The sequence below is a fragment of the Kitasatospora sp. CM 4170 genome, assembly GCF_032110285.1.
Classification (GTDB): domain Bacteria; phylum Actinomycetota; class Actinomycetes; order Streptomycetales; family Streptomycetaceae; genus Kitasatospora; species Kitasatospora aburaviensis.
This window is the reverse complement of sequence record NZ_CP134877.1, coordinates 7,527,546-7,758,231: the sequence shown is the minus strand read 5'-3', so window position 1 is coordinate 7,758,231 and position 230,686 is coordinate 7,527,546. Positions and strand designations below refer to the sequence as shown.

Genomic DNA, 230,686 nt, shown 5'->3' with positions numbered 1-230,686 from the left:
CCCGGCTGCTCGCCTTCTGCCTGGCCACCGCCCGCAACGCCGAGGCGACCGCGCACCAGGTCGAGCACACCCGCCGCAGCCTGATCACGGCGGAGACCGCCGCGCCGGGCCGGACCTTCGACACGGTCGAGGACGCCACCGCCTGGCTGCGCGACCAGACCGACCTCCACCAGGCGGTGATCCGCCGGGCCTGCCAGGACCCGGCCCTGCCGCTCGCCCAGGCCGCCGACCTGACGGACAAGATGGGCTCGATCCTGTTCGGCCGCGACTACGTGACCACGGTCGGCGAGCTGGCGGCCCGGGTCGCCGAGGCGGCGCCGGCCCGGGGCGAGCGGGACGCCGAGGCGCTCGCCCGCTCGGTCCGCGGCAGCATGCTCTGGCACGCCGGCTCCTACGCGGCGGCGGGCGAGGAGCTCCACCGCTGCCTGCCGCTGTGCGCCGGGGCGGCGCTGCGCCGGCTGCGCGCCAACGTCCTCCAGCTGCTCGGGGCGAACGCCCGGGTGCTGTGCGACTTCGGGGCGGCGACCGGCCCGCTCGAAGAGGCGTCGTCGCTGTTCCGCCGGCTCGACGACCGGACCGCCGAGGGCCTCGCACTCGGCGAGCTCGGCTACGTCCACGCCAGGTGCGGCCGCCTCTCCCGGGCCCGCGCGGCCGGCGAGCGGTGCGCCGGGCTGACCGGTGGTGAGGTGTCCATCTCCTCGTCCGTCGGGAGCTACTACCTGGCCCGGATCCTCCACCTCTGCGGGGACCTCACGCCGGCCCTGGAGCAGGCGGAAGCCGCCCTGGCCCGGTTCCGTTCCTTCGGCATGCCGGCCTTCCAGGCCGCGACCGCCGGTCTGATCGCCCGGATCCACCTCACGGCCGGGCGGCCGGCGGCCGCCGTCCGGGCCGCGGAGGAGGCACTTCCGCAGGCCACCCGCGTCGGCGGGGTGGTGGAGGGCACCGTGCTGCGCACCCTCGGGCAGGCCCTCGCCGCACTGGGCCACCGCAGCCGGGCCGGGGCCTGCCTCGGACAGGCCCTTGAGCACTTCCGGCGGCTCACCCTCGACGCCGAGGCGGCCGAGACCGAGCACTTGCTCGGCTTGGTCATCGAATGTCCATCGCCGTGACCGACCCTCATGTCGTGCCCTGGTCAACCGGACCGGGCACCTAGGGAAGGAATGCACATGTCCGTGAAGGGAATCCGCCGGGTCGTCCTGGGCCTGGCCACCACCGCACTCGCCGGCGGGATGGCGCTGAGCGGCGCCGGGACGGCTTCGGCATCGAGCGGCGGCGGCTGCGGCGGCCCGGGGTGGAAGCAGACCTGCATCAGCGCCGGCGGCGGCCAGGTGTCGGCGCAGGTGAACACCAACTTCGCCAGCAACAACTGCACCGAGCAGATCATCATCTGGGACTACACCACCGGCAGCCAGGCGCTCTCCACCTCGTTCCCCTGCCGCTCCGGCCAGTACTCCTACACCTACACCCTCACCAACCCGACCCCGGGCCACGACTACAAGGCCGAGGCCCGCTTCTACTGGCAGCCCGGCAGCGGCTACGACTACCAGCTCAGCCCCGACCTCTGGTACTGAGCCTCCGGCCCTGAGGTGACACCGCCCTCACCTCCCGCGGGCCCCGGGCCCGCACCGCGTCCCGCCCCCGACACCCACGGGGGCGGGACGTGCCCCGCGATCCACTCACCGGCTGCCGTGCATCAGTGGACCGGCGACATCGGGAGCAGCACCGAGCAGCGGTCGACCGACCGGCCCCACCCGACCGGCCGACCGCACCCGGCCGCCCGGCCGGCCCCACTCGGCCCCCCAGCCCCCCCGACCCCGGTCCCGTCAGGCCGCGGGCCGGTCAGGCCGCCGTCCCGTCAGGCGGGACCGGCGGTCGAGGCCGGGCGGGGGGCGGTGGTGAGGAAGTCGAGCAGGATCTGTCGGCTGGTCTGAGAGGTCAGGCTGCCGTAGGCGTCGTCGAAGGCGTGTTCGGCGAAGGGCAGCACCCGGACCTCGGTGTCGACCCCCTGCCGGGTGAGCAGGTCGGCGAGCGCGGTCACGGACTCCGGCCGGGCGCTGCGGTCACGGTCCCCGACCACGAGCAGGGTTCGCGGAAGGCCGGGACGCACCTGCGAGGTCGGCGAGACCTCGCGGTAGCGGTCCGGGTACTGCTCGGGCGTGCCGCCGGTGAACAGCTGGGCGGCATCGCGGCTGCCGGCGACGTCCTCCTGCCACATGTCGGTGACGTCGGTGCCGGGGTAGAAGCCGACCACGGAGGCCGGGGGCCTGGGGGCCGCGCCGCAGTCGGAGGTGATGCCGCCGCTCCGGAGCCGGTAGGCGGCGTCCATGGCCAGCGTCCCGCCCGCGGACATGCCGCCGAGTGACACCCGGGACGGGTCGATGCCGTACCGGTCGGCGTGCTCCTCGACCCAGCCGAGCGCGCACACCAGGTCCTGGGGGGCCTTGTCCCACGTGGGCCGCCCCGGGCCGGCCAGCCGGTAGTCGACGGCGAACACGGCCACACCGTGGTCGGCGAGCCAGCGACCGGTGCCGCGCAGGTCGCCGCGGTCGAAGGTGTGGAAGCCCCCTGCGTGCGCCAGGACCACGGCGGGCACGGTCCCCTCGCCCCGCTGGCCGTCGGCGTGCCCGGCGGGCAGGTAGGCGTCCACCTTCAGCTCCTCGCCCTCGCGGGTCGCGTAGCCGGTGGTGACGTCCGGTGCGGTACCGGGGTACCCGATCTGGCTGAACACCTCGCCGTAGGCGACCCTCACCCCGGCCCGGCGCGCGTCCGCGAACTGCACTCCGCCGACCACCAGGGCCGATACGGCCGACAACACCGTGACCACGATGACCGTACGGCCCCAGCGCACCAGTCCGGTGTACCGGACCACGGCCCCCAGGGCGGCACAGACGAGCGCGAACAGCGCCATGTGGAAGGGGTACTGTCCGCCCAGCACCGGACCGATGACTCCGGCCTTCGGAATCGCCGGGACGTACGCGCCCAGCATGACCGCGGCGACCAGGAAGGCCGGTACGGAGACCACGACGGCGATGCCCGCCCGCACCGCTCTGAGCGGCCGTCCGATCGGGCGGACGGTGGTCGTGGGGCTCTTGCTGCGTCGGACGACGGGCACGGTGGCTCCTGCGGTTCGGTGCGACGGGGGGAGCGTCGCTCCCCCGTGGGACACACCGAAGCGTTCCGTTCGGCGGCCCCGGCCCGCGTCCCGCTGCGGAGCCAACCCCGGGACGGCTCGTAGGTAGGGGTCCCGCCCCCGCCGCGCGGACGCGCCCGGACGCCCCTCCTACAGGCGCGCGCTGCCGGGGCTGACCAGCCCGTTCTCGTACGCGAAGACGGCGGCCTGGGTGCGGTCGCGGAGCTGGAGCTTGTGCAGGATGCGGCCCATGTGGGTCTTGACGGTCTGCTCGGCCACGACCAGCCGGTCGGCGATCTCCGCGTTCGACAGCCCCTGCGCCACCAGCCGGACGACCTCGCACTCCCGGTCGGTGAGTCCGGCCACCCGCACCGGCGCGGCGGGCTTGGGCGCCCGGCCCATGCGGGCGAACTCGGAGATCAGCCGCTGCGTGATCTCCGGCGCCAGCATGGCCGCTCCTGCCGCCACGACCCGCACCGCCTCGGCGAGTTGGAGGCCGGAGGCGTCCTTGAGGAGGAACCCTGCCGCGCCTGCCCCCAGGGCGTCGTACACGTACTCGTCGAGGTCGAAGGTGGTCAGCACGAGGACCCTGGTGGGCAGACCGGACGTCGAGGTGATCCGCCGGGTCGCCTCGATGCCGTTCGTCCCGGGCATCCGGATGTCCATGACGACCACGTCCGGGCGCAGGGCCAGCGCCTTGTCGACGGCCTCGGCGCCGTCCGCCGCGGTGGCCACCACCTCGATGTCGCCGTGCGCGCCGAGCAGCACCGAGAAGGCCTCCCGGATCAGGGCCTGGTCGTCGGCGATCACCACACGGATCGTCATTCGGTGTTCCGCTCCTCGGTCGTGGGGACGGCGGCCGGCAGAAGTGCGACGACCTCGTAACCGCCGTCGGGCGTGGGTCCGGCGGACAGGTCGCCGCCGAGCATGGCGGCGCGCTCGCGCATGCCCAGCAGGCCGTGCCCCGCTCCGGGCGACGGTGCGGCGGCCCGGGTCGGTGGACCGTTGACGACCCGTAGGCCGAGCGCGGTGGGGCCGTAGTCGAGCTGCACGCCGGCGCCGGATCCGGGTGCGTGGCGAAGGACGTTGCTCAGGGCCTCCTGCACGATCCGGTACGCGGACAGTTCCACGCCCGGCGGCAGCACCCGCCGCGGACCGCCGATACGCACCGCGACGTCCAGCCCGGCGGTGCGGACGGCGGCGACCAGGTCGTCGAGCCCGTCCAGGGTGGGCTGCGGTCCGAGGGGTGCGGCGGCCGTCCGCCCGTCGGACGAGCGCAGCACGCCCAACAGCCGCCGGAGTTCGCCCAGCCCTTCCAGGGCGTTGGCCCGGATCGCGGCCAGCTCGGCGACGAGCGCCCCGGGCGGGTCGGCGACCCGCAGGGGGGCGGCGTCGGACTGGATGGCGATGACCGACAGATGGTGGGCGACCACGTCGTGGAGTTCGCGGGCGATGCGCGCCCGCTCCTCCAGCACCGTCCGCAGTGCTCGCTCCTGGGCGGTGGCGGCGATCTGCTCGGTCAGCCGCACCCGGGCCTCGCGGCGGCTGCGCAGGACGACCCCCAGGACGACCGCCCCGGCGAGGTCCGCGACGGCGACCCTGACGACCGGCCAGGATCCCGTGCCCGGCCCGGCCTGCACCAGACCGGCGGCCAGCAGCCCGCTCAGCAGCGCCGCGACCACGACGGGCCCGGTCCGGACGCGCAGCGCCAGCAGGAAGACGACCCCGGCCTGCACCATCCACGCGTAGTCCTCGTTCGCAGGGGTGGGCGGGTGGCCGATCTCGATGACGGCGGCCACGGCCGTCGACGCCCACAGCGCGGGAACCGGGTGGCGCAGGGCGGCGACCAGTGTGCCGGCCTGAGCGGCCGCCAGGATCCGGTCGGCCACATCCTCACCGGTCACCCCGAGAGCAACGGCGGCCAGCACGACCAGCGTGTGCGGCAGCCACCGCAGCCGGCGCGGCCAACCGAGCGGCGGCAACGGCCTGCTCCGGACCGTGAACAGGTCTTCGCACAGGACTCGGGGCAGCGCCGGTCCCGCCCGGCGGTCTGCCGCCGGGCCGGGTATGAGGCAGGTGTCGGGCACGGAGGCATCCTTGCAGGCTTCGACGGCTGGTCACGCACCACGCCGCGGGAACGGCGTCGTCCGACCCGCGAGGCTACCGACCGGGAGCCGTCGTCCGAGTCCCCCTGGGGAGCCGTCCCGACGGGTGGCTCCCAGGTATGACACCGCCTCGCCCCGGAACCGGCCGGCGCACCCGACGAGCAGCTCGACCGGCTGAATCCTTTCGCCGGCTGGTGGCTCTTATGGTCGAACGGCTGTGAGGGCGTGTCGGCACCGGCCTGCCGGTGCCGTCCGCGTGCCACCTGCCGTCCCCTGTTCCGCAATCGACGGCACGACGAGAGGCCCCTCGTGATTCCTTCCTCAACCTCCCGCGCACCCCGAGGGGTGCTCCTGGTGCACGGCGCGTGGCACACCGGTCATGCCTGGGACGGCGTCGCGGCCAGGCTGCGGGCACGTGGTGTCGCCGTGGCCGTCGCCGAGCTGCACCGCGGGTCGCTGGCGGCCGACATCGCCGCGGCCGCGGCCGCGCTGGACCGGCTGCCCGAGGGCGGCCCCGCCGTCGCGTGCGGTCATTCCTACGGCGGTGCCGTCATCACCGGCCTTCCGCCGCGCCGCGTCGACCACCTCGTGTACCTCGCCGCGATGATGCCCGACCGCGGCGAGACCGCCCTCGGCCTTCTCGCCGGGGCACCGCCCACCGACCTGGGGGCCGGCATGATCGGTGATCCCGCCGGGACCACGACGATCGACCCGGAGGCCGCGGGTCGACTGTTCCACGCCCAGCTGGGCGAGGAAGAGCGTGCCCGCCACACCGCCGGGCTCGTCCCCCAGACGATGGCCCCCGGCCACCAGCCGACGACCAGCGCCGCCTGGCACCAGCGGCCCAGCACCTACGTGGTCTGCACCGAGGACCGCGTCATGCACCCGGACCTGCAACGCCGGTTCGCCGCCCGCGCAACCCGCGCGCTCACCTGGCACAGCGACCACGGGGTCTTCGCGTCACACGAGGAGGAGACCGTCGGACTGCTCCACCTCCTGGCGACCGGTGTCCGCCGCACCCCGGCCGACTAGAAGCCTGATGAAGATCTTGCTGTTGGAGGGGTTGTCCTGTCTGGGACAGCCCCTCCAGCGCTATGTGGTTGCGGGGGCGATGGTCCAGGTGTGGCCGGTGCGGGTGAGTCCGAGGTTGATGAGGCGGCGGAGGTTGAGGGCGGCGGCGCGGTTGTGGAGCCAGGTGTTGTTCTTCAGGACGCCTCGGTAGGGGACGCGGCGGTTGCCCCGGGCGGTGAGCCATGCGATGGCGCGTTCCACCGGTGGCCGCCAGCGGCGGTATTCGGCCTGCCAGGTGGGGTCGGAGGCTTGGTCGCGGGCGGCTTTCAAACGGTCGTAGTGGGCGTGGACCTGGAGGGCGCGGCCGGTCTTGGAACGGGTGCACCGCTCGCGCAGGGGGCAGTGGGTGCAGAGCTTCTTGAACTGGGCGGTGCGGGCGCCGGCCGCGTCAGGGCGGCCGAGGGCCTTGGTGTGGCCGGCCGGGCAGGTGACGGTGGCGGCCCGGGTGTCGACGTGGAAGTCGTCACTGGTGAAGCCGCCGGGGACGGCGGGCCGCTGCGGCGGTGGCTTGACGACCGGGGTGTGGCCGTCGGTTTCGAGGGCTTCGCGCAGGTCGCCGGTGCCGTAGGCGGTGTCGCCGAGGATGGTCAGCGTCTCGCTCTCGTCGGCGAGCAGGTCCTGGGCGACGGCGGCCTCGTGGTTCTGCGCTCCGGTGCCGGCGGTGAGCTCGACTTCGGTGAGCAGGCCGGTCTCGGGCTCGAACGCGGCGTGGGCGCGGAAGCCCTCCTGGTGGCGGGTGCGGGTCTTGTGGATGTGCCGGGCCTCGGGGTCGACGGTGGACACGATGCGGTCGTGAGCGGTGCCACGGGCGATCCGCCAACGGCCGTCGCGACCGTCGGAGCCGTCGGCGACCTCCACGTCCTGACCGGCGACCAGGGCCAGCAGCCCGACCGCGTTGGCGGCCTTCTCGTCCAGCTGGCGTTCGGGCAGGCGGCCGAGCAGGTTGAGGGCATCGGTGACCAGGGCGTCGACCAGGTCGGCGCGGGCCCGCTCGTCGTTCCAGGCGATGCGGGGCTTGCCCGGGTCGGTGTAATCGTGGGCGGTGCACCAGGTGGCGGCGGTCCGCCCGGCGTCGGGGACGTCCCGGATCACCCGGCGGATCGCGGCGATCAGCTGGGTGACGGTGTCCTGGGTGGCCACCGCGTCGTCCAGCACGGTGGAGTCCAGCGCCCGCCGCTGCCTGCCCTTGAGGACGCCGGTCGCCGCCACTACCTGCCTGACCCTGGTGAACAACCGGTTCGGATCCGGCGAGCGCTGCAGCCGGCGGCGGAAGTAGGCCAGCAGCGACGGGTCGAACGCGGTGTCGTACAGGCCGAGCCCGCACGCGGCCTTCCACCGCAGGTCACACCGCAGCTGTTGGACCGTCTCGAAGTCCGACAACCCGTGCAGGCTCTGCAGGACCACGGTCGCCGCCAGGACCTGCGGCGGCATGCTCGGCCGTCCGTTCCGAGACGGGTACATGTCCGCGAACATCGAACCCGGGAACAGCGCCTCCCGGTGCTCGGCCAGGAACGCGAAGACACTCCCCGCCGGGATCAACTCCCGGCAGGTCTCCCACACATCCGGCCCGACCAGCTCCCCGGCCCATTCCCCCATCGCCACAGAGACGAGTCTGGCCCCACCACACGGACGGTGGGGCCAGAACCCAACATCTTCATCAGACTTCTAGGCCCTGTCCGGCCGATTTCGAAGGGCCGCCTCGACGATCCGGGTCGGGTACCTCTGGACACCGGGCCGCCGGAGTGCAGAGCGGCCGGCCTCGACCGTACGGTGGATGTATTGGCCGGGCGGGCAGCCGGTGGCAGGCGGGGCCGGCCGCCACTGCGGGTGACCGCACGCCGCGATGCGGGGTTCTGCTCCACTGCAGGAGGGAAGGGCCATGCCCGAGCACAGGATCGGCACGCAGGAGGAGTTCGAGGCGGCCCGAGCGGAACTGCTCGCGGAGGAGAAGAAGCTCACCCGACGAAGTGACGAGCTCGCGCGGAAACGGCGGGAGCTTCCCTGGGTGCCGGTCGAGAAGGACTACGGCTTCGAGACCGAGGGCGGGACCAAGTCGCTCGCGGACCTCTTCGGCGGGCGCTCGCAGCTGCTCGTCTACCACTTCATGTTCGGCCCGCCGTACGAGGCCGGATGTCCGGTCTGTTCCTCGATCGCGGACACCCTCGACCCCAACGCGATCCACCTGAAAGCCCGCGACGTGACGCTGATCTGCTCCTCGCGGGCACCGATCGACAAGCTCCTCGCCTACCGAGCGCGGATGGGCTGGAGCTTCGACTGGGTCTCCGCCGCCGGCAGCGATTTCCACCGCGACCTCGGCTTCCAGTACACCGAGGAGGAGCTACGGCCGTTCCTCGGGAGTGACATCCCGCCGACCGTCCGGCAGATGGCGCAGGCCTGCGGCACCGACGTGCCCGGGTACGTCGCCGAGGGGCCCGGGCTGAGCGCCTACGCGCTCTCGAACGGCACCGTCTACCGGACGTACGTCACCACCGCGCGCGGCCTTGAGCCTGCCATGGCCTACTACGGCCTCCTCGACCGGACGCCGATGGGCCGGCACGAGGAAGGCGAGGAGACCCACTGGCTGCGCCGCCACGACGAGTACGGGAAGGCCTGAGGGCTCGCATGTCGAACCTGCTCGACCGCCATCGCGCGGTCATGCCGGGGTGGATGTCGCTCTACTACGACGACCCGATCGAGATCGTGAGCGGCAGGGGGCGCCGCGTCACCGACTCCGACGGGCGCAGCTATCTCGACTTCTTCGGCGGCATCCTCACCAACATGCTCGGGTACGACGTGCCCGAGGTACGGGAGGCCGTCGAGCGGCAGCTGCGCACCGGGGTCGCGCACACCTCGACGCTGTACCTCATCCGCGCCCAGGTGGAGTTGGCCGAGAGGATCGCGGAGCTGTCGGGCATCGCGAACGCCAAGGTCTTCTTCACCAACTCCGGCACCGAGGCCAACGAGACGGCGCTGCTGCTCGCCACCCATGCCCGCCGGTCCGACCAGGTGCTCGCCCTGCGCAACAGCTACCACGGGCGCTCGTACGCGGCCACGGCCGTCACGGGCAACCGGAGCTGGAAGAACTCCTCGCTCTCGCCCGTCAACGTGCACTACCTGCACGGCGCCGACCGCGAACGCTTCCCGCACCTGTCGGACGAGGAGTTCCTTGCCTTCTGCGCGGACGATCTGCAGCACGTCCTCGACACGGCCACCGCCACCGACGTCGCCTGCCTGATCGTGGAGCCCGTCCAGGGCGTCGGAGGCTTCACCGCTGCACCGGACGGACTCCTCGGGAGATACCGGGAGATCCTGGACCGGTACGGGATCCTGCTGGTCTCGGACGAGGTGCAAACGGGCTGGGGCCGCACCGGAGAGCACTTCTGGGGCATCCAGGCCCATGGCGTGACACCCCACGTCATGACCTTCGCCAAGGGTCTGGGAAACGGCTTCGCGATCGGCGGTGTCGTCGCGGAGGGCACGCTGATGGACGCGCTTCCGGCCAACGGCATCTCCACCTTCGGTGGCAACCCGATCGCGACGGCGGCTGCCGGGGCCACCCTCGACTACCTGCTCGCCCACGACCTCCAGGCCAACGCACACCGGCTCGGCCGCCTGCTGGTGGACGGCCTGCGGACCGCGGCGGAAGGGCTTCCGGTCGCGCGGGACGTCCGGGGCAAGGGCCTGATGTTCGCCGTCGACCTGATCGACCCCGGCACGGGAGCGCCGAGCCCGGCGCTGGCCGCCGGGGTGATGGAACACGCGAAGGAGCGCGGCCTGCTCATCGGCAGGGGCGGCCTCTACGGCCACACCCTACGGATGGCTCCCCCGCTCACCCTGACCGAGGACGAGGCCGGGGAAGGACTCGGCATCCTCCTCGACTCGCTTGCCGCCGCCTGCTGACCTCACGGTGCTCGGGCGGCGGAACGCGGCGGAGGACCGGGGCGCCCCGGACGCCCCGGACGCCCCGGCGGGTCAGTGTCCTGTCGGGCGCATCAGCTCAGGAACCGCACGGTGGTCGACACGAAGCCGTCGGCGTCGTCCAGCCACGGGTAGTGGCCTGCGCCCGGTTGGACGACGAACTCGGCGCGCGGGAACAGCGCGGCGAGGCGGGCCGTCACGTGCGGGGGCGAGGCCAGGTCGAACTCCCCGGCGAGGACCAGGACCGGCGTGTCGAGCGCGGCGAGCGCCGCCCGGGTGGCGCCCGGGTCGAAGGCTCCCTCCGATCCGAAGACTTCCGCCGCCGCCGCGTTCCACTGGGACTCCTCGGCCGCCCGGTGGGCCTGCGCCGTCCCGTCCCAACGACCGTAGAGGAACGGTGCGATGGTCACCCAGTCGGCGGCCGCGGCTTCGCCGGCGTCGATGGCGTCGAATGCCGCCGACGCCGCCGCGTACCAGGGCTCGTCCCGGCGGAGCCGCGCGACCTCACGCCGGTCGTCTCCGTTGACCTCCAGGCCGGCGGCGTTGGTGCCGGGCGTGATGAGGACGAGCCGGCCGACGCGGTGCGGGTGCTGTTCCGCGTACCGTACGGCGAGGTTGGCGGCCGCGGAGTGCGCGAGCAGGTCCATGCGGTCGAGGCCGAGGTGTTCGCGCAGCACCTCGACGTCGCCGACCAGGCGATCGCAGCGGTAGGACGCGGGGTCCGCCGGTGTTGCGGACAGCCCGGCGCCCCGCTGGTCGGCCACGATCAGCCGCCGGTGCGCGGGGAGGCCACCGAGGTCGCCGAGGTAGGCGGAATCCCGCATCGGTCCGCCCGGCAGGCAGACCAGGGGAGCGCCGGCGCCCTCCCCGAGGACGCGGTAGGCGAGCTCGGTGCCGTCGGGCGCAATGAGAGTAGGCATGGTGGTCCCAGCAAGTGCGCAGTGTCATCGTGGAGTTGAAGCGGTGCGGAGCGCCGGGCAGGTGGCCCGGCGGCAAGCCTTCGCCGATGAGCCGGCGACGCCCGCAGCAGATGGCGGTCCGTCAACCGCGCAGTGCGGCGGTCTCGGCTTCGGGGGCCAGCCCCAGGATCGGGCGGTCGGGACGCTGCGGCGAGACTCCGCCCAGCCCCTTCAGCCACTCCCACGTGTCGGCGACGGTCTCGGCGACCGGCCGGCAGCGCAGCCCGTCCGCGAACGCCTTGGACGTCTCGGCGCCGTAGATGAACTCGTGCAGCTCGCCCGGCGGTACCCAGATCGGCAGCTCCGTCCACGGCGCGATTCCGGCGGCGGCGATCCGCTCGGGGTCGGTCCAGCGCAGCTCCGCATCCGATCCGGTCGCAGCCACGCACGCCTCCAGAAGCTCACCCATGGTGGCGTGACCGGGCCGGCTCACCAGGTTGTACGGGCCGGACAGCCCGCGCACGGCGGCGTCCAGGGCCCAGATCGCGAGGTCACGCGTGTCGACGTACTGGAGTGGCAGGCCGCGCGGACCGGGGGCCAGCACGGGGCCGCCACGGGCGATCCGGCCCAGCCACCAGGTCAACCGGCCGACGTCCTCTCCTGGACCGAGGATGAGGCCGGCGCGCAGCAGCAGCGAACGGTCCTCGCCGAACGCGCCGGTGACGGCGAGCTCCCCGCCGCGCTTGGCCTGCGGATAGGGGACGTCGCCGTCGTCGGGCGAGCCGTCCAGCAGGACGCCGTTCTCGGCGGCACTGTGGTCGACCGGGTCGGCGTACACGGAGGCGCTGGAGATGTACACGTACCGACCGGCGCGCTTCGTGAGCGCGGCGGCCGCGTCGCGCACCGCCGAGGGCCGCGCGGACCAGGTGTCCACGACGACGTCCCACTCGCCGTCGCCGAGCGCGGCCAGTCCGTCGGGGGCCGTCCGGTCGCCCTGGAGGACGGTGGCTCCGGACGGCGGGCGGCGGCTGCCGCGGTGGAGAAGGGTCACGTCCCAGTCCCGGGACAGGGCCTCGTTGACGATGGCGCGTCCGACGAAGCCGGACCCGCCGAGCATGAGAAGTCGCATGCCGACCACTGTCCTCACCGACCTGCCGGTCGGTCCACCCCCCTCTGCCATCAGCGAAATCGCCGTCAGCTGAATCCCCACCAGCAGTGCCCGTCGGACCCGTCGTTCAGCCGGCCTCCGCCGGTGCCGAGGGCTGATCGCCGGCCCCGGCGGCGGTGTGGATCGGTCCGTCGGTCCGGGTGAGCGGCCGACCGGTACCGCCCCAGCGGGCGGCGATGATCTCGGCGGCGACGGAGACTGCCGTCTCCTGCGGCGTGCGGGCACCGAGGTCGAGCCCGGCGGGGGCCGACATCCGGGCCAACTCCCTTTCTTCCACGCCGGCTTCGCGCAGACGGGCCAGCCGCTCACGGTGGGTCCGACGCGACCCGAGCGCACCGATGTACGCCAGTTCCGGCAGCCGCAGCGCGGTGGTCAGCAACGGCACGTCGAACTTGTGGTCATGGGTGAGGACGGCGACCACCGTACGGCCGTCGATCCGGCCCTCCGCGGCTTCCTCGGCCAGGTACTCGTGCGGCCATCGCACCACGACCTCGTCCGCGTGCGGGAAGCGGGAGGCGGTGGCGAACACTGCCCGCGCGTCACACACCGTGACGCGGTAGCCGAGGAAGGACCCCAACTCGGCGACCGCGGCGGCGAAGTCGATCGCACCGAACACCAGCATGCGCGGCGGCGCGACGAACGACCCCACGAACACGGTCAGTTCGCCGGGCTCGGCGGACTCCTCACCGTCCAGGCAGCGACCCGCCGTGTCGTAGTGGCGCAGCCCCGTTGTGCCGTGTTCGAGCATGCCGCGGACGTCGAGGCCCACCGCGCGGTCCAGTGCGGCCGAACCGAGGGTGCCGCGGGCGCGGTCCGGCCAGACGACCAGGCGGCTCCCGAGCGCTCCCGGGCCGGCGTCCGGACCGGTCACCACGGTGGCCACCGCGACAGGCTCGCCGGCACCCAACGACTTCACCACGTCCGGCAGTTCGGGAAAGGTGCGGCTGGACACGGGTTCGACGAAGATCTGGATCGTGCCGCCGCAGGTCAACCCCACTTCGAAGGCGTCGTCGTCGCTCACCCCGTACGACCGCAACACCGGGCGTCCCGAGATCCGGGCCGTATCGGCCTCCTCGTACACCGCGCCCTCGACGCAGCCGCCCGAGACACTGCCGACCACGGTGCCGGAGGCCGAGACCGCCATCGCCGCACCCGGTCGGCGGGGCGCGCTCCGGAAGGTGCTGACCACGGTGGCGAGCCCGAAGACCTCGCCGGCGCGGTACCACGGGTACACCTCGCCCAGGACGTCACGCACAGCGTCCCCCTCGTGGACACCGACAGGCCCGGCGCAGCCGGCGCGCGACCCCCAGCAGGATCAACCCGGCGAGGACGACGGACGCCAGGCGCTTGGCCACCGGTCCGCGGGCCACGGCGAGCAGGTCCAGCGGCTCCCCCTCCGCCGAGGTCGGCTGCGGCTCCCCCACGGGTGCGGCCCGCCCGGCGGCCGAACCCGCAGCGGCGGACGCGGCCGCTGCGGGTTCGGCGGCCGCCGGCTGCGAGGCCGACGCGGCCTCGCCCCCGGTCTCGTGTTCGGCGGCCAGCCGCTCCTCCAGGCAGGCCACGAACCGGTCCAGCAGCTTCCGGCTGATGTCGGTCATGACGCCCTTGCCGAACTGGGCCACCTTCCCGGTGACGCTGAGCCGGGTCTCGACGGTCACCCGCGTGCCGTCGCCGTCCGGTGCCAGCCGTGCGGTGACGTGCGCGTCGGCGTTGCCCTGGCCGTGCGCGTCGCGTCCGGAGGCGGTGAGCCGCACGGTGTGGTTCGCCTCGTCCCGCTCGTCGAACGCGGCGGTGCCCCGGTACTGCACGGTCACCGCTCCGACCCGCACCTTGACCGTGCCGTGGAACCGGTCGCCGTCGACCCCGGTCAGCTGCGCGCCCGGCATGCACGGGGCGATCCGCTCGACGTCGGTGAAGAGGTCCCAGGCCGCCTCCACCGGCAGGCTCACGCGGAACTCGTTGGTGAACTCCATGTGGACGAGCCTCCTTGCCCGGACCAGCCCGGTGCTCCGGAATCCCCCCGTCGACGTACGTTCCAACGATGACCGGCCACCCGGCGATTCCCCTCCCGGAGCCGTCCCCGCGGTCAGCTCCACAGGCTCACCCGGACGGTCGGCCGGTAGTGGTCCACCGGTACACCGGTGGCCCGGGCCATCAGGCTCTTCACGGCGGTGGGCGTGGTCACGAACCGGCACAGCGCGGATGCGGCCGGCGATCGCCGGTCGCCGCGCAGGGCGGAGGCCCGCAGCACGCCGTTGACCGGGGTGCCGGCCACCGAGACCACGGTGAGGGTGCCGCGGCGCAGCTCGTCGCGGACGAGGTGGAGCACGGCGAGCGACAGCCCGTCGCCGGCAACGGCCGCGGCCAGGGCCGCACTGGCACTGGGGAAGATCGACGCGTCGGCGTCGCCGACGCCGTGCCGCGTCAGGAAGGCGCCACCGGGCGTGCCGGGGTCGAGCCCGCCCGGGCCGAGCAGCCAGTGTTCCCGGGACAGCCGGCCGATCGGCAGGTGCAGCCGGCCGCCGTCGCCGTGGTCCGGCCGGGCGCCGGCGTGGCGCGGCGAGGCGACCACCACCAGCTGGATGCGCAGGAACGGGATGTGTTCGAGGGTGTCCGGGGTGTCCGGCGCGCGATCGACGGCGACGGTGCCGGGCTCGGCGGCGACCGGGCCGATCGCGACGTCCGCTCGCCGGTCCAGCAGCAGCTCGCCGAGCGCGGTGGACGCCACCGCGAGGGTCGTGGTCTCCACGTCCGGGTGCCGCCGGACGAAGGCCTCCAGCAGTGGCGGGACGATCTGCTCGGCGGTCGTCTCGGTCGCGGCGACCCGCAGGTAGGAGCTGTCCGCGCCGGCCTGCCGGACCTGCCGGCGGGTCTCCTCGGCCAGGCCCACGATCTCGGCCGCGCCCGCGGCCAGCCGCCGCCCGCCGGGCGTCAGGGCGATCCCGCCCGCCGCCCGGACGAAGAGCCGGTCGCCGAGCTCGCGGCGCAGCACGGCGACCGCGCCCGACACCGCGGGCTCGCTCACCCCCAGGGAGATCGCGGCGGCCTTGACCGAGCCGAGCCGGGCCACCGCGACGAAGGCCCTGAGCTGTGTGAGGGTCATCGCGGCCTCCAGCGATCGCACGCCCCCCAGGTGTCAGCCGTGGACGGCTCTTAACCATTCCCTTCAGTCGCCGTTGACCCGGGTGGTCGCCGGGGTGACAGTGCGCTCAAGCGGTGTGTGCGCCTTGCCGCGGACCTGCCGTCACCGGAGGCCGGGCCCGCCATCACCGGAGGCACTGCACCAGGAGGCCGTCGTGCAGGTTCCCGCGTCATTCGAGTACCGGCGGGCGGAGAGCGTGGACGACGCTCTCGCCCTGCTGGAGCGGTTCGGCGAGGAGGCCAGGGTCATCGCCGGCGGGCACAGTCTGCTGCCGATGATGAAGCTGCGCCTGGCCCGTCCGGGGCTCCTGGTCGACATCAACGACCTCCACGAACTGGACTACGTGCGGCAGGAGGGCGCGGAACTGTGCATCGGCGCGCTCACCCGCCACCGCGGTCTGCTGGAGTCCGAGCTCGTCGGCCGGCTCTTCCCGATCTTCCACGACGCCGAACGGGTGATCGCCGACCCGCCGGTGCGCAACCGGGGCACCATCGGCGGCTCGCTCTGCCAGGCGGACCCGGCGGAGGACCTGTCCGCGGTGTGCGCGGCCGTCCGGGCGGTGGCGGTGGTGCTCGGCCACGGCGGGCGACGCCCGGTGCCGATGGCGGACTTCTACCAAGGGCCGTACGAGACGGACGTGGGGCTCGGCGAGATGCTGGTCGAGGTCCGCGTGCCGATCCTGCCGAACGCCGGCAGCGCCTACGAGAAGGTGGAGCGCAAGACCGGGGACTGGGCCATCGCGGCGGCCGGCGCCGCCCTGTCGCTGGTGGACGGGCGGATCGGGACGGCCGGCGTCGGGCTCGCGGCGGTCGGCGTGTCGGCCGTCGGCTACCGGCGCGCGGAGGACTCCCTGGTCGGCCGCGAGCCGTCCGAGGAGGCGTTCGCCGCGGCCGGCCGGATCGCCGCCGAGGACTGTGATCCGGTCACCGACACCCGCGGCACCGCCGCCTACAAGCGGCACCTGGCGGGCGAGCTCACCGAACGCGCGCTGCGCCGGGCCGCCGAACGGGCCCGGCGGTCGTGAGTACGGCGTGAACGGACGGAAAGGACGGCTCACGATGCAGGTCACCATCAACGTCAACGGCGAGGACCGCACGGCCGAGGTGGAGCCCCGGCACCTGCTGGTCCGCTTCCTCCGCGACGACCTGGGCCTCACCGGCACCCACTGGGGCTGCGACACCAGCAACTGCGGTACCTGCGTGGTGCTGTACGACGGTGAGCCGGTCAAGAGCTGCACGATGCTGGCGGCCATGGCGGCCGGGCACCGGGTGCGCACCGTGGAGAGCCTGGAGACCGCCGACGGCCTCGACCCCGTCCAGCAGGGGTTCATCGAGCAGCACGGGTTGCAGTGCGGATTCTGCACGCCGGGCATGATGCTGACCGCCCGCGCGCTGCTCGACCGCGATCCGGACCCCACGGACCAGGAGATCCGCGAGGCGATCTCCGGGCAACTGTGCCGGTGCACCGGCTACTTGAACATCGTTCGCGCGGTCCGGTGGGCCGCGCACCACCCGACGGAGGCCACCGTCACCGCCGGTGCGAGCGCGGGGAGCACACCATGACCGCCGTGCAGGAGACCGGCTCGGCCCCCGCGGAGGAGCGTCCGATCGGCTACGGGCGGCTGAAGCGCAAGGAGGACCCGCGGTTCGTCCGCGGCAAGGGGCACTACGTGGACGACGTGCAGCTGCCCGGCATGCTGCACGGCGCCGTGCTGCGCAGCCCGCTGGCGCACGCCCGGATCGTGTCCATCGACACCTCCGCGGCCGAGTCGCACCCGAAGGTCCGGGCGGTGATCACCGGCGCCACCCTGGAGGGGCTGGGCCTGGCCTGGATGCCCACCCTGTCGATGGACACCCAGGCGGTGCTGGCCACCGACAAGGTGCGCTTCCAGGGCCAGGAGGTGGCGTTCATCGTCGCCGACGACCACTACGCGGCACGCGACGCCGTCGAGCTGATCGACGTCGAGTACGAGCCGCTGCCCCCGGTGATCGACGCGCGGCGCGCGCTGGACCCGGACACGCCGGTGATCCGGGACGACCAGGAGGGCCGCACGGACAACCGCATCTTCGACTGGGAGGCGGGCGACAAGGCGGCCACCGACGAGGTGTTCGCGCGCGCCGAGCTGGTCGTCGCCCAGAACATGCTCTACCCGCGCGTGCACCCCGCCCCGCTGGAGACCTGCGGCTGCGTGGCCGACATGGACCCGGTCGACGGCAAACTCACCCTCTGGTCCACCACCCAGGCGCCGCACGCCCACCGCACCCTGTACGCGATGGTCGCCGGGCTGCCCGAGCACAAGATCCGGGTGGTCTCCCCCGACATCGGCGGCGGCTTCGGCAACAAGGTCCCCATCTACCCCGGCTACGTGTGCGCGGTCGTGGGCTCGATCCTCACCAAGAAGCCGGTCAAGTGGGTGGAGGACCGCTCCGAGAACCTGATGAGCACCGGCTTCGCCCGCGACTACCACATGCACGGCGAGATCGCCGCGACCCGCGAGGGCCGGATCCTCGCCGTCCGGGTCAAGGTGCTCGCCGACCACGGCGCGTTCAACGGGACGGCCCAGCCCAGCAAGTTCCCGGCCGGCTTCTTCCACGTCTTCACCGGCTCGTACGACATCGAGGCCGCCCACTGCGCCGTCACCGGCGTCTACACCAACAAGGCGCCCGGCGGCGTCGCCTACGCCTGCTCCTTCCGGGTCACCGAGGCGGTGTACCTGATCGAGCGGCTGGTGGACTGCCTGGCGGACGAACTGCACACCGACCCGGCCGAGTTGCGGATGCGGAACCTGATCCGGCCCGAGCAGTTCCCGTACCCGAGCAAGACCGGCTGGGAGTACGACTCGGGCGACTACCCGGCCACCCTGCGCAAGGCGCTGGACCTGGCCGGCTACGACGCGCTGCGCCGCGAGCAGGCCGAGCGACGGGCACGCGGCGAGCTGATGGGCATCGGGCTGTCGTTCTTCACCGAGACGGTCGGCGCCGGGCCCCGCCGCCAGATGGACATCCTCGGCCTCGGCATGGCCGACGGCTGCGAGCTGCGGGTGCACCCGACCGGCAAGGCGGTGGTGCGGATCAGCGTCCAGACCCAGGGTCAGGGACACGAGACGACGTTCGCCCAGATCGTCGCCGAGGAGCTCGGCATCCCGCCGGAGGACATCGAGGTGGTGCACGGCGACACCGACCAGACGCCGTTCGGACTCGGCACCTACGGAAGCCGCTCGACGCCGGTCTCGGGCGCCGCGGCGGCGGTGGTGGCCCGCAAGGTCCGCGACAAGGCGCGGATCCTCGCCGGCGCCATGATGGAGGTCTCCCCCGACGACCTGGAGTGGGAGAAGGGCCGCTGGTTCGTCAGGGGCGACCCGACGGCCGCGAGGACGATCCAGGAGATCGCGCTCGCCGCGCACGGTGTGCTGGAACTGCCCGAGGGCGTGGAGGGCCACCTGGAGGCCACCACCGTCTACAACCCGCCCAACCTCACCTTCCCGTACGGCGCGTACCTGTGCGTCGTGGACGTCGACCCGGGCACCGGCGTGGTGAAGGTGCGCCGCTTCGTCGCGGTCGACGACTGCGGCACCCGGATCAACCCGATGATCATCGAAGGGCAGGTGCACGGCGGCCTCGCCGACGGCGTCGGCATGGCGCTGAGCGAGATCATCAGCTTCGACGAGGACGGCAACTGCCTCTCCGGCTCCTTCATGGACTACCTCGTGCCGACCGCACTGGAAGTGCCGGCCTGGGAGCTCGGCTACACCGTCACACCGTCCCCGCACCATCCGATCGGAGCCAAGGGCGTCGGCGAGTCCGCGACGGTCGGCTCGCCCGCCGCGGTCGTCAACGCGGTGATGGACGCCATCGGCGTCCGGCACGCGGACATGCCACTGACCCCCGGACGGGTGTGGCTGGCGATGCACGGAGGCGTGGAGGCGCCGCAGTGAGTGAGCGGAGCGAGGCCACTGATCACAGGGGGCGCGCACGCGAGGCGCCCGCCGGGCCCTGCGAGGCGGCCGCATGAACGCCGGCCCGGCCGTCGAGCAGCGCATGGCCGAGCTGACGAACCGTCATGTGCCTTTCGTCAAGGCCACGGTGGTGCGTGCGCTGCACCCGACCAGTGCACAGCCGGGAGACACCGCGCTGGTCCTGGAGGACGGCCGGATCGAGGGCTTCGTCGGCGGGGTCTGCGCCGAGGCGACCGTCCGCGTGCAGGCGCTGCGGCTGCTGCGCACCGGCGAGTCACTGCTGCTGCGGATCTCGCCCGGCGCTCCCGCGGAGCCGCAGGAGGAAGGCGGGGCGGGCACCCTGCTGGTCGCCAACCCGTGCCTGTCCGGAGGCGAGTTGGAGATCTTCCTGGAGCCGCTGCGGCCCGACCCGGTGGTGCTCGTGCTCGGCGACACCCCCATCGGCCGGAGCCTGGTCGCACTCGGCGCCGGGCTCGACTACGACGTCCGGACCGCCGCCGAGGAGGTCGGCGCGGAGGAACTCGCCGACGTGGCGGCCGTGGTGATCGCCTCCCACGGACGGCAGGAGGAGGGGCTGCTGACCCGTGCCGTGCGGGCCGGGGTGCCGTACGTCGCGCTGGTCGCGAGCCGTCGTCGCGGCGCCGCCGTGCTCGACGGCCTCGACCTCACCGCCGCGCAGCGGGACCGGATCCACACGCCGGCCGGGCTGTGGATCGGCGCCCGTACCCCCGGCGAGATCGCCGTATCGATCCTGGCCGAGCTGGTGGCCTCGCGGCACGCCCTGTCGGTGCACACCGAGGAGGCGGCCGCCGAACCGGCTCCGCCGTCCACCGAGCCGCGGACCGCGCTCGACCCGGTCTGCGGCATGACCGTCGCCGTCGTCGCCGACACCCCGTACTCGGACGCCCGCGGGCACCGGCACTGGTTCTGCTCGACCGGCTGCCGCGACCGCTTCGAGGCGGAGACCGCCCGGCCCGCGGAGGCGCTGTGACCGGGGCCGCCACGCCCGCGACGGCCGAGTCGGCCCGGGCGGCGGTCGCCGTGGCCGTACCGGACCCGCCGACCCTGCACGCCTCGCTGGACTCCCTCGGCTACCTCGCCGACCCGGGCCTGACCACCGCGCTCTACCTCGCGTTGCGGCTGCCCCAGCCGTTGCTGCTGGAGGGCGAACCCGGCGTCGGCAAGACCGAGGCCGCCCGTGCCCTGGCAGGCGTCCTCGGCAGCCCGCTGATCCGGCTGCAGTGCTACGACGGACTCGACGCCGCCGAGGCGCTGTACGAGTGGAACTATCCGCGCCAGCTGCTGAGCATCCGGCTCGCCGAGAGCCAGGGCGTGGCACTCGACGAGGCCGACCTCTTCACCGACGCCTTCCTGCTGCGCCGCCCCGTCCTCGCCGCGCTGACCCACCCGGGCCCGCTGCCCGCGGTGCTGCTGATCGACGAGATCGACCGCGCCGACGACGACTTCGAGGCCTTCCTGCTGGAGGTGCTGGCCGAGGCCAGTGTCACCATCCCGGAACTGGGTACCGTGCGTGCCACCGTCACACCGGTCGTCGTACTCACCTCCAACCGCACCCGCGACCTGCACGACGCCCTCAAGAGGCGTTGCCTCTACCACTGGATCGACTACCCCGACACCGAACGGGTCGTCGAGATCGTGCGCCGCCGCGTCCCCGGGACCACACCCTCGCTCGCGGCCGACGTGGCGGCGTCGGTACACCGGATGCGCACCCTGGAGGTCCAGAAGCCGCCCGGCATCGCCGAGAGCATCGACTGGGTCGGCGCGCTCGCCCTGCTCGGCGTGGAGCGGCTCGACGCCGCCGCCGCCGACCGGACCCTCGGGGTCCTCCTCAAGTACCGGGAGGACGTCGACCTGGTGCGCGACCGCGGGCTCGCCTGGCTGGTCGGCGGACCCGAGAACTGATCGCCGTGGCCGCACCGCCCGCCGGACTCCCGTCCTTCGACCGGCCCGCCTTCGCCGCCCGCTTCGGCGCCGCGCTGCACCGGGCGGGTGTCCCGGTCACGCCCGAGCGTTCGGGCCGCTTCCTGGACGTACTGCACCTGCTGCCGCCCGTGGACCGGCCGACGCTGTACTGGGCGGCCCGGCTGGCCTTCGTCACGGCCCATGAACAGATCGAGCCGTTCGACCGCGTCTTCGCCGCGCTCTTCGGCGGGCAGGCGGACCCCGCCGACACCAGGGGGTCCCCCGACAACCCGCCACTCCCGGGCCTCGAACCCGGACCCGGCGCACCCCCGGCCGCCTCCCCGACACCGCCACGCCCCGCGGCCGGGCCCCTGCCGGGTGGAGCGCTCCGCCCGGACGCCGCCGGCCGAGCGCTCGAACGGCCCACCCGCACCGGCGCGGAACGGTTGGTCGGCAGCACCGCCGAGGCACTCGCGCAGCAGGACTTCGGCACCTTCGGACCGGGCGAACTGGACCGGCTGGACCGGCTGTTGGACGACCTCGCGATCAGCCTCCCGCTGCGCCGCACCCGCCGCCGGGAGGCCGACCCGCAGGGACGCCACATCGACCTCCGCCGGAGCCTGCGGCGCAGCCTGCGAACCGGCGGGGAGACCGTCCGGCTGGCACGGTCGCACGGCCGGCTGCGCCGCCGACCGCTGGTGCTGCTGTGCGACGTCTCCGGCTCCATGGAGCCGTACACCCGCGTCTACGTGCGGTTCTTCTCGCGGCTGTGCACACGGGCGGGGTCCGGGGTGACCGCAGAGATCTTCGTCTTCGCCACCAGGCTGACCCGTCTCACGCCGGTGCTGCGGCACACGGCTCCGGATACCGCGCTGCGCCGGGCGGGCCGGGCCGCCCCCGACTGGTCCGGCGGCACGCTCATCGGGCGGGCGCTCGCGGAGTTCAACGACCGCTTCGGACGGCGCGGCATGGCCCGGGGAGCGGTGGTGGTGATCTTCTCCGACGGCTGGGAGGGCGAGGACCCGTCGGCCGTCGGCCGGGAGACGGCCCGGCTCGGCCGGCTCGCGCACCGGGTGGTCTGGGTCAACCCCCGTAAGGCCGCGCCCGGTTACGCCCCGATCGCCGCCGGGATCGCGGCAGCGTTGCCGCACTGCGACGCCTTCGTGAGCGGGCACAGCCTCGCGGCGATGGCGGAGGTCTTCGACGCCATCGCCGGCCGCGAGCCGTCAGCGGCGGGCAGAACGGCGCGAACCCCGTAGGGCGTTCCCGGTGCGCTGCCGCAGGGCGGCCACGTGTTCGGCGACCATGATGGTCGGCAGGTTGGTGTTGGCCGACGGGATGTCGGGCATGATCGACGCGTCCACCACCGACAGCCCCACGACGCCGAAGACGTGGGCCTCGTGGTCGACGACGGAGCCCGCCTCGGGATCGGAGCCCATCGCACACGAGCCCACCGGGTGGTGGTAGCTCCAGGAATTGGACCTCACCCAGGCGTGGGCCGCTGCCGGGTCACCCGGCAACCCTGCGGGGAGACCGGCCGCGGGCACGGCGGCCACCGCCTCCCACGCCGGCGTGCGGGTGACGGCTTCGGCAAGTCGCAGACCCTCGATCAACCGTGGCAGGTCGGAGCCGTGGTCGAAGTAGCCGAGGTCGATGGCGGGCGGCACGGCCGCGTCGGCCGAGCGTGCCAGGACGCGGCCGCGCGAGACCGGCTTCAGCAACGCGGCGAACACGGAGCAGCCGTAGGCCCCGGAGCCGAGGGGATAGGGGCCAACCGCCACCAGCTGCAGGTCCGGTGGCCCGGACGCCCGACTGCTGTGACAGGTGGCGACCGTCTGGTACCGGGCGTGGTCGCCGACCGGGCCGACGAAGGGGAGGTCGATCGAGACCGCGGGATGGTCGACGAGGTTGGCTCCCACGCCGGGCAGGTCCACCACCACCGACCGGCCGAGCGCGGCCACCTCCGCCGCCGGCCCGATTCCGGACCGCAGCAGCAGCCCCGGCGAGAGGTAGGCGCCCGCCGCGACGATCACCTCACCGGCGGGAACGACCTCCCCCGTGCCGTACAGGCGTACGCCCGCAACACGGCCGCGGCGGACGACGACGTCGGAGACGAGCGCGTCGGCGAGGACGTCGAGGTTGGCCCGCGACCGGCAGGGGTCGAGGTAGGCGGAGGCGGTGCTGATCCGTCGGCCGTCCACGGCGTTGACGGGCAGCGGTGCGACACCCACCGCGGCAGGCGCGTTGTGGTCGGCGATCCGCGGCACGCCGAGCGAGGCGATGGCCTCCTCGGCGGCGTCCGCGACGGCGGACCGCTCGGCGCCCCGGTACCGGCGGATCGGTAGTGGCCCGTCGTCGCCGTGGTAGTCGGCGGCGCCGAAGTCGAGGTCGCGCTCAAGGCGCATGAACGCGGGCAGGACGTCCTCGAACGCCCAGCCGGGTGCCCCGGCCGCGGCCCACGCGTCGTAGTCGGCCGGGTGCCCGCGCAGCGCGAAGGTCGCGTTGACCGCGGACGAGCCGCCCATCACCCGCCCGCGCGGCAGGTCCAGCGCCGGTACGCCGCGGACACCGACTCCGCGCAGGCCCCAGTCGTGCGACGCCGCCGGCCCCTGCCGGCCCTCGGCGAGGTCGGCCGGGAGGGCCCCGGGCCGGTAGTCCGGCCCCGCCTCGACGAGCAGCACGCGCTGCTCCACATCCTCGCTCAGTCGCGCAGCGAGCACACAGCCCGCACTTCCACCCCCGACGATCACCACGTCGTACGAAGTGCTCATCACGTGCCTCCTGCTTCCAGGCTGCGCCTCCCGCCTCCCCGACCGCCACCGCCGCATCGGGTCCGGCCCGATCCGACCGGACCCACCCACGGGGCCGGGGCGCGGCCACGGGGAGCCGCTCGCTTCGCCGACACAGGGTGTCAGTGCAGTCCCGCGGGGTCCGGCCACGGGGACTTCCGGAATGACAGACGACAGATGACAGATTTATCCGGGGCGTAACAGCGGCGCAGCAGCCCGGACGATCCGCCCGCCTACGCTGCGAAGCGTCGCCGCCGCCACCGGATCCGTCCCAGCCGCCGGATCCACCGCCTCGTCCGCGGCGGACGAGGGGTACCGGCAGCGGCAGCGGATCCGAGGAGGCCCGTGCACCGTCCGAACACACCCGACTGGCTCGCCCATCCCCTGCGTGTCCAGCGCGGCCCCGTCCCCTGGACGGCCGCCCTGCGCGGCGCCCTCGGGATGGCCCCGCTGCTCGCCGTCGGGGTCGCCGTCGGACGCCCCCACGAGGCGGTGCTCGCCGGTCTCGGCGCCCTGTTCGCCGGCATCAACGACCGCGCCGGTACCCGCCGCACGGGCCTGCTGCACATCGGCGTCCCGGCCCTCGGCGGCGCACTCGGCCTGCTGCTGGGTGTCGCCGACGGTTGGTGGGCCGTCCCGCTGCTGGGCACCGTCGGCCTCGTCTCCGGTGCGATCAGCGTCGCCGGACCGGTCAGCTCGGCCGCTGCCGTCCAGCTGCTCGTCCTCGCCGCCGTCGGCAGCGGCATGCCGCTCCAGCTGCCCGGCCCGCTGAGGGCCTGCTGCTACCTCGCCGGCGCTGCATGGATCATGCTGCAGCGGCTCGCCGTCCGCCCGCGCGGCACCACCCGAGGACACGACGCCGGCGAGCGGCTCGCCGTCGCCGCCGTGTTCGACGCCCTCGCGGACGCGCTCGCAGCCGTCGGAACCCCCGGCGCCGCCGCGGCCCGGCGCCGTCTCACCACGGCACTCGACCGGGCCGACGAGGCGCTGCGCCTGCACCGCCTGCTCCGGCTGCCCGGCCGCCGCCCGACCCGGCCGGACCGGGCGTCCGTACGTCTCGCCGCCGCGTCGGCCCTCTGCGAGGCGGGCGTCGCCCTGCTCTGGGAGCGCGAACCCCTGCCACAGCGGATCAGCGACGGCCCGCGCCGCCTCGCTTCGGCCGTCCGCACCGACACGACCCCCGGACCGCTGCCCGCGCCCGTCCCCGACACGCCGGCCCGCACCGCGTTCGACCGCGCCCTCCTCGACGCCGGACTCGCCTTCAGCCTCGCCGGCCCCGCCGTCGGGCAGCCCGACCGAACACCGAGCGGCACCGGCCACCCGGGGACGCCGCGAACCGCGTCGGGCCGCCCGCGGAGCCGGGTCCACCCGACCGGGCCCGCCGGGCGCGAGTACGCGCTGCGCGTCGCCGTCTGCGTGACCGTCAGCACCGCCGTCGCCCTGCTGCTGCGGACCGACCACTGGTACTGGCTGCCCGCGACCGCCGCCTTCCTGGTCAAGCCCGACTACGGGCCGTTGTTCTCCCGCGTCGTCAACCGCTTCGCGGGCACGGCCGTCGGCGTCCTGCTGTTCGCGGTGCTCGCCGCGTTCGCACCGACCGCGGCCGGGATCGACGTCTGGTGGCCGGTCGCGGCGGTCGCGATCGCCGGCGCCCTGCTGCCGTCCGCGCTGTGCCACTTCGGACTGCAGACCGCCGTCATCACCGTCACCGTGCTCGCCTTCGTCACTCTCGGCGGCGACACCCGGGCCGCGACCTCCCGCCTCGGCGACACCGCGATCGCCTGCGCGATCGTGCTCCTGGTCGGCCACCTGCCGGGGCTCGTCGACACCCGCGCCAGCGTCGGCCACCGCTGCGCCCAGGCGCTGCGCGGCCTCCACCGCTACCTGGACCACATCCTCGACGAACCCGGGGACCCGCACCACGCAGACCGGCGGGCGGTGCTGCGTCGTGCCGCGTACCAGGCGCTCGCGCAGGCCCGCACCGCCGCCGAGCACGCCGCCGCCGAGCTGCGTACGGCACCGGACCAGGACTGGCTCCGCGTCACCGCCGGGGCCGAACGCATCGCCGACGCCGCCACCGCCTGCGCCGTACGCCTGGAACACGGCGCGCCCCGACCGGCCCCACCGGCCCGGCGGGAGGTGACCGCCGCACTGGCGGCCGTCGCGGACGCCATCGAGGGCGGCGGGCCCGCCGCCACCTCGCTCGCCACCGCCTCGGCCCACGTCCCCGACGGCTGCCGCACCCTCGACGACGTCCTCACCGAACTCCGGCGGATCGACGCACTGGCGGCAGCCTGAGCCGTCGTACGAGTGCCTGCCGGAATCTGCAGTGACTGGCGGCCAACTACTCCGCGCAGCCGTTCCGATGGGCAGCGATCAGGTCCCGGTACCCGGCGTAGAAGGCCGTCGGAGTGCGCACTTGGGCCTCGAAGTCGACGTGGACGAGGCTTAGGGCTCGTTCGGATCTTGTCGCCCGGCAAGATCCGAACGAGAGGCCCTAAGCGCTGGTGGTAGCCCTCGGGCCGTCGGACAGCCTGTCACTCTGAGCCGTGCCGGTGGTCCGCGAGATCGTCGAGGAGGATGTCCGCGACCACCTCCTCGACCACTGCCGTGCGCAGTTCGGCCATGGTCTCGACGAGTGCCCGGTCCCACGGTGCGGGCGTGAGCCGACCCGGATCGGGGCCCGAGGAGACTCGGGTCGCGGCAGCCCGGTAGTCGTCGGCTGACATCCGCCAGGGTACGGCCCCGGTCTTGGCGAGAACGTGGGCCGCGATCCGGATCCCTTCGCCGTCGAAGTCACCGTGGTAGTGCAGGGAGGCACCGGCGTCGGCGAGCAGGCGCAGCAGGTGGATCACGGCGGTGTTGGGCCAGCCGGACGTGCAGACGAGCGGCGGGCAGTACCGGCCGAATCGGCGCAGGGCCAGGGCGAGCACGCTCGGGTTCTCGGTGATGTACAGCGGCCCGGCGGGCAGGGCGAGTTCGCCGGGTGAGCGGAGTTGGGCGAGGGTGAGGCTGACGGGGTGACCGGCTCGGGCGCAGATGCGGGAGACCCTGGCGACCGGGCCGCCGCCGTCGAGGCGCAGACCGACGGCGAGCACGGTGGCGGAGAGCTGGTCGTCGGCCACTCCGGCCCGGCTCCAGAGGGCCCGCCGGGCGTCCGCGCCGTCCGGCATGTCGGTGCCGTACAGCACCGCCAGGGCCCGCAGGACGAGGCTGGACAGCCGGGTCCCGTCGTCGAGGGCGTGGGAGTCGCCGTCGAGGAAGCGGGCGGCGAGGACCGGTAGTGGCTCGCCGTCGGCTGGGAGCGCGGCAAGGACGGTCAGCGCGGCCGCCAGGAAGCCCCGGGTCCGATCGGGTGAGCCGTCGACGAGGCCGTTGGTCCGCAGGTGGGCGACCCAGTCCAGGAGGACGGGCTGGGCGGTGACCACCTCGTGGCCGGCCAACCACTCCCACAGGGCGTCGCGTTGGCCGGCCCTGCGCTTGCGCTCGGCGGCCCGGTCGTGGATCGGGCCGAGGATCGCGGTCACTATGTCCCGTACGGGCCGGCCGCAGGCGTCCAGCACGGCACCATCGAGTCCGGCGAGGGAAATCGTCGGCTCGGTATCGGGAAGCCGGTCGAGTCCGAGGAGGTCGGCCAATGCCTCCCGGCCTGCGTCGTCGAGCGGGCCGGATCGCACCCGGCTGACCGGGCGGCCGGTCGAGAGACGGTCGTGGACGGCTGACCAGAGTGGTCGGAGTTCAGGGAGGTCGAGAGGGTGGCGGTCCGTCATGCCGGTTCCTCCGCGCCGGCATCGGCTGGCAGCAGCTCGGCACCCGTCCAGGTGAAGCGGGCGCTGGTGACGGCGTCGTCGCCGTCACCTCCGGTGATCAGCTGGTGGACGGCGATCCCGGAGAGCTCGCGGTAGGTGCACCACTCGTGGTCCGAGGTGAGCACCAGGTCGAGGTCGAGCGCCGCGAGGAGCGCGAAGACCTGCCCGCGGTTGACGGTGTCGACACCGACGAAGACCTCGTCGAGCAGGATCAGTCTCGGGGACTGCGGCACTGCCTCGTAGTGCGCGGCCACGGCGGCGAAGAGCGGGAGGTGGAGGGCGATCGCCTTCTCACCGCCCGAGAGCGCGCCGTGGAGCTTCTTGGTGAGCAGTTGCCACCCGGAGCCGTTGGCGCGGTCCAGCTTGACGACGAACTGGTGCCAGGCCGTGTAGTCGAGGACCTCGGCGAGCTGCTCTTCCCAGGTGGCCGCGGTGTTACGGGTCTTGGCCTCCTCGATGCGGCCGCGGAAGAAGGCGTGCAGGGCCTCGCGGTCGGCTTCGGTGATCCGGGCCGGATCCTTGAGCAGCAGTTCACGGGCCGACCGGGTACCGGCGGGCAGGTCGGGGTGGATCTGCCACACGAGGCGGACGGCCACCCGTGAGGCGGTCCTGACCCGTTCGAGGTGGCCGTTCATCCGCTCGACGAGTTCGCCGGCCTGGCGGATCCGGGAGGCGAGGTGGCGGCGGGTGTCTCCGGTGAGGGTCCGGTCGAAGAGACCGCGTTCGGCGGCGGTGATGTCGTCCTGGCTGCGGTCGCGGTCGCCGGTGAGGATGGTCAGGAGGCCGGTCGCACCGACCCGGATGCCGTCGACGGTGGCGGTCAGCACCTGGATGTCCTCGTCGGCTTCCAGATCGAGGTCGGCACGGCTGCTGAGGCTCTGGCGGGCTCGGTGGACCGCTTCGGAGAGACGGTTCAGTGAGTCGCCGAGGTTCCGGGTGCCGTGCGGCAGGCCGGGCCAGGTGGCGGCGGTCTCGCGCGCCGCTTCGAGGGTGGCACGGGTGCCGTCCGCGGCGGTGAGGACGAGGCCGAGGCCCGCGTCCTCGGGGAAGCCGAGGACGCACAGGCGCCGGAAGCCGCCGACGGCCCGGTCGCGGGCGGCCACAGCCTCGTCGCGCCGGACCGCGTCCTGGGCCGTGGTGGCGCTCAGTACGCCGATCCGGCCTTCGAGGGCCATCAGCGCCCGGGTGCTGTCGTCGATCTCCCGGCGGGTCCGGCCGGACGCCTGCCGCAGCTCACTGATCCGGTCGGCGACCAGCCGGTAGTCCTCGCCGACGGTCTCCTCGACGGCCTTGAGCGTCGAGCGGAGCCCCCGGGCATCGGCCTCGGCGTCCTCCGCCTCGGACGCAGTCTCCTCTGCCGCGGTCCGGGAGGACTCGGCATGGCTGCGGGCGGTGTCCCAGGCGTCCCGGGCGGCCACCCACGCGAGGTGGGCGTCCAGCCAGGCCTCGGCCTGTTCGCGGAGCACGTCGACGGCGGCCGCGGTGGCGTCCAGCGCGGCGCGGTCGGTCGGCAGCGCGTGTTCGGCGGAGGCGACCGCGAGCCCGCGCAGCGTGTCGGCGACCGCCTCCTCCTGCTGCGCGAGCCGCTCGACGGCCTCCCGTACGGCGTCCTCCCGGGCGCCCACCTCGGATTCGGACCGCTCCCAGGCGCGCTTGGCCTGCTCCACGTCCCGGTGGTGCGGCCTGGAGCGGAGATCGGAGCCGAGGCGGAGTCGGCGGTCGGCGAGGGTACGCAGGCTCTCCTCGAACCCGGTGACGGCGGCACCGGCTTCGGCCAGTTCGACCGAGAGCTCGGCGATCCGGCGCTGCCTGGTCCGTTCCCGGGCTGCGGAGCCGATGTGGCTGGACTCGTCCTTGGTCCAGGAGCCGACCGCCGTCGCCAGTCGCCAGCTTCCGTCGGCCGCCACGGCGGCCGGGTGGCCGGCGGGGAGTGCGGCGCCGAAGGCGATGCCGGCCAGCAGCTGCCGCACCCGGTCGGCCGGCACCGGGCCGTCGGGTTCGGGAGCCAGCACGTCGAGCAGCGAGGAGCCGGGCGCGGGCGTGGCCGACGCCGGATCCGCCAGGGTGTCATGGCCGGCGGCGGCGAGGCCGCCGTCGGGGGTCATCCAGGCGTCCAGCAGGCCCGCTGCTTCCAGGGCCGCCTCGATGCCCGCCTGGTCGGCGGACGGCACGTCCGACCGGAAGGCCAGCAGGCGCCACAGTGGCGCGCCCGGCAGGGCCGAGCGGTCGGCCGTGCGGGTGCGCGGTGGCACCGGCGGCAGATCGGCCGCGGCCGCGGTGCGCTCCAGCTCCTCGGCCAGCCGGTCACGCCGGACCCGGGCGCCGTCCCGGCCGGCGCGCGCGGTCGTCTCCTCGGCGGTGATGGCACTCTCCGCCACCCGGGCGGCGGCCTCGACCAGCGCGAGCACGTCGGTCTCGACGGCGGCACGTGAGGCGAGCTCCTCGGCGTCGTCGATGTGCAACTCGGTGCAGTCGGCCGTCGCCCAGCGGCGCAGCACCTCGGCGTGCGCGTCAAGGGCCGTCTCGTAGGCGTGGGCGTTGCCGTCGCGCCGGCCGGTCGCCTCGGCCAACCGCTCGCGCACCGTGTCGAGGTGGTGCTCCGCCGTCGTTCGGTCCGCGACGGACCGTTCGTGGCGTTCGACGGCAGCGCGGACTTGGGCGATCCGACCGTGTCGTGAGGCGACCGCACCGCGCAGCAGGCGGCGCGCCGTGCGCCCTTGCTCCCCCGTGTCCCCGGACGGTCCCGGCGGGGTGGTGAGCACCGTCTGCACCTCGGTGCAGACGGATTCCATGGCCGCCCGCCGCGCCGCGCCCCGCGTGTCCTCCCGGGCCGCGCGGGTTTGCTCGGCCAACTGCTCGGAGCGCAGCCGGGCATCACCGGCACGGTTGGCGTCCTCGGTGGCCGCGTCGGCCTTCCGGTCGGCCGCGGCACGGGTACGGGCGGCGCTCCGGGCGGCGTGGTCGGCCCTGCGGCGGAGCTGGTCGAGTTCCTGCCCCTGCCGGTAGACCTCGGAGTCGAGGAGCCCCTCGACGGCACCGTCGATCTCCTGTCGCCGGTGCTCCAGCAGCTCTTTCGCCCTCGTGCCGTCGGCGCGCTGCCGCAGGGCTTCGGTGTGCTCCTCCTCGCTGTCCCGGGCGATCCGGGTGAGGTTGTCCATCTCGGTCGTCGCCGAGATGAGCGCCGCCGCCCCGGCGCGCAGGACGCGCTGTGCGTAGCCGCGCTGCTGCCTCGCGACGGCGGTGGCCGCGGCCACTTCGTCGTCCAGGGTCCTGAGGTGTTCGCGCTGGCGGTCGAGGCGTTCGAAGCCCTCGGCCAGTTCGGTGATCTCGCCCTGGCCGAGCGGGGGCAGGGCCCGGGAGAGCAGGGAGGACAGCAGCGTGGGATCGAGGCGCTCGGACAGCTTGGGCGTCCGGAGCTGGAGCAGGGCGGTGATCAGGGCGTCGTAGCGCTGCTCGTTCAGCCCCGGAAAGAGCGTGCTGCGGACCGTGCTCCGATAGTCGGCCGGTGATCCGTGCAGCTCGCCCCGGCCGTGCAGGGCTTCGGCCAGGGCGGCACGGGTGAGCGGCTGGCCCGCGTCGTTGACCAGGGCGAGGCCCCCGGGCCGGTCGATCCGCGCGCCGGTGGTGAAGTAGTCGACGGTGACACCGGTGGTGTGCAGGCTGGCCTGGAGCCTGGCGCCGCAGGTGAACCAGTGGGGATCGCCGTCGTCACGGACGAACTCCAGCCACACGTACCCGACGCGGGTCTTGCCCGAGGCGCCCTCGCCCATCAGGTTCCAGTGCATGGTCCGCTCGGAACCGCCGAAGGTGGACAGCCGGTTGGGGCGCAGGCTGGCGTCGAGCAGGAAGGGCAGCAGCACCTCCAGCGCCTTGGACTTGCCGGTGCCGTTCTGCCCCCGCAGGAGCAGCCGGCCCTCGTGGAAGGTGAAGGTCTCGTCGTAGTAGCGCCAGACGTTGAGGATGCCGGCCCTGGACGGCTGCCACCGGGCTGCCGAGGCCGCCGCCGGGACCGCGGCGGGCTGCGGGAGCTGTGTCACGGTCATCGGTGATCCCCCTGATCAGGTGGCGGGCCGTCGGCCACGGCGGTCCGGTACCGGAACGCCGCGGGCCGGGGAACGGTACGGCCGCCGATCCGGCGGGCCAGATCGAAGTCGGCGAGGACCCGGACGGCGTCGGCCGCGAGGCGCTGGGCTCCGTCGTCCGACTGGTAGCTCTTCGCCCACTGGGGGAAGCGCCGCAGGAGTCCGTCGGCCTCGACGGTGAGCTGTTCCGGCGTCAGTCCGCCCGGGGCGGCCGTCAGCGGCTCCAGCAGGAGCAGGGCGGCCACCCGGGCCGTCGCGGAATCGTCCGGGAAGCGGCTGTCGGTGGCGATCCCCTCCGGGTCGACGAGCAGCAGGCCGTCGGCCCGTTCCTCCAGCACGAAGCCGCCCTGCTCGGCTGCGCGCCGCACGATCTGACGCCCGGTCGGCGAGGTGAGGTAGGCGAGTTCGTCGGCGTGGAGCTCGTCGTGGTGGAGAACCGGGTCGTCGAAGAGCCGGCGCAGCACCGAGTGCCGCAGCCGGAGGTTCCGCTGGGCGTCGGAGGCGTCGGAACCCCCGTACCGGCTCTCGCGAGCGGTGCCCCGCAGGAGTTCCTCGAAGCGGAGCGGCACGTCCTCCGCCGGCACGGCCAGCCGCGACGGCCCGACGGGTGCGGCGAGCAGGCGCATCAGCACGGTGGCGTCCACCCGGTAGAGGACCTTGGCCTCCGCCGAGTCGACGAAGCTCTCCGTGGCACCGTCCACGGTGAGGAGCGCACCGTAGGATTCCAGCAGTTTGAGGACGTCCACGAAGGCCATGCGCTCGGACCTGCTCGCCGTTTCGAAGGGCGGCAGCGCCTCGTCGGCGGCGCAGGCCTGGACGACGCGGTCGGCGATCAGGCCGACGGTGGTGACCGGGACGGGGAGCAACTCGGCCGCGACGACGCACAGCAGGGTGTACCGGCGACGGTCGAACGGCGCCCTGCCGGAGCGCAGCCGGCGGGCGGGCCGCGAGCTGTCGGGGACGGTCCGGATCTTGAACAGCCGGGCGTACCCCAGTCGCGGCTCCACCACCAGCTGCCAGCCGCAGTGATAGTCGAACCACTTGGTCAGCGGGCCCTGTCGGCGTCGGATCACTTCGAAGGCCGACGGGTCGCCGCGCTCGGTGATCAACGGTCGGCCGAGGAGCAGTCTGACGCCTCGGGCGATGTCCTGCCGCTCGGCCATGACCAGTTGGTTCGCCAGGGTGCTCATCGCGCGTCCGGCCGGACGGATTCCCGGGCGCTGCCCGGGCTTCGGACCTCGACCAGGAAGTCGGGCCCCTCCAGGCTCCCCCGGGGCGTCCGCAGGACGGCCCGGCCGGCATCGGGCAGCGGACGGAGGACGACCTCGACCCGGCCGTCCGAGGTGACCGCCCGACGGGCCCCGCTGCCGTCCGGTCGGACGGCCAACGCCCGGCCGAGGAGGTCGAGCAGCCGCTCGAAGACCGCATGGTCGAGCATGCCGAAGTCGGAGAGCCGCACCGGGCCGTCCGTGCCCAGGACGTCCCAGGCCGCTTCGAGTTGGGCGCGCTCCTTGCGAGCCCGCTCGGCCCGGGCGGCCTTGATCCCACCGATGTCACGCACCCTGCCGGTGCGGGTGAACCGCTCGGTGCGGCCGCTGGTCCGCAGCAGAGCCGACACCTGCACCGGCGGGGCCTGCGCCCAGCTGCTCGACGACGGCACCAACTCCGGGTCAGGGTGGGCGAGATGGGCGTGACGAGCCGGGCCGAGTCCGAAAGCGGCCGACCACAGCCGGTGCAGGTCGTCCTCCGCGGGCGCCGTGGCGAACCAGCGGGCCAGTTCCCGGAAGTCCTGGACGGCACTGGACGAACGGCGTCGGGACTCGGTGATCCGGTCGAGGACCTGGAGGAGCGTCACGATCGCGCGGCGCGCCACGTCGTGCAGCTGGTCCACCCGGGGTCGCGATCCGTCCACCGGCCGGAACCAGGCCTGCAGCCCCTCCCAGCGGGCCCGGCGCCGCTCCAGCCAGGCCGGCGCGGGATCGCCGTCGGCGGTCGGCGGCAGCTCGGCACCCCGCAGCGCCCGCTCGTGCAGTCGGCTCACCCCGCGCTGCTCGACCCGCTCCACGGCGGAGGTGACCGCCTGCCCCCGTTGATCGAGGTTGACGAGGAACTCCTGGAGATAGGCGACCGTCGCGGCCTTCACCTCCCGGAAGGTCGCCAGGTCGGCGCCCTCGGTGCGCAGCAGGCGCTGCAACTCGCCGTTGAACGCCTTGGTGTTGGCCAGCAGCGCTTCCAGGTGGCCCTCCAGTTCCTGCAGCGTGGAGAAGACCCGGCGGTCCGAGGACGCGGACTCGCCCAGCAGGACGTACAGCTCGTCGAGCCGGTCCGCGATCGCCTCCAGCACCGCCGTCTGGAGCGCACCGGTCGACGCGAGCACGGACAGGGCGTGCTCGACCCCGGCGAACGCGGCCTCACCGCGCCGGGTCAGCGAGTACTGGAGGTTCCGGCGCTCGTACTCCTCCGCGGTGCGGTAGTTCTCCGCATGGTTCTGGACGACGTCCAGCAGCTGCCACTCCCGGAGCCTCCGCAGCGCTTCCCGCAGGTCGTCGTCGTGGATCGCGTCGAGCCAGCCGACCGTCCTCAGCCGGGCGCGGACTTCGTCCAGCCCGAGCGCGGTCTCCAACCGCTCGTTGGCCGCGCCGAAGGCCTGGAGGATCACACCGTAGAGTTCGGCCCTGTCCCCCGTCGTGAACCGGAACATCTCCGGCGGCACCCTGCGCAACTGCGGCCCTCCCCTCGTCGGGCACCACAGTACGCGGACGCACTGGCACCCCGGTCACAACCCTTGACATCGCCTGCGCCCCGCCGGGGCTATGACGCTCCGCAGGTGGCCAGTGCGGTTCGCGCCAGTGCGCGCAGCCAGGTGTGGGCGTGGTCGGTGTCGTAGCGCTGGTGCCATGACAGGTACACCGGCGCCGAGGGGAGTTCGAGCGGCAGGGGGAGCAAGGCCAGGCCGAGGTCGGCGGCCGCGGTGCGTGCGGTGATTTCTGGGACGCTGACCACGAGGTCGGTGCCTCGCACGAACTCCAGCGCGGCTGCTTCCGTGGGGGCGGCCGCCACCACCCGGCGGGTGAGACCGAGCCGAGCGAGGGCGTCGTCGACGGCGTTGCTGAGGTTTCCTCGTCGCGAGACGGTGACGTGTTCGGCGGCGGCGTACTGCTGCGCGGTGACGGTTCGGGCGCGGGTGAGCGGGTGCCCCTGCCTCACGACCATGACGAGGCGGGTCTCGCCCACGTGCTCGGCGCGGATGTCGGGTGCGTTCGGGCGGTTGGCGTTCGCCTCCAGATCGACTTCGCCGCGTCGCAGTTCGGGGGTGTCGGTGGTCGATTCCGCGACGAAGCGCAGTCGCACGCCCGGCGCCTGTGCGCGTACGGCCGCGAGCAGCACGGGGCCGCCGAGGGCGACCAGGGAATCGTGCCAGCGGAGTGTGAAGGTGCGTTCCAGCGTTGCCGGATCGAGTTCGCGGCTCGGTGCCAGCACCCCCCGGACCTGGTGCAGCAGCTCGTGCACCTGCTCCCGCACCGCGATCGCATACGGCGTCGGGGTCATGGTGCGGCCGGTGCGCACCAGGATCTGGTCTCCGGTCGTGCGCCGGATCCGGCCCAGACTCCGGCTCATCGCGGGGGCGGTGACATGCAGGCGCGCAGCCGCCCCGGCCACACTTCCCTCCTCCAGCAGCGCGTCGAGCGCGGCGAGCAGATTCAAATCCAATTGCATGCGAGTAATCCTAGCCGTGCTTGACATGCATTTGAAGTTAACCAATGGGCTGTCTACCGTTGAGGCGAAAGCGCAAGAAGCAACGCGCAGTTCGGCCCTCGACCGGCCTGATCCCCCTCCGCAGACGGGAGCACCACCATGTCCGCAACGCTTCAGACCACTGACGTCACCGTCTTGGACGCCGACCTGCTCGACCGGACCGCGGCCGCCGTACGTGAGGCCGGCGCGGTATTGCGCGAGCGGTTCGGCGCGGTGATCCCGTACCGGACCCGTGAAGAGCTGATGAGCGCGCTCGCCGCCAACGACGACACCGCCCTCGGCATCCTGCGTCCTCACCTCACGAGCCTGCGCCCGGACGCCGGCTGGGTGGAGGACGAACTGGACGGCGGGGCGCTTCCGCCCGGCGAGTGGTGGGTCGTGGACCCGGCCGAAGGCAACGTCAACCACCTGCACGCCCTGCCCGAATGGGCGGTGACCGCCACCCTCGTGCGCGACAACCAGCCGGTGCTCACCGCCGTCCACCTGCCGCTGACCGGCGAGACCTACACCGCGCTCACCGGCGCGGGCGCCCACCTCGACGGCCGGCCGCTGAACGTCTCCCGGACCGCGGACCTAGGCCTGAGCATCGTGGCCACCAGTCAGGCCCGCCCCGACGAGGACGAGAACGTCGTGCGGCGCGTCGGTTCCTCGATCACCGCGATGCTCTTCGACGCGCTCGTCGTCCGCGTCGCCGTGCCCGCGACCCTGCACCTTCTGAACGTGGCCGCCGGCCGGATCGACGCCTTCTGGCAGTTCGCCGGCGCCCGCGCGGACCTGCTGCCCGGCGCGCTTCTCGTCACCGAGGCCGGCGGACGGATCTCCGACGCTGAAGGCCGCCCCTGGACCCCGCGGAGCGAGAGCTTCCTGGCCGCCGCACCCGGCGTCCACGCCCAGGCCGTCACCACCCTCTCCCGCTGATCGAACACCACCCCACCCGCACACAGGACAAGGGACCACACCCTCATGACCACGATCGCAGTACTCGGAAACGGCCGCGTCGGCGGCAACCTGGCCGCCGCCCTCACCCGCGCAGGGCACGACGTGACCGTCGCGTCCCGCACACCGGGCGCCGCCGCCGACGCCGCCCGACGCGCGCAGATCGTCATCAACGCCACCCCGGGAGCCGGCTCCCTGGAACGGCTCGCCGCCCTGCGCGAGGAACTGCGCGACAAGATCCTCGTCGACGTCTCCAACGCCACCACCGACGGACCGGACGGCCTGCCCGCCGACCTGCTCTACCCCGGCTCCAGCCTCGCCGAGCAACTCCAGGAAGCACTCCCCGAAACCCGCGTCGTCAAGACGCTCAACACCATGCTCTTCCCGGTGATGACCGCCCCGGCCACGCTCACCCGGACACCCACCGCGTTCCTCTCCGGCGAGGACCCGCAGGCCAAGCAGACCGTCCGCGCAGTCCTCACCGACCTCGGCTGGCACAACGCATGGATCACCGACCTCGGCGGGATCCGGACCGCCCGCGCCACGGAGGCCGCGATCCTCTTCGTCCCGCACGTCATCCGCTCCAGCGGGTTCACGCCCTTCGCGATCTCGATCACCCGCTGAGCCGAGTTACCGCGACGTCGGGGCGCCGTCCGACAAGCGCATCGACGCCCTGATTGCGCCAGCCCCGCTGAGTGCGGGCAGTGGCCCTCGTGGGCAGCGGCCGGCCCGATCCGTATAGGGTCGGTGAGTACTCAGGATCAGCCGGACCGTCCGGGGGCGGGGAGATGCGCTTCGGCATGAACAGGGAAGGCTCCCCGGAACCTCCGGTCGAGCCCGTCGGCTGGGAGCGGGTCCGGGAGTTCGTGGTCAGCGACGTCGAACGGCCGGCCACCCCCACGCGTGCCCGCATCACCTGGGGCCCCCGCGCCATCCGCGTGCCCAAGGGCGGCAAGAACGACCGCGTCCTCGCCCCGTGCGCGTACGTCGCCACTTCGGCCCGACCGCTACCGGTGTCGGTTCCCCCGGCCGGTGGCCCCGAACTCACCCTCTTCGAGGACACCGACGCCACCCGTCTGCTCTGCTACGTCGGCGAACCGCAGGAGGGCGGCGGCGAGCGGCGCCACCCCGTCCACGACGGAGACGGACGGCTCATCGGCACCCTCCGGCGCGTTTCACCGCGGCGTCCGTTCCGGCACACCTGGGCCATCGACCAGCCCGGCCGTCCCTCGGTCGTCGGCCGCAACGAGTGGATCGCGGGCGGCTCTCCGAAGGATGCGCTCTCGCGGGCGGCGGGTCGGTTCGCGCTCGGCGTGGTCGATTCCCTCGCCTCGCTCGGGGCCGAGGGCGGCGACCAGCCGGCCAAACCACGCACACTGGAATGGCGTGCCGGTGACGAGGTGGTGATGCTCTCCGCGGGAAGCGAGAAGGTCACCGTGCAGGCGGAGTGGGTGGACCGGCGTCTGGCGTTCGCCTTCGCGCTCCTGGGCGACCACTGAGACGCCCCCCGCGCAGCGCGGACAGTGTGGGGAGCGGGCATCCGGGCCGGTTGTGGCGGACCGGCTCGCGAGCAGCTTCAAGCCGTCCGCGGCGGCGCTCCCCACGTCCGGTCAGGCTGTCGTCATGGCGGATTCGATGCTGCGGTGCCGTGCGGCGCCGTGCGCGAAATCGGGTACCGCCGACGTGCCCGCACGCAGGTCGGTCAGGAACTGCTGGTAGGCGTGAGCGACCGCGTAGAACGGCGCGTCGGCTCGGGGGTCCAGTTGCGGGACGTGAACATATGATTCCGGCACCGTCAGGGGAGCGAGTCCGGGGGACGTTCCGCGGCCGCCTTCGAGGGTGACCGGACTGAGCTGGAGGTGGCCGATCGGGGCGGTGAGGACGAGGTCGCCCTCGGTGCCGTTGATCTCCCAGCGGAAGTTGGTGCCCCGGGACATGCCTCCGCGGTAGTGGAAGGTGACCACCGCGCCGCCCGGCAGCCGTCCCGAGGCCACCACCTGGTCCGCGGCGGTCATGGGCACGGGCCGGCCGCTCTCGGTGTCCACGGCCGACGTACGCCGCGACGCCAGCTGGATCCGCAGCTCCTCGGGCTCTCCCAGGACGGACGCGACTCCGTCGAGGGTGTGGCTGAAGGGAATGGTCAGCAGTGTCGCGCCGTTGACGGCGTCGAGCACGTAGTGATCACCGGGGCCGACGGTAGCGCCCCAGGCACCGCCGGAGCCGACGACCGTTGTGGACAGCACCTCGCCGACGTAGCCGTCGGCCACGAGATCCCGTGCATAGGCGAGGGCCGGATGCGACCGCGCCTGGAGTCCGACGGCGGTCGGCACAGCGCGACTGCGCGCTTGCTGCGCCATGTCCTCGGCCTCCGCGAGCCCGTTGCCCAGCGGCCACTCGCACAGCACGCTCTTGCCGGCGCTCAGCGCCGTCTGCACCAGTTCCCGGTGGTGCGGCACCTTCACCGCCACGACCACGAGGTCCACCTCGTCGCAGGCAGCCAGTTCGGCCGCCGTCCCGAAGGTCCGAGAGACACCGTGCTTCTGTCCGGAGCGCTCCGCCGACTGTTTCGAACTCGCGCTCAAGGCCTTCAGCTCGTAACCCGGGACGGCGCGCAGGGCCGGCAGGTGAGAGCGCTCGGCCCAGCCACCGTGCGCCCCGAGTCCGATGATCCCTACTCCGATCGGCTTCTCGGACCGGACCAGTTCGGTGAGCAGTGACTCGGATGTGTTCACGATTCGCAGCCTGTTCTCTGTGTGGACGGGGCGCCGGCGTCGCTCATGGCGGCCATGGCCCGGTGAGGGCATGACCGACCACGGGGCCCCGGCGCGGGAGGCGGGGCCACGTGTCGAGCAGGCGTCGGGGCAGGAGCTCCGCGCCCGGTGGGCACGGGATCGGAGTGCGTGGGTCAGCGGGTGATGCCGCAGACGGGCGCGGAGGACACGGTGGTGTTGCAGGTGCCGCGAAACCTCTGGCCCGGTTTCACCGAGCATGCCGACGGAGACCACGGCGCTGGAGGCCGCAAGGTCCCGCCGGCCGTCAGCGGTCAGTTCCGTGCGCTTGCCATCGGATTCGGGCCGCGTTCGCCGTCCAGCAGAGCCATGAGGGGTGCGGCGTAGCGGGGTCCCGCCACCGCATCGGCCGGGACGGCCTCGTCGATCGTGCGGAGGTCTGCGTCGGTCAGAGCGACGTCGGCCGCGGCCAGGGCCTCCGCGACGCGGCCGGGTCGGCGGGTGCCCAGGACGGCCACGACGGTGCCGCGCTCACGGCTCCGGGCGACGACCCAGGCGGTGGCGAGTTGTGCGACGCTGATGCCGCGCGCGTCGGCAAGCGGCCGCAGCCGTTCGACGAGGTTGAGGTTCGTGGCGAGGTTGTCGGGGTGGAAGCGGGGCAGCCAGTGGGCGCGCGGGTCACCTCCGGCGGGTGGTCGGTAGGTGCCGGTGAGCAGGCCGTGCGCGAGGACCCCGTAGGCGGTGACGCCGATCCCCAACTCGCGGCAGGTGTCCAGGACGCCGTTGGCCTCGGGATCACGGCTGAACAGGGAGTATTCGATCTGCACATCGCAGATCGGGTGCACGGCGTGGGCTCGGCGGATGGTCTCGGGCCCCACCTCGGAGAGCCCGATGTGCCGCACGTACCCGTCCTGGACCAGCTCGGAGAGGGCGCCGATCGTGTCCTCGATCGGGGTGTCGGGGGCGAGGCGGGCGGAGCGGTAGATGTCGACGTGGTCGGTGTCGAGGCGGCGCAGCGAGTAGGCGAGCGCGTTCTTCACGTGGGCGGGACGGCCCTCGATGCCGACGAAGGATCCGTCGGGGCCGCGCAGAGCGCCGAACTTGACGCTCAGCAGGGCCTTTTCGCGATCGCCGGCGCGTAGGGCGCGGCGGATGAGGTCCTCGTTGTGGCCCATGCCGTAGAAATCGGCGGTATCGAGGAGGGTGACGCCGGCGTCGAGGGCCGTGCGGATCGTGGCGATGGCATCGGCCTCGTCGGCGGGGGCGGTGTGGTCGGACATGCCGGCGCAGCCCAGTGCGAGAGGGGGGACCTGCGGGCCGCCGGCTCCAAGGGGTCGGGTTTGCACGGTGCCTCCTGCGGGGCGAGAAGGGTGGACGCGGCCGACAGGAGCTGCTGAGGGCGCAGCCACCTGCTAGCGTTGACATCTCAACACTAAGAAGAGGTGGGTTGATATGTCAACACCGAACGGGGGGGCCACCGCGCCGGACGAGGCCGCGACCGACGCCGCGTGCGAGCCCGTCGATTTCTGGAGCGCCTTCAAGCGCGCCCACGAGGTCGTCCGAGCCCGCGTGATCGCGGACACCGCCGAGGCGGCGGGCCTGTCCGAACCGGACCTGACGATCCTCGCCAACCTCGACAAGGCGGGAGGCAGCCTGCGCCAGAGCGAGCTCGCCGCCTCACTCGGCTGGGACCGCACCCGCATCTCCCACCAGCTCACCCGCATGGGCAAGCGTGGACTCGTCACCCGCGAACGCGCCGGTGGTGTCACCGTCGCCCTCACCGACTCCGGACGTACGGCCATCACCGCCGTACACCCCGGCCTGGACACCGCGGTACGCCGCCACCTCACCGACAAGCTCTCCGCGCAGGAGATCGAAACCCTGATCTCCGTGTTCCGCCGGCTGTAGGCACCGGAACAGGGCCGGTCCAGCCGACGGCTCCGTCTCGTCTGTTCCGGGAGCCGAACCGGGCAACGCCGGTTCCGCAATCCGTCACCGCGTGGGCGCGACCACAGGTCCCCCTCAGCCCCCGTGAGTCCCGTGGGGTCAGGTGGAGTCGGCGATATGGATCGTGTCGATGTCCTGGTCCAGGAAGGTGGCCAGCGCCCGGCCCTCCGCCTTCAGGTCTCGTCCTTCGGACCGGGTGAGGTTGCGCAGGGGGCTGATGGTGAGGCGGCGGTCGCTGGCCGCGGTGGTGGCGGGGCCGTAGGCGGCGAGGTAACGCAGGACGAGTTGCTGTCCGACCGGATCGTCCGGATCCGTGGACACGGGGGCGACGGGCTGTTGCAGCCAGGCGGCCAGGGGGAGGTTGCGGACGCCTGCGGTGCTCTTCCACAGTCCTCTGGGGGGCAGTTGGGCCATGGGGATGAGCGCGGCGACGAGGAGTTCGCCCAGCACCCGGCGGGGCGGGGTGGGCCAGCGGTCGCGGAGGGCGTCGACGAGTTCGGCCATGGTGAGTGGTTGCCCGGCGGCGGTCACAGCCCGGCCTGCTGCTCTCAGTTCGTCCAGGTCGATGCCGGCGAGTTCGCTGCGGTAGGTGGCCAGGACCCGTTGGCGCAGCATGGCGTCGTGGCGAGCGCGCCAGGCAACCGCGTCGTCGGCGGTGACGAGGTGGACGGTGCGGCGCATGAGATGGGTGCGCACGACCCGGCGGCCGGTGACCAGGTCGTCGAGGTCGACGGGTGCGAACGCGCTGATGCGGGACCACAGGCCGGTGAATGGTTCCTGAGGGGCCTGGGCCTGTAGTCCGGCCAGGTGGGAGACGGCATCGAGGGGGGTGCAGTCCACACGCCCGAGGAGGTACTGGCGGGCGAGGGTGGCCCGGTTGAGGTGACGCTGGGTCAGGACGTCCATGGTGCCTCGTTGATGAGGTTGATGCCGTTGATGCAGCCGGCCGGGAACCGGTGCACGATGCGGGCGCGTGCGTCATGATCCGGGTTTCCGTTCGGGCCGAACATCGTGGTGCCCGGGCAGTGGGCGCTGCCTTCGATGCCGGTCCGGCCGAGCTGACGCCTGTGCATTGTCAAGATCTGCTTCCCCTGTGTGCCGACTGCCGTCGACGCGCCGATGCCGAGAATGAGCGGGGGCGGGGGCGGGCCAGCCGTTGCAGGGCGCCCGCCCCCGGGGCGGGTCAGCCGTTGTAGGGGGCTGTGGCGTCGAGGACCCAGGTCACGCCGAAACGGTCGGTCAGCATGCCGTAGAGCGGAGCCCACGCTGCGGGCTCCAGCGGGCGCAGCACGTTCGAGCCCTCGGCCAGACGGTGCCACAGGTCGCTGATCTCCTCGGCGCCCTCGCCGCGCACGGACACGAAGAACGGGTTGGCGCCCTGCTCGTACGGCATCGCCGAGGGCACGTCGTAGGCCATGACGTGGAAGCCGTCGTCGGCGACGACCTGGCCCCACATCACCCAGTCCGCCTCGCTCTCGTCCTGGACGTTTCCGGCGTCCTTGTAGGTCACCACGACGGTGTGCCCGCCGAAGACGGACTGGTAGAAGTTCGGCCCGCCGGCCCTCCACCAAGCCTGCGCCGTACTGGCCCGCCGCTACGCCGACGCCACGACCACCGAGCCCGGCCGGCCGGACACACCCGACGGGTGACGGGCCGGAACCTCACGACCTCAAGCACGGCTGTCTGCCGCGCGGGTTGTGGTCACCACTGGTCCGCGGCCGGCGACAGGCCTGCGGTGCGCGCGGCGACGCCCGCCTGGACAGCGAAGAGGCGGTCCCGCGCGTGCTGGTCGAGCGTGTGGAGGTGGCCGTGCGCCTCAAGGGTGACGAAGCCGTGCACGGTGGCCCAGGCCAGCATCAGGGCTTCCGCCGCGTCCGGCACCAGCGGGCTGCCGAGCCGTCCGCGTTCGGCCGTGTCGGCGACGAGTTCGACCATGTGCTCCATCGCCCGCCGGCCGGCCACCACGGTCGGTCCGTCCGGTGGGGCGGCGTACCCGGGCACGGGGGCGCCGAAGATGAGGGCGAAGCGCTCCGGATACCGCTGCGCCCAGGTGCGGTAGCCGGTGCAGGTGGCCACGAAGCGTCCGTCCAGGTCGTCCGGCGGCACGGTCTCGCGGGTCGCCGTCAACGCGTCCGACAGGCTGTCGTACGAGTCGGCGACGAGGGCGGTGAGCAGCTCGTCCCGGTCGGCGAAGTAGCGGTACAGCGCGGGCGGGGTCATCCCCATGCTGCGGGCGATGTCGGTGAAGCGGAGGTTCGCGGCGCCGCGCTCGACGATCAGGCTCAGGGCCGCGTGCTTGATCTCCTCCACAGTGTCGGCGCGCAGCCGCTCACGGCGGCTCCGCCCCCCGCTCTCGTCGGCCGACCCACCCGTCATCGCATCTCCATCCGCTCGCCGCGCCGGTCACCACGTTGACAATCCGTACCCGTCGAGGGAAACGTTACGCTTCATAAGGCACGTTATGAAGCGTAACGCTTTGCCTGGGGGCGGAGCCCCTGACGACGCACGGAGGACCACATGTCCCAGGGACTGCGCGAGGATCGGCGGACAGCCGCCGGGGAGAGCGGGCCACACAGGCCCGGCCCGCTCGGCCGAATAGCCGGTTGGAGCTTCCGCAACCGGGGCCGCACGGTGCTGCTCTGGCTGCTCGCCGCCGGCGCGGCCTTCGGCCTCTCGGCCGGCCTCGGCGCCAAGTACAGCGCCGACTACACCGCGCCCGGCTCGGACTCCAAGCAGGCCCAGCAGCTGCTGACGCGGGACTTCCCCGGGCTGGGCGGTGAATCGATCAGCCTGGTGCTGACCTCAGACGGCAGCGTGACCGACGCCGCCACCCGCGACCGGGTCAAGGACCTGCTCGCCCGGATGGCCGAGGTGCCGCACGTCAGCGGCATCGACGACCCGTACGGCCCGCGCGGCAAGGTGTCGGCCGACGGCCGCACCGCCCTCGGGCAGATCCACCTGGACGTCGCCGTCGCCCCCGACATGCCCAAGGCGGACACCCAGCGGCTGCTCGACCTCGCCCGCCCCGCCGACGGCGGCCTGCGAGTCCACCTCGGCGGCATGGCGGTCCAGCAGGCCGAGCAGGGCGCGATCGGCTCGGAGGGCATCGGCATCGCGGCCGCCGCCCTGATCCTGGTGATCACCTTCGGCTCGGTCGTGGCCGCCGGCCTCCCGCTGCTCACCGCGCTCGGCGGGCTCGCGGTCAGCAGCGCCCTGCTGCCGGTCCTCGCCGCGATCATGCCGGTCCCGGACTGGTCGACCTCGCTCGCCGCAATGCTGGGCATCGGCGTCGGCATCGACTACGCGCTGCTGCTGGTCACCCGGTTCCGCGAGTGGCGCGCCGAGGGGCTCGAACCCGAGGCCGCCACGGTCGCCGCACTGGACACCGCGGGCCGCGCGGTCGTGGTCGCCGGAATGACCGTGGTGGTCAGCATGCTCGGGCTGTTCGCGATGGGTCTGTCGTTCATGCGCGGCGCCGCGGTCTCGGCGATCCTCTCCGTGTTCGTCGTGATCGCCGCGTCCGCCACTCTCTTCCCCGCCCTGCTCGGCTACCTCGGCCGACACATCGAGCGCCTCCGGCTGCCCCTGCCCCAGCGCCGCGCCGCCCAGGGCGACAGCTCGGTGAGCGCCGGCTGGCTGCGCTGGAGCAGGCTCGTCGAGCGTCACCGCGTCCTCGGTGCCGTCACCGGGGTCGTCGTCCTGCTGGCGCTCGCAGCGCCGTTCCTGGGCGTGCGCTTCGGCTTCCCCGATGCGGGCAACGACCCCGCCGGGCGCTCGAACCGGCTCGCGTACGACGCGGTGGCCGCCGGCTTCGGACCGGGAAGCAACGGACCGCTGGTCCTGGTCGCCGAGTTGGCGCCGGGCACCCCCGCCGACGCGACGGCCTCGCTGCCCACCGCGCTGAAGGCGGTGCCCGGCGTCACGGCCGTGACCCCTCCGGCGCCCGGCTCCGACGGCCGCTCGCTGCTGCTCACCGTCGTCCCGGACAGCGGTCCGCAGTCCAGCGCCACCAAGACCCTGGTCCGCGACCTCCGCGATCACGTCATCCCGGGTGCGGTCGGCCCCGGCGTCCGGGTGCACGTCGGCGGGGCGACCGCCAGCGCGATCGACAGCACCGACAACATCGCCCGCCGCATCCCGCTGCTCGTCGGCGGCGTGGTCACGGTGTCGATGCTCCTGCTCCTGGTGGCCTTCCGCAGCCTCGCCGTCGCCCTCAAGGCGGCTGTGATGAACCTGCTCTCCGTCGGCGCCGCGTACGGCGTGGTCGCCCTCGTCCTCGAAGGGGGCACCGCCGGCCGGTTGATCGGCATCGACAGCCCCACCCCGCTGCCGGCCTTCGTCCCGGTGCTGACCTTCGCCGTCCTGTTCGGCCTCTCGATGGACTACGAGGTCTTCCTGGTGAGTCGGATGCGTGAGGCCTGGCTGCGCACCGACGACAACGCGGAGTCCATCGTCAGCGGACTGGCGGGCACCGCGCGGGTGATCACCGCGGCGGCGGCCATCATGGTCGCCGTGTTCGCGGCCTTCGTCCCGGCGCCCGACCTGCCGATCAAGGTCATCGGCGTCGGCATGGGGTCGGCCATCCTGATCGACGCCACGCTGGTCCGACTGCTGCTGGTACCGGCCGTGATGCACCTGCTCGGCCGCGGCAACTGGTGGCTGCCCGCCTGGCTGGACCGCCGCCTGCCCCACCTCCACGTCGAAGGACACACCGAGTTCTACCAGCCGAAGGCCGCCGCCGAGGCGCCCCGCTCCCCCGCGGTGGTCGGGTAGTGGCAACAGCGGACCGCGGGCGCCCCACGACGCCTGCGGTCCGCTGTCACGGAACGCGCCGGACCGGTCTGCGCGGACCCGACCGACTCCGCCGGATCACACGCCTCGGCGGCCGCCGCCCGGGCCGGAGCGGGTCCGTCAGCCGGCCTTCCGGGCCCGGCGCATGACCGCCGGCTCGGTCCGCCGCAGGAGCCAGTAGACCACCAGGCCGTAGGCCAGGCTGAGCACCAGCAGCATTCCGGTGCTCAGCAGCCAGGTCCCCGTGCTGTGCCGGAACAGCGGATCGGCCGCCAGGTCGTTGCCGGGCGAGATGGCGTGCAGATCGACGGTGGCGGCCATCGCCGCCATCGCCCAGCGGGACGGCACCAGCCAGGAGAGCTGTTCCAGTCCCGGCACCCCGTACAGGCGCAGCTGGGTGCCGGTGAAGACGACCTGCACGATGGCCAGCAGCACCAGCAACGGCATGGTGGCCTCTTCCTTGCCGACCAGCGCCGAGACCAGCAGTCCCAGCATCATTCCGGCGAAGGCGAGCAGCGCCATCACGATGACGATCTCGACGAGCGGCGGCAGGAAGACCCCGCTGCCGCCCTCGGGTCTGAGCCGCACTCCCGCCAACGCGACCATGGTGAGCACCACGGCCTGAACCACCGTGACCGTGCCGAGCACCACCACCTTCGAGCAGAGGTACGCCGATCTGGAGAGCCCGACGGCGCGCTCCCGCCGGTAGATCACCCGCTCCTTGACCAGCTCGCGGACCGCGTTGGCGGCACCGGTGAGAACCCCGCCGACGCAGAGGATCAACAGCGCACTGAACACACTGCTGTCGGTGAGCTTGCCGCCGGCCAACGCCCGGGCCAACACGCCCATCACGAACGGCAACGCGATCATGATCACCACGAAGGTGCGGTCGGCGGCCAGTGCGGCGGTGTAGCGGCGCACCAGGGTGCCCAACTGGCGGTCCCAGCGCTGCGGCTGAGGGGGCGGCTTGGCCGGTACGGGCCGGGCACGGCGTCGCGCGGGCAGCGGGGACCTCAGGCTGCGCTGCCCGGACGGCGCAGAGGGCACACCGCTCCGCTCGGCCGCCCCCGGTGGCGGCACCCCGTCCGTCTCGGCCGGCCCCGACGGCGCGACCGGGGCTCGGGGCCGTTCCATGGGTTCGATGTACCGGCGGTACGCGGGCGAAGCCCGGTACTCGCCCATCCAGTCGCGGTCCTCCTGGGTCTCGAAGTTCTCGAACGCCTGCGGCCACTGCGAGCACCCGAAGTACTCCAGAGCGTCGCCGGGCGGTCCGTAGTACGCGGTGCGACCGCCCGGGGCGAGCATCAGCAGACGGTCACAGAGATCGAGGCTCAGCACGCTGTGCGTCACCACGACGACGGTGCGGCCGTCGTCCGCCAGGTCCCGGAGCATCTGCATCACCGAGCGGTCCATCCCCGGGTCCAGGCCGGAGGTCGGCTCGTCGAGGAAGAGCAGCGACGGCTTGGTGAGCAGTTCCAGTGCCACACTGACCCGCTTGCGCTGGCCGCCGGAGAGGCTGGCGACCACCAGGTCGGCCCGCTTCTCCAGGCCCAGTTCGGTGATCACCTCGTCGACCCGGGCGTTCCGCTCGGCCGCCCCGGTGTCGCCGGGGAAGCGCAGTTCGGCGGCGTAGCCGAGCGCGCGCCGGACGGTCAGCTGAGTGTGCAGGATGTCGTCCTGCGGCACCAAGCCGATCCGGTGGCGCAGTTCGGCGTAGTCGCGGTAGAGGTCGCGACCGTCGTAACGCACCGTGCCACCGTCGGCGGGCCGCAGCCCGGTGAGCGCGTTCAGCAGGGTCGACTTGCCCGAGCCGCTCGGACCGGTGACCGCCAGCAGGCAGTCCTGGCCGACCGGAAAGCTGATCCCGTCGAGCAGCCGGCCGTCGCCGACCGTGACCACCAGGTCGGCCACGTCGAGGGTGATGTCGCCGGTGTCGACGAACTCCTGGAGTTCGCCGTCGACCAGGCAGAACTCCGAGTGGCCGATGCCCAGCAGGTCTCCCGGGCCGATCACGGCCTCCACCACCGGTTGACCGTTGAGGTAGGTGCCGTTGTGGCTGTGCAGATCGGTGATCGCGTACCGGCCGTCGGCGGTGGTGTGCAGTTCGGCGTGGTGGCGGGAAACCTCCAGGTCGGCCAGGACCAGGTCGTTGTCGGGTGCACGGCCGATCCGCAGGGTGCGCGCGATCAGCGGGTGGATGCTGGTGGGCGGCCGGTACGAACCGGTGATCGCGGTCAGCGCAGTGGGACGCGGGACGGCGGACTGCTGCGGGGGTGCCACGGTGAGCTCCACCTCCGGGCCGTCGCCGGGGCTGCCGAACCGGATGACACTGTCGGTGCCGAGGTCGCCGAGATCGAGGCGCGAGATCCGGCGGCCCCCGGACCAGGTGCCGTTGTCGCTGTCCAGATCGTCCAGCATCCAGTGTCCGTCGCCGAGGTGCAGCACCGCGTGGTGCCATGACACCCGGGGGTCACTGAGCGGGATCTCGCTGACCGGGTCGCGGCCGACGTGGTACGAGCGGCTCGGGGTGAGGACCCGCGAGTCGCCGGCAGTCGTCAGTACCAGGTCCGGCGCCATGGGTGCGACCTGTCGCTCTCCCATGTATTCGACCATAGCCCCTCCGGCCCGCGGAGGGCTTCCGCTGGTCGAGGGGCCCGCAACCGGACGCCCCACGAGAACGCCGCAGCCCTGCCCCGGAGACCCGGGACCAGTTCTTTCAAGGGGGCAGGGGCGGAACGTGGGTGTCAGCGCTTGTCCGGCAGCAGGAATGCGCGGCGCTCCTCGGTGCCGAGCTCCCGGAACACCCTCTTGTGGGCGCGCCGCAGCAGGTCGTCGACGTCGTGTCCGGCCAAGGTCCAGATGCGTACGGTTCGGTCGCGGGAGGCGGTCGCGAGGCGCGTGCCGTCAGGGTGCCAGGCGAGGCTGCTGCTCCAGTCGGCGTGGACGCCGAGTACGGCGACCTGGGTGGCGGTGTCCGGATTCCAGAGTCGGACCGTGCGGTCACGCGACACGGACGCGATGCAGGTGCCGTCGGGTGACCAGGCGACGTCCTGGACCGGGCCCTCGTGGCCGGCCATGGCGGCGAGTTCGGTGCCGCCGAACGGGTCCCACAGGCGAATCGTGTGGTCGCGGGAGCCGGTGACCAGGCGGCGGCCGTCGGGTGACCAGTGGACTCTCCAGACGTGGTCCAGGTGGCCGTGCAGGGTGGTGACGGGGGTGCCGACGGTGGCGTCCCAGACGATGGCGGTGCGGTCCGTGCTGGACGTGGCGAGGTAGCGGCCCTCCGGTGACCAGGCCGCACCGCCGATCCAGTCCGCGTGGCCGCGCAGGATGTGAACGGTCGCACCGGTGGCGGCGTCCCAGATGCGAGCCGTGCCGTCGCGGGAGGCGGTGGCGATGCGGTTGCCGTCGGGGGACCAAGTGACGTAGGACAGTTCGCCGGCGTGCCCGTTCAGGACGATGTCATCGCCGCTGCCGTCCGCCCGCCACACGACAGCTGCACCATCGCGCAGAGCGGTGACCAGCCGAGTGCCGTCCGGGGCCCATGCCACCGCGGACAACTCACCGCCGCGCCGGAGGCGGGTCGTACGGCCGGTGGCGATGTCCCGGATACGCACGGAGCCGTCCTGGCAGGCGGAGGCGATGCGCGTCCCATCGGGCGCCCAGGCAACCTGCAGGACCGCATCGGCCTGGCCGCCGAAGACATCGGTCGATTCGCTGACGTCCCACACGGCCGCGGTCCGGTCGCGGGAGGCGCTCGCCAGCCGCCTCCCGTCAGGCGACCACGAGACACCGTAGATGGTGTCCGCGTGGGCGGTGAGCCGAACATCCCCACTGCTGCCGTCGAGGCTCCATACGTGGGCCGTACGGTTCGCGTCACCACCGGCAAGGCGGGTGCCGTCCGGAGACCAGGCCAGGGAGTTGATGACCTCCGGGTTCTCCAACGTCCGCTGCGCCTCCCATCCGACGGTGTCCCAGATCCGAACGGTCCGGTCACCGGAGGCCGAAGCGAGCCGACGGCCGTCCGGCGACCACCGGACCGACTCGATGTTGTTCCGGTGATCGGTGAGCACCGTGACGACGGCTGCCGTGGCTGAAGCCCAGACCCGCACCGTGCCGTCTTCTCCGCCGCTGGCCAGGTGTTCACCGTCCGGTGACCACGTCACGCTCCAGACCATGCGCTCGTGCCCGCGCAGCACCGCGCGTTCGGCGTACGTGTCGGTGTCCCAGATCCGCACGGCGCGGTCGCTGCCGACGGACGCGAGGCGGGCGCCATCGGATGACCAGGCGACACCGCCGACCCCCTCCTCCCGGTCGCCGGTCGCCGCCGTGTGGCGGAGCACGGCCAGTTCGGCCCAGGTGTCCGTGGACCAGACACGGACGGTGGAGTCCCTGCAGCCGACGGCGAGCCGGAGCCCGTCGGGGGCCCAGACCACCGCTTGCATCCAGGCACCGTCCCCCGAGAGCACGACCGGTTGGTCGTCACCCTCCGGGCACCACACGCGGACGGTGCCGTCGTCGCTCGACACGGCCAGCAGCCGAGCGTCCGGCGACCAGGCCACCGCGGATGCGCCGCGTTCGAAGCCGCGCAGCACCGCGAGCAACCGTGAGGCGTCCAGGGCCGTGTGCAGCGCCTGGACCGCGCCGCGTGTGGCCGCGCACTCCTCGACTGCCGCAAGGGCGGCGAGCACGGCGGTCTCGGGCTCCGTGTCCAGGCGTTCGAGGGCCCGGACGGCCACCGCGTCCGCGGCACGTTCCATCGCCGCCCGGTCCGCTCGTAGCGACCGGTCCACGAACTCCTCGACCAGCGGCGTCGCGCCGACCGTCCGCGCTGACTGCGCCAGCCACCGCCGGGCGACAGACAGCCGCTCCCCCGTGAGGAGGTACGCGTCCTGGCGCTCCGCGCGGTCCCAGTCCTGCACCCAGCGTTCCAGCTCGGTGCGGCGGCGCAAGTCCTCGGTACGCGCGACGACCGCCTGGCGCAGCGGCGCCCACTGGCGGAACAGCGCCTCGTGCGCCACGTCCAGTACGCCCCCGTCGCTGGTGAGCAGGCGTCCGGCGACAAAGGCGTCGGCGACCTCCTGCTCATGCGGGGCGAGGTCGCCGCGTCGGACCCGCCGACGGGTCGCCTCGTTGCCGTCGACGGTGACGAACCGCAGCAGGGTGGGGATCACGGGTGCGTCCGCCAGCTCGGCGGCGATCTGGTCGGCCCTCTCGGACAGAGCTCCGGCGACGCCACCGAGGGCGCGGTAGGTTTCCTCGGTCACCGTCCCGCCGGACCCTCCGGCGCGCAGGTACAACTCCTGGAGCGTGTAGGCGAGCAGCGGCAGCGCGTCGCCGCCTCCGCAGTCGTCGACCATGCGGGCTACGACGCCGGGCGCGAAAGTCAGCCCGGCCTGCTCGGCGGGCTTCTCGATGACCTCGTACAGCGCGTCCCGAGCGAGCGTGCCGACGATGGTCGACTCGCGCACCAGCTCGGCGAAGCCGGACTCCAGGAACCCCGTGAGGAAGTCCGAGCGCAAAGTAGCCACCATCCACAACCGCGGGTCACGGCGCAGCGCGTCCCGTACGGCGGCGAGGAACGCGTCGCGCTCCTCGGGCCCGGACAGGGTGAGCAACTCCTCCAGTTGGTCGATGACGAGCAACGCGGGTCGTTCGGCCGACAGTCGGGCCAGCCGCTGTCGCAGGGTGCCGACCGGGTCCACCCCCGGCGAAAACGGTGCTGCGACCGCCCAGCGTCCCCGCCGCCGGGCCAACGCCGGCAGCAGCCCGGCCCGCACCAGCGACGACTTGCCGCTGCCCGACGGCCCAACCACGGTCACGAACCGCTGCGCCCGCCTCGGCGCCGCCGGGTGCAGCCGTCCGACCAGGTCGGCGATCTCCCGGTCCCGCCCGAAGAAGACGGCCGCGTCGCCCTCTGTGAAGGCTTCCAGGCCCGGGTACGGAGGCTGGGCCCGGTCCCACATCCGGCGCACCGGCGCCGGCCGGTCGAGGAGGTGCAGCGCGATCTGGCCCCCGACGAGAAGGACCAACGCGACGCCGATCAACGGCACCGACCAGTCCCGCAACAGCCGCAGCGGCAGCGGCACGTGGTCCGTTTGGCCGGTCGCGTAATTAGTCGCCATGCCCAGCAGGGTCCCGATCACCATGAGCAGGACATCGACCACGAGTTTGATGGGTCGTCGCTCCACAGATCGACAACTTATCCGGCGGAGAGGCTCAGATGGTCGGATCCCCACAAGTTGCTGCCGCCGTTCCGATCTCGGGCCGTTGGACACGTCGGCCGCACGCAGCTCTGATCACCGACGGCGGCTCGAAGCCGTGCCCACCTCCGTCTTGCGGGGTACCGAGATCCCCGTCGCGCCCGGGTTCGCACGGTGGCCAGTGCCGCGCAACAGGCCGAGGGTTGAACCACTGGCGATGGGCTGTCGACTTGTCGAACACCCTGTCTTTTGCGCAATGTCCGAGGCGCAGCTGCTGGCCGCGTCGTCCAGAGGCCTCTCGGCCTTTGCCGAGAGGCCCTACATCCCGCAGCAACCGGAGGCCAACCACCTTGGGCGATAGGCTCGCTGGGTGGCGATCAGGTCAGCGAGGCTCGGCGTCGAGGTCGCACGGAGTGACGACCGGCTCCGGAGCCCGCACCGACCGCAGGGGGGCCACGCCAGGTGGGCGGTCGCCGGACTCCCCTACTCGATGTGCCACCCGGGAAGTGACATTCGCATGATCAGCCGATCGGCGCCGGGACCGAAATAGTCGACCCGGTGATCGACCTGAACGAAGCCGAGCGACTCGTACAGACCGCAGGCCGCAGCGTTGCCCGGGGCTACGGTGATCATCACCTCGCGTACACCGTCATCGGCGAGGCGGCGCAGGCCCTGCGCCATCAGCCGGCGTCCGTACCCGAGCCCTCGAACACCGGGAACGACCCCGAGAGCCAGCACCCAGCTGCGGGCGCCGTCCGCGGTGGTGGCGAACAGCGCGTACCCGGCGAGCTCTCCGTCGTGGTCGAGGACGAGGAGCCGGTCACGGTAAAGCTCGAACAACTGCCGCAATGCGAAGTACGGGTAGGGCATGTCCGGGAAGAGCCTGTGGTCCATCCGGACCAGTTCCGAGAGGTCCTGCTCGGTAGCGGACCGCACGGACATCCCGGCGGGACCGGTGGGTCGGACGCCGTGGTGCACAGCCATCACCTGGCCTTGGTAGCCTCTCGAAACCATGCCCACAACCAACCGCGAACTCCCCTGGGACGCCTTGGACCCGGAGTCGTACGCCACGTACAACTACTGGCCGCTGCGCGCTGACGACAGACAGATCCTAGCCGCCGTCCGCGATCATTTCAGCGGCATGATCGCGGGCCGTGCGATCAGGACCCTGCGGGGCATCGACGTCGGCTCGGGCAGCAACCTCTACCCTGCGCTCGCCATGCTGCCGTGGTGCTCCCGGATCACGCTCCTCGAACACGGCAAGCGGAACGTGGACTGGCTCCAGCGGGAGGTCGGACAGTTCTCGGAGAACTGGGACGAGTACTGGCACGTGCTGAGCGAGCATCCCGCCTACCGGTCCGTCACGGACCCGCGGGGGCGGCTCGCGCGGATCGCACGGGTGGTCGGCGGGAACCTCTTCTCCGACCTGCCGGTGGACAGCGCGGAGATCGGGACGATGTTCTTCGTCGCCGAGTCGGTGTCCGGGGACCGCGGGGAGTTTTCCGCGGCGCTCGACCGGTTCACCGCGGCACTGATGCCCGGCGCCCCGTTCGCGGTGGCGTTCATGGAGAATTCGCTCGGCTACGACGTCGGTGACCTGCGGTTCCCTGCCTGTGCCATCGGCCCCGACGACGTATTCGCCGCTCTCTCGAGCCAGGCTGCGAGTGATCTAGGAGTGATCCGGATAGAACCTCCTGGGGCGGGTCCGCTGCGGACCGGCTACACCGGCATGCTCCTGGCACTGGGGCGGAAACGGGTGAGGGGTGCGGATCCAGCCGAGCGGTCAACTCCCAGCGATCCGGAAGCCGTTCCTTCGCTACAGCTGCCGGGACGGCGACCGGCGCCGTGAACCGACCGGCGGTATTCCTGCCGCCCGGACCGCCGACGGGACGGCAGGGGCTACAGGGGTTACAGCCCAATCGGTCGACCATCGGCACCGGGAGGCCCGGGCGTGAACGACCGCACCACGGAGCACCCGGCCCACACGGCATTCCCGGGCCCGGACCACCTGCCGAGGCCGACAGCGCCGTCGTTCTCCCACCTCTCGCTGGAACTGGGTCACTTCTACCGGGACGATCTGGCGGCCGGGCCCGAGCGCCTGCGCGAGCAGTTCGACCGGATCGCCCCCTGGGTCGACGCGGCCCGACAGGTGTCCGCTGCACAGACCGGCGCCGTGGCCAGGATCAGCACATGCTTCCTGGTCGACGACCGCTCCGTCCGACGCGTTCTCCCGAAGGAGCTGTTGCCGGAACTCCTGGGCGTCGCCGCCGATGCCGGGCTCGCGGTCGACTACCTGGCCCGGGAGTCGGCCTTCGCCGAGGCGGGAGCCGTCCACCCGGCCCGGCTGGTCGAATCGCGCCTGGCGCCCGCCCCGCCGCCCGGCCGCAACGGATGTCGCCCCCCGACAGCCGAGAGCGGCTGGCTCAGCAACGGTGAACGCTCGCCCATTGCCGGACCGGTGGAGTCGACCTGTGCCGGGCCCGTCCGGCGCCCCCTTCGGGCGACCGACAGGCACAGCCACTCGGTCCATCTCGACGTCGAGCTGTGGCGCGAGGGGAGCAGCGGCCGGAGGTGGTCCTGCAGCTTCCTGGCCGCCGTCTGGCAGCTCCTGCGGCTGGGTCTGCTGCGGGACCGGGGCCGGGCAGCACTGAAGCCCGTTCCCGCCGCCGGGGAGTTTCCGGAATCCTGGAGCGACCTTCCGGCTCTGATACAACTCCGGCCCGGGGCAGCGCCGTTCACCGCGTACCGCACCTGCTCGGTTCTGCCATCCGCGTTCCTGCCGGTCGAGCACGCCGTAAGGGTGATCCTGGACCGGTGGGCACCGGAGCCGACGGTTCTGGAGCAGATGGCCGAGCAGGCCGCCCTCGAGGACCTCGCCCTCCCCGAGGAGATCGCGCGTCGGGTCGACTACGTCTTCTACGGGCCGTCGTGACCGCACCTCAGCCGTCCCGGCCCGCCGGCGGGATCCGCACCCGCCTGCTCCAGTACTCCGACCCTCGGCCGGGCGAGGCCGCCACCCGGACACCGGGCGGCCTGGTGGCTGCGGAACTCACGCCGCTGGGGACGGATTCAGCACATCACCGTGGCTGCACCGCGGCGCTGAGCGTGCAGAGGACCAGTGACCGGATCACCTCGCGGCCGGTCGGACCGCCCGCCGGCTCGTACCGGCCGACTCACACCTGGGGGAATGCATGGCACAGGAAACAGCGACACCTCCGATGGTCCGGGTACCTCCGATCGTCCGGAAGATCCTCGTCTCGCTGGCGGGCGGCGGAATCGCCCTCCTGATCACCAACGCAACGGAACAGCCGCAGAGCACCAACCTGGTCCTCTCCTCATTCGTCGGCGGCACACTGCTGATGGTCCAGTTCCTGGTCGACTTCGAACGCCGACTGCTGTCCGTCGAGAACGTGCTGCAGAGCGGCCTTGCGGGCGTCAATGAGGACTCCCGACAGATGCAGCTGCTCAGGTCCTCCCGGCTCGACACCGCGACGGTGATCCGATTGCTGCACCACGCCTCGGAGCTCAGCCAGGAAGGACCGACCGTGATGTACGCCTTCCTCGAACAGGAGATCCGGCGGCTCAGTAAGTTGATGAGGGAGCTACACGCCGGCGAGGCATCGTACGACGGCGAGGACCAGGACTGGCTGCTGTCGCTGACCGGAGCCGCAGCGAGCAGCATCGACGCCACCAGCGCCGCGGCTGACTCCGAGTTCTGGGACTCCCCGCTCGGCCTGCGCTACCTGGCACTTCAGGGCGAGGCCTCCCGGCGCGGCGTGGCGGTGCGCCGGGTGTTCATCCTGGACGGCGACGACCCGGCGGCCGCCCAGGAAATCGAGAGGGTGTGCCGCCAACAGTCCGAGTTCGGCATCGACGTCCGGGTGATGCGCTCCAGCGGACTGGCCGCCTCCTCCCGGGTGGATCCCATGTTCGACTTCATCCTGTTCGACCAGGCGCTCAGCTACGAAGTGTCGTCGGCCCCCGCCCTGGACCGAGGCGGGCGGCTGACGATCGCCGGAACCCGGCTGGCGGTCCGCCCCGACCGGGTGAACCATCGAATCCGCCGCTTCGACGAGCTCTGGAACGCGGCGATTCCACTCGCCCGATGAGTGTGGAAGCTTGTCGTTTCATCAACCCGGTGAGTGGGCAGTGGTGGGCGTCATCGCTGCGGGAACCCTCGCACCGAGCCCTGCCGCCCCATACGGTCGTCCCGCCCGTCTGACGCCCCAACTACGGCCTCGGGGAACATCGATGGCGGAACCAGAGCACGTGATCTCGGCGTTACCTCCGCTGGATCAGCGACCGCTGTTAGCGTGCCATCCATGATCAAGGGCAACTTGACGGGTCGAATAGGCCGGTTGGCGGGGGACAGTAGGCCGGAGCGCGTGCTGGTCGCCGCCAGTTTCGTCAACCGAGTCGGCAATGGTCTGTTCAACGCCGCGTCAGCGCTCTACTTCACCTTGGTCGTGGGCCTGCCTGCGGTGCAGGTCGGTGCCGCGCTTACCATCGCCGGAGTGATCGGTCTGTGCGCGGGGATACCAGGCGGGCATCTCGCAGATCGGCGAGGGGCTCGCACGATCATGATGTCGGCCCTCGCGGTCCAGGCCGTGTCGATGGCGGCCCTCGTCCTCGTCGAGAGCTGGGCCGCGCTCACGATCATCGCGACGGTCGACCAGATCGCCGCAGCGGCCGGTGGGGCGGCGTGGGGCGCGCTGGTGGTCCGGGTCGGGGGTGAGCGCCCGGCCCTGTTCCGTGCCAAGCTGCGCACGTTCGTCAACCTGGGCGTCGTCCTGGGAACGGTGGGTGCGGGGCTGGCGCTGGCCGCGAACACCCGCGGCGCCTATGTCACGCTGATCCTCGGCAACGCGGCGAGCTTCGCCCTGTGCGCGGTGCTTCTGCTCCTGCTGCCCCGCTATCCGGTACTGGCAGCACCACCGCAACAGCGGCGCTGGCCCGTCCTCGCGGATCGTCCCTTCCTCGCGTTCACCGCCCTCTACGGGGCCATGGGACTGCAGTACCCGGTGGTCTCACTACTCCTGCCGATCTGGATCTCCGAGCACACCGAGGCGCCGCGCTGGATGGTGGCCGCGCTGTTCGCCGTCAACTCCCTGTTCTGTGTGCTGATGCAGACCGGGATCGGCTCGCGTATCGAGACCCCGCACGATGGCGGCCTGGCGTTTCGCACGGCGGGGCTGCTCTTCCTCGTCAGCTGCCCGATGATGGCACTGGCGGCGTACACCCCTGTCTGGGCGGCGGCGGGACTGGTCCTGGCCGCGATCTTCGTCCACAGTCTGGGAGAGGTGTGGGAGTCATCGGCGGCCTTCGCCCTGGGCTTCGGTCTTGCCCCCGACCACGCACAGGGCCAGTACCAAGGTGTCTTCGGTCTCGGCTTCAGCGCGGGCCAGGCTCTCGCCCCCGCGATCCTCACCACGGTGGTACTCGGCCTCGGCACGACAGGCTGGCTGCTGCTGGCGGTGTTCTTCGCGGCACTGGGCGCTGTCGGTCCATCTCTTGCCCGCTGGGGCATGCGGACCCGGCCGCAACCAGGTGTTGCTGCGGAAGTGACGGGGTGACCGCGAGTTAGGTTTCAGAAGCCTTCTACCTCGTCGTCCTCGTCCGGCTCCGGCGCTTCCGGGTCGCGCAGCGGGCGCAGGGCGCCGGCGGACGGGACGCCGGCGGTAAAGCCTGTAGCGGCCGAGCAGGTTGAGCTTCTTGTGCTTGAGCGGGGAGAGCCGGGCAACATCCTCGTCGCGGATCTCGTGGCCCTCGGCCTTCAGCTGGGCGACGGCGGCGTCGATGTACTTCGTGGTCCAGAGCACGATGGCATTGAGGACCAGGCCGAGCGCGCCGAGCTGGTCCTCCATCCCGTGTCAGTCACCCCCCGTGCAGGCGTTCAGCTCAAGGTCGCCCCACTTGACGGTGAAAGTCCAGCCTCTGGACTTGTTGAACACCCTGTCTTTTGCGCAGTGTCCGGAGCGCAGCTGCTGCAGGCCGCGCCGTCCGGATGGCCTCTCAGCCGTTCAAAAGGTCGTACATCCGGCAGCGGCTGGAGGCCAACTACTCTCGGCGGGATGCCTGGTGAACCGCAATCAGGTCTCGGTACCAGGCGTACGAGGCCTTCGGGGTGCGTGCCTGCGTCTCGAAGTCGACGTGGACGAGGCCGAAGCGCTGGTGGTAGCCCTCTGCCCACTCGAAGTTGTCCATCAGTGACCAGGTGTAGTACCCGCGGACGTCGATGCCTTCGGTCGTGGCGGTGGCGAGGGCGTCGAGGTGGGAGGCGAGGTAGGTGATGCGGGCCTGGTCGTCGAGGTCGTCGGTGGTGGAGCAGCCGTTCTCCGTGATCGTGATCGGGGGGAGGGCGGCGCCGTAGCGGTCGCGGAGGCCGGCGAGGAGTTCGCGCAGGCCGTCGGGGACGACGGGCCAACCGAAGGCGGTGCGGGGGACGCCGTCGATCGGGGCCTCGGCGAAGGGCAGGCCCGGGTCGGTGGGGGCGGCGATGCGGGTGGGGTTGTAGTAGTTGACGCCGAGGCCGGCGAGGCGGGAGCAGGCGATCAGGTCGAGGTCGCCGGGGCGGACGGCGCCGTGGAGGTCGTCGGCGACGCCGAAGGCGGAGAGGTCGGGGTAGCGGCCGAGGAGGAGGGGGTCGGTGAAGAGGCGGTTGTGGAGGGCGTCGTAGGCGGTGGCGGCGGCGAGGTCCTCGGGCGAGGGGGAGGCCGGGCGGACGGGGGTGAGATTGTTGGCGATCAGAACGTCGTGGCCGCGTTCGTGGAGGAGGGACGCGGCCAGGCCGTGGCCGAGGAGCTGGTGGTGGGCCGCGGGAAGGGCGTCGAGCATCAGCGCGCGACCCGGGGCGTGGATGCCGAGGGCGTAGCCGTACACCATGTGCACGAAGGGCTCGTTGAGGGTGATCCAGGCGGGGATGCGGTCGCCCAGGCGGTCGGCCACCACGGCGGTGTAGTCGGCGAAGCGGTGGGCGGTGTCGCGGTTGAGCCAGCCGCCCTCGTCCTCCAGGGCCTGCGGGAGGTCCCAGTGGAAGAGGGTGGGGAGCGGGGTGATGCCCGCCTCCAGCAGGGCGTCGACGAGGCGGTCGTAGAAGGCGAGGCCGGCGGGGTTGACGGCGCCCGCGCCGGTGGGCAGGACGCGCGGCCAGGCGATGGAGAAGCGGTAGCCGTCCAGCCCGAGGTCCTTCATCAGGGCGATGTCCTCGGGGTACCGGTGGTAGTGGTCGCAGGCCACCGCGCCGGTGTGGCCGTCCCGGACGGCTCCTGGGCGGGCGGCGAAGACGTCCCAGACGGACGGACCTCGGCCGTCCTCCTTCACCGCCCCTTCGATCTGGTACGCGGCAGTGGCAACACCCCAGCGGAACCCCGCCGGGAGGTCGAAACGGTCCGGCATCACGAAAGCCTCCTGACAGGAATGCGAGGAGTACTCATGTTAGTGCCCGGGCGTCGGAACGCCAGGGGTACGGGCCGGGCCCAGTGCCGGCCAGGCCCGGAGACGGCGGTGCCCGGGTGCGCCTCGCGCGCACCCGGGCACCGGACCGTCGGGCGGTCAGCCCTGTTGCTTCTTCGCATCCCGGAGCGCGAAGTACTCCGCGACGCCGGCGACGAGCCGGCAGTCGCCGGTCTCCCGGTCGACGATCACCGGGAGGTTCCCGCCGACCCGGACGCGCCCGCGCGAATCGGGCACGGTCGGCAGGTAGCCGAAGACGTAGGCGCCCTCGACGGAGATCCCCTCCTCGATCCTCAGCCGGTACGCACGCTCGTCCCAGTCACGGACCCGCTCGCGGCAGTACGCTTCCGCCGCCAGTCGTGCCGTCTCCTGGTCCATGGTCACAGTCCGTGTCCTTCCCGGGTTACCACCACGTGATCATCAGTTCGAGATTCTCCCACTCCGAGGTGTTGGCGAAGGCCTCCGACTGGTAGTCGAGGAACTTGACCACACCCGCGTCGTTCACGACGTTGAAGTAGTGGCCGACGCTCACGCCGTCGGTCCAGCCGAACACGATGCCACGGGTGCCGTAGCCGAGCACGCCCAGCTGGTGCTCGATGTCGGCGACCCCATCGGTCAGGTGGAACAGGGAGTCGAACTTGTACTCCAGCTCCTCCGGGGCGAGGATCCCGCTGTCCCAGGCCGTGGCGCCGCTGTGGGTGCCCGCGAGACGGCTGTCACCGGCCTGGGCACAGGCGCCGCAGTTGTCGTTGTACCCGCCGGGGTTCGCACCCTCCAGCGTGTCCTCGGCCTTGCCGGCCTTCGGACCCTTGACACCGGCCTGTCCGCCGCCACCGGAGTCGGGCGAGCCGCCGCCGCTGGGGCGCCCGGCGTCCTTGCCGGCCGCCGGCGTCTCGGACGCGGGAGCGCCCGGGTCGTCGCCGCCCTTGCCGGTGCCGGACTTCGGGCTGCTCGGCTTCTCCGTCTTCGGCGTGGTGGGCGCCGGGTCCGCCTTGGTGGTGGTGGGGAGGTCGTCCGAGAGCAGCTTCTTCACCGCGCTGACGAGGTCCTCGCCCTCGGACACCGCGGTCTTGACCGCCTTGACGGCCTTGACGCCGCCGCTGATCGCCTTGACCGCGCCGTAGCCGTCGATCGCGAAGGACCCGACGACGCCGGTCACCTGGCCCGCGAAGTAGGACGTCGAGCTGGTGTCCACCTCGAAGAGGTCGGCCAGCGGCGTGTCGTCGACGTACCCGGTGTGGCCGAGCTTGAACGGGGTCTCGTTCGAGTACCCGAACATGTCGTTGAACGCCTGGTTGTCGCCGTTGGCGATGTCGGCGAACGAGTTCCAGCCGTCGGAGAGGGTATTGACGCTCCACTGCCACGGGTCGCCGACGATCGAGTCGCCGACGCCGGTGAAGAAGCTCCCGACGTCGCCCCAGCTCCACCAGAGGCCGTTGGGGTCGCTCCCGGAGGTGGGGTTGCCGGCCGCGTACCCGTAGCCGCCCATCTGGTTGGGATCGGTCGACTCGAAGACCGGGTCGACGGTGAGGAACCGCCCGATCAGCGGGTCGTAGACGCGCGCCCCGAGCAGACCGAGCCCGCTGGTGGCGTCCGAGGGCTTGCCGAGGAAGGCCCGGTTGTCGGCCCAGGCGGCGGGCACGGTGCCGCGCGGGTTGCCGTACGGGTCGTACGCGCGCCGGGTGATGGCCAGGCTGGTGCCGTCCACCTGCAGCTGCGCGGTGCCGTGCGGGGTGGTCGGCTGGTAGTTGACCGTGCCGCCGGAGGAGCGGACGATCACCGTGCCGTCCGGGCTGCGGTAGTAGCGCAGGCCGGTGACGGTCTTCTTGACGGTGTCGAGGCTGAGCTGCTCCGCACCGCCGAAGAGGTAGAGGACGTCGTTGCCGGGGTTGCGCTGGATCAGCAGCTGGCCCTCGGCGTCGTAGAGGTAGCTCGCCTCCTTGCCGCTGGTGGTGACCGTCTTGGTGCGGCCCTCCGCGTCGTACTCGAAGCCCTGGCTCGCCGTCCCCGGACCGGTCCGGGTCTTGGTGTTGCCGGCCCCGTCGTAGTCGGGCACGACGGTGGTGCTGCCGGACGGGCCGGTGGTGGTGACGGCGGTCGCCGCGTTCGGCTTCTTCGCCGGCGTGGTGCCGCCGCCCGGGTAGCTGAGGCTCTGGGTGACGTCCTTGGCGGCCGCCCCCTTCACATCGTGGGTGACCTGCTGGACCCGGTCGCCGAGCTGGTTGAACTGCCAGTCCAGCCAGTACGGGGCCGGTCCGCCGATGGTGCTCGGCGACGGGCCCGCCGTGGTGCACTTGGCGAGCTGCCCGGCGGTGGCCGCCGTCAGGCCCTTGGTGTCGGTCCAGGCGGTGGTCAGCCGGTTCTGTGCGTCGTAGGTGAAGCACTGGGTGTCGGTGACCCGGTCCGTGCCGCCGCTCGACTGGACGTCGGAGACGGCGGTGACGCTGCCCGCCGCGTTATAGCCGTAGGTGGTCGCCGAGATCGGGTTGGCCGTGTTGTTCTGCAGGGTGACCCTGCTGGTGGCCAGTCGGCCGGTGGCCTGGTCCCAGGTCTGGGCGGTCCGCAGCTGCTTGCTCGGCGTGCCGATGGTGGTCTGCAGGACCTTGCCCTGCGGGCTGTACGCGACGGTCGAGACGTACGGCCGGGCGGGCGTGCCCATCCCGACGAGCTTGCCCTGGAGGTTGTAGCCGTAGCCGACCGTCTCCGCGGGCAGGCCGCCCTCGGTGCCGAAGGTGGTCGACGCGAGCAGGCCCACCGTCTCGGTGTAGGCCGCCTCGGTCCTGTAGGTACCGGCGAGCTTGCCCTCGGAGGGCGGGATCACCGTGGTCGACCCGGTCGGCTGGCCGACCGCGTTGTAGCCGTTGACCTTCTTGACGTAGGCGCTGCCGGTCCTGCCGCCCACGTAGCGGGTCGCCGAAGCCGGCATGCCCTTGCCGAGGGAGTCGTACGTCCACTCGGCGAGCAGCTTCGCCTGGTCGCCCGGGGTCTCGCCGTCGTACTCCCCGGTCTTGCGGCCGAGCGCGTCGTAGGTGTACGAGAGCACCTGACCGCGCCCGTCCTTGGCGGTCAGCACCCGGCCGAGCTCGTCGTAGGCGCTGCTGGAGCCGCCGCTGTCCGGGTCGGTCTGGGAGACCGTCCGGCCCTGGAGGTCGTAGGTGTAGGACCAGGTGTTGCCCACCGTGTCCTTGACCGTCTCGACCTGGCCGCGGGCGGTGTAGGTGAACGTGGTGGTGACGTCCGCGGGCGTCGCGCCCGCGGTGCCGGCCGACCAGAGCTCGGCGTTGGCACCGTCGTACATGACGATCCGGCCGTCGCCCTGCACCTTGAGGTAGCCGCCGGTGTGCCCGCCGCTGCCGCTGGTCCAGAGCGTGGTCTTCCCGGCGGCGTCCAGCACCACGAGGCTGCCGTCGGCGAGCACGCTCGCGTACGCGCCCGGGTGGCCCGCGGTGCCCGAGGACCAGAGGGTCTTCCCGCCGACCAGGGCGGTCAGCACCAGGTTGCCGTCGGCCTGCACGGCCAGGCGGACGCTCCGGGAGAGCACCGAGGTCCCCGAGGCGATCACACTGCCGCCGGAGAGCTTGCGGTCCGGCGTGGTGTCACGGACCACGGTCGAGCTCGTGCGGCCGAGCGCGTCGGTGTACTTCGTGGTCGCCTTGCCGCCGGGCGGCGGCGTGACGTCCACCCGGTCGACGCCCCGGTAGGTGCTGCCGGTCTGCCAGAGGGTACTGGCGAAGGACACCTGCTGGACCGTCACCGGGCGGCCCTGGCCGTCGTAGGCGGTGCGGGTCACCGCCGGGCCGGTCTTGTTGGTCTCCGCCCACATCGAGGTGCCCGGCGCGTTGGCGGCGTCGTAGTAGCTCGCGATGGCGGAGGAGGTCCACCCGTGGGAGTCGTAGAAGGTCGAGGAGACCAGCCGGCCCGCCGAGTTGTCCGCGGTGGTCGTCTGGGTCTGCCTCGCCTGCAGCGTGCCGTCGTAGAAGGTGACCTCGGTGGAGTAGGTCCCGTCCTCGCGCAGCGTCCTGGTGGTCACCGTCGACGGGTCCGGGTTGTCGCCAGCCCCGTGGACGGAGTAGGCGAAGGTCCGGTCGGGCGACTGGGTCGCCTTGTTCCGGCCCGGCATCCACACCTTCACCCGGCGCCCGAGGGCGTCGTAGGCGGACTCGGTGACCCGGCCGTTGACGTCCTTGGCCTGGATGATCGAGCCGCGGCCCGGCGAGACCGTGCTGGTCGCCGTCCACTTCAGCGGGTTCTCGGTCGACACCGCGGTGGGCAGCACGCCCGAGACCGGCGCGTACGTGGTCGACGTGGTCTGACCGGCCGCGTCGGTGCTCGCGCCGACCCGGCCGTAGCGGTCGTAGGTCATCGCGCCGAGCACCTGGAACTGCGCCTTGCCGGTGGCGTCGTAGCCGGTGACCGACTCGGTGGCGGTGACCAGGCCGAGCGAACCGGGGCGCTGGCCCAGCCGGCCCAGGGTGCCGGGATTGGTGACGGTGCCGTCACCGTCGTAGTAGACCCGCTTGTGGGAGAGCGTGGTGCTCCGGCCCGGCTTGGTGTCGCAGGCGCCGGAGACGCTGATCGTCTCCTTCGGGTAGACCAGCATCATCGGGTTGTCCGACGGGGCGTCGGCGTACGTGGTGATGGTGCAGGTCCGCTGGGAGGGGTCGGCCAGGTCGCCCTGGTCGTCGGCCTTCCAGATCCGGCCCAGGTCGTCGAAGACGGTGCTGGACCTGCTGGTCCGCCACGTCTTGTTGTCGCTGAGCAGGCCGAGCGAACGGCTGCTGCTGGACGTCGCCCGGCGCGACACCATGTCGGGCAGGGTGGAGAGCTTGTCCGGCTTCGGGTCCTCCGAGGTCCAGGCGGTGCGCTTCGCGGTCGCCACGACCACCGAGGCCGGCGGGTCGGTCAGGGTCTTGGTGGCGACGGTGCCGCCGGCCTTGGTGAAGCCCTGGCTCTCGTACGGGGTGCCGGCCAGCCAGGGGCTGTCGGTGATCTCCTCGCCGAGCGAGTTCTTCACCTTGACGCTGCGCCGGTTCCCGTCCTTCGTGTAGTCGCCGTCCATGCCCTGGAGGTAGGAGACGGTGCTCTGGGTGATCGGGTCCGGGGCGGCGCCGGTGGTGGTGGTGACGGTCCGGAAGCCGCGGAAGTCGTTCCACGTCCGGTGCTTGTCGTCGGTCAGCTCGGCGTCGTCGCGGTGCCAGGCGGCGCCGTCCGAGTAGGTGTAGTTGGTCACCTTGGCCGGCGAACCGGCCTTGGTCCGGTCACTGGAGGTGACCTGGGAGACCAGGGTCTTGTGGAACCAGTCCTCGATCGGCTCGACGCCGCCGGGGGTGTTCCAGAACACCGGGTAGCAGGCCATCGTGTTGGAGTCGGCCGAGGCCGGCATGGTCTTCTTCTCGCGCGAGCACTCCGGGGCCCGGTAGGTGACCGCGACCGACTCGCCGGTCTCGGTCTGGACGCTGGAGATCCGCGGGTGGTACAGCGGCGGGGCGGCCGGGGTGAGGCCGTCGACCCGGTTGTCCATCTCGATGCCGATGAAGGTGACCGGGTCGAGGGTGATCGGGCCGTCGCCGCCGGCGGAGCCGTCCTTGCCGGTGTGGACGATCTCGGAGAGCCACATCACCGACTGCAGCGAGCCGGTGACCTTCGGGTCCTGGGTCTTGCCGGTGACCGGGTCGTAGGTGCCGCCGGCGTCCGAGAAGACCTGCTTCAGCTCGTAGCTGTCGACGTCCTGCCAGCCGGACGCGGTCCGGACCTTGGTATCGATGCCCTTCAGCCGGTAGGTCTGCCAGAAGGTCGGCCCGCTGATCAGGCAGACGCCCTTGGTGTCGCCCTCCTCCCCGATCTTGGTCTTCCAGTCGGAGGGGCAGTTCAGGTCGTACGGCGTGTCGGGCCAGTCGGCCGCGGTGTCCGCGGAGAGGTTGCCGTCCTTGCAGACAGTGTCCGACGTGGTGCACCGCTGCGCCGTGCGGAAGACCACCTTGGCGGCCGGCTCGCGGCCCGCCCGGGCGTCCGCCAGCTGGTAGCCGTAGGAGATCTGGGTGAGCCGGCCGCCCCGGGTGTACTTGGTGAGGGTGCCGCCCTTCTCGTCCTTGTCCTCGTCGGGGACCTGGCCGAAGCCCATGTTGTAGTAGTTCGACTCGGTCGCCCAGTCGTAGCGCTGCACGTTGCCGTGCGGGTCGACCACGAAGTCCAGGTTGAACCGGTAGCCGACCGGCCTGTCGCACTGGGAGTCGTCGCCCTTGTCCGAACTGTGGCAGGGGTCGCCCGACTTGGGGTGGTAGACCGGGATGCCCCAGGCGCTGTCGGTGGCGTCGTCGGTGGTGCCGCCCGGGGCGTGGTTGAGGCCGAGGTAGTAGGCGGTGCCGTCGGTCGTGGTGACCTTGAAGTACTCGCCCTGCCAGAGGCCGTTGGTCGCGCCGGTCAGCCGCTCGATCTTCGTGCCGTCGTCGGTCTGGAGGTGGTAGGCACCGTCCGAGTCCCGCAGCAGCTGGCCGTTGTGACTGCCGAGCGAGATCGTGGCGTTCCAGCCGGCCCAGCAGGAGTCACCGGAGTCCTCGATGCCCTGGTCCTTGCAGCTCTTGTAGGAGCGCTCGATGAAGCCGGGGCTGTAGGACCAGCCGTCACCGATCCAGGAGGACTGCGAGTTGCGCGCCGAGGTCTCGCCGTCCACGGACTGCGAGTCGTAGGCGAGCCCGACGGTCGGCGCCGTACCGCCCAGCGACGGGGGCGCCGTGATCGGGTAGCGGTAGGTGAAGGCGCCCGAGGCGGAGGCGGACCAGGCGCCCGAGGCGGACAGCGAGGTCGCCCCGTAGTCGCCCTGGGAGCCGCTGGTACCGGCCACCGCGGCCACCGCCACGCCGCCGGAGGACTGCGCGGCCGCCGCCGCGGCCGGTGCGGCGAAGGCGCTGCCCGCCTTCGCCGTTCCGGAACCGGTGGCCGCGAGCGCGACCGTGCCGCTCAGCTTCCGGTTGACCGGGTCGTTGACCGCCTCGATCGGCGTGCGGGTGCGGCAGGCGGCGAGCTGCGGAGTGGTGAGCGCGCACGCGGGCATCGCCACCAGCTGCAGCCGGGAGGCCCAACCGCCGCCGTACGCCTGCTCGATGGCGCCGTAGTCCAGGGAGACCGCGACGTTTCCGGTCTCCGTCCGGGCGTCGGCCCGGTCCAGGCCGACCAGCAGACCGTCCACGCCGGCCCGCTTGGCCTGGCCGCGGTCGGCGAGCTTCACCCGCACCGAGGAGACCGGGCTGACCGGGGCGACCGGCGGCGCGAGGGACTTGGCCCGGGCCCCGAGCGCCGTGGGCGCGGCGGGCGAGACCGAGACCGGCAGGCCGGCGGCCTTCGCCTCACCGGCGGGCGCCGACAGGCTGCGCACCGCCGGGGTCTTCCCCAGGTCGACGGTGGCGGTCGCGGCGGCCGGCCACTGCACGGTCTTCACCACGTGCGGCACCAACTCCCGCGCACCGGGCGGGATCGCGGGTGCCGGGACACTCTTCCCGCGGCCACCCACCGGGGCGCCGGGGACCTTCGGCTGATCGGGGAGCGGGTCGGCGTCCCAACTCCTGTCCGTGTACTGATATCCGCCGACAATGGAGTCGGCGACGGCGAGCGGGGTCGCCATTGAGAAGAGGGTGGCCGTCGCGACGGCGACGATTCCCCGTTCCATCCAGGCCCGTTTCCGGGCACCTCTGACTCCGCGCGGTCCTGCGCGCATGTGCAATCCCCCAGAGAAACAAAAATGGCCGGTGATCTGACGAATCACCAGCTGACGGCGCGTCTGGCCGTTCGGAACGGTATTGCCATGGCCGGGTCACAGCAATACCCTTCCCCAGCAGTCACTCTGACCCCTTCCGTCACACAGGCCCCAATGGACCTTCACAAGCGGCATCAGGGCGAGTAAACGACCGCAATTCCGACACGTGGCGGGGGGCCACGGGGCGACCACCCTGTGAGAAGAAACACAGCGTCGCCCGGGATCGCCCGCCGCCGGTCCCTGAAAGGGCGATCCATGGGGGAGCACCTCCGTGCCCGGAGAAATCCGGCGCGCACACTGACACGCCGTCTGGCGCTGTCGGCGGCGGTCACCGGCCTGCTGCTCGGCAGCGCCGGACCGGCGCTCGCGGACGGTCCGACCGCCGCCGGGCCCGCGGGCCCGGCGACCCCGGCGGCGGACTCGCCGCTGGCGGCCGCCAAAGCCGAGGCCGCGCGGACCGGCGGGCCGGTCACCGTCGACAGCCTGACCACCGAGACCACGCAGACCGTTGCCAACGCCGACGGCACCTTCACCGTCACCTCCCACCTGCAGCCCGCCCGGGTGCGCAAGGACGGCCACTGGAAGGACGTCGACGCCGCCCTGGCCAGGAACGGTGACGGCACCCTCTCCCCCTCGGCCACCCCCTCGGGGCTGGTCCTCTCCGGCGGGGGCGGCGGACCGCTGGCCACCCTCACCGACGCCGAGGGGCGCAAGCTCTCCTACAGCCTCCCGTTCCCGCTCCCCGCACCGGTGGTGAGCGGCAGCACCGCGCAGTACAACGGCGTCCTGCCGGGCGTCGACCTCAAGGTCACCAGCACCGACCAGGGCGGCTTCCACGAGGTCCTGATCGTCCACGACGCCAAGGCGGCGGCCAACCCGGCGCTCGGCGCGCTCAAGCTGACCACCGGCGTCAGCGCGGGCCTGTCGCTGACGACCGATCAGGACGGCCGGGTGGCGGTCACCGCCGCCGACGGCAGCGCGGTCTTCCGCTCGCCGACCCCGCTGATGTGGGACTCGGCCACCACCGCCGCGCCCTCCGCCGCCCCGGCCGCCGTCGTGCCTTCGCCGGCCACCAAGTCACCCGCGGCCAAGTCGCCGGCCGGCAAGGCACCGGCCGCAGCGCAGGCCGCACCGCAGGCCGACGCCCCCGCGGACGCCGTCCCCGCCGACACCGCCCCCGCCACGGTCTCCACCCCCGAGCAGCCGGGCAGCTCTGCTCAGGTCAAGCGGATCGCCGTGACCCAGGAGGCGAACACCCTGACCCTGGTGCCGGACGCCGGCCTGCTGGGCGGCGCCGACACCGTCTGGCCGCTGTACATCGACCCGTACACCAGCCCGATCACCAGCAAGAAGAGCCACTTCGTCACCGTCAAGGAGGGCTGCGCGGGCCAGAGCCCGTACGACGACGCCCAGGACAACGGCGAGGGCGTCGGCTACCAGCGCTGGCAGGACTGCTTCGGCCTCAACCGCGCCTACTTCGAGCTGAACATCGCCAACCTCGACAAGAAGATGGTGATCTCCAAGTCGGTGGTCCACCTGACCTCGACCTACGGGGCCTCGTTCGACTGCGACAACGAGACCAGCGTGAAGCTCGCGACGGTGACCGCGATCAGCGGCTCCACCAGCTGGAACAACCAGCCGGACGTCACCGGTGACGGCTACATCGGCGGCACGCAGAAGGTCAAGAGCTCCAACATCGGTCAGAAGTGCGGCAACCACGACGTCAACTTCGACGTGACCGGCCAGATCAAGAAGCTCTCCGGCGTCAAGGACAGCTGGACCTTCGGGCTCTGGGGCAACGAGTCCAAGTCGAGCAGCAACAACGACTTCGTCCGCTTCGCCAACAACCCTTACCTGACCACGGTGTTCGACATCGCCCCGGAGGTGCCGGACGGCCTGGGCACCACCCCGGCCACCCGTGCCCCCGCGAGCAACGGCTGCGCCGGCGCGGCGGACGGCTGGATCGGGCAGTCCGGCCTGGCCGGGGACGCCTCCGACATCACGCTCAACGCGCACCTCGACACCGAGATGAGCGGGGTCAACCTGCGCTCCCGGTACGAGGTCTGGGACACCAAGACGGCGGCCGCCGACGGCGGCTCGACCGACAGGGGCGCCCCGGTCAGCGGCTGGGTCAGCGACGGCGGCACCACCCGGGTCAACATCGGCTTCAAGGTCGCCGACGGCCACCAGTACGGGTGGCACGTCAAGGCCGAGGACGGCACCCTGGCGAGCGCCTGGTCCGCCAACTGCTACTTCAAGGTGGACCTGAGCGCACCGGGCATCCCCTCCTTCACCGACTCGCCGGTCTTCCCGCCGCTCGGCGGCGACAAGGCGCCCACCGGCCACGCCGGTGACACCGGTGTCAAGATCGCGGTGACCTCCAACGACCCCACGCCCACCGGCTGCACCCGGGGCAGCTGCGTCAGCAGCGGCGTCGACCGCTTCGAGTACTCGCTGGACGCCAACATCCCGGCCAACGGCGCCGCCTCGGTCAACGCCGTGGCCACCACCGGCGGCAGCGCCACCGCCGAGGTCCCGATCGTGCTGAGCGCCGCCCAGTGGGGCGCGCACACGCTGTTCGTCCGGGCCGTGGACAACGCCGGGAACAGCCAGGGCACCGTCGGCCAGTACAGCTTCTTCGCCCCCTGGAACCCGGCCGCCAAGGTGACCGCCGGCGACCTCGACGGTGACGCGGTGCCCGACCTGATCGCCCCCACCACCGAGGGCGACCTCGTCCTGGTGCGCGGCGACGCCGACCCGGCCGGTCCGCCCGTCAGCGCCTCCGCCAAGGCCCAGAGCCCGGACGGCACGGGGTGGAACAACTACCTGGTCGCCCACCGGGGCACCGCCACCGGCACCAACGTGGACGACCTGTTCGCCTACTCCAAGTCGACCCACGAGCTGTACCTCTACCAGAACGACGCCGTGACGCCCGGCGGCACGACGGGGCGCTTCACGCTCACCCAGAACGTGGTGCCGATCCGGAACTCGTCCTCCTGCCCGGCCAAGGGCTCGGACGGCACCTGGAACAACGTCACCCAGATCCTCGCCCCGGGCAAGCTCGCCCAGTTCGCCGACGCCCCCGACCTGATCACCGTCGACAAGGGCGAACTCTGGTACTTCCCGGGGACGTTCCAGGCCGGCTGCAACCTCGGGGCCGGCGTGCGGATCGGCACCGGTGACTGGAACGGCACCACCCTGCTCGCCCCCGGCACGGTCGGCGGCGTGCCGACCCTGTGGGCCCGGGACGACGCCACCGGCGCGGTCAGCAGCTTCCCGCTGACCTTCAGTGCCGGCGTGCCCACCACGAAGATCGCCGCACCGGCCCACGCCCCGCTGGTCTCCGGCGTGCTCGACACCAACAACAAGAACCTCTGCCTGGACATCGCCGGCGGCAAGACCGCCAACGGCACCGCGGCCTGGATGTACACCTGCAACGGCACCGACGCGCAGCAGTTCACGCTCGGCGCCGACGGCAGCGTCCACGCCCTCGGCAAGTGCCTGGACGTGTTGAAGGGCGGCACCGACAACGGCACGCCGGTGCAGCTCTACCAGTGCAACGGCACCGGCGCCCAGCAGTGGGTCCCCGGCCCGAACCCGGGCACCCTGAAGAACCCGCAGTCCGGCCGCTGCCTGGCCGACCCGGCGAGCAACCGCAACCCGCGCACCCAGACGGTCATCTGGGACTGCCTCAACATCGCCGACCAGAAGTGGGCCGCCACCAGCGGCAACGTGCTGCCGACCGCTCAGAAGGTGCTGCCCCTCGGCGTCGGCGACCGGGACCACCCGACCGTCGCCTCCCCGGGCGACGTGCAGGGCACCGGGTTCCCCGCGCTCTACGCCGGCTCCCGGTCCGGCCGGCTGACCGAGTACCCCGGTGCGGCGCCGGCCGGCGGCCTGGCCCAGTTCGGGGCCCCGGTCGGCATCGGCGACGTCCGTCAGCCCTCCGCCTGGTGGAAGCTGGACAGCACCGCGGACAGCATCCGCCCGACCGGTGAGCTGACCCTCAGCGGCGGCGCGACCGTCGGGGCCGACCCGGCGCGTGGTGGGGTCCTGACCCTCAACGGCTCCACCGCGTACGCCGCGACCGCCGGTCCGGCGGTGGACACCGGCCGCAGCTACACGGTGTCGGCGTGGGTGAAGCTCACCAGCCTCACCGCCAACTCCACGTTCGTCTCGCAGTCCGGCACCAACGCCAACGCCCTCCAGCTGTACTACTCCAGCGGGGCGCACGCGTTCGCCTTCGGCCACGCCCACGCGGACGACACGACCGGCGCCTTCACCAGCGCCTACGGGCCCACCAGCGGCGCGGCGGCGCCGAAGACCAACACCTGGTACCACTTGGTGGGCGTCTACGACGCGGATTCCGCGGACCTGCGCCTGTACGTCGACGGCGCGGCCGCCGGCGCCGCCGACTACGCCGGCACGGTCTGGAACGCGACCGGTCCGCTGCAGCTCGGCCGCCGCCTCTACAAGGGCACCTACGCGGAGTACGCCGCCGGCCAGGTCGCCGACGTGCAGCTCTTCCCGGAGGCGCTCACCCCCATCGGGGTCTCCTCGCTCGACGGGAAGCGGCCGGTGCCGACCCGGCTGAGCTGAGCCCGATCCGGTGAACCGACCCGGCCCGTCCACCCCCGCCCGGGGTGGACGGGCCGTTCCGCATCCCGGTCCCGGCCGGGCTCGTCGGCGCGGCGGCCGCCGCGAGAGGCCGGGAAACCGTGGCCGGCACGACCGGCCGGTCAGCAGCGGCCGGCACGACCGGGCAGCGGCGGCCGCCTCCGGGTTTCGGTGCGGCCTCCCCGGGCAGCCGATCGGTGGGGCCCCCGCCGCCGGCCGCGGGGGCAACGGCCCGGCGCGCCGCGCGACAGACGGTGACCGCCGGCGGAAGGCGGTGACGACCGTGGGACACGACAGGGGTGTGGTCGGGGCGCGGACGACCGGCGACCGCGACCGCGTGGGCGAGGGGCACGAGGCCGGTCGAACCCGCCCGGTGACCTCCGAAGCCGTTGCGGGAGGTGCGGTCGTGGCCGTCGACGACGGACGCCTCGGGCGCGTCCTCGCACGGGCGATGGCGCGGGCCCGGGTGGGCTGGCCGCGGGAGGTGCCCGACCTGGTGCGGGAGGCGGCCCGGGGGCTGGGCCTGTCCGAGGCCTGGGTGTTCCTGGCCGACCTGCAGCAGCACCGGCTCGTCGCAATGCCGGACCCGGCGTCGGACGTCCGCCACCCGACGGTCGCGATCGAGGGATCGCTCGGCGGGCGGGCCTACCGGCTGCAACGGACCCAGGTGTCGGCCGGCCCGCCGGCGGTCGGCTGGCTGCCGCTGATCGACGGCGTGGAGCGGATCGGGGCGCTGCGGGTGGAGGCACCGGCGCTCGACGAGCGGACGCTGGCCGACTGCGAGGCCCTGGCCGGCCTGGTCGCCCTGCTGGTGGTCTCCCGGGCCGCCTTCGGCGACGTCATCGCCCAGACCACCCGGCGCGCGGCGATGAGCCTGCAGGCCGAACTGCTCTGGGGCTTCCTGCCGCCGCGCACGATCGGCACCCGGAGCGTCACCTCCAGTGCGGTGCTGGAGCCCGCCTACGACGTGGGCGGCGACGCCTTCGACCACAGCATGATCGGCAACGTCCTGCACCTGTCGGTGTTCGACGCCATGGGGCACGACCTCGCCGCCGGCGGGGCCAGCGCGGTCGCCCTGGCCGCCTGCCGTTCGACCCGCAGGGCCGGCGGGAGCCTCGCCGAGGTCGCCACCACCATCGACCGCACCCTCGTCGAGTGGATCCCCGGCCGCCTGCTGACCGCCGTCCTCGCCGACCTGGACACCACGACCGGAAGGCTCACCTGGGTGAACTGCGGCCACCCGTCACCGCTGCTGATCAGAGCCCGCCGCGTGCTGCCCGACGCACTGGGCCGCCGGCCCCAGCTGCCCCTCGGCCTGGGCTTCCACAGCGACACCGCACCGGTCACCCACCACACGGGGCTCGAACCGGGCGACCGGCTGCTCTTCTACACCGACGGCGTGACCGAGGCACGCTCGGCCGACGGCGAGCTCTACGGGGAGGCCCGCCTCGCCGAGACCATCGTCCACCACATGGCCGGCGGCGACCCGGCCCCGGAGGCGCTGCGCCGGCTCATCCACAGCCTGATGGCCCACCAGGACCACCGGCTGCGCGACGACGCGACCCTCGTGCTGGCCGAGTGGCACCCGGTGCGGCCCGGCGCCTGAGCCGCGGAGCCCGGCGCCGGTCCGGCCGCCGCGGTGGCGGCGGGCGGACCGGTGGACGGCGGATCAGTAGGTGAGGATCCCGGGGTCGGAGACGCCCGCGGCACCGGTCTCGACGTGTCCGGCCAGGCGGCGGAGGAAGTCCGTCGAGGTGCTGGAGGTGACGGTCACGTCGTACCAGCGGTGCCCGGCGGTCAGGTCGACGGTGAGGGCGACGGTCGCGCCGCGGCGGACGGTGACCGTCGTCGGCGCGCCCCCGTAGGCGTCGGTGACGGTCAGGGCGGCGTCGGCGGTGCCCGCGTTGGTGAACGTCAGGTCGAGGTTGCCGGTGGTCGCGTTGTGGCGCGCGGTGACCTCGGGTCCGGCCGTCTTGCCGGGGTTGCGGAAGCGCCGCAGGAAGCCGTTCGGGCCGTGCACGGTGAGGTCGGTGAGGCCCTTCGAGTACTTGGTGTTCCAGGCGTCGGCGATCGACCTGCCGGCCTCGGCGGTGTACGTCCACGGGCCGTCGGTGCGGTTGGGCGAGGTCACCAGGAACTGGGCGCCGGCCGCGGCCCCGCCGCTGAAGGTGAGGCCGAACTTGCCGGCGACGGTGTCGGCCGCGCCGTCGACGTACGGCGCGTACTTCAGCGGGCGGGTCGGCTTGGTCCCCCGCTCCTGCTTGGGCATGGTGCCGGTGGCGGGCGGGGCCGGCACGTAGTCCGGGTGGCGGTTGCGGTCCGGCGGGAGGTAGCCGGCCGTCGAGGGCAGCGCCACCGGCGTCGCGTTCGAGCTGGTGAAGTCGAAGGCGGCGGTCAGGTCACCGCAGATCGCGCGCCGCCAGGGCGAGATGTTGGGCTCCTGGACGCCGAAGCGCCGCTCCATGAACCGGATGATCGAGGTGTGGTCGAAGGTCTCGGAGCAGGTGTAGCCGCCGGTGCTCCACGGCGAGACGACGAGCATCGGCACCCGCTGGCCGAGGCCGTAGGGGCCGGCCGCGTAGCCGGTGCTCCCCGGGTGGTGGTCCGCCGTGGTCGACACGGTCGAGCGGCCCTGCGAGGCGGAGGACGGCGGGAACGGCGGCACGACGTGGTCGAAGAAGCCGTCGTTCTCGTCGTAGGTGATGAACAGCGCGGTGCGGGCCCACACGTCGGGGTTGGAGGTCAGCGCGTCCAGCACCTGGGAGACGTACCAGGCGCCGTAGTTGGCGGGCCAGTTGGGGTGCTCGGTGAAGGCCTCGGGGGCGGCGATCCAGGAGATCTGCGGCAGCGTGCCGGCCTGCACGTCCCGCCGGAGGCCGTCGAACAGCCCCTCGCCCGCCTTGGCGTTGGTGCCGGTGCGGGCCTTCTGGTAGAGCGGGTCGCCGGGCTTGGCGTTGCGGTAGTTGTCGAAGTACAGCAGCGAGTTGTCACCGTAGTTGCCGCGGTACGCGTCGCCGATCCAGCCCCAGCTGCCGGCCGCGTCGAGGCCGTCGCCGACGTCCTGGTAGATCTTCCAGGAGACCCCGGCCTTCTCCAGCCGCTCCGGGTAGGTCGTCCAGCTGTAACCGGCCTCCTGGTTGCCGAGCACCGGGCCGCCGCCGACGCCGTCGTTCCCGGTGTAGCCGGTCCACATGTAGTAGCGGTTCGGGTCGGTGGAGCCGATGAACGAGCAGTGGTACGCGTCGCAGATGGTGAAGGCGTCCGCGAGCGCGTAGTGGAACGGGATGTCCTGGCGGGTCAGGTACGCCATCGTGGTGGCCGTCTTGGCGGGGATCCACTGGTCGTACTTGCCGTTGTTGAAGGCCTTGTGGCCGCCGGCCCAGTCGTGGTTGAGGTCCTGGACGAACTGCATGCCCAGGTCGTTCACCTGGGGGCGGAACGGCAGCACCTCCTTCTTCGAAGCGTCCGTCTGGTACCAGACCGGCTTGCCGCTGGGCAGCGTCACCGGACGCGGGTCGCCGAAGCCCCGGACGCCCTTCATCGCCCCGAAGTAGTGGTCGAACGAACGGTTCTCCTGCATCAGCACGACGACGTGGTCGACGTCCTGGATGGTGCCGGTGCTGCCCTGCGGGGCGATGGCGGCGGCACGCGCGATGCTCTGCGACAGTGCCGAGAACGCGACCGTCGCGCCGGTCAGTTGGAAGAATCGCCGGCGGCTCAGCTCAGCCATGGTGGGTGACCTCTGCGTGTCGGGGGGGGAGGACGGCGCCCCCAAGGACAGCGTGGGCGGGGTACCGCCCGGGGGACCGCTCGTGGCGGCCGGCTGTACGTCAGGCGAACGCCTCAAGTTGTCCGTACAAGCGGGTCGTCCGGGCGTGGCCGGCGTCACCCGGCGGCGTGGCCGGAGTCACCCCGGGCGGCGCCGGACGACGGTGCCCCCGCCGGCGGTTCGACCGCCGACGGGGGCACCGTCGGTTGCTGCTCCCCCGGATCACTTCACCGGGCGGCAGAGCAGGGCGTCCGGGACGCCGTAGTGGAGCCACTTCCAGGTGAAGGCGACACCGGCGACGTACTCGGCGTCCGTGCACTGGCCCTTGTAGTGGCCCGGGGCCCAGTCGCTGGCCGTGGACCCGCCGGACGCGGGCCGGTTGTCGCCGTGGTCGAACCAGACGTTCCGCCCGGACAGCGGCAGCCCCGCCGCCGGGGCGCAGAGCAGGGCGGACATCGCGTTGGAGTGGACGCTGTAGCCGACCGCGTACGTGTTGTCCGGGCACTGGAGCTTGTTGTAGCCGGAGGCCCAGTCCCCGTGGGTGACGTACCGCTCGTCGGTGACGGTCACCCAGTCGCCGGGGCCGGTCGCGGGCCCGCCCGCGTCCGTGCACAGGCCCCGGCCGTCGCTGCGGGCGAGGCCGACCAGGCGCTGGCCGTCCGGGCAGTTGCCCTTGCGGTTGCCGGGGCTCCAGTCGGGCCGGGCGAGCATCCGCCGGGAGACGTTGAAGTCGGTGTGGTCGAGGTCGAGCATGTTCCAGCGCGGGCCCGGCGCGACCTGACCCGTGTAGGAGGGGGCCGCGAGCAGCCGGTTCCAGTACGGGGCGCGCCAGTCGCCCGGGTCCTCCAGGCTGAGCGCCCGGCCGGCGGTGTCGAAGTGCAGCAGCGCCCAGCTGTCGTTCGGGACGCCGGCGTTCTGCCAGCCGACCAGCGGCCAGATGGCGAAGTCGGTGTCGTTCGCCGCCAGGATCGCGGTGAAGTGGTCGAACCAGGCCTGCCCCTTGGCGTCCGTGTCGCCGCGCCCGCCGGCACCGAACTCGCTGATCCACACCGGTGCGGTGAAGTGCTGGCCGGACTGCGTGACGAACAGGGCCTCGTCGTTGACGACCTGCGCCAGCTGCTCGGGGGTGAAGTCCTGGTAGCGCGGGTCACTGGTGGCGCCCGGGCCGCTGCCCGCACCGGTGTTGGCCGGGCCGGTGTAGCCGTAGAAGTGCGCCGCGTAGACCAGCTTGCCCGAGTCGATCAGGGTGTTGGAGAGGGTGCGGACCGGGGTGAGGTTGGGCCGGCCGTGGCTGAAGATCGCGGCGGGGATGCCGTACCAGTTGATCCCCTCCATGACGACCAGCATGTCGGGGTCGGCCTGGAGGATGCGGTTCCCGGCCTCCTCGAAGGCGGCGAACTCGTCGTGGCTGTCGCCCATGCCCCAGTTGGGGTCGTCCCAGGTGTCGCGGCGGACCTCGTTGCGCAGATCGGCGCCGACCACCCGCTTGTTGTCCTTGTACCGGCTCACCAGGAAGACCCAGTCGTCCTCCCACGCCTGGGTGGACTGGCCGCTGTTCCAGCGCTCGTTGCCGTCCAGTCCGCAGCAGAAGCGGTAGCTGGTGGTGTGGTTGTTGAGGATCACCGCGAAGCCGTCGGCGGTCAGCGCCGCCACCACGGCGTCGTACACCTGCAGCGGGGTCTTCCCCTTCAGCTGCGGGTTGGCGGTGACGGCGACGTCCGGCACCGGCGCGGTGTCGTGGATCATCGCGTTGGCGAAGGGCAGCCGGACGCTGTTGATGCCGAGGCGGTGGAAGCCGGTCAGGATGTCGGCGATCGGCGCCCGGTCCAGGCCGAGCGGCAGGTTGTACGAGACCTGGCCGGCCTGGTTGTTCGCCGGGTCGGTGGTGGAGCCGCTGCCCTGCCAAGTCCCCTGGGCACCGGCCCAGTTGCCGGCCTTCAGCTTGAAGCGGTTGCCGGCGGCGTCGACGATGTACCGCCCGCGGGTGCTGAGCGGGGCGGTCCAGGAGGCGGCGAGCTGCGGGCCGGTGAGCGGCACCGGCGCAGCGGCGGCCGCGGGTGCTGCGGCGGATACGACAGGTGCGGCGGAGGCGGCGGTGCCGGCTCCCACGGTCATCGCGACGCACGCGGACAGGGCTGCCCCTGCCGCGAGTGCGCGGTGCACGAGTTTCTTCATTTGTCATCCCGGTGGGTCGAGGCAGGCCGCGGCGACCGTTCACCCCGCTGCTCGGTCCCGGGAATCGCGGAGACTCGGCGTTCCGACGGAGGTCGGTCGGTGAGCCCGGGGCCGTGGACGACCCGGGGCGGTGAACCCGGGGCGGTCGCAGCGGTCGTGGCGAACGGGGCCGGGCCCCGTGCGGTCTGGAAGGGGACGGTGCTGAGCACGGACACCAGGAACCGGACGGTCACCGGGGAGGAGTGCCGCGGTCGTGGCAGGGCAGGACGCTACCACTCCTGACGACTGTTCACGGACAACTCCCGGTATCCGGAGTCCGGCCTCCCGGCGAACGCGGAACCTCACCCGACCCCGACCCCGACCCCGCCGCCGCGGCGCCGGGCCACGCCCCCGGAGCCCGGCCCGGTCGCGGCCGGGCGGGGCGGCGGCCCGTCCCCGGGACGCCACCGGCGCGGTCGGGCCGGCGCGGCGCGGCGGCGGGGGCGGGAATTGGCCGGGGGAACGCCCGATGCGGCACAGTGGCCCCATGAGCGCGGACACGAGGAGTCACCAGGCCCCCGAGCGGACGGGTCCGGGCCGCCGGCGACCGGTGCAGCAGCGCAGCCAGGAGCGCTACGGCCGGATCCTCGACGCCTGCGCCGGGCTGCTCGACGAGGTCGGCGCAGGTGCGCTCACCACCAAGGAGGTCGCGCACCGCGCGCAGGTGCCGATCGGCACGCTCTACCAGTTCTTCGCCGGCAAGGAGGACCTGCTGGCCGCGCTGGCCGGCCGCAACCTCGACCTCTACCTCGGGCGGGTCGAGCACCGGCTGCTGGCGGAGTCCCCGGCCGGCCCGGCCGGGTTCACCGACCTGGCGGTCGACGAGTTCGTCGTCATGAAGCGGACGGTGCCCGGCTTCGGCCAGGTGGACTTCGGACTGGCCGACGCCGCCGTCCCCGCCGGGGTCCGGGACGACCAGCACCTGCTCGACACCGAGCTCGACAACAACACGGCCGTCGCGCTGCGCCTGCAGGCGCTCGGCGCCGAACTGTTCGCGGCGGCCGACCCGGCCGCGCTCACGCTCGGGCTGCGGGTGGCCCTGGAGGCGGCGGACGCCGTCCTCAAGCTGGCGTTCCGCTCCGACCCGGAGGGCGACCCGGCCCTGATCGCCGAGTGCAAGCAGCTGGTCCGCTGCTACCTCGCCGCGCAGTTCGGCCCGCGCTGACGGCCGCCGGACCGGCTGGAGCGGGACCGGTGAGGGCCCCGTCGGCACACCCCGCGCCGGGCCGGACACACCGCGCACCTGCCCGGGAGCGGGCGGCATGAACCGGCCGCACGCGGCGCGCGGCACGGCCGTGCACCGGCCCACCACGACGTTGCGAGCCCGCCTCCGCCGCAGCACAGTGGAAGCAGAACGGCCGCCGCGCGGCCACAGCTACCCGAGGAGCAGACCATGCAGGCAGCGGTAGGTGACCAGCTCCACATCCACAGCAGGTCGGTGGGCATGGTCGACCAGAAGGGCGAGATCATCGAGGTGCGCGGCCAGGAGGGCGAGCCGCCGTACATGGTCCGCTTCGAGGACGGCCACGTTGGCCTGATCTACCCCGGGCCCGACTGCAACATCGAACGCCGCGAGGCGCTCCACTGACCCAGGCCACCACCACCCCGCGCCGCCGCGGCGCGGGGTGGTGAGCCGCGTGTCCGCGTCCGCCCCCGAACTGCCCGGCGCACTCGCCGGGCTCGCGCCGCTGCTCGACCAGTACGGCTATCCGGCGGTGGCGCTCTTCGTCCTGCTGGACAACTGCGGCATCCCCGCCCCCGGCCAGACCATCCTGGTGCTCGCCGCCGTCTACGCCGGCGCCGGGCACCTCAGTCTGGCCGCCGTGGTGGCGATCGCCTTCGCGGCCGCCGTCGTCGGCAACAGCCTCGGCTACCTGATCGGCAGCACCGGGGGCCGCGCCTTCGTCCACCGCTGGGGGCGGTACGTGGCGCTCACGCCTGCCCGGATGGAACGCGCCGACGGGTTCTTCGCACGGCACGGCGGCAAGGTGGTCACGGTGGCCCGCTTCGTGGACGGGCTGCGGCAGACCAACGGGATCATCGCCGGGACCACCGAGATGCCGTGGCGGCGGTTCCAGCCGTTCAACGTGCTCGGCGCGGCGCTCTGGGTCGGCGTCTGGTCGGCCTTCGGCTACCTGGCCGGCACCAACATCGGCACCATCTACCGGGCGGTGGTCCGCTACCAGCTCTGGCTGCTGTTCGGCCTGCTCGCGGTCTGCGCGCTGCTCGCCGTCCGGGCCGTACTGCGGCGCCGGCGCGGCGCCCGGCGGCGCAGCGGGCCGGGACGGGGGCGGGGACAGGGACAGGGGCAGGGCCGGCCGGACGCGCCGGAGCCGTCCGGCACCCGGGAGCCGGCGGAACCGCCCGAACCACCGGAGCCGCCGGAGCGGCGGGAGCCGCGGGCCCCGGAGGACCCGCGGTAGCGGCGCCGGCCGACCACTCTGCGCCGCCTGCCGGCCTGCCCGCCAGCCCGAAGCCGTCGCGCTACCGGAGCGGGAACACCTCGAACGGGACGGCGAAGCGGGTGCCGAGCCGGGAGCCGGCCGAGCGGCCGAAGCCCTCCAGGAACTCCCGCGGCTCGGCCATCGCGCCGCCGAGTCCGGCCAGGTACGCCTTGTGTTCGGACAGCGAGGCGACCCCCTGGTCGAAGTGGTCGGTGGTGTCCACGGCGTGCCGCGACTCCGGCGAGGCGACCGCCCAGACCTGCCGAACGCCGTTCCACGGCTCCAGCCCCTCGGCCGTGAGCTCGCGGAACACCCACCGGTTGCCCGCGTCCCGCACGCCGTCGAGGGTGGCCCGACCGACGGCGATGTGGTCGGCCTGGTTGAGCATGACGCCGCCGTAGGTCTCGCGGAAGTTGCCGGTGATGACGATGTCCGGGCGGTGGCGGCGGACCGCCCGGGCGATGTCGCGGCGCAGCGGCAGCCCGTACTCGAGCACACCGTCCGGGTGGCCGAGGAACTCGACCGTGTCGACGCCGACGACGGCGGCGGAGGCGATCTGCTCGGCCTCGCGCAGCGGGCCGCACTCCTCCGGGCTCAGCGAATCGATCCCGGCCTCGCCGCTGGTGACCATCACGTAGACCACCTTCTTGCCCTGCGCCGTCCAGCGGGCGACGGCGGCGGCCCCGCCGTACTCCATGTCGTCGGGGTGGGCGACGACGGCCAGGGCGGTCTGCCAGTCCTCGTCGACGGGCTCGAACGGCTCGGGCGCCTGCTGCTCGCTCATGGGTACTGCCTCTCCGTGGTGTGCGCGGTGCGGTCGTGCCTGGTGCGGTCGTGCCCGGCCGGGCGGCCGGTGCGGTCGTCCTACGGTCCTACCGCTGGCGACTCTAGAAGATCGCGGGGCCGAACGGGCGCCGGACAGTCCGTCAGTCCCGTTTCCGCTCAAGGCCCCTGACCGTCGGCTGCCGGTCGGATCGGGCGCGTGCCACCCCCGCCGCGGGCGGGGCCCGGGATCATGTTCGTGCCCGACGGGCCGGTTGGGGAGCGCGCCGGGCCGGGCAGGACTCCTCCCGGGGCGGATCGAACATCCGCGGGGAGATCGTGGGGGTCGGCGCGTGAACTGGGAGAAGGACGGCAAGGCGGCGCGTTCCGGCCCGACCGGCGCCGGCGAACCCGGGAAGGCCGGGGATGCCCGGAAGGCCCGGAAGGCCGGGGAGGCCCGGAGCAGCGTTCACAGCACGATTCGCGACAGCACCACGAACGGCGTGACCGTGCAGAGCGAGACGGCCACGGTCAACATGACCGCACCGGCCGTACCCCGGGCGGGCCGGCGGCTCTCCCGGCGCAGCGTGGTCGGGCTGGTCGTGACGTCCGTGTGCCTGGCGGTGCTCGCCGCCACCATGGCGCTGACCTCCGGCGATCCCGGCGGGGACGACCGGACCCGGGCGGGCACGGCCCCGGCCCCGGCCACAGCCACCGACCGTCCGACCGGCACCGGGACGCCGTCCGGGCCGGGCCCCACACAGCCGGCCGAGAACGGGCCGCAGAACCCGCCCACCACCGGCACCGCGAACGGCACCGGTGGCGCCGTCGGCGGAGCTGGCGCCGTCGGCGGGAGCGGCGGCGCCGCCGCGGGTGGCACGAGCAGCGGCGGCGGCACCGGCGGCGCAGCGGGCGGCAGCGGCACCGGCGGCGGCACCGGCAAGGCCGGCGGCCTCGGGAGCGCCGGCGGCGCAACGGGTGGTTCCGCTACGGGCGGCGGCTCGGCCGCTGGCGGCAGCGCCGCCGGGGGAGGCGGCGGCGCGGGCGACGGCGGTACCGGCGCGGCCAACGGCGGCACCGGACCCGGCGGGGGCGGCACCCAGGTCGTCCCCCCGCCGGCGCAGCCGCCGGCCCAGTCCGCTCCACCGCCGCCCGCCACCTCGCAGCCGACCGCCCCGGTCCCGAGCCCGGCCGTCACACCGACGCAGCCCGCCACCGGGTGGACCGGCGGCTACCGGACCGTCATCCCCCAGGGGACGGCCGTCGACCTCGGCAACCGGAGCAGCCCGGCCGTGTCGAAGTGGGACGGCCCGAACGAGACCTTCGGCTGGTACGGCAAGGCCGACGACGGCAGCGAGATCGCCGGCTACAAGGACGCGGCGGCCTTCCTCCCGAGCGACGCGCCCGCCACCCGGGACGCCTGCCTCGCCGTGACCAACCGGTTCACCAGTGGCTACGCGCCGCACGGGTTCGCCCCCGGCGACCGGGTCTGCATCTTCACCGCGAAGAACTCCAACGCCCTGATCACGGTGGTCGCCAACACGGCGGTGGCCCGCCAGTCCGACGGACAGCTGACCGTCGACGTGCTCTACGGGCCCGCCGGGCTCTGAGCCCCCGGGCGCCCGGTGTCGCGCCGGACGCCCGGGGGCTCCCGGCTCCCCGCACCACCCGACCCCCTCCAGCCCCGCATCCAAGTTGCAGAGAATTCTCTGCAGACTCCCCTATGCAGAGAGTTCTCTGCACCATACGATGACGGCATGACCGAGCACCCCGAGCACCCCGAGCACCCCGAACCCCCGGCCGCAGCCGGCCGGCCCGAGCAGCAACACGGCGGCCGGCCCGAGCGCCGGCTCGACGCCCGCAGCCTGCGCGGGCTGGCCCACCCGCTGCGCATCGAGATCGTCGAACTGCTCAACCTCGACGGTCCCGCCACCGCCACCCGGCTCGCCGAACGGCTCGGCCAGAACACCGGCACCGTCAGCTGGCACCTGCGCCACCTGGCCGAGCACGGCTTCATCGAGGAGGAGACCGGCCGCGGCACCAAGCGCGAGCGCTGGTGGCGACGGGTCCCGGTGTCCAACCGGCTCGACACCGTGGACTTCCGGGACGACCCGGACAGCCGCGGCGCGCTCTCGCTCTACCTGCACGAGATGGTGCAGCAGTCCTTCAACCGGGTCACCTCCTACCTCGGCGAGGAGTGGGAGGACGAGTGGCGCAACTCCGGCACCCTCTCCAACTGGAGCAACCTCCGCATGACGCCGGGTCAGCTCAAGTCCCTCAACCGCGAGTTGACCGAACTCGTCAACCGCTACACCCCCGCCCCGGACGCCGAGGCCGACCCGGAGGCACTGCCGGTCATCGTCCAGATCCAGGCGTTCCCGCGCCGGCCGCGAGGTGCCGAATGAGCCGCGACGCGCGCGGCGGACTGCTCCGCCGCCACCGGGACTTCCGGCTGCTCTGGTGCGGCGAGACGGCCGGCCGGTTCGGCTCCTCGGTCACCGCGGTGGCGCTGCCGCTGATCGCCGTCGCCGACCTGCACGCGAGCACCTTCCAGATCGGCCTGCTGAGCGCCGCCGCGTGGGTGCCGTGGCTGGTCATCGGTCTGCCGGTCGGGGCCTGGGTGGACCGCTTACCCCGACGGCCGATCATGCTGGCCTCCGCGGCGGCCTCCCTGCTGCTGCTCGCCGCCGTGCCGGTGGCGGCCTGGCTGGGCGCGCTGAGCATCGGCCTGCTGCTGGTGGTCGCGCTGCTGGTGGGCACCGCCGGCGTCTTCTTCCAGACCGCCTACACCGCCTACCTGCCCGGCCTGGTCGGGCCCGCCGACCAGGCCGAGGGCAATGCGAAGCTGCACGGCAGCGGCTCGGCCGCCCAGCTCGCCGGCCTCGGCTCCGGCGGCCTGATCGCCCAGGCGGCGGGCGCGGCCAACGGCATGTTCGCCAACGCCGTCACCTTCCTGGTCTCGCTGGTCTGCCTGAGCCGGATCCGGTACCGGGAGGATCCGGTGCCGCCGCGCGAGCGGGCGCTCGGCCGCGAGGTCGTCCAGGGCCTGCGCCTGATCGCCGGCGACGTGTGGCTGCGCACCTTCGTCCTCCACGGCTCCCTGTGCAACATGGTGCTGATGGCCTACCAGGCGATCCAGATCGTCTTCCTGGTCGAACGGGCCCACCTCTCGGAGGGGGCGATCGGCACCGTGCTCGGCCTGGCCGGCGCCGGTGGCATCGTCGGCGCGGCCGTGGCCCGCCGGACGGCCGCCGCGATCGGGACCGCGCGCGCCATGCTCCTCTTCCAGCTCGGACTGCCGACGCTCGCGCTGCTGATCCCGCTCACCGGGCCGGGTGCCGGCGTGGCCTGCTACGTCGTCGGGGCGGGCGCCGTCGCCGCCGGGGTGGTGGCCGGCAACATCCTGCGCGCCACCTTCCAGCAGGGCTACGTCCCCGCCGACCTGCGCGGCCGGGTCAGCGCCAGCGGCGCGTTCCTCAACTACGGCACCATCCCGGTGGGCGCGCTCGCCGGCGGGGCGCTCGCCACCGCGTTCGGCGTCGGGCCGGCGATGTGGCTGGCCACCGCGGCCGTCCCGGTCGCCGCCACCACGCTTCTCCTCTCCCCGCTGCCCCGGCTGCGCGACCTCCCCGACCGCCCCGCGCTCCGGCTTACGGCCGACGCCGCCGGCATCCCGGCCACCTCGGCGCACTGAAGCCCCCGTCCGGGCGGCGCGCGCCCGGCGGAGCCGGCCGGACAGGCCCTATAGCTTGGGACTGTGGCACGGAGCGCACGGGCCGGTCGGCTCGCACCACCCAGTTGGCTCGCCGAGGGCCTGCGCCCGCACCCGGCGCCGATCCCGTGGGCCGCCGTCGCCCGGGCCGCGGTCGGCCTCGCGACCCCGCTGGCGGTCGGCATGGCCGCCGGACGGCCCGACTACGGCGCGCTGGCGTCCATGGGCGCGCTCTCCGCCGTCATCGGCGACACCGCGGACGCCTACCGGATGCGGCTGTTCAACATCGCCGTCCCGCAGCTGTTCGGCGCCCTGGGCGTCACCCTCGGCACGCTGGTCCACGGCCAGGGGTGGACGGCCGTCGCCGTGGTCACGGCCGTCGCCCTGGTCTCCGGGATGATCTCCTCGATCGGCGCCGTCGCCTCCGCGTCGGGGCTGCTGCTCCTGCTCAACGCCGTCGTCGGCGCCGGCCTGCCGATGCCCGGCCCCTGGTGGAAGCCGCCGCTGCTGCTCGCCCTCGGCGGCCTGGTCGTCCTGGTGCTCGCCCTGTTCGGCTGGCCGCTGCGCGGCGGCGTGCCGGAGCGGTCGGCGGTCGCCGGCACGTACCGCAGCGTCGCCGGGTTCCTGGAGGCCGCCGGCGGCCCCGCCCACGACGAGCGGCGGCAGGCCGTCACGCTCTCGCTGAACCGCTCGTACGACCTGCTGCTCTCCCACCGCACCCGGCGGCACGGCCGCTCGCCGGCGCTCGCCCGGCTGACCGCCCAGCTCAACGCGGTGATCCCGCTGGTGGAGGCGGCCTCGTCGGCGAAGCTGCGCCCGGCCGCGCTCGGCCCGCTGTCGCCGGCCTACCCGGCGGCGGCCCGGCGGCTGGCCGACGCGGTGGAGCGGGGCGGCGCCGGCCGCCGCGCGCCCGGCACCGCCCTCCCCGGCCGCACCTCCCCCGTCCTCGACCTGCCGCCGCCCACCGGCCCCACCGAGCGGGCCGTCGACCGCGCGCTGCGGTACGCGGCCGAGGTCATGCAGGAGGACACGCCCGACCCGTTCGGCGCCACCGACCGCCTCGGCCGGCCCGCCGAGCTCAGGATCCGGGCCCGGCGCACGGCGCGCGCGGCCCTGGTGTCGGAGGCGTCCTGGCGGTACGGGCTGCGGATCGCGCTCTGCATCGGCCTGGCCCAGGTGCTGGTCTCGGTGATCGCGGTGCCCCGCTCGTACTGGGTCACGCTCACCGTCACCTTCGTCATGAAGCCCGACTTCGGCTCGGTCTTCTCCCGGGCCGTGCTGCGCGCACTCGGCACCGCGGCGGGGCTGCTGATCGCGATCCCGGTGCTCGCCGAGGTGCCGCGCGGGTGGTGGGACGTGCCGACGCTCGCGCTGCTGGCGACGCTGATCCCGGCCTTCTCCGCGAAGGGCTACGCCTTCCAGACCGCCGCGATCACCCCGGTCATCCTGCTGCTCTCCGACCAGCTCAACCAGCAGGGGTTCCAGCTGGTGCTGCCCCGGCTCTACGACTCGCTGATCGGCTGCGCGATCTCGCTGGTGGCCGGCTACCTGCTCTGGCCGGAGTCCTGGCACAGCCGGATCGGCGACCGGCTCGCCGACGCCGTCGCGGACACGGCGGCCTATGTCTCGCTGGCCTTCGCCACGGCCCCCGGGCGCGACCACCCGGCTCGGCTGCGGCACCGGCGCGGGCTCTACCGCGACCTCTCCGCGGTGCGCTCGGAGTTCCAGCGGGCCCTCACCGAACCGCCGCCGACCGGGGCGCTGGCCGCGGCCTGGTGGCCGCTGGTGATCGCGGTCGAGCGGATCGTCGAGGCCACCACGGCCACCCGGGTCCGGGTGGACCACGGGGTGCCGGCGCCGCCCGCGGCGGAGGTCGCGGCGATCACCCGCGAGCTGGACGACCTCGCCGGCGCGCTGCGCACCGGGACGGCCGTACCGGGCGGGGCGGCGCCGGAGCAGGAGCAGGAGCCCGCCCCGGCGGCCGGGGCGGACGGCGGAACGGGGCCGTCCGGAGCGGGCGGGCCGGTCACCCCCGGCGGCCCGGACGGGGAGGAGGGTGTGCTGGACCCGCTGCGGCGCGAGGTCCGGGCCGCCCGGGCGATCGCCGCACCCGCCCCGGGCTGACCCGCCCGACCGCCGTACGCGCCCCCTCGGGCCCCGCCCAGCCGGGCCCCGGCCGCTCAGGCCCCGGCCGCTCAAGCCCCGGCCGCTCAAGCCCCGACCCCTGGGCCCCGGCCGCTCAGGCCCCGGTCGCGGCGTCCTGGATCCGCTGCCAGGGCCGGTCCGCCTCCAGGGCGAAGGCCAGCTCCAGCAGCACCCGCTCCCGGCCGTGCGCCGCCGAGAGGTGGACGCCGACCGGCAGGCCGTCGCCGGCCGCCGCACCGGGGAGTGCGATCCCCGGACCGCCGGTCACGTTGTTCACCGGTGTGAAGGCCACGTAGCGCCGCAGCCGCTCCAGCAGCTCGTCGAAGGCGACGTTCGGGCTCAGGTGCCCGATCGGCGGCGGCGTGTGCGCGAGCACCGGCGAGAGGATCACGTCGTGGTCGCGGAAGAGTCCCGCGTACGCCGCCTCGGCCCGGCGGAGCCGGCGCAGCACGCCGGGTGTCCGGTGGAACTCGCGGTGGAAGGAGCGCCGCAGGCCGGTGGTGAGGCCGTCCAGCTTGCCGGCCTGGAAGCCGGGGTCCAGGAGCAGCTTGCCGGACGTGGCGATCAGGAAGGCGATGTAGCCCCAGTACATGGTGAAGTCCCGGGAGAACTCCTCGCCGAACGGCAGCGTCGCGGGGACCACCTCGTGCCCCATCGCCTCCAGCCGCTCCGCCGTCCGCTCGACGGCGCGGCGGGTCGGCTCGTCGCTGACCGCCAGCGGCGAGTCCACCACCAGCCCGATCCGGACCGGGCGGTCGCCCGGCCCCTCCACCAGGCCCAGCGGGGGCAGTGCCGGGTTGCGGTGGTGGCGCTCGGCCGCCGCGAAGAAGGCGGCGGTGTCGCGCACCGACCTGGTCAGCACGCCGTCGGTGACCAGGTCGATCGGCAGCCGCCGGCCCTGGTCGTTGGGCACCAGCCGGCCGCGGGTGGGCTTGAGCCCGACCAGTCCGCAGCAGGCCGCCGGGATCCGGATCGAGCCGCCGCCGTCGTTGGCGTGGGCGATCGGCACGACGCCGGCCGCCACCAGCGCCGCCGAGCCGCCCGAGGACGCCCCCGGCGAGTGCGAGGTCCGCCACGGGTTGCGGACCGGCCGGGCCTCGGCGAACTCGGTCGAGGCGTTGAGGCCGAACTCCGGTAGCCGCGTCTTGCCCAGCACGGCCAGGCCGGTGCCCAGGAACTGCTCGGCGAACCCGGCGGTGCGCCGCGCCGGCTTGGCGCGGAACGCCGAACTGCCGTGCGTGGTGGGCATTCCGCGGAGGTCGACGTTGTCCTTCAGGTAGCTGGGCACGCCGTACAGCGCGCCGCCGTCGCCGGCCGGGGCCGTCCGCGGACCACCGCGGGCGGCGAAGGCGAGCGGCGCCAGGGCGGCGTCGACCTGCTCGGCGCGCGCCTCCGCGGCCGCCGCCAGCTCGGCCGGACTGACCTCGCGCGCCTTCACCAGCGCCGCCAGCGCCACCGCGTCGTGCTCCCCCAGCGCGTCGTCCCCGAAAGCGTGGACCCGCTCGTCCGCCATACGACTTCCCCATCCCTACCGGCCGGTAATACCGCGCGAGCTCCGCAGTCTAGGCCCGGCCCGGTCACCGGAACACCCCACGGGCGGGGGTGACGGCCGGCGCCGCTCGGCGCGTGCCGCACCCGCGGTGGGCCGGGCCCAACTATCCTTCCCGGTAACCCGAAAACCGTGCTCCCCCTCGCCTCCCGCACCCGAAAGCCGGTCTTCATGCTCGACTACGACGACAGCGGATTCCGCCGCGACGGCGCACCGCACCGGATCATCTCCGGTGCGGTGCACTACTTCCGCATCCACCCCGACCTCTGGGCCGATCGCCTGCGCCGGCTGCGCGCCATGGGCGCCAACACCGTCGACACCTACGTCCCCTGGAACTTCCACGAACTCCCCTCCGGTAAGAAGGACTTCACCGGCTGGCGGGACCTCGGCCGGTTCCTCCGGCTCGCCCGGGACAACGGCCTCGACGTGATCCTGCGCCCCGGCCCCTACATCTGCGCCGAATGGGAGTTCGGCGGCTTCCCGGCCCGGCTGCTCACCGTCGACGGCCTGCGGCTGCGCTGCGCCGAACCGGCCTACCTGGCCGAGGTGGACGGGTGGTTCGACGCCGTGGTGCCGGAGTTCCTGCCGCTGCTGGCGAGCCGGGGCGGCCCGGTGGTGGCCGTCCAGATCGAGAACGAGTACGGCAGCTACGGCAACGACGCCGCCTACCTGGCCCATCTGCACGAGGGCCTGGTGGAGCGGGGCGTCGACTGCCTGCTGTTCACCGCCGACGGCGCCGAGGACGCCCTGCAGCAGGGCGGCGGGATCCCCGGCCTGCTGGCCACCGCCACCTTCGGCTCCCGGGCGGCCGAGCGGTTCGAGGTGCTCCGCCGCCACCAGCCCAAGGGCCCGCTCACCGCGATGGAGTTCTGGATCGGCTGGTTCGACCACCTGGGCGCGCCGCACCACGTCCGCGACGCCGCGGAGTCGGCCCGCTCCCTGGACGACCTGCTCGCCGCCGGCGCCTCCGTCAACCTCTACATGGCGCACGGCGGCACCAACTTCGGCTTCTGGGCCGGCGCCAACCACACCGGCGCCCACCCGTACGACGCCGGCCACGAGCCGGACGTCACCAGCTACGACTACGACGCCCCGATCGGCGAGGCCGGTGAACTCACCGAGAAGTTCCACGCCTTCCGGGCGGTCATCGGCAAGTACGTCCCGCTGCCCGACGTCGAGCTGCCGGAGCCGCCGCCGCGGATCGCACCGCAGCGGCTGGACGGCCCCACCGGCCGGGCCCGTCTGCTGGACTCCCTCGACGCCCTCTCCGAGCCGGTCCGCCGGGCCGCGCCGGAGCCGATGGAGCGGGTCGGCCAGTCGCTCGGCCTGATCCACTACCGCACCCGCGTCCCCGGGCCGCGGGGCGAACTGCCGCTGCGGATCGACGGCATCGGCGACCGCGCCCACGTCTTCGCCGACGGTGCGCCGCTCGGCGTCCTGGAGCGCAACGCCCCCGGCCGGACGCTCCCGCTGGCGACCGGGCCGACCGGTGCGACCCTGGACATCCTGGTCGAGGCGCACGGCCGGGTGAACTACGGGCCGCTGATGGACGACCACAAGGGCATCGGCCGCGGCGTCTCGCACGGCCGGCAGCGGCTGTTCGACTGGGAGATCCGGCCGCTGCCGCTCACCGACCTCTCCGCGCTGGCCTTCGACCCCGCGGTCGGGGCCGCCGACGAGGACCCGGCCTTCCACCGCTTCGAGGCCCACCTCGACGCGCCCGGCGACGCCTTCGTCGCCCTGCCCGGCTGGGGCCGCGGCCTGCTCTGGCTCAACGGCTTCATGCTCGGCCGCTACTCCCCCGACAGCCCGCAGCGCACCCTCTACGCCCCCGGGCCGCTCTGGCGCGCGGGCGGCAACGAGCTGATCGTCCTCGAACTCGCCACCCACGGCACCGCCCTCGAACTGCGCGACCGCCCCGACCTCGGCTCCACCACGACCGCCCCCAGCGTCGACTACTGACCCGCGCGCGCCGTGGCCGGCCGGCCCCCGGACCCTCCGGGGCGGCTGGCCACGGTGCGTCCCGGAGGGTCCGCCGGGACCTCTCGGCGCCGACGGTTCCCCGCATCCCGGATGGTGCTACTGTCGATAGCATCATGCTGCTGAAGCTGGACCTCACCGACACCCGACCCCTGCACGAGCAGGTGGCCGGCGCGATCCGGCGTGCGATCGCCGAGGGCGAGTGCGCGCCGGGCGACCGGCTGCCGCCCGCCCGGGAGCTGTCGCGGGCGCTGGGCGTCAACGCCAACACCGTGCTGCGCGGTCTGCGGGCGCTGCGGGACGAGGGCGTCCTGGAGTTCCGCCGGGGCCGGGGCGTGACCGTCGCCGGCGGTGCCGACGGGCGGGCCGAGCTCGCCGGCCGGGCGGCCGAGCTGGTGGAGGAAGCCGCACGGCTGGGCTACAGCAGGGAGGATCTCGTGGAACTGATCAGGAGGCTGCCTTGACCAGCGGGGGGAACGAAGTACCGGGCGGGCGACCCGGCGAGCGGCGGAGTGCCGCACGGACGAGCACCGGCCGGAGCGTCGCCCTGGGCGCCGCCGGGGTTCTCGCGGCCCTGCTCGCCCTGCCGCTGGTGGCGGCCGGCCGGCTGCCCGAGCGGCTCGCCACCCACTGGTCCGGCAGCGGCGGCCCGGACGGTTCGATGCCGTTCTGGGCCGCGACGCTCGGACCGGCGGCGCTCTGGGCCGCCCTGCTGCTCTCCCTCGCCCTGACCGCCCGGGTGCTGGGCCCGTCAGTGCGGCGGCTCTGGTACGCCACGGCGCTGCCGTCGGCCGGCGTGCTGCTCATCGGCGCCCAGGCCTCGATCGTGCATGCCAACCTCGACCGCGCCGACTGGACCGCGGCCGGCGACGTCGGCCTGGACGTCGCCCTCGTCCTGCTCGCCGCGGCCGCGGCCGGCCTGCTCGGCCAGCTGGTCGCCCGGCGCACCGCCGCCCCGGCCGACACCGCCGCCGGCGCCGCGGCGGCCGGCCCGTCCTCCGGTCCGCAGCTCACCCTCCCCGACGGCGAGCGCTTCGCCTGGCTCTCCCGCACCGTCAACCCCTGGCTCCGGCTGACCGCCACCGTCTCCGGTACGGCGGCCGCCGCCCTGGCGATCGCCGCCGCGGCCGGCCTGGCCGACGGTCTCTGGGCGGCCGTCGCACCGCTCGCGGTGGTCGCCCTGGCGACGCTCGGCTGCTCCGCCGTCCAGGCCGTGGTGTCGCCGAAGGGGCTGGAGGTGTCCTTCGGCCCCTTCGGCTGGCCGGTCCGCCGCTGGCCGCTGGAGCAGATCGAGTCGGCCCGCGCCGAGGAGCGAACCCCCGCCCAGGTCGGCGGCTGGGGCTACCGGCTGAGCGGCCTGGGCACCACGGTGATGCTGCGCGGCGGCCCCTGCCTGGTGGTCCGTCCGCGCGCGGGCGCGGAGTTCGCGGTGAGCCTGGACGACGCCGAGCGGGGCGCCGCGCTGCTCAACTCCCTCGCAGCCCGGCGCAGTTCCACCGCCTGACCGGGGCACCCGCCCGACCCGACCACCGCCCCGCACCCGTCCCCCAGCGCCCTCACCCCAGCGGCTTGTCCAGCACCGCCTTGGTGTGGCTGAAGGTGGTCATCGAGTACTCGCCGTGGTAGTTGCCCATGCCGCTCTCCCCGACGCCGCCGAACGGCAGCTCGGGCACCGCGAGGTGGGAGACGGACAGCCCGAAGACCAGCGCACCGGACGAGGTCTCCGCGGCGAGCCGCTCCTTCGTCGTCTCCGAGGCGGTGAAGGCGTAGAGGGCGAGCGGCTTCTCCCGGTCGGTGATGAAGGAGATGGCCGCGTCGAGGTCGGGCACCTCCAGCACCGGCAGCACCGGGCCGAAGATCTCCTCCCGCATCACCGGCGCGTCCGGCCGGACGTCGGCCAGCACGGTGGGCTCGATGTAGCGGGCGGCGCGGTCGTGACGGCCGCCGGTTGCCACCCGGCCGTCGCCGAGCAGCGCGGCGAGCCGGTCGAAGTGCCGGTCGTTGACGATCCGCCCGTACTCGGGGTGGGCGGCCGGGTCCTCGCCGTAGAGCCCGCGCACGGCCTCCGCCAGCTCGGCGACCAGCTCGGGGCCGGTGCCGCCGACGGCGAGGACGTAGTCGGGGGCGACGCAGGTCTGCCCGGCGTTCAGGAACTTGCCCGCCGCCAGCCGCTGCGCGGTGACCTTCAGGTCGGCTCCCGGGTCGACCACCACCGGACTCTTGCCGCCGAGTTCGAGGGTGACCGGGGTGAGGTGGCGGGCGGCGGCGGCCATCACGATCCGGCCGACCGCGCCGTTGCCGGTGTAGAAGATGTGGTCGAAGCGCTGCTCCAGCAGGGCGGTGGTCTCGGGCACCGCACCCTCGACGACCGCGACCGCCTGCGGGTCCAGGTACTGCGGGAGCAGCCGGGCGATCGCCGCCGAGGTGGCGGGGGCGAGCTCGCTGGGCTTGACGAGGACGGCGTTGCCGGCCGCGAGCGCGCCCACCACGGGCGCCAGGGCGAGCTGCAGCGGGTAGTTCCACGGGGCGATCACCAGCACCACGCCGAGCGGCTCCCGGACCACCCGCGCGGTGGCGGGGCGGAAGGCGTCGGGGACGGCGGCGGGCTTCGGCCGGACCCACTCGTCGAGGTGCCGGACGGTGTGGTCGAGCTCGTTGAGCGTGAAGGCGATCTCCGTCCGGTGCGCCTCGGCGGGGCCCTTGCCGAGGTCGGCGTCCAGGGCCGCGAGGAGCTCCTCGCTCCGCTCGGTGAGGAGGGTGCGCAGCCCGGCGAGCTGCTCCCGGCGCCAGGCGAGCGGGCGGGTCCGGCCGGTCGCGAACGCGGCGCGCAGCCCGGCGACGACGGCGGCCGGTGCGGGGGCCGCCACGGGCTCGGCGGCGGCGGCCGGGTCGGCGGGTGCGGGGTGGGTGGTGGCCTTCATGACAGTACTCCCGGCGAGAAATTTTCAGTCGCTTGATAGTTGCAAACATCAAGCACTTGCCTCGACGGTAGGTCCGAATGGTTGGCAAAGTCAAGCATCTGGAGGCGAGGAGGGCCGGCCCCGTCCGGGACCGGCCCTCCCTCGGCAATCGGACGCCGCCTACTCCACCGTCTACTCCACCGTCACGCTCTTCGCCAGGTTGCGCGGCTTGTCGACGTCCCGCTTCAGCGCGACCGCGGCGTGGTAGGCGAGCAGCTGCAGCGGGATGTTCAGCAGCAGCGGGTCGAGCTCCGGCTCGCTCTTCGGGACGAGGATGCAGTGGTCGGCCAGCTTGGCCTCCGGCGCGCGGTGGGCGACGGCCAGCACCCGGCCGGAGCGGGCCTTGATCTCACCGAGGGTGGTGAGGTTCTTGTCCAGCAGCTCGTCGTCCGGCACCAGCGCGACGGTCGGCAGCTCGGGGCTGATCAGCGCGAGCGGGCCGTGCTTGAGCTCGCTGGCCGGGTAGGCCTCGGCGTGGACGTAGGAGATCTCCTTGAGCTTCTGCGCGCCCTCGCGGGCCACCGGGTAGCCGCGGACCCGGCCGATGAACATCATCCCCTCGGAGTCGGCGTACTCGGCGGCGAGACCGGCGATCGCGTCGCTCTGCGCGAGGACCTCCCGGATCTGGTCCGGCAGCGCCTTGAGGGCGGCCACGATGCGGCGCCCGTCGGCGGGCGAGAGGTCGTGGATCCGGCCGAAGTGCAGGGCGAGCAGCGCGAAGGCGATGACCGTGGAGGTGAACGCCTTGGTGGAGGCGACCGAGATCTCCGGGCCGGCGTGCAGGTAGATGCCGCCGTCACACTCGCGGGCGATGGCGCTGCCCACGGTGTTGACGACGCCGAGCACCCGGCCGCCCTTGCGCTTGACCTCCTGGACGGCGGCCAGCGTGTCGTAGGTCTCGCCGGACTGGCTGACCGCGATGTAGAGGGTGTCCGCCTCGATCACCGGGTTGCGGTAGCGGAACTCCGAGGCCGGCTCGCTGTGCGCGGGGATGCGGGCCAGCTCCTCGATCAGCTGCGCGCCCATCTCGCCCGCGTAGTACGCGGAGCCGCAGCCGAGGATCTTCACCCGGCGGATCTCCCGCAGCTCGCGGGCGTCCAGGTTGAGGCCGCCGAGGTGGGCGGTGGCGAAGCGCTCGTCGAGGCGGCCGCTGAGGGTGCGCTCGACCGAGCCGGGCTGCTCGTGGATCTCCTTGAGCAGGAAGTGCTCGTAGCCGCCGGTGTCGTAGGAGTCGATCTCCCAGTCCACGGTGGACGGCTGGCGGTGGGTGGTGCGGGCGTCCTCGGTGAAGGTGCGGAAGCCGTCGGCGCGGACGGTGGCCAGCTCGCCGTCCTCCAGGTGGACGACCTGGCGGGTGTAGCGGACCAGGGCCGACACGTCGGAGGCGGCGAACATCTCCTTCTCGCCGATGCCGAGCACGATCGGGCTGCCGTTGCGGGCGACCACGATGCGGTCGGGCTGCTCGGCGTCCAGGACGGCGATGCCGTAGGTGCCGACCACCTTGCCGAGCGCGGCGCGGACCGCCTCCTCCAGCTCCACGCCCTCGGTCGCGTGGGCGGCGATCAGGTGGGCGAGCACCTCGGTGTCGGTCTCGGAGCGGAAGACGGCGCCCTCGGCGGTGAGCCGGGCCCGCAGCTCGTCGGCGTTCTCGATGATGCCGTTGTGGACGACGGCGATCCTCTCCGCGTTGTCCTGGTGCGGGTGCGCGTTGGCGTCGCTGGGCACGCCGTGGGTGGCCCAGCGGGTGTGGCCGATGCCGGTGCCGCCCTTGAACCGGACCGGGACGGCGGCGGCGAGGTCGGCGACCCGGCCCTTGACCTTGCGGACCTTGATGCCGCCGGTGCGTCCGGCGACGGCCACGCCCGCGGAGTCGTAACCGCGGTACTCCAGCCGGGCGAGACCCTCCAGCAGGAAGGGCGTCGCGTCCTTGGGGCCGATGTAGGCCACGATTCCGCACATCTGAGTGGACTCCTTCTGGGGTGGCGTGGGAGGGCCGGGCGTTCCGGGTGGCGCAGCCGGCGGGCCCGGGGCGGGCCGGGCGCGGCCCGCGAGGGGACGCCGGTCAGCCGTAGACGATCCGGCGCAGCTGGCGGGCCGAGAGCCCGGGCGCGGCGACGCGCCGGGCCGGCAGCTCCTCGGCGAGCCTGGCGAAGATCTTCTCGTTGGTCAGGCCGCGTGCCTGCAGCTCGCCGTGGCGGCGCCGGACGTACTCCTCGGCGGTCTCGGAGAAGTACGCCAGGACCTCCGCCACCACCCGCGCCGCCTCCCGGGGCCCGAGCGGGCTGGTCCGGGTGAGGTGGGCGAGCAGTTCCTCGTGCGGGTGGGGCTGAGGGTGCGAGGAACCGGGAGTGCTGGACACAACTCGGGACTCTAGGCCGGGCAGGGCGCGGAGATCAAAGATCCTGCCCGAATTCGGGCAGGACTTGCCGCATTCAGCTCAAAGTCCGGACCACCCGCGCCCCGATGCCCACCGCCGGCGCCACGGAACCCGGCCACCGCCGCCCGACGCCCGGGCCGGCGGACCACCGACGGACCCCTTGTAGCGACACCGGATCGACACGTAGCGTGACTCTTCGCATACGCATCGGAGAGGCGCGCCCTCCACGACGCGTCTCGGAAGAACCGGAGGCTTGCTGATGTGCGGGATCACCGGATGGGTCGCCTTCGACCGCGACCTCACCGTCGAAGGGCCAGTGCTCGACGCGATGACGGCCACCCAGCTCTGCCGCGGCCCGGACGCCGGCGGGGTCCACCTGGAGCGGCACGCCGCCCTGGGCCACCGCCGCCTCGCCGTGATCGACATCGAGGGCGGCACCCAGCCCATGACGGTCGAGCACGACGGCCGGGTGCTGGCCGCCCTCACCTACAGCGGGGAGGTGTACAACCACCGCGAGCTGCGGGCCGAGCTGGAGGCCGCCGGCCACCGCTTCCGCACCCGCAGCGACACCGAGGTCGTCCTGCACGCCTACCTGGAGTGGGGCGAGCGGCTGGCCGAGCGGCTGAACGGCATGTTCGCCTTCGCCGTCTGGGACACCCGCACCGAGGAGCTGCTGCTGGTCCGGGACCGGATGGGCGTCAAGCCGCTCTACTACCACCTCACCCGGCACGGCGTGGTCTTCGGCTCCGAGGCCAAGGCCGTGCTCGCCCACCCCTCCGTCCGGCCGGTGGTCGACCTCGACGGGCTGCGCGAGATGTTCGCCGTCACCAAGTCGCCCGGCCGCACCATCTACCGGGGCGTCGCCGAGGTCCGGCCGGGCCACGTGGTCCGGATCCGGCGCGAGGGCGTCTCGGTGCGCCACTACTGGGCGCTGGAGGCCCGCGAGCACACCCACGACCTGGAGGCCACGGTGGCCACCGTCCGGGCCCTGCTCGACGACATCGTCCACCGCCAGCTGGAGGCGGACGTCCCGCTCTGCTCGCTGCTCTCCGGCGGCCTCGACTCCAGCGCCGTCACCGCGCTCGCCGCCCGGGCGCTGCGTGCCGCGGGGGCCGGCCCGGTCCGCTCCTTCGCCGTCGACTTCACCGGCCAGAGCGAGCACTTCCGGGCCGACGAGGTCCGCTCCACCCCGGACGGCCCGTTCGCGCAGCTGCTCGCCCGGCACGTCGGCGCCGACCACAGCGTCATCGAGCTGGACGCGAGCGCGGTCACCGACCCGGCCGAACGGGCCGCCGTGCTGCGCGCCCGGGACGTCCCCGGCGGCTTCGGCGACATGGACGTCTCGCTGCTGCTGCTCTTCCGCGGCGTGCGCGAGCACTCCACCGTGGCGCTCTCCGGCGAGTCCGCCGACGAGCTGTTCGGCGGCTACCGCTGGTTCCACGACCCGAGGCTGGTCGCCGCCGAGGACTTCCCCTGGGCGGGCGCGCTGAGCCAGCTCGCCGGAGCGGGCGCCGGGCCGCGCGAGCAGCTGTTGGACCAGGGCCTGGTCGCCAAGCTCGACGTGCACGAGTACCGCCGGGCCCGCTACCGCGAGGCGCTGGCCGAGGTCCCGCACCTGCCCTCGGCCGACCCGCTGGAGCGGCGGATGCGGGAGATCTCCTACCTCAACCTCACCCGCTTCGTCTGCATCCTGCTGGACCGCAAGGACCGGATGAGCATGGCCAACGGTCTGGAGGTCCGGGTGCCGTTCTGCGACCACCGGCTGGTCCAGTACGTCTTCAACACCCCCTGGTGGATGAAGTCCTTCGACGGCCGGGAGAAGAGCCTGCTGCGCGCCGCCGTCAGGGACCTGCTGCCGGAGGAGGTCGCCCAGCGGCCCAAGGCCCCGTACCCGGTGGTCCAGGACCCGCACTACCCGGCGCTGCTCCGGGCCGAGCTGGCCGCCCTCGCCGACGACGGCACCGCACCCGTGCTCGGCCTGCTGGACCGCCGGGCGCTCACCGACGCACTCGCCCCGGACACCGACCCGCAGTCCGTCCGGCTCGGCGTCGACCTGGCCCTGGACCTCAACGCCTGGTTGACCGAGTACCGGGTGGAGCTGGAACTCTGACCGAACCTCAGCCCGTACGGCGGCCGCGTGCCGCCGTACGGGTGGCCGCCGGGTACCCCCGTACCGGCCGCGGCCGGCCCCGGCCATCCCGCCTCGATGGGCCGGCGCCACGTGCGGTAGCGTCGCCGACACCTCCCGAATGGCGGCCGAAAACACGGAATCCGACCCGCGTGCCGTCAGGATGGGGAGCGAACCGTCCGCATCGATCCGCCGGGGGATCTCCGTCATGCAACCGCGAGCATTCGCGATTCTCACCGCCCTGCTGCTGGGCGTCCTGGGCCTCGGCTCGGTGGCCGTCACCGACTGGACGCCCTCGACCACCGCGGCGGCCGCGGCTCCGGCGGCCACCGGTGCGACGGGCGCGGGCGCACCGCCCTCCGGCGGCGCCACCGCCACCGGCGCGAGCGCCACCCCCACCGGCGACCCGGCGGTCTGGACCCGCTCGACGCTGCGCAACAAGCTGATGTCCGAGATGGAGGCCACCGACCCCGGCGTCGCGCTGGCCGACCTCGACAAGATCACCAAGCAGCTGCCGTACACCGTCCGGTTCTGCCACCCGATCGCGCACGAGCTCGGGCACGCGGCGGTCAAGCGGTTCAACGCCGACTTCCAGAAGGTCATCTCCTTCCCGCACGAGACCTGCGCGGCCGGCTACCTGCACGGCGCGGTCGAGGAGATGCTGAACGCCTCCCCGCAGCCCGAGGTGGACCTGCTGAAGCTCTGCGCCCCCAAGAACAGCGGCCCGTGCATCCACGGCGTCGGCCACGGCACGATGTTCGTCGCCAAGCAGGACGTGGCCAAGGCCCGCGACCTGTGCAACAAGTTCACCACCGACCAGAACCGGATCCGCTGCTCCGAGGGCCTGTTCATGCAGCTCTTCGGCCCGGACGAGGAGGACGAGAAGGCGAAGGCGAACCTGCCCGCCGACAAGCTCGCCCAGGACCCGCTCTACCCGTGCAAGGACCAGCCGGCGCTGTTCCAGTCCGCCTGCTTCTTCTACGCGCCGACGTTCTACCTCTCCTCGCACGACTACCCGAACCACCCCGAGGTCTACGCCGACGCCCTGAAGTGGTGCCTGGCTGGCAAGGCCTCCGGCGGCGCCGTCGACTGCAGCCGCGGCGTCGGCTCGCGGACCATGAAGTACAACCTGGACCGCGAGGACTGGGCCGCCCAGCAGTGCGCGACCGCCGCCGACGGCTGGCAGCGCAAGGCCTGCGCCGAGGGCCTGGTCAGCTACTACACGGTGAACTACACCGACGCCGGCGCGGCCGGCCGGCTCTGCAACAAGATCACCAACAAGGAGATGCAGGGCTACTGCCGCTCCGCGAGCGGCCTCTCCGCCTCGCTCGACTGAACGGTCTTTCACCGGAAGGGGCCCGCGCCGCACGGCGCGGGCCCCTTTCCGTAGGATCGCGGTGATCGGGTGCGCCGAGGACGCCGCGCCACCAGGCCCCGCACCCCCTGGGAGCCCGCCGTGACCCCTGACGACTTCCGCGCCGCGGCGCACGCCGCCGCCGACCTGGTCTCCGACTACCTCGACGGCCTGCCCGCCCGCCCGGTCTGGCAGCCCATGGACGGGACCGCCCGGGCGGCCCTGCTGGACGCACCCCTCCCGGCCGGGGGCACCGCGCTCACCGAGCTGCTCGCCGCCGTCGAGCGGGACGTCCTGCCGTACCCGATGGGCAACGGCAACCCGCGTTTCTTCGGCTGGGTGAACTCCGCCCCCGCCCCGGCCGGCGTGCTGGCCACCCTCGCCGCCGCCGCGATGAACCCCAGCTCGGCCGGCGGCGACCACGCCGACGTCCACCTGGAGCGGACGGTGGTCCGCTGGATCGCCGAGCTGGTGGGCTTCCCGCACCCCGCCGGCGGCGGACTGCTGACCTCCGGCACCTCGATGGCGACCATCGTCTGCCTCGCGGCCGCCCGCAACCGCGCCGCCCGGGCCGCCGGGTGGGACGTCCGCGAGGACGGCCTGGCCGGCCTGCCGCCACTGGTCGGATACGTCACCGGCGAGACCCACTCCTGCGTCCGCAAGGCCGCCGAGCTGCTCGGCCTCGGCAGCCGGCACCTGCGCACCGTCGCCACCGGCCCCGACGGCCGGCTGGACACCGCCGACCTGCGCGCCGCGATCGAGCGCGACCGGGCCGCCGGCCTGCTGCCGTTCCTGGTGGTCGCCTCGGCCGGCACGGTCGGCACCGGCGCCGTGGACGCCTTCCACCCGATCGCCGACCTCTGCGCCGAGCAGGGCCTCTGGCTGCACGTGGACGGCGCGTACGGGGCCTTCGGCCGGCTCGACCCGGCGATCGCCCACCGCTACGCCGGCCTGGAGCGGGCCGACTCGCTCGCCCTCGACCCGCACAAGTGGCTGGGCGTCCCGGTCGACTGCGGCTGCGCACTGGTGCGCGACACCGGGGAGCTGCGCGGCACCTTCAGCCTCGTCCCCTCTTACCTGCGGGACGAGGCGGCCGGCGAGCTCGGTTGGTTCTCCGAGTACGGCACCGAGCAGACCCGCCCGTTCCGCGCCCTCAAGGTCTGGGCCACCATCGCCCACCGCGGCCGCGACGGCCTCGCCCGGGACATCGCCCGCTGCACCGAGCTGGCCCGACACCTGGGCGAACTCGTCACCGCCGACCCCGAGTTGGAGCTGCTCGCCGAGGTGCAGACCTCCATCACGGCCTTCCGGTACCGGCCGGCCGGGCTCGACGAGGCCGGCCTCGACGCACTGAACCGCGAGCTGCCCGCGGCGGTCCAGCGCCGCGGCCGGGTCTTCGTCACCGGCGCGCGCCTCGGCGACCGCGAGATGCTCCGCGCCTGCCTCCTCAACGCCACCACCACCGAGGCCGACCTCGCCCTCCTGCTGGCCGAGGTGAAGTCGGCCGCCGCCGACCTGCACACCATTTACCGACCGGACACGGAGGATTCGTGATCGTGAAACACCGGGGCGGCAGATTGGCGGCATGGAGCACACGGAGAAGCTGACGACGACCCGATCCCCGCAGACGCCGACCCCCTCCCGTGCCCAACGGCGCGGCGCCCGCAGCCACCGCTGGCGCCGCGACACCGTCGAGCTCGCCGCGGTCTTCCTCTCGGTGACCGCCGCCGACCTGGTGGCCAAGGTCGTGGTGCACGGCCCCGACGGCCCGGTGGTGCTCGCCGCCTCCGCGGCCGCCCTGGTCGCCACGGCGCTCTTCCACACCTGGTGGTCGCACCGCCACCAGCTGCACGGCCCGCCCGCGCCGGACGCGCCCGCACCCCCGGGCGCCGCGGGGTCCGCCGCGGCCGAGCCGCCGAAGGGACCGCTGGACGGCTTCGAGGAGACCGCGCTCTGGCGGATCCGCACCACCGTGCAGGACTCCCCCGGCAGCCTGGCCCGGGTCTGCACGGCGTTCGCCGAGCGGCGGGTCAACATCGTCTCGATGCAGTCCCACCCGCTGCCCGAGGGCACCGTGGACGAGTTCTTCGTCCGCGCCCCGCGCTCGTTCACCCGGGCCGACCTGACCGCGCTGGTGGCCGCGGCCGGCGGGCACGACATCTGGAGCGCGCCCGCCGACGCGCACGACCTGGTGGACGGGCCGACCCACGTGCTGGCGCTGGCCACCCGGACCGCGCTGGACGCCGCCGAGCTGCCGGTCGCCCTGCGCCAGCTGTTCGGGCAGTGCACCATCCGGCAGTACCCGGGCGGGGCCGGGCGCGCCGCCGCCGGGGTGGACGGCCACGTGCTGCGGCTGCCGCTGCCGTCCGGCGACCTGATCGAGCTCAGCCGGCCGCAGCTGCCCTTCACCCCGACCGAGTTCGCCCGGGCCAAGGCCCTGGTCGAGCTGGACACCCTGCTCGGCCCCCGGGTCCCGGACGTCCGCGCGCGGCTGACGCTGCCCGCCGGCGCCGACCTCACCGTGCGGCGGGCCGACGCCGGCGACAAGGAGGCGGCGCTGGCCATGCACCACCGCTGCTCCCCCGACACCCTGCGCAAGCGCTACCACGGCCCGGTCCGGGACGCCGACCGCTACCTCGACCACCTGCTGGACGCCCGGCACGGCCAGACCCTGGCCGTGGAGGCGGCGGACGGCCGGATCGTGGCCCTCGGGCACCTGATGTGGGACGACGACAGCGCCGAGGTCGCGGTGCTGGTCGAGGACGCCTGGCAGCGCCGCGGGCTGGGGCTGGACCTCATGCGGCGGATGTCCGCGCTGGCCCTGGAGGCGGGGGTGGAGACGGTCTACGCCGTCACCCAGTCGTCCAACACCGGGCTGATCGCCACCATGCGCAGGCTGGCCGCACCGCTGGACTACCAGGTCGAGGAGGGCACCCTGGTGATCACCGCGCACCTGGCGGAGGCCGCCGAGCAGCTCCCCGTCCCCTGGCCGACCCGCCCGGGGCGGTAGGACCCGGCCCTGTGGATCCTGCCGGGCGCGGCCCGGCGGCCCGGCCGTGCCGGGTTACCCGGCGGTTCGATAGCCGATCATCCGGCAACCAACCAGCCGGTTATCGTTTCTTCACCACATCCTCACGGGGCCCCTCGGGCCGGACGGCGAGCCCGCCGTCCGGCCCGTCGCACGCCCGCCACGGGGAACCGGCAGGCCCCGGATCAGCGTCCCCAGCGGCGAAAGGCCCCTCCGTACACCGTCTTTCCTGACACCGCGTCAGGGCCGCCGCAAGGGGGCCGCCGGGGCCGTCGCAGCAGGCGGCGCGGGGTCCGGAGCATCGAGCCGGCCGGCGGAGTCGGTAGGCTGACCCCGTCCCCGCCGCCCGACGGCTCGTTATCCGGCCCCCGGGCGGTGCCGCAGCAAGGAGGAACCACTGAGCATGGCAGGCACCGAACCGGAGCCCACAGGCGCACGCGACGCCTCGCTGCCCGCCCGCGCCAAGATCGCTGTGACGGCCGGCCGGGTGGCCGCCGCCGTGTCCCGCAAGGCCGGCCGCGGAAGCGGCTCGGTGATCGGCGGCAAGGTCGCCCTCAAGCTCGACCCCGATCTGCTCGCCACCCTGGCCGACCACCTGGACGTGGTGCTGGTCAGCGCCACCAACGGGAAGACCACGACCACCCGACTGATCGCCGAGGCGCTGCGCGCCGCCGGCCCGGTGGTCTCCAACGCCCTCGGCGCCAACATGCCGGCCGGCATCACCTCCGCCCTGGCCGGCGGCTCGGACGCCCGCTTCGGCGTCATCGAGGTGGACGAGAAGTACCTGGCCGGGGTCGCCCGCGACACCCGCCCGAAGGCGATCGCACTGCTCAACCTCTCCCGCGACCAGCTCGACCGCGCCGCCGAGACTCGCATGATGGCCGAGAAGTGGCGCGAGGGCCTCCAGGACACCGAGGCCGTGGTCATCGCCAACGCCGACGACCCGCTGGTGACCTGGGCCGCCTCCTCCTGCAAGAAGGTGGTCTGGGTGGCCGCCGGCCAGGCCTGGAAGGAGGACGCCTGGTCCTGCCCCGCCTGCGGCGGTGTGATGCAGCGCCCCGGCGACGACTGGTTCTGCCAGGACTGCGGCTTCCGGCGCCCCAACCCGCACTGGGCGCTCCAGGGCACCCACGTGATCGACCCGCAGCGCGGCGCCTGGCCGATCCAGCTCCAGCTGCCCGGCCGCGCCAACCTGGCCAACGCCACCAGCTCGGCCGCGGTCGCCGCCGTCTTCGGCGTCGCCCCCCAGGTCGCGCTGGAGCGGATGCGCTCGGTCACCGCCGTGGCCGGCCGCTACGACGTGGTGCAGTACCAGGGCCGCGACATAAGGCTGCTGCTGGCCAAGAACCCGGCCGGCTGGCTGGAGACCTTCTCGCTGATCGACGGCCCCCCGGCTCCGGTCATCCTCTCCGTCAACGCCCTCGACGCCGACGGCACCGACACCTCGTGGCTCTGGGACGTCGACTACGAGCGCCTCGCCGGGCACCCGGTGTTCGTGATGGGCCAGCGCAAGCTGGACCTGGCCGTCCGCCTGGAGGTCGCCGGGCTGCAGTTCCACGTGGTGGACTCGCTGGAGCAGGCCGTCCGGATGGCGCCGCCCGGCCGGATCGAGGCGATCGCCAACTACACCGCCTTCCAGCAGCTGCGGAAGGTCGTGGCCGGCTGATGCCGGCCCAGCAGCCCCATCGAGTGAGCGTGACGGAAGGCCTTCGAGGATGAGTGAGAGCAGCCTGCGCGTGGTCTGGGTCTACCCGGACCTGCTCAGCACCTACGGCGACCGGGGCAACGCCCTGGTCGTGGAGCGCCGGGCCCGCCAGCGCCACCTCAACGTGACCCGGATCGACGTCCGCTCCGACCAGTCGATCCCCACCAGCGGGGACATCTACCTGATCGGCGGCGGCGAGGACCGCCCGCAGCGGCTGGCCGCCGAGCGGCTGCGCGCCGACAGCGGCCTGATCCGGGCCGCCGAGAACGGCGCGATCATCTTCGGCGTCTGCGCGGGCTTCCAGATCATGGGCCGCGAGTTCGTCAACGACCTCGGCGAGCGCGAGCCCGGCCTGGGCCTGCTCGACGTCTGGACCACCCGCGGCGAGGGCGCCCGCTGCGTCGGCGACGTGCTCGCCGACGTGGACCCGCGCCTGGGCCTGCCGCAGCTGACCGGCTTCGAGAACCACCAGGGCGTCACCCACCTCGGCCAGGGCGTCCAGCCCTTCGCCAACGTCACCGTCGGCCGGGGCAACGGCACCGGGGACGGCACCGAGGGCGCCTGGCGGGACACCGTCTTCGGCACCTACCTGCACGGCCCGGTGCTGGCCCGCAACCCCGCCGTGGCGGACATGCTGATCAAGCTGGCGCTGGACGTCAACGCCCTGCCGCCGGCCGACACCACCTGGTACGACGCGCTGCGCGCCGAGCGCATCGCGGCCACTTCGCGCCCCGCGTAGCACGCCCCCCGCCCGGTCCGGGTGCCCGCGATGCGGTCACCCGGCCCACCGGCGGGCCGGACGTACCACAATGGGGCTGCCGGCTGCACACCCTCCTCGGCAGCAGGCTGCACTTCCGCGCGGGGGCGCCGACGGCGCCGCTCCCGCGTCGGCCCCTGCCCGGCCGGACGCAGGGGCCGTATGCTCGACTCCCCGGCCGCTTTCGGGCGTTCCGTCCGAATCGGCCGGTCCTTCACCCCACGGTCGCCTCCCCGTCACCACGGTGCGGGATCGGGCCGCTACGGTGACGGCTCGTCGTCCCAGCCTGTAGTCCGGCCGTTCCTCGGTTCTGCTCGGGAGTTGCAAAGCAATGCGTATTGGAGTGCTGACCAGCGGCGGTGACTGCCCCGGACTGAATGCGGTGATCCGCTCCGTGGTCCACCGGGGGGTGGTCGACCACGGCGACGAGATCATCGGGTTCGAGGACGGCTGGCGCGGTTTCCTGGAGGGCCACCACCGGCCCCTGACCCTCGACTCGGTGAGCGGCATCCTCGCTCAGGGCGGCACCATCCTCGGGTCCTCCCGGGTGCAGCCCAGCCACCTGCGCGACGGCGTCGAGCGCGCCAAGCAGTACTGCGCCGACCTCGGCCTGGACGCCGTCATCCCGATCGGCGGTGAGGGCACGCTCAAGGCCGCCAAGCTGATGAGCGACGCCGGCCTGCCGATCGTCGGCGTGCCGAAGACCATCGACAACGACATCGCCTGCACCGACGTGACCTTCGGCTTCGACACCGCCGTCTCGGTCGCCACCGAGGCGCTGGACCGGCTGAAGACCACCGCCGAGTCGCACCAGCGCGTCATGGTCGTCGAGGTCATGGGCCGCCACACCGGCTGGATCGCGCTCAACGCGGGCATGGCGGCCGGCGCCCACGCGATCGTCGTCCCGGAGCGCCCGTTCCACATCGAGAAGCTCACCGCCGTCGTCCGCGAGCGCTTCGACCGGCAGAAGAAGTTCGCGATCGTGGTCTGTGCCGAGGGCGCCAAGCCCGAGCCCGGCACCATGCACTGGGAGGAGGGCAGCAAGGACATCTACGGCCACGAGCGGTTCACCGGCATCGCCACCCAGCTCTCCCGCGAGCTGGAGCACCGCCTCGGCAAGGAGGCCCGCCCGGTGATCCTCGGCCACACCCAGCGCGGCGGCACGCCGACCGCCTACGACCGGGTGCTGGCCACCCGCTTCGGCTGGCACGCCATCGAGGCCGTCCACAAGGGCGCCTTCGGCCACATCACCGCGCTGCAGGGCACCAACATCAACCTGGTGCCGCTGGCGGAGGCCGTCGCCGAGCTGAAGACCGTCCCGCAGGAGCGCTACGTGGAGGCCGAGACGGTCATCTGACCCGTCCGCCCCTCGCCGCACCGCGGCCCGCAGCACCACCGCACCGGCCCCCGAGCACCCGCTCGGGGGCCGGTGCCGTTCCCGCCCCGGCGGTCGGCGCCGCTCCCGCGCCGGGGCCGCTGCCGTTCCCGCTCGCGGTCGGTGTCATTCCGGCCCGGCGCCCGGCGGCAGCGGCTAGCGTGACCGGTGGACCGGCCCACCACGGAAGGAACCAGTCGATGGAGATCCTCGCGTACGGCGTCCTGACCGACGAGCGGCCGTTGCTGGAACAGGCCTTCGCCGGGCGGCACGAGCTGCGCTGCCTGGACGTCTTCCTGAACCGGGACACCGCCCCGCTGGCCGCCGGCCACCCGGTGGTCAGCAGCAGCGTCAACGCCGTGCTCGACGCCGGGACGCTCGGTGCCCTGGCCGCCGGCGGCACCAAACTGATCGCCCAGCGCTCCACCGGGTTCAACAACATCGACCTGGAGGCCGCCGCCGAGCTGGGCCTGACCGTCGCCCGGGTCTCCCACTACAGCCCCTACGCGGTCGCCGAGCACGCCTGGGCGCTGGCGCTGGCGGTGAACCGGCGGCTCGCCCGGGCCACCGTCCGCACCCGCGAGTTCGACTTCCGGCTGGACGGCCTGCTCGGCCGCGACATCCACGGCATGACCGTCGGCGTCGTCGGCACCGGCAAGATCGGCGCCTGCTTCGCCCGGATCGCCGCCGGCTTCGGCACCGAGCTGCTCGGCTGGGACCTCGCCCCGAACCCGGACTGCCTGGAGCTCGGCATGGCCTACACCGAGCTGCCCGAACTGCTCGGCCGCTCCGACCTGATCAGCCTGCACGTCCCGCTGGTGCCGGCCACCCACCACCTGATCGACGGCGCCGCCCTGGCGCGGATGAAGGACGACGCCATCCTGGTCAACTCCAGCCGCGGCGGCCTCGTCGACAGCGCCGCCCTGGTCGAGACCCTGCGCGCCGGACGGCTGTCCGGCGTCGGCCTCGACGTGTACGAGGAGGAGACCGGCGTCTTCTTCACCGACCGCTCCGTCCGGGGCATCTCCGACGACACCCTCGCCCGCCTGGTCACCTTCCCCCAGGTGCTGGTCACCAGCCACCAGGCCTACTTCACCAGTACCGCCGTCGGCCAGATCATCGACGCCACCGCCCGCAACATCGACGACTTCGCCGCCGGCCGCCGCAACGAGAACACCCTCGTGCCGAGGGAGTAGGCCGCAGAGAGCCCGACCGTCAGCAGACCGGGGTGGCGTTCCAGTGCTGGCGGAAGCGGCGCCGGGCCCGGTGCAGGCGGGACCGGACGGTGCCGACCGGGAGCTGCAGGGTGTGCGCGATCTCCTCCTCGCTCAGGCCCAACACCCTGAGCGAGAGCACCTGTTGGTGCTGACGGGAGAGGCGTTCCAGGATGTCGTCGATGTGCACCACGTCCAGCGGGTCGGCGGTCTGGGTGACCTCCGGGAGCGCGTCCGCGGCGGAGGCCACCGAGAGCCGGGCGGCGCGCACCGCCTCACGGACGGCGATGGCGCGCACCCAGCCGTAGAACGCCCCGGTGTCCCGCAGGCCGTGCACACCGCGGTAGACCGCGAGCAGAGCCTCCTGGACGGCGTCCGGGCCGTGCCGCCGGGCGATCGGCGTGCACACCCGGGAGACGTAGGGCGCGATGTGGGCCAGCAGGTCGTTGAGCGCCTGCCGGTCGCCGGCCCGTGCCCGGACGAGCAGCTGCGCCGCGGTCGCGGCCGGGCTCGTGTCGACCGCCGTCAAGACGCGGCGCTCCCGGTCGGCCCGCCGAGCGCGGCGAGGTCCAGGAGCGCGGCCTGCACGTCGTCCCGGAGGGCTGCCATGAAGGGGCCGCTGAAGCACTCCGTCCAGTACGGGAACTCCACCGCGAGGCGCCCGGCGAAGGTGGTCACGCACGCCATCAGCGGGCTGCGCCCGGCCTGCGGGAAGTACTGCTCCCGCGCCGGAACCAGCCGCACGTCGAGCAGTTCCAGCCCCTCGGGCAGGGGCGGGGCCGCGACGGCCCCCATGTTGGTGGCGATCACCGTGCCGGCCATCAGCGGCGGGAACTCCGCCACCCGGGGCATGATGCGCACCTCCAGCGGCGGTTCGCCGGCCTCCAGGGCCCGGCGCAGTCCGCCGGTCACCGTACGGGCCAGCTCCACCGGCTCGCTGTCCGGGGCGACGTCGAGCGCCTGGACGTTGGAGGTGACGGCGGCGATCATCAGCTCGCGCGGCACCGGGGGCGTCATGCGGGAGCGCAGGTCGACGGGTGACAGGCAGCCGAGCGTCCGCGGGCCCTCACCGGGCAGCCGCCGCCGGGCGGCGACCAGCAGGGCGCCGGCGACCAGTCCCTGCACCGAGACGCCGAACGCGGCCGCCGCGCGGCGCAGTTGGAGGGTCCGTTCGGCGTCCAGCCGCAGTCGGGCGATCTCGATCCGGCCGCCCTCGACCCCGCCCGCGGCGTCGTAGGGCACCAGCTCGACCGGGCGGGCCCGGGCGGCGGCCACCCGGCGGTCGAAGTACCGGGCGACCTCCTCCTCGGGACAGGGCGGCAGCTGCTCGGTCAGCGGCGCCGGCCAGTCGGTGCACCAGGGTTCCGGGGCCGTGCCGGGTGCGGCGAGCAGCTGCGCGTAGCGGTCCCAGAGCGCATGGTGCAGCGCGATGGCGCTGTGGCCGTCGGTGACGGTGTGGTCGACGACCAGCACCACGGTGTCGGTGCCGCCGCCGCGCAGCAGCGTGGCGCGGACCAGCGGGCCGCCCACCGGCAGCGGGGCGTTGAGTTCGTCGGCGTAGCCGTGGTCGGCGTCCTCCCGCACCAGCAGGCGCGGCGGGGTGTCGAGCTCCTGGAGGACGAACCCGGCGTCCTCGCGTGCGATGCGGCAGCGCAGTGGCGGGTGCTTGGCGGTCAGGTCCGCGAAGGCCGCGGTGAGCACCTGCGGGTCGACCCCGCCCGACACCGCGCAGGAAATGACGGCCCGGCTCCGCTGGCCGACGTAAAGCGTTTCCACGGGGCATAGCAAGCGCTGCATGGTGAGCCTTTCGAGCTTTGGAACGGCGCACTGTTCGGTCCTACGGATGGCGAGCCGATCAGGTTCGACCGAATCCGGATTTCCGCAGCAAGATTCGTGTCCCCCGTAGCTGCGGCGGACCCGCCGAAGGGGTCCGCGCGCTCAGCTTTTCACCTGGTCGCGTACGCGCCAAGGTCGCCTCTCAGACATGGCCGAATCGCGTCTTCCGGCGGGTTCTCGGCCAAATCAGCCCCGGCACGGGATCCGGAAGTTCCACATCCGAGCTGGCCGGACGCATCGATTGCCCACTTTTGTCCCGACCGGCCACCGGCAAAGTTGACCTTGACCCGACAAGTGGGGCTCCTGATAATGAGGCCTGAATGATCACCGTCGCCAATGCATTCAGCAGTGCGACGCGCCTCCACGCCGGGCTCCGTTCAGCCCGAATTCACCTTTCACTTTCTTGAGCTTTCCGTGGGTACGCCGGCGGCTTTCCTCGCGCGCGCCCCGACTCCTGCTCGAAGACATCGGTCGGTCTCTCCGGCGGTATTCCCGCTCCGCGCTGAAGGTTGGTGCAATGTCAGTCCACGAGGAAGAACTCCGGCCACTGTCGGGCGCCCAGGAAGGAATCTGGTTCGCCCAGCGGCTCGACCCCGCCAATGGCGCCTACAACACCGGCGAGTACGTCGAGATCCACGGCCGCATCGACCCGGCGCTGTTCGAGACCGCCCTGCGGCGCACGGTGGCGGAGGCCCAGACCTTCGCGCTGCGCTTCCGCGACACCCCGGACGGACCGTGCTGCGTGCTGCCCGCCGAGCCGGCCGACTGGCCGCTGCACCGGGTCGACCTGAGCGCGGAGCCCGACCCGCGGGCCGCGGCCGAGGAGTGGATCCGCGCCGACCTGGCCGCCGCCGTGGACCTGGAGAGCGGCCCGCTGTTCACCCACGCGCTGTTCACGCTGGGCGCCGACCACTACGCCTGGTCCCTGCGCGCCCACCACATCCTGCTGGACGGCTACAGCTACAAGCTGGTGGCCCGCCGGCTGGCCGAGACCTACAGCGCGCTGGCCGCGGGCGGCGAGGTCCCGCCGGATCCGTTCGGCCCGATCGGCCCGCTGCTGGAAGCCGATGCCGAGTACCGGTCCTCGGAGCGCTTCGCCCGGCACCGCGCGTACTGGACCGACCGGCTCGCCGACGCGCCCGCGCCGGTGCGGCTGAGCGGGCGCACCGCGCCGCCGGTCCACTCGTTCCGCCGCCGCGCCACCGTGCTGCCCGACGCCGAGGGCCTGGCGGCCGCCGCCGGCCGGTTCGGCGCCTCCCGCACCGACCTGCTGGTGGCCGCGGTGGCCGCCTACCTGCACCGGGCGACCGGCGCGGAGGACCTGGTGCTCGGGCTGGCCACGATGAGCCGCCTGGGCTCGGCCGCGCTGCGCACGCCGGGCACCACCTCCGACATCCTGCCGCTGCGGGTCGCGGTGAGCCCGGGCACCACGGTGGGCGACCTGGTGCGCGGGGTCGCCGCCGAGCTGGCCGCCCTGCGGCGCAACCAGCTCTACCGCGGCGAGTACCTGCGCCGTGACCTGGGCCTGCTCGACGGAGGGCGGCGGTTGTACGGGCCGGTGGTCAACCTGATCCCGTTCAGCGAGGACCTGCGCTTCGGCGGGCACCCGAGCACCTCGCACCACCTCACCGGCGGCGCCGTCGAGGACCTGCAGATCAACGTCCGCCCCGCCGAGGACGGTCCCGGGCTGTGGCTGGCCTTCGACGCGAACCCCGCGGCGTACACCGAGCAGGAACTGACCGCACACCAGCAGCGCTTCGTGCACCTGCTCGACCAGCTGGCCACCGCCGAGCCCGGCCTGCCGCTCGCCCGCACCTCCCTGCTGCTGCCGCACGAGCACCGGCAGCTGCCCGAACTCGCCCCGGCGCCGCCGCTGCCCGCCGCCCTCACCGCGGCGGCCCGCGGCACCCTGCCGGCCCGGTTCGAGGAGCAGGCGGCCCGCGCCCCGCAGGCGCCGGCCGTCACCGACGAGCACGCCACCCTGACCTACGCCGAGCTGAACGACCGGGCCAACCGGCTCGCCCGGCTGCTGGCGGCCCGCGGCGCCGGCCCCGGCCGGCTGGTGGCGCTGGCCCTGCCGCGCACCGCCGAGCTGGTCACCGCCGTCCTAGCCGTGCTCAAGACCGGGGCCGGCTACCTGCCGCTGGACCCGGCCCAGCCCGCCGAGCGGCTGCGCCTGGTGACCGAGGACGCCGCGCCGCTGCTCACCGTCACCGACGTCGGCAGCGCCGGGAAGCTGCCGGCCGACGGCCCGGTACCCGTGGTGCTCGGTGCCCCGGCGGCCGAGCGGGAGCTCGCCGTGCTCTCCCCCGCCGACCTCACCGACGCCGACCGGACCGCGCCGCTCACCCCGGACACCGTGGCGTACGTCATCCACACCTCGGGCTCGACCGGCCGGCCGAAGGGCGTGCCGGTCCCGCACGGCAACGTGCTGCGCCTGTTCGCCGCCGCCGGGGACTTCGCGTTCGGGCCCGAGGACGTGTGGACGCTCTTCCACTCCTACGCCTTCGACTTCTCCGTCTGGGAGCTGTGGGGCGCGCTGCTGCACGGCGGTCGCCTGGTGGTCGTCCCGTACGCGGTCTCCCGTGCGCCCGGGGACTTCCTGGAGCTGCTGCGGCGCGAGCGCGTCACCGTGCTCAACCAGACGCCCTCGGCCTTCCACCAGCTGGTGCGGGCCGACCAGGAGGCGCCCGCCGGGGCCGCACCGCTGGCCCTGCGCTACGTCGTCTTCGGCGGCGAGGCGCTGGAGGCCGCCCATCTGCGCCCCTGGCTGGACCGGCACGGGGACCGGGGCCCGGAACTGGTCAACATGTACGGCATCACCGAGACCACGGTGCACGTCACCCACCACCGGGTGACCCGGGAAGCGGTCGAGGAGCCCAACTCGCGGGGCACCATCGGCGTCCCGCTCGCCGATCTGCGGGTGTACGTGCTGGACCACTGCCTGCAGCCGGTGCCGCCCGGCACGGTGGGCGAGATGTACGTCGCCGGCCCCGGCCTGGCGCTCGGCTACCTGGACCGGCCGGGGCTGACCGCGCAGCGCTTCGTCGCCGACCCGTTCGGTGCACCCGGCTCCCGGATGTACCGCACCGGCGACCTCGCCCGGCGCGCCGGGGACGGCACCCTGGAGTACCGGGGCCGGGCCGACCAGCAGGTCAAGATCCGCGGCTTCCGGATCGAACCGGGCGAGATCGAGGCCGCCCTGGTCGCTCACCCCGCGGTGGCCCAGGCGGCCGTGGTGGCCCGCGACCTGGGCGGCGACCGGGTGCTGGTGGCGTACGCGGTGCCGGCGCCCGCCGAGCGGCCCGACCCGGCCGCACTCCGGGCCCACCTGGCCGGGCTGCTGCCCGAGCACCTGGTGCCGGCCGCCTGCGTGCTGCTGGAGGCGCTGCCGCTGACCGGCAACGGCAAACTGGACGCGGCCGCGCTGCCGGCGCCGGACTTCGCCGCCGCGGCCGGCGGCCGGGCCCCGGACACCGCCGAACAGGCCCTGGTCTGCCGGCTGTTCGAGGAGGTGCTGCGCCTGCCGGAGGGCAGCGTCGGCCGCGACGACAGCTTCTTCGCCCTGGGCGGCCACTCGCTCAGCGCCACCCGACTGCTCTCCCGGCTGCGGCTGGAGACCGGTCAACAGGTGCCGGTGGCGGCGCTGTTCGACGCCCCGACGCCCGCCGGGGTGGCCGGGCGGCTGACGCCCGGCGGTCCGCGGTCGCAGGCCCGCCCGCCGCTGGCGCCCGCCGGGCGTCCCGAGCTGCTGCCGCTCTCCCACGGGCAGGAGAGCATGTGGTTCCTCAACCGGATCGACGCCTCCGGCGCCACCTACAACATCCCCCTGGTGGTACCGCTGGCCGGCGGGCTGGACGTCGGGGCGCTGCGTGCGGCGCTGGCCGACCTGGCCGACCGGCACGAGAGCCTGCGCACCCTGCTGACCGAGACGGACGGACGGCCCCGGCAGCGGGTGCTGCCCGCCGGGGAGCGCGCCCCGCAGCTGACGGAGGTCGACTGCCCGGCCGAGGAGGTCGCCGCGCAGCTGACCGCCACGCTGCGCCACCGCTTCGACCTGGCGGGCGAACTGCCGCTTCGCGCCTGGCTGCTGGGCACCGGCCGGGACCGCGTCCTGGTCCTGGTCCTGCACCACAGCGCCGGTGACGGCTGGTCGCTGCGCCCGTTGGCCGACGACCTCTCCGCGGCCTACGCGGCCCGGCTCGCGGGCCGGGGCCCGGGATGGCGCCCGCTGCCGGTGCAGTACGCCGACTACGCGCTCTGGCAGCGCCGCCTGCTCGCCCCGCCGCCGGCCGGGACGGGCCTGCTGGAGCAGCAACTGACCTTCTGGCGCCAGGCGCTGGCCGGCCTGCCGGAGGACGCCGGGCTGCCCGCGGACCGGCCCCGGGGCACCCGGCCCGGCGACGGCGCGGCCCGCACGCTGACCGTGGACGCCGGACTGCACCGGGCGCTGCTGCGGCAGGCCGAGGACGGCGAGGCCAGCCTGTTCATGGTGCTGCAGGCCGCGCTGGGCGCGCTCCTCACCCGGTGGGGCGCCGGCCCGGTGGTCGCGATCGGCACGCCCGTCGCCGGCCGTACCGACCCGGCGCTGGACGACCTGGTCGGCCTGCTGACCAACACGCTGGTGCTGCCCACCGACGCCTCCGGCGACCCGGACTTCCGCACCCTGCTGGCCCGGGTGCGGGCCGTCGACCTGGCCGCCTACGACCACCAGGACGTTCCGTTCCCGCTGCTGGTGGAGGCCCTCAACCCGCCCCGGCACCCGGCCAGGCACCCGCTGTTCCAGGTGATGCTGGCGCTGCAGAACGCGGGCGAGGCCGTGCTGCGGCTGGGCCCGACCACGGCGCCGCTGCGGCCCACCGCGACCGGCACCGCCAAGTTCGACCTGTTCCTCGACGTGGTCGAGCGGACCGACGAGCAGGGCGCCCCGGCCGGCCTGGACTGCCATCTGGAGTACGCCACCGAGCTGTTCGACGCCCCCACGGCCGAGGGGCTGGCGCAGGCGCTGCACCGGCTGTTGACCGCGGTCGCCGCCGACCCGGCGCAGCGGCTCGGCGCACTGCCCGCTCCCCCGTCACCGCACGGCGCGGCCGATCCGGCCCCGCCCGGCCCCGACCCGGCGGCGCTGGAGCGCGCCGCACTGGCCACCGGCGGGCTGCGCGCGGCGGCCGCCGTCCGCGAACCGGACGGCCGGCCGCGGCTGTTCGCGGTGCCCGCCCGCGCGGGGGCCGCCGAGCAGACCGCACGCGCGCTCGGCACCGACGCCCGGCTGACCGTGGTCGGCGCCCTGCCGTACGACGCCGACGGCGCGCTGGACACCGCCGCGCTGACGGGCCTGCCCCCGCTGGACCGGGTGACCGCCGAACAGTGGCAGCGCGCACTGGCGGCGCTGCCCGGCGTCCGCGCGGCCACCGTCGACCTGGAGGACGCGCCCGAGGAGCTGGGCACCCGGCGTCCGGCCGCCGCCCGACGGCGCCCGGCGGCGGAGCGGCCGGCCGGGGCGGCGGCCACCGCGGACACGCCGCTCGCGGTGAGCACCGGCCCCGAGCTGCCGGAGCCCACGGTGGACAGCTGGGCGGCGGCGCTGCGCCGCGCCGCCGCGGCCGGGGAGCACGCGGAGGTGGTGCACGTCCGCGCGGACGGCTCGGAGACCCGGCGCAGCTACGCCTCGCTGGTCCCGGAGGCCTCCCGGGTGCTGGGCGGGCTGCGGGCCCTCGGGCTGCGCCCCGGCGACCGGGTGATCCTGCAGTGCGAGGACACCGAGGACTACCTCGCCGCCCTGTGGGGCTGCATCCTCGGTGGCATCACGGCCGTCCCGCTGACCGTGCCCGCCTCGTACGAGGCCGCCTCGGCGGCCCTGACCAAGCTGGAGGGCATCTGGCGGATGCTGGGCACGCCGCCGGTGGTCACCACCACGGCCGGCGAACCGGGGCTGCGCGGCCTGGCCGAGCGGCGCGGCTGGCCGGAGCTGCGGCTGGCCACCGTGGACGCGCTGCGCCGGGGCCCGGAGGACCGGGACTGGTACCGGGCGCAGCCGGACGACCTGCTGCTGATGCTGATGACCTCGGGCAGCACCGGCCTGCCCAAGGCGGTACGGCTGACCCACCGCAACGTGCTCACCCGCTCGGCGGCCGCCGCCGTCACCAACGACCTGTCGGCCGCCGACGTCTCGCTCAACTGGATCCCGCTGGACCACGTGACCGGCGTGGTGATGTTCCACCTGCGCGACGTCTACCTGACCTGCCGTCAGGTCCATGCGCCGACCGGCTGGCTGCTCCAGGACCCGCTGCGCTGGGTCGACCTGGCCGACCGGCACCGGGTGAGCGTCACCTGGGCGCCCAACTTCGCCTTCGGCCTGCTGGCCGAGCACGCCGACCGGATGGCCGGCCGCCGCTGGGACCTCTCGCCGATGCGGCTGGTGATGAACGCGGGCGAGGTCGTGGTGGCCGCCACCGCCCGCGGCTTCCTGCACGTGCTGCGCCCGTTCGGCCTGCCGCAGGACGTGATGCACCCGGGCTGGGGCATGTCGGAGACCTGCTCGGTGGTCACCGACGTCAGCCTGCCGGGCGAGCCGACCGGGGCGGACGAGTCCTTCGTCAGCTGCGGCCGGCCGTACCCGGGCTTCGCGATGCGGATCGTGGACGGCACCGACCGGGTGCTGCGCGAGGGCGAGGTCGGCCGCTTCCAGGTCCGCGGCACGTCGGTGACCTCGGGCTACCACGACAACGCCAAGGCCAACGCCGAGTCGTTCACCGCGGACGGCTGGTTCGACACCGGTGACCTGGCCTTCCTCCGCGACGGTGAGCTGTACATCACCGGCCGCGCCAAGGACGTCATCATCGTCAACGGCGTCAACCACTACAGCCACGAGATCGAGGCGTGCGTCGAGGAACTCGCCACCGTGGTGCGCAGCTTCACCGCTGCGGTGGCCGTGCGCCCCGATCCGGCGGCGGGCACCGACGAGCTGGCGCTCTTCGTCCACCTGGCCGACGGGGTGGACGCCGCCGCGGCGCTGCGCGAGATCCGCGGCAAGGTGACGCGGGAGATCGGGGTGAGTCCGGCCCATCTGCTGCCGGTCCCGGCGGCCGCGATCCCCAAGACCGAGATCGGCAAGATCCAGCGCACCCGGCTGCGCAAGCGCTTCGAGGCCGGGGAGTTCGACGAGGTGCTGCGGCAGGCGGAGGAGCTGCTGGGCACCGCCGCCACCGTCCCGGACTGGTTCCTGCGCCCGGTGTGGCAGCCCGCCCGGCCGCACCGCGCACCGGGCGGCGCCCCCGGGCACACCCTGGTGCTGGCCGGCCGCGGCGAGCGGGCCGGCGCCGTGGCGGAGCGGGTGGCCGCCGGGCTGCGGGCGGCGGACGGCCGCTGCACCGTGGTGACGGCGGGCCCCGGCTTCGAGCGCGCCGACGCGGCCCGCTACCGGGTCCGACCGGACCACGAGCCCGATCTGGCCCGGCTGCTGGACCGACTCGCACAGGACGGCCGCAGGGTCGACGCGGTACTGCACCTGGGCGCGCTGGACGGCGCCGACCGCGAGCCCGACAGCGTCGCGGAACTGGTCGAGGCGCAGCGCGACGGCGCGCAGTCGCTGCTCGCGCTGGCCCGGGCGCTGGCCGCCCGGGCCGAGCAGCGCACCGCCCCGCTGCCGTTGCTCTTCGCCACCGCCGGTGCCCAGCCGGTGCTGGCGGCCGAGCGGGGCGGCTACCTGCACGCGGCCGCCGGCGGGCTGCTGCGCACGCTGCGCGAGGAGCTGCCCTGGCTCGGCGCCGTCCACGTCGATCTGGCGGCGGACGTCGACGCCGGGGCGGCGGCCGGGGTGCTGCTGACCGAGCTGGCGCTGCCGCCCGGTGAACCGGAGGTCGCCCACCGGTCGGGCGTGCGCCACCTGCGCCGGCTGGCGCCGCTGCCCGAACAGCCGCCGGCCGAACAGCGGTCGGCCGAGCAGCCCCCGGCCGCCGGGCAGGGCGCCGACCCCGAGGCGCCCGGCTTCGTCCTGGTCAGTGGTGGCCTGGGCGGGGTCGGCACGGAGCTGGCCGCCCATCTGCTGCGCACGACCGGCACCCGGCTGCTGCTGGTCGGCCGCACCGCCCTGCCCGACGGGTCCGACCTGGAGCGGGAGCCGGCCACGGGTGGCCCGGCCGCCGACCGGGCCGAGGCGTACCGGCGGCTGCGGGCCATGGGCGAGATCCGCTACGAGGTGGCCGACGTGACCGACCCGGTGCAGCTGCGGGCCGCGGTGGACCGGGCCCGCGACGCGTGGTCGGCGCCGCTGGCCGGCGTGCTGCACCTGGCCGGCGACCGGGACGAGGCCCCGGTCACCGAGCTGGATCCGGAGCGCTGGCGGGCCGCGCTGGCGGCCAAGGTCGAGGGCGGCTGGGTGCTGCACCGGCTGGCCGCGGAGCTGGACGCCTCCTACACCGCCTTCTCCTCGGTCAACGGCTTCTTCGGCGGCTCGCTCAACGCGGCCTACGCGGCGGGCTGCGCCTTCCTGGACGCGCTCGCGGTGCGCCACGGGCGCGACGGACGCCCGGTGCGCAGTCTGGCCTGGAGCGCCTGGAAGGGGCGCGGGATGAGCGAGGGCTACCGGTTGGCGGCGCTGACCGAGGCCCGCGGCTACCGCGCCCTCGATCCGGTGGCGGCCCTGCGCTCGTACGACCTGGCAGCCGCGTCGGCCGAGCCGCACCTGCTGATCGGCGCGGACCGCACGGCGCCCTGGGTGCGCGCGCACCTGGCCGGCCCGGCCCGCCCGGTGCAGCGGCTGGCCGGCCGGGTGGTGCTGGCCGACGGCACCGACCTGGGAGCGGTGTGCGCGGGCGCCGGCGAGGCGGCCCGGACGCTGGACGTCGACGGGCACTGGGTGCTGCGGGCCGCGGGGTCCGCCGAGCCCGGCGCGGCCGGGGCCCCGGACGGAGCGGCGGACGCGGCCGACCGGCTGGAAGGGACCATCGCCGGGATCTGGGCCGGGCTGCTGGGCCGGGAGCGGATCGGCCGGGAGGAGAACTTCTTCGACCTGGGCGGCAGTTCGCTGCTGCTGGTGGCCGCGCAGGCCGGGGTGAACGAGGCGCTGGGCACCGACCTGACGGTGGTGGACCTGTTCGGCCACCCGACGGTGCGCGATCTGGCCCGGCACCTCGCTACGACCGGCATGCGCACCGCCGACGGCACCTCGCCCGCCGATCCCGGCGTACCGGAGCCCGACGCCGCCGGCCGGCCCGCCGAGCCGACGGCCCCGAGCGCCGCCTCGGCACTGGACCGGGCCCGCCGGCAGAACCAGCGGCGGCGCACCGCACAGGCCGCCCGCCGTACCACCGCACAGCAGAAGGGCGACAACCATGGCTGACGAACACCTGGCCACCGACGACCCGATGACGGGTGACGACCCCCCGCTGATCGCCGTGATCGGCATGGCCGCCCGGTTCCCGGGCGCGGCCGACGTCGACGGGTTCTGGGCCAACCTGGCCGCCGGGCGGGACTCGATGCGGCAGGTCGACGACGACGAGTTCCTGGCCGCCGGCGGCGACCCGGCGGACCTGGCCGACCCCGACCTGGTCCGCACGGTCTCCGTCCTGGAGGGCATCGACCGGTTCGACGCCGCGTTCTTCGGCTACAGCCCGACCGAGGCCGCCGTGGTGGACCCGCAGCAGCGCCTGCTGCTGGAGACCGCCTACCACGCGGTGGAGGACGCGGGGTACGCCGGCGGCTTCGGCGACCGGCAGGTCGGGGTGTACGCGGGGGCGGGCGACAGCCGCTACTACCCGTCGCACCTGCACCCGCAGTACGCCGGCCGGCCCGGCTCGGTCGCCCTGGTGCACGCGGCCACCAGCAACTCGCTGGGCACCCTGGCCACCCGGGTCTCCTACGAGCTGGGGCTGACCGGGCCGAGCCTGTCCCTGCAGACCGCCTGCTCCACGGCCCTGGTCGCCGTCCACCAGGCCTGCCAGGACCTCATCGACTACCGCTGCGACACCGCCCTGGCCGGGGCGGTGTCGGTCAACCCCTCGGCGCTGCTGGGCTACCGCTGGGTGCCCGGCGGTCCGTTCTCGCCGGACGGGTACTGCCGGGCCTTCGCCGCGGACGCGGCCGGTACCTCCTCCGGCGACGGGGTGGGCGTCGTGGTGCTCAAGCGCCTGGAGGACGCGATCGCCGACGGGGACCGGATCCGCGCGGTGGTGCGCGGCTCGGCGGTGAACAACGACGGCCGCCGCAAGGTCGGCTTCACCGCGCCGAGCCCGGCCGGCCAGACCGAGGCGGTGCTGGCCGCGCAGTTGGCGGCCGGCGTCACCGCGGACACCATCGGCCTGGTCGAGGCGCACGGCACCGCGACCGCGATGGGGGACCCGGTCGAGGTCGCGGCGCTCACCGAGGCGTTCCGGCACAGCACCGACGAGCGCGGCTACTGCGCGCTGGGCTCCGTGAAGACCAACATCGGGCACCTGGGCGCGGCGGCGGGCATCGCCGGTTTCGTCAAGGCCGTCCTCGCCCTGGAGCACCGCCGGATCCCGCCGACCCTGCACTTCGAGCGGCCCAACCCGCTGATCGACTTCGCCGCCACCCCGTTCCGGGTCCCGACCGCGCTGGAGGACTGGCCGTCCGGCCGGCACCCGCGCCGCGCCGCGGTGAGCGCCTTCGGCGTCGGCGGCACCAACGCGCACGTCGTGCTGGAGGAGGCGCCGGCCGTCCCGGCGGACTCGCGGGCGCCGGAGCAGGCGCGCTGGCGGGTGCTGCCGCTGTCGGCCCGCACCCCGGGCGCCCTGCGCGGCCAGGCCGACGAGCTGGCCCGGCGGCTGGCGGACGACCCCGGGCTGCGGCTGGCCGACGTCGCCCACACGCTGACCGGGCACCGGCCGGCGATGCGGCTGCGTTCGGCGGTCACCGTGCGCACCGTCCGGGAGGCGGTGGCCGCGCTGCGCGCGCCGCTGCCCGAGCCGGTGGAGGTGGCGGACGGCGCGCCGCGGCCGGTGGCCTTCCTGTTCCCCGGCGGTGGCACCCAGTACGTGGGCATGGGCACCGGGCTGTACCGGGCCGGCGGGGTGTACCGGGACGCGGTGGACGACTGCGCCCGCATCCTGCGGCCGGGGCTCGGCGCGGACCTGCGCACCGCGCTGTTCGAGCAGGTGGACCCGGCGTCCGCCGAGGCGTTCCTGGCGCTGGTGGTCACCCAGTACGCGCTGACCGCGGAGCTCGCCGAGCGCGGGGTGCGGCCGGACGCGATGATCGGGCACTCGCTCGGCGAGTACACGGCCGCCTGCCTGGCCGGGGTGTTCACCCCGGAGGAGATGCTGCCGCTGGTCCACGAGCGGATCCGGCTGATCACCGCCTGCGGCGGTGCCACGGTCGGGGTGGCGCTGGGCGAACGGCAGCTGCGGCCGTTCCTCACCGAGGGGGTCTCACTGGCCGCCGTCAACGGCCCGGCCGCCTGCACGGTCGCCGGCCCGGTGGCCGCGGTGGCGGAGCTGGAACGGCGGCTGGCGGACGCCGGGGTGACGTTCCGCCGGCTCCGGATGCCGGCCGCGGCGCACTCCGCCGTGCTCGACCCGGTGCTCGGCGAGCTGGCCGGGCACCTGCGCGCGGCCCCCCTGCGCCCGCCGCGCATCCGCTACGTCACCAACGTCACCGGCGACTGGGTCACCGACGCGCAGGCCGGCTCGGCGGAGCACTGGGTCGCCCACACCCGGCGGACCGTGCGGTTCGCCGACGGCGTCCGCACGCTCTGGGAGCGCGGCAACCCGGTGCTGGTCGAGATCGGCCCCGGGGACACCCTGCTGAAGCTGGCCGGCGCCGCGCTCGGCGAGCAGGCCCCGGTGGTGGGGGTGACCACGATGCGGCACGCCAAGGCGGAGAGCCCGGACGAGCAGGTGCTGGCGGCCGCTCTGGGCCGGCTGTGGAGCGCCGGCATGGCCGCGCTGCCCGGTCCCGACCCGGCCGAGCAGGTGCGTCCGGTCCCGCTGCCCGGCTACGCGTTCGACCGCCGGCGGTACTGGATCGACGCCCCCGGGGCCCGCCCGGCCGAGGCGGCGGACGGCCCGGCCGGAACCCCCGCCGGACGCTCCCCGCGCCCGTACCTGACGACCGAGCAGGTGCCGCCGCGCACCCCCCTGGAACAGGCGGTCACCGAGGCCTGGGAGGCGGTGCTCGGTGTCGAGGGCATCGGTGTCGACGACAACTTCTTCGACCTGGGCGGCGACTCGATGCGCGGCGTGCTGCTGGTCGGCCGGCTGCGCGAGGCCGGGGTGCTGGACGTGCCGGCCGCGGCGCTGCTGTCGGCCCCGACCGTGGCCCGGCTGATCACGGCCGCCGGCCGCGGCGGTGGCCCCGACGCCTTCGCCCCGCTGCTGCCGCTGCGCGCCGAGGGCGGGCAGAACCCGCTGTTCTGCGTGCACCCCGGGGCGGGCGTGTCCTGGCGGTACTCCGGGCTGCTGCCCCACCTCGGCGCCGACCAGCCGGTCCACGGCATCCAGGCCCTCGGGCTGGACGGGCGGCGGCCGCCGGCCGCGGACGCCGCCGCGATGACCGACGCGTACGTGGCGCTGCTGCGCGAGCACCGGCCGCACGGCCCGTACCGGCTGCTCGGCTGGTCCTACGGCGGTTTCGTGGCGCACGCCGTCGCCTGCGCCCTGCAACGGCAGGGCGAGCAGGTGGAGTTGCTGGCGATGCTGGACGCGCCGCAGCCGTACGGCCTGCCCTGGACGCCGGAGCAGATCGAGTCCCAGGTGGCGGCACTGCTGCTGCGGGTGGCGGGCCTGGAGCCGGGCGACGGGCCGCTGCCGACCGTGGCCGGGGTGCTGGCGCGGCTGTCCGGGGCCGACGGCGCGACGTCGCCGGTGACCGGGGCGGAGGCCGAACGGATCGCCGAGGTGATGCGCAACAACCTGCGCATCGCGCCCGACTTCGCGCCCGGGGTCTTCGAGGGCGACGCGCTCTTCTTCACCGCGAGCGCGGACCGGCCCGCCGCGGACGGGGCGGACGACCCGTCCCTGACGCCCGGCAAGGCCGAGGCCTGGCGCCCGTACGTCACCGGCACCCTGCACGACCGTCCGGTCGCCTGCAGCCACTACGGCATGACCGAACCCGGGCCGATGGCCGAGATCGGCGCGGTGCTGGCCGCCGCGCTGAAGTCGTGAACGACCCCGTGAGACAGGAGAGAACCGTGTGCAGTCCGTTCGAGGACCGCGGCGACGAGGCGTCGCACCTGTTACTGGTGAACGCCGCAGGTGAGCACTCGCTCTGGCCGGTCTTCGCCGAGCTCCCGGCCGGCTGGCGGCAGGCGCTGCCGGCCGCCTCCCACCGTGCCTGCCTGGCGGCGGCCGAGCACGCCGCCGCCTCCCACCCCGGTACCACCGCCCGAGGAGTCTTCCGGTGACGCAGCCGAGCCAGGTCCCCTTCGCCGAGAAGGACCTCTACGAACTGGGCGACGCCCCCGAGTTGGGGCGGACGCCGCGGCGGATGTACGCCTCGCTGATCCGCCGGGAGCGCTACGGCCGCCCCGCGGACGCCTTCCGCACCGAGGTGGTGGACGTGCCGCCGGTCGGCCGCAACCAGGTGCTGGTGAAGGTGATGGCGGCCGGCGTCAACTACAACAACGTCTGGGCGGCCCAGGGCTACCCGCTGGACGTGATCGCGGCCCGGCAGAAGCAGGGCGCCACCGAGGACTTCCACATCGGCGGCTCCGACCTCTCCGGCGTGGTCTGGGCCACCGGCGAGGGGGTGCAGCAGTTCCGGCCCGGCGACGAGGTGGTGGTGCTCGCCAGTACCTGGGACGAGCACGCCGAGGACATCCGGCTCGGCGCCGACCCGGCGACCTCCGCCAGCCAGCGGGTGTGGGGCTACGAGGAGAACTACGGCTCCTTCGCGCAGTTCGCGGTGGTGGGCGAGTACCAGCTGCACCCCAAGCCCGCCCGGCTGTCCTGGGCCGAGGCCGCCTGCTACCTCGCGACCGCGGCCACCGCCTACCGCCAGCTGTTCGGCTGGGAGCCGCACGCCGTCCGGCCCGGCGACCCGGTGCTGATCTGGGGCGGCGCGGGCGGTCTGGGCAGCATCGCGATCCAGCTGGTCCGGCACGCCGGGGGCGTCCCGGTGGCGGTGGTCTCCAGCGCGGAGCGCGGTGAGTTCTGCGTCCGCCTGGGCGCCCACGGCTGGATCGACCGGCGCGACTTCGACCACTGGGGGCGGCTGCCGGACGCCACCGACCAGGAGGCGATGGCCCACTGGCTCAAGGGGGCCCGGGCGTTCGGCCGCCGGTTCTGGGAGGTGCTGGGCGAGCGGCGGGCTCCGCGGATCGTGCTGGAGCACTCCGGCCAGGACACCATCCCGACCTCGATGTACCTGTGCGACAACGCCGGCATGGTGGTCATCTGCGGCGGCACCACCGGCTACAACGGCGACGTGGACCTGCGGTTCCTGTGGATGCGGCAGAAGCGCCTGCAGGGCTCGCACGTGGCCAGCGCCCGCGAGGCGCGGGAGGTGTCCGCGCTGATCGCGCAGGGGCACATCGACCCGTGCCTGTCGCGCACCTTCGGCTTCGAGGAGGTCGGGCTGGCGCACCAGCTCATCCACGACAACCAGCACCCGCCGGGCAACATGGCGGTGCTGGTCAACGCCCGACGGTAGGGCCGGACAGCGCCTGGGCGGGCAGCGCCGTCCAGCAGAACACCCCGTCGCCCGCGGCGCTGACCCGGACCAGCGCCGCGGGCGGCGGTGCGCCCGGCGCCCGGGCGGTGCCGGGCGCACCCGGCAGGTCCGGCATGCCCGGTGGGTCCGGCGCGGCCGGCAGGACCGGCCGCAGCCGGAAGGCCCGCGGCCGGGCGCCGGCCGGCGGCGGGTCGGCGGTCAGGCGGGCCACGGTGAGCGCGCCGAAGGTCTCCGGCTGCAGACCGCACAGCAGCTTGAAGGCCGCCTCCTTGGCGGAGAACAGGGCCAGCAGCCGGTGCTCCGCGCCCGGCGTACCGGCGTCGCCGGCCCAGGCCCGCTCCGGCCCGGTCAGCACCAGACGTGCCGCGGCGGCCGGCAGCCGGCGCAGCTCCAGGTCGCAGCCGACCGCGGCGTGCCGGCCGAGCGGCGCGGCGACGGCCACCGCGAGGCCGGCCGAGTGGCTGATGGACAGCGTCCAGCCGGCCGGCGCCAGCGGGCGGCGCCCGGCCCGACCGATCTCGCCACCCGGGCCGCCGGCCGCGCGCAGGGCCCGCCGCGCCGCCCACCGGCCGGCCAGGAACTCGCGGCGCCGGGTGGGCGGCATCCCGGCCGCGGCCTGTGCCTCGCTCGGCCCGGCGGGAGTGGCGTCCACGTGCTCGGCGTCGCCGGCCCTGGCGACGGCCCAGCCCAGGGAGAGGCCACGGGCGGCCAGTGCAGCGCGAAGCGGCGGCAGGTCGTCCAGGACCTGCCGCCGCACGAGCTCCGCGGTCACGCCCGGAGCAACTTCTTGACGATCTTTCCGGCCGGATTGCGCGGCACCTGCTCGATGAACTCGATCCGCGCCGGGCGCTTGTAGGGCGCCAGCCGCTCGGCCAGGTGGCGCAGCAGCTCGGCGCGGCCGGTGCCCGCCTCGGCCACCACGTAGGCCAGCGGGACCTCGCCGTAGTCGGCGTCGGGCATGCCGACCACGGCCGCGTCCCGCACCGCCGGGTGCTGCAACAGCACCCGCTCGATCTCGGACGGGTAGACGTTCTGCCCGGCCCGCAGGATGAGGTCCTTGGTGCGGTCGACCAGGTGGATGCGGCCGGACCGGTCGATCCGGCCGAGGTCTCCGGTGCGGATCCAGCCGTCCGCCGTGGTGATCTCGGCGGTGGCGTCCGGGTTGTGCAGGTAGCCGTGCATGACGCCCGGCCCGCGGACCACGATCTCACCGATCGCCTCCGGCTCCACCTCCCGCCCGTCCGCGCCGATCGCGCGTACGGACATGCCGGGGACGACCCGGCCGGCCGGGATGATCTCGCCCACCGCGTCCGGGGCCGGGTGCTCCTCCGGGCCGAGGGTGACGAACGGGCCGCCGACCTCGGTCATGCCGTAGACCTGCCGGAACCCGCAGCCCAGCCGCTCGGCGGCCGCCGCGTAGACCTCGCGGGGCATCGGCGCGGCGCCGTACATCACCTCGCGCAGGGTGCCGAGTTCGGCGCGATCCAGGGCCTTGGCCTGCAGCATGAAGCGCAGCATCTGCGGGACGAGCCAGATGTGCGTGGCACGGTGGGTCTCGACCGCGGCCAGCGCGCGCTGCGGGGTGAAGCCGGGCATCAGCACGGCGGTGGCCCCGGCGGCCAGGTAGGTCAGCGTGACCACCATGCTGCCGTGGTAGAGCGGGCAGCAGGTGACCAGCACCATGTCGTCGGCCGGCCTGCTGACGGCCAGCCAGCCGAGCGCGATGGCCCGGAACGACCGCTGGTCCACCACGACGCCCTTGGCCCGCCCGGTGGTGGCCGAGGTGTGCAGGATCGCGACGGGGTCGGTGTCGGCGACCTCCGGCAGCTCGAACTCCGCCTCGTCCGCACCGAGTTCCGCGAAGGCCGGCTCGTCCAGGGCGATCCGCCGCGACACCGGGAGGTCCGCGAAGCGCTCCAACAGCGCCGTCTCACCGATCAGGGCGGCCGGCTCGACCCGCTCCACGATCTCGGCGACCTCGGGCACCGTCAGACTGTGGTTGAGCGGCACGAACAGCGCGCCGAGCCGGGCCAGCGCGAAGTAGGTCTCCAGCACCTCGACGCGGTCCAGCGAGAGCACCACCACCCGGTCACCGGGGGCGATGCCGAGAGCCCCCAGCCCCCGGGCGAGGCGGACGGTGCGCTCGTGGAACTGGGCCCAGGTCACCGAGCGGTGCTCGTCCACCAGCGCCACCCGGTCCGGGAAGCACTGCCGGTTGCGGTCCGTCAGCTGGCTGAGCCACATCACGCGCCGCCGGACTGCAGGGCGGCGCTGCGCTCCTCGACGAAGCGCTCGTAGTCACCGATCGTGGCGAGCTTCTCCATGTCCTCGGCGGTGACCTCCACGCCGGTGCGCTGCTCGATGAGCAGGACCAGGCGCACCAGGTCCCCGCTGTCGATGCCGCTGGCCGCGAGGTCGACGTCGTCACCGATCCCGTCGGTGTACTCCGAGGTGCCGGTCAGTTCCACCAGCATCGACCTGATCAGGCTCATGGTTTCCCTTTCGCTGTGCGCTCGTTCGCTTCATGCGCTTGGTCACTTCGCCGGGAGCCACCGTCCACCGCGTCGCTCGCCGCTCGTCGCGCGGCCGCCGCGGGCGGCGGCTCCGGCACTGCTCTCACCTCTGGAAGGAGGGACGCCACCGGCCCGGCACTCCCCACCCTGTGCGTGACCTTCGTCACGCACCGGAATCGGCGGCGCCGGGGATAGCCCGCGCCGATCGGCGCCTCTTTCTGTTTCGGAGGCGCCGGTCGCGACGACGCGGCGCCCGGACCGGCAGGAGAGCTGAGGGAGTGGCCAACATGACCGGCGGGCATCAGCCGACGCTTCGGGCGCCGGCCACCGGGCAGGGCGAACGGGGCGGACAACTGCACCGGGAAGACGAGGAGTTGCTCGCGCGGTTCGAGGCGCTGGTGGCGGCCGGCGAGACCGTCGAGCCCCGCGACTGGCTGCCCGACGGCTACCGGCGGATGCTGATCCGGCAGATCGCCCAGCACGCGCACTCGGAGATCATCGGCATGCAGCCGGAGGGCGCCTGGCTGACCCGGGCGCCGTCCCTGCACCGCAAGGCGGCCCTGCTGGCCAAGGTGCAGGACGAGGCCGGGCACGGCATGTACCTGTACTCGGCGGCCGAGACCCTGGGCGTGGACCGCGCCGATCTGATGGACGCGCTGCACCGCGGCCAGCAGCGCTACGCGGCGACCTTCGACCACCCCGCGCTGACCTGGGCCGACACCGGCGCCATCGCCTGGCTCACGGACGGCGCCGCGGTGGTCAACCAGGCGCCGCTGACCCGTACGTCCTACGGCCCCTACGCGCGGGCGATGCGGCGGGTCTGCCAGGAGGAGGCGTTCCACGTGCGGCAGGGCTACGACCAGTTGCTGTCGCTGAGCCGGGGCACGCCGGAACAGCACCGGATGGCCCAGGACGCGGTGAACCGCTGGTGGCTGCCGGCGGTGGCGCTGATGTTCGGCCCACCGGACACCGAGGCGGGCGGCGCGGGCGCGGCGGTCGGCTCGGCGGTCTCCCGGCGGGCGATCGCCTGGGGCATCAAGCAGCACACCAACGACGAGCTGCGCCAGCGCTTCGTGGACCTGGTCGTGCCGCAGGCCGAGAGCCTGGGCCTGAGCCTGCCGGACCCGGCGATCCGCTGGAACCCCGAGCGCGGCCACCACGACTTCGGCCCGATCGACTGGCCCTGCTACCGGCGGGCGCTGGCGGAGGGCACCCACTGGGCGCGGCGGCGCCTCGCGCACCGGGAGGCGGCCCACCGGGACGGCGCCTGGGTGCGGGAGGCCGCCGAGGCGTACGCGAGGCGCGACGGTGACGAGACGGCGGAGGTGGCGTCATGACCGGCGGGAACGGCGACCCGTCGGCGTCCTGGGAGGTGTTCCTGCGCGCCAGGCGCGGGCTGGCCCACCAGCACGTCGGCTCGGTCCGCGCGGCGGACCGGCGGCTGGCCCTGGCCACCGCGCGCGACCTCTTCGCCCGCCGCGGCGAACCGCAGTCCCTGTGGGTGGTCCGCTCGGACCAGGTGCACGCGGTCTCGCCGCAGGAGAAGGACCCGTACTTCTCCGGCGCGGCGGACAAGCCGTACCGCTACCCCGGCCACTACGCGCCGCTGGGCGGTCCCGAGACGGCCGAGACGGCCGGGACGGCCGAGAGCACCGGGACCGCCGGGACGTCCGGAACGTCCGAGCCGTCCGGGTCCACGGAAGGAGCGGGCCATGACCGCTGACACGACGGCCGGCGCCGCCGCCGGGGCGACGGTGGCGCGGGAGCACGACCTCGCCCGCTGCACGCTCGGACTCGGCGACGACGCACTGGTCCTGGCCCAGCGGCTGTGCGCCTGGATCACCCGGGCGCCGAGCATCGAGGAGGACCTGGCGCTGTCCAACATCGCCCTGGACCTGCTCGGCCACGCCCGGGTCCTGCTGACCATGAGCGGCCGCCTGGACGGCACCGGCCGCAGCGAGGACGACCTGGCGTACCTGCGCGACGGACGCGAGTTCCGCAACACGCTGCTCACCGAGCTCCCGAACGGCGACTTCGCCGTCACGGTGGCCCGGCAGCTGCTCTACACGCACTACGCGCGCCTGCACTACGCCGAGCTGGCGGGCTGCGCCGTCCCGGAGCTGGCCGCCTTCGCCGGGCGCGCCGCGACGGAGGTGGGCTACCACCGGGCGCACGCCGACGGGTGGACGGTCCGGCTGGGCCTCGGCACGGCCGAGAGCCGCCGCCGGATGCAGGACGGCCTGGACCGGATGTGGCCGTACGCCGCCGAGTTGTTCGAGGCGGACGAGGCCGTGGCGCGGCTGGCCGCGGCCGGCCTGGTCCCCGCCCCGGACGAGGTGCGCGAGCGCTGGCAGCGCGAGGTGACCGAGGTGGTGGACCGGGCGGGACTGCGCGTGCCCGAGCCCTCCTGGTCGGCCGGCGGCGGGCGGGACGGGCGCCACTCGGAGGAGTTCGGGCTGCTGCTGGCCGAGCTCCAGTCGGTCCACCGCCAGTACCCGGGGGGCGTCTGGTGAGCGTCCCGGAACCGGCCCGCGCGGCCGCCTGGTCTCCGCCGTCGCGCCCGCCCACCCGGGGACTGGCCGAACTGCGCTCCGCCGTCGAGGAGTTGCCCGATCCCGAGCTGCCCATGGTGACCCTCGGCGACCTGGGCGTCGTGCACGAGGTCCGGATCGGCGCGGACGGCACGCCGGAGGTGGAGCTCACCCCGACCTTCCTGGGCTGCCCGGCGATGGAGGTCATCGAGCGGGCGGTGCGCGGCGTGCTCGCCGAGGCCGGCCACCCGGCGGGCCGGGTGCACCGGGTGCTGGTCCCGGCCTGGAGCACCGACCGGATCAGCGAGCGGGGCCGGCGCCGGCTCGCCGCGCACGGGATCGCCCCACCGGGGCGCCCGGCCGGGGCCGGGGCCCGGCCGGTGACGCTGGAGCTCGGGCCGTCCTGCCCGCACTGCGGGTCAGCGGCCACCCGGCCGCTGAGCCCGTTCGGGGCCACCCGCTGCCAGTCGATCCTGCAGTGCACGGCCTGCCGCGAGACGTTCGCACAGTTCAGGGCGGGGTGAGGCGAAGTGCGGAGCACGATCGACGAGACCAGGCGGCCCGCCGGGCAGCACGGTTGGCACGCACTGACGGTGAGCGGGCTGGACCGCCTCACCGACGACACCGTGGCGATCACCCTCGCGGTGCCGGACCGGCTGGCGGAGGCCTTCTCCCACCGGGCCGGGCAGCACGTGGTGGTCCGCCACCGGCAGGGCGAGCGCGAACTGCGGCGCTGCTACTCGGTCTGCCCGCCGCCGTTCGACCCCGGCCGGCTGCGGCTGATCGTCAAGCGGGCGAGCCCGGACGGCTTCGGGGCGTACGCGACGACCCGGTTGGCGGTGGGGGACCGGCTGCGGGTCTCCCCGCCGGCCGGCACCTTCCGGCTGGCCCCCGCACCGGTCGGGCACCACGTGCTGCTGGCCGGCGGCACCGGCATCGCCCCGCTGCTGGCGATGGCCGCGGCCGCGCTGCGCGACGACCCGCGCTGCCGCGTCTCACTGCTGTACGCCGCCCGCGGCGCCGGCTCGCTGCTGCTGGCCGACGAGCTGGCCGACCTGAAGGACGCCCACCTGGGCCGGTTCAGCGCGCTCCAGGTCTTCTCCCGGGAGCGCCGGGAGGCGGACCTGCTCTCCGGCCGGCCCGACGGCGACCGGCTGCGGCGCCTGCTGTCCGCGGCGGGCACCGGGTTCGACGCGGCCACCGCCTTCTACCTCTGCGGGCCGTGGGGGCTGGTGACGCTGGCCCGAGCCGCGCTCGCCGAGGCCGGCGCGGCCGAGCGGCAGATCCGCGTGGAGCTCTTCTCGCCCGAGGGGACGCCCGCCGCGGTACCGGTGCCGCCGGCCGGCCGAAGCGTCCGGGTCACCGCACGGCTCGGCGGCCACACCGCCGACGCCCGGATGCTGCCCGGCGACCGCACGCTGCTGGACGCGGTGCTGCGGGTCCGGCCGGACGCACCGTACTCCTGCCGGGTCGGGCTCTGCGGCAGCTGCCGCGCCCGGGTGGTCTCCGGCTCGGCGGTGCTGGACAGCCAGTACGCGCTCGACCCGGCCGAGGTGGCGGCCGGCTACACCCTCACCTGCCGTGCCCGTCCGCAGACGGATGCGGTCGAACTCGACTTCGACGCCTGAGACCTCGGGCGTCCCGACCGCCGGACCCAGCAGGGCCGGCGCAGAGAGGAACGACATGACCCCGACCAGACTCGCCGAGCGGACCGCGCTGGTGACCGGCGGCGGCCGCGGCATCGGCCGGGCGATCTCGCTGCGGCTGGCCGCCGAGGGCGCGCTGGTGGCCGTGCACTACGGCCACGACCACCAGGCCGCACAGGACACCGTCAAGCAGATCGAGGCGGACGGCGGCCGGGCCTTCGCCCTGCGCGCCGAGCTCGGTGTGCCGGGCGACGCCGAGGCCGTCTGGGACGGCTTCGACCAGGGGCTGGCGGCCGTCGGCGCGCCGGCCGGGGTGGACATCGTGGTGAACAACGCGGGCGTCACGCTGCCCAAGCCCCTCGCGGACGTCACCGAGGAGGACTACGACCGGGTCTTCGCCGTCAACACCCGCGCGCCGTTCTTCATCCTCCAGCGCGCCCTGCCCCGGCTGCGCGACGGCGGCCGCATCGTCAACATCTCCTCGGGCGCCGTCCGGATCGGCTACCCCGCGATCGCCGCCTACACCATGACCAAGGGCGCGCTGGACGTGCTGACCCCGGCCCTGGCCCTGCAGTTGGGCCCGCGCGGCATCACCGTCAACACCGTCGCGCCCGGCTTCACCGACACGGCGATCAACCCGACCCTCGCCGACCCGCAGATCCGCAGCGCCCTCGCCGCGCACTCGGCCTTCAACCGGCTCGGAACGCCCGCCGACATCGCCGACGTGGTGGCCTTCCTGGCCGGTGACGACGCCCGCTGGATCACCGGCCAGTGGATCGACGCGACCGGCGGCGTCCACCTCGGCCTCTGACACCCTGGAGCCCACAGATGATCAACCGAACGCCCGTCCCCGGCGACGCCGCCGACCTGGCCGTCTTCGCGGGCACCTCGCCGTACGAGGACTACGTGCACGCCTCGGTGCTCGGCTCGCTCCAACAGCCGTTCACCGACGCGCCCGACGAGATGGGTTTCCTGGTCACCACCCAGGTGATGGAGCTGTGGTTCAAGCTGATCGTGCACGAGTGGCGCGCGGCCTGCGACGCGTTCGCCAAGCAGGACCTGCCGGCGGCGCTGGACGCCCTGGAGCGCAGCCGCCGCGCCCACCTGTCGCTCAATGCCAGCTGGACGCCGCTGGCCGCGCTGACGCCGGTGCGCTTCAACGGCTTCCGGGCCGCCTTCGGCAAGGCCTCGGGCGCCCAGTCCGTCCGGTACCGGATGATGGAGTTCCTGCTCGGCGAGAAGTCCGACGCGATCCTGGACGCCCATCGCGGGGACCCGGTGGAGCACTCCGAGCTGGGTGAGCACCTGCACGCCCCCTCGCTCTGGGACGAGGCGCTGCACTACCTGCACTCCCAGGGCCACGAGGTGCCGCAGGCCGTGCTCCAACGGGACGTCACCCAGGCCTACGAGCCGGACGAGGGCGTCGTCGAGGTGTGGCGGCGGATCTACCGCGGACCGCAGCACGATCCGCTCCTGCGGTTGGGCGAGCTGCTCACCGACATCGCCGAGTCGGTCGAGCGCTGGCGCACCGACCACCTGCTGGTGGTGCGGCGCGCGATGGGTGCCAGGCCGGGCAGCGCCGGCACCTCCGGGCTGGACTGGCTGGACCGCCGCGCACGGCGCCGGGTCTTCCCGGAGCTCTGGACGGTGCGCAGCGATGTCTGACCCGACGCCCGACCCGACCGCCGCGGCCGCCACGACGACCACCACGACGAAGGCCGCCACGACGAAGGCCGCCGCCACGACGACCACGGCCGGCAGAACGGTTTCCGCCTTCGCCGCCGAGGAGGAGCGGCGGGTGCTCGGCCTCCGGCCGGTGCTGGCCCCGGTCCACGGCCGCTACGGCGACCACCCGCACCAGGTCTACGACCTGTGGCCGGCCGAGGGCGGCCAGGACGACGCGCCCCTGGTGATCCTGCTGCACGGCGGTTACTGGCGCTACGACCGGATGCACCTGACACCGTTCGCCGCCTACCTGGCCGGGCAGGGGCTGACCACCGTGCTGCCGGGCTTCCGCCGCTCCGGCGGCGCGGGCGGCTTCCCCGAGACCTTCGACGACATCGCGCGGATCGTGGACACCCTCCCGGCCGGGCGGCCGTACGTCCTCGCCGGGCACTGCTCGGGCGGCCACCTGGCGCTGTGGGCCGGGGCCCGCGGCCTGCTGCCGGCCGACTCCCCGTGGCACAGCACCGAGTCGCCCACCGCGATCCTCGCGCTGGCCCCGCTCACCGACCTCGGAGCCACCGTCCGCGACCGGCTCAGCGAGGACGCGGCCCTGCAGCTGCTCGGCGGCCCGGAGGCCGCACCCGAACGGCTGCCGCTGGTGGACCCGGTCACCCTGCTGCGCGGGCCGGGCACCACCGGGGTGCGCACCGTCCTGCTGCACGGCGCGGCCGACGAGGAGGTGCCGCTCGGCCAGTTCACCGACTACGCCGCCGTCCACCGGGACCTGGAGGTGGTCGTGCTGCCGGACACCGGCCACTACACCCTGATCGAGCCCGGCGCGCCGGGTGCCCGCGCGGTCGCGGAGCAACTGCACCGGCTGGCGGCGGAGTTCACCGCCGGGCGCACCACCGCGAGTGCCACGGCCGCCGGGAGCGCCGGGAGCACGGCATGAGCAGCACCGCCGGACGCCTCGCCGCCCGGGCCGCCGCACTGGACTCCGCCGACCCGCTGTCCGGCCTGCGCGAGCGCTTCCTGCTCCCGCCGGGCGTCGTCTACCTGGACGGCAACTCGCTCGGTGCCCTGCCCGCGGCCGTCCCGCCGGTGCTGGCGGACGCGGTGCACCGGCAGTGGGGCACCGGTCTGATCCGCTCCTGGAACGAGCACGCCTGGTGGCAGGCCCCGCTGCGGGTCGGCGACGCGGTCGGACGGCTGGTCGGCGCGGCCCCGGGGCAGGTGGTGGTCGGCGACTCCACCAGCGTGCAGCTGTTCAACGCGCTGAGCGCGGCGGTCCGGCTCCGCCCCGGCCGGCCACTGCTGGTCGTCGACCGGGACCACTTCCCCACCGACCGGTACCTCGCCGCCTCCGTCGCCCGGATCCACGGCCTCCGGCTCCGCTCGGTGCCGGCCGACGCGCTGGCGGACCTGCTGTCCCGGGAGGGGGAGCGGGTGGCCGCCGTGCTCGGTGCGCCGGTGGACTACCGCACCGGCCGGCTGACCGATCCGGCGGCCGTCACCCGGGCCGCCCACGACGCCGGCGCGCTGGCGGTGTGGGACCTGTGCCACGCCGCCGGGGCGCTGCCCCTCGACCTGGACGCGCTCGGCGCCGACCTGGCCGTGGGCTGCGGCTACAAGTACCTGTGCGGCGGCCCCGGCGCCCCGGCCTTCCTCTACGTGGCCCACCGCCACCAGGCCGGCTTCGACCACCCGCTGACCGGCTGGAACGGCCACGCCGACCCGTTCGACCCCACCGAGGAGTACCGTCCCGCCGAGGGCATCGCCCGCGCGCGGATCGGCACCCCGCCGATGCTCTCCCTGCTCGCCCTGGAAGCCGCCCTCACCGTCTTCGACGGCGTCGACCCGGCCCGGCTGCGCGCCAAGAGCCTCTCGCTGACCGGCTTCCTGATCGACTGCGCCGACGACCTGCTCGCCACGGAGGGTTTCACTCCCGTCACTCCGCGCGAACCGGCCCGGCGCGGCAGCCAGGTCGCCCTGCGCCACCCCGAGGCGTACGCGCTGGTCCGGGCCCTGGCCGATCGCGAGGTGATCGGCGACATGCGCGCCCCCGACCTGCTCCGCTTCGGCGTCAACGCCCTCTACGTGTCCCACGCCGACGTACTGCGCGCCATGACCACCCTGCGGGAGATCGCCGGCGAGCGCGCGCACCGGCCGTACCTGGCCGGGCAGCGGGCGGTGGTGACCTGAGGCACGGCCGGTGGACCGGACGGCCGTCCCGGCGCGGCCCGCACGTCCGGCCCGGGTGGGACCGGCGCCGTCCGCCCCCGACCCTTCCCGGCCCGGCTCGCCGCCGGAAGGGGGCCGGGGGGAGGCCCGGAGTAAGGCCCGCCTAGGCTGTAGGGCGAACCAAAACGGGCGAACCGGACCCACCCAGGGGCCGCGACGAGGGAAAGCAGGACCCGCCGATGGGCGACGGAATGTCAGGGATGCACCACCACGGCGGGATGTCGCAGCTGGGACCGTTCTCCCTCTCCAACGTCATGACCTGGTCCCCCGACTGGGTCTTCCTGATCGGCAGCCTGGTCGCCCTGGCGCTGTACGTGACCGGCGTGGTCCGGCTGTACCGCCGCGGCGACCGCTGGCCGGTCGGCCGGACCGTCGGCTGGGTGGCGGGCGTCGGCTCGGTGATCCTGGTCACCTGCACCGGGCTCAACGACTACGGCATGGTGCTGTTCAGCGCGCACATGATGCAGCACATGGTGCTCTCCATGCTCTCGCCGATCCTGCTGCTGCTCGGAGCGCCGATCACGCTGGCGCTGCGCTCGCTGCGGCCGGCCGGCAAGGGCCGCCCGCGCGGCCCCCGCGAGCTGCTGGTGGCGCTGCTGCACAGCACCTACGTCCGGGTGGTCTCGCACCCGGCGTTCACCATTCCGCTGTTCATCGCGAGCCTCTACGGGGTGTACTTCACCCCGCTGTTCGACTTCCTGATGCAGTACCGGCTCGGGCACATCTTCATGATGGTGCACTTCCTGGCCGCCGGGCTGGCGTTCTTCTGGCCGATCATGGGCGTGGACCCGGGCCCGCACCGGCCCGGCCACGTGATGCGGATCATCGAGCTGTTCATGGGGATGCCGTTCCACGCGTTCTTCGGCGTGGCCGTGATGATGGGCAGCCACCAGCTGGTGAGCACCTTCACCGAGGCGGGCGCCCCGCCCGGCACCGACCTGCTGGCCGACCAGAAGCTGGCCGGCGGCATCACCTGGGCGTTCGGCGAGATCCCGACCGCGATCGTGCTGATCGCGCTGGTCTACCAGTGGATGCGGTCCGAGGAGCGGCTCTCCCGCCGCCGGGACCGTGCCGAGGACCGCAACGGCGACGCCGAGCTGGCGGCGTACAACGCCTACCTGGCCTCGCTCGACAAGCGCAACCAGCGCCCGGCGGCCCCGGCCGCCGACGCCGGCTGAGCCGGCCGCAGGAGCCCCCGCCCGACCACGGGCGGGGGCTCCTGCGTTGTCCGGCCCGGCCGGCCCCGAACACGCGCGGGCCGGGCCACCGGATCAGGCCGCCGGGTCGGTCCCGCCGCCCTGCCGGGCCAGGCCGGCGACCAGGATGTCCAGGCCGAACTCGAACCGCTCGCCCCAGACGTTCCGGGTGAGCGCCACGGCCATCGAGGTGATCATCGGATAGCGGTCGACCGGGATCGTGCCGAAGTACGCCAGGACCTGGTCGGTGAACTCCTGGGAGTTCCCGCCGCTGCGGGTCGAGGCCTCGAAGGTGGTCGCCGTCGTGTACAGCCCGAGCAGGTCCACCCCGTACGCGGCGGTCTGCTCGTCCAGGCCGCCGGCGCGCAGGATGGCGAGCATGTTCTCGGCGACGTCCATCGCGTGCGGCGTCCTCGGGACGTTGGCGACCACGGCGGCCTTGGCCAGGTCGCGGTGGCCGAGCAGGACGTCCCGCGAGCGGCGCATCAGCCGCTTCACCTGCTCCTGCCACGCGGCCGGGTCCGGCCGTTCCAGCTCGATCTCGGAGTAGGCGAGGTCGAGGACCAGATCGACCAGCTCCTCCTTGTTGCCGACGTGCGCGTAGAGGCTGGCCGCCCCGGTGTCGAGCTCCTGGCCGACCCGGCGCATGCTCAGCGCGTCCATGCCCTCGGTGTCCACGATCCGCAGCGCGGCCTCGACGATCCGCTCACGCGTCAGCGGCTGGCGCCGGGAGCCGCCCTTCTCCTTCTCCTGCCACTGCCCTGACCAGCTCGAACGCGGGGCGGCACTGGTCATGGAGGGCTCCTTCACGGTCGACGACGCACTCCACCCTACTTGACACGAACACCGTTCCATGGAAGAACACTGTTCGTCACGACAAACAGTGTTCGTTAGGGCGAACGAGGTTCGTCCGGCTCTGAATCCACTCGGAGACCCCGCATGACCAGTCAGACCGCCCCTCCCGCCCCCGCGCCGTCGGCCGCGCCCGAGCCGGCCGGCTACCGGCTGCGCTGGGCCGCCCTCGCGGTGATCCTCGCCGCCGAGGTGATGGACCTCCTCGACACCACGATCGTCGGCGTCGCCTCCCCCGCCATCCAGCACGACTTCGGCGGCAGCGACGCGCAGATCCAGTGGATCTCCGCCTCCTACACGCTCGCCTTCGCCGTCCTGCTGATCACCGGCGGCCGGCTCGGCGACCTCTTCGGCCGCAAGCGCCTGTTCGTCGCCGGCGCGGCCGGGTTCACCGCCGCCTCGGTGCTCTGCGCGGCCGCGCCCGGCGCCGGCACGCTGATCGCCGCCCGGACCGTCCAGGGCCTCTTCGCCGCGCTGCTGATCCCGCAGGGGCTCGGCCTGATCAAGGCGATGTTCCCGCCCAAGGAGGTGGGCGCCGCGTTCGGCCTGTTCGGCCCCGTCCTCGGGCTCTCCTCCGTCCTCGGGCCGACGCTGGGCGGCTACCTCACCGACGCCGACTGGTTCGGCACCGGCTGGCGGATGGTCTTCCTGATCAACCTGCCGCTCGGCGTGCTCGCCGTGCTCGCCGCCCTGAAGGTGCTGCCCGCCAACCACACCACCCGCACCCCCGGCGCCGACCGGCTCGACCCGGTGGGCGTCCTGGTGCTGAGCGCCGCCGTCCTGCTCCTGGTCTACCCGCTGGTGCAGGGCCGCGAGCTGGACTGGCCGCTCTGGACGTACGCCGCCATGGCCGCCTCGCTGCCGGTGCTCTGGCTCTTCACCGTCCACCAGCGGCGGGTGCTGCGCCGCGGCGGCACCCCGCTGATCGAGCCCTCGCTGTTCGGCAAGCGCGCCTTCACCTCGGCGCTCGCCACCGGGCTGGTCTTCTTCGCCGCCGTCTCCGGCCTGCTGCTGGTCTTCACCCTCTACCTGCAGCTCGGCCTCGGCTGGACGCCGCTCCACTCCGGCCTGAGCATGATCCCGCTCTCGCTCGGCATCGTGCTCGGCGCCGTCCTCTCCGGCGCCGTCCTCGGCCCGCGGTACGGCCGCAAGGTGCTGCACGCCGGCATGGCGATCGCGGCGGCGGGCGTGCTCGGGCTCTGGGCCTCGGTCGACCACTGGGCCGACGGCCTCACCAGCTGGGAGCTGGTTCCCGCGCTGGCCGCCGCCGGCCTCGGGCTCGGGCTGATCATGGCGCCGTTCTTCGACATCGCCCTGGCCGGGGTGGAGGACTCCGAGACCGGTTCGGCGGCCGGCGTGCTGAACGCGCAGCAGCAGCTCGGCGGCTCGATCGGCGTCGCCCTGCTCGGCACCGCCTTCTTCGGCTGGGCCGGTTCGGACGGCTTCCGCCACGCGGCCGGCTGGACGTACGGCCTCACCGCCGGCCTGTTCGCGGTGACCTTCGCGGTCGCCTTCCTGCTCCCCCGCCACGCCCGCCCGCAGGACGCCCCGGAGGTCTGAGCCCCCGGAAACGCCCCGGAGGCGTGATCTCCACAGCCCCCCGACGCGGGGAGGCCCCCGGGTCCGGTGCGGACCCGGGGGCCTCCCGGTGCTTCAGTTCGGCCGTGGTCAGCCGAGGTCGGCCAGCGCCTCGTTGAAGGTCGCGGACGGACGCATCACGGCCGCGGCCTTGGCCGGGTCGGGCTGGTAGTAACCGCCCAGCTCGACCGGCGAGCCCTGGACCGCGACGAGCTCGGCGACGATGGTCTGCTCCTGCTCGGTCAGCGCCTTGGCCAGACCGGCGAACGCCTGCGCCAGCTCGGCGTCCTCGGTCTGCTTGGCCAGCTCCTGGGCCCAGTACATGGCCAGGTAGAAGTGGCTGCCGCGGTTGTCGATGCCACCGAGGCGGCGGCTCGGCGACTTGTCCTCGTTGAGGAAGGTGCCGGTGGCGCGGTCCAGCGTGTCGGCCAGCACCTTGGCGCGGGCGTTGCCGGTGGACTGGGCCAGGTGCTCGAAGCTGGCGGCCAGCGCGAAGAACTCGCCCAGGCTGTCCCAGCGCAGGTAGTTCTCCTTGACCAGCTGCTGGACGTGCTTCGGGGCGGAGCCGCCGGCGCCCGTCTCGAACAGGCCGCCGCCGGCCATCAGCGGGACGACCGACAGCATCTTGGCGCTGGTGCCCAGCTCCAGGATCGGGAAGAGGTCGGTCAGGTAGTCGCGCAGCACGTTGCCGGTGACCGAGATGGCGTTCTCGCCGCGGCGGATGCGCTCCAGCGAGAACTTGGTGGCCTCGACCGGGGACTTGATCTCGATCTGCAGGCCGGTGGTGTCGTGCTGCGGCAGGTACGCCTTGACCTTCTCGATCAGGACGGCGTCGTGCGCGCGGCTCTCGTCCAGCCAGAACACGGCCGGGTCGCCGGTGGCGCGGGCGCGGGTGACGGCCAGCTTGACCCAGTCCTGGATCGGCAGGTCCTTGGTCTGGCAGGCGCGGAAGATGTCGCCGGGCTGGACGGCCTGCTCCAGGACGACGTTGCCCTCGGCGTCGACGAGCCGGACGGTACCGGCGGCGGCGATCTCGAAGGTCTTGTCGTGGCTGCCGTACTCCTCGGCCTTCTGGGCCATCAGGCCGACGTTGGGCACCGAGCCCATGGTCGCCGGGTCGAAGGCGCCGTGGGCGCGGCAGTCCTCGATGACGGCCTGGTACACGCCGGAGTAGCTGCTGTCCGGCAGCACGGCCAGGGTGTCGGCCTCGTTGCCGTCCGGGCCCCACATGTGGCCGGAGGTGCGGATCATGGCCGGCATCGAGGCGTCGACGATGACGTCGCTCGGGACGTGCAGGTTGGTGATGCCCTTGTCCGAGTCGACCATGGCCAGCGCCGGGCCGTCGGCCAGCTCGGCCTCGAACGAGGCCTTGATCTCCGCGCCCAGGTGCGGCACGTTGTCCAGGCCGTTCAGGATGGTGCCGAGGCCGTCGTTCGGGCTCAGACCGGCGGCGACCAGCACCTCGCCGTACTTGGCGAAGGTCTGCGGGAAGAAGGCGCGGACCACGTGGCCGAAGACGATCGGGTCGGAGACCTTCATCATGGTGGCCTTGAGGTGCACCGAGAACAGCACGTCCTCGGCCTTGGCGCGGGCGACCTGGGCGGCCAGGAACTCGCGCAGCGCGGCGACGCGCATCACGGAGGCGTCGACGACCTCACCGGCCAGCACCGGCACCTTCTCGCGCAGCACGGTGGTGGTGCCGTCCTCGGCCACCAGCTCGATGCGCAGCGCGCCGTCCGCGGCGATCACGGTCGACTTCTCGGTGGAGCGGAAGTCGTTCTCGCCCATGGTGGCGACATTGGTCTTGGAGTCGGCCGACCAGGCGCCCATGCGGTGCGGGTGGGTCTTGGCGTAGTTCTTGACCGAGCCGGGGGCGCGGCGGTCGGAGTTGCCCTCGCGCAGGACCGGGTTGACGGCGCTGCCCTTGACCTTGTCGTAGCGGGCGCGGACGTCCTTGTCCTCGTCGGTCTGCGGGTCGTCCGGGTAGTCCGGCAGCGCGTAGCCCTGCGCCTGCAGCTCGGCGATCGCGGCCTTCAGCTGCGGGATGGAGGCCGAGATGTTCGGCAGCTTGATGATGTTGGCGCCCGGGGTCTTGGCGAGCTCGCCCAGCTCGGCGAGGGCGTCCTCGATCCGCTGGCCCTCCTCCAGACGCTCCGGGAAGCTCGCGATGATCCGCCCGGCCAGGGAGATGTCGCGAGTCTCCACCTGCACGCCCGCCGTCGAGGCGTAGGCCTGGACCACCGGCAGGAACGAGTACGTGGCCAGGGCCGGCGCCTCGTCGGTGTGCGTATAGATGATGGTCGAGTCAGTCATCGGTACTCCGCTTCACGTCTCCAACGTCTTGACGTCAAGATATCTCGTCGATGCCCCCTCGCTCCACCTCCCCCCGCCATGGATTGCGCACGGGCGCCCGCCACCGGGGCGGACGGCGGTCAGCTCCACCGTGGTCCCGGGGCGGGCGCGGGGCAAGCGGAGCGCTACCGGATCCCGGTGATCCCGGCCCCGGCGAGGCGGTCCGCGAGCTCGGCCTCGTCGGCCAGGAACCAGAGCTGCCGTCCGCGGTTGCTCTCCCGGACGAAGTCGCGCAGCGCCTCGCTCGCGGCGACGTGGTGGGCGATGTCACCGAGCACGACCAGGCCGATGCGGTAGTTGACGAACTTCTGCACGATGCCGCCGGCCACCCTGGTGCCGAGCCGGAAGAAGTCCTCGTGCAACCGTGCGACCGGGAGGACGACCCAGGTCGCGCCGAGGCCGAAGGCCTCGCCGATCAGGTCGGTCGCATCGCGCTCCTCGCGGATCGGCGCGCCCTCGGCGGCCACCCGCAGCACCGTGCGGTCGGGAGTCCCGACCGCCTCGGGGGTCTCCGTCGTGTCGCAGGTCACAGCGGTACTGGGGGTCTCAGTGGTGCCGGGGGTCTCAGCCATGCCGGTTCTCCTTGATCAGTGTGTCGACGAGGGCGAGCACGGCCGCGGTGTCGGCCGGGCCGCCCAGGACGACCAGCCGCAGGGTCTCGCGGTCCTCCTCGTGGACGGCCTCGACCCGCAGCGGCGGGCCGCCGTCCCGCGGGCCGGCGATCGCCGCCAGCACCGTGTTGGCCACCCGCCCGGCCTCGGCGCGGCCGATCGACTCGATCCGGACCACGGCGGACACCTCGGCGTACCGCGGCTCGGCGGCGGGCGGCTCGGCGACCGGCGCGCCGGTGAAGGCCTCCAGGTCCTGGCGGGCGATGCGGTACTGCTTGCCGATCCTGGCCGCCCGCAGCCGGCCGTCGCGGATGTAGCCGCGCACGGTGCGGACGTGCAGGCCCAGCAGTTCGGCCACCTGCTCCACCGAGTAGTACTGCGGCACGGAGCCCACCTCTCGCATGATTCCCTCAACAACCGCAACCTACCATTCGATGAGGATGGATAGGGACGTTTAGGGAGTCCGCCAGGAGATCCGCCCCAGGGGCGCGAACGGCTCCGAGGGGGCGTCCGGAAGCGCACGGCGCGTCAGAAGTCCGTCAACACGGCGCCTCATTCGGTCAACGCCGCGTATGGACGGCGCCCGGGCGCCCGCGGCCGCCCTAGCGTCGAAGGAGCAGTTCCGGCAGGCCCCTCCACCACTCGGGAGCACCCGCATGGCCCGCGTCGTCTGGCACGTCCCGGTCACCGTCACCGGACGCACCACCGCCCTCCGCCTCTTCCGCCTGCGCGACGGCCGCCGCTGCGCGGTCGGCTTCGCCTCGGCGGAGGCGCTCACCGCCCTGCTCGGCCCGCAGCAGGCCTCCGTCCGGCTCGCCGAACCGGCGCTGCGCGCGCTCGTCACGCCGCTCGGCGTGGACACCGTGGTCCTGGACCCGCGCCTGGTGGCCCCACCCGTCGCCGGGCCGGCCACCCCGCTCTCCCCCGCCGCGGCCGCCCAGCTCCAGCCCAGGTGACCGCGCTCCATCTCGTCCCCGTTGGCGCCGCACGCCCCGGGGAGGCCGCCCGGCCGCTGCACGCGCTGGCCCGGATCAGCTTCGGACCGGTCCCGCTGGACTTCCACCGCCTCGCGGCGGAGTTCCCGGCGGTGCATAGCGGCCTCGCCCTGGCCGGGGACGCCGACCTGGAGGTCCGCCTCGCCTGCACCGGCCCGGCGGAGCTGCGGGCGGTCGCGGCCGCCCTGCAGCGTTCGGGTGCGGCCCGGGTCCGGATCGAGCTGGTGCTCCGGTCCCTCGACCCGGGCCCGCCCCCGATCCGCCCGGTCTCGTGAGCCGGCGGTCCGGTCCGGAGCGATCGTGATCTTCACGCCGCCGCCCGCACGGCATAGGGGCGGCGGTGGCACGGCCGACCGACCGACCCGGACCGACCTACGGAGGGACGTGCCTGGCGCCCTGCTCAGCCGATCCCCTGGCGGTCGGGATCCAGGGCGAAGGCGCGGACGTCCGGGTCGGCCAGGTTCTCGGCCACGGCACGTTCCAACAGCTCGCGCTGCTCCAGGAGTTCGCGGCGCCGCGGCTCGGGGGCGATCCGCAGCAGGTCGTCCAGGGCGGCGGCGAGCCGGCGGGTCACTTGGGGGTGTCCGGCGCCGCAGAGGCGGATCTCGGTGAACGCGAGGTCGACCACGCAGCCCCAGTCCGGCACCGGTTCGACCAGCCGGACGGTGCCGGTCCTGTCCCGGTAGCAGAGGTCGCCAACGCTCTCATGCGCCACCATCCCGAGCAGTTGGTGGATCCGGTCGACGGCCTGGACGGCGGTGGTCGGGTCGTTGACGGCCGGCGAGAGCGCGCGGATCGCGATGTCCACCAGCTGCCGGAAGCCGAAGCCGAGGTCCTGGTGCATGGTCCGTTCGACACCGACGTTGAAGGCCTGGGCGATCCGGCGCGGGCGCGGCGGCCGGTCGGCGGCTCCGACGACCCGGACGATCGGGGTACCGGGGGTGACGAAGTCGCCGATCCGGGGCACCAGATGGAGCACCACGTCGTGCTTGCGGGCGATCCGCACCAGCCGGGCGACGGCGATGTCGCGCAGTACGCCGGACCGGCCCTCGTGCAGCAGGGTGGGCGCCCCCTCGGGGACGACGGGCGGCCGCGCCTCGGGCGGCATCAGCCGGTACTGGTGGACGACCGCCACCGACTCGTCGGCGATCCGGTCGATGACGTGCGGCACGCGCAGCAACCGCATGGTCGCCTGCACGTAGAACACGAACAGCCCGAGGCTGAGCAGCACCAGCAGCACCGCGGTGAGGCCGGAGAACAGCGGCACCGCGGTGACCTCGGCCGGGTCGGTGGAGTCGTCGTAGCTGAGCTGGACCAGCAGCGAGAACAGGAAGGTGGCGAGGCAGACCGAGAAGGTGGCCTTGGTCAGCCGACTGCGCACGTAGAGCCGGAGCACGCGCGGCGAGAACTGGCTGGCGGCCATCTGGAGGGCGACCAGGGAGATCGAGAACACCACGGCGATGAACGTGAGCATCGCCGAACTCACCGTGGAGACCACGCTCCTGGCCGCGCCGTTGAACCGCATCAGCTCGTCGGCCGAGCCGGTCTCGGCGACGGTGGCGGAGACCGCCTGCTCGTCCAGCCAGGCCGTGAGGGAGGCGAGCAGCACGGCGCCGATGCAGGCCAGCAGCGGGGCGAACCAGAACGAGTCCCGCAGGTGCTCCCGCAGCGGCGAGAGCGGGTGGTAGCGGACCGGTCGCGACGGACCGGGCGTGCGATCGGTCATCGCCCCAGGCTAGGTCCTCTCTTTCGGATCTTGTCGGATCAGCGCGCGGCGCTGGAGTGCGTGCATCGGCGGTGCGGAGGAGGGAGTCCATGCGGTGGGGGTACCTCCCGGCCGGAGGCTGGGGGCCATCGGCGACCGACGACAAGCCGGCGAGGTGCGTGCTCCGGCGTCGCACGCCCGGCAAGATCCGAAAGAGAGGACCTAGGTGCGGGACGAGCCCCGGCTCGGGCGCGCCACGCGCCGATCCGCCGGCCCGAGGAGCACGCGGACACGGCGGTGGTGGCGCATACCGTGGCGGACGAACGACCCGGGCGGCAGTAGCCGTCACCCGTTCGAGTCGGCATCACTATGCAGGGACGGCCATTTCTATAACTCGATTCGCCGTCAAGAGTGCATGATCCCGGGGCGAACCTCAATTCGCGCTCAAGCGTTGAACCTACCCATCAGTTACGTAACACATGTATGAACTGAATGCCCCCTACCTGCGGCGATGTAGGGGCGAAGTAGGTAAACATTCAGCAAAGGAATCTGTGCAGAGGCCTATGAATACGCCTACTGTGTGGCAACTCTCCGCGCTCCGATGGCCGGGGCCCCCACACCACAGAGAGATTTCGCATGGCATCCCTCAACCAGCTCTCCCCGCCGAGCACCGGTACCGACTCCGGTACCACCAACCACCGCTCGCTGCGCCGCGAGGTCGGACTGATCGGCCTCATGTGGGCCTCGGTCGGCTCGATCATCGGCTCCGGGTGGCTGTTCAGCGCCAAGAACGCCTCCATGGTCGCCGGCCCCGCCGCCCTCATCTCCTGGGGCATCGGCGCCATCGCGATCGCACTCCTGGCGTTCGTCCACGCCGAGCTCGGCGGCCTCTTCCCCGTCGCGGGTGGCACCGCCCGCTACCCGCACTACGCCTTCGGCGGCCTGGCGGGGATGTCCTTCGGCTGGTTCTCCTGGCTTCAGGCGGCGACCGTGGCGCCGATCGAGGTCTTCGCCATGATCAACTACGCCACGCACTGGTCCTTCGCCGAGGGCCTGCAGCGGCCCGACGAGACGCTGACCACCAGCGGCCTGATCGTCGCCGTCTTCCTGATGGCCCTCTTCGTCGCGGTCAACTTCCTCGGCGTCAAGGTGCTCGCCCGCACCAACAGCATCACCACGTGGTTCAAGATCGCTGTCCCGCTGGCCACGATCTTCGTCCTGGCCATCACCAACTTCCACCCGGGCAACTTCACCGAGCACGGCTTCGCGCCGTTCGGCATCAAGGGTGTCCTCACCGCGATCAGCACCAGCGGCATCATCTTCGCCCTGCTCGGCTTCGAGCAGGCCCTGCAGATCTCCGGTGAGAGCAAGAACCCCAAGCGCGACATCCCGCGCGCCGTCATCGGCTCGGTCAGCATCGGCACCCTGATCTACGTCCTGCTCCAGGTCGTGTTCATCGCCGCGATCCCCGCCGCGAGCCTCGCCGGCGGCTGGGCCGGCCTGGACTTCGAGGGCATCAGCCGCCCCTTCGCCGGCCTCGCGATGACCGTCGGCCTCGGCTGGCTGGCCTACGTCCTCTACGTGGACGCCATCGTCTCCCCCGGCGGCGCCGGCCTGATCTACACCACCTCCACCTCGCGCATCTCCTACGGCCTGAGCAAGAACGGCTACGCGCCGCAGGTCTTCGAGAAGGTCGACAAGAACGGCGTGCCGTACTTCGGCCTGATCATGTCCTTCGTGACCGGCGTGATCTGCTTCCTGCCGTTCCCGAGCTGGCACGAGCTGGTCGGCTTCATCACCTCCGCGAGCGTGCTGATGTACGCCGGTGCCCCGCTCGCCTTCGGCGCGCTGCGCCGCCGCCTGCCCCACCGCGAGCGGTCCTACCGCCTGCCCGGCGGCGCCGTCATCTCGCCGCTGTCCTTCGTGGTCGCCAGCCTGATCATCTACTGGTCCGGCTGGGAGACCCTGTACCGCCTGGGCTTCGCCATCCTGATCGGCTACCTGCTGCTCGGCGGCTACGCGGTCTACGCGATCCGCAAGGGCCTGCCGAACGCCCCGCGCCTGGACTGGCGGGCCGCCCAGTGGCTGCCGGCCTTCCTGGTGGGTCTCGGCGTGATCTCCTGGCAGGGCACCTTCGGCGGCCAGGGCAACATCCCGATGTGGTGGGACATGCTCGTGGTCGCGGCCTTCGCCCTCGGCATCTACTTCTGGGCGATCCGGGTCGCGCTGCCGGCCGACGTGATCGAGCAGAACATCGAAGACGTGGAGGTCGTCGACGCGGGCGGTCACTGACGCACCCCACCGCCCCCTCGACGATCGACCACCCGACGCACGGGCCCGCCGGTTCCACCGGCGGGCCCGTGCCCTGTGCTGCGAGGCGGGTGCTAGATCTTCAGCACCGCGCGAAGTGCCGTCGCCACCGCCGACTCCGGGTCCGCGGCGGCGCCCTCCGAGCGCCAGGCGACGAAGCCGTCCGGGCGGACCAGCACCGCGCCGTCCGGGCGCACGCCGTGCAGCTCGGTGAAGTCCGCCCCGGGCTCCGGCGCCAGGTCGTCCTCCGCGCCGGTGCCGATCCGGTAGGCGTCCAGCGGGACGGCCAGCCGGTCCGCGGCCCGCCGCGCACCGTCCAGCCAGGCCCCGCCCTCCGGGCCGGTGAGCAGCACCATCGCCTGCTCGTACAGGTCGAGCGTGGAGAGCTTCACCCCGGCGCGCAGCAGCCACTGGTGCGGCGCCCGGCTGCCGGGCTCGCCGTTCGCCCCGAACTGCTCCGGCACCACCGGGCCGGCCGGGTCCGTCCCGACCACGGCGCCCGCGGGGTAGCGGTAGCCCAGCGCCACCGCCAGCACCCCGGCCTGGCGTCCGACGCCCGGCACCACCGCGTACCCGGGGTGGCTGTGCTCGGCAGACCGGGCCGAGGCGCGCTCGCCGGTGACCCGCGCCACCGGCTGCCGCTCCCGCCCGTACGACTCCAGCAGCTCCGGCCCGGCCCAGCCGCAGAGCACCGCGGCCAGCTTCCAAGCCAGGTTGTGCGCGTCCTGGATGCCGGTGTTGGAGCCGAACGCGCCGGTCGGCGACATCTCGTGCGCGGAGTCCCCGGCCAGGAAGACCCGGCCGGCGGAGTACCGGTCGGCCACCCGCTCGGCCGCGTGCCAGGGCGCCTTCCCGGTGACCTCCACCTCCAGGTCCGGGATGCCGACCGCGGCCCGGATGTGCCGGACGCAGCGCTCGTCGGTGAACGCCTCCAGCGGTTCGCCGTGCTCCGGGTGCCAGGGCGCGTGGAAGACCCACTCCTCGTGGTTGTCCACCGGCAGCAGCGCGCCGTCCGCCTCCGGGTTGGTCAGGTAGCAGGCGATGAAGTGCCGGTCGCCCACCGCCTCGGCCAGCCGCTTGGCCCGGAAGGTGATGCTGACGTTGTGGAACAGCTCACCCTTCCCGGACTGGCCGATGCCCAGCCGTTCCCGGGCCGGGCTGCGCGGACCGTCCGCGGCGACCAGGTACTGCGCCCGGACGGTCCGCTCCTCACCGGTCTCCCGGCTGCGCAGCAGGGCCGTGACGCCCTCGGCGTCCTGCTCGAAGGAGACCAGCTCGGTGCTGAACCGCACGTCGCCGCCCAGCTCGCGGGCGGCCCGCAGCAGCACCGGCTCCAGGTCGTTCTGGCTGCACAGGCACCACGCGCTCGGGCTGAACCGGGCCAGCCGCCCGCCCGGGTCGATCTCCCGGAACAGCCACTCCTGCTCCGCGCCGGTCAGCGAGGGGGCCTGCAGGATGCCGTGGTTCGCGGCGAGCACCGAGGCGGCCTCGCGGATCGCCGCCTCGATCCCGGCGACCCGGTAGAGCTCCATCGTTCGGACGTTGTTGCCTCGGCCACGCGGGTGATGCGAGGTGTCGGCGTGCTTCTCGACCAGCAGGTGTCTGACACCCAGTCGGCCCAGGAAGAGTGAGGCCGACAGCCCGACCAGCGAGCCGCCGACGATCAGGACCGGCACCCGGTCGTCAACCTTCGGATTCATCAATTGCTCCAGCCTGTACGGGGGTTCGCGGCCCGGCTGCGGGGCACGGCGCCGCCCTCGGCGGGGCCGGACGGACAGCGGCCCCGTCCTTCCATCCCCCGCGCCGGGGGCGTTCTGCCGCCTCTTCGCTCGGATGGCCCGCATATCTCGCGCAACCCGTGGGGTCCGCGCACGATCGACCTCAGGCCTGGCGCCGAACGCCAGGGCCGACCGCCACCGCACCGCCCTCCTCCCCTACCGGGCGCAGTCCCCCGGACGCCGCCCGGCGCGGCCCTCGCGGGCGGCCCAGAAGCAGAAAGTGGATCATGACGACTCTGTCCGAACCGCAGGCGCAGCAGCACGCCGAGACCGACACCCGGCTGCGCGTGATGCTGATGCTCGAAATCAAGGACGGCGCCCAGCAGCGCTTCCTCGACGTCTACGAGAAGCTGCGCCACCAGGTGGCCTCGGTCCCCGGCCATGTGAGCGACCAGCTCTGCCAGTCGATCAACGACCCGCGGCAGTGGCTGATCACCAGCGAGTGGCGGGACCAGGAGACCTTCCTGGAGTGGGTGGACAGCCCCGCGCACCGCGAGATGGTCAAGCCGATGCACGGCTGCGTCAGCGACACCTTCCGCTCGCTGCGCTACTCCATCCTCCGCGAGACCTCCGCGGCAGGCGCCACCGGCACCCGCGCGCCGATGCCGGTCCCGCCCGGCCTGCCCCGCACCGAGACCCCGGGACACGTCGGCCCGCCGCAGGCCGCCCCCGGCCCGGACGGCGTGGTCCGCCACGCGCTGACCTTCACCGTCAAGCCCGGCAGCGAGCACGAGGTGGCCAAGATCCTCTCCGGCTACACCTCCCCCAAGGCCGAGGTCGACGAGAGCACCCGGCTGCGCCGGACCTCGCTGTTCATGCACGGCAACCGGGTCGTCCGGGCGGTCGAGGTGATCGGCAGTCTCGGCGACGCGCTGCGCCACGTCGCGATGCAGCCCGAGGTCCGGGCCGTCGAGGAGGCCATCAACCCGTACCTGGAGGAGGCCCGGCAGCTGGGTGACCCGCAGTCCGCGCGCGCCTTCTTCGCCAAGGCCGCGCTGCCCGCCGAGCACCAGGCGATCGCCGGCTCCCCCGCGTCCGGCCGGCTGCACCGGCACGCCGTGCTGTACCCGGTGAAGCCGGGCAACGCGCGGGCGGTGACCGAGCTGCTGGCCGAGTACGACAACCTCGCCACCGCCGACCCGACCGGCCCGGTCGCGGCGAGCACCGTCTTCCACCGCGAGGACATCGTGGTCCGCCTGGTGGACCTGCGGGTGCCCGCCGAGGCCGACCCGGCCGCCGCGCTCGGCGTGGCCGGCGAGCGGGAGGCCACCGTGCTCGGCCGGCTGCTCGACCTCGGCGCGGAGGGCGACCTGCGAACCGTCGCCGGCCTGAGCGCGTTCCTCGCCGCCCGCTCGATGAGCCCGGTCACCGACCGCAGCTCGCAGACGGGCTGACCGGACCCCAGCCACCCCCGCAGGACCGGAAGACCAGACCCCACACTCGGAGGAAGAACCATGACCACGCAGTACCCACGGATCGTGCACGTCGACGAGGCCCCGGAGAACCGGCGGCGCGGCGGCGACCTGCGCGCCATGCTCACCCCCACCACCTGCGGCGCGACCAGCGGGTTCATGGGTCTGGCCATCGTGCAGCCCGGCGAGCGGATCGGCGAGCACTACCACCCGTACTCCGAGGAGTTCGTGTTCGTGGTGTGCGGCGACCTGGAGGTGGACCTGGACGGGGAGACCCGTCCGATCAAGCCCAACCAGGGGCTGATGATCCCGGTCAACATGCGCCACCGCTTCCGCAACGTCGGCGACACCGAGGCCCGGATGGTCTTCCACCTCGGCCCGCTCGCTCCCCGGCCGGAGCTCGGCCACGTCGACACCGAGGAGACCGAACCGGCCGTCGCCTCCGGCCCGCCGGAACACGCCAAGGTCGCTTCGTGACACGGCGTGTCGCCGTCACCGGGATCGGTGTGGTGGCGCCCGGCGGTGTGGGCGTGCCGGCCTTCTGGCGGCTGCTCACCTCCGGGCGCACCGCCACCCGGGGCATCACGCTCTTCGACCCCACCGGGTTCCGCTCCCGGATCGCCGCCGAGTGCGACTTCGACCCGGCGGCGCACGGGCTAGGCCCCGAGGAGGTCCAACGGGCCGACCGGTACGTGCAGTTCGCGATGGTGGCGGCCGACGAGGCGATCGCCGACGCCGGGCTCGACCTGGCCGCGGAGGACCCGTGGCGGATCGCCGTCTCCCTCGGGACGGCCGTCGGCGGCACCACCCGGCTGGAGCACGACTACGCCCTGGTGAGCGCCGGCGGCGACCGTTGGGACGTCGACCACCGGCAGGCCGAGCCCCAGCTGCACCGGGCGTTCGCGCCCAGCACGCTGGCCTCCGCGGTCGCCGAGCGCACCGGCGCGCACGGCCCGGTGCAGACCGTCTCCACCGGCTGCACCTCCGGACTGGACGCGATCGGCTACGCCTTCCAGGCGGTCGAGGAGGGGCGCGCCGACATCTGCATCGCCGGCGCCTCCGACTCGCCGATCTCACCGATCACCGTCGCCTGCTTCGACGCCATCAAGGCCACCAGCGAGCGCAACGACGATCCGGAGCACGCCTCCCGCCCCTTCGACGCCCACCGGGACGGCTTCGTGCTCGGCGAGGGCGGCGCCGTCCTGGTGCTGGAGGAGCTGGAGCACGCCCGCCGGCGCGGCGCCCGGATCTACGGCGAGATCGGCGGGTTCGCCACCTTCGGCAACGCCTACCACATGACCGGCCTCACCCAGGAGGGGCTGGAGATGTCCCGGGCGATCGACGACGCGCTCGCCCACGCCCGGGTGAACCGCACCGACGTCGACTACGTCAACGCGCACGGCTCGGGCACCAAGCAGAACGACCGGCACGAGACGGCGGCCGTGAAGCGCTCGCTCGGCGGGCACGCCTACGAGACGCCGATGAGCTCGATCAAGTCGATGGTCGGGCACTCCCTCGGCGCGATCGGCGCGATCGAGGTGGTCGCGTGCACCCTCGCCCTCGCCCACGGCGTGGTGCCGCCGACCGCCAACTACGAAGCTCCGGACCCGGAGTGCGACCTCGACTACGTGCCGCGCACCGCGCGCGAGCTGCCGCTCCGTCACATCCTGTCGGTCGGAAGCGGATTCGGCGGATTCCAGTCCGCCGTCGTGTTGAACAGAACGGGGTGATTTCCATGACGTCACGTCAACAGGGCCGCCGGGCGGTGGTCACCGGCCTCGGCGTGGTGGCGCCGAACGGCGTCGGGGCCGACGCCTTCTGGAAGGCCACCACGCAGGGCGTGAGCGTCCTCGACCGGATATCCCGGGAGGGCTGCGCCCACCTCCCCCTGCGGATCGCCGGCCAGGTACGGGACTTCGACCCGTCCTCGGTGATCGACAGCCGCTTTCTCGTACAGACCGACCGCTTCACCCACTACGCGATGGCCGCCGCCGACCTGGCGGTGTCGGACGCCGGGTTCACCCCCGACCCCGAGCAGCCCTTCGGAGTCGGCGTGGTGACCGCGGCCGGCTCCGGGGGCGGCGAGTTCGGCCAGCGCGAGCTCCAGCAACTCTGGGGCCAGGGGCCGCAGTTCGTCGGACCGTACCAGTCCATCGCCTGGTTCTACGCGGCCAGCACCGGCCAGGTCTCGATCCGCGGCGGCTACAAGGGCCCCTGCGGGGTGGTGGCCAGCGACGAGGCCGGCGGCCTGGACGCCCTCGCCCACGCCGCCCGTGCCATCGAGCGCGGCACCGACGCCGTGGTGGCCGGCGCCGCCGAGGCGCCGCTGGCGCCGTACTCGATGGTCTGCCAGCTCGGCTACCCCGAGCTGAGCCTCGCCGAGCGGGCCGACCGCGCCTACCTGCCGTTCTCCCCCGCGGCGGTCGGCTTCTCCCCCGCCGAGGGCGGCGCGATGCTGATGCTGGAGGACGAGGAGTCGGCCCGCCGCCGGGGCGCCGCCGTCCGGGCCCACCTGGCCGGGCACGGCGCGACCTTCACCGGTGCCTCCCGCTGGGAGGAGTCCCGGGAGGGCCTCGCCGCGGCGATCCGGATCGCGCTCGACCAGGCCCGGATCTCCGCGGAGGACGTCGACGTGGTCTTCGCCGACGCCCTCGGCGTCCCGGCCGCCGACCGCGCCGAGGCACTCGCACTGGCCGACGCCCTCGGCCCGTACGCCGAACGCGTGCCGGTCACCGCGCCCAAGGCCGGCACCGGGCGGGCCTACTGCGGCGCACCGGTGCTGGACACCGCCGCCGCCGTCCTGGCCATGGAGGACGGCCTGGTGCCGCCGACCCCCAACGTCACCGAGGTCTGCCACGACCTCGCCCTGGTGACCGGCCGCGCCCGCCCGGCCGAGCTGCGCACCGCCCTGGTGCTCAGCCGCGGGCTGATGGGCTCCAACTCCGCGCTGGTCCTCCGGCGCGGCGAGCAGGCCTGACCGCACTCCCGTCTGGCCCACCCGGCTCACCCGGCAGACCCGGTGAGCCCACCTACGGAAGGGAACAACCCGTGAGCAACACCCTCACCCATCCCGAACTGGCCGCGCTGATCCAGGCCCGGGCCGGCGTCGTGATCGACCCGGTGGACCTTGAGCGCCCGGGCGCCAGCTTCGACGAGTTCGGCGTGGACTCCCTCGGTCTGCTCGGCGTGGTCGGCGAACTGGAGAACCGGCACGGCGTGAAGGTCACCAACGGCGCCGAGTCGGCCAAGACCCCGGCCGAGTTCCTGGAGCTGGTCAACTCCGCCTTCACCGCGAAGGCGGGTGCCTGAGATGCCCGGACACACCGACAACGAGATCGTCATCGCCGCGCCGCTCGACCTGGTCTGGGAGATCACCAACGACCTGGAGAACTGGCCGCAGCTGTTCAGCGAGTACGCCTCCGTGGAGGTGCTGGAGCGCGACGGCGACCGCGTGCGCTTCCGGCTCACCATGCACCCCGACGAGAACGGGCAGGTGTGGAGCTGGGTCTCCGAGCGCACCACCGACCGGGCCTCGCTCGCGGTGAACGCCCGCCGGGTCGAGCCCGGTCCGTTCGAGTTCATGGACATCCGCTGGGAGTACGCGGAGGTCCCGGCCGGCACCCGGATGCGCTGGGTGCAGGACTTCGCGATGAAGCCGACCGCGCCGGTGGACGACGACGGCATGGTCAACCACATCAACCGCAACTCGCGCATCCAGATGCAGCTGATCCGCGAGAAGGTCGAGAAGAAGGCCGCGGAGGTGTGAGCCCGATGACCCACCGCGCACTGATCGTCGCCCGGATGAAGCCCGGGGCGGCCGACGGCATCGCCGAGGTGTTCGCCGAGTCCGACCGCGGCGAACTGCCGCACCTGATCGGCGTCACCGGGCGGAGCCTGTTCCAGTTCGGCGATGTCTACCTGCACCTGATCGAGGCCGACCGCCCACCGGGCCCGGCCGTCGCCAAGGTGATCGGCCACCCGGAGTTCCGGGCGGTCAGCGACGCCCTCACCGCCTACGTCCAGGCGTACGACCCGGCCACCTGGCGGGAGCCCAAGGACGCGATGGCGCGTGAGTTCTACCGCTGGGAGCGTCCCGGCCTCAACTGACCGGGCCCGGACGGCCGGAGCCCGGACGGCCGGCTCCCGGCCGGGTGCCGGCGGGCGACCGCCCGGACGCGCCCGACCACGCCGGTGCCCCGCAGGAACGCCTGCGGGGCACCGGCGTGCGGTGCGTCCGGCCCCGGGCCGGCGGGCGTGCGCGGCCGGGCGGGGTGCGGCCCGGCGGGTGCGCGCGGCTCAGCCGGTCATGGCGGCGAGGACGGTGCGCCAGTCCTCGCCCGGCTCCGGACGCAGCAGGTCCGCGAGCGCGTCCGCCCGGTAGCGCCAGGGCCGCAGCAGCTCGGGGTCCGCGTCCGCCGCCTCCTCCAGCGGACTGGACGAGCCCAGCAACCGGACCAGCTCGGCGGTGAACTCGGGCCACGGGACGTGGCCGGAGACCGCGTTGACGATCCGGCCGGCCGCGCGGGCCGTCCCCGCCGCGCCGTCCGCGCAGCCCACCACCGCCCGGGCGAGGGCCGCCGCGTGCACCCAGCAGGCCACGTCGTGGTCCGGGCCGGCGCCCGGCGGCGGCGCCGGCAGCGCGATCGGCCGGCCCGCCAGCGCGGCCTGGTAGAGCGCGCCGGTCGCGCCCCAGCGGAGCTGGTCGCGCAGCCGCCGGTGCGGCCCCCAGACCAGCGGGGAACGGACCACCGCCCCCGGGCCGCGGCCACCGGTGCCGGCCGCGGCCAGCAGGATCCGCTCGCACTCCGCCTTGGCCTGCCCGTAGGGGGTGACCGGCTCGGTGGCCGGCGCGCCCTCGGGGACGTCGTGGGCCGCCGGGCGGCCGTAGGCGTCGATGCTGCTGACGAAGACGAAGGGGCCGCTGCCGCGCCAGCCGTCCACCAGGACGCGCATCGCGGCGACGTCGACCGCGTGCTCCGTGAAGGTGCAGGCGGCGTGGATCACCGCGTCGACGCCCTCCACCGCGCGGCGCAGGCTGTCCGGATCGCCGAGGTCCCCCTCGGCGACCTCGGCGCCGCTGCGGGCCACCAGGTGCGCGGACTCCGGCCGGACCAGTGCCCGCACCGGTCGGCCCTGGGCCGTCAGCTCCTGCAGCACCGCGGCGCCGACCCCGCCGGTGGCGCCGGTGAGCAGCACCGTCCCGACCCGGGTGGCAACCGTCGTCGGACCGGTGCGCCGGGCCAGGGCCGCCCGGCGCTCGGTGGCGCGCTCGTCGAGCAGCGCGGCCAGCGCCCGCGGGGTGCGCTGCTCCAGCACGTCCAGGCCGGTCAGCGGCAGGCCGGCCCGGGTGCGCAGGCGCTCGGCCAGCTGGACCGCGACCAGCGAGTGACCGCCCAGCTGGAAGAAGTCGCCGTCGGCCGAGGGCCTGCTGCCCAGCAGCTCGGCGAAGGCGTCCCGGACCGCCTCCAGCCGCGGTGTCGGGGCCGGCGGCTCCGCCGGGGCGGGTGCTCCGGGGAGTCGGGCGGCATCGAGCCCGCCGTCGGCCGTGCGCGGTATCGCGTCCAGCAGCGTCACGGCGGCCGGGAGCCGGTCCGCCGGGAGCCGGCGGCGGAGGGCGGCGCGCAGGTCGGCGCCGCTCGGTGCGCCGGGGCCGCGGACGACGGCGTAGGCGAGGGCCGGGCCGGCCACGGGGTGCACCACGGCGGCGTCGGCGACCCCGGGGTCGGCCAGCAGCGCGGCGACGGCCGGGTGCGACGGCTCCGGCCCGGTGTCGGGCTCGGTGTCGGGCACGTTGTCGGGCACGGCGGCGGCGGGCCCGACGGCGGACTGCGCGGCCGCGGACTGCGGGGCCACCGGCGCCGCCGGGTCGAGCCGGGTGCCCGGCAGCGCCGAGAGGCGGCGGTCCGGGTCGGCCGCGACGGCGGCGAGCAGCTCGGCGAAGCCAGCGAGCAGCCGGCCGGCCGGCTCGCTGTCGAGGGCGGCCGGGTCGTGCTGGAGCAGGCAGCGCGGCCGGGGGCCGTCCTCGACCAGCAGGGTGAGGCCGAACTTGGCCAGCCCGAGGTCGACGTCGACCGCCTCCGCCGTCAGGCCGGGCAGCGCCAGCGGCTCGGCCGGGCGGACGACGTCGCAGCTCACCGCGAGCGGCGGGGTGCCGTCCGCACCGCGGGAGGTGGCGTCGAGCCGGGCGACGACCAGGTCGAACGGGACGTGCTGGTGCTGCTGCGCGTCCAGCTGGGCCGCCCGGACGCCCGCCAGCACCTCGGTGAACCGCGGATCGCCGGAGAGGTCCACGCGGACCGGCAGGGTGTTGACCTGGAGGCCCACCAGGCGCCGCAGTTCGGGCCTGGCGCGGTGGCCGCCGGCGCAGCCGAGGGTGAGGTCCGGCTCGCCGGTGGCGATCCGCAGGGTGGCGAAGGCCGCCGCGAGGACGGCGGTGAAGAGGGTGGCGCCGTGGCGGGCGCCCAGCTGCCGCAGGGCGTCCAGGGTGGCGGCCGGGAGCGGGGCGGTGTGCAGGGCGGCCCGCCGCTCGGGGGTGCCGGGCGGTACGGGGCGCAGCAGCGGGAGCGGCCGGGTGCCGGCCAGCCGGGCGGCCCGCTCGTCGGCGGCGGCGGCGAGCTCGGCGTCCCGGCCGCGCTCCCAGCGGGCGTAGTCGGCGTACTGCGGCCCGGGGTCGGGCAGGTCCGCCGGCCGGCCCTCGACCGCCGCCGCGTACAGGGCCTGCAGGTCGGCGGTGAGCACGGGCAGGGAGCCGCCGTCGACGGCGATGTGGTGGACGGTCAGCAGCAGGGTGTGGTCGTCCGGGGCGTGCCGGAGGGCGAGCGCGCGCAGGACCGGGCCGGTGGCGAGGTCGAACGGGTGCGCCGCTTCCTCGTGCAGCAGCGCCGGGGTGTCCTGCACGGTGGCGGGGACCACGGCGACCGGCACCCGGACGACCGGCCCGACCTCCTGGCAGGGCCTGCCGTCCCGCTGTCCGTACCGCGTGCGCAGCACGGCGTGGCGGGCGGTGAGCGCGGTGAGTGCGGTGGCGAGGGCCTCGGGGTCGAGCGGGCCGCGCAGCCGGGTGGCGAGCGGGACGTGGTAGCGGGCGCCGCCCTGGCCGAGGCTGTCCATCAGCCACATCCGCTGCTGGGCGTGCGAGAGCGGGGCGGGTTCGGTGGTGGCCGCGCGGGCGAGCGGTCGTGCGGTCCGGGCGCGCTCGGCGCCGGAGCGGCGGCGGGCGCGGGCCAGCAGGTCGGCCTGGCGGGCGGCGGTCTGCGGCGCCGCGGCGTGGCCGGCGGCGCCCTGGCCGACGGCGGTCTGGTGGTTGTCGGCCGGGTGGGCGGCGTGGTCGCCCGGGTGGCCGGTGGCGGAGGTCATCGGGTCGGCTCCAGGAGGTGCGCGGCGGGCGCGGGCTCGGGCCGGCCCGCCTCGGGGTCGCCCGCCTCGGGGTCGGCGGGCGCTGCGTCGTCGGCCGCGAGCAGGGCGCGTTCGATCAGGGCGGCCTGGCCGGCCACCGTGGGGTGGTCGAGGAAGTCCCCGAGCGGGAGTTCCACGCCGAGGTCCTCGCGCAGGTCGTCGACCACCCACATGGCCAGCAGCGAGTGGCCGCCCTCGGCGAAGAAGTCCGCGTCGGGCGCGGTCACCGGGCGCTCCAGCGCCCGCGACCAGGCCTCGGCGACGACCTGCTGGATCGGCGTCAGGGCCGCGGCGCCGGTGGGTGCCTGGGCCCCGGGGGCCGCGGCGGCCGTGGCCGGTGCGATGTCGTCCTCGGCGAGCGCCCGGCGGTCGACCTTGCCGGTCCCGGTGAGCGGCAGTGCGTCCAGGACGGTCCAGGCGGTCGGCACCAGGTGGGCCGGCAACCGCTCGGCCAGCCGGCGGCGGAGCGCCTCGGGGGCCGGCCGGGTGCCCTCGGCCGGCACCAGGCAGGCGGTCAGCGCCGCGTCCTCGCGGCCGGCCCGGCGGACCACCACGGCGGCCTCGGCCACCTCGGGGAGGGCCCGCAGCGCGTGCTCGATCTCGCCGGGCTCGATCCGGAAGCCGCGCACCTTCACCTGGTCGTCGAGGCGCCCGTGGAACTCCAGCGTGCCGTCGGGGCGTCGGACGGCGAGGTCGCCGGTGCGGTAGGCGCGGCCGATGCCGGGCAGCTCCCGGAACCGCTCGGCCGTCAGCTCCGGCCGGCCCAGGTACCCGAGGGCCAGCCGGGCCCCGGCGACCCAGAGCTCGCCACGGGTGCCGTCGGGCACCGGCGCCTGCCCGTCGTCCAGGACGTACGTCCGGGCGCCGCCGAACGGACGGCCGATCGGCACCGGGCCCGCGCAGTCGGCCGGCTCCACCCGGTGCAGGGTGGCGAAGGTGGTGGCCTCGGTGGGGCCGTATCCGTTGACCAGGGTCAGCCACGGGAACGCCCGGAGCACCGCACCGGCGTGCTCGGCGGCCAGCGCCTCGCCACCGGCCACGACGGTGCGGAGCACGCCGAAGATCCGGGACCGGCGGGCGGCCAGCTGGTGGAACAGCGCGGTGGTGAGGAACGCCGTGGTGACGCCGAACCGCTCGACGTCCCGGGCGAGTTCCTCGGCGGTGGGCCGCTCGGCGGGCGACACGGCGACGGCGGCGCCGCGGGCCAGCGGAGCCCAGAGCTCGAAGGTGGCGGCGTCGAAGGTGGCGGGCGAGTGGAAGAGCACCCGGTCGCCGGGGCCGAGCGCCACCGCGTCCGGCGCCGTGGCCAGGTCGGCGACGGCGGCGTGCGGCACCTGGACGCCCTTGGGGCGGCCGGTGGAGCCGGAGGTGTAGTGCACCAGGGCGACCGCGTCCGGGGTGGCCGCGGGCCGGTCCGCGAGGCCGGCGGCGGGCGTCCCGGCGGCCGGGCCGGGCCCGGCGACGCCGGTCTCGGACGGGCCGGTCTCGGTCAGGACGAGGACCTGGTCGTCGGCCAGTCCGGCGTCCGCGAGCAGCGCCTTGTCGCCCAGGGTGAGCCGGACGCCGGCGTCCCCGGTCATCTCGGCGATGCGCGGCCGGGGGTAGGCCGGGTCGAGCGGGACGACGTGGCCGCCCGCCCACCAGACGGCGAGTTCGGCGACGACCAGCCGGGTGGAGCGGGCGCAGAGCAGCCCGACGGCGCTGCCGGGGCGGACCCCGCGGTGGGCCAGCTCGGCGGCCAACCTGCGCGCGGAGTCGACGAGTTCGCGGTAGGTCAGGCTGAGCGAGCCGTCCGTCACGGCCAGCGCGCGCGGGTGCTGCTCGGCGTACCGGGCGATCAGGGCGGGGACGGTGGTAGCGGTGGCGTCGGCGGCAGTGGCGGCGGGCTCGGCGGCGGTGGCCGCGGCCGGGCGCTCCGGCGCGGGGCCGCCCGGGGTGGGAGCGGTCATGGGTGTCTTCCCTTCCGGGCGCCCCCGGTCGCTGCCGGGGGCGCCCTGCTGCGGGGTGTGGTGGGACGGGCCTACGGTGGGAGGCGGGCGCCGGGCGTCAGCCGACGGCGCTCGGCAGCCGCTCCTCGACCAGCCGCCCGACGGCGCGCAGGTCGGGCTGGCGCAGCAGCTGCGGAGCGCGCAGCCGGACGCCGCACTCCTCCTCCAGGGCGGCCAGCAGCCGCGCGGCGACGATCGAAGTCCCGCCCGCGTCCAGGAAGTTGTCGGCGAGACCGAGGTCGGGCCGGCCGAGCAGCTCGCGGCAGAGCCGCAGGACGGCCCGCTCGGCGGGACCGGCGTCCTCCTCCTCCGGAGCGACCGGGCGGACCGGCTCCGTGGCGGCGAGCAGGGCCGCCCGGTCCACCTTGCCGTTGGCGTCCAGCGGGAAGGCCTCGACCAGCCGGACCGCCGTGGGCACGGCCTGCTCCGGCAGCCAGGGCCGGACGGCGTCCAGCAGCTCGGCGGCCGCGGGCGCCTCGCCGGCCGGCGCCTCCCCGATCGGCGCGGGCTGGACGAAGGCGACCAGCTGCACGCCGCCCGCCGGTCCGGGCCGCGCTGCCACGACGGCCCGCCGCACCCACGGGTCGCGCTCGAACGCGGCCTCGACCTCGGCGGGCTCGATCCGCACGCCGCTCACCTTGACCTGGTCGTCCAGGCGCCCGAGGAACTCCAGCACGCCGTCCGGTCGCATCAGCACCCGGTCGCCGGTGCGGTAGACCCGGTCGATGCCCTCGATCCCGGCCGGCGCCTCGACGAAGCGCTGGGCGGTGAGTTCCGCGTCCAGGTAGCCGATGGCCAACCCCCGTCCGCCGATCAGCAGTTCGCCGGCCTGCCCGCGCGGCACCGGTCGGCCGTCCGGGTCGGCCACCAGCACCACCGTGCCGGGGATCGGCAGACCGATCGGCGGCGCGTCGGCGCCGTGGCCGCCGCCCGGGGGCATGGTGTGGACGCTGGTGACGACCGTGGCCTCGGCCGGCCCGTACGCGTTGTGGACGGTCGCGGTGACGTCCGGCCCGGGGGTTCGGCGCAGCCGGTCGCCGCCGATGCAGAGGTGGCGCAGGGCCAGCCCGGCCGGCCACGGGCGGTCCAGCACGGGCTCGGCGAGCGGGGTCGGCAGGACGGCGACGGTGATGCCGGCCTCGCGCCACCAGTCGGTGAGCGCGGACCGGTCCCACCGGACGGCGTCGGGGGCGACGCTGAGGGCGGCGCCCGAGGTGAGGGTGGCCCAGAGCTCCATCAGGTGCGGGTCGAAGGCGACGCCGATCAGCAGGCTGTGCCGGTCGCCGGGGCCGAGGCCGGTCAGCTGCCGGTACCACTGCAGCAGCGCGCCGAGCGCGGACTCGCCGACGGCCACGGCCTTGGGAGTGCCGGTGGAGCCGGAGGTGAGGACGGCGTAGTGGGTGCCGGCCGGGGCACGGACGCCCGCCCCGGCGCCGCTGCCGCCCTCGTCGGCGGCGGCGGCGAAGGCGGCGACCACGGTGGCGGCGGCGTTCGCCCCCTCCCCCGGGAGCGCCAGCGGCAGCTGCTCGCCGGCCCGGTGGGCGGGCGGCAGCAGCGCCGGGTCGCCGATCAGGCAGGCGGGGCGGAGCTGTTCGGCGACGGCCTGCAGGCGCCGCTCCCCGGGGCGCGGGCCGAGCGGCAGGTGGACGGCGCCGAGCCGGGCCACCGCCAGGGTGGCGGCGACCAGTGCGGCCGAGTGGTCCAGGCAGACGCCGACCAGGTCGCCGCGGCCCACCCGACCCTTCAGCCGCTCGGCCGACTCGGCGGCGAGCCGGTCGAGTTCGGCGTAGCTCCAGCTGCGCGCGCCGTCGACCAGCGCGGGGGCGTCCGGGGTCCGGTGGACCCAGTGGGTGAAGAGGTCGAGCACCGCACCGTCCTGGTGCGGCCGGCCGTAGCCGATGCCGAGCTCGGTCTGACGATCAGTCATGACGGTTTCTCCGAAGGTCGCGTGGCGGTTGTCGCGGGCGGGAGCGGCTCAGCCCAGGCCCATCGCCCGGGCGACGATCACCTTCTGGACCTCGGAGGTCCCCTCGATGATCGTCGTCATCCGGACGTAGCGGTACAGGAACTCCAGCGGGTGCCCGCGCACCCAGCCGGTGGCGCCGTGCACCTGGAGCGAGCGGTCCACCGCCCGGACGGCGGTCTCGGAGGCGGTCAGTTTGGCCAGCGCGGCGTTCTCGGGCGCCTCGGTGCCTTCGTCGACCAGCCGGGCGCAGGCCAGGGTGAGCAGCTTGGAGGCCTCGACCTCGGCCCGGGTGGCCACCAGGTGCTCCTGGACGTGCTGGTAGTTGCCGATCGGCTCGCCGAAGGCCTTCCGCTCCCGGGCGTACTCGACGCCCAGGCGGAGCGCGTACTCGGCGATGCCGTTGCACATCGCGGCGACGACCAGGCGGCCGCGCGAGAGGCTGTCCATGGCGAGCGCGGTGGCGGCGCCGACGCCCTCCTCGCCGCCGATCACCGCGTCCATCGGCGCCCGCACCTGGTCCAGGGTGAGCTCGAACAGCGGCTCGCCGGACATGCCCTCGTAGCGCTGGCCGATCCGCAGGCCCGGGTGGTCCATCGGGAGGACGAAGGCGGTGGCGCCGCCGGTCGGGCCGGCGCCCTCGCCGAGGTCGGTGGCGGTGACGACCAGGGCGATGTCGGCCCGGTCGGCGTTGCTGACGAAGGTCTTCCGGCCGTTCAGCACCCAGCCGTCGCCGTCACGGACGGCGGTGGTGGTGAGCCGGAAGGCGTCGGAACCGGCCTGCGGCTCGGTGAGCGCGAGGCAGCGCGCCTGCTCGCCGCGGACCAGCGGGACGAGGTGGCGCTCGATCTGCTCGGGGGTGCCGTGCCGCAGCAGCGGGCTGGGCCCGTCCGACCCGGCCAGCGCGTACGGCGCCAGCGGGCAGCCGCTGCGCCCGGCGGCGTGGTGGAGCAGCACGACGGCGGTGAACGGCATGTCCGCGCCGCCGAGCTCCTCGGGGTAGTCGCCGGCGTAGAAGCCGAGGGCGGCGGAGCGCTTGCGGACGTAGGCCCGCAGGTCGGCCGGCGGCTGGTCGGCGGTCTCGGGCAACTCGGCGGCGAGCGGCACGAGTTCGCGGCGGACGAAGCTCTCGAAGGCGTCGACGAGCTCGCGGTGACCGGCTTCGAGGACGCTGGAGGGGGTGGACAGCGCGGAGGTGCTCACTGGTTCGCTCCGGTCAGGGCACGGGCCTGGTCGGCCAGGACGGGGTGCTGGAAGAGGGTGCGCAGCTGCGGGCGGCTGCCCAGGCGCGGCTCCAGCCAGGCCGCGAGCCGGGCGGCGAGCAGCGAGTGGCCGCCGACCTCGAAGAAGTGCGAGTCCGCGGTGAAGCGGTCGTGGCCCAGCACCTCCTGCCAGGCCTCGGCGACCAGGGCCTGTCCGGGGTCGGTGAAGGCCTGCGGCTGCGCCTGCGCCGGCTCGCCGGCCGGCCCCGCCTCGGCGGCGATCCGGGCGAGGGCCGCGCGGTCGGGCTTGCCGCCGGGCAGCAGCGGCATGGTGTCCAGCGCCGTCCAGGCGGACGGGACCAGCCCGCCCGGCAGCCGGCGGCCGAGCGCCTGGTGCAGGGCGGCCTGGTCGGGCTGTTCGGCGCCCTCCAGGAAGCCGAGCAGGCGGGGGCCGGACGCCTCGTCGTGGTGGAGGACGACGGCGCAGGAGCGGCCGCCGAGCTCCGCGGAGGCGGCGGCCTCGATCTCCTCCAGCTCGATCCGGTAGCCGCGCAGCTTCACCTGGTTGTCCTGCCGGCCGAGGAACCAGAGCCGGCCCTTCAGGTCGCGGTAGCCGCGGTCGCCGGTGCGGTAGACCCGCTCACCGCCGAGCGCGGGCACCGGCACGAAGCGGGCCCCGGTGACCTCGGGCAGGCCGAGGTAGCCCTCGGCGAGCAGCGCGCCGCCGATCGCCAGCTCCCCGACCGCACCGGCCGGCAGCGGGTGGAGGCCGTCGTCCAGGACGTGCACCCGCACGCCGGGCAGCTCGGTGCCGAGCGGGATCTCGGCGGCGTCCTCGGCCAGGTCGGCCTCGGTGACCTCGTGCACGGTGGAGGTGACGGTCGCCTCGGTGACGCCGTAGGCGTTCAGCACGGTGGCGGTGGTGGCGCCGGCCAGGCCGCGCAGGGCGCGGGCCGGAAGCCGTTCGCCGCCGAGGACCAGCAGGCGCGGCGACCAGCGGCCGTCGCGCAGCGCCTCGGCCAGGTCCTCCCGGACGGCGAGGAAGTAGCTGGTCGGCAGGTTGGCGACGGTCACGCCGCGGGCGGCGAGCACGGCGACCAGCTCGGGCCCGGTCGGCACCTCGCGCTGCGGCACCACCAGGGCGGCGCCGGCGGCCAGCGCGGGCAGCACCTCCTCCAGCGCCACGTCGAAGGACGGGCGGGCGAACAGCAGCACCCGGTCGGCGGGGGCCAGTCCGTACCGCCCGGCGACGGCGGTCACGTAGCCGACCAGCGCCTCCCGGCCGACCAGGACCGGCTTGGGCACGCCGGTGGAACCGGAGGTGTGGATGAGGTAGGCGGCGCCGTCGAGGACCGCGGCCGGCTCGGCCTTGGGGAACGCCGGGCCGTCCAGCAGGGCCGGGGTGACGCCCTCGGCGGGCAGCGCGAGCGCGCTCTGCCGGGTGGCGAGGACCAGCGCCGGGCTCAGCCGCTCCAGCAGCAGGCCGAGGCGGGCCGCCGGGTCCTCGGCGGAGAGCGGGGCGTACACCGCGCCGTGGCGCAGGCAGGCGAGCAGCGCGACGACGCTGTCCACCCCGCGGGGCAGGACGGCGGCCACCGGCTGGCCCGGCGTCACACCGGCGGACCGCAGGCGGTCGACCAGCTCGCCGACCCGGCGGTCGAGGTCGCCGTAGCTGAGCCGCTCGGCGCCGGCGAGCACGGCCAGGGCGGCCGGGTCGTGGGCGGCGGCGGGGTCGAGGACGGCGGCCGCGTCCAGGGCCTGCCCGGTGGCGGTCGGCCCGGTGGCGACCTGCTCGGGCGCGGACTGCTCGGGCGCGGCCGAGGCCAGCTCGGCCAGCGGGGCCTGCGGCCGGTCGAGGTAGCGGCGCAGCAGTTCCAGCAGGCGGCCGGCGAGCAGTTCGGCGGTCTCCTCGCCGAACAGGTCCGCGTCGTAGTCCCAGACCAGGGTCATCCCGGCCGCGCCGTGCTTCTCGCCCACCACCCGGCGGTCGTCGGGCAGCAGCACCACGTCCAGGTCGAAGCGGGTGGTGCCGGTGTTGAAGCCCTCGTAGAGCGAGACCTCCAGACCGGGCGCCTGGATGTCCGGCAGCGGCGCGTCGTGCGCACTGAACATCACGTCGAAGAGCGGGTTGTCGGCGCCGCTGGTGTGCCGGCCCAGTGCGCGGGTCAACTCCTGGACGGGGACGTCCTGGTGGGGCAGCGCGCGGAAGAGGACGTCGGTCACCTCGTCGACCGCCTCGGTGCCGGGGGCGGCCGGGTCCAGCCGCAGCCGCAGCGGCACCGTGTTGACGAACATGCCCACGGCGCTCTCGAAGCCCTGCGGACGGTTGCCGACCGCGGTGCCGACCACCAGCTCCGGGTGCCCGCTGTGGCGGCGCAGCAGTTCGGCGAAGAGCGTGAGCAGGGTGGAGAACGGGGTGTGACCGTCCTCCCGGCTCCGCTCGCGCAGGCGCTCGGCCAGGTCGGCGCCGATCGACTGGCGCAGCTGCCCGCCCCGGTGGCGGCGCGCGACGCCCGGCCGGGCCAGCCCGGGCAGCGTGAGGTCGAGCGGCGCGTCCTGCAACTCCTGCTTCCAGAAGGCGAGTCCGCGCTCCCGGTTGTCCGCCGCGGCGGCCTCGGCGGTGCGCACGTGCTCCTCGTACGAGCGGGCCGCGGGCAGCTCGGCGGGCTCGCCGAGGACGTGCGCGCGGTAGACCGTGAAGAGGTCGCGGAGCAGGATCGCGAAGGAGTGCCCGTCGTGGATCAGGTGGTGCTCGACGTGGATCAGCCGGTGGTGGTCCTCGGCGAGGCGCACGAGGTGCCAGCGGAGCAGCGGCGCCGCCGAGGTGTCCAGCGGCTCCTCGGCCTCGGCCCGCAGCAGGGCCTGGAAGGCGGCCTCGGGATCGGCCTCGCCGGCCAGGTCGCCGATGCGCAGCCGGGGCTCGGTCCGGGCGCCGACCCGCTGGGCCGGCAGACCCTCCGGCCGGGCCACCAACTCCAGCCGCAGGCCCGGGTGGTGGGCGAGCACGGCGGCCATTCCGGCGCGCAGCGCGTCCGTGTCGAGCGGGCCCCAGAGGTCGAGGGCGGCGGTGAAGTTGTAGGCGCGACTGCCGGGCAGCATCTGCTCGTGCAGCCAGACGATCTCCTGCGAGGAGGAGAGGGCGAACATGGCGAACTCCCTTGTGGTGGTGGGCTGTTGTTCGGTCGTGCAACCGGGCGGCGGTGGCCGTCCGGCTCGGGTCGCGGCCGGCGCCGGGGGTGGGGGCGTGGCCGGCCGACCGCCGGGCGGGTGCGCCCGGATCGGGCGGCCCGGCGGGGCGGGGGGGTGGCTGTGGGTGGTGGCAGGGGCCCGGCGCAGGGTCGGCCGGGCCGGGGCTCAGGCCGCTGGGCCGCCCAGGTGCCGGCGCAGGGTCGACAGCAGCGCCTCGAAGGCGGCCTCGGCGGCGACGTCCGGGTAGCGGTCGCGGTCCCAGGCCAGCCGGACCAGCAGATCGTCACCGTGCGAGGCGGAGACGGCCAGCGGTGCGGCCAGCGGGCGTCCGGCCAGGTGGGTCTCACGGCCCGCCGTTCCGGCGAGCACCAGCGGCGGGCGGCGCTGCAGGTCCTCGAAGGTGAGCAGCCCGTCCAGGGCGCCGGACCAGCGCGCCCCGGCGGAGCGGGCGGCCCGGACCACGTCGTCGAACGGGGTGTCGGCGTGGTCCAGGTCGTCCCACCAGGCCGCGCTCAGCTCGTCGAGGCCGGTTCGGTCGGCCTGTCCCGCGGCGGGCCCCGCCGGCGCGGGGTGCACCAGGGTGTTGAGGAAGCAGCCGACCACCGGTGCGGCACCGGGCGGCCGCCCGCCCCACGGGTAGCCGAGCGCGAGCGCCCGGTCCCCTTCGCCGAGCCGGTGGGCGGCGGCCCCGACGGCGTCCAGCAGCGCGGGGAAGACCGCGCCCCGGGCCGCCCCGGTGGCGGCCGGCAGCCGGTGGGTGACCATCCCGGTGGACCGCGCCGCCGGACCGGCGTCGGCGGCGTCGCCGGACCCGCCGAGTCCGCCCAGCCGGGCGGCCCAGTACGCGTGCGCGGCGGCGCTCGCGGCCGCGTCCTCGGCCGCCAACTGCAGTTCCACCGCCTCCCGGTAGGCCGCCGACCCGTCGTCCGCCGCCGGCTCGGCCGGCCCGTCCTCCGCGTAGGCGACGGCGAGCCCGGCCGTGACGAGGCCGAGCGACTGCTCGTCGCAGGCCGCGTGGTCGAGGGCGACGGCGAGCAGTTCCTCCTCGTCGTCCGGGGCGGCCGCCAGCAGCAGGCGCAGGGCCGGGCCGTCGGCCGGCCAGTCGAGCAGGGCGCGGCGCAGCGCCTCCTCGGCCGTGCCGTCCGGGCCGGTCTCCGCCCGCTCGACCGCGACCGACGGTCCGCCGAGGCGCAGCACCGGGGTGCCGCGCACGGTGGCGAAGGAGCCGTGCAGGGCGGGGTGGGAGGCGGCCAGTCGGAGGGCGGCGCGGTGCAGCCGCGGCAGGTCGACGGTGCCCCGGGGGTAGGCGAAGAACAGCGGCACGACGTCCGTGCGGCTCTGCGGGTCGCGCCGCCGGGCGATCAGGAAGCGGCGCTGGGCGCCGGTGAGCGGGAGCAGCCCGTCCCCGGAGTCGGCGGCGGAGGAGCCGGCGGCGACGGAGCGGAACCGGGCGAGGTAGGCGGCCGTGATGCTGGAGTGCACGGAAGGATCTCCGCTTTCGGATCGGCGGATCGGCGGATCGGCAGGGGCGAGCGGGACTCGGGGCGGGGTGGTGGCCCGTCCGGGCAGGGCGGCCCCACCGGGCGACCGGTGCGGTCGCCGGCACGTGCGTGCGGGCGGGCGGGTCAGCGGGCGGGTCTGGCGTCCTCCGGGGCGGGCCCGGCCGCCTCGGCGGCGGCGCCGCCGGGCCCGCCCGGGGCGGCCGGGTCGGTGGAGCCTTCGTCCTCGGGGACGTGCGCCCCGACCGGGCCGGCGTCGGTCGGCAGCTCCCGCATGCCGCGCAGCGGCGAGAGCAGCAGGGGCAGCGGCACCACCAGGAACCCGGCGGCGCAGACCCAGAGCGCGGCGCGCGCTCCGGCGGCGTCGGCCACGGCGCCGCCGAGCAGCGCGCCCAGCGGCAGGGTGCCCCAGACCAGGAAGCGCATCGTCGCGTTCATCCGGCCGAGCAGCCCGGGCGGGCAGACGCCCTGCCGGAAGCTCACCTGGGCGACGTTGTAGACCACCGCACCGAACAGGACCGTTCCCGAGGCCAGCGCGAAGAGCGCCACGCCCGCCCCGCCACCGGTCAGCGGCCAGAGCAGCGCGAACGGTCCGGTGAGGACGGGGGCGAGCCAGATCAGCCGGGCCTGGCCGACCCGCCGGGCCAGCGGGCCGGCACAGAGCGCCCCGGCCAGTCCCCCGACGGCCGAGACGGAGAGCAGCACCCCGATGGCGGCGGGCGAGAGGTCCAGCACCCGGACCCAGAACACCGTCTGGACGGCCATCAGGACGGCGGCGAACAGGTTCGAGACGGCGGTGGCGGCGGCGATCGCCCGCAGCAGCGGGTGCCTGAGCACGAACCCGACGCCCTCGGCGATCTCCGTGCGCAGCGAGCGCCCGGGGTCCGGCGGGGGCGGCGCTTCCTCCTCGGCGCGGATGCGTGCGAGCACCACCGCGGAGGTCAGGTAGCCGACCGCGTCGGCGACGATCGCCAGCGGTGCGCCGAGCAGCTGGACCAGCCCGCCGCCCAGCCCCGGGCCGGCGACCTGGGCCGAGGAGCGGACGGTCTCGATCGCGCCGTTGCCGGCGACCAGGTGCGCACGCGGCAGCAGCGCCGGCAGGAAGGACTGGTGGGCCACGTCGAAGAAGACCGTCGCCACACCGGTGACCAGGGCGACCAGGTAGAGCTGGGCCATCGTCAGCACACCGAGGGCGGCGGCCGGCGGGATCGACCCGACGGCGAGGCAGCGCACCACGTCGGCGCGGATCAGTACGGGCAGTTTGCGCATCCGGTCCAGCCAGGCGCCCGCGGGGAGGCCGACCAGCAGGAAGGCCGCGGTCTCCGCCGCCGTCAGCAGGCCGACCTGGAACGGCGTGGCGTCGAGCTCCACCACCGCGACCAGCGGCAGCGCCACCAGGGTGACCTGGCTCCCCACTTGGGCCGCGACGGCCCCCGACAGGAGGAGGCGGAAGTCGCGCAGACCCAGCAGGCGGGCGGGGTTCGGACGAGGCATGTCGTTCATCAGTACGACTCTCGGTTACCGATTCGACACCGGGCAACCGTTCGGTTCGTTTCCGGCCTTCCGCCACAACGGCCGGATCCCGCCCATTCCCGGGCCCGGTCGCGCTCCGCCCCGGTCCGCCGCCCCACCGGGCCGGACCGCCGCCGGAGTCCGACCAGCAACATTCCGGCCGGGCGGATTTCAAACCAGGATCCGCGTCACATTGTCCGAATACCGGACAGGCATGTTCTCGCCATCGGGCGGCCACCTTCAACATGGCCGGAACCTGCAAAGTCTTGACGATTCGTCACTCTGACGTGGCCTCGCCGTGTTATCGGGCGCCCGGCCACCCCGACCTCCCCCGACCACCCCGGGCCGCCGTACCCGCCCCCGAACCGCCGCGCCCGAACCGCCGCGCCGTACGCCGACGCCCGGCCACCGGCGTCGGGCGGACGTCGGTGGCCGGGCGTCGGGCGTCGGGCGTCGAAGGCGGCCGGGTGCCGGCGGCGGGTCGGTACGGGCTCAGGCCGCGCCGAGTGCGGCGTCCGGCGTCCTGCCCGCCTGCGCCTGCTCGATCCGCTGCACCAGCATCACGGCCAGCTTCCGCGCCACCGCCGGGTCGGCCGGGCCGCCCTCGGTGGTGACGGCCGCGACCAGCGTGCCGGAGCGCAGGACGATGCTCACACCGTCCCGGCCGGCCAGCTGGCCCTGGAACGCGCGGTACTCGCTCCCCAGCGGCACGATGTCCACCGCCCGGTACTTGCTCCCGTCGGCGTACGACGCGTACACCTCGGCGAGCTTCTCCTTGGCGGCGGCCTTGGTCGGCAGCGTGTCGATCGCGAAGCGCGCGGTCACCTCCCCGAGCGAGAAGCGGGCCGTCCCGCTGAGCGGCTTGCCGCTGCACGCCCCGCTGCCGGAGCAGGTGGTGGCGTGGTCGGCGCTGTCGACCCGCCGCTTCTCCTCCTCCCAGCCGGTCATGGCCTTGCCGTCGGGCAGCAACTGCAGGAGGAGCTTCTCGTCGAGCACCAGCGCGTCCGAGTCCGCGGTGGGCGCCGGCAGGGCTCCGCCGGTCCCGGAACCGCCGCCCGCCCCCGGCGTCGACGCACCGCCCGCGGGCGCCCCGGCCGTTCCGGAGGCGCCGGGAGAACCGGCCGCGGCGGACGCGCCGCCGGCCGCAGCGGTGGCGGCGCCGCCCGTGGGGGCCGGCGCCGAACCCGCGGGCGAGGCCGCGGCGGCGGAGGCCTGGCCCGAGGCTGCACCCGCGGTGGCGGACGCGCCGCCCTTCGCCGCGTCCCGGGAGGCCTCCGACCCCCCTGAGCTGCAAGCCGTCAGCACGCCCAGCAGTACACCTGCGGCCGCCGCGGCGGCCACCTTCCGACCGACCGTGCCCATCGCCCGCTCCCTCTCGTGTCAGTGGACCATCAAGATAGACGCGGGTGGGCGCCCCCGGTTCCCCGGGGTCCGGTCAGGCTCCGCCCCGGGGTCCGGCCGGGCTGGCTCGGCTCACTCCTCCCCGGGTACGCGGCTGCCCGGGGCGCCCGGCGGGAGCGGCTCCACACCGGTCACCCGGCTGATCCGCGTCGGCTCGACCAGCACCACCACCCGGCGCTCGCCCGGCACCCGCCACTCGTAGCGCTCCGTCCCGAGGTAGACCCCGGCCAGCCGGTCCATGGTCCGGTCCGCCTCCACCCCCTCGACGAACCGCACCACCCGCCCCCGGATCTGCACCCGGCCGTACGGGTCGGCCGGATCGGCGGAGGAGAGGCAGACCCGCGGATCGCGCCGCAGGTTGCGTTCCTTGATGCGTCCGACCGAGGTGTTGAACAGCACCAGGTCCCCCTCCGTGCCCACCCACATCGGGCTCACGTGCGGCGAGCCGTCCGCGTTGACGGTGGCCACGTACCAGATGTGGCCCGCGTCGATCCGGGCCCTGATGTCCTTCGAGATCTCGACCATGCGGCGATCCTGCCCGCCGACGGCCGCCCGCACGCGGCACCCGACCCGTCAGGACGGCGCGCCGCCGGGCCCGCGCGCCTCCCGGTGCCGCCCCCGGCAGCGGTGGCAGCATCGGCCCCATGCCGACCGAGAACGAGCAGCGCGACGACGAGCAGGAGATCAGGGGTCTGGTCGAGCGGTGGGCCGCGGCGGTGCGGCGCGGCGACCTCGACGGCGTCCTGACCCACCACCGGGACGACATCGTGATGTTCGACGTCCCGCCGCCGTTCGAGGGCGTGCGCGGCCTCGACGCCTACCGCGCGACCTGGCCGCCCTTCTTCGACTGGCTGGCCGACGGAGCGGCGTTCGAGATCGAGTCCCTCGACGTGACGACCGGGGCGGACGTCGCCTTCGCCCACGCCCTGCTGCGCTGCGGGACCGCGCGTGACTTCGCCGAGCAGCCCGCCCTGCGCCTGCGGCTCACCCTCGGCCTGCGGCGCACCGACGGGCAGTGGGAGGTGGCGCACGAGCACCACTCCTTCCCCGACACCTCCGTCGCGCCGAGCATCGTCGCGGACGCCGGCTCGGGCACCGTCGCGCCGGCGGAGGCCGCCGCGGTGGCCGGCTCCGCGCCGCCCGGTGCGGCCGAGCGCGAGGTGCGCGCGATCCACCAGCGCTGGGCGGAGGAGACCGCCGCCAAGGACCTCGACGGACTGATGGCCCACGTCGCCGAGGACGTCGTCTCCTACGAGCACGCGGGCCCGCTCGGCTACCGGGGGATCGAGGAGGTCCGCGAGATCTGCCGCAACGGGCTGGCCGCCTCCCCCGGACCGGTCGCCTGGGACATCCCGGACCTCACCGTCCGGGTCGGCGGCGACCTCGCCGTGGCCTGGGGGCTGGAGCACATCCGCAGTACCGGGGCGGACGGCTCGACCGCGGAGACCTGGTCGCGCGGCACCCGGGTGTTCGAGCGGCGGGACGGCGGGTGGGCCATGGTGCACCAGCACCTGTCCTTCCCCCTGCCCTCCTGACGCGCCCGCCCGGGGCCTACGGGCCTCCGGGGACGGCCGGGGACGACCGCGGCGCGGGGACGACCGCGGCGCTGGGCGGGCGACGCGCACAGGGCCCGGCGCGGATTCACCCGGACCGCACGTGCACTCGGGTGAACACGCCCGGGAGACCACCCGAAGGGGCGCACCGCCGCGGCCTCCACCGCCGTCCTCCGGTGGCAACGGCGCCGAGGGTGGTTGACGGTGGATCAGGCGCAGCCCCGCGAGTCCCCTTGGCCGACGACGTGTCGGCAGTCGCGGTTCCGCGCCGGAAGGATCACCATCATGCGCTCTGCACGCACGCTGCTCGCCGGGGCGGTCATCGCCGCCGCCGCCGTGACCGTCACTGCCCCCGCCGCCTTCGCGGACGGCGGCGACAAGAACCTGACCTGGCAGGAGAAGCAGGACAAGGCCGCCAGCCCCGACGGCCAGAAGACGTGGGACGAGAAGCAGGAGAAGAGCTCCTCCTCCGGCTCCTCCTCCAGCTCCTCCGGCTCGTCCTCGTACGGCGAGAAGAGCGAGAAGAGCGAGAAGAGCGAGAAGAGCGAGAAGGGGGAGAAGGGCGAGGAGAAGGCCCCGCACGGTGGTGTGCACACCGGTGGCGGCGGCCTGGTGTCCGGCGGCGGCCTCGCCTCCGGAGCCGTCCTGCTGCTCGGCGGTCTCGGGGCCGGCGCCATCGCGCTGCGCAAGGGCCGTCGCTCGGCCGGCGCCGCGATCTGAGCCCGGCGCCGTCCGACGGCGCCGTCCGACGCCTCCCCGCCGTGGCCGCCGCCCCTGCGCGCCGGCCGCGGCGGGGGCGCGCGGGTCCACCGGGCCCGCCGAGCGGCCGCGGCGGCGCTTCGTCGCGACGGCCGACGCGTGATCACCGACTCGTCGCGGCCGACGCGTGCCGGCCGGCTCGTCCTCGGCAAGTCGCCGAGCCGAGTCGCCGGGCCGAGTCGCCCCGGCCGGGTCGTGACGACCGGGTCGTGGTGACAGAACAGTCCCGCACGGCCGAGGAGTGGAACGATGGCCGGTCTGGTTCCTGGTACGTCCCGGCTGCTGCGCGCGGGTATGGGCGCGGCGGCGGCCGGTCTGCTGCTGATCTACAACTCGGTGGACTCCGGGTCCCCGGCGGAGTCCGCCTCGGGCCAGGCCGCGCCTCCGGCGGCCACAGCGGCCCCGACACCCGGCGCCGCGTCCGCGACCCCCATACCCACCGCGCCCGCCACACCGAAGGCCGCCGCCCAGGGCGCCGCGGCGCCCCCGCTGAAGCGGGCCGTGCCGACCCGGCTGCGGATCCCGCAGATCGGCGTGGACGCCCCGTTCACGGAGCTGACGCTCAATCCGTCCGGCCAGCTCAACGCACCGCCGCCGGACGACAAGAACCTGGTCGGCTGGTACCGGGACGGCGTCACCCCCGGCGAGCGCGGCAGCGCCGTGGTGGCCGGGCACGTGGACACCACCAAGGGCCCGGCGGTCTTCCTGCTGCTGAGCCTGCTGCTGCCGGGCAACAAGGTCGAGGTGCAGCGGGCGGACGGCACGGTCGCCGTCTTCTCGGTGGACTCGGTGGAGACCTTCTCCAAGAGCGCCTTCCCCGACCAGAAGGTCTACGGGAAGACGCCCGACGCCCAGCTGCGGCTGATCACCTGCGGCGGCACCTACGACAAGAAGCGCAAGGACTACCTCGACAACGTGGTGGTCTTCGCGCACCTGGAGTCCTCCCGGCGGGCCTGAGCCCGCCGCGGCGCGGCCCCGGTCGGCGGACCCCTGCCGGCCGGGGCCCCGTCGTTCCTCGCGCAGGAGCGGCGCGGGCGACGCGCGGAACCGCCCGCACCGGCGATCGGTGCGGGCGGTCCGGCGACCGGGCGCCGGCGGCTCAGCCCCGGACGGTGGCCTCGAAGGCGTGCAGGTAGGGGTTGACCTCGCGGACGCCGGCGACGGACAGACCGGCCTCCTCCATCAGCCGCACCATGCTCTCCTTGGAGTGCTTGGCACCGCCGACGTTGAGCAGCAGCATCAGGTCCATCGCCGTGGTGAAGCGCATGGAGGGGCTGTCGTCGACCAGGTTCTCGACCACCACGACTCGGGCGCCCGGCTTGGCGGCCCGGACCACGTTGGCCAGGGTGCGGCGGGTGCTCTCGTCGTCCCACTCCAGGATGTTCTTGATGATGTAGAGGTCGGCGCGCACCGGGATGTCGACCCGGCAGTCGCCGGGCACCAGCCGCGCCCGGGCGGCGAAGGCACCGCCGTCGCGGAGCCGCGGGTCGGCGCCGGCGACCACCTTGGGGAGGTCCAGCAGGGTGCCGTGCAGCGCCGGGTGCTTCTCCAGCAGGCTGGCCAGCACGTGGCCCTGGCCGCCGCCGATGTCGACCACCGAGTCGATGCCGGTCAGGTCGAGGTAGGCGGCGAAGTCGGCCGCGGACTGGCGGCTGGAGGTGGTCATCGCCCGGTCGAAGACCCGCGCGGAGTCGCCGCCCTCGCTGTGCAGGTACTCGAAGAACTCCTTGCCGAAGATCTCGGGGAAGACGTTGCGCCCGGAGCGGACGGCCTCGTCCAGCTTCGGCCAGGCCTCCCACGTCCACGGCTCGGTGCACCAGAGCGAGATGTAGCGCAGGCTGTTGGGGGCGTCCTCGCGCAGCAGCCGGGACATCTCGGTGTGCTCGAACCGGTCGTCGCCGACCTCGTGGAAGATGCCGTAGCAGGTGAGGGCGCGCATCAGCCGGCGCAGCGGCTTGGGCTCGGTGCCGAGCTCGGCCGCCAGGTCGGTGACGGCGGTCGGCGTGTCGCCGAGCGCGTCGGCGACGCCGAGCCTGGCGGCCGCGCGGACGGCGGCGGCGCAGGCGGCGCCGAAGACGAGCTCCCGCAGGCGCATCGCGGCCTGCGGGGTGGTGGCGGGTGCGGTGGTCATGTGCCGTCTTTCTGCAGGTGGGAGGGGTGGCGGAGGGCGCGCGGGGTCAGCAGTGGCCGGCCGGCTTGGAGACCGCGCAGTGGTTGCGGGCGAAGGTGTTGGTGGTGCCGGTGTCGGCGTCGACCAGGTCGGCCGGGCTGTTGCCGGTCGCGTAGTTGCCGCTGATGGTGTGCCGGGCGTTGGGCGCGCCGACCAGGCTGCGGAAGAGCACGATGCCGCCGGACATCGACGAGGTGCCGACGTTGTCGCGGACCTGGTTGTCGGTCACCTGGGTGTCCTCGGCGCCGGTGAGCAGGATGCCGGTGCCCTGGATGAAGTCGAGCCGCGGGTTGGGCGGGCAGTACTTGTTGTTGGCGAGGACCCGGTTGCGGGTGACGCTCAGCGCTCCCGCCTTGGGCACGCCCTCGTCGCCGACGATGAAGACGCCGCCGCAGTTGCCGCGGACCTCGTTCTGCTCGATGCTCAGGTCGCGCAGCCGGCGGACGGTGACGCCGATCCGGTTCTCGGAGAGCCGGTTGCCGCTGACCAGCGTGCCCTCGGTGTCGGCGGCGCCGCCCTCGTTGACCACGCTGTTGGCGAGGAAGATGCCGGACTGAGCGTTGCGGGCCGATTCGTTGCCGACGATGACGGCGCGGGTCGACTTCTCCTGGCTGATGCCCTGCTGGCCATTGTCGTGGACGTAGGTGGCGCGCACGGTCATACCGGCGGTCGAGGCGATGTTGACGCCGTTCTTGGGGAAGCCGGTGACGGCGAGGGCCTCGACGGTGACGCCGCGCAGCGGCTCCGCGTCGGTGCCGGCGACGCAGAGGCCGTGGCCGGCGGTGGCGCAGACGGTGTCGCCGGCGGTGCCGTCGGCGGCGTTCCCCGGGACGATCACGCTGTGCCGGCCGACGCCGCGCAGGGTGAGATCGGGCGTGGTGATCCGGACGCTGCCGTAGTAGGTGCCCGCCAGCAGCTGGACGGTGTCACCGGGGGCGGCCGCGTCGACGGCCTGCTGAATCGATTCGCCCGGGCGGACGAGGTGCAGGCCGCCGGCGGCGTGGGCCGCGGGCGCGGCGGCCAGGGTGGCCAGGACGGTGGTGAGGGCGGTCGTGGCGGCGGCGGTGGCCGCGGCGAGGTGGTGGACCCGTCGCGTGGGCATGAGTTGATGACCTGCTTTCTGCCGCGCTCGCCGGACTCCGGCGCGGTGACGCGGTGTGAGTGGGAGACGACGGCCGGTGGTGGTCGGCCGGAATCGACGCTATGGGTGCACGGGTGGACCCGCCACCAGGGCTGGGCTGTGGGGCTGACGGACCGTCGGCCGAGGAGGTGACGCGGCCGGGCTCGGCGCCGGCCGGGGGCGCGGTCGGGCACGGCTCGGGGTCGTGGTCCGCCCCGGCCGGGGTCGGCGTCAGCGCCTCGCCCTTGGCGGACCGGCCGCCGGGCACCGACGGCGGGGTGGCGGGCGACGTGCCCGCCCCGCCCGCGGCAGGGGCGGGGACCGGCACGTGGCATGCTCGGGGCCATGAACACCGCTGCCGTCCTGCCGCCCGCCGCCGCGCCCTCGGCGACCACCGCCGTGCCCTCGGCGGGCGCCGTCCGCAACCCGATCGGTGCCCACGTTCCGGTGGCCGCCCGCGGGCTGGCCGGGACGGGCCTGGCGTACGCACGACGGGTGGGCGCGGAGGCGGTCCAGGTGTTCGTGGCGAACCCGCGCGGCTGGGCCACTCCCCCGGGCAACCCGGCCCAGGACGAGGAGTTCCGCACCGCCTGCGCCGAGCAGGGCGTCCCGGCGTACGTGCACGCGCCGTACCTGATCAACTTCGGCTCGGACACGGCGGCGACGCGCGAGCGCTCGGCCGACTCGCTGCGCCACTCGCTGCTGCGCGGGCACGCGATCGGCGCGCTGGGCGTGGTGCTGCACACCGGGTCGGCGGTCGGGACGGCGCCGGGCGGCGGGTCGCGGCGGGCCGAGGCGATGGCCCAGGTCCGCGCGGACGTCCGCCCGCTGCTGGACGAACTGGACGCGCTGGGCGACGACGCACCGTGGCTGCTGCTGGAACCCACGGCCGGCCAGGGCAGCTCGCTCTGCTCGCGGATGGAGGACCTCGCGGAGTACGTGGACGCGCTGGACGGCCACCCGAAGGTCGGGGTCTGCCTGGACACCTGCCACGCCTTCGCGGCCGGGCACGACCTGGCGTCGCCGGGCGGCGTCCGGGAAGCGCTGGACGCGCTGGTCGCGGCCGCCGGGCCGGGGCGGCTGCGGCTGATCCACGCCAACGACTCCGAGGACGCGGTCGGCGCGCGCAAGGACCGGCACGCCAACATCGGCGCCGGGATGATCGGCGCGGAGCCGTTCCGGGAGCTGTTCGAGCACCCGGAGACGGCCGGCGTCCCGCTGGTGGTCGAGACCCCGGACCGCAAGCACGGCGGCGAGGGGGCCGGCCACGCGCTCGACATCGCGGTACTGAAGGAGCTGCGGGAGCGGGCCGCCGTCCCGGGGCAGCGCTCGCGCCGCTGACGGCGGCGGGTCACGCACGGCGGCGGGTCACGCACGGCGGCGGGTCACGCACGGCGGCGGTCAGGAAGCGGCCCTCGGGGGGGCGAGGAGCGGTCCGCGGGAAGCGCCCGCGGTGAGCGGACCGCGCGTCTGCGGCGGCGCGTGGGGCCGGCCGCGCTCCGGCTGCCGGGTCGGCGGGCCGGTGAGAGGCTGGAACGAGTTGACGCCTCAGGCCCCTGGGGGTTTCCGATGAGCCCGACCCGGAGACTGGCCGCACTCCCGTGCGGACGCCGCAGCAAGTGGGTGGTGCTGGCCCTCTGGCTGGTGCTGCTGCTCGTCGCGGGTCCGCTCGCCGGCAAGCTCAACGGCGCCGAGGACAACCAGGCCTCCAGCTGGCTGCCCGGCAACGCCGAGTCCACCCAGGTGCTCAACGAACAGCGTGCCTTCCAGCCGGTCGACACCGCGCAGGCCGTGGTGGTCTACCAGCGCGACGGCGGGATCACCCCCGCGGACCGGGTGGAGGCGGCCCGGGACGCCGCCGCGTTCGCCACCGCGCCGCACGTCCTGGGCGAGGTGGTCGGACCGGTCGTCTCCGCCGACGGCCGGGCGATGCAGACCATCGTGCCGATCGACATCGGCACAGGCGGCTGGGAGGACCTGCGCCCGGCCGTGGACAACCTGCGCGCCACCGCCGCCGACGGCAGCCAGGGCATGGTCACCCACGTCACCGGCCCCGCCGGGATCGGGGCCGACCAGGCCGAGGTCTTCGCGGGCATCGACAGCACCCTGCTGGCCGCCACCATCAGCGTGGTGATCATCCTGCTGCTGCTCACCTACCGCAGCCCCGTCCTGTGGCTCCTGCCGCTGCTCTCGGCCGCCGGGGCGCTGGTCGTCTCGCAGGCGGTGATCTACCTGCTGGCCGACCACGCCGGACTGACCGTCAACGCGCAGAGCGCGGGCATCCTGATCGTGCTGGTGCTCGGTGCCGGCACCGACTACGCGCTGCTGCTCACCGCCCGCTACCGGGAGGAGCTGCGAAGGCACGAGGACCGGCACGAGGCGATGGCGTTCGCCCTGCACCGGGCCGGCCCGGCGATCCTGGCCTCCTCGGCCACCGTGGTGGCCTCGATGCTCTGCCTGCTGATCGCCGAGATGAACTCCACCAGCGGACTCGGGCCGGTCTGTGCGATCGGCGTGCTGGTGGCGCTGGTCGCGATGCTCACCCTGCTGCCGGCGCTGCTGGTGGTCTTCGGCCGGTGGGTCTTCTGGCCCGTCAAGCCCGCGTACGGGACGCCGGAGCCGACCCGGACGGGCCGCTGGGCGCACGTCGGCGCCTGGATCGGCCGCCGTCCGCGCAAGGTGTGGATCGGCACCACGCTGGCTCTGGCCGCCTGCTGCATCGGCCTGGTCTCGCTGAACGCCTCCGGCCTGAGCACGGCCGGCACCTTCACCGGCAAGCCGGACTCGGTGGTCGGCCAGGAGGTGCTGCAGGACCACTTCCCCGGCGGGACGGGCGCGCCGCTGACCGTGATCAGCACCGAGTCCGGGGTCGCCGCCGTGCGCGCGGCGGCGACCTCGACACCCGGGGTCGCGGGGACGTCGGCGCCCGAGGTGCACGAGGGGACGGCGCTGTTCAGGGCCACCCTCACCGACCCGCCGGACAGCCAGGCCGCCAAGGACACCGTGGACCGGGTGCGGACGGCCGTCCACGCGGTGCCGGACGCTGACGCCAAGGTCGGCGGCAGCACGGCGGTGATCCTGGACGCCGGGCGTGCCGCGACGAACGACAACCGGACGATCATCCCGCTGGTGCTCGGCGTGGTGCTGGTGATCCTGGCGCTGCTGCTGCGCGCGATCACGGCGCCGCTGGTGCTGATCGCGACCGTCGTGCTGTCGTACGCGTCGGCGCTCGGGATCAGCGCGTTCTTCTTCGAGCACGTCTTCCACTTCGAGGGCCAGGACAACTCCTTCCCGCTGTTCGTCTTCGTCTTCCTGGTGGCGCTCGGCATCGACTACAACATCTTCCTGATGACCCGGGTGCGGGAGGAGTCCGTCCACCAGGGCACCCGGAGGGGGGCGATCTCCGGACTGGCGGCGACCGGCGGGGTGATCACCTCGGCCGGGCTGATCCTGGCCAGCACCTTCGCGGTGCTCGGCACCCTGCCACTGGTCGGCTTCGCCGAGATCGGCTTCGCGGTGGCCCTCGGCGTCCTGCTGGACACCCTGGTGGTGCGGTCGGTGCTGGTCACCGCGCTCACCATGGACCTGGACCGGCACATCTGGTGGCCGAGCAAGTTGTCCAAGCAAGTCGTGGATTCGGAAGGCGAGTTGGCCAGACAGCTTTAAGTTACCGTCGAGTTCATACGGTGATCGTCCGATGTCTTGCCATGCGTGGCCGGAGGCGAGTTCACTGCGGCCATGCCAACTCCCACCACGCTTCGCCGCGGCACCCGCCTGGCCGCCGCCGCAGCCGTCGCCGCGGGCCTGATCGCCCCGCTGGCGACCGCCCCCGCCGCCTCGGCCGCCACCGTGCCCGCCGGCTCGGTGCCCGCGCTCAAGGTGCTGACGTACAACGTCTTCCTGATGAGCAAGAGCCTCTACCCCAACTGGGGCCAGGACTACCGCGCGAAGGCCATCGCCGCCGCGGACTTCTTCCAGGGGCAGGACGTCGTCGTCCTCCAGGAGGCCTTCGACAACGCCGCCTCCGACCTGCTCACCTCGCAGGCCTCGGCCGCCTACCCGTACCACACCCCGGTGGTCGGCCGGTCGACCAGCGGCTGGGACGCGACCGGCGGCAGCTACAGCTCCACCACGCCGGAGGACGGCGGGGTGACGCTGCTCAGCAAGTGGCCGATCCTGCGCAAGGAGCAGTACGTCTTCAAGGACGCCTGCGGGGCGGACTGGTGGTCGAACAAGGGCTTCGTCTACGCCGTGCTGAACGTCAACGGCGTGCGCACCCACGTGGTCGGCACCCATCTGCAGTCCACCGACACCGGCTGCTCCGCCGGTGAGCCGGCGGCCGTGCGGGCGGCGCAGCTCAAGGCGATGAAGTCGTTCATCGACGGCAAGAACATCCCGGCCGCCGAGCCGGTGGTCATCGCGGGCGACCTCAACATCAACTCGCACGACACCGAGTACCCGTCGCTGCTCGCCAACGCGGGCGTGGCGCCGGCCGACACCCGCAACGGCTGGGTCAACTCGTTCGACACCGTCGACAACTCGATCGCCGCCTACCGGTACCCCGGTGAGCCCAAGGAGGACCTGGACTACGTCCTCTACCGGACCGACCACGCCCGGCCGGCGAGCTACACCAACACGGTGGTCCGCTTCCACAGCGCGCCGTGGACGGTGAGCAGCTGGGGCAAGAGCTACACCTACAACGACCTCTCCGACCACTACCCGGTGACGGCCGGCTAAGGCCCGTCGAGGCGGGTGGTGCGCGTAGGTCCGGTCCGGCCGGACCGGGCCTACGCGCCGCCCGTGAAGAGCCGGTACGCCGGCCCGAGGGCGGCCTCCAGGGGCCGGCCCCGGACGGTGATCCCGGAGGCGCCGAGCTCGGCGAGCGCGGTGCCGGGTACGGGGCTGCCGGCGGGTGCCTGCACGGGGGCCGCCGTGGCAGGCTCCGCGGGGGCCGCCGGGATGCGGGCCTGCCAGAAGGTGTCGAGGCAGTCCGCGAGCGGGCGGTCGCCCGGCGCGGGCCCGCGGTCGGAGGCGGGCCGGCGGTCGGGGGCAGGCCGGCGGTCGGGGGCGGGCATCGGACGGGTCACTCTCCGATCGCGTCGGCGGACAGGCTGAGCAGCTCGCGCAGCCGCTCGGCGGACAGTTCGGCCAGCCACTCCTCACCGCCGCCGATCACGGCGTCGGCCAGGCCGCGTTTGGCCGCCAGCAGCTCGTCGATCCGCTCCTCCACCGTGCCGACGCAGACCAGCCGCCGCACCTGCACGTCGCGGCGCTGCCCGATCCGGTGCGCCCGGTCGGTGGCCTGGTCCTCGACGGCCGGGTTCCACCAGCGGTCGAGGTGGATCACCTGGTTGGCGGCGGAGAGGTTGAGACCGGTCCCGCCCGCCCGCAGCGAGAGCAGGAAGACCCTTGCCCCGTCGGGCCGTTGGAACCGCTCGACCAGCTCGTCCCGGCGCCCCTTGGGCACCCCGCCGTGCAGGTACGGCACGTCCTCGCCCAGCCGCTCGCGCAGGTGGGGCTGCAGCATGGCGCCGAACTCGGCGTACTGGGTGAAGACCAGCGCCCGGTCCCCCTCGGCCAGCGCCTCCTCCAGCACCTCCACCAGCCGCTCGACCTTGCCCGAGCGACCGGCCACCGCCGTTCCGTCGTGCAGCAGTTGGGCCGGATGGTTGCAGACCTGCTTGAGCCTGCCGATCGCCGCCAGGACGGCGCCCTTGCGCTCCACACCGCGCATGCCGCGCAGCCGCTCCAACAGATCGGCCACCACCGCCCGGTAGAGACCGGCCTGTTCGGCGGTGAGGCTGCAGTGGACGGTGAACTCCTGTTTGGCGGGCAGGTCCTGGGCGATCTGCGGGTCGCTCTTGCTGCGGCGCAGCAGGAACGGCCCGGACAGCCGGCGCAGCCGCGCCGCCGCCTCGACGCTCCCGGCCTGCTCCACCGGGATCGAGAACCGCTCCTTGAAGGACTCCGCGCTGCCGAACAGCCCCGGGTTGGCGAAGTCCAGCACCGCGTGCAGCTCGGCGAGCCGGTTCTCCACCGGCGTTCCGGTGAGCGCGATCCGCGGCCCCGAGCGCAGCGAGCGGAGCGCGCGGGACTGCCGGGCCGCCGGGTTCTTGATGTGCTGCGCCTCGTCCGCGACGATCCGCCGCCAGCGGATCGCGCGCAGCTCGGCGGCGTCGCGCTGGACCAGCCCGTAGGTGGTGATCACCAGGTCGGCGGACCGGTCGGGCGCGGAGCGGTCGGCCCCGTGGTGGACGTGCACGCGCAGCCCCGGCGCGAACCGGGCCGCCTCCCGCTGCCAGTTGCCGACCAGCGACATCGGGCAGACCAACAGGGTGGGGCCGGTGGCGCCGCGCTGCTGCTCCAGCGCGAGCAGGGCGAGGGTCTGGACGGTCTTGCCGAGGCCCATGTCGTCGGCCAGTACGGCGCCGAGCCCGAGCCGGCCGAGGGCGTCCAGCCAGGCCAACCCCCGCCGCTGGTAGGGGCGGAGGGTTCCGGTGAAGCCGTCCGGCAGTTCGGGGACGCGGTCGGCCGGGCCGGGTCGGCCGGCCAGCAGCTCCCCGATCGGCCCGGCGGCGCGGACGGCGGTCACCGGCAGCCCGTCCACCACGGCGCCGTCGTCCAGGGCCAGCCGGAGCAGCTCCACGGGCTCCATCACGCCACGGCCCCGTGCGGCCAGGAAGCGTACGGCGGCGGCGAGTTGGGCCTGGTCGACCTCGATCCAGCGGCCACGAAGCCGGACCAGCCCCTGCTGGGCCGCCACCAGCTCGGCCAACTCGGCCTCGGTGACGGTCAGTTCACCGATGGAGAGCTGCCACTGGAAGTTCAGCACGGCGTCCCGGTCCACCCGGGCGGTGCGCCGCACCGAGCCCGGGGCGGTGGCGGGCGCCGCGGTGAGGGCGAGACCGAGCCGGGGGCGCCGCTGCCACCAGGCCGGGAGCAGCACACCGAAGCCGGCCCGGGTGAGGACGGGGGCGGCCTCGCGCAGGAAGCGCAGGGCGCCCGCGCGGTCCAGATCGACGCCGGTGGGCCGGGGGGCCAGCAGCACGCTGCGCAGCGGCGGGTGGACGCGGGCGGCGCGCTCCAGCTCGGCGAGGAGGGCGGCGGCCGGGTCGGAGACGGTGCGCGTCAGGGCGGCGTACCCCGCGTCCTCGGTCCAGAGGTCGGCGGCGGGGACGACCAGGGAGGGGCGGTCGGCTGCCTGGAGCAGTAGGTCGAGCCGCCAGGTCTCGGGGGCCGCCCCCGGGTCGTCGTCCTGGGCCGAGGCCCCGGTGCGGTCGCCCCCGGTTCGGTCGCCCCCGGTTCGGTCGCCCCCGTACGGGAGGCCGTCCGGGCCGAGGGGTTCGGTGAGGCGGAGGTTGAGCCGGACCGGGCTGTCGGCGGGGCGGGCGGCTCCCCAGACGGTCAGGCGCTCCGGCAGGTCGGTGGCCGGGGGGCGGCGGAGACGGCCGTCGGCGGCGTGGAGTGCGGCGAGCCAGGGCTCGGCGGGCGGTTCGAGGTCCACGAGGGCGGCGCGGGCCTCCTGGTCGACGAGGGTGTCGAGCAGGCCGGTGGCCAGCTCCGTCCCGGTCGGGGCGGCGGCCGGGGCCTCCGGCGCGCCCGCGCCCGGGCGGTGCTCGGCCCGGCAGACCGGCGGGCAGCCCGCGGCCAGCGCGGCCAGCTCGCGCCGGGCCGGCGCGTCCGGGGCGGGCCGCCAGCGCGCGTACCACTCGCCCGGCCGCTCCTCGGCGAGGGCCGGCAGCAGCCGCCCCCGCCCGACCAGCCGCCAGGCGAGGTCGTGCACGGCGGACAGCCAGCGCAGCGAGGCGCCGTAGGCGAGCTCGACGGACTCGCCGCCGGGCAGCTCCACCGTCGCACCGGGCCAGCGGGGATCGTGCAGCGACCCCAGCAACTGGGCCGCCTCCGCCGGGCCGAACAGCAGGGTCGGCACCCGCCACGCGCCGAGCGCGACGCCGCGCGGTGCGCTGCCCACCGGAAGGTCGGGCGAGGGGACTGGCCGCTCGCCGAGGGTCGGCAGCAGCAGCCCGGTCCAGCGCTCGTCCGCCTGCCCGGCCAGCCAGTCGAGGCCGGGCCCGATCGCCCCCAGCAGCCGGGCGACCTCCCCCGCCGCGCAGGCGTACGGGTGCGCGCCCGCGCCCGGCCGCGCTGCGGCGGGCCGCCCGGTACGGTAGGCGGCCGCGTCCTCCGCCCACAGCGCGAGGCGACCGTCGGCTCGCCAGAGCGCGTGCAGGGCGTACATCGGGGCGGGCCTCCGGGGCGGTGGGACGGCGGTGGGACAGCGAGCCTCCCAGCCTAACCACGACCTCCGACAACCGGCCCGGCGCGGGCGCCGGGAGGCCGGCTGCTCCCCTGCTCAGGCGGTCGTGCCGGCTCCGGCCCCGGCCCGGGCCGCGGCTCCAGCCGGTGTCGCCGTCGCCGTCGCACCCACCGTGCGGAAGTGGTCGGCCGCGAACGCTGCGAAGAGGCGGGCGGCGGTCGAGTGGGGGGCACCGCCGTCGCGGACGAGGCGCAGCTCGCGGTGGCATCCGGGCTCGGCGATCCGCACCCAGGAAAGCGGCCCGCGGATCTCCGAGGCCCGGGCCATCGCCGGGAGCAGGGCCACCCCGAGGCCCGCGGCGACCAGACTCACCACGGCTCCGGGCTCGTCGCCCTCGCAGACGACCACCGGTTCGACGCCGGCCCGGGCGAAGAGCCGGTCCGCCAGGACCCGCTGCCAGTGCCCCCGGCTGGGGGAGACCAGCGGTTCGCCCTCCAGCGCGGACAGCGGGACCGCGTCGCGGCCGGCCAGCCGGTGGCCGTCCGGCACGGCGAGCAGCACCTCCTCCCGCAGGAGCAGCTCGGAGACGAGGCCGGGCCCGACGAGCGGCTGGGACGCGACGCAGAGGTCCACCTCCCGGGCGCGGAGCCGGCGCGCCATGGAGTCGGCGGACGACTGGCGCAGCCGCACCTCGATGCCCGGGTGGGCGTCCCGGAAGCGGACCAGCAGGGCGGTGACGGTCAGCAGCGTCTCGGCGGCCAGCGTCACCCGCCGGTTGCGTTCGGCGGCGTCGGCCAACTCGCGCAGTCCGTCGTCGAGTTCCCGGAGGGCGCGATCGACGCGGCGCAGGAAGGACGCGCCGTGCTCGTTGAGGTGGATCCGGCGGCCCCGGCGGTCGAAGAGCCGGACCCCGAGTTCCGCCTCCAGCCGGGAGATCGTCCGGCTCACCGAGGGCTGGGCCACCCGCAGTTCCTCGGCCGCCCGGCTGATGTGCTCGTACCGGGCCACCACCTGGAAGCACCGCAGCGCCGGCAGGTCCATCCGTCAGTCCCCCCTCGGGCCCGCACCGTCCGCGACATCGGTGTCGTCGCGACATCAGAGCCGTCCGCGTCGTCCGCTTATAACACCTGAGGCATCGTCTCATGCCCGAATCGGTCGTGGAGTTGATGAGCGGAGCTCGCCTAGCCTCCGGGAGGGGGCGCCGCCCCCGCCCCGCACCCGCCCCGTTCGAGGAGTTGTCCTGTATGGCCGCCAACCCGGCACCCCCCTTCGAGAGTTATGTCGATGGCGTCCTCGCCGCCCTGGAGCGCGGGCCCGACCGGCCCGCGGTGGTAGCCGCCGACGGCCGCACGGTCACGGCCCGCGCACTGGCCGACGAAGTCCGTGCGACCGCGGCCGTGCTGGCCGCTCGCGGCGTCCGGCGCGGGGACAGCGTGGCCTTCCTGACCGGCAACCGACCGGAGGCCCTCTCCGCCCGCTACGCCGTGAACCTCCTCGGCGCCCGGGCCGCCTTCCTCGGCGCGGGCATGTCCGCCGCCGTGCAGGCGGACGTCGCCGCGAGCGCGGGCGCCGCCACGCTGCTGGTCGACCCCGCCGAGCAGGCCGCGGCCGACGCCCTGCTCGCCCGCCTGCCGTTCCCGACCGTTCTCGCCCTCGGCGCCCTGCCCGCCCCCGCCACGGCGGGCACGCCGTTCCGGGCGCCGGAGCCCGTCCGGGCCGAGGACGACTGGTGCCTGCGCTTCACCGGCGGCACCACCGGGACCCCGAAGGGCGTCCCGATGGCCCACGGCCCCTACCGGCGGATGCTGGACGGGCTCGCGGACCGCCTGCGGTCCGACTGCCCGCCCCGCGTGCTGGCCTGCACCCCGCTCGCCCACATGGTCGGCATCCTCGCCGACGCGGCGCTGCTCGCCGGGGGCGCCGTCGTGCTGCAGCGCGGCTTCGACCCCGCGGACGTCCTCGCCGCGCTGGAGCGGGAGCACGTCACCGACCTCTGGCTGCTGCCCCCGCTGCTGTACGGGCTGCTGGACCACCCGGCCGCGGCCGACGCCGAACCACCGGCCCTGCGAAGGCTGTTCTACGGCGGTACCGCCGCCTCGGCCGAGCGGCTGCGCCGGGCCGCCGAGCTGTTCGGGCCCGTGCTGCACGGCTGGTACGGGCAGACCGAGGCCGGGGCGATCACCGAGGTCGGACCGGAGGAGCACGCCGTCACCGGGCCGGGCGGCCGGATCACCGCCGGACGCCCGGCGCCCGGGGTGACGATCGAGATCCGCAACCCCGCCGGCGCCGTACTGCCCCCGGGCGAGAACGGGGAGATCCACGTCCGCACCCCCATGACGATGACGGGCTACTGGCGCCGCCCAGACCTCACCGCCGAGGTGCTGCAAGAGGGTTGGATCCGCACCGGCGACGTCGGCCAGCTCGACGCGGCGGGCTACCTCCACCTGGTCGACCGGCTGAAGGACATGGTCGTGGTGGTCGGCGGCCACGTGTACCCGGCCGACGTCGAGGAGGTGCTGCTCGCCCACCCGACCGTCGCCCAGTGCGCCGCCTTCGGCGCCCTGGGAGCGGACGGGACCGAGGAACTCCACGTCGCGGTCGTGCCCGCGGCCGGCGGCCACCCCGACGGCGGACTGGTCCGGGCGCTCGTCACCGAGCGGCTGGGCCGGATGTACGCCCCGGGCGCCGTCCACCTCCTGGACCGCCTCCCGCTCACCGAGGCCGGCAAGCCCGACCGCAAGCTGCTCCGCGCCACGCTCGCGCCGACCGCCGCAACCGCCGCAACCGCCGCGGCCGCACCGACCACCCCGAACGCTTCGACCTGACCGACCACCCCCGGCCAAGTCTGTCGACATCAAGTATCTTGACGTCGAGATTCACCTCCGGCAGGCTGCTCTCCGGACAACGGAACGGGGAGGGTCGGACCATGGGCAAGCGCGGGGACGGACTGCTGGCACAGCTGCGCCGGCCGCCGGGCGGACGGGACGGGCGGATCATGCTCCTCGCCCAGTTCCTGGACCGGGCCGGTACGGGGGTGTGGGCGGCGTCCGCGGTGCTCTACTTCACCTTCGTGACCCGGCTCCACGCGCGGGAGATCGGCCTGCTGCTCGGCATCGCCGCGGTGGCCGGCATCGCCGGCTCCCCGCTGGCCGGGCAGCTGGCCGAACGGTTCCCGGTGCGGACGCTGCTGATCGGCTGCCACCTGCTGCGCCTCGGCACGATGGGCCTGCTCCTGGCCTGCGACGGCTTCGCCGCGCTGCTGCCGGTGATGGCGGTCACCTGTCTGGCCGAGCGGGCCGCCAAGACGCTGGAGATGCTGTTCGCCACCCGGGCGGCCGGCGAGCGGCGGTCCACCTACCAGGCGCTCACCCGCAGCGCGGCCAACGCCGGGTACGCCCTGGGCGCCGGGGTCGCGGCGCTCGGCCTGGCCGTCGGGACGGTCGGCGCCTACCAGCTGCTGGTGCTGGCCAACGCGCTCTCCTTCGCGGTGACCGCCGCGCTGGTCTCGCGCACCCGGGAGCCGCGCTCCGCCCCCGGCCGGGTCGCGGCGGGCGCGCCGGCCGGCCCGGCGGCCGCACCCGCCCCGACCGCCGGGCCGGCGCCGCGCCCCTGGCGCGACCGCGGCTACCTGCGCTTCGTCCTCCTCGACATCCCGATGAACCTGGACGACTCCGTGCTCGCCGTCGGCCTGCCGCTCTGGCTGGTCGACCACACCACGGCGCCGCACGCCCTGGTGCCGGCCTTCCTGGTGCTCAACACGGTGCTGGTGGTCCTCCTCCAACTACGGCTCTCGGCACGGGCCGAGGGCCCCCACCGGGCGGCCGGCGCAGTGGCGCTCGCCGGCCTGGCGATGTTCATCGGCTGCGCCGTGGTGGCCCTCGGCACCGGCGGCGGAACCTGGTCCGCCTCGGCCGCCCTGCTGGTGGCGGCGACGGTGGTGACCGCCGCCGAGCTGATGCGCTCGGTCAGCTCCTGGGAGCTGGCCGTCGCCCTCGCCCCCGACCGCTCCCGCGCCTCCTACCTGGGCGTCGCCGGCATGTCCCAGTCCATCCAGAAGTCCGCCGGCCCGCTGCTCCTCACCGGCGCCGTGATGACCGCCGGTCCGGCCGGCTGGCTCGTCCTCGGCACCGCGGTCGCCGGCCTCTCCCTCCTCCAGCGCCGCTCCTGCCTCCATCGCCTGGCCGCCATGCGGCCGGCCGACGGGCCGACGCCGGCGGTCGCCGTCCCCGGCCGGGCGGTGGACTCCCACCCGGCCAAGGCCCGGAACTGACCCTTCACCCGGGCGCGGGCCTCTCCCCCTGATCCTGCCGGGCCCGCGACGCCGACGCCGAGCACGCCGTGGCCGTGGCCGGGACCGCTCGGGCGTCCGGCTCCGGGACGGCGCCCGGCAGCCGGCGGGTCGCGCCGACATCGACGGCGACACCCCGGGTCGACACCCCCGACGACACCCGGGCGACACCCCGGGCGGTCGCACTCCCCCGACTCACCTGCGGATCGGCCCCGGCCGGGCCCGCGTTGCCCCGGATGGATCATCTGGCGTGCCGCGGAGGGGACTTGGCCCTAGGTTGCGTTGCGAGGGGGCTACTCGACCGAGAGGTGTCTACTGCCATGGCAGGCAAGTTCGAGCTGTACACCGACGAGAGCGGCATGCACCGGTTCCGGCTGAAGGCGAGCAACGGCTCGATCGTCGTGACGGGCGACCCGCAGGAGAGTCGGGACGACTGCATCAAGAGCATCGAGTCGATCCGGAAGCTCGCGCCCTACGCGGAGCTCAAGGAGGCGGCCGCGGGTAAGGCCTGACCGGACGCGCGCGCAGCCCCGCCAGCGGCGGGTGCGGGCGCGCGTGGCGCGGGGTCGGCGAAGCGAGGGAATTCGCCGACCCCCGTTCGTTTGTACGACAGATCCCTTTGGCCGGGTGCACGCCGGACGCGGACAGAACACTGGCATGCGCGTCGTCATCGTCACCGAATCCTTCCCGCCCGAGGTCAACGGAGTCGCCCACAGCGTGCTGCGGACGGCCGAACACCTGCTCCGCCGGGGCCATCAGCCCCTCGTCGTCACTCCGGCGCCCGCGCGCGGTGCCGACTGCCCGCCGCACACCTTCGGGGCCGGCTCCACGGCCGCCGAGCTGCCGGTGGTCCGCATCCCCTCCGTTCCGCTGCCCGGCTACCCGCAGGTCCGGATCGCCCTGCCCAGCCGGCAGCTCACCGCCGCGATCGCCGGTCACCGACCCGACGTGGTCCACCTGGCCAGCCCGTTCGTACTCGGGGCGCGCGGCATGCAGGCCGCCGCCCGGCTCGGCGTCCCGGCCGTCGCCGTCTACCAGACCGACCTCGCCGGGTACGCGCACGCCTACCGCGCCGGGCGCGGGCTCGGCGAGACCGCCGCCTGGCACCGCATCCGCGCCATCCACGGCGCCGCCGCCCGGACGCTCGCGCCCTCCACCCCGGCCGCGCAGGACCTCACCGCGCACGGCGTCCCCCGGGTCCAGCTCTGGCCGCGCGGGGTCGACTCGGTGCGGTTCCACCCGCGCCACCGCGACGAGGCGCTGCACCGGGCGCTCGCCCCCGGCGGGGAGGTGCTGGTCGGGTACGTCGGACGGCTCGCACCCGAGAAGCGCGTCGACCTGCTGGCCGCGGCCTCGGCGCTGCCCGGCGTGCGGGTGGTGGTGATCGGCGACGGCCCCTCCGCACCGGGGCTCAAGGCCGCGATGCCCGGCGCCGTCTTCCTCGGCCGCCGCACCGGCGACGAGCTGGCACGCTGTTTCGCCACCCTGGACGTGTTCGTGCACACCGGCCCGCTGGAGACCTTCTGCCAGACCATCCAGGAGGCGATGGCCAGTGGCGTCCCGGTGATCGGGCCGGCCGCCGGTGGCCCGCTCGACCTGGTCGCCCACCACCGGACCGGCCTGCTCGTGCCGCCCCGGGACGGCGCGGCGGTCGCCCGGGCGGTGGAGACCCTGGCCGCCGACCCCGAGCTGCGGGCCGCCTACGGCCGCGCCGGGCGGGCGGAGGTGACCGCCCGCACCTGGGAGGCGGTCGGGGACCTGCTGTTGCGGCACTACGCGGAGGTGCTGGCGGAGCACCGCGGCGCACCCGTCCCGGGCGCAGTCGGGTCCGGCGCAGCCGTGCCCGGAGCGGTCCTCCCCGGGGCGGTCCTCCCCGGGCCGATCCTCCCCGGGGCCGGCCAGGCCGCGCAGGCCGTACCGGCTGCCCCCGGGGCCGACGCGCCGGTCGTGGCCGCAGCGCCCGCCGTGGGCACCCCCGCCCCGGACGCCCCCGCGGTGGCAGAGGGCCTGCCGGCATGACCGGCCGTAGCGACTCCCTGCGGATCGTCCGGGTGGCGAACTTCGTCACCCCGGTCTCGGGCGGACTGCGCACCGCCCTGCGGCACCTCGGCACGGGCTACCGGGCCGCCGGGCACACGCCCGTCCTCCTCGTCCCCGGCGAGCGGCGGACGGAGCAGGAGACAGAGCAGGGCCTGGTCGTCACCCTGCCCGGACCGGTCCTGCCCGGCAGCGGCGGCTACCGGCTGCTCACCGACCGGCGGGCCGTCGCGCACGAACTGACCCGGCTCGCGCCCGACCGGCTGGAGGTCTCCGACCGCACCACCCTGCGCTGGACCGGCGAGTGGGCCCGCCGGCACGGCCTCCGCTCGGCGATGGTCTCGCACGAGAGTGCCGCCGGACTGCTCCGCACCTGGGGCCTGCCCGCCCCGCTCGCCGACGCGGCCGCCGACCGGCTCAACACCCGCACCGCGCGGACGTACGACACCGTGGTCTGCACGACCGACTGGGCCGCCGCCGAGTTCCGCCGACTGGGCGTACGGAACCTGGCGCGGGCGCCGCTGGGTGTGGACCTCGCCGCACTGCGCCCGCTGACCGCCCCCGAGCGCGCGCACGAGCGGGCACGGTACGCCGATCCGGACCAGGTGCTGCTGGTGCTCTGCTCGCGGCTCTCCACCGAGAAGCACCCCGAACGGGCCGTCGACGCCCTCGCCGGGCTGCGGGCGCGCGGGCTCCCGGCCGTGCTGGTGGTGGCCGGCACCGGGCCGCTCCGGTCCCGGCTCGCGGCCCGCGCCGCGCGGCTCGCGCTGCCCGTGCACCTGCTCGGTCACGTCGCCGGCCGGGACGCGCTGGCCCGGCTGCTGGGCTGCGCGGACGTCGTGCTCGCCCCCGGGCCGGTGGAGACCTTCGGCCTCGCCGCCATGGAGGCGCTCGCCTGCGGCACGCCGGTGGCGGTCAGCCGGTCGTCGGCCCTCCCCGGGCTGGTCGGGCCGGCGGGCGTGGCCGCGGACGACACCGGTACGGGCTTCGCCGACGCGGTCCGCGAACTGCTCGACCGCCCGGAGCAGACCCGCCGCGCCGCGGCCCGCACCCAGGCCGAGCAGTACGGCTGGCCGGCCGCGGTCGCCGCGTTCCTCACCGCCCACGGTGCACCTCCGGGAGGCCCGGCGCAGGAGAGCACCGAGGAGCTGCGCACGGAGCGGAAGGACGCGGACCAACAGGGCACTCAGCCGCAGGACGCCGAGGAGAAGCGCGCGGATCAGGCGCACGTCGCGCGGCGGCTCCGCGGAGCGGACGACGCCCCGCGGGAGCGGGCGCAGCGGTAGCGAAAGCAGCAGCAGCGAGCGCAGCGCGAGAAGTCGGCCCCTTCGACTTCTGGCGCGCGAGGCGCAGGGCGCGGGCGGTCGGCGGTCGGCGGTCGGCCCGGGCGCACCCCGCCGACGGGGAAGTCGGGCCGGCCGACTTCCGGTGCGGGCCGCACACGGCTCCCCCGGCCACCCGGCCAGGCACGCAGGCAAGCAGGCAAGCAGGCACGCGGCACAGCAGCAGCCCCACGGCGGCAGCGACAGACACGGCAACGAAACACGTGGCGCAGGAAGTCGGACAGGCCGACTTTCCGCGCCCGCAGTGAGGTGTGGGAGGTTCGCGGTGGAGGCGGCGTTCGTGGTCGGGGACGGGCGGGTGGTGGAGCCGGTACGGTTCGTGGCGCTCGGCGACTCGCTCACGGAGGGGGTCGGTGACCCGGTGCCCGGCGGGTGGCGGGGCTGGGCGGCGCTGCTCGCGGGCGCGTTGGCACCCCTGAAGGCAGGCGTCGAGTTCACCAACCTCGCCCGGAGCGGGGCGCTCAGCGGCGATCTGCGGTCCGAGCAGTTGCCCGCTGCACTGGCACTGCGGCCGGGTGTGGCGGCCGTGGTGGTCGGGGGCAACGACACGCTGCGGGCCGGGTTCGACATCGGCCGCACCGCACGGGAGTTGGACGCGGTGCTCGGCGAACTGTCCGAAAGCGGCGCCCTGCTGCTCACCGCATGCCTGCCCGATCCAGGCGCGCTGCTGCGGCTGCCCCGGCCGCTAGCACGCCCGCTGGCGCGCCGGATGCGTGCGGTGAACACCGTGGTGCACGCGCTCTCCGTGCGCCACCGGGCCGTCCACCTGCACGTCGCCGAGCTGCCGTGGGTGGCCGAGCGGCACCTGCTGAGCGTCGACCGGCTCCACCCCAGTGCCGAGGGGCACCACCTGATCGCCCGCGGATTCCACGCGCTGATCGCCGAGACCGGCCGCCGGCTCGGCGACGTTCCCGCCGACCGGCCCGCCGAGCCGCCGCCCGGCACGGCGGCCGACCTGTGGTGGATGGCCACCCGCGGCACCAGCTGGGTCGTCGATCGCAGTACCGACCTGCTCCCGGGGCTGCTCGCGCTGGCCGCCGGCGAGACCGTCGCCCGCCTCCGCGGCGCGACGGCCCGGTACGACGAGCAGATGGCCCGGGCGGCCGACGCAGCCCTCGCCTCGCTCGGCCCGGGTGGCACGACCGGCCCGGTCGCCCCGGTCCACCTCCCCGGCCTCCCCGGCGTCCCCGGCCAGGTCGTGCCCGGCCGCTGATCCGGGCGGGCGCGTCGGGTGTCGTGGACTGGCTGCGGCCATTGGGGAGCCGGGCCCGGGAGCCCGGTGTGCGGCGTGGTCCGACTCCTGCGCCGAGGGTGATCGGCCTGGTCGAGGCCTAGGATTCTGACGAATGGTCACGGAGCGGCCGCCGGGGGAACCACATCGGCCGACCGGATGTGTCGTGATGGGCAGCGGTCGGGGCGATCCCGGCTCGGCGGAGGGAGTGGTCGCAGTGGTGACGTCATCGGCGGCGGATGCACAGGACGGGCGCGCGGGGCGCGAGTTGATGGCCGCCGCCGGGGTCCTCTTCCCGGACGGGCAGGGCCGGGTGCTGGTGGTCCGGTTGCCGTACGACCGGAAGCACCCGGTGGCGATCCCGGGCGGGGGCTGGGAGCCCGAGGACCTGTCGCCGCGCCGGACGGCCGTCCGGGAGATCGCCGAGGAGCTGGGGTTCACGCCCCGGCTCGGGCCGCTGGCCTGCATCGACTGGACGCTGGACGACCTCCGGCCGCCGATCGCCGCACACCTCTACTGGGCCGAGCCGCTGACGCCCGAGCAGTCGGCCGCGTTCACGCCGGACGCGGCGGAGGTCGGCGGCTGGGCGTGGCTGACGCCGGAGCAGGCGGGCCACGCGCTGCCGCCGCGGCTCTCCCGGCGGGTCGGCGCCTGTCTGCGGGCACCGCGCTCGGCCGGTCCGCTGGAGCTGGAGGACAGCCTGCCGGCCGGACACACCCTCGACCACCTGGCGGCCGAACCACCCGTCGACTACACCGGACTGGCGGGCGTGGCCCTCACCGGCGGCGCCGACCGGCCGACCGCCGGGGCCGCCGCTCCCCCGCTGGACCGCGCCACGTACATCGCCACCCGGCCGCGGATCCGGGCCAAGGCCCGGACGCTCTTCACCGCCGCGGACGGGCGGGTGCTGCTGGTCCGGCTCCGGCCGTGGGACGGCCCGGGCGGCGAGGAGCCGTACTGGGTGCTGCCCGGCGGCGGCATCGAGGCTGACCGGGAGCTGCCACGGGCAGCGGCCCGCCGCGAGGTCCGCGAGGAGCTGGGGTGGGAGTGCGAACCGGGCCGGCTGCTGGCGCTGGACTGGCTGCCCGGGCGGGAAGCGGACCCGGCGAGCCGGCGGGACACGGCCGTCCTGGTCTACGTCTTCGACGGCGGCACGGTGACGGAGGAACAGCTCGCGTCGGCCGTCCTGGCCGAGGACGAGCTGGTGGAACTGCGGCTCTGCGACCAGGAGGAGGCACGGAGCCTGCTGTCGGCGGGGTCCTGGGCCCGGACGGCGGCCGCGCTCGCCGCCCGACACCGCCCGGGCGGGCCGGCCGAGCTGGTCGGGGGACGTCCGGCCGACTGACCGAGCGGCCTCGGTGTCCTGGCCCTCGGGTGGGTCCCGGGGGCCCCGTCCTGGTGGTGCACTGCTTCAGAACGGTGTTCCTGGGCGACACTGGGCGCATGCAGAACGGGATCGCAGAGGTGCTGACCGGACGGCGGGTGGCGGCGGTCAGCGGCGGCGGCCGGCTCGACCTCACGCTGGACGGACCGGTGACCGTCCGGGTGGCGCACGAGTTCCGGGTCGACGCGCCGTCCGAGGTGGAGCACTACTACCCCGGGCTGACCTTCCGTCCCACCGGTCCCCTGCTGGGCCTGGTGGGCCGGGCGGTCGCCGGCGCCCGGGTGACCATGGCCGGCGGTCTGGAGGTGGCGTTCGACGGCGGTGTCACGCTCTCGGTGCCACCGCACGCGGTGGTCGCGCCCTGGAGCGTGCTCACGCCCGGGGGCGCCGTCTGCGACGGACTCGCCGGCGGCGAGGTGGTCTGGTCGGACGGCCCCGCAACCGAGGGACGAACCGAAGGGTGAGCCGGACCGCGCGCCGGGTGACGCGCGGTCCGGCCCCCCGGGGAGGCCTCCGGGGGTCGGTCCTCCCCGGGGGTCGGAGCCCCAGCCGTCAGACCTCCAGATCGTTCTCGATCTTCGTCAGCTGGTGGCGCGCCATGGCGAGGTTGGCTCGGCCCTTGTCGAGTGCGAGGTAGAGGAACAGCCCCTTGCCGCTGCGCCCGGTGAGTGGGCGGATCAGGTGGTACTGGCTGCTGAGCGTGATGAGGATGTCCTCGATCCCGTCCCCCAGGCCCAGCATGTCCATCGTGCGCATCTTGGCCCGGACCACGTCTGTGTTCCCGGCGGCGGCCACGTTGAGGTCCAGCCCGCCCCCACCGTCGAGGGTGGCGAGCGCCATGCCGCTGTTGTAGTCCACCAGGGCGGCGCCGATGGCGCCTTCGATCACGCTCATGGCCTGCTTGAGTGCGCCGGCTGCGTCCGTCATGTCGGTTTCTCCAGTTCGTTCGGGGGATGGTTGCGAGGTTGGTTGAAGGGCGGGTGGTTGAAGGGCGGGTGGTTGAAGGGCGGGTGGTCGGACGGAAGAAGGTCGGATGGTCGGGTGGTGGGATCGCCCGGTCTCCCTGGCGGGCGGGGAGACGCCGGGCGAAGAGGTCAGCTCACCTCGCGCGGTTCCCGGGTCTCCTTGGAGGTGAGGGAGTCGTTGAGCAGCGCGGCGATCCGCTGGGCGGAGCGGCGGGCCTCCAGGTGCAACCGGCCGACGTTCACGTCCGGGTGCGCCAGCAGCGTGAGGACGCAGCTGCCGCCCGCGCCGTAGGTGGCCACGTAGCCGTATTCGCCGCGGACCAGCGACTCCCGGAAGTCGCCCTGCCCGGTGGCGTCGGCGAGGCGCTGGGCCAGGCTGAGGGAGGCGGCGGTCATCGCCGCCACCCCCGTGGGCTCGGTCCCGTGGGTGTCGTGTGCGACGAGCATGCCGTCCACGCTCCCGACCAGGCCGCCCGCGAGGTGCGGCACCCGGTGCTTGAGGGCGCGGAGTTCGGCCAGCAGCTCGGTCTCCAAGGCGATCAGTTGTCTCCTTCCGACACGCTGCTTGAGCGCCCGCCTCATGGCCGAGAGGGCGGGGTCGCGGGCGGAGAGAGGTTCAAAGTCGGGCCTCCAGAAGGGTTCGGACCCGGGTCAGCAGCGCGATGTCCGGGTCGGTGACGGTCAACGGGTGGGCCGCTGCCGGGGTCGGTGGGCGGATCGGGGCGGGCGGGCGGGCGGATCGGGCGGCCGGGGGCAGCAGTCCGGCCAGCGCGGCACCCGGCACCCGGCGGTGCAGGCCGCCTGCGGTACGGCCGGCGACGGCCTGATCGCCGACGGCCTGACCGGCACCCGTGACCTGGCCGGCCCCGGCGGCCTGGCCCGTACCGGCGGCCTGGCGAGCAGTGGCGGTCCGGCCGGTCCCGGCGATCAGGCCCTTACCGGCGGCCTGACCGACGGCAACGGCCTGACCGACCGCAACAGCCTGACCAGCGCCGACACCCCCACCGCCGCCGGCGGCCGGACCGCCGCCGAGACGGCTGTCTCCGGCCTGGCCGGTGGTGGCGCGGCCGGTGGTGGCCTGCCCGCCGGGCGCCGGGACGTCCGCGGCACGGGGACCGCCGGCCGGTACGTCACCGGCCGGCACCCCCACCGCCTGTCCCTCGACGGTACGGACGGCCGGCTCCGCGACCGGGCGGGCCGCGTGCCGCGGGGCACGCCGAGGGGCGTCGTGCCCCGGGGTGGCGACCAGTCCGGCGGCGGCGAGCCGCCGCACGTCGGCCGTGGTGTCGAAGGCCGAGCGGCCGAGCAGTCGGGCCAGCTCCGCCGGGGTTCTTCGGCCGTCGGCCTGGTCGAGCAGCTCGCACTGACGCCGCGTGGGCGGACGCTGACGGCCGGCACGGCTGCCCGGCCCGGCCGCCGTTCCGCGGAGCCCGGTCGGGCACACCGGCGCGGCGTCGAGCTGTGGCCAGGGCCAGATCCGGTCCAGCAGGCGGCGCCGGCGCTCCACCTCCCGGCAGAGCCACTGGGCGTTCACCGCCGACACCGGACCGAGCCAGTGCCGGACGCCGGGTTCGAACAGCCAGTCCTCGGTGGCGGGTTCGCCGTCGTCGGCCTCGGCCACGACCTGCCCGCCCCCGAACCCGCCACCGACCCCGCTGAAGCCGCCACCACCGACCCCGCCACCACCGAAGCCGGCGCCCCCGAGGGCGCCGCCCTCCGGTCTCCCGGTCCGCGGGCCCGCCTCCCCCGCGCGGGACGCGGCACGGCCCGCCGTCAGGACGCAGTAGGCGGCGTCGAACAGGACCCCGAGGTGGCCGACCTCCAACTCCCCGCGCGTGAGCCGCCGTTGGTCCACAAGCGCGCCGGCGACCAGACCGTACGGGCCGAACGCGCCGACCACCTCGCGCCACACCTCCGGGGCGATCCGGCCGCTCCGGGTGAGCAGCACGGCCAGATCGGGGGCGAGGTCGGACTCGGCGTGCACCACCAGGCCGTCGGCGAGGTAGACGGCACCCGCGGGTCCGCGCAGTACCCCGGTCGCGCGCTGGTCGGCCAACCATCCGACGGCGGCGAGGGCGTCGGCGGCGGTCACGGTCGTCACGCCGACCACCGAGGAAGCCGAGCGGGACGGGAGCCCCGGGGGGAGGGAGACCGGAGGGCGCCGGTGACCCAGAACTCCTGGAGGAGCCGGAGCAGTCGCAGGGGTCGCCCGAGGCGCGCGGTCCCGCCGTCGACCCGGCCGACGTGGCCGCAACCACGGCCGCTTGGCCGAAACATGACGGCCCGCCCGCGCCCCCGCCCCGGCACGTTCGCCAACTCGTTCGTCATCCGAGCACCAGTTCCTCGGCAAGGGTCTGCAGGCGGTAGCGAGCGGCGGCAAGGTTGCCGTCGATCCGGTCCAGCCAGAGGTGCAGGACGAGCGGGCTGTCGAAGACGGTGTCAATGAAGCAGATCAGGTGGTAACTGCGGCCCGCAGTGACGATGATGTCCTGCAGCGGTGCCCGTACGTCCTCCTCAGCGGTGAAGGTCTGGCCCTCAACGGCCGCCCGCACCAGGTCGGTTGCCTCTGCCGCCGAGGTCTCGTGGTCTCCTGCGGGGCTGACGCCGAGGCTGCCGAGGGCGAGTCCGCTGCTCCAGTCGATGAGACTGGCTGCACGGGCGCCGGCGATCGCCATCGCCCCGGACAGGCATTCGTCGATACCCGGCACTCGGGCTCCTTCGGAGGGTTGGGGCAGCCGGTTTCACTCGGCCGGCGCCGGCCGGACCACCACGACCAGTGGCGGGTTCGACACGGAAGGCTACTGCCGGATTCCGTATGACGAACATTCCAATGGCATATTCACACCAGAAGCACCGGTTTCCAGCCAACCTGTGACGACACATCAGCACAGGGTGACGGGCAAAAGCGCTGGCCGCGGCCGTTGCACGGATCCGCCCCATCGAGCCACCTGGGGCGGGACCTTGGCCGGTACTCGGCCACGCCGGACGGTTTCAGCCACAACCTGCGATAGGACAGACCCTCGGCCTCGCCCGGAACCGGCTCGGCCCGCACCGGGCCCGCCACAACCCGACCCACCCGACACCGAAACACCGGCGCAGGCAGGCAGGCAGGCAGGCAGGCAGGCAGAGACCAACGCGCCACGACGACACAGCGGTACGGCGGCGGCACAACGACGAGGGGCCGTTCCTCATGGAACGGCCCCTCGGGTGGAGCGCCAGGCCCGGGTTGAACGGACTCTCCCTACTGAAAGTAGGACGTGCTCCGGTAGCACCACTGACGCCTGTTCGAGAGAAGATCACCTCTCGACGGGAAGAACAGTAGCAGGACATCACGCCTGCTCAGAAATCGTAGGGAAGCGGACAACGGGGTGGGCCGCCCGGGCAGCGGCCGCACCCCGTCCCTCCGCGTCCCTCAGGCGCCGACGTACTCCGCCAGGTGGCGGCCGGTGAGCGTGGAGCGGGCGGCGACCAGCTCGGCCGGAGTGCCCTCGAAGACGACCCGGCCGCCGTCGTGGCCGGCTCCGGGCCCGAGGTCGATGATCCAGTCGGCGTGCGCCATGACCGCCTGGTGGTGCTCGATGACGACGACCGACTTGCCGGAGTCGACCAGCCGGTCGAGCAGACCCAGCAACTGCTGGACGTCGGCGAGGTGGAGGCCGGTGGTCGGCTCGTCGAGGACGTAGACACCGCCCTTCTCGGCCATGTGGGTGGCCAGCTTGAGCCGCTGGCGCTCCCCGCCGGACAGCGTGGTGAGCGGCTGGCCGAGGGTCAGGTAGCCGAGCCCGACGTCGGCGAGCCGTCCGAGGATGCGGTGCGCGGCCGGCGTGCGCGCCTCCCCGTCGCCGAAGAACGCCTCCGCCTCGGCCACCGGCATCGCGAGCACCTCGCTGATGTCACGGCCGCCGAACCGGTACTCCAGCACCGAGGCCTCGAACCGCTTCCCCTCGCACTCCTCGCACGTGGTGGCGACCCCGGCCATCATCGCCAGGTCGGTGTAGACGACGCCGGCGCCGTTGCAGGTGGGGCAGGCGCCCTCGGAGTTGGCGCTGAACAGCGCCGGCTTCACGCCGTTGGCCTTCGCGAAGGCCTTGCGGATCGGGTCGAGCAGCCCGCTGTAGGTGGCCGGGTTGCTCCGCCGCGAGCCGCGGATCGCCGCCTGGTCGATCGCGACCACGCCCGCACGCTCACCGCCCGCCCCGCCGGCCCCCGCGCCGCGCACCAGCGACCCGTGCACCAGCGAGCTCTTTCCGGAGCCGGCCACGCCGGTGACGACGCACAGCACCCCGAGCGGGATGTCGACGTCGACGTCGCGCAGGTTGTTCGCCGACGCGCCGCGGATCTCCAGCGCGCCGGTGGGCTTGCGGACCGCCTCCTTCAGCGTCGCCCGGTCGTCGAGGTGGCGTCCGGTGACCGTGCCGCCGGCCCGCAGGCCGTCGACGGTACCCTCGAAGCAGACCGTGCCGCCCGCCGAACCGGCGCCGGGGCCCAGATCGACGACGTGGTCGGCGATCGCGATCATCTCCGGCTTGTGCTCCACCACCAGCACCGTGTTGCCCTTGTCCCGCAGGCGCAGCAGCAGCTCGTTCATCCGCTGGATGTCGTGCGGGTGCAGCCCGATCGTCGGCTCGTCGAAGACGTAGGTGGTGTCGGTGAGCGAGGAGCCGAGGTGGCGGATCATCTTGACGCGCTGCGCCTCGCCGCCGGACAGGGTGCCGGAGGGCCGGTCGAGCGCGAGGTAGCCGAGGCCGATCTCGACGAAGGAGTCGAGGGTCTGCCGCAGCGAGTCGAGCAGCGGCGCGACCGACGGCTCGTCCAGCCCGCGGACCCAGGCGGCGAGGTCGCTGATCTGCATCGCGCAGGCGTCGGCGATGCTGATCCCCTCGATCTTCGAGGAACGGGCGCCCTCGTTGAGCCGGGTGCCGTGGCAGTCGGGGCAGGTGCCGAAGGTCGTCGCCCGCTCGACGAAGGCGCGGATGTGCGGCTGCAGCGAGTCCACGTCCTTGGACAGGAAGGACTTCTGGATCTTCGGGATCAGGCCCTCGTACGTCAGGTTGATGCCGTCAACCTTGATCTTGGTCGGCTCCCGGTGGAGCAGGTCGCGCAGCTCCGTCTCGGTGAACTCGCGGATCGGCTTGTCCGGGTCGAAGAAGCCGCAGCCGCGGAAGATGCGGCCGTACCAGCCGTCCATGGTGTAGCCGGGGATCGTGAGCGCGCCCTCGTTGAGCGACTTGCCGTCGTCGTACAGCTGGGTGAGGTCGATGTCGGAGACCGTGCCGCGGCCCTCGCAGGTGGAGCACATGCCGCCGGTGACGGTGAAGCTGCGCCGCTCCTTCACCGTCCTGCCGCCGCGTTCGAGCGTGATCGCGCCCGAACCGGTCACCGAGGGGATGTTGAAGGAGAACGCCCGGGAGGAGCCGATGTGCGGCCGGCCGAGCCGGCTGAAGAGGATGCGCAGCATCGCGTTGGCGTCGGTGGCGGTGCCGACCGTGGACCGCGGGTCGCCGCCCATCCGCTGCTGGTCGACGATGATCGCGGTGGTCAGCCCTTCGAGCACGTCGACGTCGGGCCGGGCCAGCGTCGGCATGAAGCCCTGGACGAAGGCGCTGTAGGTCTCGTTGATCAGCCGCTGCGACTCCGCGGCGATCGTGCTGAACACCAGCGAGCTCTTGCCGGAGCCGGACACGCCGGTGAACACCGTCAGCCGGCGCTTCGGGATCTCGACGCTGACGTCCTTGAGGTTGTTCTCGCGCGCGCCGTGCACGCGGATCAGATCGTGGCTGTCGGCGGCGGACCTGCCCATCGTCTCTCCCCTTGTCGCTTCGTCGCCCCTCGTCGCCTCGTCGGCGGGGCCCCCGTTGCGCGGCCTCCACGGCCCGGCATGGCCGAAGCCTAGCCCCGGGGTCGGACACCCGCAGGAATCTATTCGAGCATGCGTTCGAATCAGGCGTACGCTGGAGGCATGCGGAACACCCTCGCCCTCCAGCCCTCGCTGTTCGACGACGCCGGGCAGGGCGGGATCCTGCTCGGGCCGCTGGCCGGGGCGCGGCGGGCGGAGCTCGGCGCGGGCGCCTGGGTGGAGGTGCTGGAGGGCTGGGTCAGGGGCGCGGACCGGCTGTTCGAACAGCTGGCGGCCGAGGTCCCGTGGCGGGCCGAGCAGCGGGAGATGTACGAGCGGGTGGTCGAGGTGCCGCGGCTGCTCGCGTCGTACGGGGAGCGGGACGAGCCGCCCCACCCGGTACTCGGCGAGGCCCGGGCGGCGCTGAGCACCCACTACGGTCCCGAGCTGGGCGAGCCGTTCCGGACGCTGGGTCTCTGCTACTACCGCGACGGGCGGGACAGCGTGGCCTGGCACGGCGACCGGATCGGGCGCGGGGCGCGCGAGGACACCATGGTGGCGATCGTCTCGGTCGGCGAGCCGCGGGCGCTGCTGCTTCGGCCCCGGGGCGGCGGGCCGGTGGTCCGCCACCAGGTGGGGCACGGGGACCTGCTGGTGATGGGCGGCTCGTGCCAGCGCACGTGGGAGCACGCCGTCCCGAAGACGGCCCGGCCGGTGGGGCCGCGGATCAGCATCCAGTTCCGGCCGCGCGGTGTGGCCTGAGCCGGGGCGGCACGGCGTGGCGGACCGACCCGGGGCGGGCGGCGGCGGGCGGGCGCCCCGGTTGCCGGGGCGGTCGGGGTCGCGGAGGCTGTCCGAGGAGGTCCGCGGGAGTCCACCGGGGTTGGGAGGACGGCATGCCGAAGGCGGGCAGGTACCACGAGGGCGTGCCGTGCTGGGTCGAGCTGTCCGCGCGGGACGTGGGCCGGGCCCGGCGTTTCTACGGCGGGCTGTTCGGCTGGGAGTTCGTCGAGCTGGACGGCTACACGGTGGCGACGCTGCGCGGGGCGCAGGTCGCCGGGTTCACCCGGCCGGGCGGCGGCGGGAGCGGCCCGGCGACGGCCGCCGAGCCGTCGGTCTGGACGACCTGCCTGGCGGTGCGCGACGCCGACGGGGCGGCCGGTGCGGTCCGGGCGGCCGGCGGGCGGATCGCCCGCGAGCCCGCGGAGGTGGCCGAGCTGGGCCGCACCGCCCTGGCCGTGGACCCGCTCGGCGCGCCGTTCGGCCTCTGGCAGGGCCGGCTGAACCCCGGCGCGGGCCTGGTCAACGAGCCGGACACGTTCACCTGGAACGAGCACCTGTCGCCCGACCCGGACGCCGCCCGCGTCTTCTACCGGCAGGTCTTCGGCTACGGCTACGACAGCCCGGCCGGCGACTACACCCTGTTCCGGGTCGACGGTCTGCCGGGCGGCGGGATCGGCGGCAACCCCGGGGTCGATCCGGCGGGCCCGGCGGCGTACTGGGCGGTCTACTTCGCCGCGGCCGACACCGACCGAACGGTGGAGCGGGCGCTGCGGCTCGGCGGTACGGTGCTGGACGGCCCGGAGCCGACCCCGTTCGGACGGGTCGCGGTGGTGCGGGACGACGACGGTGCGGCGTTCACCCTGATCGCCGGCCCGTCGGGCGACAGCGAGGCCGGGAACGACCTCGACGACACGGCGGAGGCGGCCTGAGATGACGGATCCGGACCCGGCGGCGGAGCGGTTCGCCGAGCTGGTCGAGGAGTTGGAACCCCTGGCGGGCGTCACCGGTCCGGGCGCGGGCGGGCGGCGCTTCGGCTCGGACGCGCTGAAGGCGGACAACCGCATCTTCGCGATGCTCTCGGCCGGCCGGCTGGTGGTGAAGCTGCCGCGGACCCGGGTGGACGAACTGGTGGCGGCCGGCGAGGGCGAGCACTACGACGCCGGACGCGGCCGCCCGATGAAGGAGTGGCTCGCACTTGACCCGGCGTCCGCCCTGTCCTGGGAGCAACTGGCCAGGGAGGCCTACGCGTTCGTCCGCAGGTGACCGCAGGCTCGGGGGCGGGACACGAACGGCGGCGACGCGAACGGGTGCCACGAACGGGCGGGAACGCGAACGGGGCCCGGCACCCTCACAGGCACTGGACCCCGTCCGACGGTAGAGCGCCAGGCCCGGGTTGCACGGACTCTCCCTACTGAAAGTAGGACGTGCTCTGGTAGCACCACTGACGCCTGACGAGGAATCTTCTCCCTCGCGACGAGAAGAAGACTAGCAGGTCAGAGCCGGTGCACCCAACCCGCGCCCGCGACCCGGCCCACCCCACCCGGAGACGGGAACGCGAACGGGGCCCGGCACCCTCACAGGCACCGGACCCCGTCCGACGGTAGAGCGCCAGGCCCGGGTTGCACGGACTCTCCCTACTGAAAGTAGGACGTGCTCTGGTAGCACCACTGACGCCTGACGAGAGATCATCTCCCTCGCGACGAGAAGAACGATAGCAGGTCAGAACCCCTGCCCGAACCCGAGGAGAATCGCGCATGACCGCTCTGCACCCCGCCCCGCCCGAGGTCGTCGAGTACGCCCCCGGCAAGCTGATGGACGTCCACCGCCCCGCGGGCGGCGAGGGCCCGTTCCCCGTCGTCCTGCTCTGGCACGGGCGCGGGCCCGACGAGCGGGACGTCATGCGCCCGCTGGCCCTCGCCGCGGCCGGGCTGGGCCTGCTGGTGCTGGTCCCCGACTGGCGGTCCGACGAGGAGGACGGCGGCCGGGCCCAGCTGCTCGCCTCCTTCGCGTACGCCCGCCGGCACGCGGCCGCCCACGGCGGCGATCCGGACCGCTTCGTGCTGGCCGGCTGGTCGCTGAGCGGCCGGGAGGCCGTCGCCCTCGCCACCCACCCGGACACCCCCGCCGAGCTGCGCCCGACGGCCGCCGTCGGCATAGCCTCCAGCTACGAGCGGCCCGCCGTCACCACCGGCGAGTCCCCGCTCGCCTTCCTCTCCGCCCACCCCTCGCCGGTCCCGGTCCGGCTGGTGCACGGCACCCGCGACGAGCTCGTGCCCGCGCAGCGCAGCCGCGAGCTGAGCACCGCCCTTGCGGCGCGGGGCCCGCACCACCTCCTGGAGCCGGACTCCGACCACGCCGGGGTCATCCTCACCGAGTTCGACCCGGCGCTCGCCCGCTGCGTGCCCGCGAAGGCCGACCACGCCGTCCGGGCCGGGCAGGCGACGGCCCACGTCCTCGCGGAGGCGGCCCGCCTGGGCTGAGCCGCGGGACCGGGGTTTCAGTCCAGGACGGCGGTGGCCTCGATCTCGACCAGGTGCTCGGGCGCGGCCAGGGCCGCCACGCCCACCAGCGTGGCCGGCGGCGCCGGGGCGGCGCCCAGCCTCGCGGCCGCCCGGGAGATCCCGTCCAGGAGCAGCGGCATCTTGTCGGGGGTCCAGTCGACGACGTAGACGGTCAGCTTCGCCACGTCGTCGACGGTCCCGCCGGCCGCGGCGAGGGCGGTGCCGACGTTGAGGTAGCACTGCTCGACCTGGGCCGCCAGGTCTCCCTCGCCGACCGTGGCGCCCGCCGCGTCCCAGGCGACCTGCCCGGCGACGAAGACCGTCCGCGAACCGGATGCGATCGCCACCTGCCGGTAGACGTCGACGGTGGGCAACCCCTCGGGGTTCACCAGGGTGATGGCCATGCTGCCTGCCTCCTCGTGCTCTCTTGCGGTTACTGGGAAACCGTAGGAGAGTGGCCGCTGACCTGGAAGAACGCACTTTTCGGTGACTGAGGAACCTCATGGTGACCAAGCAGCTCAGCGGCTCGGCGAAGGACGGGGCGGATGTCACGCGGGCGGACTCCCTGGCGCGGGAGATCTTCTCGGACATCGCCAACAAGTGGGCCCTGCTGATCATCGAGGCGGTGGGCGACGACACGCTGCGCTTCACCGAACTGCGCAACGCGGTCGAGGGCATCAGCCACAAGATGCTCACGCACAACCTGCGTCTGCTGGAGCGCAACGGTCTGGTCGAGCGGACCGCGTACCCGACCGTCCCGCCGCGCGTCGAGTACACGCTCACGGAGTCGGGCCGGGCCCTGCGTACGACGGTCGCGAGCCTGTGCGACTGGACCCACCGCTACCTCGGCGCCATCGAGACGGCCCGCCACCGCTTCGACTCCGCATGACGGCGGCGCCCCGAACCGGACCCCGGGCGGATCGGGGCGCCGCTCACCGACCGGCGCCCCCGACAGGACCCAGCGGGCGCACCAGGGTGAGGTGGCGGCGTTCGAGGGCTTCGAGCTCGCGTTGCAGCGCGGGCCTCGGCACCGTCAGGACCGGGCAGGTGGCGTGCCGGACGCAGTAGGCGGTGACGGAGGGGCGCAGCACGCGGGCGAGGGCTCCGCGACTGCCGGCGCCGAGGACGAGCAGGTCGCCGGGGCGGTCGGCGGAACGCACCAGGGCCTGGCCGGTCTCGCCGCGGACGGCCCGGCAGCGCAGCCGGACGCCGGTGTGACCGCCGCCGAAGGCCTCGTCGAGGGCCTGGCGCAGCCGGGCGTCGGCCGCCTCGCGGCAGACGCCCAGCAGTGGCGGGCAGGGGCAGTGGCGGTAGCCGATCTCGCCGCCGGGCGGGGTCCAGCAGTGGACGGCGAGCACCTCGGCGTCGGTGCGGCGGGCCTCGGCGACGGCGCGGTGCAGGGCGGCGAGGCTGCCGAGGGAGCCGCTGACGCCGACCACGATCCGGGGGCGGCCGGGCCGCCCGCCGCCCTCCTCCCCGGTCGCCTCGGCCTCCGGCCCGGGCACCGGACCGATCGCTCGCTCCCCTGCGGGGAAGCCGGCTCCCGTGGCTCCGAAGTCCGCCATCGCCCTGTCCGTCCTTCCGACTCGCCCGATGCGCTGTCGGCTCCAGCAAAGCCGGGCCGCCCACGACGGGACTGTTCGTTGACGGGGCTCTGACGGGCCGGACCCGCTTCCGTACGCGGTTCTGACGCACGGTCCCGGGAGCACGCCGACCGGTCGCGGGATCGCGCCGGCCGGCCCCGGGAGCACGCCGGCCGGCCCCGGGGCGGTGGGCGCCCGGGGCCGGTCGGCGGGGTGGGACGTGTCAGGCCTCGGCGGCTGCGCTCGAACGGGCCGCCCGCGGGCGGAGCCAGACCGCCCAGGTGAGCACCGAGCAGACCAGGTACGTGACCAGGAATCCCAGGTAGGCGGCGTCGCCGTTGTGGCTGGCGAGGAAGGACTGCCGGAAGGCGAGGTTGACCAGCACCCCGCCGAAGGCGCCCACCGCGCCGGCCAGGCCGATCAGTGCGGCCGAGCGGCGGCGGGCGTCGGACTCCGCCGTCGCCGGGTCGGTGCCGGCCGCGACGGCCGCACGCGCCCTGGCCTGGTAGTGGGCCGGGATCATCTTGTAGGTCGAGCCGTTGCCGATGCCGCTGAGCACGAAGAGCGCGATGAAGCCGCTCAGGAAGAGTGGCAGCGAGTGCGCCCGGGAGGCGGACAGGACGACCGCGGTGCCGGCCCCCATCGCCACGAAGGTGACCAGGGTGACGCGCGCGCCGCCCCAGCGGTCGGCCAGCCGGCCGCCGACCGGCCGGAGCAGCGAGCCGAGCAGCGGGCCGAGGAAGGTCAGCGCGGCCGCCTTCACCGGGGTGTCGAAGCGGTCGTGGAACTGCACCTGGAGCACCTGCCCGAAGGCGAAGCCGAAGCCGATGAACGAGCCGAAGGTACCGATGTAGAGGGCGGAGACCGCCCAGCCGTACGGGTCGCGGGCCACCTCCCGCAACGCCCGGCCCTCGCCGCGCGGTGCGGCCGCCAGGTTGTCCATCCGCCACCAGGCGCCGGCCGCGGCCAGCACGATCAGCGGCAGGTAGAGCAGCGGCAGCAGCCGGGGGTGGGCCGCGCCGGCGGTGGCCAGGACGAGCAGGCCGAGCAGCTGCACCGCCGGGACGCCCAGGTTGCCGCCGCCCGCGTTGATGCCGAGCGCCCAGCCCTTGAGCCGGTGCGGGTAGAAGGCGTTGATGTTGGCCATCGAGGAGGCGAAGTTGCCGCCGCCGACCCCTGCCACGCAGGCCACCGCGAGCAGCGTGCCGTAGGAGACGCCGGGGGTGAGCACCAGGGCCGCCAGGGTGGCGGGGACGAGCAGCAGCAGCGCGCTGACGACCGTCCAGTTGCGGCCGCCGAACCGGCCGACGGCGAAGGTGTAGGGCAGGCGCAGCAGGGCGCCCAGGGCGGTGGGCAGCGCGGTCAGGGTGAACTTGCCCGCGGTGTCGATGTGGTACTCGGGGCCGAGGAAGAGCACCAGGACCGACCAGATGCTCCAGACCGAGAAGCCGATGTGCTCGCTGAGCACGGAGAAGACCAGGTTGCGGCGGGCGATCGCGGCGCCGGTCCGCTCCCAGAAGACCTCGTCCTCCGGGTCCCAGTGGGTGAGCGGGGCGGCGCCGGCTCTGCCGCTCGCGGGCGGGGTCTCGACGACGGCGCTCATACCGCCTCCTCCTGTCCGGCGAGTCCGGCCCGCTCGGAGCCCGCGGCGCCCGCGGACCCCGCGCCGTCGCCGGCGCTGTCGCGGATCGGCCAGAGCCGCAGGACGGCCGGGGCGCCGTCGGGCGCGGTCTCCTCGTCGAGGCAGCGGCCGTCGGTGAGGTCGAAGACCTGCTTGTACATCGGGGAGGCCAGGGTCGGCCGGTCGCCGCGGCTGCCCATCAGGCCGCGGGAGAGGACGTGGGCGCCGCTGAACGGGTCGCGGTTGTCGACGGCGTGCAGCGCGCCGGCGCGGTCGCGGAACACGGCCACCTGGTCGGCGCCGAGCAGTACGGCCACACCTCGGCCGGGCTGCAGGTCGTCGAGGGTGCAGACGGGCTGCCAGCGGGTGCCGTCGTGGATCTCCACGGTCACGGGGTGAGCACCTCCAGTCGGGGTCCGGCCACCAGGACCGGGGTGGGGGCGGTGAGGACGTTCCCGTCCTCGTCGGGGCGGGCGGGGCGGATCTGGCCGCGTTCGGGGACGAAGGTGACGGCCGGGTCCGGGGTGCCGGGGGCGTTGACGAAGGAGGAGAACCGGCGCAGCCGGTCCGGGTCGGCCAGGGTGGCCGCCCATTCGTCCTGGTAGTCGTCGATGTGACGGGCCATCAGGTCGTCCAGCTCGGCGGCGATGCCGAGCGAGTCGTCCATGACCACCGCGCGCAGGTGGTCCAGACCGCCCTCCAGCCGCTCCAGCCAGACCGAGGTGCGCTCCAGGCGGTCGGCGGTGCGGATGTAGAACATCAGGTACCGGTCGATGGTGCGGATCAGCGTCCCCCGGTCCAAGTCGGCGGCCAGCAGGTCGGCGTGACGTGGTGTCATGCCGCCGTTGCCGCCGACGTAGAGGTTCCAGCCGGACGAGGTGGCGATGACGCCGAAGTCCTTGCTCTGGGCCTCGGCGCACTCGCGGGCGCAGCCGGAGACGGCGGACTTGAGCTTGTGCGGGGAGCGCAGCCCACGGTAGCGGAGCTCCAGTTCGATCGCGAGGCCGACCGAGTCCTGGACCCCGTAGCGGCACCAGGTCTCGCCCACGCAGGACTTCACGGTGCGCAGCGCCTTGCCGTAGGCGTGCCCGGATTCGAAGCCCGCGTCGACCAGCCGCCGCCAGATGGCGGGGAGTTGGTCGACGGTGGCGCCGAACAGGTCGATCCGCTGACCGCCGGTGATCTTGGTGTAGAGGCCGTGGTCGCGGGCGATCTCGCCGATCACGATCAGGCCCTCGGGGGTGATCTCGCCGCCGGGGACCCGGGGCACCACCGAATAGGAGCCGTTGCGCTGGAGGTTGGCGAGGAAGTGATCGTTGGAGTCCTGCAGCGCGGCCTGCTCACCGTCCAGGATGTGGCCGTTGCCGAGGCTGGCCAGGACGGAGGCGACGGTCGGCTTGCAGATGTCGCAGCCCTCGCCGCCGCCGTAGCGGTCGACGAGCTCGGAGAAGGTGGTGATGCCGGTGACCCGGACGATCTCGTACAACTCGGCACGGGTCTGCGGGAAGTGCTCGCAGAGGCCGGTCCCGGTGGCGACGCCGGAGGCGGCGAGCTCCTCGTTGACGACGGTGGTGAGCTGCTTGATGCAGCTGCCGCAGCCGGTGCCGGCCCGGGTGCACTTCTTGACCGCGGCGACGGAGTCGCAGCCCTCCTCGTGCACGGCCGCCCGGACGGCGCCCTGGGTGACGTTGTGGCAGGAGCAGAGCACCGCGTCGTCGGGCAGTGCGACGGGGCCGGCGGCGGCGAATCCGGCGGGCAGCACCAGCTGTTCGGCCGGGGTGGTGAGCGGCTTGCCGGCCATCGCGAGCGGCCGCAGGGTGCCGTAGGCCTCGGTGTCGCCGACCAGGACGCCGCCGAGCAGTGCGCCGTCGGTGCCGATCACGAGCTTGCGGTAGACGCCGAGCCGGCTGTCGCTGTAGAGCACGTCGAGCGCGCCCTCGGCGGTGCCGTGCGGGTCGCCGAAGCTGGCCACGTCGACGCCGAGCAGCTTGAGCTTGGTGGAGGTGTCGGCGCCGGTGAAGCCGGAGCCGGCGGTTCCGGCCAGGGTGCGGGCGGCCGTCTCGGCCATCTGGTAGCCGGGCGCGACCAGGCCGTAGACCCGGCCGTCGACGGTCTGCGCGCACTCGCCGATGGCCAGGACGGCCGGGTCGGCGGTGCGGCAGTGCTCGTCCACCACGATGCCCCCGCGCGGGCCGACCGGCAGGTCGCAGTCGCGGGCGAGCTGGTCGCGGGGGCGGACGCCGGCCGAGAACACCACCAGGTCGGCGGCGAGTTCGCGGCCGTCGGAGAGGGCCAGGGCGCGGACCCGGCCATCGGCGCCGGTCTCGACCCCGCTGGCGCCGGCGCTGGTGTGGACGGTGACGCCGAGCTCCTCGATCTTGCGCCGGAGCAGCTCGCCGCCGCCGTCGTCGACCTGGACGGCCATCAGCCGGGGGGCGAACTCGACCACGTGGGTGGCGACGCCCATCGCCTTGAGGGCGCCCGCGGCCTCCAGGCCGAGCAGGCCGCCGCCGACCACCACGCCGGTCCCGGACCGGTCCGCGTCGGCGCGGATCGCGTCCAGGTCCTCGATGGTGCGGTAGACGTGGCAGCCGTCCGCGTCCTTGCCGGGCACGGGCGGCACGAACGGCACCGAACCGGTGGCCAGCACCAGGGCGTCGTAGCGCAGTCGGGTGCCGGCCCGGGTGGTGACGGCCCGGTCGACGCGGTCGACGGCGGTGACCGGGTCGCCGAGGCGCAGGTCGATGCCGTGCTCGGCGAGGAAGCCGGGCGGGCAGAGCGCGAGGTCCTCGGCGGTCTTCCCGTCGAACAGCGCGCTGAGGTGGACGCGGTCGTAGGCCGGGCGCGGTTCCTCGGCGAGCACCGTGATCCGCCAGCCCTCGGCGCCGGGCTGCTCGGTGAAGGCTTCCAGGAAGCGCTGGCCGACCATGCCGTGGCCGACGAGGACGAGGTCCCGCGGTCGGTCGGGCTTGTGCGATGTCATCGCGATGCTCCTCGGGGTCGTGCGGGGGTGCAGGGGGTTCGGGGGTGCAGGGTTCGGGGGTTCTGGCGGGTCCGCGGGGCCGCGGGGCGGTGGTCCGTGGGTCCGCGGGGCCGGCCGGGGCCGGGGAACCGGTGGGGCGGCTCAGGTGAGCAGGTGCAGGGGGTGGTCGACGAGCGGGTCGTCGCGCTGCCAGGCCTCGGCGAGGGCGTCGACGCCGGCGAGGTCGCCGAGCAGGATCGCGCCGACCAACCGGTCCCCGCGCAGTACGAGCTTCTTGTAGCTGCCACGGGTGGCGTCGGTGAGCCGCAGCACGTCCAGGCCGGGGTCGAGGCTCTCGTCCACCGCGCCGAAGGCCGCGTACTCCAGGCCGCCGGTGCTCAGCCGGGCCGGGGGCCGGGAGCCGGTGTAGCGGGCGTCCGGCTCGGCACCGGACAGGCGCAGCGCCAGCACGTCGGCCTGGTCCCAGGCCGGCAGTGCCAGGCCGTGCACGGTGCTGCGGTGCTCCGCGCAGTCGCCGATCGCGTGGACACCGGGGGCCGCGGTGGCGAGCGCGTCGTCCACCGGGACGCCGGTGGCGACCGGCAGGCCGGCGGTGTGCGCGAGCGCGGTCCGCGGCCGGGTTCCGCAGGCCAGCACGACCAGGTCGCAGTCGAGGACGTAGCCGTTGGCCAACTCGACGCCCGTCACCCGGTCCTCGCCGCGCAGGGCGCGAGCCCGGTTGCCGGGGTAGGTCTCCACACCGACCTCCCGCAGCCGGCCGCGGAGCACCTCCCCGGCCTGTGCGTCGAGTTGGCGCTCGATCAGGTACGGCCCCTGGTGGACGATCTCGGTGGGCACTCCGAGCGCGGCCAGGGCCCGGGCGGCGCTCACCCCGAGGACCCCGCCGCCGATCACCACGGCCCGGCGGGCGGCCACGGCGTCCTCGGCGAGCCGCCCGCAGTCCTCCAGGGTGCGCAGGGTGTGGACGCCCTCGGTGAGGCCGCCGCCGTCTACCCGCCGCAGGCCCCGGATGGGCGGCAGCACCGGGTTGGCGCCGGTGGCGAGCACCAGCTCGTCCCACGGCTCCACGGTGCCGTCGGCGAGGCCGAGCGTACGGGCGGCCGGGTCCAGGGCCACCACCTCGCAGCCGGGCCGCGGCTCGGCGCCGCCCAGCGGCAGCGCGATCGACTCCGCGTCGTAGCGGCCGGTGAGCACGTCGGCGAGCAGCACCCGGTTGTAGGGCGGGCGGGGCTCGGCGCCGTACACGGTGACCCGGCCGGTGCCGCCCAGCGCGGTGTAGCGCTCGGCGAAGCGGGCCGCGGCCATGCCGCCGCCGACCACCGCGATCCGCCGGTCCTGTGCGTTCCTCACCGCGCCACCTCCTGGGCTGTTTCCCGGGCCGTCTCGTGGGTCGTCTCGTGGGCCCGCTCCACGCGGACGGCGCAGAGCTTGAACTCCGGCATCCGGGAGACCGGGTCCAGGGCCGGGTTGGTCAGGGTGTTGGCCCGGCCCGCGCCGGGCCAGTGGAACGGCATGAAGACGGTGTCCGGGCGGATGGCGTCGGTGATCCGGGCCGGCGCCACCGCGCGGCCGCGCCGGCTGGTCACCGCGACCAGATCACCCTCCGCGACGGCCAGCCGGGCGGCCAGCCGCGGGTGCAGCTCGACGAACGGCCCGGGCGCGGCCGCGTTCAGCTCCGGCACCCGCCGGGTCTGCGCACCGCTCTGGTACTGGGCGAGCACCCGGCCGGTGGTCAGGTGGAGCGGGTAGTCGCGGTCCGGCTCCTCACCGGCCGGGCGGTGGGTGACGCCGGCGAAGCGGGCCCGGCCGTCCGGGGTGGCGAAGCGGTCCAGGAAGAGCCGCGGGGTGCCCGGGTGCGCGTCGTCGGGGCAGGGCCAGAAGACGCCGTCCTCGGCCGCGATCCGCCGGTAGCTGATGCCGGAGTAGTCGGCGTCCCCGCCGGCCGAGGCGCGCCGCAGCTCGTCGAAGACCTCCTCGGCCGCGTCCGGGAAGCCCTTCTCCACGCCCAGCCTGGCGGCGAGTTCGCGCAGCACCCAGAGCTCGCTGCGCACGCCCTCGGGCGGGTCCAGCGCACGGCGGCGCAGGATCACGCGGCCCTCCAGGTTGGTGGTGGTGCCGTCCTCCTCGGCCCACTGGGTGACCGGCAGGACGACGTCCGCCAGCCGGGCCGTCTCGGAGAGCACCGGGTCCGCGACGACCAGCAGGTCCAGCCCGCGCAGCCGGGCCGTGACGTGGGCGGCGTTCGGCGCGGAGACGACCGGGTTGGAGCCCGTCAGCAGCAGCGCCCGGGCCCCGCCCGGACGGCCGAGCCCGTCCAGCAGCTCGTAGGCGGAGCGGCCGGCGCCGGGCAGCTCGGCCGGGTCGACGCCCCAGACGCCGGCCACGTGCGCCCTGGCCGCCGGGTCCTCGATCGAGCGGTAGCCGGGGAGCTGGTCGGCCTTCTGGCCGTGCTCCCGGCCGCCCTGGCCGTTGCCCTGGCCGGTCAGGCAGCCGTACCCCGAGTACGGGCGGCCGGCCTTCCCGGTCGCCAGGCAGAGGTCGATCCAGGCGCCGACCGTGTCGGTGCCCTTGCTCTGCTGCTCCGGGCCGCGCGCGGTCAGCACCATGCCGGTCTCGGCACGTCCGAACAGCTCGGCCGCGGCGCGCAGTCGGGAGACCGGGACGCCGGTGATCCGCTCCACCCGGTCCGGCCAGTGCGCCATCGCGGCGGCCCGGGCCCGGTCGAAGCCGGTGGTGCGGGCGGCGACGAACTCCTCGTCCACCCGGCCGTCGGCGATCACCAGGTGGAGCAGGCCGAGCGCCAGCGCGAGGTCGCCGCCGGGCCGCGGCTGCAGGTGCAGGTCGGCCTCCGCCGCGGTCCGCGTGCGGCGCGGGTCCACCACGATCAACGTCCCGCCGTTCTCCCGGAGTTCGCGGAAGTAGCGGAGCGCAGGCGGCATCGTCTCGGCGGGGTTGCCGCCGACCAGGATCAGGCAGCCGGTGTGCGGGATGTCCGCCAGCGGGAACGGCAGCCCGCGGTCCAGCCCGAACGCCCTGCGGTGTGCGGCGGCCGCCGAGGACATGCAGAACCGGCCGTTGTAGTCGATGTTCGCGGTGCGCAGCACCACCCGGGCGAACTTGCCCAGCTGATAGGCCTTCTCGTTGGTCAGCCCGCCGCCGCCGAACACCCCGACGGCGTCCGCCCCGTGCCGCTCGCGGACCTCGGCCAGGCCCGCGGCCACCCTGTCCAGCGCCTCCGCCCACCCCGCCGACCGCAGCGGGCCGCCCGGGCGGTCGCGCAGCAGCGGGCCGGTCAGCCGGGCGCCCGGCGCCAGCAGCGCGGGCGCCGAGCGGCCCTTGCTGCAGAGCGCGCCACGGTTCACCGGGAACCCGGGCCGCTCCAGCACCTCGGCAGGTGCCTCGGCCGCACCGGCCGCCGCCGGGTCGCCCCCGGTGCGCAGCCGCATGCCGCACTGCAGCGAGCAGTACGGGCAGTGGGTGTCGGTGGTCGTCGTCATGCCGAAGAATCTCGCCGGAGATCGTTTCGCCGCCGCGTCCCCCGTGTTGCGGGCGGGGTACGCCTCGCTCACGCCGCCACCGGCACGGGGTGCGCGGTCGGACATCAGCCGTAACCCGACGGCCTGATTCGCTAACGTGCAGGTGACGGCCGGGCAATCCGGACGTAACGCGGCCGACGCACCCTTGCCGCCATGGCTCCCTCCCCCACCCCCGCCCTCCCGCGTCCCAGCGCGCAGCCGGGACCCCTCACCGGCTTCACCATCGGTGTCACCGCCGCCCGGCGGCGCGACGAACTGGTCGCCCTGCTCGCCCGGCGCGGCGCCCAGGTGGTCGAGGCGCCGGTGCTGCGGATCACCCCGCTCGCCGACGACCTGGCGCTGCGCCAGGCCACCGAGCGCTGCCTGGCCGCACCGCTCGACTACGTGGTCGCCACGACCGGTGTCGGCTGGCGCGGCTGGATGAGCGCCGCCGAGGGCTGGGGCCGGGGCGCTGCCCTGGCCGACGCCTGCCGGAACGCGGTGGTGCTCAGCCGCGGCCCCAAGGCCACCGGCGCGGTGCGGGCCAGTGGCCTCGGCGAGCGCTTCTCCCCCGGCTCCGAGGCCACCGACGAACTGCTCACCTGGCTGCTCGCCCGCCCGCTGGCCGGCCGGCGGATCGCCGTCCAGGAACACGGCATCCGGCTGGACGCGTTCGCGGCGGCACTGCGCGAGCGCGGCGCCGAGGTGATCTCCGTCCCGGTCTACCGCTGGGAGCCGCCGGACGACCCGGCCCCGGTGCGCCGCCTGGTCGAGCAGACCGTCCGGCGGCAGGTCCACGCGCTCACCTTCACCAGCGCCCCGGCGGTCACCGCCTTCGTCGAGACCGCCACCGCCGAGGGCCTGCGCGAACCGCTGCTCGATGCGCTGCGCGCCGACGTCCTGCCGGTCTGCGTCGGTGCGCTCTGCGCCCGGCCGTTCACCGAACTCGGCCTGTCCGCGGTCTTCCCGGAGCGCGGCCGGCTCGGCTCGCTGGTCCGCCTGCTCGCCGAGGCCCTGCCCGGCCGCGGCCGCCAGGAGGTCGCGCTCGCCGGACGGGTGCTCACCCTCCAGGGCAACGCCGTCCTCGTCGACGGCCAGAGCCACTGGCTCAGCCCGCGCGGCGCCGCCGTCCTGCGTGCCCTCGCCGAGCAGCCCGGCCGGGTGCTCAGCCGCGCCGAACTCCTCCGTACCGCCTGGGCCGACGCGGCCGCCGACGAGCACGCCGTCGAAGCGGCCGTCGGCCGGCTGCGCGCGGCGCTCGGACCGCACGGCGCGCTGATCCGCACGGTGCCCAAGCGCGGCTACCGCCTGGCGGCGAGTTGACGGCCGGCGGCGCGGTGCGCGCGGCGGCAGGCCGAGCGGTGACGGGCGCGGCGGTGACGGGCGGGGTGGTGACGGGCGCGGCGGTGACAGGCGGGGTGGTGACGGGCGCAGCGGTGACGGGTCGGGCGGCGGGCGGATTGGTGGTGCGTCAGGTGGCGGCGGGCGGAGTGGTGGCGGGCCGCGCGGCCGGCGGGCCGCCGGACGGACCGGTGGGCGTGGCGGCAAGGCGGCCGGGGCCCTCCGTCCGGGGCGCCGACCGTCCGGTGCTGCTCGCCGTCGCCCACGGCAGCCGGAACCCCGCCGGCGTCGCCGCGACCCGGGCGCTGCTCGACCTGGTCCGCGCACAGCGGCCCGAACTCGACGTCCGCTGCTGCTTCCTGGACCTCGCCGCACCCTCCCTGCCCGAGGCCCTGGCCGGGCTCGCCGCCGACGAGCCGGCCGTCCTCGTGCCGCTGCTGCTCGGTACCGGCTACCACCTGCGGGTGGACATCCCCGGCGCGCTGGCCGCCGCCCGGCTGCCGCACGTCCGCCTCGCCCCCGCACTGGGCCCCGACCCGCTGCTGGCCACCGTCCTGGCGGACCGGCTCGCCGAGAGCGGACGTGCCCCGGGCGCAGGCCCGGTGGTGCTCGCCGCGGCCGGCTCCTCCGACCCGGCGGCCGCCGCCGACACCCGCCGGACGGCCCGGCTGCTCGCGGCCCGGCTGGCCGACGGCCGGCCGGTCGTCCCCGCCTACCTCTCCGCGGCCCGGCCGACCCCGCACGAGGCGGTCGAGGCCCTGCACGCCGCGGGCCACCGCCGGGTCGCCGTCGCCACCTACCTCCTCGGCCCCGGCTTCTTCGCCGACCGGGCGGCCGACACCCCCGCCCACTGGACCAGCGCACCGCTGGGTACGCACGACGCCCTCGCCCGCCTGGTCGCCGCCCGCTACGACGGCGCCTGCGCCGGCCTCCGCGACCGCGCGCCCGCCGGGTCGAAGCCCCGGGCCGGCCGCCGCCGGCGCCCCGTCCTCACCCCCACGCCCTGACGACCCGCCTGCGGACCCGCCGGCCGACCCGCCGGTGGGCGCCGCCGCCACGTCTCCATGCCCGCCGTCGTGGGCGGGGTGGCCCCGCTCCGCGACGCGTTTCCCCTCGGCCGACGGGCCTCCCGAGGCCGACGGGGCTCCGCGGACCCGGCGGGTCTGCCGGGGCTGTCGACCCGGTCACATCCGCACGTCGGACCCTGACGCGCCCGCGCCCGCTGCGTAGGGTGGATCTTGTCGGTGCGGGCGGCTCGGGTGCGGGGTGGGCGTTGGGTACGGGAATCTCTCTGACGGCGCGCCAACTCCTCGGACTGCTGGTGGACCCCGGCTCCTTCCTGAGCTGGGACGAGCCGATCGGCCGCGAACCCGCCGATGCAAGCTACCGCGCGGCCCTGGCCCGGGCGCAGGAGCGCACCGGGGCGGACGAGGCCGTGATCACCGGGACCGCGCTGATCGGCGGCCGGGCGGTGGCCCTGGTGGCGTCCGAGTTCGGGTTCCTCGGCGGGTCGATCGGAGTGGCCACCGCCGAGCGGATCACCCGGGCCGTGGAACGGGCCACGGCCGAGCGGCTGCCCCTGGTCGCGCTGCCCGTGTCGGGCGGTACGCGGATGCAGGAGGGCTCGGCGGCCTTCCTCTGCATGCTCCGGATCACCGCCGCCGTACAGGCGCACCGCGCGGCCGGCCTGCCCTACCTCACCTATCTGCGCAATCCGACCATGGGCGGCGTGTTCGCCTCCTGGGGCACCCTCGGGCACCTGGTGTTCGCCGAGCCCGGCGCCCGGCTCGGATTCCTCGGCCCCCGGGTGTACGAGGAGCTGCGCGGCGTCGAGCTGCCGCCGGACGTGCAGCGCTCCGAGACCCTCGCCGGCCACGGCCTGGTGGACGCGGTCGTCCCGCCGGAGGAGCTCCGCGAGGTGCTGCGGCGCGCACTCGCCGTACTCGGCCTGGCCGCCGGGCCGGCGTCCGGCACCGCGGACACACCACCGACCGGCGGCACCGACACACCACGGATCGGCGGCACGGACACACCCCGGGCCGACGCCGCCGCCGACGGGCCGCGGCCGGCCGACCGCCCCGACGCCTGGGAGTCGGTGCGCCGCACCCGCCGCCCCGACCGCCCGGGGACGCGCGAGCTGCTGCGCCGGAGCGCCGAGGAGCTCCTCCTGCTGGACGCCCCCGGCGGCCGGGACGGCGCACTGGTGCGCGCACTCGTGGTGCTGCACGGCCGGCCCGCGCTGGTGGTCGGGCAGCAGCGGCAGGACGCGGAGCGCGAGCGCCCGTTCACCGCCGCCGACCTGCGTGCCGTCCGCCGCACCGCCCGGCTCGCCGAACAGCTCGGTCTGCCGCTGGTCACGGTCGTGGACACGGCCGGCGCGGAACTCTCCGCCCAGGCGGAGCTGGACGGCGTCGCGATCGAGATCGCGCACTGCCTCATCACCCTGCTCGCCCTGCGCACGCCCGTCCTCGCGGTGCTGCTCGGCCAGGGATCGGGCGGCGGTGCGCTCGCCCTGCTCCCCGCCGACCGGGTGCTCGCCGCCGAGCACTCCTGGCTGGCCCCGCTCCCGCCCGAGGGCGCCTCGGCGATCGTCCACCGCGACGGCGCCCACGCCGCCGAGCTCGCCCGCACCCAGGGCATCGGCGCGTCCGACCTGGCGGAGGTCGGTCTGGTCGACGCGGTCGTCCCCGAGCTGCCGGACGCCGCCGAGGAGCCGGCCGCGTTCTGCGAGCGGCTCGGCCTCGCCCTCGGCAGCGCGCTCGACGCCCTGGCCTCGGCATCGGAGGCGGACCGGCTTGCGGCCCGCGCCGTCCGCCACCGCCGGCTCGGGGACGTGCTCGCCGGCTGACGTCCGCGGGCCGGGCCGCACCGGGCCGGACGGCCCTCGGCTTCAACGCCGGTGCGGCGGCCCGGATGCGACGGCCGCGACCGGGCGGCGACGGCCGCGTCGGCCCGACCGGGGCGCCAGCTGTGGCGCCGGCTGTGGCGCCGCTCTCAGATCGTCTGTACGCGCAGTGGTGCCGGCCGTCCGGTCGGTGACGGTGTGGGGCGGTCGCTCGGTGAGTGCGCTCACACGCGATCGGGCGGCACGACGGCCGGTAGTGAGTGCCGAGCAGCGGTTACCCGCGATCTCACCTCGGCACGTTCCCCCAGGTCAGCGGGCATACTGGCGACCGCCCCGGCCGGCCCTTCGATTCCACGGCAGCACCCGGCGCTACGACGGCGGGTCGTAGCCAGGGGGTCTTGGCGAGGGCCGATCCGGTCTGGCAACAATGGCTCAGTCGTCAGCCGCCCCGGCTCCTGTCCCGCCGGAGGACGGCTTGTTGCCGAGTCACACCCCGCGACCGTTTCGGCCCCTGTCCGGCCACCGGTCGAGGCGGGGCGTGACACCGGCCCAACCTGATTGAGGTCCAGTTCTTCATGCCCGCTTTCAAGCTCCGTATGCGTACTTCTGCCGCGATTCTTGCCGGTGCCGCCGGTCTGACCGCCGTGGGCGCCGGCCTGCTGCCCTCCACCGCCTCCGCCGCGACCGTCTCCCCGAAGACCATCGCCGCGCAGATCGTGCCGGCCAACCAGCTCGCCTCGTTCAGCCAGATCATCAGCCACGAGTCCAGCTGGAACGTGACCGCGACCAACCCGAGCTCGGGCGCGTACGGTCTGGCGCAGGCGCTGCCGGGCTCCAAGATGGCCTCCGCCGGTGCGGACTGGAAGACCAACCCCGCCACCCAGATCAAGTGGGCGCTGGACTACATGAACACCCGCTACGGCAGCCCGAACGCCGCCTGGGCCTTCTGGCAGACCCACCACTGGTACTAAGCCGCTGGTACCGGGCCGCTCGTACTGAACCACTCGTACCGAGCCACTGGCGCTGAGCCATCGGCCTTGAGCCGCCCGGCTCCACCTCCCCCAGCTTCCGAGCCGCTGTCCCCCCTCACCCCGGGGATCGGACAGGGATCACCGGGGTGACCGAAAGGGCCCGTGCACGCGCGATCCGCGTGCACGGGCCCTTTCGCCCGTCCTCGACCCGCCCTCGGCCCGACCTCGCCCCCGGCCGTCCGCGACCACACCCGGCGGCGGCGGACCGGCGCCCCGTCAGTCCTCGGCCAGACCGAGCAGTTCACGCGTCCGACGGTACTTCTCGGTGAGGCGGGCGGCGGTCGCGTCGTCCAGCGAGGCCAGCCGCACCGGGTTCGAGTTGTGCGCCAGATCGGCCTGCTTGACCAGCAGGGCGCCCGGGGTCGCCAGGATCCGGGCGGTGTAGCCCTCCAACGGCTCGCCGGGGCGCTTGGTGAGCGCGTCGACGATCGCCTTGGTGGCGTCGGCGAGCGCGGCCTCCGCCAGCCACTCCCGGGTCAGCGCGTCGTCCTCGATCGCGTCGTGCAGCCAACCGGCCGCGACCTGCTCGTCACTCCCGCCGCGCGCGGCCACACCGTGCGCCACCGCGGCGAGGTGCTCGCTGTACGGGTGGCCGTTCTTGTCGACCTGCCCCTCGTGCGCTCGCCGTGCAATCGTCTCCACCTCGGCCAGGCTCAGATAGTCCACCGGGCCATGGTAGGCCGCGGGGCGTCTGGTTGACTTCGGCATGGCCGGGCGACCCCCGGCTCGGCGGCCACCCCGCCGACCCGACCCCGCCGACCCACCCTGTCGCCCCGACGACGCCGCCACCACCCGGGCGGTGTCGCCGCACCGCCGTGCCGCCGGCCGGACGCCGCCCGACCGGTGCGCCGGCACGCGGACCGGCCACCGCGGCCCGGCGCGGCCGAGCCCTCCGAGGAACCATGCCCAGCCTGCATCCGCTGCTCTCCGGCTTCGCCCCGATCTGGGCCCTCACCGGGATCGGCTACCTGGTCGGCCGCAGCGGACTGCTCGGCCCCCAGGCGGAGGCGGTGCTGAGCCGGTTCGTGTTCCACGTGGCGATGCCGGCCGCACTGTTCCTGATGATCGGCCGCACGCCGCTGGACCAGTTCGCCAACCCGTCGATGCTGGCCTTCGCCGCCGGAACGGCGCTCGCCGTGGGCATCGGCGCGCTGGTCGCACACCGCTTCTTCGGCCGGCCGCCGGCCGAGCGGGCGATCGGCGGCATGGCGGCCGGCTACGTCAATTCGGCCAACCTCGGCATCCCGGTCGCCATGCAGATCCTGGGCGACGCCTCCTTCGCCGCACCGGTGGTGCTGTTCCAGACCCTCCTGGTGACGCCCGCCGTGCTGACCGTGCTGGACACCGGGCGTGCCGGCCGCCGGGCGGCGCTCACCCTGCCGCTGCGCAACCCCATCCTGCTCGCGGCCGCCCTCGGCGCCGCCGTGTCGGCGGGCGGCTGGCACCTGCCGGCCGAGCTGAACCGCTCCTGCGAGCTGCTCGGCGGTGCCGGTGTGCCGACCGCCCTGGTGGCCCTCGGCATGTCGCTGTACCGCCCACCGGCCGACCGTCCGGGCACCGACCCTGCCGGCAACGGCCCTCGGGGCGCCGACCTTCAGGGCGCCGACCTTCAGGGCACCCACCTTCGGGGCACCCACCTTCGGGGCGCCGACCTTCGGGACACCGACTCCGGGCGCACCGGCCGAGAGCACGACGACCGCCGGCGGGCCGGCCGTCCGGGCCGCTACGCGGAGGTCGGCGTGGCGGTCGCGATCAAGACGCTGATACAGCCGCTCGGCGCGTTCGCCATGGGCGCCTTCCTGCTCCACCTGCCGGCGCACCAGCTGCTCACCGTGGTGCTGTTCTCAGCACTGCCGACGGCCCAGAACGTCTTCGTCTACGCCCGCGAGTACGGTCATGCCACCGCCCTCGCCCGCGACTCGGTGCTCTGCTCGACCCTCGTCTCGATGGCCACCCTCTCCGCCGTCACCTGGGCGCTCTCCCCGAGCCACTGAGCCGCCGCGCCCGCCGCGGCGCGGTTCGCCCCGCGGCGCAGCTCGTCCCGCGGCGCGGCGCGACGGCCGGCTCACTCCTCCCGGGCGGCGGCGACCACGGCGGTCATCGACTGCAGGAACCGCTGCGCCGTCGCCAGCTCTCCGGCGTCGAATCGGCCCATGGCCGCCACGAGGTCCCCGATCAGGCCGCCGAAGAAGTCCTGGCCCAGCTCCATCGCCCGGTCCTCGACCAGCAGCCGGACCTTCCGCCGGTCCCCGGGGTCGCGCTCGCGGCGGATCAGGCCGAGCCGCTCCAGCCGGTCGACCAGGCCCGTGGTGCCCGCCGAGTTGAGCCGCAGCGCCGCACCGAGCCGACCGGGCGTCACGACCGTGCCGGCCCGCGCGGCGTCCAACAGGTGGATCAGCGCCCGCAGGTCGGTCGGGTGCAGTCCGTGCCGACCTGCGAATTCCGCGCCGAACAGGTCGAGTTCGACGGTCAGCCCGCGCAGCAGGTGAACCAGCTGCATCGGCTCCGCGGCAGCACCCACCCGCTCCTCCGGTCGCTCGGCGGCACTGTCCGCCCGCGGCACGCCCGGCTCTCCGTCCGGCCGTCCGTCGACCTGTGCACCCACCCTGTCGTCCTTTCCTCGGCATGCCGCGTGCGACTATTCTCTCGCTCAGCGAGATTGTTGGCCAGCGAGTGAATTCGCCATCCGTCGGAGGGCATGATGTCAGCACGCAGCACCGGATCCGCCCACGCCTCGTCCGCCTCGCCCGGCTCCCCCACCGCACAGGATCCACCCGAGCTCGCCGCGTTCCTCGCCGCCTACGACGAGGCCCTGAGCCGGTGGCCGGTCCCCGCCGAAGCGATCACCGTCCGGACTCCGCACGGCACCACCCGCGTCAACGCCTGCGGCCCGCGCGACGGCCGGCCGCTGGTCCTGCTGCACGGCGGCGGCGCCACCTCCACCGGCTGGACCGCCAACGCCGAGGCGCTCGCCGCGGCCGGCCACCGCGTCCTCGCGGTCGACCTGATCGGCGACCCCGGCCGCAGCGTCCTCGACGCCCCGCTCGGCGGCGTGGAGGGCCTGATGAGCTGGCTCGACGCGGTGCTCGACGGGCTCGGCGTCGCCGAGGCCGACCTCTGCGGCCACTCCTACGGCGGCTGGATCGCCCTGGAGTTCGCGCTGCACGCCCCGCCGCGGGTCCGTCGACTGGTCCTGCTCGACCCGACCCAGTGCTTCGCCGGGTTCCGCCCCGGCTACCTGCTGCGCGTCCTGCCGCTCTTCCTGCCGCCCCGGACGGCCGGCAAGGCGCGCTCCTACCTCACCTGGGAGGCCCGGGGCACCGGCTCCGGCACGGCCGCCGAAGCCGCCTGGCGCGAGCTGTACGCGCTCGGCTTCGCCGGATTCCCCGCCGCCCGCCCGGTCACCGGCCCGCGACCGGCCCCCGAACGGCTGCGCGCCCTCACTGCGCCGACGCTGGTCCTGCTCGCCGCCCGGAGCCGCACGCACGACGCCCGGCGCGTCGCCGACCTGGCGCAGAAGGCCCTGCCCGGGGCCACAGTGGACGTGCTCCCCGACGCCTCCCACCACACCCTTCCGGCCGCTCACCCGGCCGAACTCAACCGCCGCCTCACCGAGTTCCTCGCCGCCGGCGCATAGCGGGCGCCCCGGGGGCCGGATCACGCCGCCGCGTCAGGGCCGACGAGCCGCACGGGAGTGACGACCGTCACATCGGCACCGTGTCACAAACGTCCGAGCCGTCCCGTCAGAGATGTGAAACCGCAGGACGACGGCAACGGAGCCCATCATGGAAGCACGCCTCAACCCCTTCACCAACCCGGTCCTCGGCAAGGTCTTCAAGCACATCATCGCCGCGGGCAAGGTGCTCGAAGACTCGACGCTGCCGGCCTCGACCCAGGAGCTCGTGAAGCTCCGCGCCAGCCAGATCAACGGCTGCGGCTTCTGCACCGACATGCACTTCAAGGACGCCGTGCACGCCGGCGAGAGCCCCGAGCGCCTCAACCTGGTCGCGGCCTGGCGCGAGGCGACGGTGTTCACCGACGCCGAGCGCGCGGCGCTGGAGCTGGCGGAAGAGGCCACCCGCATCGCCGATGCGGCCGGGGGCGTCCCGGACGAGGTCTGGGCCAACGCCGCCAAGCACTACGACGAGGAGCAGCTCGGCGCCCTGGTGGGGGTCATCACCGTGATCAACGCCTTCAACCGCGGGAACGTCATGCTCCAGACGCCCGCCGGCGACTACCAGCCCGGCCAGTTCGGCTGACCGGCCGACCGGCCGACCGGCCGATCGACTGATCGACCGGAGCCGGACGGGACCCACGGCCACCCGGGGCCGGGCGCAGCGTGCGCCCGGCCCCGTTGCTTCTGATGTCCCGAGGCCCGGAGGCCCTGTCGGCCGGCGGTCAGTAGATCAGGTAGCCGGGCCGGTGGCCCTCGTCCTCGATCTCCCCGGTGGCCTGCGCCCGGAGCTTGTGGGCCAGTTCCTCCAGTGCACGGGAGGCCGCCATCTCCTCGCCGATCCGGGCGAGCGGACGGTCGTCCGCACTCTTGACGGCCTCCCCGTGCGCGCTGAGGCCCGGTGCCCTGGCCCCGGTCAGCCTCGCGTCGCACGCCGTGTGCACGCCGTCTTCGTCGAAGCTCAGCTCCACATCCCATTGGTTGTGCATGCCACACCTCCTGGCGCCCGCCCCCGTCGTGCCTGCTCTGACCGGCACGGATGCTGACGCCGTGGCGGCCGCTCACACCAGCGTGCGCCCGCTCCGCCCGCGGCGGCAAGCGCGGGCGGCGACACCGCCCCGAGCCCTGGCACCGCAGGGCCCGGGCGTGCCCGGCCCGCCGGCCCGGGGCCGGGCCCGGGCGCCACGCCCACCCCGGGCGGCTCCCGGGGGTCGGCGGGCCTCCCCGGCGGTACGCTGACGAGAGCGCGCCGCGACCGCCGTCGAACCACAGACCGCCGGTGCGGCGCGGGCAGCGACATTGGGGTGGTCCCTTCGTGGCGGTCTTCCTCCTCGCACTGAGCGCCGCCTGCTGCCTGGGCCTCGGGTTCGTCCTCCAGCAGCACGCGGCACAACGGGCCCCGCGTGGCGACCTGCTGCACTGGCGACTGCTGCTCGACCTGCTGCGGATGCCCGAGTGGCTGCTCGGCACCGGCTTCATGGTCAGCGGGCTCATCCTCTCCGCGCTCGCCCTCAACCAGGGCGAGGTCTCGCTGGTCGAACCGCTGCTCGCGACCAACCTGCTCTTCGCCATGGCCCTCTCCCGGGTCCTGACCCGTCAGTCCCTCGGGCGCTCCGGCTGGATCGGGGTGCTGCTGCTCGCCCTCGGCGTCACGGCCTTCATCGTGGCCGGACGGCCCACCGGCGGCGGTCCACCGGCCGGCGAGCTGCGGCACTGGCTGGTGGTCGGGACGGTCACCGGGCTGACCCTGCTGCTGGTCTCGCTCGCCCGCCGGCTGCCCCTCTTCGAGGAGGCCACGCTGCTCGCCCTGGCCGCCGGCCTGCTCTACGGTCTGCAGGACGCCCTCACCCGCACCACCACCCAGCGCCTCGACCACGACGGTCTGCGAGCCGTGCTCGGCACCTGGCAACCGTACGCGGTGGTAGCGGCCGGCGTGGTCGGACTGCTGCTGGTGCAGAGCGCCTTCGAGGCCGCACCGCTGCGGATGTCGCTGCCCGCACTCACCGCCGCGCAGCCGATCACCGGGATCGTCTGTGCGGTCGGCTTCCTCGGCGACCGCCTGCGGGTCACGCCCGGTGCCCTGGCCTGGGAGATCGCCGGGCTGATCGCCATCGTGGTCGGCGTGATCGTGATCGGCCGCCACCCCGCGATGCCCGGATCGACCGGCGACCTGCTGGAGAGCGTCGGCGACCTGCCCGACGACGAGGGCACGGCCGGGGCCAAGGCCGCCCCCGACGCCGGTGACGTAGCCGGTGCCGACGCCGACGCCGGTGCCGGTGCCGGTGCCGGTGCCGGTACGGACCCCGCCCCCGACCACGCCCCGGACGGTGGGAACGGGACCGCGAGGACCGACGCCCCCGACCACGCCCCGGGCCCGGGTCTCCCGCACCAGGACTACCCGGGCAGCGGCCCCACCAAGGACCCCGTCGGCGGACCCGTCGACGGCAGCCCAACCGGTGGCGGCCACGAGGCCGACACCCCGACAGCCGACCGTCGCGGGCCCGACGAACGTACGCAGGACAACCACGGCCCCGACCGCCACGGGGGCAACGATCCCCGGGGCACCGGCGGGAACCCCCGGTAGTCCCCGGGACGGGCGACGGCATGTGCTGGAGCGCGCAGGCGGACTTGGCGGCCGGTGGCTTCGTCGCGGGGATCGGCCTGCTCTGCCTGACCCGCACGTACCGCGCCGGGAGACCCGAACGCCTGCTCTCGCCTCGCTCCCCCTGGTGCTCGGCGTGCACCAGCTGATCGAGGCCGCAGTCTGGTTCGGCGCCGACGGCGACCTGCCGGCGCCCGCGGCCGGCTGGGCCCGCACCGCGTGGGCGGTGATCGCCCTGCCGCTGCTGCCCGTGCTCGTTCCCGCCGGGGTCTGGTGCGCGGTCCGCGAACCGGCCCGCCGACGGCGGCTCCTGCCCTTCGTGCTCCTCGGCCTCCTCGTCGCCGCCCCGCTCGCCGTGGCCGTCGCCACCCACCCGGTCGGGGCCGCCGAACACGGCCACACCCTCACCTACGCCGTCGGCCTCCCGCACCCGGGACTCCTGCTGACCGGCTACCTGCTCGCCACCGTCGGCTCGCTCCTCCTCAGCGGCGACCGCCGGCTGCGGCACCTCGGCCTGCTCACCGGCGTGGGCGCCGCCGTCTGCGCGCTGCTGTGGCGACTGGCCTTCGTCTCCACCTGGTGCGCCCTCGCCGCCCTGGCCAGCGTGCTCCTGCTCCGCTGGACCGCCACCCCGCCCGACGACCGCCCACGCGACGACCACCCCTCCGGCAGCCGCCGTTCCCACCACGATCCCGCCGACCAGGGCACGCCCTCCGGCGGGACGCCCTAACATCGCGGGCATGACCGCACCCGAGTCCGAGTGGATCCTCGTCGCGCACTACGAGAACGTCTCCGGCTGCCTCCGGCCCGCAGCCGCCGCGCGCGCCTGACTACGGGCTCGGGGCATCGACTGGACGCCCTTCACCGCCGACGAGATCCGCTCCGGTCTGACCTGCGGCATCCGACCGGACGGCCACTGGCACGGCTGGTTCCACGTCCACCTCCACGGGCCGCTCCTCCACCGACTCGGGCTGCACCCCGACCAGCCGACCTCGACGGTCACCGGCACGCCTCCGCCCGGCTGGTGGCACGCCGAAGCCGAGCGCCACGCCCGCGACCCCGGTCCGTGATCGCACCGCCGCCCGCCCCGCCCGTCAGGGGCAGCTCGCGTCCAGTGCCTTCACCATCACGAGCTCCCGGCCCGCGCCGCCCGGCAGCGGAGCTCCCAGTTCCCCCGACGCCACGAACCCGCGCCGCCGGTAGAGCGCCACGGCCGGTTCGTTCCCCGGGAGCACGGCGAGCCTCAGCACCCGTGCGCCGGACGACCGCGCCCAGTCCTCGACCGCACCTTGAACGCGTCCGGCGCATCGGCCAGCGCGGCCAGCGCGGCCAGGCGCAGCGCCCGCCACAACGGCCAGTCCTCCGGCGTCAGCACCCGCAACGTCACCATGCCGCGAGTCTCCCCTCGCCCGTCACCGGAGTCGACCCCCGCCGACCGGGCCGGGACCGACCCGGGAGTCCCCGAGGCTCCTCGGATCACGCGGTCGGCGGGGGCTCGCTTCCGACGGTGAAGGGCAGGTAGGCAGCGGCACCGGTCCGGCGGGCCGCGTCGACATGCTGCAGGCGGGCGAACTCCGCCGGCCCCATCAGGTCGAGCCATCCGGCCACCGGCCGGACCTGCCATTCGGTGTGCTCGTCGGGGTCGAGGACGATGCCCGCGAGCTGGTCGTCGGTCAGCTCGCCTCCGTCGAAGACGAATCCGACCTTGGCCAGCGGCCAGGCCGCATCGGGCCCGCTGAACATGACGGCCAGGAGCCGGGGCCGTTCCAGCAGACCGGGCTCGGCGGTCTCCAGGTCGATGCCGGTCTCCTCACGGCACTCCCGCACCGCGGTCTCCAGCGGATGCTCGCCGCGCTCGACGTTCCCTCCGGGCCAGCCCCAGAACTCCGGGTCGTGGCGCGAGCGCATCCCGAGCGGACGGCCGAGGGTGTCCGTGAAGTAGAAGCAGCCGAAGACGGTCGCGTTCTCGATGGTCTGCACGTACTGTTCCGGCGGCAACCAGCTCATGCTCGGTCTCCTCGTCGGGCGTGCGCCGCGGCGCGCCGGTACGGCCGAGGACCACGCTATCGCCCGCGCCCGCGGTTTCGTCGGCAGTTGCGTCCGGCCGCCCCGGGTCTCGGGGCCGCCGGCTCGTGTCACCCGGCTCGCGTGGCCCGGCTCGCATCGCCCAGCTCGCGTCACCCGGCTCGGGTCGGCCGGCAGGAGGTGAGCGGGCCCGGATGCACGGCGCCGCACGGGCGCCGCCGTCACCGGGCCGCCGACCCCACCGGTTCGCCGGCCGCCGACTCGGCCCCGACCGTGGTCGTCCGAGCCGATCCGGCCACCGGACCCCGGCCGCGCGAACGGTCCATCTCCCGCCACTCCGGGCGCAGTCCCGCCAGGGTGGTGGTGGCGAGGTAGAGGCCGCCGAAGGCGAGCAGCACGGGCAGCAGGCCGGTGAGCGCGGCGGCGGTGCCGGCGAGCAGGCCGCCGAGGGGTATGCCGGCCCAGGCGAGCGAGTCACCGAGGGCGCCGACCCGGCCGAGCAGGTGGCGCGGGACGCGTTCGAAGGTGATCGCGCCGAGGATCGGGTTGAGGAACCCGGCCCCGAAGCCGCCCACCGCGAACACGGCGAGCACCACACCCATCGGCGCATCCAGCGCGAGGACCAGGAAGCGGGGGGCACCGCAGAGCAGGAAACCGGCGAAGAAGACCGTCCGGCGCGGCAGGCGGTGGGCGACGGCCGCCGCGACCAGGCTGCCCGCGACCGCGGCGATCCCCCAGGCGCTGCCGGACAGCCCGATGGCCGCCGGGCCGCCGCCGGACTCCTTGGCCCAGAGCGGTATCAGGACCGTCATGAACCCGGCGTCCAGCAGGTTGGTGATGCCGATCATCACGATCACGGTGAGCATCAGCGGCTCGCTGCGCAGGAAGGTGAACCCCTCCCGGAACATCTGCCAGTAGCCGGCCTTCTCCCCGGGCGCGCCCTCCCCCGCGGGCTCGGGCACGGCGGCCGCGCGGCCCATGCCGCCCGGCAGGGCGAGCGCGATCACCAGCGAACCGAGGGCGAAGGCGGCGGCGTTGACGGTCAGGCCCGCCATCGGGCCGAGCAGCGCGATGAGACCACCGCCGACCGCCGGTCCGACCGTCGAGGCCAGCCGCTCGGTCACGCCGGCGAGTCCGGTGGCCCGCTCCAGCGGCATCCGGGCGCGGTCGGCCGCCTCGGGGACCATCACCTCCTTGGCGAGGTCCCCCGGGCCGCGGACCCCGCCGACCACACCGACCATGACCAGGAGCAGCCAGAACGGCAGCGCGCCCAGGCCGTGCAGCAACGGGATCAGGCCCGCGGCGACGGCACTGACCGCGTCCGTCGTCCAGGAGACGACGCGCGGGCCCAACCGGTCGATCAGCGGCCCGGTGAGGGCTTTGACCAGCACGTACGGCGTCATCTCGACGAAGGCGACGAGGCCGGTCATGGTGGCGCTGCCGGTGGTGGCGAGGACGAACCAGGGCAGGGCGATGGCCGAGACCCGCGTCCCCGTCAGCGAGATCGCCATCGCTGTGAAGACGCCGAGCAGCGGGCGGACGGTCCGGCGCGGCGCCGCCGGGGCCGCACCCCGCTCCGGTGCGGTGCTCATCGTTGCCCGCCCCCCTCGCCCGAGTCGTCCCGGCCCGCCTCATCCGTGTCCTCCGCCGGCAGCCCGCCCGCGGGATCGGGCAGCACCTGGAGCACGACGGCCACCCGCTCCGCCCCCTCGGGCGCCTCCTCCCGGGCGTCGTCCCGGCGGTAGCGGGCGACCACGGCCGCCAGCTCCTCGCCGAGTTCGCGCGACTCCTCCGGCGTCAGCCGCAGCGCCCAGTCACTGAATTCGAACGCGTGGCGCCAGCTGCGCGACATGGCGTCGAACCCGTTCAGGGCGCGCTGGGTGGTCAGCGCGTTCGCGGCGACGACCGACCGGAGGAAGCCGATCGCGGCCTCGGGCTCCTGCTCGGCCAAGTCCCGGTCCGACCAGACGGTGTTCTGGTGGACCGCCTTCCACCAGCGCTCACGGGCGTTGCCGCGCTCGGTGTCCTCGGTGACGAAGCCCGCGGCCGCCAGCTGGCGCAGGTGGTAGCTGGTCGCGCCCGACGTCAGGCCCATCCGCTCGGCGAGCCTGGTCGCGGTGGACGGCCCGAGTCGGCGCAGCAGCCCGACCAGCTGCACGCGCACCGGATGGGCCATCGCCCGCAGGCCCCGGGCGTCCAGGACGACATCGGTCTGCGGGTCGGGGCTGTGCGGCCACCGCTTCTCTTCGGTCATGGCAGCAGCCTAGGACCGCAAAGACTTCTTCGCAAAGGAATTTTGCGAAGAAGTCTTTGCGGTCCTCCGGAAGGCTGCCCAGAGACGGGCGAAGGCCGCCCGGCCCGGTGTCACTCCAGGGCGACCGCCAGTGCCAGCACCACGGTCAGGCCGCCGCCCGGGGTCTGCTCCACGGCGAGCCGGCCGCCGGCCGCCCGCACCAGCCCGTGCACGGCCGGGCCCACCGGCCCGCTCGTGCGCATCCCCGCCAGCAGCCACTCCCGGGCCTCGGGCAGTTCGCACGGTCCCCGGTCCACCACCCGGACCTCCACCCGGGCCGGGCCGGTGCCCCAGCCGCCCGTCGGATCCGGATCGCCCGCGCCCCCCGCGCCTCCCACGTCGTCCGCGCCGTGCGCGCGCCGCGGGCCGGTCCGGCCGGCCGCGGCCACCTCGGCCCGCACCACCACCGCCGCGCCGGCGGGAGTCCGCCGGACGGCGTGGTCCACCAGCCCGGCCAGCGCCGTCTCCAGCCGCCGGGCGTCGCCCTTCACCACCGGCAGCCCACCGGGTATCCGCACCGCGACGGCCGCCGCGCGACCGCCGCCGCGCAGCACCCGCTGCACCACCTCGGCCACCTGGACGTGCTGCGCCTGCGGACCGCAGCCGATCGGGCGGACCGTCCAGTTCACCCGCTCCAACTCGGCGCGGCCGAGCGGCCGCGGACCGGCCATCACCCCTGCTCGCGACCGTCCCGGGCCCTCCGCGGCACCGCCCGGTCCGCCCGGACCGGCGCTCCCGCCCCAGCCCGGCCCACCGCGCCGGCCACCGTCCGGCCGCCCGCCGCCCGGCCCGCCCCAGACCGGCCGGCCGCCGGCGCTGCCGCCGGCACCGCCGGCCACGGCGAGTCCACCGAGCATCCGGGCACCGGAGGCCACGTAGCCCCAGAGCCTCCCGCGTGCCATCGCGCCCTGCCCCTCGTACTTCGCCGGCCCTTCCCGCCATCGGACGCGGGTGAGCCGGAGCGGGCCGCCTTCCGGGCCCCTCCGCCCAGCCTGCGCCCCCGCCGGACGGGTGACAATCCGGCTCAGGGGCGCACATTCGCCCCGCTCCCCCGCCGACCGGCGGGGTCCGGCTCGGCCGACAGACGGGGCGGGCCGGAGGGCACCGCCGCCCCCGCCACCCCGAGGTCCGCGCCGACCCGCTCCCGCCCGACCTGCCCCGTACACGACCCGTCCCGCACCACCCGCGGTCCGAACCGCACCACCCGTCCCACGTACCACCCGTCCCACGCACCGCCCACACACCGCCCGGCCGGCTCAGCCGCCCGGCCCGATCCGGCCGCCGAACCTAGACTGGCCGCATGA

Annotated in this window: 170 protein-coding genes and 7 pseudogenes (2 of these 177 only partly in view); 96 read left to right on the top strand and 81 right to left on the bottom strand. The window is 74.5% G+C overall.

Going from position 1 to position 230,686, the window contains the following annotated elements; translation table 11 throughout:
* Together RMN57_RS32610 and RMN57_RS32605 are read left to right on the top strand one after the other, a co-directional pair.
* Nucleotides 1-1,109, top strand: partial view of a BTAD domain-containing putative transcriptional regulator gene (locus RMN57_RS32610; RefSeq protein WP_313766887.1) — the end only. It extends 2,050 nt beyond the left edge of the window; 1,109 of the gene's 3,159 nt are visible here — the last part of the coding sequence; its start codon lies off the left edge, out of view; the stop codon is at nucleotides 1,107-1,109.
* Nucleotides 1,110-1,166: 57 nt separating this feature from the next.
* The gene (locus RMN57_RS32605; RefSeq protein ID WP_313766886.1) at nucleotides 1,167-1,571 is read left to right on the top strand and encodes a hypothetical protein; all 405 of its coding nucleotides are present in this window, start codon (nucleotides 1,167-1,169) and stop codon (nucleotides 1,569-1,571) included.
* 284 nt (nucleotides 1,572-1,855) lie between these two features.
* Here RMN57_RS32605 and RMN57_RS32600 read toward each other — a convergent pair whose 3' ends face one another.
* From RMN57_RS32600 to RMN57_RS32590, 3 genes are all read right to left on the bottom strand, one after another.
* A complete protein-coding gene (locus tag RMN57_RS32600) occupies nucleotides 1,856-3,112 on the bottom strand; it encodes an alpha/beta hydrolase (protein ID WP_313766885.1) in 1,257 nt (418 codons plus the stop codon).
* Nucleotides 3,113-3,280: 168 nt separating this feature from the next.
* Nucleotides 3,281-3,955 carry a response regulator transcription factor gene (locus RMN57_RS32595; RefSeq protein WP_313766884.1) on the bottom strand — a complete coding sequence of 225 codons (675 nt, stop codon included), beginning with the start codon at nucleotides 3,953-3,955 and terminating at the stop codon, nucleotides 3,281-3,283.
* Complete coding sequence (locus RMN57_RS32590; RefSeq protein ID WP_313766883.1) at nucleotides 3,952-5,217, bottom strand: sensor histidine kinase; 1,266 nt, start codon at nucleotides 5,215-5,217, stop codon at nucleotides 3,952-3,954. The genes RMN57_RS32595 and RMN57_RS32590 overlap by 4 nt, the downstream gene beginning before the upstream one ends.
* Before the next feature lie 372 nt (nucleotides 5,218-5,589).
* On the opposite strand from RMN57_RS32590, the gene RMN57_RS32585 reads away from it, so the two are divergent.
* Complete coding sequence (locus RMN57_RS32585) at nucleotides 5,590-6,267, top strand: alpha/beta hydrolase (RefSeq protein WP_313766882.1); 678 nt, start codon at nucleotides 5,590-5,592, stop codon at nucleotides 6,265-6,267.
* A 60-nt stretch (nucleotides 6,268-6,327) separates the two neighbouring features.
* Here the strand turns inward: RMN57_RS32585 and RMN57_RS32580 are convergent, their stop codons facing one another.
* Nucleotides 6,328-7,902 (bottom strand): IS1182 family transposase, encoded by a 1,575-nt coding sequence (locus RMN57_RS32580; RefSeq protein ID WP_313767715.1) that lies wholly within the window; start codon nucleotides 7,900-7,902, stop codon nucleotides 6,328-6,330.
* Between the two features lie 283 nt (nucleotides 7,903-8,185).
* Here RMN57_RS32580 and RMN57_RS32575 point away from each other — a divergent pair, with 283 nt between their 5' ends.
* Nucleotides 8,186-8,920, top strand: coding sequence for a DUF899 domain-containing protein (locus RMN57_RS32575; RefSeq protein WP_313766881.1), 735 nt, complete (start codon nucleotides 8,186-8,188; stop codon nucleotides 8,918-8,920).
* A gap of 8 nt (nucleotides 8,921-8,928) precedes the next feature.
* Nucleotides 8,929-10,206 (top strand): aspartate aminotransferase family protein, encoded by a 1,278-nt coding sequence (locus tag RMN57_RS32570; RefSeq protein WP_313766880.1) that lies wholly within the window; start codon nucleotides 8,929-8,931, stop codon nucleotides 10,204-10,206.
* Between the two features lie 92 nt (nucleotides 10,207-10,298).
* Here the strand turns inward: RMN57_RS32570 and RMN57_RS32565 are convergent, their stop codons facing one another.
* From RMN57_RS32565 to RMN57_RS32545, 5 genes are all read right to left on the bottom strand, one after another.
* Nucleotides 10,299-11,144, bottom strand: a complete 846-nt coding sequence (locus RMN57_RS32565) for an alpha/beta hydrolase (protein ID WP_313766879.1) — start codon at nucleotides 11,142-11,144, stop codon at nucleotides 10,299-10,301.
* 121 nt (nucleotides 11,145-11,265) lie between these two features.
* Entirely contained in the window at nucleotides 11,266-12,252 is a 987-nt protein-coding gene (locus RMN57_RS32560; protein WP_313766878.1) for an NAD-dependent epimerase/dehydratase family protein, read from the bottom strand.
* Between the two features lie 106 nt (nucleotides 12,253-12,358).
* Nucleotides 12,359-13,546, bottom strand: coding sequence for an XdhC/CoxI family protein (locus RMN57_RS32555; protein ID WP_313766877.1), 1,188 nt, complete (start codon nucleotides 13,544-13,546; stop codon nucleotides 12,359-12,361).
* Nucleotides 13,539-14,264: an SRPBCC family protein gene (locus tag RMN57_RS32550; protein ID WP_313766876.1), complete on the bottom strand. Its 726-nt coding sequence runs from the start codon at nucleotides 14,262-14,264 to the stop codon at nucleotides 13,539-13,541. Before RMN57_RS32550 ends, RMN57_RS32555 begins: the two co-directional genes overlap by 8 nt.
* 113 nt (nucleotides 14,265-14,377) lie before the next feature.
* A complete protein-coding gene (locus tag RMN57_RS32545; RefSeq protein ID WP_313766875.1) occupies nucleotides 14,378-15,394 on the bottom strand; it encodes a LysR family transcriptional regulator in 1,017 nt (338 codons plus the stop codon).
* Nucleotides 15,395-15,587: 193 nt separating this feature from the next.
* On the opposite strand from RMN57_RS32545, the gene RMN57_RS32540 reads away from it, so the two are divergent.
* The 6 genes from RMN57_RS32540 to RMN57_RS32515 all read left to right on the top strand — a co-directional run bounded on the left by RMN57_RS32540 (nucleotide 15,588) and on the right by RMN57_RS32515 (nucleotide 22,570).
* Complete coding sequence (locus RMN57_RS32540) at nucleotides 15,588-16,457, top strand: xanthine dehydrogenase family protein subunit M (RefSeq protein WP_313766874.1); 870 nt, start codon at nucleotides 15,588-15,590, stop codon at nucleotides 16,455-16,457.
* Between the two features lie 34 nt (nucleotides 16,458-16,491).
* Nucleotides 16,492-16,995 carry a 2Fe-2S iron-sulfur cluster-binding protein gene (locus RMN57_RS32535; RefSeq protein ID WP_313766873.1) on the top strand — a complete coding sequence of 168 codons (504 nt, stop codon included), beginning with the start codon at nucleotides 16,492-16,494 and terminating at the stop codon, nucleotides 16,993-16,995.
* Nucleotides 16,992-19,367, top strand: coding sequence for an aerobic carbon-monoxide dehydrogenase large subunit (locus tag RMN57_RS32530; RefSeq protein ID WP_313766872.1), 2,376 nt, complete (start codon nucleotides 16,992-16,994; stop codon nucleotides 19,365-19,367). Before RMN57_RS32535 ends, RMN57_RS32530 begins: the two co-directional genes overlap by 4 nt.
* A gap of 73 nt (nucleotides 19,368-19,440) precedes the next feature.
* Nucleotides 19,441-20,379 (top strand): XdhC family protein, encoded by a 939-nt coding sequence (locus RMN57_RS32525; RefSeq protein ID WP_313766871.1) that lies wholly within the window; start codon nucleotides 19,441-19,443, stop codon nucleotides 20,377-20,379.
* Entirely contained in the window at nucleotides 20,376-21,311 is a 936-nt protein-coding gene (locus tag RMN57_RS32520; protein WP_313766870.1) for a MoxR family ATPase, read from the top strand. The genes RMN57_RS32525 and RMN57_RS32520 overlap by 4 nt, the downstream gene beginning before the upstream one ends.
* A 5-nt stretch (nucleotides 21,312-21,316) precedes the next feature.
* Nucleotides 21,317-22,570, top strand: coding sequence for a VWA domain-containing protein (locus RMN57_RS32515; protein WP_313766869.1), 1,254 nt, complete (start codon nucleotides 21,317-21,319; stop codon nucleotides 22,568-22,570).
* On the opposite strand, the gene RMN57_RS32510 is transcribed toward RMN57_RS32515, so the two are convergent.
* Nucleotides 22,538-24,082 (bottom strand): GMC family oxidoreductase N-terminal domain-containing protein, encoded by a 1,545-nt coding sequence (locus RMN57_RS32510; RefSeq protein ID WP_313766868.1) that lies wholly within the window; start codon nucleotides 24,080-24,082, stop codon nucleotides 22,538-22,540. The two genes, RMN57_RS32515 and RMN57_RS32510, sit on opposite strands and share 33 nt — an antisense overlap.
* A 363-nt stretch (nucleotides 24,083-24,445) precedes the next feature.
* On the opposite strand from RMN57_RS32510, the gene RMN57_RS32505 reads away from it, so the two are divergent.
* Complete coding sequence (locus tag RMN57_RS32505; RefSeq protein ID WP_313766867.1) at nucleotides 24,446-26,398, top strand: FUSC family protein; 1,953 nt, start codon at nucleotides 24,446-24,448, stop codon at nucleotides 26,396-26,398.
* A gap of 239 nt (nucleotides 26,399-26,637) precedes the next feature.
* Here RMN57_RS32505 and RMN57_RS32500 read toward each other — a convergent pair whose 3' ends face one another.
* The 5 genes from RMN57_RS32500 to RMN57_RS32480 form a co-directional block, all read right to left on the bottom strand.
* Complete coding sequence (locus tag RMN57_RS32500; protein ID WP_313766866.1) at nucleotides 26,638-27,870, bottom strand: TIGR02679 family protein; 1,233 nt, start codon at nucleotides 27,868-27,870, stop codon at nucleotides 26,638-26,640.
* Nucleotides 27,867-31,952 (bottom strand): TIGR02680 family protein, encoded by a 4,086-nt coding sequence (locus RMN57_RS32495; protein WP_313766865.1) that lies wholly within the window; start codon nucleotides 31,950-31,952, stop codon nucleotides 27,867-27,869. Before RMN57_RS32495 ends, RMN57_RS32500 begins: the two co-directional genes overlap by 4 nt.
* On the bottom strand, nucleotides 31,949-33,181 hold the full coding sequence (locus tag RMN57_RS32490; protein ID WP_313766864.1) for a TIGR02678 family protein: 1,233 nt from the start codon (nucleotides 33,179-33,181) through the stop codon (nucleotides 31,949-31,951). The genes RMN57_RS32495 and RMN57_RS32490 overlap by 4 nt, the downstream gene beginning before the upstream one ends.
* Nucleotides 33,178-34,692: a TIGR02677 family protein gene (locus RMN57_RS32485; protein WP_313766863.1), complete on the bottom strand. Its 1,515-nt coding sequence runs from the start codon at nucleotides 34,690-34,692 to the stop codon at nucleotides 33,178-33,180. Before RMN57_RS32485 ends, RMN57_RS32490 begins: the two co-directional genes overlap by 4 nt.
* A 110-nt stretch (nucleotides 34,693-34,802) precedes the next feature.
* Entirely contained in the window at nucleotides 34,803-35,708 is a 906-nt protein-coding gene (locus tag RMN57_RS32480) for a LysR family transcriptional regulator (protein ID WP_313766862.1), read from the bottom strand.
* Between the two features lie 138 nt (nucleotides 35,709-35,846).
* On the opposite strand from RMN57_RS32480, the gene RMN57_RS32475 reads away from it, so the two are divergent.
* The 3 genes from RMN57_RS32475 (at nucleotide 35,847) to RMN57_RS32465 (ending at nucleotide 38,182) form a co-directional block, all read left to right on the top strand.
* Nucleotides 35,847-36,665, top strand: a complete 819-nt coding sequence (locus tag RMN57_RS32475; RefSeq protein WP_313766861.1) for a 3'(2'),5'-bisphosphate nucleotidase CysQ — start codon at nucleotides 35,847-35,849, stop codon at nucleotides 36,663-36,665.
* Between the two features lie 45 nt (nucleotides 36,666-36,710).
* Nucleotides 36,711-37,307: an NAD(P)-binding domain-containing protein gene (locus RMN57_RS32470; protein WP_313766860.1), complete on the top strand. Its 597-nt coding sequence runs from the start codon at nucleotides 36,711-36,713 to the stop codon at nucleotides 37,305-37,307.
* Between the two features lie 176 nt (nucleotides 37,308-37,483).
* Nucleotides 37,484-38,182: a hypothetical protein gene (locus RMN57_RS32465; protein WP_313766859.1), complete on the top strand. Its 699-nt coding sequence runs from the start codon at nucleotides 37,484-37,486 to the stop codon at nucleotides 38,180-38,182.
* Nucleotides 38,183-38,293: 111 nt separating this feature from the next.
* On the opposite strand, the gene RMN57_RS32460 is transcribed toward RMN57_RS32465, so the two are convergent.
* Both RMN57_RS32460 and RMN57_RS32455 read right to left on the bottom strand, forming a co-directional pair.
* Nucleotides 38,294-39,415 carry a Gfo/Idh/MocA family oxidoreductase gene (locus RMN57_RS32460; RefSeq protein WP_313766858.1) on the bottom strand — a complete coding sequence of 374 codons (1,122 nt, stop codon included), beginning with the start codon at nucleotides 39,413-39,415 and terminating at the stop codon, nucleotides 38,294-38,296.
* Between the two features lie 311 nt (nucleotides 39,416-39,726).
* Nucleotides 39,727-40,758 (bottom strand): aldo/keto reductase, encoded by a 1,032-nt coding sequence (locus RMN57_RS32455; protein ID WP_313766857.1) that lies wholly within the window; start codon nucleotides 40,756-40,758, stop codon nucleotides 39,727-39,729.
* A gap of 106 nt (nucleotides 40,759-40,864) precedes the next feature.
* Here RMN57_RS32455 and RMN57_RS32450 point away from each other — a divergent pair, with 106 nt between their 5' ends.
* Nucleotides 40,865-41,320: a MarR family winged helix-turn-helix transcriptional regulator gene (locus RMN57_RS32450; RefSeq protein WP_313766856.1), complete on the top strand. Its 456-nt coding sequence runs from the start codon at nucleotides 40,865-40,867 to the stop codon at nucleotides 41,318-41,320.
* Nucleotides 41,321-41,599: 279 nt separating this feature from the next.
* Here RMN57_RS32450 and RMN57_RS32445 read toward each other — a convergent pair.
* The 4 genes and pseudogenes from RMN57_RS32445 to RMN57_RS32430 all read right to left on the bottom strand — a co-directional run.
* Nucleotides 41,600-42,265: pseudogene (locus tag RMN57_RS32445) on the bottom strand (DNA glycosylase AlkZ-like family protein); the annotation flags it as partial.
* On the bottom strand, nucleotides 42,253-42,432 hold the full coding sequence (locus RMN57_RS32440) for a hypothetical protein (RefSeq protein WP_313766855.1): 180 nt from the start codon (nucleotides 42,430-42,432) through the stop codon (nucleotides 42,253-42,255). The pseudogene RMN57_RS32445 and the gene RMN57_RS32440, both read right to left, overlap by 13 nt.
* 110 nt (nucleotides 42,433-42,542) lie before the next feature.
* Nucleotides 42,543-42,908, bottom strand: a pseudogene (locus tag RMN57_RS32435) (VOC family protein); the annotation flags it as partial.
* A gap of 152 nt (nucleotides 42,909-43,060) precedes the next feature.
* A complete protein-coding gene (locus RMN57_RS32430) occupies nucleotides 43,061-43,735 on the bottom strand; it encodes a TetR/AcrR family transcriptional regulator (protein ID WP_313766854.1) in 675 nt (224 codons plus the stop codon).
* 141 nt (nucleotides 43,736-43,876) lie between these two features.
* Between RMN57_RS32430 and RMN57_RS32425 the strand changes: the two genes are divergently transcribed.
* Nucleotides 43,877-46,132, top strand: a complete 2,256-nt coding sequence (locus tag RMN57_RS32425) for an MMPL family transporter (protein WP_313766853.1) — start codon at nucleotides 43,877-43,879, stop codon at nucleotides 46,130-46,132.
* 138 nt (nucleotides 46,133-46,270) lie between these two features.
* On the opposite strand, the gene RMN57_RS32420 is transcribed toward RMN57_RS32425, so the two are convergent.
* From RMN57_RS32420 to RMN57_RS32410, 3 genes are all read right to left on the bottom strand, one after another.
* Nucleotides 46,271-48,751, bottom strand: a complete 2,481-nt coding sequence (locus tag RMN57_RS32420; protein WP_313766852.1) for an FHA domain-containing protein — start codon at nucleotides 48,749-48,751, stop codon at nucleotides 46,271-46,273.
* Between the two features lie 143 nt (nucleotides 48,752-48,894).
* Nucleotides 48,895-52,341, bottom strand: a complete 3,447-nt coding sequence (locus RMN57_RS32415; RefSeq protein WP_313766851.1) for an AAA family ATPase — start codon at nucleotides 52,339-52,341, stop codon at nucleotides 48,895-48,897.
* A gap of 495 nt (nucleotides 52,342-52,836) precedes the next feature.
* Complete coding sequence (locus tag RMN57_RS32410; RefSeq protein ID WP_313768045.1) at nucleotides 52,837-53,337, bottom strand: GNAT family N-acetyltransferase; 501 nt, start codon at nucleotides 53,335-53,337, stop codon at nucleotides 52,837-52,839.
* A gap of 28 nt (nucleotides 53,338-53,365) precedes the next feature.
* Here RMN57_RS32410 and RMN57_RS32405 point away from each other — a divergent pair, with 28 nt between their 5' ends.
* The 4 genes from RMN57_RS32405 to RMN57_RS32390 all read left to right on the top strand — a co-directional run bounded on the left by RMN57_RS32405 (nucleotide 53,366) and on the right by RMN57_RS32390 (nucleotide 57,926).
* A complete protein-coding gene (locus RMN57_RS32405) occupies nucleotides 53,366-54,202 on the top strand; it encodes an SCO2525 family SAM-dependent methyltransferase (RefSeq protein WP_313766850.1) in 837 nt (278 codons plus the stop codon).
* Nucleotides 54,203-54,304: 102 nt separating this feature from the next.
* Entirely contained in the window at nucleotides 54,305-55,285 is a 981-nt protein-coding gene (locus RMN57_RS32400) for an SCO2522 family protein (RefSeq protein ID WP_313766849.1), read from the top strand.
* Nucleotides 55,286-55,544: 259 nt separating this feature from the next.
* A complete protein-coding gene (locus RMN57_RS32395; RefSeq protein WP_313766848.1) occupies nucleotides 55,545-56,462 on the top strand; it encodes a DUF6879 family protein in 918 nt (305 codons plus the stop codon).
* 213 nt (nucleotides 56,463-56,675) lie between these two features.
* Entirely contained in the window at nucleotides 56,676-57,926 is a 1,251-nt protein-coding gene (locus RMN57_RS32390; RefSeq protein ID WP_313766847.1) for an MFS transporter, read from the top strand.
* Nucleotides 57,927-57,940: 14 nt separating this feature from the next.
* On the opposite strand, the pseudogene RMN57_RS37145 reads toward RMN57_RS32390, so the two are convergent.
* The 4 genes and pseudogenes from RMN57_RS37145 to RMN57_RS32370 all read right to left on the bottom strand — a co-directional run.
* Nucleotides 57,941-58,220: pseudogene (locus tag RMN57_RS37145) on the bottom strand (Tn3 family transposase); the annotation flags it as partial.
* A gap of 190 nt (nucleotides 58,221-58,410) precedes the next feature.
* Nucleotides 58,411-59,748, bottom strand: a complete 1,338-nt coding sequence (locus tag RMN57_RS32380) for a GH1 family beta-glucosidase (RefSeq protein ID WP_313766846.1) — start codon at nucleotides 59,746-59,748, stop codon at nucleotides 58,411-58,413.
* 156 nt (nucleotides 59,749-59,904) lie between these two features.
* Entirely contained in the window at nucleotides 59,905-60,189 is a 285-nt protein-coding gene (locus RMN57_RS32375) for a hypothetical protein (protein ID WP_313766845.1), read from the bottom strand.
* A gap of 19 nt (nucleotides 60,190-60,208) precedes the next feature.
* Nucleotides 60,209-67,468 (bottom strand): RHS repeat-associated core domain-containing protein, encoded by a 7,260-nt coding sequence (locus RMN57_RS32370; protein ID WP_313766844.1) that lies wholly within the window; start codon nucleotides 67,466-67,468, stop codon nucleotides 60,209-60,211.
* A gap of 342 nt (nucleotides 67,469-67,810) precedes the next feature.
* Between RMN57_RS32370 and RMN57_RS32365 the strand changes: the two genes are divergently transcribed.
* Nucleotides 67,811-72,154, top strand: a complete 4,344-nt coding sequence (locus RMN57_RS32365; protein WP_313766843.1) for a ricin-type beta-trefoil lectin domain protein — start codon at nucleotides 67,811-67,813, stop codon at nucleotides 72,152-72,154.
* Between the two features lie 424 nt (nucleotides 72,155-72,578).
* Nucleotides 72,579-73,778, top strand: a complete 1,200-nt coding sequence (locus tag RMN57_RS32360) for a PP2C family protein-serine/threonine phosphatase (protein WP_313766842.1) — start codon at nucleotides 72,579-72,581, stop codon at nucleotides 73,776-73,778.
* Nucleotides 73,779-73,841: 63 nt separating this feature from the next.
* Here the strand turns inward: RMN57_RS32360 and RMN57_RS32355 are convergent, their stop codons facing one another.
* Nucleotides 73,842-75,902 (bottom strand): phosphocholine-specific phospholipase C, encoded by a 2,061-nt coding sequence (locus RMN57_RS32355; RefSeq protein WP_313766841.1) that lies wholly within the window; start codon nucleotides 75,900-75,902, stop codon nucleotides 73,842-73,844.
* Nucleotides 75,903-76,163: 261 nt separating this feature from the next.
* Nucleotides 76,164-78,056 (bottom strand): glycoside hydrolase family 5 protein, encoded by a 1,893-nt coding sequence (locus RMN57_RS32350; protein WP_380236491.1) that lies wholly within the window; start codon nucleotides 78,054-78,056, stop codon nucleotides 76,164-76,166.
* Between the two features lie 586 nt (nucleotides 78,057-78,642).
* Here RMN57_RS32350 and RMN57_RS32345 point away from each other — a divergent pair.
* The 3 genes from RMN57_RS32345 (at nucleotide 78,643) to RMN57_RS32335 (ending at nucleotide 80,578) form a co-directional block, all read left to right on the top strand.
* Entirely contained in the window at nucleotides 78,643-79,320 is a 678-nt protein-coding gene (locus RMN57_RS32345; protein WP_313766839.1) for a TetR/AcrR family transcriptional regulator, read from the top strand.
* Between the two features lie 228 nt (nucleotides 79,321-79,548).
* Nucleotides 79,549-79,743, top strand: a complete 195-nt coding sequence (locus RMN57_RS32340; RefSeq protein WP_313766838.1) for a DUF1918 domain-containing protein — start codon at nucleotides 79,549-79,551, stop codon at nucleotides 79,741-79,743.
* Nucleotides 79,744-79,792: 49 nt separating this feature from the next.
* Nucleotides 79,793-80,578, top strand: a complete 786-nt coding sequence (locus RMN57_RS32335; RefSeq protein WP_313766837.1) for a DedA family protein — start codon at nucleotides 79,793-79,795, stop codon at nucleotides 80,576-80,578.
* Nucleotides 80,579-80,639: 61 nt separating this feature from the next.
* On the opposite strand, the gene RMN57_RS32330 is transcribed toward RMN57_RS32335, so the two are convergent.
* On the bottom strand, nucleotides 80,640-81,383 hold the full coding sequence (locus RMN57_RS32330) for a PIG-L deacetylase family protein (RefSeq protein WP_313766836.1): 744 nt from the start codon (nucleotides 81,381-81,383) through the stop codon (nucleotides 80,640-80,642).
* 481 nt (nucleotides 81,384-81,864) lie between these two features.
* On the opposite strand from RMN57_RS32330, the gene RMN57_RS32325 reads away from it, so the two are divergent.
* The 4 genes from RMN57_RS32325 (at nucleotide 81,865) to RMN57_RS32310 (ending at nucleotide 87,197) form a co-directional block, all read left to right on the top strand.
* Complete coding sequence (locus tag RMN57_RS32325) at nucleotides 81,865-82,971, top strand: hypothetical protein (RefSeq protein ID WP_313766835.1); 1,107 nt, start codon at nucleotides 81,865-81,867, stop codon at nucleotides 82,969-82,971.
* Nucleotides 82,972-83,118: 147 nt separating this feature from the next.
* The gene (locus RMN57_RS32320) at nucleotides 83,119-83,766 is read left to right on the top strand and encodes a winged helix-turn-helix domain-containing protein (protein ID WP_313766834.1); all 648 of its coding nucleotides are present in this window, start codon (nucleotides 83,119-83,121) and stop codon (nucleotides 83,764-83,766) included.
* The gene (locus tag RMN57_RS32315) at nucleotides 83,763-85,055 is read left to right on the top strand and encodes an MFS transporter (protein WP_313766833.1); all 1,293 of its coding nucleotides are present in this window, start codon (nucleotides 83,763-83,765) and stop codon (nucleotides 85,053-85,055) included. The genes RMN57_RS32320 and RMN57_RS32315 overlap by 4 nt, the downstream gene beginning before the upstream one ends.
* Nucleotides 85,056-85,256: 201 nt before the next feature.
* The gene (locus tag RMN57_RS32310; protein ID WP_380236034.1) at nucleotides 85,257-87,197 is read left to right on the top strand and encodes an FUSC family protein; all 1,941 of its coding nucleotides are present in this window, start codon (nucleotides 85,257-85,259) and stop codon (nucleotides 87,195-87,197) included.
* Between the two features lie 115 nt (nucleotides 87,198-87,312).
* Here RMN57_RS32310 and RMN57_RS32305 read toward each other — a convergent pair whose 3' ends face one another.
* Nucleotides 87,313-88,731, bottom strand: coding sequence for an amidase (locus tag RMN57_RS32305; RefSeq protein ID WP_313766831.1), 1,419 nt, complete (start codon nucleotides 88,729-88,731; stop codon nucleotides 87,313-87,315).
* A 168-nt stretch (nucleotides 88,732-88,899) separates the two neighbouring features.
* On the opposite strand from RMN57_RS32305, the gene RMN57_RS32300 reads away from it, so the two are divergent.
* From RMN57_RS32300 to RMN57_RS32290, 3 genes are all read left to right on the top strand, one after another.
* Entirely contained in the window at nucleotides 88,900-90,729 is a 1,830-nt protein-coding gene (locus RMN57_RS32300; RefSeq protein WP_313766830.1) for a beta-galactosidase, read from the top strand.
* 134 nt (nucleotides 90,730-90,863) lie between these two features.
* Entirely contained in the window at nucleotides 90,864-91,211 is a 348-nt protein-coding gene (locus RMN57_RS32295) for a GntR family transcriptional regulator (protein ID WP_313766829.1), read from the top strand.
* Nucleotides 91,208-92,251, top strand: a complete 1,044-nt coding sequence (locus RMN57_RS32290; RefSeq protein ID WP_313766828.1) for a DUF1648 domain-containing protein — start codon at nucleotides 91,208-91,210, stop codon at nucleotides 92,249-92,251. Before RMN57_RS32295 ends, RMN57_RS32290 begins: the two co-directional genes overlap by 4 nt.
* Before the next feature lie 52 nt (nucleotides 92,252-92,303).
* Here RMN57_RS32290 and RMN57_RS32285 read toward each other — a convergent pair whose 3' ends face one another.
* From RMN57_RS32285 to RMN57_RS32275, 3 genes are all read right to left on the bottom strand, one after another.
* Nucleotides 92,304-93,668: an aldehyde dehydrogenase family protein gene (locus RMN57_RS32285; RefSeq protein WP_313766827.1), complete on the bottom strand. Its 1,365-nt coding sequence runs from the start codon at nucleotides 93,666-93,668 to the stop codon at nucleotides 92,304-92,306.
* Nucleotides 93,669-93,839: 171 nt separating this feature from the next.
* A complete protein-coding gene (glmS, locus tag RMN57_RS32280; protein WP_313766826.1) occupies nucleotides 93,840-95,666 on the bottom strand; it encodes a glutamine--fructose-6-phosphate transaminase (isomerizing) in 1,827 nt (608 codons plus the stop codon).
* A 103-nt stretch (nucleotides 95,667-95,769) separates the two neighbouring features.
* The gene (locus RMN57_RS32275; protein WP_313766825.1) at nucleotides 95,770-96,066 is read right to left on the bottom strand and encodes a hypothetical protein; all 297 of its coding nucleotides are present in this window, start codon (nucleotides 96,064-96,066) and stop codon (nucleotides 95,770-95,772) included.
* A gap of 277 nt (nucleotides 96,067-96,343) precedes the next feature.
* On the opposite strand from RMN57_RS32275, the gene asnB reads away from it, so the two are divergent.
* The 8 genes from asnB (at nucleotide 96,344) to RMN57_RS32235 (ending at nucleotide 107,627) form a co-directional block, all read left to right on the top strand.
* Nucleotides 96,344-98,194, top strand: coding sequence for an asparagine synthase (glutamine-hydrolyzing) (gene asnB, locus RMN57_RS32270; protein ID WP_313766824.1), 1,851 nt, complete (start codon nucleotides 96,344-96,346; stop codon nucleotides 98,192-98,194).
* A gap of 226 nt (nucleotides 98,195-98,420) precedes the next feature.
* Nucleotides 98,421-99,548, top strand: a complete 1,128-nt coding sequence (locus tag RMN57_RS32265) for a hypothetical protein (protein ID WP_313766823.1) — start codon at nucleotides 98,421-98,423, stop codon at nucleotides 99,546-99,548.
* 120 nt (nucleotides 99,549-99,668) lie between these two features.
* Complete coding sequence (locus RMN57_RS32260) at nucleotides 99,669-101,120, top strand: pyridoxal-dependent decarboxylase (protein ID WP_313766822.1); 1,452 nt, start codon at nucleotides 99,669-99,671, stop codon at nucleotides 101,118-101,120.
* Nucleotides 101,121-101,151: 31 nt separating this feature from the next.
* The gene (locus tag RMN57_RS32255; protein WP_313766821.1) at nucleotides 101,152-102,576 is read left to right on the top strand and encodes a GNAT family N-acetyltransferase; all 1,425 of its coding nucleotides are present in this window, start codon (nucleotides 101,152-101,154) and stop codon (nucleotides 102,574-102,576) included.
* A gap of 421 nt (nucleotides 102,577-102,997) precedes the next feature.
* Complete coding sequence (locus tag RMN57_RS32250; RefSeq protein WP_313766820.1) at nucleotides 102,998-104,260, top strand: MurT ligase domain-containing protein; 1,263 nt, start codon at nucleotides 102,998-103,000, stop codon at nucleotides 104,258-104,260.
* Nucleotides 104,261-104,309: 49 nt separating this feature from the next.
* Entirely contained in the window at nucleotides 104,310-105,038 is a 729-nt protein-coding gene (locus RMN57_RS32245; RefSeq protein WP_313766819.1) for a glutamine amidotransferase-related protein, read from the top strand.
* Nucleotides 105,039-105,387: 349 nt separating this feature from the next.
* A complete protein-coding gene (locus tag RMN57_RS32240) occupies nucleotides 105,388-106,413 on the top strand; it encodes a 6-phosphofructokinase (RefSeq protein WP_313766818.1) in 1,026 nt (341 codons plus the stop codon).
* Between the two features lie 218 nt (nucleotides 106,414-106,631).
* Nucleotides 106,632-107,627 (top strand): 2-hydroxyacid dehydrogenase, encoded by a 996-nt coding sequence (locus RMN57_RS32235; protein ID WP_313766817.1) that lies wholly within the window; start codon nucleotides 106,632-106,634, stop codon nucleotides 107,625-107,627.
* A 19-nt stretch (nucleotides 107,628-107,646) separates the two neighbouring features.
* On the opposite strand, the gene RMN57_RS32230 is transcribed toward RMN57_RS32235, so the two are convergent.
* Both RMN57_RS32230 and RMN57_RS32225 read right to left on the bottom strand, forming a co-directional pair.
* Complete coding sequence (locus tag RMN57_RS32230) at nucleotides 107,647-108,174, bottom strand: RNA polymerase sigma factor (protein ID WP_313766816.1); 528 nt, start codon at nucleotides 108,172-108,174, stop codon at nucleotides 107,647-107,649.
* The gene (locus RMN57_RS32225) at nucleotides 108,171-109,421 is read right to left on the bottom strand and encodes a phthiocerol/phthiodiolone dimycocerosyl transferase family protein (RefSeq protein WP_313766815.1); all 1,251 of its coding nucleotides are present in this window, start codon (nucleotides 109,419-109,421) and stop codon (nucleotides 108,171-108,173) included. The genes RMN57_RS32230 and RMN57_RS32225 overlap by 4 nt, the downstream gene beginning before the upstream one ends.
* Before the next feature lie 577 nt (nucleotides 109,422-109,998).
* Between RMN57_RS32225 and RMN57_RS32220 the strand changes: the two genes are divergently transcribed.
* From RMN57_RS32220 to ccrA, 4 genes are all read left to right on the top strand, one after another.
* The gene (locus RMN57_RS32220; protein ID WP_313766814.1) at nucleotides 109,999-118,821 is read left to right on the top strand and encodes a non-ribosomal peptide synthetase; all 8,823 of its coding nucleotides are present in this window, start codon (nucleotides 109,999-110,001) and stop codon (nucleotides 118,819-118,821) included.
* The gene (locus tag RMN57_RS32215) at nucleotides 118,814-122,602 is read left to right on the top strand and encodes a beta-ketoacyl synthase N-terminal-like domain-containing protein (protein ID WP_313766813.1); all 3,789 of its coding nucleotides are present in this window, start codon (nucleotides 118,814-118,816) and stop codon (nucleotides 122,600-122,602) included. Before RMN57_RS32220 ends, RMN57_RS32215 begins: the two co-directional genes overlap by 8 nt.
* 26 nt (nucleotides 122,603-122,628) lie before the next feature.
* Nucleotides 122,629-122,841, top strand: coding sequence for an MbtH family NRPS accessory protein (locus RMN57_RS32210; protein WP_313766812.1), 213 nt, complete (start codon nucleotides 122,629-122,631; stop codon nucleotides 122,839-122,841).
* Nucleotides 122,842-122,924: 83 nt separating this feature from the next.
* The gene (gene ccrA, locus RMN57_RS32205; protein ID WP_313768044.1) at nucleotides 122,925-124,088 is read left to right on the top strand and encodes a crotonyl-CoA carboxylase/reductase; all 1,164 of its coding nucleotides are present in this window, start codon (nucleotides 122,925-122,927) and stop codon (nucleotides 124,086-124,088) included.
* On the opposite strand, the gene RMN57_RS32200 is transcribed toward ccrA, so the two are convergent.
* The 3 genes from RMN57_RS32200 to RMN57_RS32190 are packed head-to-tail and all read right to left on the bottom strand — an operon-like array spanning nucleotide 124,072 to nucleotide 126,601.
* The gene (locus tag RMN57_RS32200) at nucleotides 124,072-124,881 is read right to left on the bottom strand and encodes a 4'-phosphopantetheinyl transferase superfamily protein (protein ID WP_313766811.1); all 810 of its coding nucleotides are present in this window, start codon (nucleotides 124,879-124,881) and stop codon (nucleotides 124,072-124,074) included. The genes ccrA and RMN57_RS32200 overlap by 17 nt on opposite strands.
* A complete protein-coding gene (locus tag RMN57_RS32195; RefSeq protein ID WP_313768043.1) occupies nucleotides 124,878-126,353 on the bottom strand; it encodes an AMP-binding protein in 1,476 nt (491 codons plus the stop codon). Before RMN57_RS32195 ends, RMN57_RS32200 begins: the two co-directional genes overlap by 4 nt.
* Complete coding sequence (locus RMN57_RS32190) at nucleotides 126,353-126,601, bottom strand: acyl carrier protein (protein WP_313766810.1); 249 nt, start codon at nucleotides 126,599-126,601, stop codon at nucleotides 126,353-126,355. The genes RMN57_RS32195 and RMN57_RS32190 overlap by 1 nt, the downstream gene beginning before the upstream one ends.
* Before the next feature lie 308 nt (nucleotides 126,602-126,909).
* Here RMN57_RS32190 and paaA point away from each other — a divergent pair, with 308 nt between their 5' ends.
* The 10 genes and pseudogenes from paaA (at nucleotide 126,910) to RMN57_RS32140 (ending at nucleotide 135,883) form a co-directional block, all read left to right on the top strand.
* Complete coding sequence (gene paaA / locus RMN57_RS32185; RefSeq protein WP_313766809.1) at nucleotides 126,910-127,959, top strand: 1,2-phenylacetyl-CoA epoxidase subunit PaaA; 1,050 nt, start codon at nucleotides 126,910-126,912, stop codon at nucleotides 127,957-127,959.
* A pseudogene (gene paaB, locus RMN57_RS32180) lies at nucleotides 127,956-128,231 on the top strand (1,2-phenylacetyl-CoA epoxidase subunit PaaB); the annotation flags it as partial. The gene paaA and the pseudogene paaB, both read left to right, overlap by 4 nt.
* Before the next feature lie 103 nt (nucleotides 128,232-128,334).
* Nucleotides 128,335-129,135 carry a 1,2-phenylacetyl-CoA epoxidase subunit PaaC gene (gene paaC / locus RMN57_RS32175; RefSeq protein ID WP_313766808.1) on the top strand — a complete coding sequence of 267 codons (801 nt, stop codon included), beginning with the start codon at nucleotides 128,335-128,337 and terminating at the stop codon, nucleotides 129,133-129,135.
* The gene (gene paaD, locus RMN57_RS32170; RefSeq protein WP_313766807.1) at nucleotides 129,132-129,677 is read left to right on the top strand and encodes a 1,2-phenylacetyl-CoA epoxidase subunit PaaD; all 546 of its coding nucleotides are present in this window, start codon (nucleotides 129,132-129,134) and stop codon (nucleotides 129,675-129,677) included. The genes paaC and paaD overlap by 4 nt, the downstream gene beginning before the upstream one ends.
* A 6-nt stretch (nucleotides 129,678-129,683) precedes the next feature.
* Nucleotides 129,684-130,781 (top strand): 2Fe-2S iron-sulfur cluster-binding protein, encoded by a 1,098-nt coding sequence (locus RMN57_RS32165; RefSeq protein ID WP_313766806.1) that lies wholly within the window; start codon nucleotides 129,684-129,686, stop codon nucleotides 130,779-130,781.
* Nucleotides 130,782-130,836: 55 nt separating this feature from the next.
* Nucleotides 130,837-131,610: an SDR family oxidoreductase gene (locus RMN57_RS32160; RefSeq protein WP_313766805.1), complete on the top strand. Its 774-nt coding sequence runs from the start codon at nucleotides 130,837-130,839 to the stop codon at nucleotides 131,608-131,610.
* 17 nt (nucleotides 131,611-131,627) lie between these two features.
* Complete coding sequence (locus tag RMN57_RS32155) at nucleotides 131,628-132,464, top strand: tryptophan 2,3-dioxygenase family protein (protein ID WP_313766804.1); 837 nt, start codon at nucleotides 131,628-131,630, stop codon at nucleotides 132,462-132,464.
* Nucleotides 132,457-133,416 carry an alpha/beta hydrolase gene (locus RMN57_RS32150; RefSeq protein ID WP_313766803.1) on the top strand — a complete coding sequence of 320 codons (960 nt, stop codon included), beginning with the start codon at nucleotides 132,457-132,459 and terminating at the stop codon, nucleotides 133,414-133,416. Before RMN57_RS32155 ends, RMN57_RS32150 begins: the two co-directional genes overlap by 8 nt.
* Nucleotides 133,413-134,666, top strand: coding sequence for a kynureninase (kynU, locus tag RMN57_RS32145; protein ID WP_313766802.1), 1,254 nt, complete (start codon nucleotides 133,413-133,415; stop codon nucleotides 134,664-134,666). Before RMN57_RS32150 ends, kynU begins: the two co-directional genes overlap by 4 nt.
* 239 nt (nucleotides 134,667-134,905) lie before the next feature.
* Nucleotides 134,906-135,883 carry a cytochrome c oxidase assembly protein gene (locus tag RMN57_RS32140; protein ID WP_313768042.1) on the top strand — a complete coding sequence of 326 codons (978 nt, stop codon included), beginning with the start codon at nucleotides 134,906-134,908 and terminating at the stop codon, nucleotides 135,881-135,883.
* 93 nt (nucleotides 135,884-135,976) lie between these two features.
* Here RMN57_RS32140 and RMN57_RS32135 read toward each other — a convergent pair whose 3' ends face one another.
* Complete coding sequence (locus RMN57_RS32135; RefSeq protein WP_313766801.1) at nucleotides 135,977-136,696, bottom strand: TetR/AcrR family transcriptional regulator; 720 nt, start codon at nucleotides 136,694-136,696, stop codon at nucleotides 135,977-135,979.
* A gap of 144 nt (nucleotides 136,697-136,840) precedes the next feature.
* On the opposite strand from RMN57_RS32135, the gene RMN57_RS32130 reads away from it, so the two are divergent.
* Nucleotides 136,841-138,313: an MFS transporter gene (locus tag RMN57_RS32130; protein ID WP_313766800.1), complete on the top strand. Its 1,473-nt coding sequence runs from the start codon at nucleotides 136,841-136,843 to the stop codon at nucleotides 138,311-138,313.
* A 108-nt stretch (nucleotides 138,314-138,421) separates the two neighbouring features.
* Here RMN57_RS32130 and RMN57_RS32125 read toward each other — a convergent pair whose 3' ends face one another.
* The 3 genes from RMN57_RS32125 to RMN57_RS32115 form a co-directional block, all read right to left on the bottom strand.
* A complete protein-coding gene (locus RMN57_RS32125; protein WP_313766799.1) occupies nucleotides 138,422-140,644 on the bottom strand; it encodes an NADP-dependent isocitrate dehydrogenase in 2,223 nt (740 codons plus the stop codon).
* Nucleotides 140,645-140,808: 164 nt separating this feature from the next.
* A complete protein-coding gene (locus tag RMN57_RS32120) occupies nucleotides 140,809-141,255 on the bottom strand; it encodes a DUF4180 domain-containing protein (protein WP_313766798.1) in 447 nt (148 codons plus the stop codon).
* Nucleotides 141,248-141,697: a helix-turn-helix domain-containing protein gene (locus tag RMN57_RS32115; protein ID WP_313766797.1), complete on the bottom strand. Its 450-nt coding sequence runs from the start codon at nucleotides 141,695-141,697 to the stop codon at nucleotides 141,248-141,250. Before RMN57_RS32115 ends, RMN57_RS32120 begins: the two co-directional genes overlap by 8 nt.
* 253 nt (nucleotides 141,698-141,950) lie before the next feature.
* Here RMN57_RS32115 and RMN57_RS32110 point away from each other — a divergent pair, with 253 nt between their 5' ends.
* Nucleotides 141,951-142,250: an SAV_915 family protein gene (locus RMN57_RS32110; protein WP_313766796.1), complete on the top strand. Its 300-nt coding sequence runs from the start codon at nucleotides 141,951-141,953 to the stop codon at nucleotides 142,248-142,250.
* Entirely contained in the window at nucleotides 142,247-142,564 is a 318-nt protein-coding gene (locus RMN57_RS32105) for a hypothetical protein (protein WP_313766795.1), read from the top strand. Before RMN57_RS32110 ends, RMN57_RS32105 begins: the two co-directional genes overlap by 4 nt.
* 125 nt (nucleotides 142,565-142,689) lie before the next feature.
* Here the strand turns inward: RMN57_RS32105 and RMN57_RS32100 are convergent, their stop codons facing one another.
* Nucleotides 142,690-144,015 carry a DUF2254 domain-containing protein gene (locus RMN57_RS32100; protein WP_313766794.1) on the bottom strand — a complete coding sequence of 442 codons (1,326 nt, stop codon included), beginning with the start codon at nucleotides 144,013-144,015 and terminating at the stop codon, nucleotides 142,690-142,692.
* Between the two features lie 615 nt (nucleotides 144,016-144,630).
* On the opposite strand from RMN57_RS32100, the gene RMN57_RS32095 reads away from it, so the two are divergent.
* Nucleotides 144,631-146,286: an APC family permease gene (locus tag RMN57_RS32095; protein ID WP_313766793.1), complete on the top strand. Its 1,656-nt coding sequence runs from the start codon at nucleotides 144,631-144,633 to the stop codon at nucleotides 146,284-146,286.
* Between the two features lie 92 nt (nucleotides 146,287-146,378).
* Here the strand turns inward: RMN57_RS32095 and RMN57_RS32090 are convergent, their stop codons facing one another.
* Nucleotides 146,379-148,004, bottom strand: a complete 1,626-nt coding sequence (locus RMN57_RS32090; protein WP_313766792.1) for an FAD-dependent monooxygenase — start codon at nucleotides 148,002-148,004, stop codon at nucleotides 146,379-146,381.
* 305 nt (nucleotides 148,005-148,309) lie between these two features.
* Between RMN57_RS32090 and RMN57_RS32085 the strand changes: the two genes are divergently transcribed.
* The 7 genes from RMN57_RS32085 (at nucleotide 148,310) to RMN57_RS32055 (ending at nucleotide 153,601) form a co-directional block, all read left to right on the top strand.
* Nucleotides 148,310-149,476 (top strand): SchA/CurD-like domain-containing protein, encoded by a 1,167-nt coding sequence (locus RMN57_RS32085; protein WP_313766791.1) that lies wholly within the window; start codon nucleotides 148,310-148,312, stop codon nucleotides 149,474-149,476.
* 60 nt (nucleotides 149,477-149,536) lie between these two features.
* The gene (locus RMN57_RS32080; RefSeq protein WP_313766790.1) at nucleotides 149,537-149,971 is read left to right on the top strand and encodes a cupin domain-containing protein; all 435 of its coding nucleotides are present in this window, start codon (nucleotides 149,537-149,539) and stop codon (nucleotides 149,969-149,971) included.
* Entirely contained in the window at nucleotides 149,968-151,224 is a 1,257-nt protein-coding gene (locus RMN57_RS32075) for a beta-ketoacyl-[acyl-carrier-protein] synthase family protein (protein WP_313766789.1), read from the top strand. The genes RMN57_RS32080 and RMN57_RS32075 overlap by 4 nt, the downstream gene beginning before the upstream one ends.
* Nucleotides 151,225-151,229: 5 nt before the next feature.
* On the top strand, nucleotides 151,230-152,471 hold the full coding sequence (locus RMN57_RS32070; RefSeq protein WP_313766788.1) for a beta-ketoacyl synthase N-terminal-like domain-containing protein: 1,242 nt from the start codon (nucleotides 151,230-151,232) through the stop codon (nucleotides 152,469-152,471).
* A 71-nt stretch (nucleotides 152,472-152,542) separates the two neighbouring features.
* Nucleotides 152,543-152,803: an acyl carrier protein gene (locus RMN57_RS32065; protein ID WP_313766787.1), complete on the top strand. Its 261-nt coding sequence runs from the start codon at nucleotides 152,543-152,545 to the stop codon at nucleotides 152,801-152,803.
* 1 nt (nucleotide 152,804) lies between these two features.
* Entirely contained in the window at nucleotides 152,805-153,260 is a 456-nt protein-coding gene (locus tag RMN57_RS32060) for an SRPBCC family protein (protein WP_313766786.1), read from the top strand.
* A gap of 5 nt (nucleotides 153,261-153,265) precedes the next feature.
* Entirely contained in the window at nucleotides 153,266-153,601 is a 336-nt protein-coding gene (locus tag RMN57_RS32055) for a TcmI family type II polyketide cyclase (RefSeq protein ID WP_313766785.1), read from the top strand.
* Between the two features lie 189 nt (nucleotides 153,602-153,790).
* Here RMN57_RS32055 and RMN57_RS32050 read toward each other — a convergent pair whose 3' ends face one another.
* The 9 genes from RMN57_RS32050 to RMN57_RS32010 form a co-directional block, all read right to left on the bottom strand.
* A complete protein-coding gene (locus RMN57_RS32050) occupies nucleotides 153,791-156,850 on the bottom strand; it encodes a condensation domain-containing protein (RefSeq protein ID WP_313766784.1) in 3,060 nt (1,019 codons plus the stop codon).
* The gene (locus RMN57_RS32045) at nucleotides 156,847-158,838 is read right to left on the bottom strand and encodes a non-ribosomal peptide synthetase (protein WP_313766783.1); all 1,992 of its coding nucleotides are present in this window, start codon (nucleotides 158,836-158,838) and stop codon (nucleotides 156,847-156,849) included. The genes RMN57_RS32050 and RMN57_RS32045 overlap by 4 nt, the downstream gene beginning before the upstream one ends.
* A 97-nt stretch (nucleotides 158,839-158,935) precedes the next feature.
* The gene (locus RMN57_RS32040) at nucleotides 158,936-160,804 is read right to left on the bottom strand and encodes a non-ribosomal peptide synthetase (protein WP_313766782.1); all 1,869 of its coding nucleotides are present in this window, start codon (nucleotides 160,802-160,804) and stop codon (nucleotides 158,936-158,938) included.
* Between the two features lie 48 nt (nucleotides 160,805-160,852).
* The gene (locus RMN57_RS32035; RefSeq protein WP_313766781.1) at nucleotides 160,853-162,043 is read right to left on the bottom strand and encodes an acyl-CoA dehydrogenase family protein; all 1,191 of its coding nucleotides are present in this window, start codon (nucleotides 162,041-162,043) and stop codon (nucleotides 160,853-160,855) included.
* The gene (locus tag RMN57_RS32030) at nucleotides 162,040-165,189 is read right to left on the bottom strand and encodes an amino acid adenylation domain-containing protein (RefSeq protein WP_313766780.1); all 3,150 of its coding nucleotides are present in this window, start codon (nucleotides 165,187-165,189) and stop codon (nucleotides 162,040-162,042) included. Before RMN57_RS32030 ends, RMN57_RS32035 begins: the two co-directional genes overlap by 4 nt.
* Nucleotides 165,190-165,396: 207 nt before the next feature.
* The gene (locus RMN57_RS32025) at nucleotides 165,397-166,713 is read right to left on the bottom strand and encodes a condensation domain-containing protein (RefSeq protein ID WP_313766779.1); all 1,317 of its coding nucleotides are present in this window, start codon (nucleotides 166,711-166,713) and stop codon (nucleotides 165,397-165,399) included.
* A 143-nt stretch (nucleotides 166,714-166,856) separates the two neighbouring features.
* Nucleotides 166,857-168,233, bottom strand: a complete 1,377-nt coding sequence (locus tag RMN57_RS32020) for an MFS transporter (protein ID WP_313766778.1) — start codon at nucleotides 168,231-168,233, stop codon at nucleotides 166,857-166,859.
* A 501-nt stretch (nucleotides 168,234-168,734) separates the two neighbouring features.
* Entirely contained in the window at nucleotides 168,735-169,604 is an 870-nt protein-coding gene (locus RMN57_RS32015) for a hypothetical protein (protein ID WP_313766777.1), read from the bottom strand.
* A 111-nt stretch (nucleotides 169,605-169,715) separates the two neighbouring features.
* Nucleotides 169,716-170,168 carry a PPOX class F420-dependent oxidoreductase gene (locus RMN57_RS32010; RefSeq protein ID WP_313766776.1) on the bottom strand — a complete coding sequence of 151 codons (453 nt, stop codon included), beginning with the start codon at nucleotides 170,166-170,168 and terminating at the stop codon, nucleotides 169,716-169,718.
* Nucleotides 170,169-170,287: 119 nt separating this feature from the next.
* Here RMN57_RS32010 and RMN57_RS32005 point away from each other — a divergent pair.
* From RMN57_RS32005 to RMN57_RS31990, 4 genes and pseudogenes are all read left to right on the top strand, one after another.
* A pseudogene (locus RMN57_RS32005) lies at nucleotides 170,288-170,710 on the top strand (YybH family protein); the annotation flags it as partial.
* A 54-nt stretch (nucleotides 170,711-170,764) separates the two neighbouring features.
* Nucleotides 170,765-171,178: a nuclear transport factor 2 family protein gene (locus RMN57_RS32000; protein ID WP_313768041.1), complete on the top strand. Its 414-nt coding sequence runs from the start codon at nucleotides 170,765-170,767 to the stop codon at nucleotides 171,176-171,178.
* 303 nt (nucleotides 171,179-171,481) lie between these two features.
* Nucleotides 171,482-171,916 (top strand): hypothetical protein, encoded by a 435-nt coding sequence (locus RMN57_RS31995; RefSeq protein ID WP_313766775.1) that lies wholly within the window; start codon nucleotides 171,482-171,484, stop codon nucleotides 171,914-171,916.
* A 288-nt stretch (nucleotides 171,917-172,204) separates the two neighbouring features.
* On the top strand, nucleotides 172,205-172,912 hold the full coding sequence (locus tag RMN57_RS31990; RefSeq protein WP_380237881.1) for a class F sortase: 708 nt from the start codon (nucleotides 172,205-172,207) through the stop codon (nucleotides 172,910-172,912).
* Nucleotides 172,913-173,054: 142 nt separating this feature from the next.
* Here RMN57_RS31990 and RMN57_RS31985 read toward each other — a convergent pair whose 3' ends face one another.
* Nucleotides 173,055-174,086, bottom strand: coding sequence for a methyltransferase (locus RMN57_RS31985; RefSeq protein ID WP_313766774.1), 1,032 nt, complete (start codon nucleotides 174,084-174,086; stop codon nucleotides 173,055-173,057).
* Between the two features lie 46 nt (nucleotides 174,087-174,132).
* Nucleotides 174,133-175,227 (bottom strand): right-handed parallel beta-helix repeat-containing protein, encoded by a 1,095-nt coding sequence (locus RMN57_RS31980; RefSeq protein WP_313766773.1) that lies wholly within the window; start codon nucleotides 175,225-175,227, stop codon nucleotides 174,133-174,135.
* Nucleotides 175,228-175,590: 363 nt separating this feature from the next.
* Here RMN57_RS31980 and RMN57_RS31975 point away from each other — a divergent pair, with 363 nt between their 5' ends.
* The 3 genes from RMN57_RS31975 to sph all read left to right on the top strand — a co-directional run bounded on the left by RMN57_RS31975 (nucleotide 175,591) and on the right by sph (nucleotide 179,982).
* The gene (locus tag RMN57_RS31975; RefSeq protein WP_313766772.1) at nucleotides 175,591-176,586 is read left to right on the top strand and encodes a deoxyribonuclease IV; all 996 of its coding nucleotides are present in this window, start codon (nucleotides 175,591-175,593) and stop codon (nucleotides 176,584-176,586) included.
* Between the two features lie 228 nt (nucleotides 176,587-176,814).
* Nucleotides 176,815-178,911, top strand: a complete 2,097-nt coding sequence (locus RMN57_RS31970; RefSeq protein ID WP_313766771.1) for an MMPL family transporter — start codon at nucleotides 176,815-176,817, stop codon at nucleotides 178,909-178,911.
* Nucleotides 178,912-178,983: 72 nt separating this feature from the next.
* Nucleotides 178,984-179,982: a sphingomyelin phosphodiesterase gene (sph, locus tag RMN57_RS31965; protein WP_313766770.1), complete on the top strand. Its 999-nt coding sequence runs from the start codon at nucleotides 178,984-178,986 to the stop codon at nucleotides 179,980-179,982.
* A gap of 50 nt (nucleotides 179,983-180,032) precedes the next feature.
* Here sph and RMN57_RS31960 read toward each other — a convergent pair whose 3' ends face one another.
* The 3 genes from RMN57_RS31960 to RMN57_RS31950 all read right to left on the bottom strand — a co-directional run bounded on the left by RMN57_RS31960 (nucleotide 180,033) and on the right by RMN57_RS31950 (nucleotide 184,543).
* Nucleotides 180,033-180,320, bottom strand: coding sequence for a hypothetical protein (locus tag RMN57_RS31960; RefSeq protein WP_313766769.1), 288 nt, complete (start codon nucleotides 180,318-180,320; stop codon nucleotides 180,033-180,035).
* An 8-nt stretch (nucleotides 180,321-180,328) separates the two neighbouring features.
* Nucleotides 180,329-183,484, bottom strand: a complete 3,156-nt coding sequence (locus RMN57_RS31955) for a DEAD/DEAH box helicase (protein WP_313766768.1) — start codon at nucleotides 183,482-183,484, stop codon at nucleotides 180,329-180,331.
* 114 nt (nucleotides 183,485-183,598) lie between these two features.
* Nucleotides 183,599-184,543, bottom strand: a complete 945-nt coding sequence (locus RMN57_RS31950) for a LysR substrate-binding domain-containing protein (RefSeq protein WP_313766767.1) — start codon at nucleotides 184,541-184,543, stop codon at nucleotides 183,599-183,601.
* A gap of 203 nt (nucleotides 184,544-184,746) precedes the next feature.
* On the opposite strand from RMN57_RS31950, the gene RMN57_RS31945 reads away from it, so the two are divergent.
* The 8 genes and pseudogenes from RMN57_RS31945 to RMN57_RS31910 all read left to right on the top strand — a co-directional run bounded on the left by RMN57_RS31945 (nucleotide 184,747) and on the right by RMN57_RS31910 (nucleotide 194,249).
* Nucleotides 184,747-186,327, top strand: a complete 1,581-nt coding sequence (locus tag RMN57_RS31945) for an AMP-binding protein (protein ID WP_313766766.1) — start codon at nucleotides 184,747-184,749, stop codon at nucleotides 186,325-186,327.
* A gap of 101 nt (nucleotides 186,328-186,428) precedes the next feature.
* Nucleotides 186,429-187,772, top strand: coding sequence for an MFS transporter (locus tag RMN57_RS31940; protein ID WP_313766765.1), 1,344 nt, complete (start codon nucleotides 186,429-186,431; stop codon nucleotides 187,770-187,772).
* 338 nt (nucleotides 187,773-188,110) lie between these two features.
* Entirely contained in the window at nucleotides 188,111-188,302 is a 192-nt protein-coding gene (locus RMN57_RS31935; protein WP_313766764.1) for a DUF1508 domain-containing protein, read from the top strand.
* A 145-nt stretch (nucleotides 188,303-188,447) separates the two neighbouring features.
* A pseudogene (locus RMN57_RS31930) lies at nucleotides 188,448-189,590 on the top strand (glycosyltransferase family 4 protein); the annotation flags it as partial.
* A gap of 215 nt (nucleotides 189,591-189,805) precedes the next feature.
* On the top strand, nucleotides 189,806-191,113 hold the full coding sequence (locus tag RMN57_RS31925) for a glycosyltransferase (protein ID WP_313766763.1): 1,308 nt from the start codon (nucleotides 189,806-189,808) through the stop codon (nucleotides 191,111-191,113).
* Between the two features lie 322 nt (nucleotides 191,114-191,435).
* The gene (locus RMN57_RS31920) at nucleotides 191,436-192,383 is read left to right on the top strand and encodes an SGNH/GDSL hydrolase family protein (RefSeq protein WP_313766762.1); all 948 of its coding nucleotides are present in this window, start codon (nucleotides 191,436-191,438) and stop codon (nucleotides 192,381-192,383) included.
* 235 nt (nucleotides 192,384-192,618) lie between these two features.
* Nucleotides 192,619-193,746, top strand: coding sequence for an NUDIX domain-containing protein (locus RMN57_RS31915; RefSeq protein WP_313766761.1), 1,128 nt, complete (start codon nucleotides 192,619-192,621; stop codon nucleotides 193,744-193,746).
* A gap of 98 nt (nucleotides 193,747-193,844) precedes the next feature.
* Nucleotides 193,845-194,249, top strand: a complete 405-nt coding sequence (locus RMN57_RS31910) for a DUF6188 family protein (RefSeq protein WP_313766760.1) — start codon at nucleotides 193,845-193,847, stop codon at nucleotides 194,247-194,249.
* 88 nt (nucleotides 194,250-194,337) lie between these two features.
* Here RMN57_RS31910 and RMN57_RS31905 read toward each other — a convergent pair whose 3' ends face one another.
* From RMN57_RS31905 to RMN57_RS31885, 5 genes are all read right to left on the bottom strand, one after another.
* Complete coding sequence (locus tag RMN57_RS31905) at nucleotides 194,338-194,712, bottom strand: hypothetical protein (protein WP_313766759.1); 375 nt, start codon at nucleotides 194,710-194,712, stop codon at nucleotides 194,338-194,340.
* 167 nt (nucleotides 194,713-194,879) lie between these two features.
* Complete coding sequence (locus RMN57_RS31900) at nucleotides 194,880-195,284, bottom strand: roadblock/LC7 domain-containing protein (RefSeq protein ID WP_313766758.1); 405 nt, start codon at nucleotides 195,282-195,284, stop codon at nucleotides 194,880-194,882.
* Nucleotides 195,285-195,366: 82 nt separating this feature from the next.
* Nucleotides 195,367-196,851: a hypothetical protein gene (locus RMN57_RS31895; RefSeq protein WP_313766757.1), complete on the bottom strand. Its 1,485-nt coding sequence runs from the start codon at nucleotides 196,849-196,851 to the stop codon at nucleotides 195,367-195,369.
* 223 nt (nucleotides 196,852-197,074) lie between these two features.
* Nucleotides 197,075-197,458 (bottom strand): hypothetical protein, encoded by a 384-nt coding sequence (locus RMN57_RS31890; RefSeq protein WP_313766756.1) that lies wholly within the window; start codon nucleotides 197,456-197,458, stop codon nucleotides 197,075-197,077.
* Nucleotides 197,459-198,162: 704 nt separating this feature from the next.
* On the bottom strand, nucleotides 198,163-200,550 hold the full coding sequence (locus RMN57_RS31885) for an excinuclease ABC subunit UvrA (RefSeq protein ID WP_313766755.1): 2,388 nt from the start codon (nucleotides 200,548-200,550) through the stop codon (nucleotides 198,163-198,165).
* Between the two features lie 159 nt (nucleotides 200,551-200,709).
* Between RMN57_RS31885 and RMN57_RS31880 the strand changes: the two genes are divergently transcribed.
* The 4 genes from RMN57_RS31880 (at nucleotide 200,710) to RMN57_RS31865 (ending at nucleotide 203,849) form a co-directional block, all read left to right on the top strand.
* Nucleotides 200,710-201,348, top strand: a complete 639-nt coding sequence (locus RMN57_RS31880) for an alpha-ketoglutarate-dependent dioxygenase AlkB (RefSeq protein ID WP_313766754.1) — start codon at nucleotides 200,710-200,712, stop codon at nucleotides 201,346-201,348.
* A 134-nt stretch (nucleotides 201,349-201,482) separates the two neighbouring features.
* Complete coding sequence (locus RMN57_RS31875; RefSeq protein WP_313766753.1) at nucleotides 201,483-202,298, top strand: VOC family protein; 816 nt, start codon at nucleotides 201,483-201,485, stop codon at nucleotides 202,296-202,298.
* Nucleotide 202,299: 1 nt separating this feature from the next.
* A complete protein-coding gene (locus RMN57_RS31870; RefSeq protein ID WP_313766752.1) occupies nucleotides 202,300-202,632 on the top strand; it encodes a hypothetical protein in 333 nt (110 codons plus the stop codon).
* 491 nt (nucleotides 202,633-203,123) lie between these two features.
* A complete protein-coding gene (locus RMN57_RS31865; RefSeq protein ID WP_313766751.1) occupies nucleotides 203,124-203,849 on the top strand; it encodes an alpha/beta hydrolase in 726 nt (241 codons plus the stop codon).
* Between the two features lie 17 nt (nucleotides 203,850-203,866).
* Here the strand turns inward: RMN57_RS31865 and RMN57_RS31860 are convergent, their stop codons facing one another.
* Nucleotides 203,867-204,274 (bottom strand): RidA family protein, encoded by a 408-nt coding sequence (locus RMN57_RS31860; RefSeq protein WP_313766750.1) that lies wholly within the window; start codon nucleotides 204,272-204,274, stop codon nucleotides 203,867-203,869.
* Between the two features lie 98 nt (nucleotides 204,275-204,372).
* Between RMN57_RS31860 and RMN57_RS31855 the strand changes: the two genes are divergently transcribed.
* Nucleotides 204,373-204,759 carry a helix-turn-helix domain-containing protein gene (locus tag RMN57_RS31855; protein ID WP_313766749.1) on the top strand — a complete coding sequence of 129 codons (387 nt, stop codon included), beginning with the start codon at nucleotides 204,373-204,375 and terminating at the stop codon, nucleotides 204,757-204,759.
* 43 nt (nucleotides 204,760-204,802) lie between these two features.
* Here the strand turns inward: RMN57_RS31855 and RMN57_RS31850 are convergent, their stop codons facing one another.
* From RMN57_RS31850 to RMN57_RS31825, 6 genes are all read right to left on the bottom strand, one after another.
* Nucleotides 204,803-205,435 (bottom strand): universal stress protein, encoded by a 633-nt coding sequence (locus RMN57_RS31850; RefSeq protein ID WP_313766748.1) that lies wholly within the window; start codon nucleotides 205,433-205,435, stop codon nucleotides 204,803-204,805.
* A 241-nt stretch (nucleotides 205,436-205,676) separates the two neighbouring features.
* Nucleotides 205,677-207,056 (bottom strand): nitrate/nitrite transporter, encoded by a 1,380-nt coding sequence (locus RMN57_RS31845; RefSeq protein ID WP_313766747.1) that lies wholly within the window; start codon nucleotides 207,054-207,056, stop codon nucleotides 205,677-205,679.
* Entirely contained in the window at nucleotides 207,053-207,466 is a 414-nt protein-coding gene (gene nirD / locus RMN57_RS31840; RefSeq protein ID WP_380235622.1) for a nitrite reductase small subunit NirD, read from the bottom strand. Before nirD ends, RMN57_RS31845 begins: the two co-directional genes overlap by 4 nt.
* Nucleotides 207,463-210,057 carry a nitrite reductase large subunit NirB gene (gene nirB / locus RMN57_RS31835; protein WP_313766746.1) on the bottom strand — a complete coding sequence of 865 codons (2,595 nt, stop codon included), beginning with the start codon at nucleotides 210,055-210,057 and terminating at the stop codon, nucleotides 207,463-207,465. The genes nirD and nirB overlap by 4 nt, the downstream gene beginning before the upstream one ends.
* Before the next feature lie 141 nt (nucleotides 210,058-210,198).
* Complete coding sequence (locus tag RMN57_RS31830) at nucleotides 210,199-211,362, bottom strand: NAD(P)/FAD-dependent oxidoreductase (protein ID WP_380235661.1); 1,164 nt, start codon at nucleotides 211,360-211,362, stop codon at nucleotides 210,199-210,201.
* Between the two features lie 41 nt (nucleotides 211,363-211,403).
* Complete coding sequence (locus RMN57_RS31825; protein WP_313766744.1) at nucleotides 211,404-213,554, bottom strand: molybdopterin oxidoreductase family protein; 2,151 nt, start codon at nucleotides 213,552-213,554, stop codon at nucleotides 211,404-211,406.
* Nucleotides 213,555-213,746: 192 nt separating this feature from the next.
* Between RMN57_RS31825 and RMN57_RS31820 the strand changes: the two genes are divergently transcribed.
* The 4 genes from RMN57_RS31820 to RMN57_RS31805 all read left to right on the top strand — a co-directional run bounded on the left by RMN57_RS31820 (nucleotide 213,747) and on the right by RMN57_RS31805 (nucleotide 218,729).
* Complete coding sequence (locus tag RMN57_RS31820; protein ID WP_313766743.1) at nucleotides 213,747-214,895, top strand: uroporphyrinogen-III synthase; 1,149 nt, start codon at nucleotides 213,747-213,749, stop codon at nucleotides 214,893-214,895.
* Nucleotides 214,896-215,047: 152 nt separating this feature from the next.
* Nucleotides 215,048-215,920, top strand: coding sequence for a sirohydrochlorin chelatase (locus RMN57_RS31815; protein ID WP_313766742.1), 873 nt, complete (start codon nucleotides 215,048-215,050; stop codon nucleotides 215,918-215,920).
* 266 nt (nucleotides 215,921-216,186) lie between these two features.
* Nucleotides 216,187-217,761 carry a carboxyl transferase domain-containing protein gene (locus RMN57_RS31810; protein ID WP_313766741.1) on the top strand — a complete coding sequence of 525 codons (1,575 nt, stop codon included), beginning with the start codon at nucleotides 216,187-216,189 and terminating at the stop codon, nucleotides 217,759-217,761.
* A gap of 593 nt (nucleotides 217,762-218,354) precedes the next feature.
* Complete coding sequence (locus RMN57_RS31805; RefSeq protein WP_238864535.1) at nucleotides 218,355-218,729, top strand: transglycosylase SLT domain-containing protein; 375 nt, start codon at nucleotides 218,355-218,357, stop codon at nucleotides 218,727-218,729.
* Between the two features lie 276 nt (nucleotides 218,730-219,005).
* Here the strand turns inward: RMN57_RS31805 and RMN57_RS31800 are convergent, their stop codons facing one another.
* Nucleotides 219,006-219,497 (bottom strand): HD domain-containing protein, encoded by a 492-nt coding sequence (locus tag RMN57_RS31800; protein WP_380235627.1) that lies wholly within the window; start codon nucleotides 219,495-219,497, stop codon nucleotides 219,006-219,008.
* 194 nt (nucleotides 219,498-219,691) lie between these two features.
* On the opposite strand from RMN57_RS31800, the gene RMN57_RS31795 reads away from it, so the two are divergent.
* Nucleotides 219,692-220,783 (top strand): AEC family transporter, encoded by a 1,092-nt coding sequence (locus RMN57_RS31795; RefSeq protein WP_313766739.1) that lies wholly within the window; start codon nucleotides 219,692-219,694, stop codon nucleotides 220,781-220,783.
* A gap of 71 nt (nucleotides 220,784-220,854) precedes the next feature.
* On the opposite strand, the gene RMN57_RS31790 is transcribed toward RMN57_RS31795, so the two are convergent.
* Complete coding sequence (locus tag RMN57_RS31790; RefSeq protein ID WP_313768038.1) at nucleotides 220,855-221,289, bottom strand: MarR family transcriptional regulator; 435 nt, start codon at nucleotides 221,287-221,289, stop codon at nucleotides 220,855-220,857.
* A gap of 201 nt (nucleotides 221,290-221,490) precedes the next feature.
* Between RMN57_RS31790 and RMN57_RS31785 the strand changes: the two genes are divergently transcribed.
* Nucleotides 221,491-222,426, top strand: a complete 936-nt coding sequence (locus RMN57_RS31785) for an alpha/beta hydrolase (protein ID WP_313766738.1) — start codon at nucleotides 221,491-221,493, stop codon at nucleotides 222,424-222,426.
* 148 nt (nucleotides 222,427-222,574) lie between these two features.
* Nucleotides 222,575-223,048, top strand: a complete 474-nt coding sequence (locus RMN57_RS31780; RefSeq protein WP_313766737.1) for a carboxymuconolactone decarboxylase family protein — start codon at nucleotides 222,575-222,577, stop codon at nucleotides 223,046-223,048.
* A 139-nt stretch (nucleotides 223,049-223,187) separates the two neighbouring features.
* Here the strand turns inward: RMN57_RS31780 and RMN57_RS31775 are convergent, their stop codons facing one another.
* Nucleotides 223,188-223,451 carry a dsRBD fold-containing protein gene (locus RMN57_RS31775; RefSeq protein WP_313766736.1) on the bottom strand — a complete coding sequence of 88 codons (264 nt, stop codon included), beginning with the start codon at nucleotides 223,449-223,451 and terminating at the stop codon, nucleotides 223,188-223,190.
* A 326-nt stretch (nucleotides 223,452-223,777) separates the two neighbouring features.
* Here RMN57_RS31775 and RMN57_RS31770 point away from each other — a divergent pair.
* Together RMN57_RS31770 and RMN57_RS31765 are read left to right on the top strand one after the other, a co-directional pair.
* Nucleotides 223,778-224,623: pseudogene (locus RMN57_RS31770) on the top strand (DMT family transporter); the annotation flags it as partial.
* A gap of 577 nt (nucleotides 224,624-225,200) precedes the next feature.
* Nucleotides 225,201-225,794 (top strand): DUF6629 family protein, encoded by a 594-nt coding sequence (locus RMN57_RS31765; protein ID WP_313766735.1) that lies wholly within the window; start codon nucleotides 225,201-225,203, stop codon nucleotides 225,792-225,794.
* A gap of 364 nt (nucleotides 225,795-226,158) precedes the next feature.
* On the opposite strand, the gene RMN57_RS31760 is transcribed toward RMN57_RS31765, so the two are convergent.
* The 6 genes from RMN57_RS31760 to RMN57_RS31735 all read right to left on the bottom strand — a co-directional run bounded on the left by RMN57_RS31760 (nucleotide 226,159) and on the right by RMN57_RS31735 (nucleotide 230,284).
* Complete coding sequence (locus RMN57_RS31760) at nucleotides 226,159-226,314, bottom strand: hypothetical protein (protein ID WP_313766734.1); 156 nt, start codon at nucleotides 226,312-226,314, stop codon at nucleotides 226,159-226,161.
* On the bottom strand, nucleotides 226,308-226,454 hold the full coding sequence (locus RMN57_RS31755) for a hypothetical protein (protein ID WP_313766733.1): 147 nt from the start codon (nucleotides 226,452-226,454) through the stop codon (nucleotides 226,308-226,310). The genes RMN57_RS31760 and RMN57_RS31755 overlap by 7 nt, the downstream gene beginning before the upstream one ends.
* An 86-nt stretch (nucleotides 226,455-226,540) precedes the next feature.
* Complete coding sequence (locus tag RMN57_RS31750) at nucleotides 226,541-227,071, bottom strand: NUDIX hydrolase (protein WP_313766732.1); 531 nt, start codon at nucleotides 227,069-227,071, stop codon at nucleotides 226,541-226,543.
* Between the two features lie 239 nt (nucleotides 227,072-227,310).
* Nucleotides 227,311-228,681 (bottom strand): MFS transporter, encoded by a 1,371-nt coding sequence (locus RMN57_RS31745; RefSeq protein WP_313766731.1) that lies wholly within the window; start codon nucleotides 228,679-228,681, stop codon nucleotides 227,311-227,313.
* Complete coding sequence (locus RMN57_RS31740) at nucleotides 228,678-229,343, bottom strand: helix-turn-helix domain-containing protein (protein ID WP_313766730.1); 666 nt, start codon at nucleotides 229,341-229,343, stop codon at nucleotides 228,678-228,680. The genes RMN57_RS31745 and RMN57_RS31740 overlap by 4 nt, the downstream gene beginning before the upstream one ends.
* A gap of 110 nt (nucleotides 229,344-229,453) precedes the next feature.
* Entirely contained in the window at nucleotides 229,454-230,284 is an 831-nt protein-coding gene (locus RMN57_RS31735; RefSeq protein WP_313766729.1) for a hypothetical protein, read from the bottom strand.
* A gap of 398 nt (nucleotides 230,285-230,682) precedes the next feature.
* Here RMN57_RS31735 and polX point away from each other — a divergent pair, with 398 nt between their 5' ends.
* On the top strand, nucleotides 230,683-230,686 hold the 5' portion of the coding sequence (gene polX / locus RMN57_RS31730; protein WP_313766728.1) for a DNA polymerase/3'-5' exonuclease PolX. 1,724 nt of this gene lie beyond the right edge of the window; only the first 4 of its 1,728 coding nucleotides appear in the window; its start codon is at nucleotides 230,683-230,685; its stop codon lies off the right edge, out of view.

What these genes read in the sequence shown, in the direction of transcription:
- RMN57_RS32605 (WP_313766886.1), top strand. Translation starts at nt 1,167, where the DNA reads ATGTCCGTGAAGGGAATCCGCCGGGTCGTCCTGGGCCTGGCCACCACC.
- RMN57_RS32595 (WP_313766884.1), bottom strand. Translation starts at nt 3,955, where the DNA reads ATGACGATCCGTGTGGTGATCGCCGACGACCAGGCCCTGATCCGGGAG.
- RMN57_RS32580 (WP_313767715.1), bottom strand. Translation starts at nt 7,902, where the DNA reads ATGGGGGAATGGGCCGGGGAGCTGGTCGGGCCGGATGTGTGGGAGACC.
- RMN57_RS32575 (WP_313766881.1), top strand. Translation starts at nt 8,186, where the DNA reads ATGCCCGAGCACAGGATCGGCACGCAGGAGGAGTTCGAGGCGGCCCGA.
- RMN57_RS32570 (WP_313766880.1), top strand. Translation starts at nt 8,929, where the DNA reads ATGTCGAACCTGCTCGACCGCCATCGCGCGGTCATGCCGGGGTGGATG.
- RMN57_RS32565 (WP_313766879.1), bottom strand. Translation starts at nt 11,144, where the DNA reads ATGCCTACTCTCATTGCGCCCGACGGCACCGAGCTCGCCTACCGCGTC.
- RMN57_RS32560 (WP_313766878.1), bottom strand. Translation starts at nt 12,252, where the DNA reads ATGCGACTTCTCATGCTCGGCGGGTCCGGCTTCGTCGGACGCGCCATC.
- RMN57_RS32550 (WP_313766876.1), bottom strand. Translation starts at nt 14,264, where the DNA reads ATGGAGTTCACCAACGAGTTCCGCGTGAGCCTGCCGGTGGAGGCGGCC.
- RMN57_RS32545 (WP_313766875.1), bottom strand. Translation starts at nt 15,394, where the DNA reads ATGACCCTCACACAGCTCAGGGCCTTCGTCGCGGTGGCCCGGCTCGGC.
- RMN57_RS32535 (WP_313766873.1), top strand. Translation starts at nt 16,492, where the DNA reads ATGCAGGTCACCATCAACGTCAACGGCGAGGACCGCACGGCCGAGGTG.
- RMN57_RS32530 (WP_313766872.1), top strand. Translation starts at nt 16,992, where the DNA reads ATGACCGCCGTGCAGGAGACCGGCTCGGCCCCCGCGGAGGAGCGTCCG.
- RMN57_RS32525 (WP_313766871.1), top strand. Translation starts at nt 19,441, where the DNA reads ATGAACGCCGGCCCGGCCGTCGAGCAGCGCATGGCCGAGCTGACGAAC.
- RMN57_RS32510 (WP_313766868.1), bottom strand. Translation starts at nt 24,082, where the DNA reads ATGAGCACTTCGTACGACGTGGTGATCGTCGGGGGTGGAAGTGCGGGC.
- RMN57_RS32500 (WP_313766866.1), bottom strand. Translation starts at nt 27,870, where the DNA reads ATGACGGACCGCCACCCTCTCGACCTCCCTGAACTCCGACCACTCTGG.
- RMN57_RS32495 (WP_313766865.1), bottom strand. Translation starts at nt 31,952, where the DNA reads ATGACCGTGACACAGCTCCCGCAGCCCGCCGCGGTCCCGGCGGCGGCC.
- RMN57_RS32490 (WP_313766864.1), bottom strand. Translation starts at nt 33,181, where the DNA reads ATGAGCACCCTGGCGAACCAACTGGTCATGGCCGAGCGGCAGGACATC.
- RMN57_RS32485 (WP_313766863.1), bottom strand. Translation starts at nt 34,692, where the DNA reads ATGTTCCGGTTCACGACGGGGGACAGGGCCGAACTCTACGGTGTGATC.
- RMN57_RS32480 (WP_313766862.1), bottom strand. Translation starts at nt 35,708, where the DNA reads ATGCAATTGGATTTGAATCTGCTCGCCGCGCTCGACGCGCTGCTGGAG.
- RMN57_RS32475 (WP_313766861.1), top strand. Translation starts at nt 35,847, where the DNA reads ATGTCCGCAACGCTTCAGACCACTGACGTCACCGTCTTGGACGCCGAC.
- RMN57_RS32470 (WP_313766860.1), top strand. Translation starts at nt 36,711, where the DNA reads ATGACCACGATCGCAGTACTCGGAAACGGCCGCGTCGGCGGCAACCTG.
- RMN57_RS32465 (WP_313766859.1), top strand. Translation starts at nt 37,484, where the DNA reads ATGAACAGGGAAGGCTCCCCGGAACCTCCGGTCGAGCCCGTCGGCTGG.
- RMN57_RS32450 (WP_313766856.1), top strand. Translation starts at nt 40,865, where the DNA reads ATGTCAACACCGAACGGGGGGGCCACCGCGCCGGACGAGGCCGCGACC.
- RMN57_RS32440 (WP_313766855.1), bottom strand. Translation starts at nt 42,432, where the DNA reads ATGCACAGGCGTCAGCTCGGCCGGACCGGCATCGAAGGCAGCGCCCAC.
- RMN57_RS32430 (WP_313766854.1), bottom strand. Translation starts at nt 43,735, where the DNA reads ATGACGGGTGGGTCGGCCGACGAGAGCGGGGGGCGGAGCCGCCGTGAG.
- RMN57_RS32425 (WP_313766853.1), top strand. Translation starts at nt 43,877, where the DNA reads ATGTCCCAGGGACTGCGCGAGGATCGGCGGACAGCCGCCGGGGAGAGC.
- RMN57_RS32420 (WP_313766852.1), bottom strand. Translation starts at nt 48,751, where the DNA reads ATGGGAGAGCGACAGGTCGCACCCATGGCGCCGGACCTGGTACTGACG.
- RMN57_RS32410 (WP_313768045.1), bottom strand. Translation starts at nt 53,337, where the DNA reads ATGGCTGTGCACCACGGCGTCCGACCCACCGGTCCCGCCGGGATGTCC.
- RMN57_RS32405 (WP_313766850.1), top strand. Translation starts at nt 53,366, where the DNA reads ATGCCCACAACCAACCGCGAACTCCCCTGGGACGCCTTGGACCCGGAG.
- RMN57_RS32395 (WP_313766848.1), top strand. Translation starts at nt 55,545, where the DNA reads ATGGCACAGGAAACAGCGACACCTCCGATGGTCCGGGTACCTCCGATC.
- RMN57_RS32390 (WP_313766847.1), top strand. Translation starts at nt 56,676, where the DNA reads ATGATCAAGGGCAACTTGACGGGTCGAATAGGCCGGTTGGCGGGGGAC.
- RMN57_RS32380 (WP_313766846.1), bottom strand. Translation starts at nt 59,748, where the DNA reads ATGCCGGACCGTTTCGACCTCCCGGCGGGGTTCCGCTGGGGTGTTGCC.
- RMN57_RS32370 (WP_313766844.1), bottom strand. Translation starts at nt 67,468, where the DNA reads ATGGAACGGGGAATCGTCGCCGTCGCGACGGCCACCCTCTTCTCAATG.
- RMN57_RS32365 (WP_313766843.1), top strand. Translation starts at nt 67,811, where the DNA reads ATGGGGGAGCACCTCCGTGCCCGGAGAAATCCGGCGCGCACACTGACA.
- RMN57_RS32355 (WP_313766841.1), bottom strand. Translation starts at nt 75,902, where the DNA reads ATGGCTGAGCTGAGCCGCCGGCGATTCTTCCAACTGACCGGCGCGACG.
- RMN57_RS32350 (WP_380236491.1), bottom strand. Translation starts at nt 78,056, where the DNA reads ATGACCGTGGGAGCCGGCACCGCCGCCTCCGCCGCACCTGTCGTATCC.
- RMN57_RS32345 (WP_313766839.1), top strand. Translation starts at nt 78,643, where the DNA reads ATGAGCGCGGACACGAGGAGTCACCAGGCCCCCGAGCGGACGGGTCCG.
- RMN57_RS32340 (WP_313766838.1), top strand. Translation starts at nt 79,549, where the DNA reads ATGCAGGCAGCGGTAGGTGACCAGCTCCACATCCACAGCAGGTCGGTG.
- RMN57_RS32330 (WP_313766836.1), bottom strand. Translation starts at nt 81,383, where the DNA reads ATGAGCGAGCAGCAGGCGCCCGAGCCGTTCGAGCCCGTCGACGAGGAC.
- RMN57_RS32320 (WP_313766834.1), top strand. Translation starts at nt 83,119, where the DNA reads ATGACCGAGCACCCCGAGCACCCCGAGCACCCCGAACCCCCGGCCGCA.
- RMN57_RS32315 (WP_313766833.1), top strand. Translation starts at nt 83,763, where the DNA reads ATGAGCCGCGACGCGCGCGGCGGACTGCTCCGCCGCCACCGGGACTTC.
- RMN57_RS32310 (WP_380236034.1), top strand. Translation starts at nt 85,257, where the DNA reads ATGGCCGCCGGACGGCCCGACTACGGCGCGCTGGCGTCCATGGGCGCG.
- RMN57_RS32305 (WP_313766831.1), bottom strand. Translation starts at nt 88,731, where the DNA reads ATGGCGGACGAGCGGGTCCACGCTTTCGGGGACGACGCGCTGGGGGAG.
- RMN57_RS32295 (WP_313766829.1), top strand. Translation starts at nt 90,864, where the DNA reads ATGCTGCTGAAGCTGGACCTCACCGACACCCGACCCCTGCACGAGCAG.
- RMN57_RS32285 (WP_313766827.1), bottom strand. Translation starts at nt 93,668, where the DNA reads ATGAAGGCCACCACCCACCCCGCACCCGCCGACCCGGCCGCCGCCGCC.
- glmS (WP_313766826.1), bottom strand. Translation starts at nt 95,666, where the DNA reads ATGTGCGGAATCGTGGCCTACATCGGCCCCAAGGACGCGACGCCCTTC.
- asnB (WP_313766824.1), top strand. Translation starts at nt 96,344, where the DNA reads ATGTGCGGGATCACCGGATGGGTCGCCTTCGACCGCGACCTCACCGTC.
- RMN57_RS32265 (WP_313766823.1), top strand. Translation starts at nt 98,421, where the DNA reads ATGCAACCGCGAGCATTCGCGATTCTCACCGCCCTGCTGCTGGGCGTC.
- RMN57_RS32255 (WP_313766821.1), top strand. Translation starts at nt 101,152, where the DNA reads ATGGAGCACACGGAGAAGCTGACGACGACCCGATCCCCGCAGACGCCG.
- RMN57_RS32250 (WP_313766820.1), top strand. Translation starts at nt 102,998, where the DNA reads ATGGCAGGCACCGAACCGGAGCCCACAGGCGCACGCGACGCCTCGCTG.
- RMN57_RS32245 (WP_313766819.1), top strand. Translation starts at nt 104,310, where the DNA reads ATGAGTGAGAGCAGCCTGCGCGTGGTCTGGGTCTACCCGGACCTGCTC.
- RMN57_RS32240 (WP_313766818.1), top strand. Translation starts at nt 105,388, where the DNA reads ATGCGTATTGGAGTGCTGACCAGCGGCGGTGACTGCCCCGGACTGAAT.
- RMN57_RS32235 (WP_313766817.1), top strand. Translation starts at nt 106,632, where the DNA reads ATGGAGATCCTCGCGTACGGCGTCCTGACCGACGAGCGGCCGTTGCTG.
- RMN57_RS32220 (WP_313766814.1), top strand. Translation starts at nt 109,999, where the DNA reads ATGTCAGTCCACGAGGAAGAACTCCGGCCACTGTCGGGCGCCCAGGAA.
- RMN57_RS32215 (WP_313766813.1), top strand. Translation starts at nt 118,814, where the DNA reads ATGGCTGACGAACACCTGGCCACCGACGACCCGATGACGGGTGACGAC.
- ccrA (WP_313768044.1), top strand. Translation starts at nt 122,925, where the DNA reads ATGTACGCCTCGCTGATCCGCCGGGAGCGCTACGGCCGCCCCGCGGAC.
- RMN57_RS32195 (WP_313768043.1), bottom strand. Translation starts at nt 126,353, where the DNA reads ATGTGGCTCAGCCAGCTGACGGACCGCAACCGGCAGTGCTTCCCGGAC.
- RMN57_RS32190 (WP_313766810.1), bottom strand. Translation starts at nt 126,601, where the DNA reads ATGAGCCTGATCAGGTCGATGCTGGTGGAACTGACCGGCACCTCGGAG.
- paaA (WP_313766809.1), top strand. Translation starts at nt 126,910, where the DNA reads ATGACCGGCGGGCATCAGCCGACGCTTCGGGCGCCGGCCACCGGGCAG.
- paaC (WP_313766808.1), top strand. Translation starts at nt 128,335, where the DNA reads ATGACCGCTGACACGACGGCCGGCGCCGCCGCCGGGGCGACGGTGGCG.
- RMN57_RS32160 (WP_313766805.1), top strand. Translation starts at nt 130,837, where the DNA reads ATGACCCCGACCAGACTCGCCGAGCGGACCGCGCTGGTGACCGGCGGC.
- RMN57_RS32155 (WP_313766804.1), top strand. Translation starts at nt 131,628, where the DNA reads ATGATCAACCGAACGCCCGTCCCCGGCGACGCCGCCGACCTGGCCGTC.
- RMN57_RS32150 (WP_313766803.1), top strand. Translation starts at nt 132,457, where the DNA reads ATGTCTGACCCGACGCCCGACCCGACCGCCGCGGCCGCCACGACGACC.
- kynU (WP_313766802.1), top strand. Translation starts at nt 133,413, where the DNA reads ATGAGCAGCACCGCCGGACGCCTCGCCGCCCGGGCCGCCGCACTGGAC.
- RMN57_RS32140 (WP_313768042.1), top strand. Translation starts at nt 134,906, where the DNA reads ATGCACCACCACGGCGGGATGTCGCAGCTGGGACCGTTCTCCCTCTCC.
- RMN57_RS32135 (WP_313766801.1), bottom strand. Translation starts at nt 136,696, where the DNA reads ATGACCAGTGCCGCCCCGCGTTCGAGCTGGTCAGGGCAGTGGCAGGAG.
- RMN57_RS32130 (WP_313766800.1), top strand. Translation starts at nt 136,841, where the DNA reads ATGACCAGTCAGACCGCCCCTCCCGCCCCCGCGCCGTCGGCCGCGCCC.
- RMN57_RS32125 (WP_313766799.1), bottom strand. Translation starts at nt 140,644, where the DNA reads ATGACTGACTCGACCATCATCTATACGCACACCGACGAGGCGCCGGCC.
- RMN57_RS32120 (WP_313766798.1), bottom strand. Translation starts at nt 141,255, where the DNA reads ATGGCTGAGACCCCCGGCACCACTGAGACCCCCAGTACCGCTGTGACC.
- RMN57_RS32115 (WP_313766797.1), bottom strand. Translation starts at nt 141,697, where the DNA reads ATGCGAGAGGTGGGCTCCGTGCCGCAGTACTACTCGGTGGAGCAGGTG.
- RMN57_RS32110 (WP_313766796.1), top strand. Translation starts at nt 141,951, where the DNA reads ATGGCCCGCGTCGTCTGGCACGTCCCGGTCACCGTCACCGGACGCACC.
- RMN57_RS32100 (WP_313766794.1), bottom strand. Translation starts at nt 144,015, where the DNA reads ATGACCGATCGCACGCCCGGTCCGTCGCGACCGGTCCGCTACCACCCG.
- RMN57_RS32095 (WP_313766793.1), top strand. Translation starts at nt 144,631, where the DNA reads ATGGCATCCCTCAACCAGCTCTCCCCGCCGAGCACCGGTACCGACTCC.
- RMN57_RS32090 (WP_313766792.1), bottom strand. Translation starts at nt 148,004, where the DNA reads ATGAATCCGAAGGTTGACGACCGGGTGCCGGTCCTGATCGTCGGCGGC.
- RMN57_RS32085 (WP_313766791.1), top strand. Translation starts at nt 148,310, where the DNA reads ATGACGACTCTGTCCGAACCGCAGGCGCAGCAGCACGCCGAGACCGAC.
- RMN57_RS32080 (WP_313766790.1), top strand. Translation starts at nt 149,537, where the DNA reads ATGACCACGCAGTACCCACGGATCGTGCACGTCGACGAGGCCCCGGAG.
- RMN57_RS32070 (WP_313766788.1), top strand. Translation starts at nt 151,230, where the DNA reads ATGACGTCACGTCAACAGGGCCGCCGGGCGGTGGTCACCGGCCTCGGC.
- RMN57_RS32060 (WP_313766786.1), top strand. Translation starts at nt 152,805, where the DNA reads ATGCCCGGACACACCGACAACGAGATCGTCATCGCCGCGCCGCTCGAC.
- RMN57_RS32055 (WP_313766785.1), top strand. Translation starts at nt 153,266, where the DNA reads ATGACCCACCGCGCACTGATCGTCGCCCGGATGAAGCCCGGGGCGGCC.
- RMN57_RS32050 (WP_313766784.1), bottom strand. Translation starts at nt 156,850, where the DNA reads ATGACCTCCGCCACCGGCCACCCGGGCGACCACGCCGCCCACCCGGCC.
- RMN57_RS32045 (WP_313766783.1), bottom strand. Translation starts at nt 158,838, where the DNA reads ATGACCGCTCCCACCCCGGGCGGCCCCGCGCCGGAGCGCCCGGCCGCG.
- RMN57_RS32040 (WP_313766782.1), bottom strand. Translation starts at nt 160,804, where the DNA reads ATGACTGATCGTCAGACCGAGCTCGGCATCGGCTACGGCCGGCCGCAC.
- RMN57_RS32030 (WP_313766780.1), bottom strand. Translation starts at nt 165,189, where the DNA reads ATGTTCGCCCTCTCCTCCTCGCAGGAGATCGTCTGGCTGCACGAGCAG.
- RMN57_RS32020 (WP_313766778.1), bottom strand. Translation starts at nt 168,233, where the DNA reads ATGAACGACATGCCTCGTCCGAACCCCGCCCGCCTGCTGGGTCTGCGC.
- RMN57_RS32015 (WP_313766777.1), bottom strand. Translation starts at nt 169,604, where the DNA reads ATGGGCACGGTCGGTCGGAAGGTGGCCGCCGCGGCGGCCGCAGGTGTA.
- RMN57_RS32010 (WP_313766776.1), bottom strand. Translation starts at nt 170,168, where the DNA reads ATGGTCGAGATCTCGAAGGACATCAGGGCCCGGATCGACGCGGGCCAC.
- RMN57_RS31995 (WP_313766775.1), top strand. Translation starts at nt 171,482, where the DNA reads ATGCGCTCTGCACGCACGCTGCTCGCCGGGGCGGTCATCGCCGCCGCC.
- RMN57_RS31990 (WP_380237881.1), top strand. Translation starts at nt 172,205, where the DNA reads ATGGCCGGTCTGGTTCCTGGTACGTCCCGGCTGCTGCGCGCGGGTATG.
- RMN57_RS31985 (WP_313766774.1), bottom strand. Translation starts at nt 174,086, where the DNA reads ATGACCACCGCACCCGCCACCACCCCGCAGGCCGCGATGCGCCTGCGG.
- RMN57_RS31980 (WP_313766773.1), bottom strand. Translation starts at nt 175,227, where the DNA reads ATGCCCACGCGACGGGTCCACCACCTCGCCGCGGCCACCGCCGCCGCC.
- RMN57_RS31975 (WP_313766772.1), top strand. Translation starts at nt 175,591, where the DNA reads ATGAACACCGCTGCCGTCCTGCCGCCCGCCGCCGCGCCCTCGGCGACC.
- RMN57_RS31970 (WP_313766771.1), top strand. Translation starts at nt 176,815, where the DNA reads ATGAGCCCGACCCGGAGACTGGCCGCACTCCCGTGCGGACGCCGCAGC.
- sph (WP_313766770.1), top strand. Translation starts at nt 178,984, where the DNA reads ATGCCAACTCCCACCACGCTTCGCCGCGGCACCCGCCTGGCCGCCGCC.
- RMN57_RS31960 (WP_313766769.1), bottom strand. Translation starts at nt 180,320, where the DNA reads ATGCCCGCCCCCGACCGCCGGCCTGCCCCCGACCGCCGGCCCGCCTCC.
- RMN57_RS31955 (WP_313766768.1), bottom strand. Translation starts at nt 183,484, where the DNA reads ATGTACGCCCTGCACGCGCTCTGGCGAGCCGACGGTCGCCTCGCGCTG.
- RMN57_RS31950 (WP_313766767.1), bottom strand. Translation starts at nt 184,543, where the DNA reads ATGGACCTGCCGGCGCTGCGGTGCTTCCAGGTGGTGGCCCGGTACGAG.
- RMN57_RS31945 (WP_313766766.1), top strand. Translation starts at nt 184,747, where the DNA reads ATGGCCGCCAACCCGGCACCCCCCTTCGAGAGTTATGTCGATGGCGTC.
- RMN57_RS31940 (WP_313766765.1), top strand. Translation starts at nt 186,429, where the DNA reads ATGGGCAAGCGCGGGGACGGACTGCTGGCACAGCTGCGCCGGCCGCCG.
- RMN57_RS31935 (WP_313766764.1), top strand. Translation starts at nt 188,111, where the DNA reads ATGGCAGGCAAGTTCGAGCTGTACACCGACGAGAGCGGCATGCACCGG.
- RMN57_RS31925 (WP_313766763.1), top strand. Translation starts at nt 189,806, where the DNA reads ATGACCGGCCGTAGCGACTCCCTGCGGATCGTCCGGGTGGCGAACTTC.
- RMN57_RS31910 (WP_313766760.1), top strand. Translation starts at nt 193,845, where the DNA reads ATGCAGAACGGGATCGCAGAGGTGCTGACCGGACGGCGGGTGGCGGCG.
- RMN57_RS31905 (WP_313766759.1), bottom strand. Translation starts at nt 194,712, where the DNA reads ATGACGGACGCAGCCGGCGCACTCAAGCAGGCCATGAGCGTGATCGAA.
- RMN57_RS31885 (WP_313766755.1), bottom strand. Translation starts at nt 200,550, where the DNA reads ATGGGCAGGTCCGCCGCCGACAGCCACGATCTGATCCGCGTGCACGGC.
- RMN57_RS31880 (WP_313766754.1), top strand. Translation starts at nt 200,710, where the DNA reads ATGCGGAACACCCTCGCCCTCCAGCCCTCGCTGTTCGACGACGCCGGG.
- RMN57_RS31875 (WP_313766753.1), top strand. Translation starts at nt 201,483, where the DNA reads ATGCCGAAGGCGGGCAGGTACCACGAGGGCGTGCCGTGCTGGGTCGAG.
- RMN57_RS31870 (WP_313766752.1), top strand. Translation starts at nt 202,300, where the DNA reads ATGACGGATCCGGACCCGGCGGCGGAGCGGTTCGCCGAGCTGGTCGAG.
- RMN57_RS31865 (WP_313766751.1), top strand. Translation starts at nt 203,124, where the DNA reads ATGACCGCTCTGCACCCCGCCCCGCCCGAGGTCGTCGAGTACGCCCCC.
- RMN57_RS31860 (WP_313766750.1), bottom strand. Translation starts at nt 204,274, where the DNA reads ATGGCCATCACCCTGGTGAACCCCGAGGGGTTGCCCACCGTCGACGTC.
- RMN57_RS31855 (WP_313766749.1), top strand. Translation starts at nt 204,373, where the DNA reads ATGGTGACCAAGCAGCTCAGCGGCTCGGCGAAGGACGGGGCGGATGTC.
- RMN57_RS31850 (WP_313766748.1), bottom strand. Translation starts at nt 205,435, where the DNA reads ATGGCGGACTTCGGAGCCACGGGAGCCGGCTTCCCCGCAGGGGAGCGA.
- RMN57_RS31845 (WP_313766747.1), bottom strand. Translation starts at nt 207,056, where the DNA reads ATGAGCGCCGTCGTCGAGACCCCGCCCGCGAGCGGCAGAGCCGGCGCC.
- nirB (WP_313766746.1), bottom strand. Translation starts at nt 210,057, where the DNA reads ATGACATCGCACAAGCCCGACCGACCGCGGGACCTCGTCCTCGTCGGC.
- RMN57_RS31830 (WP_380235661.1), bottom strand. Translation starts at nt 211,362, where the DNA reads ATGGCCGCGGCCCGCTTCGCCGAGCGCTACACCGCGCTGGGCGGCACC.
- RMN57_RS31825 (WP_313766744.1), bottom strand. Translation starts at nt 213,554, where the DNA reads ATGACGACGACCACCGACACCCACTGCCCGTACTGCTCGCTGCAGTGC.
- RMN57_RS31820 (WP_313766743.1), top strand. Translation starts at nt 213,747, where the DNA reads ATGGCTCCCTCCCCCACCCCCGCCCTCCCGCGTCCCAGCGCGCAGCCG.
- RMN57_RS31805 (WP_238864535.1), top strand. Translation starts at nt 218,355, where the DNA reads ATGCGTACTTCTGCCGCGATTCTTGCCGGTGCCGCCGGTCTGACCGCC.
- RMN57_RS31800 (WP_380235627.1), bottom strand. Translation starts at nt 219,497, where the DNA reads ATGCCGAAGTCAACCAGACGCCCCGCGGCCTACCATGGCCCGGTGGAC.
- RMN57_RS31795 (WP_313766739.1), top strand. Translation starts at nt 219,692, where the DNA reads ATGCCCAGCCTGCATCCGCTGCTCTCCGGCTTCGCCCCGATCTGGGCC.
- RMN57_RS31790 (WP_313768038.1), bottom strand. Translation starts at nt 221,289, where the DNA reads ATGCAGCTGGTTCACCTGCTGCGCGGGCTGACCGTCGAACTCGACCTG.
- RMN57_RS31785 (WP_313766738.1), top strand. Translation starts at nt 221,491, where the DNA reads ATGTCAGCACGCAGCACCGGATCCGCCCACGCCTCGTCCGCCTCGCCC.
- RMN57_RS31780 (WP_313766737.1), top strand. Translation starts at nt 222,575, where the DNA reads ATGGAAGCACGCCTCAACCCCTTCACCAACCCGGTCCTCGGCAAGGTC.
- RMN57_RS31775 (WP_313766736.1), bottom strand. Translation starts at nt 223,451, where the DNA reads ATGCACAACCAATGGGATGTGGAGCTGAGCTTCGACGAAGACGGCGTG.
- RMN57_RS31755 (WP_313766733.1), bottom strand. Translation starts at nt 226,454, where the DNA reads ATGGTGACGTTGCGGGTGCTGACGCCGGAGGACTGGCCGTTGTGGCGG.
- RMN57_RS31750 (WP_313766732.1), bottom strand. Translation starts at nt 227,071, where the DNA reads ATGAGCTGGTTGCCGCCGGAACAGTACGTGCAGACCATCGAGAACGCG.
- RMN57_RS31745 (WP_313766731.1), bottom strand. Translation starts at nt 228,681, where the DNA reads ATGAGCACCGCACCGGAGCGGGGTGCGGCCCCGGCGGCGCCGCGCCGG.
- RMN57_RS31740 (WP_313766730.1), bottom strand. Translation starts at nt 229,343, where the DNA reads ATGACCGAAGAGAAGCGGTGGCCGCACAGCCCCGACCCGCAGACCGAT.
- RMN57_RS31735 (WP_313766729.1), bottom strand. Translation starts at nt 230,284, where the DNA reads ATGGCACGCGGGAGGCTCTGGGGCTACGTGGCCTCCGGTGCCCGGATG.